Below are 230,686 nucleotides of genomic sequence, written 5' to 3'. Positions count from 1 at the left end.
GCTGACTCTCGTCTAACGCTTGAGTTAATTCACATACACACAGCTCTTCTTCCCTCGCAATCAAAAGTAAACAACGGACCCGAGTCTCATCTGACAACACTTTAAAAAACTGATTAGGTAACATAATAAAAACCATACATATGGATATGCGTATATATTACATGCGTGCAATTTTAGATCAATAACCCACGAGCGATTGTCATCAAATATTCATATTGCAAGGAAGGCCTCTTACAATCCCAATTTAAGTTAGTAAACATGAATGTTATGCTTACATGACTCATGCTTTCTTTTCGCATGTTGAGTTAGACAAAAATAGGTACTTATGACTCCCCCAACGCCAACCCAAGAATCAGACTATCCAGAAATAATGCAGCATCACATCCTAGACTTCTGGCAACAAAGAAGTGAAGGTTTTGTAGAAGGCTGTACCCAAAAAAATTTATATTGGATATCGATCACTTCCTCTACACATAACAAAGCAATTGTAATGGTAAATGGTCGTGTGGAGTCCGCATGGAAATACCAAGAACTTTTTTATCATTTTTTCAAATTGGGGTACGACATCTATTCTTTCGACCATCGTGGTCAGGGGTTATCTGACCGAATAGCTGAAGATCAACAAATTGGACATGTTCGCTCTTTTTCTCATTACGTAGAAGACATGGCAACGCTAGTAGATTATTTCAAACTCGAAAAATATGAAAAGCGCTACCTTTTAGCTCACTCCATGGGAGGAGCCATATCTACGCGATACTTGCAGGTTTACCCTAATCATAGTTTTGATAAAGTCGTACTAAGCGCTCCCATGTTTGGCGTTAATATGTCACCTATTTTGAAGCCCATAGCTCCTTATTGGGCATACATTAATAGCCTATTTAGTTCGAAACCCAAATATTTAACCAAAAACCGAGAGTACCAAGCAAAACCCTTTAAGGTTAATCCACTTACTGCCAGTGAAGTAAGGTATACATGGTTTCGGAGTCTCTATGAGGACATGCCTCAACTAAAAATTGGCGGCCCTAGTGCTCATTGGGTATGGCACGCTTTAACAGGCGCGAAAACATGCATAAAAAACGCAAATCAAGTGACGATACCGACGCTATTAATGCAGGCAGAATACGACATTATCGTAAGCAATAAAGCCCAGTTGAAGTTCATGACTTTACTGACGAAAACCAATAAAGCTTCACGGTTAGAGATTATTAAAAGTAGTAAACACGAAATACTGTTTGAGACAGATGAGATCAGAAATCAAGCACTCGCTGCTATATACTCTTTTTGAAACAAAACTAACAATAAAGAAATAGGGAAAAGAACATTAACAATTTTACCCTCTTTTTAATTTGTTTTTTGTCTTAAACTATCGTGGCTAAAACCAATTAATCAAAAGAGAGTTATATGAATGTAGTAAATGATACGCAGTTTAAAATTGTTGCCTCTGATCTAGATGGCACCCTTCTAGCTCCCGATCACCAATTAAGTGACTATAGTAAAAAAACACTTAAAGAACTGCATTCAAAAGGTTTCACTTTTGTTTTTGCTACAGGGCGACATCATGTAGACGTTGCGCGAATCCGCGAGCAAGCGGGCATACCAGCTTATATGATCACCTCCAATGGCGCACGAGTTCACGATCAAAACGACGAATTGATGTACAGCAAAAATATAGATGAAAAACTTGTACAGCCCATTGTAGACGTCGTTAAGAAAGACCCAAAGATTCGTATTCACATCTATCAAAATGATAATTGGTTAATCAGTCAAGAAGATGAAAACATTAAAAAATTCCATAAAGCATCTGGATTCCAATACACACTGCTAGATATCGATAATGTACCGACCTCTGGTGTGGCAAAAGTGTTTTTTGTTTATCCCGACCACGAATACCTAACCCAAGTCGAAGATCAACTCAAAGAAAAGTTTAAAGGGCGAGTGAGTATTGCGTTTTCAACACCTTGGTGCTTAGAAGTGATGGGAGATGGCGTTTCTAAAGGGGCTGCATTGGATGCCGTAGCGAGTTCAATTGGTTCATCTCTACATAACTGCATAGCTTTTGGCGATGGAATGAATGATGTTGAAATGCTCTCGATGGCGGGACGAGGTCTTGTTATGGAGACCTCTCACGAAAAAGTAAAACAAGCCCTTCCGGATAACGAAATCATTGGTTCTAATAAGGACCACGCCGTGGCGCGTTATTTGAACGAGCACCTACTTTAAATACACCGTATTAAAAATGATTAAAGGTAGCCAATTTGCTACCTTTTTTAATAGATGTGGCATAATGATTAAAACGTAGATAGTTGGAATTACTTTATGAAATTGTTACCTATTTCGGTCTTGCTCGTATTAGCAAGCTTTCTTCAAGCTTGCTCTTCGTCACCAGAAAACACCATTGCCACACAAAAAAGTGATACACCGGTTTCCCTCAACCAAGAGGCAGTTACGCCACTTGCTCCTACTTTTATTATGAGAGGCATCCTCACTGTAGGTCATGAAACACGCAGTTTCATCCCTTGCGAAAGCAACCAACAATACTGGATAGATATGGATTCTGAATCACTTGCCAAAGCAATGACATTAAGCAGAGAACCATACCAACCCATTTATGCAGAATTAATTGGTCATCTTAAAGAAACATCTGACGCGGGTTTCGACCAAGACTTTGCTGCTCGTTTCGTTATTTCAGGCATCAATTTCATCACAACAGAAAATATCAAACGTTGTGAGCAACCATTTCGCTCAACAAAAGCCTTTGGTAACGAACCATTTTGGTCAATGGAATTTAGCGACGATAAAACACTTTACCAACAATTTGGTGCTGATGAGAGAGGCTTTTCACTCTCTTCTACTCGCTTAACACCTAGCGAGCGAAAATATCATTTTGGTCAAGGACAACTGACCATAACAAAAGACTATTGCAATGACTCTATGAGCGACAGCATTTATGGGTGGAGTGCGACATTTAAAGACGATGATGGAGAAAAACGTGGGTGTGCAACCTTAGCAAACAAGGATGCGACATTAAATTGGGCGACTAAATACACAGCTAGTAGTACTAAGTCGACCGGCTTTTCTATCGAGTTAGATTTGTCTTCAGACCACACCGCAACAACAACGTATTCCTACACGACAGGTTTACCACTGAAAGAATCTGGGTATTGGCAACAACTCAATGATAAACAGGTTCAAGTTGTGATGACTCATCATCAAGGCCAACGAATTGTTGCAGAACGCATATTTACGTTACAAGGCGACCAGATAGTGGCTACACATGAAAAAGTAAATGGTAACCTGTACCCTATCGCTAATGATGGCTTGATCCTTTATAAAGAAAAGCCATAACATGCGTAAAGTAAAACCACAATTAGAGCCGTGCCCAAAGTGCGGCTTTCGCTTCAATTGCTTTTGTAAGGATATACCAGATCTTCAAAGCGCAGTGAAAATTGTACTTCTAATGCATCCAAATGAATTAAATCGCGATACCAATACCGGTAAATTGGTTTCCATGAGCTTGTCTAGCACCCTTACATTTACTTGGGATAGAGTCTCACCTCCAGAAGAGCTAATTCAACTTATTACTTGCAATAACTACCAAACTATTCTGCTGTTTCCTGGTAGTGAGAGCACAAAGCTTGATGCTCAATCAATCCATCAAAACCACAAACCACCGATGTTTATTCTCTTGGACGCAACATGGCAAGAAGCAAAAAAGATGGTTCGTAAAAGCCCTTGGTTACAAGCATTAACCACAATGGCATTAACGGGTGAATTTAGTTCTAACTATTCACTACGGCGCAATCAAACTCCTGGTAACTTATGCACATGTGAAACCGTCAGTGAAGTCCTAAAACTCAACGACGAATCAGCGAACGGTGCTACGTTGGATGCATTCTTTGACCGCTATTTGAGTCTATTTCAGGCAGAAAAAAGTGGTCACAAATTTACCCACCTAAAAGTATGAGTCAAAAAAACCAGCTTCCGCTGGTTTCTTATTAGATTTAGTCTCTGTTTAGCTAGTACTAATCAAACTCAGCGCCTGTCTCGATACATCATTTGCGGCGTGCGTTAAATCTTGCTTCTCTAAAACCGTTGCTAATGCTGAGTAATCGGATACATCAGCTCTAATTGAAAGCGCTTTTTCTAGATGCGTCTGTGCGTCTACCCATTTTTCATTACCCATATACACATTAGCCAATACGCTATGTGCTACGGCATCCTCAGGATTTTTCTTAATTAGCCCTTGTAACATAACAATTGCTGGATAGTTATCAGCCAGATTCATTGTTGGTATCAGCTGAAGAAGAGCATCATTTTGCTGCTTCTTAAGTGACTCAACCACTAAGCTATACGCTTCAGAATCCGCTTGTCTTTCGATTAACTGAGTTGCTAGACAAGCAACAATGTCACCATCATGGCGAGTTTTACGAGAAAAACTGTTCCAAAGTGCAATAGCGCCTTCACTACCCTTAGATTTAGCTACTTCTGCAATCAATCCACATTGGGCTTGTTTAGAAAGCTTTGCTTGCTCCTCTGAACTAATGAGTTTAGCTTTCGCTAATCTCGGTAAAAGTTCTAACAGAAGCTGCCAGCGCTTTAAGTTAATGTAGGTGATTTTAAGTAAACTCAATACCATCGGATTACTAAAATAATCATTCTGCAATGCAGATAGCGTGACGAATGACTGCTCAAAATCTCTCTCTCGCACTTGTTGACGAGCTTTGGTTAGCTCGACAGCTAAAGTAGAGTTATCTTGTTGCTGGGCTAACTGCAAATATTTATCACGTTTGTTATCATCACCCATCTCCTGAGCAGCTTCTGAAGCGATCAAATAACATAGTAAAGGCATGTCGTGATGGTTCGCCCAACGAGTCACTTTTTTCTCTGCTGCTTGCCAATCACCTTCTAATAATTTAACAATACCTTCGTTGGTATTTCGACGAGCTCGTTTTAGTTTTCGAACACTAAACCAATTCCATGTGGTACTCGTCATATTAAGTGATTTTTTGATCAAGTATTCCAAACCGAAAAGTATCGCTAATATACCAACAACGAAAATAACCAAAGTGGTTACACTCATTTCGATCGTTGTATTTGCAATGGAAATAAGAACATAGCCTTGCTGCCCAGCAAACTGGGTTCCGGCAAATAGACCTATTCCAAGTACTGCGAAAAGGAAAATCGCTCGAATCATTATTTTTCCTCCGAAGTCATGCTGGTCATTTGACGGCGCAGGCGTTCATTAATGACATCTTGAAGTGCTTTTTGCGATACAAGTTTTACAGGGTACTTAACTTCAACATTCTGCCCAGCGAGTTGTTGCATTGACTTGTTAAATTGAATAACCGCCGGATCATCCAATTTAAAGAACTGCATAGCCCACTCATCCGCTGTCTTCAATGCGCTCTGATAGATAGATTGATTTTCGTTGTAAATTGCTCGAATTGCCGTTTCTATTTTACCCTTCACATTCTCTTTCAAATAATAGTGTTGCTTTGGTGCGAGAAGCGGTATCACATTCCCTTCTCGGGTACGGAAGGTTATGAACTGCTCTGAAAAAGATTGCAAAGAAGTGAGTAAATTATCTTGCCAGTCATAAATATCGCTAGATACTGCTTTATGTTCCACTTCTGGCGCTTCAGGCAAAATTGCGTTTGCTAACGGCAAAGAATCTACTTGTTCTTGCAAGCTAATCAGCCGCAAAGCCAATCCATCTTTATCGATTAATGGTACCGATTTCAACGTCGTAATATCTTTCGCCATCTCTTTTCGTAATGGCACTAAACTCGGGTCATTAAGTAGCGATATTCGTTGGTCAGCGCTCTCCATCAACTGAGTCGCACTCACGACATCTTTTTCTAAAAATAGCTTCCTACCTGCAAGTTTTACTAAGTAGTCCGACTCAGCCAGTAACCAATCATTTGGTCGCCTTCCCGCTACGTCCGCGAGGGCAACTTGAAGACTTTTGATACTCTCATGTTGCTGCGTAATGGCTGTTTCCGCTTTATTGTATGCTTCATCTGCTTTTGCTGCTGCTATGGACTCCGTTGACGAGAGTCTCTGTTCTAGCTGGCTACTTAAATCATTAATCTTAGCTTCTAATTGGGCCAACTGAGATTCATGTACTGTTTTTTGTTGATTAAATACTAGCGCAGTGCCACCAGCAAATAGGATAGAAATAACAATCGCCAAAGTGCCAAGCTTAACACCTCGTTTACCTTGTTTTTCTTCAAATTTAACAGGCGCAGGTTGTTCACCAGAAACACCTTTATCAGGTTTAACTTCAACGTGGCGATCTGTCTGATTTTCCTCAGGAGAAGGTTCCGAAGGCTTTTCCGATTTAAAATCTGTTTTTTCTGTCGCTTTGTCAGATTGAGATTCGTTATTTTCAACGTCCATTTGAGAGTCTTTATTTTCAGGTTCTGTTTGCCCGTTTTTTTTACTTGTCATGTACTTGTCCTGTTGTGCATAGCTGTTGAATGACAGCGACTAAATCGGGATTAGATGCACTACCCGAAACCGTTACTTCGTGGAACCCAAGCCCTTTGGCTAACTCTGCAATCCTATTGCTTGGTACGATAAGTTTTAATTGAAAAAGCCAGTTGTGTTCAAGTTTGGGAATTAAGCTGAAAAAATAATTCAACTGCTCTCCACTCGTTAATACTATATGGGTAACTCTATTTTTTTCCAACTCTTAACTCTAGAGTGTCCATCAAATAGAAGCGTTTGACGTTGGTATACTTCACAATACTCAACTCTCGCGCCTCTTTTAAGTAGTTCTTCACGGATTAATTCCCTACCTCCGTTACCTCTCAATATTGTGACTTTGGTATTAATAGGTTTTAGTAGTGGAGGTAGTTGCAATAAATGTTCACTATCACTCACTTCCGGATAGTGTACTTTCTGAGCAGTAACTTCGCTGAGTTTATCAGCAGTTTTTTGACCAATGGCAAGATAACGAATGGAATCTGGCCATGTTTGCATTTTAGAATGTAGGGCTCTGTTAGCCCATTCTACTGCGGGTTTACTTACCGCAATAACTACATCAGTCTCTTGCAATGTAGCTTGAAGCGAGGGGCTATCTTTGCCCAGAGTAAATTGTATTAAGGGTTGATATATAACTTGGATACCGGATGAAGAAAGCGCATCACAGAGCGCTTCACCATCCGGGCTTGGCCTAGTTACCAAAACGACCATATTTACTCGTGTTCACTATACAGCTTTTCTAAAATCTCTTTTGCCCCATCAGCAAGCAGCTGATTAGCAAGCTCAACGCCTAATGCTTCGGCATCTTCGCGTCTTCCGCGAATTTCACCTCGAACCATTTTGCTGCCATCAGGCTCTCCAACAAGAGCTCGCAACCATAGCTGATCACCCTCCAAAAGAGAATAACTACCAATAGGAACCTGGCAGCCACCTTCCAAAGTGAGGTTCATCGCTCGCTCACAACGCACTCTATCTGCTGTGTCATTATGATTTAAGGGTTCTAACAGCTTCAAAATACGCTGATCATCAATCCGACACTCGATCCCAACAGCGCCTTGACCAACTGCTGGTAAGGATTGCTCCGGTTCAATATAGCTTTTAATACGTTCTTTCAATTCGAGACGCTTCAGGCCTGCAGCGGCGAGAACAATCGCGTCATAGTTACCTGCATCTAATTTACCTAATCGAGTCCCAACATTTCCGCGCAGCTCCTTGATTATCAGGTCTGGACGAGCTTCCATCAGTTGACATTGACGACGTAAACTACAAGTACCAACAATCGAGCCGTGTGGTAATTCTTCTATCGATTGATAAGTGTTAGATACGAAAGCGTCTCTTGGGTCTTCTCTTTCACAAATAGTAACAAGACCTAATCCCTCAGGAAAATCTACAGGTACATCCTTCATTGAATGGACAGCAAGGTCTGCTCTTCCTTCAAGCATTGCAACCTCTAACTCTTTAACAAAAAGACCTTTCCCACCCACTTTTGCCAATGGTGTATCAAGAATAACATCACCTTTAGTCACCATAGTAACCAACTCAACCTCTAAACCAGGATGAGCAGCTTGCAATGCATCTCTAACATAATAAGCTTGCCATAAAGCGAGGGGACTCTTGCGAGTAGCGATTCTTACCGGAGTGTTATCTGTCATGAAAATACCGAATGTTTACAATTTAATGAACTACAATTTTATAATCCTACCATCCTATCTATTCTACATATATCGATTGTTATGAGGTCTGCCAATTTGTGCTTATTTCTTTCTTATTTGACAAAAATTATGTGATGTTTCTCTCAATTAAAGTTACACTTATATTAGTTATCTCTATATTAAAAACTGGCTTGTTCAGCGAGAGAGAAAGAAGTGACAAAGTGAGTTAAAAATAATCATATCAATTGTAAGATCTTTACCTCACGCGCTAAAAGTGTTAAATTGATCACGTTTTGTAGCTACTATAGAATAAAAACAGAGCTAGAATTTATCAAACCAAGGAATATGCCTTGCAGCCTTATATCCAAACGATAATCAGTAGAATAGACTCACTGAATCAGCAGCGTATCGAGCGCGCGCTGGCTATTATGGATCAAAAAGGTAAACAAGTTTTCAATCTTATTCCCACTCTTCTCCATTACAATCATCCAGCAATTCCAGGCTACTATAGCAATCCTGTCCCTTATGGCGTGCACTTTTTAGAAGAAAACGATATTCAAAAACAGTTTATCGAGCAGATTTCTATCACTCAATCAGAGCCCATTAAAACGGGAAGTGAACCTCATATTTTAGGGTTATATACGATGGGGAGTACTTCTTCTATCGGACAAAGTACCTCAAGTGATCTGGATATATGGGTTTGTGTTTCACCAAAAATGAGTGATGATGAACGCTCTCATCTTGGCAACAAGTGCTTATTGATTACAGAGTGGGCTAAAAGCTACGGTATTGAAGCTAATTTTTTCTTAATGGATGAAGAGCGCTTTAGAAACAACTATTCAGAAGAAATGACCGGTGATAACTGTGGTTCATCTCAACACTTATTATTACTCGATGAATTCTATCGCTCCGCTGTTCGTTTAGCTGGTCAGCGTCTACTGTGGCAAATTGTACCTCCAGAGATGGAAGAATGTTATCAAGATTACGTAGACCAACTGTGTAAAGCTGGGCATATCAATTGCAATGACTGGATAGATTTTGGTGAACTGAATCGAATTCCAGCGGAAGAATATTTTGGTTCAAATTTATGGCAGTTGTATAAAAGCATCGATTCACCCTATAAATCTGTATTAAAGGCCATTCTGTTAGAAGCCTATTCGTGGGAATACCCGAATACTCAACTTCTCAGCGTAGACAGCAAACGTCGATTTTTTGCTTATGAGCCTGATCTATATAGCATGGATTCTTATTATCTCATGCTGGATAAGGTCACTACTTACCTAGAGCGCATTCAAGATTACACCCGTCTAGATTTAGTGCGTCGCTGCTTCTATCTTAAAACCCACGAAAAACTTTCACGTACACCGGGGGCCGGCTCTGTAGAGTGGCGTCGTCAAATACTCAGAAAGATGACTAAACATTGGGACTGGGATAGTAACGTCATAGCCGAATTAGATGACCGTCGTAATTGGAAAGTTGAACAAGTTAAAGTTGTTCATGATGGATTACTAGAAGCTTTGATGCAGAGCTACCGCAATTTAATACAATTTGCGAGACGAAACGATATTACTTCCGCTATCAGCCCTCAAGACATTAGCATCCTTGCAAGAAAGCTTTATGCAGCGTTCGAAGTATTACCGGGAAAAGTAACATTACTTAATCCACAAGTTTCTCCAGACCTTCACGAACCCGACCTTAGTTTTATTCAAGTGCAAAAAGGACGAACAAACCCGTCTGGTTGGTACCTTTATAAACAACCACTGGTTGCAGAAAAACTGATCGGTTCAAAAAGTCTGGAGCACAATGAGTATCTAAGTAAATTAGTAGCGTGGTCTTTTTTCAATGGATTAATTACTGAGTCGACGAATCTTCATTCAGTAGTAAAAGATGCGCAGCTAGATATAGACAAGTTTTATCAAATGGTGAGTGATCTTCGTAATACTTTCTCATTACGTAAACGTCGCCCATCGATGCAGGCTTTAGGTAGCCCTTGCGAAATAAGCCAATTGGCTATGTTCATTAATTTTGAAAATGACCCTAGCTCTCAGCATATACCCCGTTCGCTAAAAGTAGATGTCAAGAATGTAGACATCTTCAGTTTTGGCGAAGAAACAATAAGTTTAGTGGGCAGCGTAGACTTAGTTTATCGAAATTCTTGGCACGAAGTGAGAACGATGCACTTCACTGGAGATACTGCCATCCTTGATGCACTGAAAACTATTTTAGGCAAGATGCATCAAGATGCAGTTCCACCAGAATCTGTGGATGTATTTTGCTACAGCAAAAACCTAAGGGGCGTTATACGCAACACGGTTTACCAACTGCTTGCTGAATGTATTGATATGCGTTTAAAGCCAGTAGAAGAAAAGAAAAATAGAAAATTCAAAGCGATAAAAGTCGCCAATCAAATGTTCGGTCTGTTCTTTGAAAGAAGAGGCGTGTCCGTTCAGAAATTAGAAAATTCTATTGATTTCTATCGCAGTATATCAACGAATAAACTCAATGGTTCTCCCTTATCAATGCTTGATAAAGAACGAGATTATCACTTACCTTCTGTCGTTGATGGTTTTGCAAGTGAAGGTCTAATGCAGTTCTTCTTCGAAGACACCGCTGATGGTTTCAACATTTATGTTTTAGATGAAAGCAACTCCGTTGAGGTATACCATCAATTTAACGGTAGTAAAGATGACATGATAAATAACGTCAATCGTTTCTATACATCAAGTCACGGCAACGAAAACGAAGGCAATGGAGTTATCAACTTCAACCTCCCGCAGTATTACCAAGTTATTCACCCTGAAGATGGTACAAGCAGTAGCTACGTTGCACCTTATCGTAATGATAATTCTATTCAGTCAAAACCCTCCAAAGCAGTAAATGCTTAAGCTTTTGTAACCTGAACAGTATTAATGGTTAGACTAATTCAGGCTACGTTCTCGCAAAGATATGGAAAAAAACTTAGCTAAAGAACTTATTCATCCCATTCAATTGCTTCACCAGCATGTTTATCACATTCGTTTTTAACAAATGAGAAAAACTCAGAACCTGATTTTGAACAGATCCATTTTTCATCAACATACGAAAAATGAAAACCACCAGATTTTGATGCTAACCAGATTTCTTTCATTGCTTCTTGTTTGTTGATAACTATCTGACTTCTATCATCAAATTCTAAATTCATCACATTTCCAATGATTTCATAATCTATATCTGACCCTGAATCATCGATAGCTTCTTCTAACTGACTAAACACTTCATCAACAATTTGATGATATTCCGTATCATTCATCCTGCTCTATCCTATTGCTTTTCTTATTAGTAGTGCGATTATAGGGGACATTGAATCAATAATCACGAATTGCACCATGAAAAAAATTATCGCGGGACTCTGCTTGTTATCAACATTAAGTTTAGCTGGCTGTGGAAACACAGGACCACTCTATATGCCAAAAGATGCGCCACAAGAAAACGAACAGACGCAATCGTAATTTGTTAAGGAAAGAATACATTGGATTATTTTAATTATCAGGATGATGGCCAATTGTGGGCTGAAAACGTTTCACTAGAAACGTTAGAACAACAATTTGGTACTCCTTTATACATTTATTCTCGGGCCACTTTAGAAAGGCATTGGAACGCGTTTGATAAATCGGTAGGTGAACATCCTCATCTTGTCTGTTATGCCGTTAAAGCAAACGGGAACTTAGGCGTGCTAAACGCTTTAGCTCGCTTAGGGTCTGGCTTTGATATAGTTTCTGGCGGAGAACTAGAACGCGTGCTAGCCGCGGGTGGAGACCCAGCTAAAATCGTATTTTCTGGTGTAGGTAAAACGGTTGAAGAGATGGAAAGAGCTCTTGAATTAAACATCAAGTGCTTCAATGTAGAATCTGAGCCTGAATTAGAAAGCCTGAACCAAGTAGCGGCTAAAATGGGCGTTATTGCTCCGATCTCTCTTAGAATTAATCCAGATGTGGACGCGAAGACTCACCCATATATCTCGACTGGTCTTCGAGATAACAAATTTGGTATCGCATTTGATCGCGCACCAGAAGTGTATCGATTTGCAGACAGTCTATCAAACCTAAATGTACAAGGTATTGATTGTCACATAGGTTCTCAGCTTACTGATATCGAACCATTTATTGATGCAACAGATAGGCTACTCGCTCTCATCGATCAATTAATTTCAGATGGCATTCATATTAAACATTTAGATGTTGGTGGAGGCCTTGGTGTTGTTTATAAAGATGAACTTCCACCGCAGCCATCTGATTATGCAAAGGCTCTGCTGTCACGTTTGTCTAATCACTCCGGTATTGAGTTAATTTTTGAACCAGGACGAGCTATTGCTGCAAACGCTGGTATTCTCTTAACAAAAGTCGAATATCTAAAACACACCGAATTCAAAAACTTTGCGGTAGTCGATGCTGCCATGAATGACCTAATGCGTCCTGCACTGTATTCTGCGTGGCAGGATATTGTTCCCGTATCACCGAGAAAGGGGAGGCAACAACATACGATGTTGTTGGTCCTATTTGTGAAACAGGTGATTTTCTCGGAAAAGACAGAGATCTTCTATTACAACAGGGTGACCTATTGGCGGTAAGATCGGCAGGTGCTTATGGCTTCTCAATGTCCTCTAACTACAACGCTCGTCGACGGGCAGCTGAAGTTATGGTGGATGGAGATAAAGTACATTTGGTTCGTAAGCGTGAGGAATATATTGATCTTTGGCGCGATGAACACATTTTACCGGAGTAAGTAGAAAGTATGCATTTCCATTTCTCTAAAATGCAAGGTCTGGGCAACGACTTTATGGTCGTAGACTGTATTACTCAGAATATTTTCTTTTCCCCAGACCTTATCCGCCGGTTGGCGGATCGAAATACAGGTGTAGGCTTCGATCAATTACTCGTGGTTGAAGCCCCGTATGACCCAGAATCTGATTTTCATTATCGTATCTTTAATGCTGACGGCAGTGAAGTCGAACAATGCGGTAATGGTGCTCGCTGTTTTGCACGATTTGTTCGCATGAAAGGGTTAACCAACAAATTCAACATTAATGTCAGTACCAAGAAAGGTAAGATGATATTGAATATTGAAGATGATGATCTCGTAACCGTGAATATGGGTGAACCCGTTTTTGAGCCCAATAAAATACCATTTAAAGCCAAACAAGCAGAGAAAACTTACATCATAAGGGTCAATGAACAAACTCTATTTTGTGGTGCTGTCAGCATGGGAAACCCTCATGTCGTTACGACGGTAGATGACCTCGAGACTGCTGACGTAGAGACTTTAGGACCTTTGCTTGAATCTTATGAGCGATTCCCAGAAAAAGTGAATGCCGGTTTTATGCAGGTACTAAACAAAGAAGAAATAAATCTTAGGGTCTATGAACGCGGTGCAGGAGAAACCCAAGCTTGTGGAAGCGGTGCGTGTGCCGCCGTCGCTATAGGTATATCTCAAGGTTCTTTAGATGAAGAAGTTAAGGTTCATCTGCCCGGTGGAGACCTGACTATAAAGTGGAAAGGCCCAGGTACTCCTCTCTATATGACAGGGCCTGCAACCCATGTATTTGATGGTCAATTAACTTGTTAACAAATAGCGCGACAGAGGAAACGTTTTGTCATTAAGTGAAGCAGATGCGATGACCGCTGAGGTTGTTGCTCAATATTTACGTGACCATCCTGACTTTTTTAAGGAGAGACAAGAGCTGACAGAACTTTTGTCTCTACCTGTACGTCAAGAAGGCGCAATCTCTTTAGTTGAAATAAAGTTAAAGAGACAGAGAGAAAAAATTTCAGATTTAGAAGAAGAGATCACTGAATTAATGTCTATCGCCACGAATAATGGCCAACATTTTCATCAATTTATGAGCCTTCAGGAAACGATTCTTAAACACCATAACTTGTCGCAAGCTGTTGACTCAATTAATCAATTTGCTCAAGATCTATCCCTCAAAGCTCACATAAAGCTATTGAATAGTGACCAACCAAAATACCACATATCTATGGACAATTGGCAACGGTTCGCAACCAACCATTTCAACGGTAAAAATGTCTATTTAGGTCGATTAAAAAAGGCTGATCGTGATCTTTTATTTAGTCATGATCGTTGCCCTGAACTCGGTTCATTTGTCGTTTTACCATTAGAAAAATCTGAACCTCTCGGGGTTATCGCGTTTTCCAGTAACGATGGTGGCCATTTCCAGCCGAATATGGATACTCTATTTTTACGTCATCTCGCAACGGTCGTTTCTCATTTGGTCTCTACTCTTAAATGGGAAAATAATGGGCGAAACAACAATACTCTTGATAATAATGTCCTCAACCATACATCTGCCTGAAGAATTTACCGAGCCTCTTGAACGTTTCTATGGGTATTTAAGAAACGAAAAAGGGCTCAGTATACATACTCAAAATAACTACAAAAAACAGCTACAAATAATGGCTGAACAACTTTTCGAACTTGGTTTAAAAGATTGGCAACACGTTGATGCCGCTTGGGTACGCCAGATTGCCAGTAAAGGTATGCGTCAAGGTATAAAGTCGAGCAGCCTTGCTACTCGACTTTCTTCTCTGAGAAGTTTTTTCGATTTCTTAATTCTACGAGGTGAGTTAAGCGCCAACCCAGCAAAAGGCGTTTCAGCTCCGAAACAGAAAAAAACATTACCAAAAAATCTAGACGTTGATCAAATGGACCTATTACTTGACGTCAACGAAAGCGATCCACTTTCTGTTCGTGATAGAGCTATGATGGAATTAATGTATGGGACTGGAATCCGACTGTCAGAAATGATTGGTCTAGATGTAAAAGATATCAGTAATAGTCATGGTGAAATTCGAGTTATTGGTAAAGGAAACAAAGAACGCAAAGTACCTTTTTCTGGATATGCTAAAGTATGGGTTAATAAGTGGCTCACTCTCCGTCCTATATTGTTAAAACAAAACGAGCCCGCACTATTTATATCCAAACTAGGGCGACGTATTTCTTCAAGAAATGTTCAAAAGCGAATGGAACAATGGGGCTTAAAGCAAGGCGTCTCCAGCCATATTAGCCCGCATAAACTACGCCATTCATTTGCTACCCATGTACTAGAATCAAGTGGCAATCTAAGAGCTGTTCAAGAATTACTTGGGCACGAAAACATTTCTACTACTCAGGTTTATACACACTTAAACTTTCAACACCTTGCTCAGGAATATGATAAAGCACATCCAAGAGCCCATAAGAAAAAAGAGAAATAATGCAGATATATCGCCGATTAAACACCATTAAAGCTCTTAGTTTTGATCTTGACGACACCTTATACGACAATCATCCCGTAATTCGTAAGGTTGAAAGTGAAATGGCTATTTGGCTACATACACATCATCCTATATCAGCAAAATTTACATTACAGCAATGGACAAATCTGAAATTCCAGTTGGCAGCTGACAACCCTGAACTTAAACATGATGTGACGGCTTGGCGACAAACTCAAATAGAGTATGGTTTAGCGCAATTGGGTTACAGTCGCCAAAAAGCGAAACTCGCTGCCAAAGAGGGGATAAAACATGCTTTATGGTTGCGTAATCAAGTTGATGTTCCATTAGAGTCCCATGAAACCCTACAAGCGCTATCAAGAAAATTTCCTCTAGTCGCAATCACTAATGGCAATGTAGACGTAAATGAAATTGGTCTTGATAGCTATTTTGGTTTGGTATTGAGGGCTGGTCCTGATGGTAGGGCTAAACCATATTCCGATATGTTTAAAAGCACAGCTAACTATTTAAATTTACCTCCAAGACAGATTCTCCATGTTGGCGATCATCCAATATCAGATATCAAAGGTGCTATAAGAGCGGGGTTTGCTAGTTGCTGGATTAATACGAAAAACAACACCATTATAGACGAAGGCCAGATGCGCATATTACCGGATATCGAGATAAAGGATATTAGAGATTTATCGAAATTACTCCTCTAAACCATCTCTTCCAAAAGTCGCTACCTAGCGAATAACTATTCGTTCTTGGATCTTATCTGAGTAAAGGTGCGGCATTCCATCTTCTCAAATCATCTCTTTATCGTACTAGAGTATTAACCTAAACATTCGAGTACAAATCCTCGCATATGACTTATTTACTATATTTAGACTTTAATAGTTGTACTTCATTCAAATATTCTCAATTTAAAAGCAAGATTCATATTACTTTAATCATATATGTAGCTAGTATAAAACGATTAGCACTATTACAAACTGATTGATGACCATGACGAGTAAAACTAACAACCCACACTATCTTGAAAAAGAACTACAAGACATGCTTGCAACTGATCCCACTATATTTCAGTTCTTGCAAACTAACTGTCTGGATGGTGTATTTTTCTGGGATTTAGATAATCAAGAACACAAATGGATGAGCGATAACTTCTGGAAAGTCTTCGGTTATGATCCCACCAGTAAGCAGCATAAATTGTCGGATTGGCGTGAAGTTATTAACCAAGAAGACATGGAACAAGCACTACAAAATTTTAAGCTTCACTGTGAAGATCCAACACATCCATATGACCAAATAGTCAGGTATCAGCATCAAGATGGGTCAACTGTTTGGGTGAGATGCAGAGGCATAGCGCTAAGAGACAAAAACGGTAAACCAATTCGAATTCTTGGCGCGCATACCGATATAACTAAGTTAAAAGAAACTGAAGAGACTTTAAAAGCTAAAAATGAAGAGCTCAAAAACCTAGCACGGCACGATTACCACACTTCTCTATATAATCGATTTGCGTTTGCCGAAATATTCGAACAACAATTATTAATCGCCGCTAGAGAACACATGCCGATTTCACTAGCAATGGTTGATGTCGACAACTTTAAAGCAATCAACGACTCACTTGGTCACATTGAAGGTGACAAAATTCTCTTGGATATTGCCAAAACACTAAAAAAAATCGCCAGAGATAGTGATGTTATAGGTCGATTTGGCGGGGATGAATTCATCGTGCTTATGTTTAACACAAACCATAGAGAAGCAGAGCTAGCAGGTGAACGGTTACGTATGGCCGTTGAAGAATTTGTAGCTACAGGGTCTGATCCCGTTACCGTGAGCATAGGAATAGCCACTTTTGGTGAAAAAAGCATTGCTGGCATAGATCTCTCACCTGCAGAAATCTACGATAAAATGTTAGGTACCGCTGATAAGGCGCTATATAGAGCTAAAAATAACGGCAGAAATCAAGTCTGCTATTAAGTTTTATCTTTATACCCTTCATTCACAGTAGTGGTTTTTTATGTAACAAAGACCACTACTCTATTTCATTCCTGTAAGTATATGTTTGCTCAAACCTTGATAAAATCCACTCTCCAGCGAATGTATCTTCAAATACTTTAGGTGTTTGTTGAGTGATACATGAAGGTAGCGTGCTAATAGGTGTATCAAAATCAGGCTCAACAAAAAAAGGCATTGAAAATCGAGTTTTACCCGAAATAGGGCTCGTCACTCTATGTGGTGTCGACTGATAAATCCCATTAGTCCAACGCTGCATAAGGTCACCAATATTCACCACTAAGCTTCCAGCAATAGGTACCGCATCTATCCAGTCACCATCAACGTTTTGAACCTGTAACCCACCACTATCATCTTGGTACAACAGCGTAATACAACCATAATCGGTATGTGCGCCAGCACCATTTGTTGCTTCTTTTTGAGCTGGATAGTGGATGAGCCTTAATACGGAGATAGGGTAACTAAAACTGTTAGTAAAGAAATCTTCTTCTTCTCCTAATGCTATAGCCATCGCTTTTAGGAGCTTTAAGCCGACTTCAAGGCTGAGTTGATAATGCTGATTAACTGTTTGTATAAACTCTGCTGAGTCTGGGTATTGATTAGGGCCATATAGCTCGCTACAACGCTTTACTTGCGGATGTAAAGGGGACAGGTCTAATGCCATGTCAAAAGTTTCTTTACAGTCTAGGGGGCCATTGGGATCTAGTTGTTCAGCATTGAAAGCCCCCACCCTCTATGATTAGAACTATTCTCGATCGACATCGCCATTTTTTCCTCTAATGGAAGAGAGAAAAAATTAGCCGCAATTTTTTTCATATGCGTGAATTGTTCTGTTGGAATACCGTGGCCTACTACATAAAAAAACCAAGCTCTTTGCAGGCTTGATCGATTTGAGCGATCACTGGTGACCAATCGCTTTTATTGTCTGATTGAAGTGGAGAGATATCGATGATTGGGATCTGCATATATGTTCCTGCTAGTTTTAGTTTTAGTTTTAGTTTTAGTAGCAATTAAGCAAGAATCCAACCAAGTTTGACTAGGTGCATAAAATACCAACGAACGATATAAATTGCGGAGTATATTCCAATTTAGACAACTGTTTACTACCACACCAGATTAATTTACGCAGAGCATCCGCACTATTGCGCTCTTCGGTTAGCTGTTGCTTTCCTTGAACTGGAACAATCACCTTAATACCTGTGCCACTAAAATAATTTTGTTGAACTACGACTTTATGAATAAATTCAAGTTCACCCCAAAACTTATCGAAACAAATTAAGATACCACGAAAATGTAACAAAATGGTTAACTAGAAGTAACCTTGCACCAAAATGATACTAACTAATCAAGATTGTAGAATAGCAGATAGGGATTTGAACCAAACGCGAAGAAAAAATTAGATTATTTTACAGGTGGTTACATTGGTTTCAAGAAAGTCAATTTAGTCATCTGTCTAGTACAGATTAAAGTCCATCTCATACTTTAACGTCAAGAAAAAACCGGTGACTTATCTCGCAATGTTAGGTAAGTAAGTTAATCAGTTACTTAATCAACTTTTGATAACTTGATGATTTCATACGCCGACGCTGAATTACTATTCATCGTTACTAAAGCATCATTAATCACCTTTCTCTATTAATGTCATAATATAGCTATTGAATGGTTGATGCCATAACAATAACTAATATATCTTACTGTAAATCGACAAATGATATTGCCGAGGTTTTGTTGAAATATGAGCACCAATCAACCAATTAAATTACAGTCTCTTGTATATCGTAACTTTCTACGTAGTTCACTTATCCCGTTATTGGTTATCGAGCTATTGCTGCTGGCACTGTATTTTGGAATCAATTTGTACATCTCAGATCAAAATCGTACGACTTTAGTTTCTGAGGTTAAACAATCCTTAAGTGAAATTACCACCAATGAAGCATTACGGGTCAACCAACACCTTGAAGAAGTAACTCGAAGTGCAAGGATAATGCAGCTAGACCACGAGCTATTTTTTAATTCAAAGCGATGCTTTTTACCAAATGGTAAGCCAAAGTTTGGCACTCACCCAAACGGTGTGTTTTACAAAATAAATCCTGTCGGGGCGAGCGTATACTACTCAAGCACTACCAATATTGGAGAACAAGAATCCGCTAAGGCTATCTGTAGCGAATCCCTTGATCCTCTCCTAAAAGCCATTGTTGATACCAACCCTTCTATAACTCAGGCCTACATTAATACGTGGGATGATATGAACAGACTTTATCCATTCATGCCAGATGCTCCCGCGCAATACGGCCCTGTTCTCGAAATGGAAAATTTCAACTTCTACTACGATGCTGATCTTGAACACAACCCAAGTCGCAGTAACGTATGGACAGAGGTGTACTTAGATCCTGCTGGCCAGGGGTGGATGCTATCAAATCTTGTGCCAATATATAGTGGTAATTTCCTGGAAGGTGTCAGCGGTCTGGATGTGACGGTGGAGTCATTTGTTGAAAATATTTTAAACCATCAACTCCCGTGGGATTCAGCGGCACTCGTCATCGACGGAAAAGGTACAATTCTGGCTATGCAGGAAAAAGCAGAGCATTTGTTGGGGCTTCAGGAACTAAAGCAGCATACATATGAAAACAACGTAACAGATACAGTAACAAAGCCTGACCAGTTTAATCTGTTTCAACTTCCTTCTCTACCTAAAAAGGGAATCCGCTCTCTAAGCATAGCTAATACCACTCATGAGGTTCGGGTAAACGATATTAACTATATTGTCGATTCTAAGTTAATCCCAGAAACTGGTTGGCAGATCATCACGTTCGTAAACACAAAATCGTTCCTGACTCCAATCTCAAAACTCAAGTCTCTCTCTGATAAATTAGGTTATCTTGCTGTTTTAGTAATGTTTATCTTTTATGTTGCCTTTTTCATGTATCTTAGCTGGAAGTCCAAAAGGCTTGCTCTTGATATTGCAAGACCTATTGAAGCACTGACACAAGCCACCAATAAACTGGGTAATAACTGGGATACGAAAAACCTTGTAGAGTCACAAGTTGACGAAATACAGAGACTAAACCGAAATTTTCATAACTTGTTTAGCGAACTGAAAACACGTACGGAAGAGCTGGTTGAATCAACCATTAGTATACGCATTCAGGTAAAGGAAAAGGAACTACTAAGTAAACTTGCCCAAACAGACTCACTTACAGGCATTCCCAACCGTTTGAAGTTGGATAGAGTCTTATTAGAAAGTCACAGACGTGCAAAGAATGACCAGAATACTTATGGTGTTCTTTTGCTTGATATCGATTACTTTAAAAAAGTAAATGATAATTATGGTCATCAGATAGGCGACCAAGTGCTAACGGAATTATCCGCGATACTTAGTGAGCATGTTCGCGACTCTGACGTCGTAGGGCGATGGGGTGGTGAAGAGTTTTTGGTTATATGCACGGATGCTGACAATGATATATTGCTCGAACTAGCCGAAAGGCTGCGTAAATCAATCGAAAATAATGTCTTTCCAGAGTGTACTTCGCTTACCACAAGCATAGGTGTAGCGGTTTATGAGTATGGTGATGACATTCATAACCTACTCTCGCGAGCAGACAAAGCACTCTATAGAGCAAAAAGTAAAGGACGGAATAAAGTCGCATGCTGATATTCGGGTATTCGCCCTGAGCGGAGACAGGTTGGCGACGATATTTATCGGTTAAAAATCTTGCCAGCTCAAAATTGCGTATCTCTATGCTAAAGAACCAGTTAGTAATATTGTTTATTCATTCCAACCGTTTTGACTACCTGCTCGTCAATGCCAGCCTTTTGTAGTTCGTCAACAACGGTATGTCGGAAAGAATAAGCAGTTGGTCGCTGTCCAGCTTTGAAGTGACAGGCATCCAGAACATCGCCAAATGCGTCACGATAACCTTTTAACCAATCTAGGTCGTCTCCACGAGAAATTAGGTCAAAGAGCTGAATCGCGCCTTGTTGTTTTCGTTGCTCCACATAGTCTAAGAAGTCTGATTGAAGCAACTTATTGTGTATCGGTACAACTCGGTTGGAAGTGGCATTTTTCAAGTGTTGGTTTTCCGCATCGTCGGAAAAGTGGATATAAGGCAATTTACCTAAGTTGATGTCCTTGATGCATCTGTAACTTGGTTAACTAATCAAATTGCTCACCTTGCTCTTGATAGGCTCAACTAGAGAATAGGTTTTTCAGTTCTACCGCTTTCCAGCGCCTTCGTTGGGTTGGTGCATTTCCATTTTTCGGTAGTTTTACCACCATAATCGGATTACATACTATCAATTCTTTTGCCACGCACCAGTTAAAGAACTGCCGATTTGCGGCTAGATAGTCCTTTAAGCTCTTATGACTAAGCTTACGCTGTATCAACTCGTCTCGATAAGCCATTGCTAGGCTGTTGCTCGGTTTCTCATTATCTTGCTTAGTTAGATAGTTTAGAAAATCATTACAGCGCTGCTGGAATTGTTTAATGGTTAACTGGGTAACATTTTCTAACTGTTTGGATTTAATGAAGTGGTTGAGCTCTTCTTTACCAACACTTAAGCGGAATGATGCTGCCTTTACTGCGGTAGTGCCACTAAGCTTCGGTGCGTTGGTCGTGGTTTCTGGTTGGGAGCGGTAGCTTTAACGCTACTGATTAATGGCATCAGCTAGCTCCGCTTTGAACTCGGTAAAACTCAATGCCGTCGCCTTGGCTTTGTCGAAAAGAGCGTGAAGTAGTTGAACCTGTTCGATATTTCTCAGGTAAGCAACTTTTCACTCACGGATAAGAAGGGAGAATTTTAACTCTTTTGGGTAGCCTCTATCACGCAGTGGAAGAGGGGTTGCAATACTAGTGTAGTAAACGCTATTTGGAAGTCTCAATAAGTACATCTGTGCCACCTATATGTGCAAGATGATTTTCGAGGCTCTAGATACGAAAAAACCGCCGTAAAAACAGCGGTTTAATCTTTAAAAGTGTCGGAGAGATAGGGATTTAAACTCAATACAAAAGAATTAAATTCGATTACTTTACAAACGCTTACCTAGAATCCAGGGAGATCAATTTAGTCATCTGTCTGGTAGAGATTAAACCCCACTTCATCGTCTAACGTCAAGATATATCCGATTGTTTATCCATCATTGTTACGTTTGTCATGTTAGTAAGTTAGTTACTCAACTTACTAACTTTGACCCTCGGGTTGAGTATCTAGCGGTGGTCAATTTTCAAGGAAATGGATAAAACCTTCCACGAGTACCGTTTATTTAATGGATTAAGTTATCCAAAAAAGTGGTTGCAAATTATTCAACTCAACCTATGCGTCACATATGCGCTCTAGGGTAAAGGGTACTCTTGGCTGTCTTTTATGATTATGTGCTAAGGTAGATGATATAAATTCAATAACAGAATGAGATGTATACATTATCTTCATGAATAACTATTTTGAGCAGTGTCGTAAGTAACATGTACTTAATTAAGAAATGGTTAAGTATCTTTATATTAGCAATTTTCGCTTCTTTTAAAGCCCTCTCTTATGAGACGTCACAACCAACCAGAATATTCTTTTTGGGTTCGGGTAGCTCTGAGTCTCCATGGACTGAGTTGGTTAGCCAAGGGGTTAGGAAGAACCTCGAACAATCCACTCCACCATATGTTTTCTACACAGATCATCTTGATTCTGGACGCTTTGATGAAGTAGGGCAATACAATGTCATGTATCGTTATTTAAAAAATAAGTTTAACAACAAAACACCTGACATCTTTATCTCGGCGGGCCCCGCTGCATCGCACTTCTCAATGGAGCATCCTGACCTTTTCTCCAATTCCACGCGAATTCTAATTCAACCAAAGCCTCATGACGTAAATGGGATAGATGGTGCGGTCATCATAGATACAGAAATTGACTACTCATCAATGATTACGGAAGCCATTCGCTTGTCCAATCCAGTGACCTTTTTTATCGTTGGGGACACAAATAAGCCTAGCGACTTACATAGGTTAAAAAGTATTACTCAAGAGCTGGAGCAGAGAGGTATTATCTACAAATCTCTTGAAAACAAAAACTTAACAAGCTTGCTAAAAGAAGTCTCAGAAATACCAAGTAATAATGCTGTCTTTTATACCCCTATCTATCGAGAACATGAAGGAAAAGGGTTGCCACCTGTTTTTGTTCTCAAAGAGCTTCATAAGGTGGCCGACGTACCAATTTTCGCAACTTCGGTTACTGAACTAGGCTTCGGCTCGGTTGGCGGTTATCTACACTCTCCTACAGAGTTGGGGATGATGGCGGGAGAAGCTGTTTTAGACATCATTAAGGGCAAACCAGTAGGGTTCTCTCACAATGGTTTCGAGTTTGTTTACGACTGGAATGAAATTATTCGTTGGGGATACCAGAGCAAAATCAGTGACAAAGCTCAAGTTCTTAACAGACCTCCTTCCTTATGGGAAGAGCACAAAAAGGAAGCCATAATTTTAACTGCGTTCTTGCTAGTTCTGGTGGTGCTATTGATAATACTCACTATCTACAATCGGAAACTCAAAGCAGTTAAGAACGCTCTATCCAAAGAACGGAAGCTTCTGGAGAAAAAGGTTGATGAGCGTACGAAAGAGCTATCAGTTCTTTATCAAGAAGCAGAAAAAATAGCTCGAGTTGATGAGCTTACTAATATTAGTAATCGCCGCGCGTTTTTTGAATTGGGTGAGTTAATTCATAACCAAACCCAAAGAACAAGTAATAATTACACTGTAGTCATGCTCGATATCGATGAGTTTAAGAAAATAAATGATACTTATGGTCATGCTGCTGGTGATAGTGTCATTAAAAACGTAGCGAAAGCGCTTATCTCAATATCTCGCAAATCAGATGTTGTTGCTAGAATTGGTGGTGAAGAGTTTGCTGTAATTTTAACAAATGGTACCCGACAACAGTCCATAGAGATGGCCGAAAGAGTAAGATCAAAAATTGAAAAACTCAGAATCCAGTTTGGTCAATACATCATCTACACCACGGTCAGTGTGGGTGTGGCAGAATATCAAGCGGAAGAAATAAGCGTAGGTTCTGTTTTGGCTAAAGCAGATAAAGCGCTATATCAAGCCAAAGAAACAGGTAAGAATAAAGTCGTTTTTTGATAGTAACTCTATAATTATGCAACGCTATCCCTGCTAGAATCAAGACTACAAATGCACGGTTCAGGGAGTTTTCTCTCTCCACGTTTTAGATCCCGCTTATTGAGACAACGCCTGATAAATCAGTCCGAGATCTATCGGTCAATTGTCTCGCTGGCAAACTTGGGGCATTTCCGTGCTAAGAAACCAACTTGTAGCATCGGTTATTCATGCCAACCGTTTTGGTTGGCATGGCAGAGAGTCAAGAGAGACTTCTCTTGCCCGCAGCTCACGTTCATCTTTTGCGAAGCAAAAGTGTGACGGGAGCGCAACGAGTTGCTATAGGTCATCGTGTTGTGTTTATGACCGACAATCTGAGCTACTACATGCTCTTCAATGCCAGCCTTTTGTAGTTCATCGACAACGGTATGTCGGAAAGAATAAGCGGTTGGTCGCTGTCTCGCTTTGAAGCGACAGGCATCCAATACATCGCCAAAAACGTCACGATAATCTTTTGACCAATCTAGGTCGTCTCCACGAGGAACTAGGTCAAAAAGCTGAATAGCGCCTTGTTGTTTTCGTTGCTCTATATAATCAAGAAAGCGTGATTGAAGCAACTTCTGGTGTATTGGCACAACTCTGTTGGAAGCCGCATTTTTCAGGTGTTGGTTTTCCGCATCATCGGATTACATACTATCAATTCTTTTGCCACGCACCCGTTAAAGAACTGCCGATTTTCGGCTAGATAGTCCTTTAAGCTCTTGTGGCTAAGCTTACACTGTATCAGCTCATCTCTGTAAGCCATGGCTAGGCTGTTACTTGGTTTTTCAGTACCTTGGTTAGATAGATAGTTTAAAAAATCATTACAGCGCTGCTGGAGTTGTTAAATGGTTTACTGGGTAACATTTCTAACTGTTTGGATTTAATGAAGTGGTTGAGCTCTTCTTTACCAACACTTGAGCGGGATGATGCTGTCTTTACTACGGTAGTGCCACTAAGCTTCGGTGCGCTGGTCGTGGTTTCTGGTTGGGAACGGTAGTTTTGACGCAACTGATTAATGGTATCAGCAAGCTCAGCTTTGAACTCGGCATAACTCAATGCCGTCGCCTTGGCTTTATCGAAAAGCGCATGGAGTAGTTGAACCTGTTCGATATTTCTTAGGTAAGCAACTTTTCGTTCACGGGTCAGAAGGGAGAATTTGAGTTCTTTAGGGTAACCCCTTTCACGCAGTGGAAGAGGGGTTGCGATACGAGTGTAGTAAACGCTATTTGGAAGTCTCAATAAGTACATCTGTGCCACCTATATGTGCAAGATGATTTTCGAGGCTCTAGATACGAAAAAACCGCTGTAAAAACAGCGGTTTAATCTTTAAAAGTGGCGGAGAGATAGGGATTTGAACCCTAGATACGCTACAAACGTATGCCGGTTTTCAAGACCGGTGCTTTCAACCACTCAGCCATCTCTCCACAAATTGTTATAATTAAAGTCTTATATATTGCTTTAATTAGTTTTTGTCTTCAGGTCGTTAAACCTAAAAACTTAATAAAGCCTGGCGATGTCCTACTCTCACATGGGGAAACCCCACACTACCATCGGCGCTATTGCGTTTCACTTCTGAGTTCGGCATGGAATCAGGTGGGTCCACAATGCTATGGTCGCCAAGCAAAATCTTAAAATTCGAAAAGCCAACAAAAATATAAATTCTTCACACATTCAATGTTCTTTCATTGAGTCCACAAAACCCCTTGGGTGTTGTATGGTTAAGCCTCACGGGCAATTAGTACAGGTTAGCTCAACGCCTCACAACGCTTACACACCCTGCCTATCAACGTTCTAGTCTCGAACAACCCTTTAGGACACTTAAAGTGCCAGGGAAGACTCATCTCAGGGCTCGCTTCGCGCTTAGATGCTTTCAGCGCTTATCGATTCCGAACTTAGCTACCGGGCAATGCCATTGGCATGACAACCCGAACACCAGAGGTTCGTCCACTCCGGTCCTCTCGTACTAGGAGCAGCCCCCTTCAATCTTCCAACGCCCACGGCAGATAGGGACCGAACTGTCTCACGACGTTCTAAACCCAGCTCGCGTACCACTTTAAATGGCGAACAGCCATACCCTTGGGACCGACTTCAGCCCCAGGATGTGATGAGCCGACATCGAGGTGCCAAACACCGCCGTCGATATGAACTCTTGGGCGGTATCAGCCTGTTATCCCCGGAGTACCTTTTATCCGTTGAGCGATGGCCCTTCCATTCAGAACCACCGGATCACTATGACCTGCTTTCGCACCTGCTCGAATTGTCATTCTCGCAGTCAAGCGGGCTTATGCCATTGCACTAACCACACGATGTCCAACCGTGTTTAGCCCACCTTCGTGCTCCTCCGTTACTCTTTGGGAGGAGACCGCCCCAGTCAAACTACCCACCAGGCACTGTCCTCACCCCAGATTATGGGGCTAAGTTAGAACATCAAGCATACAAGGGTGGTATTTCAAGGTCGACTCCACTCCATCTAGCGACGAAGTTTCAAAGTCTCCCACCTATCCTACACATGTAGGGTCAATGTTCAGTGCCAAGCTGTAGTAAAGGTTCACGGGGTCTTTCCGTCTAGCCGCGGGTACACTGCATCTTCACAGCGATTTCAATTTCACTGAGTCTCGGGTGGAGACAGCGTGGCCATCATTACGCCATTCGTGCAGGTCGGAACTTACCCGACAAGGAATTTCGCTACCTTAGGACCGTTATAGTTACGGCCGCCGTTTACCGGGGCTTCGATCAAGAGCTTCGTCCTAAGACTAACCCCATCAATTAACCTTCCGGCACCGGGCAGGCGTCACACCGTATACGTCATCTTACGATTTTGCACAGTGCTGTGTTTTTAATAAACAGTTGCAGCCACCTGGTATCTGCGACTCCCGATAGCTCCATCCGCTAGGGATTTCACCGTCAAGAGCGTACCTTCTCCCGAAGTTACGGTACCATTTTGCCTAGTTCCTTCACCCGAGTTCTCTCAAGCGCCTTGGTATTCTCTACCCGACCACCTGTGTCGGTTTGGGGTACGATTTCTTATAATCTGAAGCTTAGAGGCTTTTCCTGGAAGCATGGCATCAATGACTTCACCACCGTAGTGGCTCGACATCGGGTCTCAGCCTAACAATTTCCCGGATTTACCTAAGAAATTAGCCTACACCCTTGAACCTGGACAACCATCGCCAGGCTCACCTAGCCTTCTCCGTCCCCCCATCGCAATTATAAGAAGTACGGGAATATTAACCCGTTTCCCATCGACTACGCCTTTCGGCCTCGCCTTAGGGGTCGACTTACCCTGCCCCGATTAACGTTGGACAGGAACCCTTGGTCTTCCGGCGTGGGGGTTTTTCACCCCCATTATCGTTACTCATGTCAGCATTCGCACTTCTGATACCTCCAGCAAACCTTACAGTTCACCTTCAACGGCTTACAGAACGCTCCCCTACCCAACATAATAAATTATGTTGCCGCAGCTTCGGTGTATAGCTTAGCCCCGTTACATCTTCCGCGCAGGCCGACTCGACCAGTGAGCTATTACGCTTTCTTTAAATGATGGCTGCTTCTAAGCCAACATCCTGGCTGTCTGAGCCTTCCCACATCGTTTCCCACTTAGCTATACTTTGGGACCTTAGCTGGCGGTCTGGGTTGTTTCCCTCTCCACGACGGACGTTAGCACCCGCCGTGTGTCTCCCGGATAGTACTTACTGGTATTCGGAGTTTGCAAAGGGTTGGTAAGTCGGGATGACCCCCTAGCCTTAACAGTGCTCTACCCCCAGTAGTATTCGTCCGAGGCGCTACCTAAATAGCTTTCGGGGAGAACCAGCTATCTCCAGGTTTGATTGGCCTTTCACCCCTAGCCACAAGTCATCCGCTAATTTTTCAACATTAGTCGGTTCGGTCCTCCAGTTGATGTTACTCAACCTTCAACCTGCCCATGGCTAGATCACCTGGTTTCGGGTCTATACCTAGCAACTCGACGCCCAGTTAAGACTCGGTTTCCCTACGGCTCCCCTATACGGTTAACCTTGCTACTAAATATAAGTCGCTGACCCATTATACAAAAGGTACGCAGTCACAGGACGCAATGCCTGCTCCTACTGCTTGTACGTACACGGTTTCAGGTTCTATTTCACTCCCCTCACAGGGGTTCTTTTCGCCTTTCCCTCACGGTACTGGTTCACTATCGGTCAGTCAGTAGTATTTAGCCTTGGAGGATGGTCCCCCCATATTCAAACAGGATATCACGTGTCCCGCCTTACTCGTTTTCACTTAAAATGATGTGTCGGTTACGGGGCTATCACCCTGTATCGCGATACTTTCCAGAATCTTCACCTGCATCATTAAAAGCTTAAGGGCTAATCCAATTTCGCTCGCCGCTACTTTCGGAATCTCGGTTGATTTCTACTCCTCCGGGTACTTAGATGTTTCAGTTCCCCGGGTTTGCCTTATTAACCTATGTATTCAGTTAATAATACTAGCTTATGCTAGTGGGTTTCCCCATTCGGAAATCGTAGACTCAAGTGGCTTTTACTGCCTTATCTACGCTTATCGCAAGTTAATACGTCCTTCATCGCCTCTGACTGCCAAGGCATCCACCGTGTACGCTTAGTCACTTAACCATACAACCCCAAGAGGTCTTTATGTATGGCAAACAACCAAGGTTTTAAATCGTTGTCTCTTTATTATGAGCGAGACAACATTTTCGATTTTGCCGGACTCAAATATTAAACAATCTAACCGAAGTTAGGTGTTTCCAAGAACACTTGAATGTGTGTTGGTTTGTTATTACCGAAGTAACAACAAGTACCTATCGTTTTCTTTCTAAAAAGAAGCCAATAGGATTTGAGAACTTTTATTTTGACAAATAATAATCAATTATTTGTCAGTCAGCTTTCCAAATTGTTAAAGAGCAAAATGTTTCATGCTTATAGAAATAAGCCAATCACATTTTCTAAAGACTTTCAGGGACAACAATAAACCAATAATTAATAACCATTGGTTTGCTTATAACACCAAAAATACTTAGAGAATGGTGGGCGATACCGGGCTCGAACCAGTGACCCCCTCCTTGTAAGGGAGGTGCTCTCCCAACTGAGCTAATCGCCCACGTTGTTTGCTTTCACTTTTCAACGTGAAAACGAAACGGTTTTAATTCCTTCGTGGGAAAGAATGGTGGGTCGTGCAGGATTCGAACCTGCGACCAATTGATTAAAAGTCAACTGCTCTACCAGCTGAGCTAACGACCCAATGGTATCCCGTAGGGGAGTCGAACCCCTGTTACCGCCGTGAAAGGGCGGTGTCCTAGGCCTCTAGACGAACGGGACACAGGTTGTATAAAAGTGTTGGGCACTTTCACACGCGCACCCGCAATTAAGCAGGTACATTTCTTTCATCTTCACTTATCAAAAAGTGAAAACAAAAGGCTCTCTTTACTTTCTAAACCTAATCAATCTGTGTGGACACTCATCAAGCAATCTATCGTTTAAGGAGGTGATCCAGCCCCAGGTTCCCCTAGGGCTACCTTGTTACGACTTCACCCCAGTCATGAACCACAAAGTGGTAAGCGTCCCCCCGAAGGTTAAACTACCTACTTCTTTTGCAGCCCACTCCCATGGTGTGACGGGCGGTGTGTACAAGGCCCGGGAACGTATTCACCGTGGCATTCTGATCCACGATTACTAGCGATTCCGACTTCATGGAGTCGAGTTGCAGACTCCAATCCGGACTACGACGCACTTTTTGGGATTCGCTCACTATTGCTAGTTGGCTGCCCTCTGTATGCGCCATTGTAGCACGTGTGTAGCCCTACTCGTAAGGGCCATGATGACTTGACGTCGTCCCCACCTTCCTCCGGTTTATCACCGGCAGTCTCCCCAAAGTTCCCGACATAACTCGCTGGCAATTAAGGATAAGGGTTGCGCTCGTTGCGGGACTTAACCCAACATTTCACAACACGAGCTGACGACAGCCATGCAGCACCTGTCTCAGAGCTCCCGAAGGCACTAAGCTATCTCTAGCAAATTCTCTGGATGTCAAGAGTAGGTAAGGTTCTTCGCGTTGCATCGAATTAAACCACATGCTCCACCGCTTGTGCGGGCCCCCGTCAATTCATTTGAGTTTTAATCTTGCGACCGTACTCCCCAGGCGGTCTACTTAACGCGTTAGCTCCGAAAGCCACGGCTCAAGGCCACAACCTCCAAGTAGACATCGTTTACGGCGTGGACTACCAGGGTATCTAATCCTGTTTGCTCCCCACGCTTTCGCATCTGAGTGTCAGTATCTGTCCAGGGGGCCGCCTTCGCCACTGGTATTCCTTCAGATCTCTACGCATTTCACCGCTACACCTGAAATTCTACCCCCTCTACAGTACTCTAGTTTGCCAGTTTCAAATGACCTTCCGGGGTTGAGCCCCGGGCTTTCACATCTGACTTAACAAACCACCTGCATGCGCTTTACGCCCAGTAATTCCGATTAACGCTCGCACCCTCCGTATTACCGCGGCTGCTGGCACGGAGTTAGCCGGTGCTTCTTCTGTAGCTAACGTCAAACAACAAACGTATTAAGCTTGCTGCCTTCCTCACTACTGAAAGTACTTTACAACCCGAAGGCCTTCTTCATACACGCGGCATGGCTGCATCAGGCTTTCGCCCATTGTGCAATATTCCCCACTGCTGCCTCCCGTAGGAGTCTGGACCGTGTCTCAGTTCCAGTGTGGCTGATCATCCTCTCAGACCAGCTAGAGATCGTCGCCTTGGTGAGCCATTACCCCACCAACTAGCTAATCTCACTTAGGCTTATCCAATCGCGGAAGGCCCGAAGGTCCCCTCCTTTCCCCCGTAGGGCGTATGCGGTATTAGCTATCGTTTCCAATAGTTATCCCCCTCAACTGGGCAAATTCCTAAGCATTACTCACCCGTCCGCCGCTCGACGCCTAATAACGCACCCGAAGGATTGTTAGTATCGTTTCCGCTCGACTTGCATGTGTTAAGCCTGCCGCCAGCGTTCAATCTGAGCCATGATCAAACTCTTCAATTTAAGTTTTTTTGGCTCAATGAATACTGACTTTAAATTGCCTTTTACTTTTTAGCCAAAGCCAAATAGTAAAGTGTTCTTTAAAGTTCATACCATTCCAACAGAATGGTATTTAAATAACTGTGTTCGACACTCGAAAGCATCAAATTAGGTCACTCAGTTCATTGAAACCGATTTTTGATTTCTTGCCCGAAAGCAGAGAATCATTGTCGATTGTCATCAACGAGTGCCCACACAGATTGATATAGGTTTAAATTGTTAAAGAGCGTACTTCAATGGTAAGTAAAACCTTACTTTTAAGTCTTTCGACTTTCCCTTTGAAGTGGGCGGCCATTTTAGCGAGATAACTCATCGTGTCAAACACTTTTTTAAAATTATTTCTCTAAGACCAAATTTTGTTCCTGCTAGCAAAACCCTTTTTAAATAAGGTCTCGCTGTTAGGAGTTGCGCATTATAGGGAGATTTTAATGTGACGCAAGTCCTTTTCTTAATTATTTTAAATTTTATTTTTGATTGTTCTTTTTCACATCAAAAATGCAAAAAAAGGGTTATAAAACCTCCTTTTGCTTACAATCTCATAACAACCTAGATAAACGAATAAGCATCACCGAAGATTCGTTCTCTATCTGCGTTCTTTTGTAGACTAAATTGTTCTCTTGCTGCTCCCGCCATTTCGAAACGTCCCGCTATATAGATATCAAAATCTTCTAAACTTTCAAAATCAGCAATAACTGCAGACAAAACGTTACCTGTTTTGCCATTCCATATATTAGGTGCACTTTCTACTACAGGAACAAAGTGAATATTATCGAACTTCTCAGACAACGCTTTCATTTCGTTAAATGCATAGAGCTGCCCATCAGATCTTGCTCCCCAATAAAGATATATTGGTGTCTTAATATTCTGACTTACACAATGATCAATGATAGAACGCACATAACTAAACCCTGTGCCTCCAGCAATGAGTAAAATGGGCCGGTCTCCACTTTTCAGCCAAGCATCTCCGTGCGGTGCGTCGATTTCTACGTCGTCACCTTTAGTCTGAGCTTCATTCATTTTTTCGATAACTTCCGTTGCGTAGGAATTCTCTTCCGCTGCTCCTATATGAAGTTCAAGCTCTCCTTCATTTCGGCATGGGCTACTCGCAATGGAAAATGGTCTTTTATCTTTGTCACCCATAACAACCATTAGATACTGACCAGCTTTGAATTCAACTGGTGTTTCAGGATGAAGCAATATTTTATAAGTATTGCATGTTAAGGACTCAATGGACTTTACTTTACAGCGAATCGTCATATTTCCTCTTACTCTTCAAAGGTAAGTTTAAGATTAGTTTCTGCATATGCTTGGCAAGGAAAGATCCAACCTCTTTGTATTTCTCTATCGGTCAATACTGGGTCTAAATGATATGAAACCTCTCCCTCTACCTTACGGCACATGCACATAGCGCATGCACCAACCTGACATCGATGTGGGAAGCTTATATTATTGTTGAGCGCGGCTTCGAGTATCGTTTGTCCTGTTGGTACTTCAAATTCTAGATCATTTGAAAGCAGTGTTACTTTATGACTCATAAAATGTCTAATTCATCCCAAATTGCATCTATTTTCTCTACGACCTCAGGATCTTTCATTATAGGTCTGCCCCACTCTCTGCTTGTCTCCCCTTCCCACTTATTGGTCGCGTCCAGTCCCATTTTTGAACCTAAGCCAACTACTGGTGATGCAAAATCCAGAGAATCGATCGGCGTGTTATCGATCATCACGGTATCGCGTGACGGATCCATTCTTGTCGTAATCGCCCAAATTACATCATTCCAATCTCGGGCATTCACATCATCATCACAAACAATGACAAATTTTGTATACATAAATTGTCTTAAAAACGACCACACCCCCATCATCACTCTTTTAGCATGGCCGGGGTATTGCTTCTTCATCGTCACTACAGCCATTCGATAAGAGCAACCTTCAGGAGGTAAGTAGAAATCAACAATTTCTGGGAACTGTTTTTGAAGTATAGGTACAAATACTTCATTTAACGCAACACCGAGTACCGCAGGTTCATCTGGTGGCCTTCCGGTATAAGTGCTGTGATAAATAGGTTTATTTCTCATGGTGACATGAGTAATAGTGAATACGCGATGTTGTTCTACTTCATTGTAATACCCAGTATGATCACCGTAGGGGCCTTCATCAGCAAATTCATTAGGGTCAATATAACCTTCTAAAACTATCTCTGCACTTGCCGGAACGTCTAAGTCATTACTTATAGATTTTACCACTTCAGTTTTGCTTCCTCTCAATAGACCCGCAAAAGCGTATTCAGAAAGAGAGTCTGGTACAGGAGTTACTGCACCTAAAATAGTAGCAGGATCTGCTCCAAATGCGACAGATACAGGGAATGGTTTTCCGGGATTACGTTCGATCCAATCTTGTAAATCGAGTGCACCGCCTCTATGGGCTAACCAACGCATAATAACTTTATTTTTCGACAATTTTTGTTGGCGGTATATACCTAAGTTTTGACGACTTTGATTCGGACCTTTTGTAACGGTAAGTCCCCATGTTAATAGCGGTGCGATGTCTTCAGCCCAACAACTCATCACGGGTAACTTGTCTAAATCTACCTCAGCACCTTGCCAAATAACCTCTTGGCAAGGTGCTTTCCTAAGTCTTTTAGTCGGCATATTTAAAACTTGTTTAAATACCGGTATCTTATCAATCGCGTCTTTAAATCCTTTTGGTGGCTCTGGCTCTTTTAGATAAGCTAATAATTTTCCAACTTCTCTAAGCTCTGAGACTTCTTTTCTTCCCATCCCCAACGCAACGCGTTCTGCTGTACCAAATAGGTTTGTGAGTACTGGAATGTCATATCCAATTGGGTTTTCAAAGAGTAAAGCAGGACCACCAGCTCGCAAAGTACGATCACTAATCTCTGTCATCTCATAATGTGGGTCAATTGGGTGAGTAATACGCTTAAGCAAACCCTTATCTTCTAAAAGGCTAATAAAGTCACGTAAATCCTTAATACTCATAGGGCTCATTCAATTATTGGAATTGTCGCCATTTTATAACAAAAAAATAACGAAACCGACTTTTTAAGGTGGAATTGTTTTAAAAATAATGGGTAGTAGAGGTTATTGCTGATCTAAAAACAAAAACGCCACTCGTATAAATACGAATGGCGTTTAATAATAGCTTATACCTTAAAAACTGAAAGATCTTATACGTGACGTTATTGTCTGCGCATCGCGTCAAAGAACTCATTATTTGTTTTGGTCATTGCTAATTTGTCGATCAAGAATTCCATTGCGTCAGTTTCACCCATTGGATGAACAATCTTACGTAGAATCCACATTTTCTGTAGCTCATCAGCTTTTGTTAGTAATTCTTCACGACGAGTTCCAGAACGGTTGAAATCAATAGCAGGGAATACACGTTTTTCCGCAATTTTACGATTAAGATGCAGCTCCATGTTACCTGTACCTTTAAACTCTTCGTAGATAACTTCATCCATTTTAGAGCCCGTATCAACCAATGCAGTTGCGATAATAGTTAAACTACCACCCTCTTCAACATTACGTGCAGCACCAAAGAAACGCTTTGGACGGTGGAGTGCATTCGCATCAACACCACCTGTTAGTACTTTACCGGATGATGGTACTACCGTGTTATAAGCACGTGCGAGACGAGTAATAGAATCAAGTAGTATCACAACATCTTTTTTATGTTCTACAAGACGTTTTGCTTTCTCGATTACCATATCTGCCACTTGTACGTGACGTGAAGCTGGCTCATCAAAAGTTGACGCAATTACTTCACCTTTAACAAGGCGTTGCATTTCTGTCACTTCTTCTGGGCGTTCATCGATAAGTAAAACCATCAATTCACATTCAGGGTGATTGTGAGCAATACTCTGAGCAATGTTTTGCAGCAACATTGTTTTACCCGCTTTTGGCGGAGCAACAATCAAGCCACGTTGGCCTTTACCAATAGGTGAAGCCAAATCTAAAACACGTGCCGTGATATCTTCAGTCGAACCATTTCCGCGCTCCATAATCATGCGTTCGTTTGCATGTAGAGGCGTTAGGTTTTCAAAAAGAATCTTATTACGGGCATTGTCAGGTTTATCATGGTTAACAGTGTTAACTTTTAGTAGCGCAAAATAACGTTCACCATCTTTAGGCGGACGAATTTTTCCGGCAATTGAGTCACCAGTACGTAAGTTAAAACGGCGTATTTGGCTTGGTGATACATAGATATCATCTGGACCCGCAAGATAGGAACTATCTGCACTACGTAGAAATCCAAAACCGTCTTGAAGGATTTCTAGTACACCATCTCCAAAAATGTCTTCACCACTTTTCGCGTGGGCTTTAAGAGTAGAGAAAATAATGTCTTGTTTACGTAGACGAGCAAGGTTTTCCAGACCGAGGCTTTCACCAAGTTTAACAAGCTCAGATACAGGCCTGTTCTTCAATTCAGTCAGATTCATAGTAGTGGATGCTTTAGCTTTTGTAGTCAAAATAGGATCTGTTTGTGTTAGTTAGAGTTTTTTCGGTCTAAGGAGCGACCAAGAAATGAACATTTGTTTATTTATCGTGCGATAAACTAGCACTAAATGGAAGACTAGTCTAGTTTTACAAAAAACAAAACCGTGCAAATGTTAAAGTGCACGGTTTATCGCTCAATATCAAACCTAAATTACAGGTTTGCGTCTAAAAACTCTTTTAATTGAGATTTAGAAAGTGCACCAACTTTCGTTGCTGCTACACTACCATCTTTAAAAAGAAGTAACGTAGGTATACCACGAATACCAAATTTAGGTGGTGTGCCCGCATTTTGGTCGATATTTAGTTTACCGATAGTGAGTTTGCCTTCGTATTCGTCTGCGATCTCATCTAGAATAGGTGCAATCATTTTACAAGGTCCACACCATTCAGCCCAAAAATCAACTAATACCGGCCCTGCAGCTTTGATTACATCGTTTTCAAAACTTTCATCTGATAGCTGCAAAAATTTGTCACTCATCTTCCACTCCAATGTGTTTATATGCTACTGGTTGGATGATAACCAGGAAATAGATTCCCTATTGGAATGTATTTGCTTCCGTATTGCAACCCTTAACTGATATTCTATAACTATGAAAAAGACGCATATCACAGAGCACAAATTCGCCGACTTCGGTTTATTACCGCAAGTCATTGAAGGATTAGATAAAAAAGGGTTCGAATATTGTACCCCTATCCAAGCCTTGGCGTTGCCGGTATTGCTCACCGGCCAAGATATAGCAGGCCAGGCCCAAACGGGTACTGGTAAAACGTTAGCGTTTCTTACTGCTGCTTTTAATCACTTACTAACAACACCGGAGCAAGAAGGAAGAAAACCGAACCAACCTCGTGCCATCATTATGGCGCCAACCCGTGAATTAGCTATTCAAATCTACAACGATGCCGAATCGTTAGTAGAATCTACAGGGCTAAAAGCAGGGCTTGCATACGGTGGTGAAAGTTACGATAAACAAGTGTCAAAGCTTGAACAAGGCGTTGATATTCTGATTGGTACAACTGGCCGAATTATCGATTTTTATAAACAAAAAGTTTTTAATTTGAACCATATTCAAGTCGTTGTACTTGATGAAGCCGATAGAATGTTTGACTTAGGCTTTATCAAAGATATTCGCTTTCTTTTCCGCCGCATGCCTGAACCGACAGATCGCCTAAACATGCTTTTTTCAGCTACGCTCTCTTATCGTGTACAAGAGTTAGCTTTTGAGCATATGCACAACCCAGAACATGTTGTGGTAGAGCCTGAACAAAAAACAGGACACCGCATCCAGGAAGAGTTATTTTATCCATCAAACGAGCATAAGATGGCTCTACTCCAAACCATTGTTGAAGAAGAGTGGCCAGATCGTGCGATCGTTTTTGCCAACACAAAATATAAGTGTGATTCAATCTGGGGTCACCTAGCCGCAGATGGTCATCGCGTTGGCCTTTTAACTGGTGATGTGCCACAAAAGAAAAGAGAACGCATTTTAGAACAGTTTACTCAGGGCGAAGTTGACATCTTAGTCGCGACAGATGTTGCAGCGCGTGGATTACATATTCCTCAGGTGACTCACGTATTTAACTACGACTTGCCTGACGATTGTGAAGATTACGTTCACAGGATTGGCCGTACAGGCCGGGCCGGTGAAAGCGGACATTCGATCAGTTTCGCTTGTGAAGAATACGCTATTAATCTGACGGCAATCGAAGAATACATTGAACACACCATACCTTTGTCTGAATATGATCCAGAAGCACTGCTTGATGATCTACCGCAAGCACTTCGAATGCGAACAAGACCAAGCAACAATCGTAAACCTTCAGGTGGCCCTCGTAACGGTAATCGCAATAATAAGCGCAGCAACTACCGCCCACGTCAACCTCGTAGTTAAGGGATAGAATTAGTAAATATGAATCAAACAGTCTCATCGCCGCTCTATGCGGCCATTGACCTAGGTTCGAATAGTTTCCACATGCTTGTTGTGCGTCATATTGATGGAAGCGTTCAGACAATGGCAAAAATTAAGCGAAAAGTACGCTTAGCTGCTGGACTCAATGAAAATAACACCCTTAGCCCTGAAGCCATGCAACGCGGTTGGGATTGTTTAAGATTATTTGCTGAAAGACTACAGGATATTCCTACGGAAAATATCTGCATTGTTGGCACTGCAACACTCAGAACGGCCATTAATGTGGATGTTTTTCTAAAACAAGCAAATGAAATTCTTGGGTATGACATTAATGTTATATCTGGTGAAGAAGAAGCAGCCACAATATATAAAGGTGTCGCACATACATCAGGCGGCTTAGGCCGCAGACTTGTGGTCGACATTGGTGGAGCAAGCACCGAACTCATTATTGGGGAAGGTTTTGAAGCCAAGGCATTAACCAGTGTCAAAATGGGTTGCGTCACTTGGCTAGAAAAGCACTTTAAAGATAGACAGCTAAATAAGCACAACTTCGATGCAGCAATTGACGCTGCTAAAGCAACATTACATCCTATTCTGAACCAATACACCAACATAGGTTGGGACGTGTGTGTCGGCGCTAGTGGGACAGTTCAAGCACTACAAGAAATCATGTTGGCACAGGGTATGGACGAAGTAATCACTCACTCCAAACTCAAAAGATTACAAAAACAAGCGATGTTAGCCGACCATTTAGAAGAACTCGAAATCGACGGTTTGACCTTAGAGAGAGCATTAGTATTTCCCAGTGGCCTTTCGATATTAATCGCCATATTTGAGCTTCTAAAAATAGATACGATGACACTAGCTGGTGGGGCTCTACGAGAAGGTATGGTGTACGAGATGATGGCGGAAATGCAGCAAGACGATATACGCTCTAGAACCATTTCGAGCATACAATCTCGTTATCAAATCGACGGCCCCTATGGTGACCAAGTATTCGCTGTGTCTTCTTCTCTACTAAAGCAATGCGGTGGCACAACGTGGATACCAGAACCACAAGCTGTTACATTGCTTGAAGCCGCTTCAAAGCTTCACGAAATAGGATTAACTATCGATTTTAAAAGCGGTGGTCAACACAGCGCTTATCTATTACAAAACCTCGATTTACCCGGTTTTACCCGAGCCCAGAAATTCTATATTGGCGAATTAACACGCCGTTATCGTGAGCAAATATCATCATTACCTGAGCAACATGCTATTTCTGAGTTGAGTGGTAAGCGAATACTCCGCTTATTAAGAATTGCTGTCATTTTAACACACCGAAGAAGCTCTGAGCTTGAACCAGAATACCATATAGAGTCCGACCAAGATGCGTTAGTTATTTCCATTAAGAAGTCATGGCTAGAAAAAAACCCACTAACAGCTGCTGAACTTGAAATTGAATCTAATCGCCAGTCAGATATAGGTTGGCCGTTAGTAATAAAAGCAAGATAGTTAATAAGAGCGGTTAACGGATTCAGGACAGGACATTCCAATCAAAAAGCGAACGGCATATGACGTTCGCTTTTTCTATTTTAAGCGTTCACACCAGTAATTTTTAGCTCTGGATTCTCCGCTGTTAACTTCTTAACTAAGTAGTTAAGCAGCATTCCATACATTGGTACGAATAAGCCCAAGCTTATGACAAGTTTAAAACCATAGTCAACCAGAGCTATCTCTTGCCAATGCTCAGCCATAAACGCATCAGGACTTTGATAAAACGCTATCGAGAAAAACGCTAGAGTATCGAGTGCATTACCAAATAAGGTTGAAGACGTCGGGGCAACCCACCACTGTTTCAATTTACGTAAGCGATTAAAGACATGAACATCGAGTATTTGACCCAGTAGATATGCCATAAAGCTTGCGGCGGCGATACGAGCAACAAACAGATTAAACTCAGATAAGTTGCCAAAACCTTGGAATTGCCCCTCAAAGAAAATAACAGACAATAAATAGGACACGATTAGAGCAGGAATCATAACCACAAATATAATTTTTCTCGCCAGTTTTGCGCCGAAAACACGCACGGTTAGGTCTGTCGCAAGAAAAATAAATGGGAAGGTAAATGCCCCCCAAGTAGTGTGCATACCGAAGATAGTAAACGGTAATTGAACCAAATAATTACTTGATGCAATGATCACTAAGTGGAATAGAACCAAAATAGAAAGTGCTTTGCGCATCTGCGCTGGGGTAAAATTATTCATTTTATACCTTTTTAGTTTTGCTTGGGGTTGAGGGAACCCAAGTAGACAACATGTCTTCTTTAAAGCAGTTAAAAAATGCTCATACGAGCGGGCGGCGATTATACATTAATCAAATTACGCTGCAAGTACCTAAAAACTTCGCAAACGTTTAGCTGTGTATTTTTAAATTACCAGATTCTCCACTAATGAAAAGAGCGTTTACTTTCATTAATCGCATAAGGTTAGAAACCTTTGGTAAAAAGAGCCGCTAAATAATCCACCTCTTCTCGACTCTCCTGTTTATACAAAGCTTCAAGCCATATGGATTCAGAATAGTGCTCAGCTCTTAGAAAAAAATACACCCTTCAAAATCGATTAACCAAGAATGTAGGTCAGCATCAAATTGCTTTTCTTTTACCTCTGCTGACAGCAGTTCAACCAGTTCTTGTCCAAGCTCTGGGAAAGAGTCCACATCGAATGATGGTGCAATTAAGATTAACTTACCTTCCTTTTCTATACACTCCATCAGCCCCCAGCGTTTATTCTTCTCCATGAGTAATGTGCTCCTGAATCGTATCTAAAAACTCGTCCGCGTATTTTTCAAGTTTCACTTGTCCCACACCATTTACTGCAAGCATTTCACCATATGATGTTGGTAACATATCAGCCATATCAATTAAGGTCGCATCACTAAATACCACGTAAGGTGGCAAACCATCTGCATCCGCAATGGATTTACGCAACTTACGTAATTTCACGAACAATTTTTTGTCGTAGTTACGATTAGCCAACTTGTTGGATTTGGCAGCTCTTATTGCGGTGTCTAGTCTTGGTACTGCAAGCTCAATATCCATATTTCCGCGTAAAAGAGGCCTAGCTTCTTCGGTTAGCTGCAATGTTGAGTTTCGAGTAATATTTTGGAAAAGCAAACCTTTGTGAACAAGCTGACGCATAATACTGATCCAATAATCATGGCTATGCTCACGACCTATACCATAGGTCGAAAGCTTGTCATGACCATTTTCTCTAACACGTATATTTTGCATACCTCTTAAAACTTCCACAACATAGCCCATACCGAAACCTTGATTAACCCGATACACACATGAAAGTGCTTTTTGAGCAGCTTCTGTTGCATCAAAGTGCTTTGGTGGATCCAAGCATATGTCACAGTTTCCGCATGGCTCATGTCTATACTCACCAAAATAGTTCAACAAAACTTGTCGACGGCAAGTTTGCGCTTCTGCAAATGCACTCATAGCGTTAAGTTTATGGGTTTCTACTCGTTTTTGCTCACCATCAGGCTTTTCGTCCAATATTTTACGCAACCACCCCATATCCGCAGGGTCAAACAGCATCATCGCTTCGGCTGGAAGACCATCTCGACCTGCTCGACCTGTTTCTTGATAATAGGATTCGATATTTCTTGGGATATCGAAATGCACGACAAATCGCACATTGGGCTTATTGATACCCATTCCAAAAGCAACGGTAGCAACCACTATTTGAATATCATCTTTCTGAAATGCATCCTGTACATAAGCACGCTCATCAGTGTCCATACCCGCATGATAGCCAGCGGCACGAATATGGTTATTGCATAATTTCTCCGTTAACATCTCTACCTTTTTCCGGCTTCCACAATAAATAATGCCACATTGGCCTTTTTGTGTAGCCAGAAAACGAATCACTTGAGAAACAGGTTTATGTTTCTCTACAAGATTGTAACGAATATTTGGGCGGTCAAAACTTCCCAGGTAAATCAATGCCTGATTTAGATGCAACCTAGAAACGATATCTTTTCTCGTCGCATCGTCAGCAGTGGCCGTTAATGCCATAAAAGGAACCGTGGGAAACTGCATTCTAAGTTGACCTAAAGCGGCGTATTCAGGTCTGAAATCATGTCCCCATTGAGAAATACAGTGTGCTTCATCAACCGCGATCATTGATACTTTTACCCAAGATAAGCGTTCTGTAAAATCTTGAGTTAATGCTCTTTCTGGTGATACATACAATAGCTTAAGTTTACCGTTATTCATCCGGGTAAAAACAGATGATAGTTCTTCTCTTGTCATGGATGAATTTAAGCAGCCTGCCGCAACACCATTTGCTTTAAGTTGGTCGACCTGATCTTTCATCAACGAAATAAGTGGCGAAATGACTATAGTCAGCCCCTCTTTCACTAATGCAGGAATCTGATAACACAGTGATTTACCACCACCCGTAGGCATAATAACTAGGCTATCTTGGTTATTTAGTGCTGCTCTAATAACTTCACCTTGGCCATCACGATATTTCTGATATCCAAACACATCATTTAATATTGATTCTGGATCAGGCTGTTGGGTATCGATTTGCTGAGCTAAAAGCTTAGAAGTCATTAGTATCCTAGTAGATAAAGAAGCTGAATGGTCACTTAGGAAATAGAGTCCCTAATATAGCGGGACATTGTAGTTGGGTTTAGCTGTGAATAAAACATCAAATTATTAGGTGAATATGTGATATCGCTTTTATACTCGCTCTCTTACTCATACCAATTCATAAGTTACGGAAAGCATGACAACCGAACAACAGGTTAGATCAAAACAAGGCGTATTACTGGCGCTAGCGGCTTACACTATGTGGGGAATAGCTCCTATCTATTTTAAGGCTATCATCGAAGTTGCTCCTTTAGAAATACTTAGCCACAGGATCATATGGTCATTTGTCTTTCTTGCCTTTTTATTACACCTTGGAAAACGTTGGAAAGTCGTAGCAAAAGTCCTCAAACAAAAAAAGAGCATGTTGTTTCTGACAGTAACCTCTCTACTTGTCGCTACTAACTGGTTAATATTTATTTGGGCAGTAAATACTGAACATATGATAGATGCCAGTCTTGGTTACTATATAAATCCATTGTTTAATGTTCTTCTTGGTATGGTTTTTCTCGGAGAAAGGCTTAGAAAACTTCAATGGTTTGCAGTTCTACTTGCCTTTTTAGGTGTCGCAATTCAGATCGTTGCATTTGGTAAAGTCCCCGTTGTAGCCCTAGCTTTAGCGACAAGTTTCGGCTGTTACGGATTACTTCGGAAAAAAATAAACCTAGATGCTCAAACGGGGCTGTTTATAGAGACGATGATTATTCTACCAGCTGCACTTATTTACCTAGCCTTGATTGCGGATAGCTCGACATCAAATTTAGTCAACAATGAGCTCAACTTAAATCTTCTTCTTTTTGCTGCGGGCATCGTCACAACGCTCCCTTTACTCTGTTTTAACGGAGCCGCAACTCGCATCATGTTATCCACGTTGGGTTTTTTTCAATACATAGGCCCAAGTTTAATGTTTTTATTGGCTGTTTTCATATACCACGAACCCTTCTCTGCAGATAAAGCTTTGACGTTTACCTTTATATGGGCTGCATTGATCATTTTTAGTTTTGATGGTTTAAAATTCGCCAACCAAAACAGAAAAATGCGAAAAGCGTTATAATTCGAAATTACTGACTATTTATGACAGTAAGATATTGTAGTCACTTCTTGTGCGAGATCTCTTACATCAACGTAAGTCTTTTAGTGTTTAACCTATCCGTTAATTCGATTTATTTGGCAGTAAGCCCTTTAAAACCTACAAACAATGCTAATTTGAATAATATTTAGTAGTAAGGCAATCGTTTAGCCTACTTGTTGATGAGGTGTCATTTGCTATTATCAATCTTGTCGGGAGGATACTGACACGGAATAAGAAAGCACCAAGGATTAGGTGGTCTTTAGGATGAAGATTAGGTTGTTCAGGATGAATAATCTGCACGGAAAGCGAATAGGACATTGAATGGACGCAATAGTAGCTAGGATGGTTACTACTAAGGAAAGACAATGGACACCTCTGGAAGAGGCAAGGACTGAACATCAGGATGATGTAAAGGACACCGCTCAAGGATCAAGTGACGGACGCTGACGAGGATTGTTAGCAGATCAGGATAAGATCAAGGACACCGCTAGGAAGGCGATGAAAAGGAATACGCTGAAGGATTACAGCACACTATCAAGGATTTGATGCATGGAGCACATTTAGTAGCTGGATTGCTGCAAGTAAGACTATAGCCCCGATACGAAAGTATCGGGGTTTTTCTTTTTATGCCTATTGTAGTTTGGCGTATTGCGTAACAAGCCATTTGATTCCTTCACCATTAAAGGCAACCTGAACTCGACTCTGTGGGCCACTACCTTCAAAGTTGATAATTGTTCCTTCGCCAAATTTAGGGTGCGTCACTCTCTGCCCTAAACTAAACCCTGTTTCATTAAAGTTTTCTTTCACTGCTGTTTGGTTAAAGCGTCCGCTCGTAGCTGGCCTACTGACTTGCGCCTTCATTCGAACTTCTTCCAAACATACCTCTGGTAGCTCTTTGATAAAACGAGAAGGTTTATGATATTTATCTTGCCCGTATAAGCGGCGCATTTCTGCATAAGTAATAAATAGTTTCTCTTTCGCTCGAGTCATTCCTACATAACAAAGGCGTCGCTCTTCTTCTAGTCTACCTGCTTCTTCAGCCGACATTTGGCTCGGAAACATACCCTCTTCGACCCCAACCATAAAGACCATTGGAAACTCTAGGCCTTTAGCACTATGTAATGTCATCAATTGAACAGCGTCATCAAATTCATCAGCTTGCCCTTCACCTGCTTCTAATGCTGCATGTGATAGAAACGCTGATAACAGAGTCATATCATCCGCTTCTTCTGGCTTTTCAAACTGTCTCGTTGCTGTAACAAGCTCTTCTAGGTTTTCAATACGAGCTTTCGATTTTTCGCCTTTTTCTTGTTCGTACATCGCGAACAAACCGGAAGACTTGATAACATGGTCGGCCTGTTGATGAAGAGTAAACTCAGATGTGTCATCTTCTAAGGCATCAATTAATTCAATAAACCGACTAAGAGCACCTGCCGCTCTACCAGCAAGCACTTTTTCATTAAGCAGTGCTACGCTTGCTTCCCACATAGTTGCACCACGTTCACGGGCAGCAAACCGAATTGTTTCTAATGTTTTATCTCCCATTCCTCGAGTTGGAGTATTAACCACTCGCTCAAACGCTGCATCATCTCGTCGGCTTGCCATTAGACGCATATAACTTAATGCGTCTCTGATTTCCTGACGTTCGAAAAATCGCATTCCACCATAAATTCTATAGGGTAACCCTGCTTGTATAAGCGCTTCTTCTAACACCCTAGATTGAGCATTGTTTCTATAGAGCATTGCACAATCAACTAATAAGCCTCCACTTTCCTGAGACTCCTTAATCTTACTTACTGCAAAGCGAGCTTCGTCCAGTTCATTATAAGCGGAATACACTGAAATTTTCTCGCCATCATCACCGTCAGTCCAAAGTTCTTTACCCATTCTCTCTGTATTGTTTTCTATTAACTCATTGGCCGCTTTTAGTATTGTTTTGGTCGAACGATAGTTTTGTTCTAGACGAATAGTGGCCACGCTTGGAAACTCTTCAGTAAACTTATGAATATTTTCTATTTTTGCTCCGCGCCAACCATAAATAGACTGATCATCATCTCCAACGATCATGACATGGCTCGTTTTGCCAGCCATCAACCTCAACCAAGCGTATTGGATATTGTTAGTATCTTGAAATTCATCCACTAGAATATGTGAAAAACGTGCCTGATAATGCTCTCTAATAAAATGTTTATCACGCAATAACTCCGTGACCCGCAAAAGAATTTCTGCGAAATCAACCAATCCGGCTCTATCACATGCTTCTTGGTAAGCGGAGTAAATCTGAAGCCACGTTTGAGTAATAGGGTCTTGATAAGCATCTATATGCTTGGGCCTTAGCCCTTCATCTTTCTTACCATTTATCCACCACGCGGCTTGTCGTGCTGACCACTGTTTCTCATCTAAATTTTGTGCTTTTATCAATCGACGGAGTAGTCGCTGCTGATCATCAGAATCAATTATCTGAAAATCTTGCGGCAAATTTGCGTCCAAATAGTGAGCCCTGAGAATACGATGGCATATTCCGTGAAATGTACCATTCCACATGCCAGATGCGCTGCCCATTGTTAACTCTTCGATACGGGCTCGCATTTCTCCAGCAGCTTTATTCGTAAAGGTAACGGACATAATTGAAAACGGTGAGGCATTCTCAATCGCCATTAACCACGCAATACGATGGACCAACACTCTTGTTTTACCACTTCCAGCTCCGGCTAATACCAGCATATTTTCTAGCGGTGCACCTACCGCTTCTCTCTGCTTATCGTTAAGGCCATCAAGTAGCAATGAAGCATCCATCTTTTATTCCTAAATAGGGTTACTGTTTATTTATACATAATTTTACAATTATACATTAATCATCTTGTTTGGCGTTATTTAGTGCACATATTTTCCTGTTTATTTTTATTATAAATTTCAATTAGATAAGTTACTAAATGAGAACTATTTATGATTAAGTGAAATTTTTTATCCACAGTCCCTCTCCTATACATTAAGCAAGTTGATGATTTGCTCGACAATAACAACATCAGCTTTGCCCTACTAAAACAATGGAATGAGTTCAGAGGAATTAAATATGAAAAAGTCTAATCTAGCCGTTACCGCAGCCGTAACTAGCCTTCTAGCAATTGCAGCGACAACTTTAACAACGACTCATGCAGTCGCTGCAGATAAAGAAAAATGCTATGGCGTTGCCAAAGCCGGAAAAAATGACTGTGCTACAAAAACGAGTTCATGTGCCGGTACATCCAAAGAGGACTTCCAAAAAGACGCCTTTATTATGGTGCCATCTGGCCTTTGTGATCGCCTAGCGGGTGGTAGCACTTCATCTAGTTAACTCTTTCTCTAGCGTGGCCCAAACATCCCTTTTTATTGGGTCACGCTAGGTAGCAGGAAGTTTAAGAGGTCTTTATGTTATCTAATTTTCATAGTCAGGTAGGAGTCGGTCTTCGCACTCCTCACATAGATTTTTTTAAAGAGAGTGAACCTAAACTTTCTTGGTTAGAAATCCACAGCGAGAACTACTTCGCAGGCCACTCTCAAGCTAGACACGATCTTCGGACACTCAGAAATAGCTACGATATTAGTTGCCATGGTATTGGTTTATCTCTTGGTTCAGTCGCTCCAGTAAACGATACTCATCTAGCAAAATTAAAAGCACTCATTGATGACGTAGACCCTATTTTTGTTTCAGATCATTTAAGCTGGAGTGAAAATGGTGGACATTACTTCAACGACCTTCTACCGTTACCTTACACCGAAGAAGCCCTTCGTGTATTTTGCCGCAATGTTCTCATCGTACAGGACTATATAAAACAACCTATATTGGTAGAAAACCCCTCTAGTTATGTAAGTTTCGCGCACTCAACTATCGATGAATGGGTGTTTTTGTCAGAAGTTCAAAAGAGAACTGGTTGCTACCTACTGCTCGATTTCAACAATATACATGTCTCGTCTTTTAACCACAGTTTTTCTAGTGAGACTTACTTAGCGGGTATTGATGCAAGCAAGGTAAAGGAGATTCACTTAGCCGGATTTACAAAAAAAATCACCGACAAAGGTGAAATTTGGATCGACACACACAGTAAGCCCGTAAGTGACGAAGTTTGGATTCTTTTTTCTAACTGGATTAATCGTAATGGTGCTAGACACACTCTTATCGAATGGGATTTAGATATTCCAACACCGGAAGTCCTTTTATCACAAGCTCAGATAGCAAGTGAACACTTACACTCGCTAAATAATTCTGTTAGGAAGGTTTCATGACGTTATCGGAGTTACAATCAAATTTTGCCAAGGCACTCCATTATCAAGCCACCGGCAACGATTGCAATATATTGGACAACCGGCTCACAGCAGATGAGCGCTTACAGATCTATCGTAATAACTTCATAATCAGCCTGACTGAGATTTTGCACCTTACCTACCCTGACGTTCTCAGTTTAGTTGGTGAGCAATGTTTCGATGGTTTAGCCCGAAAGCATATCTTGTCTTGCCCATTGCTAGAGGGAAATGTTTCTGGATATGGCGGTCGCTTTTCTAAGACCATTCGTTCAGTGAAACAAGTTATTACCGCAGTGCCTTATCTTGAAGACGTCGCGAATTTAGAGTGGGCTATAGATGAGAGCAGTCAAATGAATGACCACCCTCAGCCAATACCAAATCTCTATGCATTCCAGAAAATTCAAACTCTCAATTCAGACGAACTGGCCAAAGTTCGCTTGTTCTTAAACCCGGCTTGTAAGCTTGTGGAATCCAAATTTGCGGTTTTTTCTATCAGGAATGCCATTAAAAATCACGATTTTGAAAATTTAGATATACACAAAAGAGAGGGTGGCGTTGTATTAGTGTTGAGCAACGACGATCTGTTAGTAGAAAAACTTAGCGTTGATGAGTTAATGCTTATTAAGCAAATTGAATCTCAAATCCCCTTAGGGTTGATTGCCCCAAATATACTTTTACATCTTCAAAAATTAATATCTTTAAACCTGTTTATCGGTTTCCAGATGCATACATAGTCAGGAGTTCATATGACTAATTTACTTCAAAAGTCTTTTACGCATTACCAAACAGCAGTAGACCAACTCCAGCTGGTTTTCATCCCTTTTCTTTTACTCTTTTGCCGCCTGTGGGTTGCTTGGATATTTTTTAATTCAGGTCTAACAAAGATAGCGACCTGGGATAGCACGCTCTATTTATTCGAATATGAGTATATTGTGCCTATCTTGCCTTGGGAATTAGCAGCCTATTTAGGAACTGCAGCCGAGCTAACCCTACCCCTCTTTCTTGCTTTAGGAATATTAACAAGACCGATGGCAGTATTATTATTTGGCTTCAACTTAATCGCTGTGCTTTCATATCCTTTATTATGGGAAAAAGGTTTCTATGATCACCAGTTGTGGGGATTGATGATATTAATCAATATTGTTTGGGGTGCAGGGCTGTTCTCAATAGATTGTTTGATCAAATCTAAAGTACTAAAAAACAATTCAACAAATGGTTATCTATCGTAGATAAAATAGGCTCTTTAGTTTAATGAGCCTATTTATTTATCTAAATATTTTTGTAACTCTTCAGCAGAAATACCTTGCTTAGCTAACTCTTTTGCTAAGATCTCAACCTGTTCGCCTTTACGCGACTCAATAACTTTTTGAAATTGATATACTATATCTCTCAATATATAGATAGGCACTTGCTTTGCTGCACTGCGGATTCGTTCTTCACTTTGATTTCCCAACTCATTGAGCAATTTGCCAAACATTATTTTTTCTGGCGATTCTTCTAATTGCTCTAATACACGAGCCATTTCATAAGTCGTTAATGACATTAGATATATATTTTTCCAGTGGTTAATTAATAGGTATGTGTTTATACACTTCAAATATACACTGTATTCTATGCTTGGAAAACAAACATTCGACTAATTAAAGCAATTATATCAGTTGTACCTTTGATGCCACATTTTTCCCCTATGGCTGAATAAGACAACGATGGCAGGAGCAATCAAAAACATTTGCAAAGCTATTGTATATTGAGCATCTAAATGCAATCTTTGCACCGCACTAACTACAATACCAGCACCACTCATTTGGAATAATCCAACTAACGCTGCAGCCGTTCCGGCTTTGTCACCAAATGGCGCTAAGGCTTTGCCTGCAGCCGTACCTAATACAAGCGCAAATCCGACAGAGGACATGAAAATAGGCAGCATGAATGCCCAAGCAAATTGATGGCTTGGTAACAAAAGCATGAGTGTTCCACCAATTAACATCGTAGTTATCCCGACAGTTAATGCGAATTGTGTACCTTTGTAATCCATCAGTTTTGGTGCAAATAAAGCAGCCATGATATTTATTACAGCGTTAACCCCAAACCAAAACGTAAATTCGTTCATATTTAGCCCCATCTGGTCCATTAGTACGATCGGTGCTGAGGTTACGTAAGCTAAAATCACAGCCATGGAAATCATACATAACGACGCATGAAACAAGAAATTTGTATTTGATAAAACACTAATGTATCGCTCTAGTTTAAATACTTTTTGTTTCTCTAAACTTGGGTTTGTCTCTTTCATACCTATTAGTAAAAGAGTTCCTACGATCACTGCAAAAATGGCCATAAATGAAAAGTTACTACGCCACCCATATTGTTGAGTTAAGTAGCTACCAAGTATGGGGGCTAAGGCAGGTATGAAGCAAATCGCGCCATTTAGATAACTAATCATTCTTCCACTTTTTTCAGGGCCAAACACGTCTCTGACGGTTGCAAATGCGGCGACTGAAGTAGTACACGCGCCTAGTCCTTGCACCACTCTCGCTGTTAGTAGTAATTCAATGCTATTAGCCAACCAAGCCATATACGCACTTACCGCGTAAATATATACTCCGCATATAGCAATTATCTTTCTTCCATATCTATCAGCTAGAGGTCCAGCAAACAACTGACCTACTCCCATAGAAAATAAGAACCATGTGATTGTGCCTTGCGCATAGGTATGTTTCACGTGAAACGTTTCTGAAATCAAAGGTAATGCAGGGAGATAGATATCAATTGCGAGTGGACTAAATAGCACTAACATAATGAGTAACGATATCTGAAATCTGTTGGTTGGTATCTTGTTCATTAATATAACTTCGTTGAATCGCGGTAAGTGCGAATCATATATGGCTACTGATATGACCTCAAATGGCTTATAATCATTTGCATTATTCCTGCTCGGAATTTCTTTATGAACCTAGAAAACCTATCCCGTATAGACCTGAATCTTTTAGTTTGTCTAAAGGTGCTTTTTGAAGAACTTAACGTAACGAGGGCCGCTAACCGATTATGTTTGAGTCAATCCGCAGTAAGCAAGTCGTTAGCCAAGTTACGTTTACAGTTCAACGACCCTCTTTTTGTTCGTACTTCTCATGGACTTAAGCCCACTCCCAGGGCTCTCAATTTAGTTCCTAAACTTGATCGATTAATAATTCAGTTAGAACAGATCAACCAACCTGACGAATTTAGTCCTGATACATCTCACCAAAAATTCAATATCGCTTTAGTTGAAAGTGCATACCCACTTATTTTACCGCATTTTTTACCCGCACTATTTAGCAAAGCACCTAACGTCAGTATAAGTTCTCATAACTGGTCAGATAATACATTTGAGAGTCTGCGTAATGGTGAACTGGACATCGGAATTACCGGCCGAGACATAGATATCACCCATGCAGCATTAACCATGCCGACACCAAAATATATATCCGAGACTGAAATATATCGTGATAGACAAATGTGTGTTGTACGCAAAGACCATCCAATTCTAAATAAAGACTGGAATCTTGACCGATACTTAAACCTTAGACATATTCAAGTTAGATGTGACGGTAGCGACCGTTGGCTATTAGACTATAAACTTGCAGAAAGTGGGCTTGAAAGAGACATTGCAATTACGGTCCCTGACTTTAATAGTGCTTCGGCACTTTGTACGTATTCTGATTTCATTTTTACTGCACCAAGTTACTTTACGCGACTTGTTGCTGAACATTATGATTTAACCGTAATTCCACTGCCTATGGCCTTCCCTCCTATGGCCTATACTCTATTTTGGAGTTCTGACAGAGGAAATGACCCGGCACTTCATTGGCTGAAATCTCTGATTATAAGCAAGACTCAAAATTTGCGATAACTCATATACTCTGTATATTTTACCATTTTTATATTAAGTTGTTTTAAACAATTAAAGCTATCTACAACAAGGAACATTCATGGATACAGTAATTTCGCAACGAGTCAAATCTATTCGAAACTGGCTCACTGCTAACAACTATGATGCTCTCATCATTCCCCACGAGGACGAATTCTTAGGCGAGTATGTTCCAGAACACAATGAACGTCTAATGTGGGCAACTGGGTTTACTGGTTCAGCCGGAGTTGCCGTCATATCTAAAACTTCGGCCGCAGTTTTTGTGGATGGTCGTTATACTGTTCAGGTTAGAAATCAAGTCCCGGACGATATTTTTAGCTATCACCACCTAACTGAAGAACCTTTTTGGCAATGGCTCAATAGCCAAAAAAACAGTATAAAGAAAGTAGCTTATGACCCAAGAATGCATGCAGCTTCCTGGCTTAAGAACGTTAAACACGAATTAGTCGAAAGTATCGAACTGGCCGAGTTAACCGTTAATCCAATAGATGAATGTTGGTTAGATCGCCCCGTGCCTAAACTCAGTCAAATGCGCCTATTAGACGAAACTATCACTGGAGAAAGCAGCTCACAAAAAAGGCGAACAGTCGCTGGACTACTCCAAGGAAAAGGAGCCGACGCCGCCATTCTGACTCGATTAGATACAATCTGTTGGTTGCTAAACGTCAGAGGTTTGGATGTATCTAGGTTACCTGTATTATTGTCCCACGCTATTATCTACTCTGATTCAAGTGTTGATTTCTTTATAGAAGAGGACCGTGTATCAACAAATTTTAGTTCACATGTAGGTAGGGGCGTTAATATTGTTAACCCAACCCTTCTCACTACACGTCTTCAAGAGTTAAGAGGTAAAACGGTATTGTTCGACTCTACTTCGACCAATGCCTGGTTTAAACTTCGATTAGAATCAGCTTCTGCTATAGTTATTGAAGAACCTGACCCTTGCTTGTTGCTTAAAGCTGTCAAGAACAACTCTGAGATAGAGGGTATGAAATCAAGTCACGTAGTTGACGGTGTTGCAATGGTCAAGTTCCTTCATTGGTTAGATACCGAAGTGGAACAAAATCGCCTCCATAACGAAGCTACTATTTCAGACAAATTGCAATATTTTCGCGAAACGCACCCAAGTTTGGTTGATCTAAGTTTTGATACAATTTCAGCTTCTGGACCAAATGCTGCAATGTGTCACTACAACCATAACGACCAAGACATTCCTGGAAACTTAAGTCTCAATACACTATATTTAGTAGATTCCGGTGGTCAATATCCAAATGGCACAACAGACATTACACGAACAATCGCTATCGGAACCCCTACCGATGAAATGAAGAAACTTTTTACATTAGTTTTAAAAGGACACATCGGTATAGCAACCGCCACATTTCCTAGTGGCACCACTGGTAGTCAGATAGACGTACTAGCGCGGCAGCACCTATGGGCTAATGGTTACGATTTCGACCATGGAACTGGCCATGGCGTTGGCCACTTCCTTAGTGTCCATGAAGGGCCCCAAAGCATATCTAAAAAACCGAACCTTGTAGCACTGCGTCCTGGGATGGTAGTGTCCAATGAACCTGGATATTACCGCGCAGATAGTTTTGGTATTCGTATTGAAAACCTTGAACTTATTGTACCAAAAGAAACAGGGGGAGATTTCGCGGGACTAGGTTTCGAGCCGCTAACACTGTGTCCTATCGACCTACGATGTATCATTCCAGATATGTTAACGAAACCAGAGCTGCGCTGGTTAAATATTTATCACAAAAAGGTGAGAGCTAACTTATCTCCATTACTACAGGAACATGAACGAAACTGGCTTGTAAGTGCGACATCAGAACTAATTCATTCCTAACCTTACGATAAAACATGCAGTACTTCGTACTGCATGTTTCACGTGAAACATAAAAATGGTGTCTCGTATATGAGCATTAGACTACGAGGTAAATTAGAAACGCGAACTGATAAACGTATAACAATTAAATAGGAGTAATGTGATTATATTAGGTCAATTGCTAACCTTAATCTGTTCAATAACTCGGTCGCGAATTATTCTGCTTCACCAATCTAAACTGAAATACGATAGATAACTATCGCTGATAACTCTTAGCCACGAATAAGAAGCTGGAACCCTAACCAAGCAGCCGAAATACTTAGTAGAACGTTAAGTAGAACGTTTAGACCCATTTTAAAAAATGCTCCCTGTTGTAACAACAAGACGTTATCCATGGAAAAAGTTGAGAACGTTGTTAGAGCTCCCAGAAAACCAAGTCCAATGACTTGCCTCCATGGAACCTGAGATAATAACTCAGTTTCAAAAGCAGCAATTAATAAACCCATCATAAATGAACCAACAACATTTACAGTTAAGGTTCCATAAGGAAACCCCCTACCCATTAATGCAACACAAAGCTCTGAAACCAAATATCGAGAACATGCGCCAAAGGCACCACCGATGGCGATAAAACCCAAAATCGTGAATTGATTCATAACTGACCATTTTGTACAAAAGTTAACGATATTCTATAGGTCTAACTATAAATTGACCAATAAAAAGAACGCATTGTAAGTCTGATAATATCTCACATTAAAAATGTTACAGGAGTAACTTAAGCTGTATATAAAAACAGCTTTTTGAGCAATTAACGTTAGTTGAACTTTGGACAAGTGAAGTTAACTAAGTGGTAGGTCAGTTTTATCTCGGCATTTACCGTTTACTTATGGTGAGTGAGGCGCTATATGAATTGACATCTAATTTCGCAATTCATCAGCGAGATCACTTTGCTGCCAACTAGCCTGACCGATAATGATAACTGAATGCCAATTATCTGTATTTGCATTAGAGATAAATCAAAGTTGTTCTCGATATAAAGGGTAATATTTCTTGCCTGTAGACGCCACTATTCGTATTCGCAGTATGTTCGGATTCTTACCCCTTTAATTACGACTTCTGCTCTTCTGTTGCACGATAAGGCCTCCCAGAGTGCAATTTATCGTGACGTCCTTCAAGGTCATGATCGAGATAAACTTTAACCCATTTATTGATGCTTACTCTGCTAACTTTGAGATACTTAACGATATCAGTACGACTTTTATCATAACAAAAATGAGAAACAGCTTGCTAACACATTCTAATTCGGAAATTGGAACTTGAATTAATCAAGGACAGAAAATCATGCTTTATAAGGAATCATTTTAAAGTCCTTATTAGATCGCATAATTAACCGATTCAATATTGGATACCAAACGCAAAAACGCCCCAGAATTTCAGCTGAGGCTTCGTATATACTGCGTAAGATAATGGCGGAGTGGACGGGACTTGCTCTCTACTGCAATTACGCGCATTCTCCGGCGTGACGGGCCGGCTTCCTCTAACAAAAAGCTAACCAACTGAACGACCACATCACAGGGCATTCTTTATGCACCAAACGCAAAAAAGCCCCAGCATTTCTGCTGAGGCTTCGTATATATTGCGTAAGATAATGGCGGAGTGGACGGGACTCGAACCCGCGACCCCCGGCGTGACAGGCCGGTATTCTAACCAACTGAACTACCACTCCACATGGTATTCTTACATTAACAAAGTCTGACTTAGATGCTTTGTTAATTTTTGCTTCTATCTTTTTCTAAAAAAGATAAAAACGAATAAGAGCCTGGCGATGTCCTACTCTCACATGGGGAAACCCCACACTACCATCGGCGCTATTGCGTTTCACTTCTGAGTTCGGCATGGAATCAGGTGGGTCCACAATGCTATGGTCGCCAAGCAAAATCTTAAAATTCGAAAAGCCAACAAAAATATAAGTTCTTCACACATTCAATGTTCTTCATTGAGTCCACAAAACCCCTTGGGTGTTGTATGGTTAAGCCTCACGGGCAATTAGTACAGGTTAGCTCAACGCCTCACAACGCTTACACACCCTGCCTATCAACGTTCTAGTCTCGAACAACCCTTTAGGACACTTAAAGTGCCAGGGAAGACTCATCTCAGGGCTCGCTTCGCGCTTAGATGCTTTCAGCGCTTATCGATTCCGAACTTAGCTACCGGGCAATGCCATTGGCATGACAACCCGAACACCAGAGGTTCGTCCACTCCGGTCCTCTCGTACTAGGAGCAGCCCCCTTCAATCTTCCAACGCCCACGGCAGATAGGGACCGAACTGTCTCACGACGTTCTAAACCCAGCTCGCGTACCACTTTAAATGGCGAACAGCCATACCCTTGGGACCGACTTCAGCCCCAGGATGTGATGAGCCGACATCGAGGTGCCAAACACCGCCGTCGATATGAACTCTTGGGCGGTATCAGCCTGTTATCCCCGGAGTACCTTTTATCCGTTGAGCGATGGCCCTTCCATTCAGAACCACCGGATCACTATGACCTGCTTTCGCACCTGCTCGAATTGTCATTCTCGCAGTCAAGCGGGCTTATGCCATTGCACTAACCACACGATGTCCAACCGTGTTTAGCCCACCTTCGTGCTCCTCCGTTACTCTTTGGGAGGAGACCGCCCCAGTCAAACTACCCACCAGGCACTGTCCTCACCCCAGATTATGGGGCTAAGTTAGAACATCAAGCATACAAGGGTGGTATTTCAAGGTCGACTCCACTCCATCTAGCGACGAAGTTTCAAAGTCTCCCACCTATCCTACACATGTAGGGTCAATGTTCAGTGCCAAGCTGTAGTAAAGGTTCACGGGGTCTTTCCGTCTAGCCGCGGGTACACTGCATCTTCACAGCGATTTCAATTTCACTGAGTCTCGGGTGGAGACAGCGTGGCCATCATTACGCCATTCGTGCAGGTCGGAACTTACCCGACAAGGAATTTCGCTACCTTAGGACCGTTATAGTTACGGCCGCCGTTTACCGGGGCTTCGATCAAGAGCTTCGACCTAAGTCTAACCCCATCAATTAACCTTCCGGCACCGGGCAGGCGTCACACCGTATACGTCATCTTACGATTTTGCACAGTGCTGTGTTTTTAATAAACAGTTGCAGCCACCTGGTATCTGCGACTCCCGATAGCTCCATCCGCTAGGGATTTCACCGTCAAGAGCGTACCTTCTCCCGAAGTTACGGTACCATTTTGCCTAGTTCCTTCACCCGAGTTCTCTCAAGCGCCTTGGTATTCTCTACCCGACCACCTGTGTCGGTTTGGGGTACGATTTCTTATAATCTGAAGCTTAGAGGCTTTTCCTGGAAGCATGGCATCAATGACTTCACCACCGTAGTGGCTCGACATCGGGTCTCAGCCTAACAATTTCCCGGATTTACCTAAGAAATTAGCCTACACCCTTGAACCTGGACAACCATCGCCAGGCTCACCTAGCCTTCTCCGTCCCCCCATCGCAATTATAAGAAGTACGGGAATATTAACCCGTTTCCCATCGACTACGCCTTTCGGCCTCGCCTTAGGGGTCGACTTACCCTGCCCCGATTAACGTTGGACAGGAACCCTTGGTCTTCCGGCGTGGGGGTTTTTCACCCCCATTATCGTTACTCATGTCAGCATTCGCACTTCTGATACCTCCAGCAAACCTTACAGTTCACCTTCAACGGCTTACAGAACGCTCCCCTACCCAACATAATAAATTATGTTGCCGCAGCTTCGGTGTATAGCTTAGCCCCGTTACATCTTCCGCGCAGGCCGACTCGACCAGTGAGCTATTACGCTTTCTTTAAATGATGGCTGCTTCTAAGCCAACATCCTGGCTGTCTGAGCCTTCCCACATCGTTTCCCACTTAGCTATACTTTGGGACCTTAGCTGGCGGTCTGGGTTGTTTCCCTCTCCACGACGGACGTTAGCACCCGCCGTGTGTCTCCCGGATAGTACTTACTGGTATTCGGAGTTTGCAAAGGGTTGGTAAGTCGGGATGACCCCCTAGCCTTAACAGTGCTCTACCCCCAGTAGTATTCGTCCGAGGCGCTACCTAAATAGCTTTCGGGGAGAACCAGCTATCTCCAGGTTTGATTGGCCTTTCACCCCTAGCCACAAGTCATCCGCTAATTTTTCAACATTAGTCGGTTCGGTCCTCCAGTTGATGTTACTCAACCTTCAACCTGCCCATGGCTAGATCACCTGGTTTCGGGTCTATATCTAGCAACTCGACGCCCAGTTAAGACTCGGTTTCCCTACGGCTCCCCTATACGGTTAACCTTGCTACTAAATATAAGTCGCTGACCCATTATACAAAAGGTACGCAGTCACAGGACGCAATGCCTGCTCCTACTGCTTGTACGTACACGGTTTCAGGTTCTATTTCACTCCCCTCACAGGGGTTCTTTTCGCCTTTCCCTCACGGTACTGGTTCACTATCGGTCAGTCAGTAGTATTTAGCCTTGGAGGATGGTCCCCCCATATTCAAACAGGATATCACGTGTCCCGCCTTACTCGTTTTCACTTAAAATGATGTGTCGGTTACGGGGCTATCACCCTGTATCGCGATACTTTCCAGAATCTTCACCTGCATCATTAAAAGCTTAAGGGCTAATCCAATTTCGCTCGCCGCTACTTTCGGAATCTCGGTTGATTTCTACTCCTCCGGGTACTTAGATGTTTCAGTTCCCCGGGTTTGCCTTATTAACCTATGTATTCAGTTAATAATACTAGCTTATGCTAGTGGGTTTCCCCATTCGGAAATCGTAGACTCAAGTGGCTTTTACTGCCTTATCTACGCTTATCGCAAGTTAATACGTCCTTCATCGCCTCTGACTGCCAAGGCATCCACCGTGTACGCTTAGTCACTTAACCATACAACCCCAAAGGGTCTTTATGTATGGCAAACAACCAAGGTTATAAATCGTTGTCTCTTTATTATGAGCGAGACAACATTTTCGATTTTGCCGGACTCAAATATTAAACAATCTAACCGAAGTTAGTTGTTTCCAAGAACACTTGAATGTGTGTTGGTTTGTTATTACCGAAGTAATAACAAGTACCTATCAATTTCTTTCTAAAAAGAAGCCAATAGGATTTGAGAACTTTTATTTTGACAAATAATAATCAATTATTTATCAGTCAGCTTTCCAAATTGTTAAAGAGCAAAGATTTCATACTTATAAAAATAAGCCAAAACCATTTTTAAATATTCTTTTCTCTGTGCAGAGTAAAAACACTTAAAGATGGTGGAGCTATGCGGGATCGAACCGCAGACCTCCTGCGTGCAAGGCAGGCGCTCTCCCAGCTGAGCTATAACCCCATCAGTTGGGTGTTTCTATTGATAACTCATAGTTAATTTGGTGGGTCTGAGTGGACTTGAACCACCGACCTCCCGCTTATCAGGCGAGCGCTCTAACCAGCTGAGCTACAGACCCATTCTAACTTGATCTTTCAGCTTGATTCGTCGTTGTGCTGCTTATCCTCATTCAGTTACATACTTATGTATGCGCCTTCATTCGTTAATGGCACGCCTTGATTCAAACTAAAATCTCTTCGTTATAACAGAAGATATTTCTGAGCTATCATCTCTTTACTTTCTAAACCTAATCAATCTGTGTGGACACTCATCAAGCAATCTATCGTTTAAGGAGGTGATCCAGCCCCAGGTTCCCCTAGGGCTACCTTGTTACGACTTCACCCCAGTCATGAACCACAAAGTGGTAAGCGTCCCCCCGAAGGTTAAACTACCTACTTCTTTTGCAGCCCACTCCCATGGTGTGACGGGCGGTGTGTACAAGGCCCGGGAACGTATTCACCGTGGCATTCTGATCCACGATTACTAGCGATTCCGACTTCATGGAGTCGAGTTGCAGACTCCAATCCGGACTACGACGCACTTTTTGGGATTCGCTCACTATTGCTAGTTGGCTGCCCTCTGTATGCGCCATTGTAGCACGTGTGTAGCCCTACTCGTAAGGGCCATGATGACTTGACGTCGTCCCCACCTTCCTCCGGTTTATCACCGGCAGTCTCCCCAAAGTTCCCGACATAACTCGCTGGCAATTAAGGATAAGGGTTGCGCTCGTTGCGGGACTTAACCCAACATTTCACAACACGAGCTGACGACAGCCATGCAGCACCTGTCTCAGAGCTCCCGAAGGCACTAAGCTATCTCTAGCAAATTCTCTGGATGTCAAGAGTAGGTAAGGTTCTTCGCGTTGCATCGAATTAAACCACATGCTCCACCGCTTGTGCGGGCCCCCGTCAATTCATTTGAGTTTTAATCTTGCGACCGTACTCCCCAGGCGGTCTACTTAACGCGTTAGCTCCGAAAGCCACGGCTCAAGGCCACAACCTCCAAGTAGACATCGTTTACGGCGTGGACTACCAGGGTATCTAATCCTGTTTGCTCCCCACGCTTTCGCATCTGAGTGTCAGTATCTGTCCAGGGGGCCGCCTTCGCCACTGGTATTCCTTCAGATCTCTACGCATTTCACCGCTACACCTGAAATTCTACCCCCTCTACAGTACTCTAGTTTGCCAGTTTCAAATGACCTTCCGGGGTTGAGCCCCGGGCTTTCACATCTGACTTAACAAACCACCTGCATGCGCTTTACGCCCAGTAATTCCGATTAACGCTCGCACCCTCCGTATTACCGCGGCTGCTGGCACGGAGTTAGCCGGTGCTTCTTCTGTAGCTAACGTCAAACAACAAACGTATTAAGCTTGCTGCCTTCCTCACTACTGAAAGTACTTTACAACCCGAAGGCCTTCTTCATACACGCGGCATGGCTGCATCAGGCTTTCGCCCATTGTGCAATATTCCCCACTGCTGCCTCCCGTAGGAGTCTGGACCGTGTCTCAGTTCCAGTGTGGCTGATCATCCTCTCAGACCAGCTAGAGATCGTCGCCTTGGTGAGCCATTACCCCACCAACTAGCTAATCTCACTTAGGCTTATCCAATCGCGGAAGGCCCGAAGGTCCCCTCCTTTCCCCCGTAGGGCGTATGCGGTATTAGCTATCGTTTCCAATAGTTATCCCCCTCAACTGGGCAAATTCCTAAGCATTACTCACCCGTCCGCCGCTCGACGCCTATTAACGCACCCGAAGGATTGTTAATATCGTTTCCGCTCGACTTGCATGTGTTAAGCCTGCCGCCAGCGTTCAATCTGAGCCATGATCAAACTCTTCAATTTAAGTTTTTTTGGCTCAATGAATACTGACTTTAAATTGCCTTTTACTTCTTAGCCAAAGCTAAACAGTAAAGTGTTCTTTAAAGTTCATACCATTCCAACAGAATGATATTTAAATAACTGTGTTCGACACTCGAAAGCATCAAATTAGGTCACTCAGTTCATTGAAACCGATTTTTGATTTCTTGCCCGAAAGCAGAGAATCATTGTCGATTGTCATCAACGAGTGCCCACACAGATTGATATAGGTTTAAATTGTTAAAGAGCGTTGCTTCTAGGCTTTCCCTTGAAGCGGACGTGCATTCTAGCGATTTAAAGTGAAGAGTCAAATACTTTTTCATTTTAATTTCGAAAGGCTTTTTCAAGCTGCTCGTCTTACTGATTTATCTGCAAAGCCTTGTGGGCTCTGCCGTGTCAGTGGGGCGCATTATAGAGAGATGAATCACATTGGCAACCCCTTTTCGCACTTTTTTCGAATTTATTTTCTTTTCGAACAAAATTGCTGCAACAAGGGGTAAAAAGACATGTTTTGTTTACATTTCTTTAATAGATTGAGCGTATTTAGTTACTTTATCCCAGTTTGTATATTCAATTTCTTTACTTGAGTCTGTTTCACCTCCAGTCATTTTCATAATGAGTTGAATCATAACTCTATCAATGAACTTGTACTGGGGATAACGCAGAGCACCGGCGAATACTCCTTGTAGTTTTGGCGTCCAAGGAGACTTTTTCAAAAAAGTACGCATATATACACTCCCCTCAGGTGTGTCTTTACCTTGGTCTTCTTTACGAGCAGTAAGGTTTACGCAGAAAAAAGCCACTTTATATGTATTTAATGCTTCTAGATTTTTTTCTATAAAGCGGTAAAGGTTTTTGCTCAAATGCCCATAACGGATAGAAGCCCCAATTACGACTTTCTCGTATGCGGAAAAATCCACGTCTCCATTTTCGTTTAAATTTTGCAGTTCACACTCGTAGTCTGACAATTCATTCTGTATATATTGGCAAATTTTTACAGTCTGACCGTCTGTTGTTGCATACAAAAAAAGTACTTTTTTCACTGACCCTCCCTTAACTACGCCAGAAAGTAGGCGTGAATAGAATTAATAGAGTAAATATTTCCAATCGACCAAACAACATGGACACAACTAAAACCCATTTTGCTTTGTCGTTTACATCACCATAATGCAGAGCAACATCTCCTAAGCCTGGGCCAAGGTTATTCAATGTAGATGCTACCGCTGAAAATGCACTAAGTTCATCAATCCCTGTTGCAATGAGAGCTAGCATGCAGATCACAAAAACCAAAGCATAAGCAGAGAAGAAACCCCATACCGCATCGACTACGCGTTGTGGTAACGCACTATCGCCAAGCTTAATGGTAAATACAGCCCTAGGATGGATAAGTCGTTTTATTTCACGAGAACCTTGTAATGTCAGCAACAAAATACGAATGACTTTCATGCCCCCACCAGTGGAACCTGCGCATCCTCCAATAAAAGACGAGAATAATAGCAACACAGGAAGAAATAGAGGCCACTCAGCAAAGCCAGTCGTGGTAAACCCGGCGGTAGTTGAAATAGAAACGGTCTGAAACAACGCTTGATCAAATGCGTCATATATAGAGATATAAGACTGATGCATCAATAATAGGATAAAGCAGACAAAAAATAGTATCGCCTGAATAAAGAAGAATGCCCTGAATTCAGGATCTTTAATATAATATTTGGGGTGCACACCACCAGACGAGAAAGCGGCAAAGTGCAATGAAAAATTACACCCAGAAATAAGAAGAAACACCACCGTAATCATATTTATTGCGTGGCTATCGAAATACCCCATACTCGCATCATGAGTAGAAAAACCACCAATTGCTATAGTTGAAAAACTATGACATATAGCATCAAAGCCACTCATTCCCGCAAGCCAGAAAGCCCCAGCACAAGCGAGCGTTAAACTAAGATAAATATACCAAAGGGCTTTCGCTGTTTCGGCAATTCTGGGCGTCATTTTACTGTCTTTAACTGGTCCCGGAATTTCAGCTCTATATAGCTGCATTCCACCGATACCTAAAACCGGAAGTATCGCTACGGCTAATACAATGATTCCCATACCACCGAACCATTGTAAAAACTGCCGATAGAACAATATCGCTTTGGGTAAATCATCTAAACCGACAATCACTGTCGCACCGGTGGTAGTTAAAGCAGAGAAAGATTCGAAAAACGCATCTGTCACTGAAATAGCGGGATCTTCAGAAATAAGGAAAGGCAGCGCACCTGCACTACCAATAACTGTCCAGAACAGCACAACAATAAGAAAGCCATCGCGAGCTTTCAGGTCTTTTTTATGCCTCCGGTTGGGAAACCAGCATAAAGTGCCGCAAAATAACAAAACAAAAAAAGTACTGACAAATGGGACACCCGCACCATCCCGATAGACCAAAGCAACAAATGCTGGCGCTAGCATAGATACACTAAATAAGGCTAGTAATAAGCCAACGATGCGGATAATCGAACGAAATTGCATATTTGCATTATGAAGCTGAGCTTCTAACTTCCTAGTTGTCTTTTATTTAGGTGACAGTCTCTTGAGAAATAAGAATTCTTGCACCACTTTTGTTGACGACATTGAGAGTAAAATCGGAAACGAACCGCACTTCTATCTCTATGGTCATCTCTATTTGTTCCAAAAATTCCGTGTTCAAAGCCGACGCTTCATATTGCGCCATTATATTTTTCATAAGCGGCATAAACGAGTAGTCTAACCTTAGTTGCAATTGAGTGGTGATTTTTTTCTCTAGAGTTTGAACTAGTTTAAGCGCTTGTTGCACTCCACCACCATAAGCTTTAACTAATCCACCCGTACCTAGCTTTATTCCACCAGAATATCGAGTAACAACAGCAACCATCTCTCCAACACCAGAACCACTAAGTTGCGCTAAGATTGGTTTACCTGCTGTACCTGATGGCTCTCCGTCGTCACTAAAGCCCCACATCATTGAATCTTCAGGCCTACCAGCCACAAACGCCCAACAGTTATGCCGAGCACTAGAGTGCTTTTTCTTAACTGAATCAATAAAGTCTTTAGCGACTTCTGCTGTTGGTGCATGGGCTAGTTGAGTAATAAAAAGGCTTTTTTAATCTCTTCTTCAAACTCAACTGGCTTAGCTAGTATTCGATATGGTTGTTCGTTCATCTTAACTTTTCTAACGTACTAATTTATCTAGTCTATCACGATAAAATCCCACATATACCAGAAAACCGACATCACAAATGTTAAACGCTTGTTTGAATTTTGTTGATATTTTGATTTCTCTGGTTCAAAATCAATCATCTGGTCAAACCAGAATTTTACCAAACAGAGTGAAAACAATTAAAAAATGGACTCTTGATAGCAATCACATATTGCTTTTTTACGGAGAAAGATAATGATTTACCAAGCCACGACCCTACAGGTAAAAGAACTAAAAGATGGTATAGCCGAATTGAGTTTTTGTGCACCAGCTTCAGTAAACAAACTTGATTTAGCGACACTTGAGTCTCTAGATCAAGCACTTGATGTACTTAAAAACCATACTAGCCTTACCGGATTAATCCTTAGCTCTGACAAAGATACGTTTATTGTTGGTGCAGATATAACTGAATTTTTAGGCCTATTTGCTAAACCCGAAAAAGAACTAGACCAATGGATTAAGTTTGCCAACGATATTTTCAATAAATTAGAAGATTTGCCAGTCCCTACTTTATCAATGATTAAAGGATATGCTCTAGGTGGTGGTTGTGAATGTGTATTAGCGACAGATTTTCGTATCGGTGATAAAACAACAAGCATCGGCTTACCTGAAACGCAGCTAGGTATTATGCCGGGTTTTGGTGGTTCTGTTCGGATGCCTAGATTAGTTGGCGCAGATACGGCAATGGAGCTTATTACCACAGGCAAACCAAAACGTGCTGACGAAGCTCTAAAATTAGGGTTACTCGATGCTGTCGTTGATACCGATACACTACTAGAATCAGCAATCAACACTATTACGCAAGCTAAAAATGAGCAACTTGACTGGCAAGTTCGTCGTAAGCAAAAAACATCCGCATTAACGCTAAGTAAGCTCGAAGCCACAATGAGCTTCACTATGGCCAAAGGTCTGGTCATGCAAAAAGCGGGGCCGCATTATCCAGCTCCAATTACGGCTGTCATAGCGATTGAGGAAGCGGCGACATGTAACCGAAATGCCGCCCTAGATATTGAACGTAAACACTTTATAAAACTAGCAAAATCAGAAGAAGCCAAATCTTTAGTTGGGCTGTTTTTAAATGACCAACACATAAAGGGACTTGCTAAAAAAGCGGCGAAATCAGCAAATAAAAAAACAGAAAGAGCCGCGGTGCTTGGTGCCGGGATTATGGGTGGTGGTATTGCTTACCAATCAGCGCTCAAGGGCGTTCCTGTAATGATGAAAGATATCGCTCAAGCTTCACTTGATTTAGGTATGACAGAAGCATCTAAACTATTAAACAAACAGTTGTCACGTGGCCGTATTGACGGCTTCAAAATGACAGGCATTCTTGCTTCAATTACTCCTAGTCTTCATTACGCAGGTATTGAGCAATCAGATATTGTTGTTGAAGCTGTTGTTGAAAATCCAAAGATTAAAGCTTTTGTACTCAGTGAAGTAGAACAACATGTATCTGAAGATAGCGTTATCGCTTCGAATACTTCCACCATTCCAATCAACTTACTCGCCAAATCACTACAACGTCCAGAAAATTTCTGTGGTATGCACTTTTTCAACCCAGTACATCGGATGCCGCTTGTGGAAATCATTCGTGGTGAGAAAACATCGGAAGAGACCATTAACCGCGTTGTTGCTTATGCTGCAAAAATGGGTAAGTCACCAATTGTTGTTAATGATTGTCCTGGTTTTTTTGTAAACCGCGTTCTTTTTCCATACTTCGGTGGATTTAGCTCACTGCTATGCGATGGAGCCGATTTTACCAAAGTCGACAAAGTGATGGAGAAGAAATTTGGATGGCCAATGGGCCCTGCTTATCTTTTGGATGTAGTGGGCATCGATACGGCTCACCACGCACAAGAAGTAATGGCAAAAGGCTTTCCTGAGAGAATGGCAAAACAAGGAAAAGACGCTATTGGAGCGCTTTTTGAAGCAAACAAATTCGGTCAAAAAAATGGTAACGGCTTCTACTCGTACTCTGTGGACAAAAAAGGTAGACCCAAAAAGTCATTTTCAGAAGATGTATTACCGCTTCTTGAACCAGTATGTGCAAACACACAAGCTTTTGATGATGAAACCATTATTCAAAGAATGATGATTCCTATGATTAACGAAGTTGTTCTCTGCTTAGAGGAAGGCATTATCGCTTCTCCACAAGAAGCTGATATGGCCTTGGTATACGGATTAGGATTCCCTCCTTTTAGAGGTGGAGTGTTCCGCTATCTAGACAGTATGGGTGTGAAAAACTACGTAGAAATGGCCGCAAAATACAAAACGCTAGGGCCACTCTATCAAGTGCCGCAAATGCTACTAGATATGGCTGAAAATAATGACGTTTTCTATCAAGCTCAGCAAACTGGCTCTCTTTAATCACTTTTGGAAAAGGAATCTCACAATGAATAATGTAGTTATTGTTGATTGTCTTCGTACACCTATGGGCCGCTCCAAAGGTGGTGCGTTTCGCAACGTTAGAGCCGAAGATCTCTCTGCACACTTAATGAAAGGCATTTTGGCTCGCAACCCTAAGGTCGACCCAAATCAAATAGAAGACATCTATTGGGGCTGTGTACAACAAACTCTAGAGCAAGGATTTAACGTAGCACGTAATGCTGCTCTACTGGCTGACTTACCTAAACAAATTGGTGCGGTAACCGTAAACCGCTTGTGCGGTTCATCGATGCAGGCTTTGCATGATGCTTCTCGCGCAATTATGGTGGGAGATGCTGACATCTGCTTAATCGGTGGTGTAGAGCATATGGGTCATGTACCAATGAATCACGGTGTCGACTTTCACCCGGGGTTATCTAAAAATGTTGCAAAGGCTGCTGGAATGATGGGTTTAACAGCTGAAATGTTGGGGAAGATGCATGGCATTAGCCGTCAACAACAAGACGAATTTGCAGCAAGGTCTCATGCGAGAGCTCAAGCGGCTACTGTTGAAGGTCGTTTTAACAATGAAATTTTACCCACTGAAGGACATGCTGCTGATGGCTCTTTGATTCAGTTAGATTTCGATGAAGTTATCCGTCCAGAAACAACAGTAGAAGGACTATCACAGCTTAGACCTGTCTTCGATCCAGTTAACGGTACAGTCACAGCAGGGACCTCTTCGGCATTATCAGATGGTGCATCTGCAATGCTTGTCATGAGTGAACAGAAAGCCAAAGAACTTGGTGTTCCAATCCGTGCGCGTATCCGTTCAATGGCTGTTTCTGGATGTGATCCCTCAATTATGGGATACGGCCCAGTACCAGCGACACAAAAAGCATTAAAACGTGCAGGTCTTTCTGTGCAAGACCTCGGCGTTATTGAGCTAAATGAAGCCTTCGCTGCCCAGTCCCTACCTTGCGTAAAAGACCTTGGATTAACTGATGTTGTCGATGAGAAAATCAATCTAAATGGAGGTGCAATAGCGCTAGGTCATCCATTGGGCTGCTCTGGTTCTCGTATATCTACAACTCTAATTAACCTCATGGAAGCGCAAGATGCTCAGTTTGGATTAGCAACGATGTGTATCGGCTTAGGACAAGGCATCGCTACCGTTTTTGAACGAGTGGATTAACAAAAAGTTAAAATGTTAATTTTGAATACCAAAATAAGGGCAGCTATTCGCTGCTCTTATTTTTACCATTTTAAAGACAGTAGAATATAACCACCAAATTAATCACAGAGTCCACCAAACCAACAACTATGCATAATGCGCATGAATAGAATGATAATGTTTCATTTTCTTCATACGATGGATAGATCTATAATCCATGCCATACTTTTAGATTCGATTTTGATGACTTTCTGCCAACTCTTATGGAGATAACCATGTTCAATGCTTTAGTTCTAAACCAAGAAGATAAACGCACACTCGCTGCTGTTGAGCAGATCGATGAAACACAACTCCCTGAAGGTGACGTTTTAATTGCTGTTGATTACACATCTTTAAACTATAAAGATGGTTTAGCTATTACAGGTAAAGGCAAAATAATCCGTAACTTCCCAATGGTTCCAGGTATTGACTTGGCTGGTAAAGTTCTTAGCTCTGACGATTCTCGATACCAAGAGGGTGATGAGGTTGTTCTTACTGGATGGGGCGTTGGTGAAAATCATTGGGGTGGTATGGCTGAAAAAGCCAAATTAAAAGCTGATTGGCTCGTCCCGCTACCAAAAGGACTGGATAGCAAACAGGCAATGATGGTTGGAACGGCTGGATTCACAGCAATGCTTTGTGTCCAAGCTCTCATCGACGCTGGTGTAAAACCGGAAGATGGTGAAATTCTCGTTACAGGCGCAAGCGGCGGTGTTGGTTCTGTTTCTGTAACATTGCTTTCTCAACTAGGTTATAAAGTTGCCGCAGTTACTGGTCGTGTTGAAAAAAATGGTCCACTTCTAGAAAAATTAGGTGCTAGTCGAATTATCGACCGTGTTGAATTTGAAGAACCAGCAAGAGCATTAGAAAAACAAATCTGGGCAGGTGCCGTTGATACAGTCGGAAGCAAGGTTCTTGCAAAAGTATTAGCACAAATGGACTATAACAGCGCGGTTGCGGCTTGTGGTCTAGCCGGTGGCTTTGATTTACCAACAACGGTAATGCCATTTATCTTACGTAACGTTCGCCTTCAAGGTGTTGACTCTGTATCTTGCCCTCTAGAGAAAAGAAATGCAGCATGGGAAAAACTAACTGAATTGCTACCTGAAAGCTACTTTGACCAAGCGTGTACCGAAATCACACTAGATAAGGCACCAAAATATGCAGAAGACATTACTAATGGCCAAGTAACTGGTCGTGTCGTAATTAAATTATAACTCTGTCTATATACTATATTAATAGCGAGCATAGATGAACGAAGCCCATTGGTTTCATTCATCTAACTCAGTAACCCTAAATCTTCTACACGCTTTGATATCAACTTACCGCACTCTTCTTTTAAAAGGTTTCTTAACCACTCCTGAGCAAATGAATGCTCGCACCTAGGGTGCCAAATCATAGAATAATCAAAAGGGGTAAATTCAAACGGCAACGGTTTAATTATCAAGTTGTGTGTTTCTGCCACCAAATAAGCCAGATCTGCCGGAACCGTAATAATTAACGGGACAGTATCTATTATTGCTAGAGCCGCTTCCAAATGGTAAGCACGTATCACTGTTTTTCGTTCAGCTTGACCTTGCAAAGCTTTATCAATCAATTCATTAACACCATCACTTATTGCAACCATCGCGTGAGGGTATGAAAGATAATCATTAAGAGTCAGTTCCGAATTAGCCAAAGGATGAGATTTTGAAAGCATACAAAACACGCCTACTTTGCCAAGAACCTCACTATGTAATAACTCAATAGAACTGATTGGTCGACAAATAGCTAAATCAGCCCCTTGCGTGGTAAGTTGATACATTAGTTGATCGTGCTGTAAAGGTAAGAAGTTAAGCGATACGTTAGGCGCTTCTTTGTATATACGTGGCAGTGCAAAAGGTAAAATTGTTTGCATCGCATAATCTGTCGTGGCTATCGTAAAAATCTGAGTACAACTTTTCGGATTAAACTCTTTTTCTGATAGGAGAGAGCGCAATGATTCGAGTGGGTCCCCGAGCGCATTATCTATTTCTAACGCTTTTTCAGTTGGAAGCAACTTATGACCCTGCCGAGTAAATAAGGGATCATTTAACATTTCTCTCAAACGACCTAATACACGACTCATCGCAGATTGACTCAAATTAAGCCTAAGCGCTGCTTTACTAACACTTCTCTCCTCAATAAGAACCCTTAGTGCTACCAGCAAATTCAAATCACGTCGATAAATATCTTCTAATTCCAAAGCACACTTCTCTTTTCAGTCAATCCAGAATCATATACTACTGGAAAGGAAATTTTTCTTCAGGCAAAAAAATCCCGCCTTTCAGCGGGGAAGCCCAAGAAAAATTGGAATAGTGCTAGAACATAACTGGAATTATGTTGCGCATTTGTTAATTAAATGTAGCTAACTTTTTTACATTTGCCAAGCTTTTATTGAAAAAATTTTTTCCAGCAGTATTATCAGCATTCAGATTTTATAGAGAGCGTAGTAATGACAATCGATAACGCCATAGCAAACAAGACTCTTGAAGCGGAAGGATTAAGGTGTCCAGAGCCCGTAATGATGGTCAGGAAGACAATGAGAAATATGCAAGATGGTGAAATTTTGTTGATAACAGCAGATGACCCATCAACAACCAGAGATATACCAAGTTTTTGTCGCTTTATGGATCATCAACTTCTTTCTGCTAAAACAGAAACAATACCCTACGAATACCTAATTAAAAAAGGGCTCAAATAGCCCCATATCTAGACAAGAACCAGACTCACAATATGTTATTCACGTTGAAAAATAGTCATTTCAACGTGAGAACAGTAATAAATATCAATAAAACCAAACTTTCTTCCCTACGTTCGATAAATAAACAACATTTGATCTACTCCCGTAGGTAATATATCGCTATACTTTAACGTTATTTTTCACTTAAACAGACAGAAGATCGCGCGAACCTGACTATGCAAAAATACGATATCAAAACCTTTCAAGGTATGATCCTCGCGCTGCAGGATTATTGGGCTACACAAGGTTGTACTATTGTTCAACCTCTAGACATGGAAGTGGGTGCAGGTACTTCTCACCCTATGACGTGCTTAAGAGCCCTTGGCCCAGAGCCAATTGCTACCGCTTATGTTCAACCATCACGACGCCCAACAGATGGTCGCTATGGTGAAAACCCGAACCGTCTACAGCATTATTATCAATTCCAAGTTATCATCAAACCATCTCCTGATAACATTCAAGAGCTATACCTTGGCTCTCTTGAAGTGCTGGGTATTGACCCACTCGTTCATGATATCCGTTTTGTTGAAGATAACTGGGAAAACCCAACTTTAGGTGCATGGGGCTTAGGCTGGGAAGTTTGGCTTAACGGCATGGAAGTCACTCAATTTACTTACTTCCAACAAGTTGGTGGTCTCGAGTGTAAACCAGTAACAGGTGAAATCACTTACGGCATAGAACGCCTAGCTATGTATATTCAGGGTGTTGATTCTGTTTATGACTTAGTTTGGTCTGACGGTCCTCTTGGAAAAACAACTTACGGTGATATCTTCCACCAAAATGAAGTTGAACAGTCGACGTATAACTTCGAACACGCTGATGTTGATTTCTTATTTACATTTTTTGACCAATGCGAAAAAGAGTGTAAAGAGCTTCTGGAATTAGAAACACCTCTATCTCTTCCTGCTTATGAGCGCATTTTAAAAGCTGGACACGCCTTTAACTTGCTTGACGCTCGTAAAGCTATCTCCGTGACTGAACGTCAACGTTATATCCTTCGTATTCGCGACTTAACCAAGTCTGTAGCTGAAGCATATTACGCCTCTCGTGAAGCTTTAGGCTTTCCGATGTGTAAGAAAAAGGATGAGGAGAAGTAGTCATGGCTAAGAATTTTCTAATTGAATTAGGTACTGAAGAGCTACCACCAACACAATTGCGTACGCTTGCTGAAGCCTTTGCTAGCAATTTTGAATCTGAGTTAAAAAGTGCATCGCTTACTCATCAAGGTGTAAAGTGGTACGCTTCACCTCGTAGACTCGCACTTAAAGTAAGTGACCTTGCAGAAGGGCAAGCCGACAAAGTAGTAGAAAAACGTGGCCCAGCTATCTCTGTTGCTTTTGATGCGGATGGAAACCCAACTAAAGCTGCTCAAGGTTGGGCTCGTGGTAATGGTATTACTGCAGAGCAAGCAGACCGATTAAAAACAGATAAAGGCGAATGGCTTCTTTTTAAACAAGAAGTTAAAGGTCAACCAGCACAAGAGTTAGTTGTCGATCTAGCCGCAAAAGCTCTGGCAAATTTACCTATTGCTAAGCCAATGCGTTGGGGTGATAAAGAAACTCAATTTATACGTCCAGTTAAGACGCTAACTATTCTACTTGGTGACGAGCTCATCCAAGGCGAAATTCTTGGTGTCGCATCTAGTCGTATAATCCGCGGGCACCGCTTTATGGGTGAAGCTGAATTTACATTAGATAACGCAGACCAATACCCTGCCATTCTCGAAGAACGCGGCAAAGTAATGGTAGATTACGAAGCACGTAAAGCTATCATCCTTGCTGATTCTCAAAAGGCAGCACAAGCTGTAGGCGGGATTGCAGACTTAGAGGATGACTTAGTTGAAGAAGTAACCTCTCTTGTTGAATGGCCTGTCGTACTGACAGCGTCTTTTGAAGAAGAGTTTCTTAACGTTCCTTCAGAAGCCTTAGTTTACACAATGAAAGGCGACCAGAAGTATTTCCCTGTTTATGATGAAAACAAAAATCTTCTTCCTAAGTTTATCTTTGTTTCTAACATCGAATCTAAAGATCCTCGCCAAGTAATCGAAGGTAATGAAAAAGTGGTTCGTCCACGCCTTGCTGATGCTGAGTTTTTCTTTAATACCGACCGCAAACGACCTCTTATCGATCGTCTACCAGAACTGGAAACCGCTATATTCCAGAAACAGCTTGGAACGATTAAAGATAAAACCGACCGTATTACGGTATTAGCCGGCTATATTGCAAAGCTAATTGGTGCTGACGTTGAAAAATCAACTCGAGCTGCGCTACTTGCTAAATGTGATCTCATGACTTCTATGGTATTTGAGTTTACAGATACTCAAGGCGTTATGGGCATGCATTATGCTCGCCACGATGGTGAAGCTGAAGAAGTTGCTGTCGCACTAAACGAACAGTATATGCCTAGGTTTGCTGGCGATGAGTTACCTAGTTCAGGTATATCTTCTGCCGTTTCTATGGCAGATAAGATCGATACTATCGTCGGTATTTTTGGTATTGGTAAAGCACCAAAAGGCAGTGACCCATTCGCTCTACGTCGTGCATCTTTAGGTGTGCTACGCATCATTGTTGAAAATGGCTACAACCTAGATTTAGTTGAGTTAATCGCAGAATCAAAAGCGTCATTTGGCGATAAACTAACGAACGACAATGTAGAACATGATGTCATCGAGTTTATGCTTGGTCGTTTCCGTGCTTGGTATCAAGATGAAGGCTTTAGCGTCGACGTAATCCAAGCCGTTCTAGCTCGCCGACCAACAAAACCGACCGATTTTGACCAACGTGTTAAGGCCGTTTCTCACTTCCGTAATTTAGATGCAGCTGAATCTTTAGCAGCAGCAAATAAACGTGTAGGTAATATCTTAGCTAAATTTAATGGCGAATTATCTGAAGAAATCGACCTTTCTCTGCTTAAAGAAGACGCTGAAATAACACTTGCTCAAAATGTAGAAGTAATGGCGGAAGCACTTGAACCTGCTTATGCTACGGGCGATTATCAAGGTGCATTAAGCAAGTTAGCGGATCTACGCGAACCAGTGGATACGTTTTTCGATTCGGTCATGGTTATGGCAGAAGATGAAGCACTCAAGAAGAACCGTTTAACGCTGCTAAACAAGCTGCGTAACCTCTTCCTGCAAATCGCCGATATCTCACTCTTGCAAAAATAACGGGGTAATCCCTTGAACCTAAAGCCCCGTTCAAACAACGGGGCTTTTTTTACGTAAACGATCAGAACTAAAACCGTCAGGAAATCCTAGTATGCAATTTTCTAAGTTTGGTGAAAAATTTAATCGACATTCCGGAATAACTCAGTTGATGGGAGACCTCAATGAAGGTCTCCGCACCCCTGGAGCCATCATGCTCGGAGGAGGAAACCCTGCCGCCATCCCGGCGATGCTCGATTATTTTCATCAAGCCAGTAGCGACATGCTAGCCAGTGGCAAGCTTGTCGAAGCAATGGCGAACTACGATGGTCCTCAAGGTAAAGACGCTTTTGTTAAAGCTTTAGCAAAGCTACTGAGTGATACCTACGGCTGGCCAATCACTGAAAAAAATATCAGTTTAACCAATGGTAGCCAAAGTGCCTTTTTTTACTTATTCAACCTTTTAGCCGGTACACAACCAGATGGGACCGAAAAAAATATTGCTTCCACTCGCACCTGAATATATCGGATATGGTGACTCTGGACTTAGCGATGATATTTTTGTCTCCTTTCGACCAGAAATAGCAGAACTCGATAATGGTATGTTTAAATATCATGTCGATTTTGAAAAACTAGAAATCGATGATTCTGTTGCCGCTATCTGTGCTTCTCGTCCAACTAACCCAACAGGTAACGTACTTACTGATACCGAAATTGAGAAGTTAGATGAATTGGCTCGAAAGAACAATATTCCACTGATAATAGACAATGCGTATGGGACCCCATTTCCCAACATCATCTTTGAAGAAGTAAAACCGTTTTGGAATCAAAATACGATTCTGTGTATGAGTTTATCTAAACTCGGGTTACCAGGAGTTCGGTGTGGCATCGTAATCGCTAATGAAGAAGTCACTCAGGCGATTACAAATATAAATGGAATTGTAAGCCTAGCACCTAGCGGGATGGGACCAGCGATTGGTACTCATATGATAGAGTCCGGTGATTTATTGCAATTAAGTCAGATGATTATCAAACCGTTCTATCAACAAAAAGCCAAGCATGCGATTGAACTGCTAAAAGAATCGATAACAGATCCTCGATTCAAAATACACAAGCCTGAAGGCGCTATCTTTTTATGGCTTTGGTTTGATGAGTTGCCTATCACCTCAAAAGAACTTTATGCACGACTTAAAAAACGTGGAGTATTGATTATTCCAGGAGAGTACTTCTTCTTTGGACAAGACTGCACTGACTGGGAGCATACTCGGCAATGTATACGTATGAATTACGTACAAAATGAACAAAGCATGCGAGATGGTATTAAGATCATTGCTGAAGAAGTATTGAAAGCTTATCAGGAGTAACCGCCCTTCCCTCCCTATTTGCACATTCCAAAAGTGGTACTGAGTTACCACTTTTTTGTATCTAAATTTTCATCTCCTCTTACTTATCATACATTGGTCACATAATAGACAATAAAATCAAAACCGTGATCAATATAATAGATTTACGCCAATGTTACCGATAACATTCATGGTGTTCCCGGTAACATATAAAACTAATAGTGCCGAAACACCTAATTTGATGAAAGGACTTACCCTATGAAACACACAATAAAGACCCTGACGATGGCTGTTACAACGGCTCTATTATCAACATCGGCACTTGCTGCGGATTTTAATTTTAAATTCCAATCCAGTGACCCGTCAGGAGATAAAAACTTCCAAGTACAGAAAGAATGGACCGAACGCGTTACGCTAATGTCTGGTGGAAGAATAGAAATTGATCTTTTACCTGTCGGTGCTGTGGTCAAACACACTGAAACTCTAGACTCTATAAAAATGGGGGTATTAGACGGTCATATCACTGCAACAGGTTATTTCTCTGGTAAAGATCCCGCTTTTGGGCTTATCGGAAACATGGTTGGTGCTTGGTCAGATACTCGTCAACTTCTTGAGTACATAAACTATGGTGGTGGGTATGAGCTCATGACCGAACTTTACGCTCCATATGGTATTAAATATATTGGTGGCTCAACGACTGGGGTTGAATCATTTGTTTCTAAAAAACCAATAGATGGTGTTGCAGATCTTAAAGGGCTGAAGCTTCGTGCGCCTGAGGGTCTAGTTCAACAAGTATTTGCAGCCGCAGGCGCTTCACCAGTAAACCTTCCTGGCTCTGAAGTTTTTACTGGGTTAAGTAAAGGTGTTATTGATGCGGCCGACTACACTGTATTCTCAACAAATCAGAAAGCAGGTATGAATGATATTGCACCTCACCCTGTTCAACCTGGTTTCCACTCACTGCCAACTATCGATATATCAATGAGTCAAAAGAAATGGGACAAACTGCCAGCAGATTTACAGGCAATAATGACTGTTTCAGTACGTGACTTTGCTCAAGATATCACAACGCAACTTAGAATAGCCGATCAGGCTGCTGTAAAAGAAGCCCAAGCTAACCCAGATATCACAATACATGATTGGCCCGCGGCTGAGCGTAAAAAATTCCGTCAAATAGCAATGGGTGAATGGGAAAAATACTCAGAGCAATCTCCAAATGCGAAAAAAGTTTACAGCTCGATTACCGCTTACCTAAAAGAATCAGGGCTTCTATAAGTTGTCTACCTTAGGGAGGAGGATCTCCTCTTCCCTACCTTCCTTGGATTGGTCGTTATGAAACTTGCAAAACCTATCTCCTCTTCACCAGAAGAGATGCCAAAAAATAAACTGGATAAGCTCATTGCGAAAACCAGTGAACTATTGAGTCTATTTTTTGTATTCACCGTTGCTATCTCATTTTATGAGGTTCTCAGTCGCTATATTTTTAATTCTCCTACTATATGGGTGCATGAAACAGCTTCCTTCCTAGGTGGGACTCTTTTCACCATCGGCGGCATATACGCATTAGCAACAGATAAGCATGTTCGAGTAGTTCTTATTTATGACGTCGTCTCTCAGAGAACTCGCCACTACTTAAACATTTTCCATCATTTGGCGGGTCTTCTTTTTCTGGATTGTTAGTTTTTGCTGCTTATCAGATGGTCGAAAGTGCATGGTTTACGCCTTGGGGTGACGTACACCTTGAAACCTCGGGAACAGCTTGGAACCCTCCTTTTCCAGCATTACTTAAAGGCATTATTCTTCTCACGGTTTGCTTAATGTTTATACAATTCGTTTTACACCTTATCAGCGAAATTCAAGATTTGAGGAAAGAAAAAGATGTTTGATTTATCTTCTATAGGCATCGCTTATGGCAGTCTCTTGATGCTTGCACTGATGATAGGGTTGCTGTTAACAGGAATGCAGCTAGCATTTGTCACTGGTTTAGTTGCGTTAGTATTTACCTTAGGTTGGTTTGGAGTCGACGCTTTACCTCTTATCACTAGTCGAATATTTAGTTTTGTTAGTGGATACGTATTTTTAGCGGTTCCAATGTTTGTTCTCATGGCCGCACTTTTAGACCGTTCTGGTATCGCTCAAGATTTATTTGATGCGATGAAAAGCGTTGGACGCAAAGTGCGTGGTGGTGTCGCGGTACAAACTTTAGTTGTGGCCGTTATTCTTGCCTCAATGTCAGGGGTTATCGGTGGTGAAACGGTACTACTCGGTATTCTCGCTCTGCCACAAATGCTCAGACTAGGCTATGACAGAAAACTAGCGATAGGAACGACCTGTGCTGGTGGTGCGTTAGGTACCATGTTACCTCCTAGTATCGTTCTTATTATTTACGGGCTATCAGCCTCAGTTTCTATTGGTGACTTGTTTAAAGCTGCATTCTTACCCGCTTTTATCCTTGCTATGTTTTACGTTGCATACGTACTTATACGATGCAAACTAAACCCTGCTCTAGCGCCATTACCAACCGAAGCTGAGTTAGCAGAAGACGCGAAAAACAAACCAAGTTACTTTAAAGCACTTTTTTCCATTACTATCCGTTGCCACCGTACTAGGCAGTATCTATACCGGTGTCGCATCGGTGACAGAAGCATCAGCACTAGGTGTTGTTGGCATCGCTGTCAGCGCTGCAATTCGAGGTGAACTAAACGCATCCATGCTAAAAGAATCTGCTATTGCCACTATGCGCACTTGTGGAATGATCATGTGGATTGGTATCGGTGCATCGGCGCTCGTTGGTGTATATAACCTAATGGGTGGTATCGACTTCGTAGAACAAACCATTCTAACGCTCAGTGGTGGTGATGCGATGGCCACACTAATCATTATGATGGTCATATTATTCGTGCTTGGCATGTTCTTGGATTGGGTAGGCGTAGCACTACTCACCATGCCTATATTTGTGCCAATTATTATTGGACTCGATATGGATCCAGTCTGGTTTGGTGTGGTTTTCTGCCTAAATATGCAAGTAGCCTTCCTATCTCCCCCATTTGGTCCGGCTGCATTCTACTTAAAGTCTGTAGCACCAAAAGATATTAGCCTGGGTGAAATATTTACAGCTTTACTACCCTTTATCGCCTTGCAGATTACCGTTTTATGCCTAGTGATTGCATTCCCACAACTCGCACTTTGGTGGCAATAAATCACCACCAAACCCAATATTTGAGTAAGCATTATGACAAAAAAATATGTAGTAATGGGAGTTTCTGGCTGCGGTAAATCCTCTATAGGAGAGGCGCTCGCGACTAAGCTAGGTATTGCCTTTTATGATGGTGATGACTTCCACCCCCAAATAAACGTTGAAAAAATGCTAAATGGCATCCCTTTAACCGATGATGATCGCCAATCTTGGTTAGAAACTTTAAATTCCATCATAGTAAACGAACCAGCATTAGTGGTCGCTTGTTCTGCTTTAAAACCTGAATATCGAGACATCTTGAGGAAAAACTGCCCACAGTTACAGTTCATCTATTTAAAAGGGAAATTCGACACCATATGGCAACGACATAAAATGCGGCAAGGTCACTATTTTAAAGGCTCTGCAATGCTAGAAAGTCAGTTCAATACATTAATTGAGCCTAACAGATTAGAAGCTATGCATGTAGATATAGATAAAACACCAGAGGAAATTATTGAGCAGATTCTAACAAATATTGCTCAGTAAATTTCCACGACATACTTGTTAGTTATTGCATCTTTGGTAAAAAATAATGACGATTAACTCTGTAATTTTTGAAGTAAAACAAAACATTAAAAAACGTAGTTTTGAAACAAGATCACGCTACCTTTACACGATAGAAAATCAGGCAAAAAAAGGGAAAATACGAGGAAAGTTAGCGTGTGGAAATTTAGCTCACACTGTTGCAGCTTCTACCAATGAAGAAAAGCACTCTATTCTAGATTTTACAAAGGTAAATTTAGCAATCGTAACGTCTTATAACGATATGGTGAGTGCTCACACTCCCTATTTGGAATATCCCAACATAATTAAAAAATCATTATCTTTGCTAGGAAATACGGCGCAAGTTGCTGGTGGTGTTCCCGCGATGTGTGACGGTATTACTCAAGGAAATGATGGGATGGAGTTATCTCTTTTTTCTAGAGATCTCATAGCACAATCCACCGCTATTTCTTTAAGCCACAATACTTTTGATGGTACGCTTTTACTTGGTGTGTGTGACAAAATAGCCCCCGGACAGCTCATCGGTGCTTTAGCTTTTGGGCATTTACCTTGTGCTTTTGTACCAACAGGCCCTATGCCTACGGGAGTTAGCAATTCGGAAAAAGTATCCACAAGACAAAAATTCGTTGCGGGAGAGCTAGATAAAACCGCACTACAAGATATGGAATGCAAAGCCTACCATTCGTCCGGGACCTGCACTTTTTATGGTACAGCAAATACAAACCAACTCGTAATGGAGGCTATGGGATTGATGCTTCCAGGCTCTGCATTCGTTCCTCCAGAGTCGCCACTAAGAGATAAACTAACCGAAAAAATTTCAACTCATATTGCCACCTCTAGCACTATTCAATACGGTAAAAAAGCATTGGCAAAAGTAGTCGACGAAAAATCCGTTGTAAATGGGTTAGTTGCATTGCTTGCATCAGGAGGCAGCACAAACCACACCATTCATCTAGTCGCTACTGCACGCGCAGCAGGTTGGATAGTTACATGGGACGACATCAATACTCTTTCTCAAGTAGTGCCACTTCTCGTTAATATGTACCCCAATGGCAATGCTGATATTAATGCCTTCCATCAAGCCGGAGGGGTCCCTTGTTTAATGAATATTTTGAATCAAAGAGATCTGATTTTCATGGACGCTAACCCTGTTTACGGATCTATGTTGGACTACTTAACCTCCCCGTATTTGGATAGCGATAACCAGCTTTGTTTCTCTAAATCTTCTCTTAGTAAAGATGAAAAAATTATAGCTTCTCATTCTACTAGCTTTAGTACACAAGGTGGACTAAAGGTCTTATCGGGTAATTTAGGTCGTGGAATTATGAAAGTAAGTGCGGTGGACTTTACCGATCAAATAATTACAGCCCCAGCAACCGTGTTTAACTCACAACATGATGTAGTAAAGGCCTATCAACAGGGGTTATTTAAAGAAGATACCGTCATTGTTGTTAGAAATAATGGTCCAGCCGCAAATGGAATGCCAGAGCTGCATAAGTTAATGCCAATAATGGGTAATCTTATGAAACGAGGCTTAAAAGTAGCATTGCTCACAGATGGTCGCCTTTCTGGAGCGTCAGGCAAGGTACCCGCCGTCATTCACATAACACCTGAAGCGAAAAGAGGAGGTCTAATTTCTAAACTAGTGAATGGTGACTTAGTAGAAATCAATGGACAAACCGGTCTCGTCAACGTACTTGCCGATATTAACCATCGGGTTCCAGAACCTTTTGATAACGAACACGAATTATTTGGTAGTGGCAGAGAGTTGTTTAATTTGTACAGACAAAACATCTCCAGCGCTGAAGAAGGCGCAAGCATTTTTTATTAAGGAAAACATGAACTTGTAAATTTCACCAAAAGAAGTATTTTCTGTTTCCCCACAGTGCCTGTAATGGTAATAAATTAACTAGAAGATGCCGTTCCACTAGCAAAAAACTCTATTTGACGGCGGAATAAGAATATTTGAAGTCACATTAAGAACCAATGTGGCATTAGAAGCTATTAGATCAATAGCAAAACTCACTAAAGACGCGCTCGAGGTCGCATCTAACCAATATTAAAATAAGCTTTTTCTCCTTTATGATTAACTTACTTATAGGAATGGCATATTATTGATTCCAAATAGGCATACCCGATCTGATACAAAAACCTGAGAGATCACTTAGTTAATATATGACTGCGAAAAAACAACGCCCAACACTACAAAACATTGCAGACCAAGTTGGTGTTACCAAAATGACGGTAAGCCGTTATTTACGTGATCCCGAGAAAGTATCAGCAGTGGTCGGCGAAAAAATAGCGAAGGCTGTTGAAGAATTGGGTTATGTACCAAATAGAGCACCAGATATACTATCCAAAGCAAAGAGTTACTCCATCGGTGTATTGCTCCCATCATTGACTAACCAAGTGTTTGACGAAGTATTAAGAGGCATAGAAACAGTTATTGAACCTCTTGGTTACCAGGCTATGTTAGCTCATTACGGGTATAGTAAAGAGATTGAAGAAAAGCGTATAGAAACGCTTCTTTCATACAATGTCGATGGCATCATTCTTTCTGAAAGTTTTCATACTGAACGCTCTAAAAGAATGCTGAAAGCAACAGGTGTCCCTGTAGTGGAAATAATGGATTCTGCCTCCCCTCCTCTACAACAGGCCGTTGGGTTTGATAATTACGCTGCCAGTGTAGCAATAACGAAATTAATGCTATCTAAAGATAGAACAAATATCGCTTATCTTGCTGCAAGAATGGACGTGCGTACAAAGCAAAAGATTAAGGGTTTTGAACAAACCATTGAAGGTGCTGGATTATCACCTCTCGTTATTAGTACTAAACAGGCATCATCATATTCGGTTGGTTCTGAACTATTTCGCTTAGCGAAAGAAAAAAATCCTCAATTGGATGGCATATACTGTACCAATGACGACTTAGCAATAGGTGCTCTATTTGAATGTCTTAGACAAGGTATCAAGGTACCTGAAGATATGTCCATTGTTGGATTTCATGGTCATAACATTGCGTCAGTTGTATCTCCCACACTCGCGACAGTAATAACACCGAGAGAAGAAATGGGGAAAATAGCAGCAGATCAGTTATTAAAAAGAATACTAAACCCAAATGAGCCCATTACTGAGCGTGTTATCGAGCTACAAACCGAAATATTTTTGGGTGAAAGCCTTTAGTTTTACCGTTTCAATATAGAGATCTAAAAAGAGCGCTTTGATAGCGCTCTTCATCTATTTAACCTTATGAGCGCGAAATTACTCGCCGCTTATAAGATTTCTACCATTAATAGCAATTTTTCGTGGTTTCATTGCTTCTGGGATTTCACGCTCTAAATCTACATGGAGTAACCCATTTTCCATTACTGCGCCGACGACTTTCACATAATCAGCTAATTGGAATTTACGCTCGAAGTCGCGCTCAGCAATACCCTGATATACGTACTTTTTCTCTTCTTCAGCTTTGCGTTCACCGCGTACAATAAGCATATTTTCTTTTTGAGTAATGTCTAGTTGCTCATCAGAAAATCCCGCGACTGCCATAGTAATACGGTACTTATTTTCATCTTGTTGTTCGATATTATACGGTGGGTAACCGTTAGAAGAGTTTTTGGTTGCGCCAGCTTCCATTAAATCAAACAAACGATCAAAGCCAATAGCGTTGCGGTAAAGTGGTGCGAAGTCTACAGTTCTCATATTTCTATCCTCTTAATTAAGCAATAGCCTTAAACACTCTTTTTTATAAAAGTGGTTAAGGAATTAGATTTAACACTCCAGATGGACTTGCTGATCTAATTTTCAAAGTTAAATTGTGTGCTCTCCAAAATGGACAAGCGGTGCAGAGACCCATTGGCATCTCTTCATAAATAAATATGGGAGCAAAAAAATGGCTTTCAAGGGCAAATAAAAAAAACACCGCAAAAAGCGGTGTTTCAGAAGCACGAGTAACAATTACCTTTTGAAAGATAAAGTTAAAATACTAAACGTCTAAGTTTGCTACTTTAAGCGCATTGTCTTCGATAAAGTTACGACGAGGCTCAACTTGATCACCCATTAAGGTCGTAAATAATTGATCCGCACCAACTGCATCTTCAATTTTCACTTGCATCATACGACGAGTTTCAGGATCCATCGTGGTTTCCCAAAGTTGATCAGGGTTCATCTCACCGAGACCTTTGTAACGTTGTAAGCTCAAACCACGACGAGATTCTTTCTTCAGCCATTCTAGTGCTTCAGCAAAGCTGTCTACTTCTAGTGTACGTTCGCCACGTTTAATGTAAGCACCTTCTTCTATTAGTCCTTCTAGAGACTCTGACAAAGAAGCTAACTTACCATACTCTTTCGTTGCTAGTAGGTCTAAACCAATAACGTATTCGTGTGTAACACCATGAGTACGAATAACAATTTTTGCTAAGGAAACATTCAGTTCTTCATGTCTTTCAACTTCAAGGCTGTATTGGCTAGCACCCGTTTCTTTCGCTTTTAGCTGCTCGATTAAGCGTTTACCCCATGCTTCAACTTCTGTAGCATCTTGGCACATTTCTACCGTTAAACGAGGAACATAAACCAGCTCATGTACAAGAGAATGAGGATAGCGGCGAGTCATACGATCCACTAGCTTCATGCCTTTATTGTACTGTTGAACAAGTTGTTCCAAAGCTTCACCAGCAATAGTTGGTGCATTTGGATTTACATGTAATTCAGCATTATCAAGTGCAAGTGATACTTGATATTGATCCATTGCATCTTCATCTTTAATGTACTGCTCTTGCTTACCTTTTTTCACTTTATAAAGTGGTGGCTGAGCAATATAAATATAGCCACGCTCGATAAGCTCGGGCATTTGGCGATAGAAGAACGTCAGAAGAAGCGTACGGATGTGAGAACCATCCACATCGGCATCGGTCATGATGATGATGTTGTGATAACGCAGTTTATCTGGGTTATATTCGTCACGGCCAATACCACAACCAAGCGCTGTAATTAGCGTTGCCACTTCTTGCGATGAAAGCATTTTATCAAAACGTGCTTTTTCTACGTTAAGGATTTTACCTTTTAACGGTAGAATTGCTTGATTCTTACGATTACGCCCCTGCTTGGCTGAACCGCCAGCAGAGTCCCCTTCCACAATATAAAGTTCGGAAAGAGCGGGATCTTTTTCTTGGCAATCCGCTAGTTTACCCGGTAGACCGGCTAAATCTAGTGCACCTTTACGGCGAGTCATTTCACGGGCTTTACGCGCAGCATCACGAGCACGAGCAGCATCAATAATCTTACCGCAAACAATTTTAGCTTCGCCTGGATTTTCAATTAGGAATTCAGACAGCTTTTCACCCATTGCAGATTCAACTGCTGATTTCACTTCAGATGAAACCAACTTATCTTTTGTTTGGCTAGAAAACTTAGGATCCGGTACTTTAACCGATACAACCGCTGTTAAACCTTCTCTAGCGTCATCACCAGAAGTGGCTGTTTTCGCCTTTTTGGAGAAACCTTCTCTATCCATAAAGCTATTTAGCGTACGCGTTAACGCAGAACGGAAACCAGCTAGGTGTGTACCGCCATCTTTTTGAGGAATATTATTGGTATAACAAAAAATATTTTCTTGATAACCATCATTCCACTGCATCGCTACTTCAACGGTAATACCGTCTTCACGTTCAAAATCAAAGTGGAATACCTTTTGAATGATTGGTGTTTTATTGGTATTTAAATAGTCAACAAACGCTCTAGTACCACCTTCATACATAAAGTGGTCCATTTTATCTTCTTCGCGCTCATCAATAAGCTTAATGGACACACCCGAATTTAGAAACGACAGTTCTCTTAAGCGTTTGGCTAAAATTTCATAATGGAATTTTACGTTAGTAAACGTTTCTTCACTTGGCCAAAATCGAATTACTGTCCCAGTTTTTTCAGTTGAGCCGGTAACTGCTAATGGTGATTGTGGCACGCCGTGACAATATGTTTGCTCATGGATTTTACCTTGACGGTAAATAGTTAAGTCAACCTGCTTAGAGAGTGCGTTAACAACTGAAACACCAACACCGTGCAAGCCACCGGATACTTTATATGAGTTATCATCAAACTTACCACCAGCGTGCAATACCGTCATAATAACTTCGGCAGCAGATACACCTTCTTCTTCATGTATCTCTGTTGGAATACCTCGACCATCATCACTTACTGATACCGAGTTATCTTCATGAATAGTAATTATGATGTCATTACAGTGACCTGCCAACGCTTCATCGATGGAGTTGTCCACAACTTCGAAAACCATATGATGAAGACCGGTTCCGTCATCCGTGTCGCCAATGTACATTCCCGGACGCTTGCGTACCGCATCCAATCCTTTCAGTACTTTAATACTCGATGAATCGTAATTTTCTGCCATGAGTTACTCTCTATTAGGACTATCAGCCCGCTTATCAATACACTCTATTTTGCCATGTTCCACATGAAACATCCTGCCATTTTCGTCATACATATCGTCGATCTGGCTGGCGGTAATAGAACTTACAAAAACCTGAGCCCCCGTCTGCTTTAAACACGTTGCTAAACGTTCGCGACGTTGGCTATCTAATTCTGAAGCAAAATCATCAATTAAATAGATGCATTGCTTACCAGTCACTTGAGTTAAGTGTTGTCCCTGCGCGACGCGCAATGCACAAACCATCAATTTCAATTGACCACGAGATAACACATCTTCAACTGGTGTGTTATTCACTTTCATTCGTAAATCTGCTTTATTTGGGCCACTAAAGGTATACCCAAGCATTTGATCTCTTTCGAAGTTTTTTTCTAGAATATCTGCGTAGGAGGTATCTTTTTCCCACCCTCGATAATACTTCAATTTGATCTCAAATTCTGGCAAAAAGCTGCTACAGATTGCTTCTGCCACACATTTTAACTCATCAATATAAGCTTTTCGCCATTTATCAATATTTTCAGCAAGTTGAACTAGCTCTTGATCCCAATAACTAAGCTCTTTATAACACTTTGCCGACTTCAAAAGTGCATTTCTTTGCTTTGTCAGGCGCTTTAACCTTCCCCAAGCATCATAAAACCCTGATTCTGTATGAAACACACCCCAATCGATGAATGCTCTGCGATGCTTAGGCCCATCCGTAAGCAATTCAAAACCTTCGGGATGGATTAACTGTAAAGGTAAAACTTGCGCAAGCTGAGCCAGTTTTTGGCCAGATTGACCGCCTATTTTAACCTCTGTTGTACCATCACGCTTCTTATTTATACCTACTGGTAACTCAAAACTATCAGAATCTAAAGGCTGCCCACTCTTAAGTCGGCCATGAATAAATAATTCACTACATTCATTTTGAATTACCCGGCCTGTCAATGCACTTTTAAATGAACGACCATGACCAAGCATATAAACGGCTTCAAGAAGACTAGTCTTACCGCTTCCATTGGGTCCAATAATAAAATTAAAGCCTGCCGATAGGTCAATATCACAGGCTTCGATATTTCTAAATTGTTTAATCGCTAAACGAGTTAAAGGCATCTATTTACAATATTCAATTATAAACGGATTGGCATAACCACATACATTGCACTGTCATCGTCCGCATTTTCAACTAAAGCACTAGCGTTAGCATCAGACATTGAAATTCTTACTTTATCACATCGCAGCGTGCCTAAAACATCCAATACATAACTAACGTTAAAACCAATCTCTAAATCATCGCCTTGAAAATTAACATCCAACAGCTCTTCTGCTTCTTCTTGTTCAGGATTGTTAGCCGTAATGCGCATTTCATTACCATAAAGGTTCACTCTAACTCCACGAAACTTCTCATTAGATAAGATCGCAGCACGAGAAAATGCCTGACGTAACTCTTCACATCCTGCTTCTAATGTTTTGGTCGTACTTTGTGGCATAACTCGTCGGTAATCAGGAAAACGACCATCGACTAATTTTGATGTAAACGTAAAGTTATTTACGTCAGCACGAATATTTGATTGACCTATCTGCAGAGTGACCGGGCTTTCAGGTGCATCCAATAAACGTACAAGCTCTTGAATTCCTTTACGTGGAACAATTACCTGTTGCGATGTGAACTCTGCACCAAGTGCTGTTTGTGAAACCGCCATTCTATGGCCATCTGTTGCAACTGAACGCAATGTTGAACCATCAATTTCAAACAACATACCGTTGAGATAATAACGAACATCTTGGTTCGCCATTGAAAACTGTGTCTTTTCGATAAGAGATCTAAGTTCAATCTGTGAAAGTGTTATTTCTACTTCACTTTGCCAATCTTCTATATTTGGAAAATCTGAAGCCGGTAATGTAGCAAGAGAAAATCGGCTTCTTCCTGAGCGAACTTGAATTCTGTCACCATCCAATACCACAGTAATAACTGCATCATCAGGTAATCCACGCCAAATATCTAAAAACTTACGCGAAGGAACTGTAATACTACCCGCTTCAAAATCGCCTTCCAGAGCGATACGTGCAACCAATTCAACTTCTAAATCGGTTGCAGTCATTAGCAATGTATTATCTTCTACTTTAAGTAATATATTGCCCAAAATAGGTAATGTAGGTCGACCTCCTAATGCACCCGAAACTTGTTGCAGTGGCTTTAGAAGGTGATTACGTTCAATAGTAAATTTCATAACTGTCTCTTTTCTTTACCTACTGTGCTATTAAGAAGATAGGGTACGAATTAAATTTGAGTAGTCTTCTTTTATGTCATGACTCTCTTCACGCAACTGCTCTATTTTACGACAAGCGTGCAATACTGTCGTATGATCACGGCCGCCAAAAGCATCGCCAATTTCGGGAAGACTATGGTTAGTCAACTCTTTAGCTAGTGCCATCGCTAATTGGCGAGGTCTTGCTACGGAACGAGAACGACGCTTAGAAAGTAAATCTGCAACTTTAATTTTGTAATATTCGGCAACTGTTTTTTGAATATTGTCGATAGTAACCAGCTTCTCTTGTAGAGCGAGCAGATCACGTAACGCTTCACGCACAAAGTCTATAGTGATTGGCCGTCCAGTAAAGTTAGCGTTAGCTATAACACGATTAAGTGCTCCTTCTAACTCGCGGACATTTGAGCGAAGTCGCTTAGCGATAAAAAATGCAACTTCATCAGCCAAGTGTATCTGGTGGTCTTCCGCTTTCTTCATCAAGATGGCGACTCGAGTTTCCAATTCCGGAGGCTCTATCGCCACCGTTAATCCCCACCCAAAACGAGATTTCAAACGATCTTCGACACCGTTAATTTCTTTCGGATAACGGTCTGAAGTAAGAATTATTTGCTGGTTACCTTCAAGGAGTGCATTAAAGGTGTGAAAGAACTCCTCTTGAGAGCGTTCTTTGTTCGCAAAAAACTGAATATCATCGATTAGAAGTGCATCAACGCTTCGGTAATAGCGCTTAAACTCTTCAATAGCATTATTTTGTAGCGCTTTTACCATATCCTGAACAAAACGCTCTGAATGCATATAAACAACTTTTGCATTTGGCTTGTTATCCACAATTGCATTTCCAACCGCATGCAATAAGTGTGTTTTACCCAAGCCGGTTCCACCGTATAAAAATAGTGGATTGTATGCTGCACCAGGATTACCCGCCACTTGGCGAGCAGCTGCCAAACCTAATTGGTTCGACTTACCCTCAACAAAATTATTGAAGTTGTGTTTTTGGTTTACGTTAGAACGGTGATTAATTTCCACCAACTCAGATTCGTCATCCCAGGTTTTATGCACAGGCTTACGAGCTTGAAGTTGCGCAGGTGCTGAAGATTCTGCAGCAACATCGGCTTTAGATTTTCTCGTTACTTGCGTTGGAGAAACAGAAATTCGCTTACTGCCGACTTCAAATCTAAGATTAGGTACATCTGATCCACAAAATTCTTTAAGAAGGCGATTAATATTGTTTAGATACCTATCACGCACCCAATCTAAAACAAATCGGTTCGGGGCAAATAAGGTCAGCGTATTATCATTAAGTTCTGCTTCTAGTGGCCTTAGCCACATACTAAACTCAGTTGCTGATAGCTCTTCTTGTAGTTGTTGCAGACACTGTAACCATAGCGAAGATGACACTGTGACCCCACTATTATTTTATGAGTTGGAAAAGGACGGCAATTTTACTCTTTGTAAGAGAAGATCTCCAGCAAATGATCGCAGATCCAGTGAATAAGATCGAAGTTATTCACATTTAATTATTTTATATACCAAATACCCACAGATTTAACCCCAAAATAGTTGACCTAACTTACCATAATATAAGATCTTTTTTAGTTATCCCCAATACTCACAGGAAGATCGATTGTTGGGGACAAATCACTTGGTTATTTCTAATAACATCTGGTTATTTTATTTATAACTCGCTTTACCAGTAACATCCAACCTATCAAATATAGAGGATTTTATAGAATGAAACACTGGTTAAGAAACTTATTCACAATTTTTGCCCTAGCCACTTCTTCCATTCAAGTAGCTTATGCTACAACGGACGTAAAAGTAGGTATGTCAGGTAGATACTTTCCATTTACCTTTGTAAAACAAGACAAACTTCAAGGTTTCGAAGTTGACCTATGGGACGAAATTGGTCGTAGAAACGATTATAACGTTGAGTACGTCACAGCAAACTTTTCGGGTCTTTTTGGTCTATTAGAAACAGGTCGTATTGACACTATTTCTAATCAAATAACGATTACTGATGTACGTGAGGCTAAATATTTGTTCGCTGACCCCTATGTTATTGATGGTGCCCAAATAGCAGTGCGCAAAGGTAGAGATGATATTCAAGGAATAGAAGATTTAGATGGTAAAACCGTTGCTGTTAACCTTGGTTCTAATTTTGAACAACTTTTACGTGATTACGACAAAAACAATAAAATAAACATCAAAACCTATGACACTGGTATTGAGCATGACGTTGCTCTAGGCAGAGCAGATGCCTTCGTTATGGATAGACTTTCTGTACTTGAAGTTATCAAGAAAACAGGATTGCCTTTACAGCTAGCAGGCCAGCCTTTTGAAACGATTGAGAATGCATGGCCATTTGTTAAAAACGAGAATGGAACTAAACTTCAAGCCGACGTAAATAAGACATTAGCAGATATGCGTGCTGACGGTACACTTAAAGCGATATCTCTAAAGTGGTTTAACGCTGACATAACTAAAAAATAAAATCAGTTAATTTATACAGTTAGGAACCTTTGATGTCTTTTGATTTTAACTACATGCTAGAACTGCTACCCATTCTATTCAAATACTTAGGTACCACCTTAGAAATGGCAGTTTGGGGACTGTTTTTCTCTCTAATTTTGTCAATTTTTATTGCCAACATTAGAGTATTTAAGGTTCCTGTACTGGATCAGCTCAGTCAGCTGTATATAAGTTTTTTCCGTGGAACCCCTTTATTAGTACAGCTATTTTTACTTTATTACGGATTACCACAAGTATTCCCTATTTTGGTCGGAATCGACGCATTTACAGCTGCAATTATTGGGCTGAGCTTACATTTTTCTGCTTATATGGCGGAAAGTATACGTGCCGCAATTATTGGTATTGATAGAAGTCAGATGGAAGCAAGTCTCTCTGTTGGTATGACAACCAGTCAGGCGATGCGCAGAATAATTTTACCTCAAGCCACTCGCGTCGCTTTACCATCCCTGATGAATTATTTTATCGATATGATTAAATCAACATCATTAGCTTTCACATTAGGTGTTGCAGAAATAATGGCGAAAGCACAGATGGAAGCAGCGTCTAGTTTCCGGTTCTTTGAGGCCTTCTTAGCCGTGGCTCTTATCTATTGGGGAGTGGTTGTGATTCTAACTCGTATACAAATATGGGCTGAATTTAAACTTAATAAGGCATATCAAAGATGATCAAGTTAGAGAATATCCACAAGAGCTTTGGTACGTCATCCGTTCTTTCAGGTATAGACATAGAAATTAAACAAGGCGAAATAATCGTTGTAATAGGATCAAGCGGTACTGGAAAATCGACTCTGCTTCGCTGTGTTAACTTTCTAGAAAACGCGGATAAAGGCAAGATCACTATCGATGATGTTTCTGTCAATGTTGAAAACCATACTAAGGCAGAAGTACTCGCTCTGCGTAAAAAAACAGCCTTTGTTTTTCAAAACTACGCACTTTTTTCGCACTTAACGGCTAAACAGAATATAGCAGAAGGATTAGTAACTGTCCGAGGATGGAGTAAAGAGCAAGCTTACAATCGTTCACAACAGATTCTAGATGACATAGGTTTAGGCGATAAATCGGATAGTTATCCTGCCGCACTTTCTGGTGGTCAACAACAGCGCGTCGGTATTGGTAGAGCAATGGCGCTTCAGCCTGAACTATTGTTGTTTGATGAACCAACATCTGCTCTCGATCCTGAATGGGTTGGTGAAGTTCTTAGCTTAATGAAACAGTTAGCAACGAAACATCAAACGATGTTGATCGTCACTCATGAGATGCAATTCGCTAAAGAAGTCGCGGACAGGGTAATATTTATGGCCGAAGGCAAAATTGTCGAGCAAGGTAATCCACAGGATATATTTGGTAATCCACAAGATATTAGGCTCAAAAAGTTTTTAAAAAATGTTGGGATCCAATAAAGATCCTTGAGATTTAACCCACACTACGTATAATCCGTCGACCGGAATAAAATAGCCTTTAAAAGCTTAACAGTTATTGACTCTTTAGAAGTCAGTGATTACAATTCCGCCTCTTTGTTGAGAGGCGTCGAATATTTAGTTCCACGCCGGGTTTAACAAGAACCTATAAACTACTGATCAGTAAAGGTATTATCATGAAACGCACTTTTCAACCTTCAGTTCTTAAGCGCAAGCGCTCTCACGGTTTCCGTGCACGCATGGCAACTAAGAACGGTCGTAAGACAATTAATGCACGTCGTGCTAAAGGCCGTGCGCGCCTTTCAAAATAATTCGCGATTATTTTGAATCCGTACGCGTTCAATCGGGAGTTACGTCTGTTAACTCCCGAGCATTATAAAAATGTATTCCAGCAAGCACATCGTGCAGGCTCCCCCATTTCACTATTATTGCTCGTAACAATTCTCTTTCTCATCCTCGCTTAGGTTTAGCCGTACCCAAAAAGCAGATTAAAACCGCTGTTGGCCGAAATCGCTTTAAACGCCTTACCCGAGAGAGCTTTAGAACCATTCAACATCAACTTCCAAATAAAGATTTTGTTGTCATCGCGAAAAAGAGTGCTCAAGACTTGAGCAATGAAGAAATGTTTAAATTATTAGAAAAACTATGGCATCGCCTTTCTCGCCCTTCTCGTGGTTAGCTATCGGCTTGATTTATATATATAAGTGGGCAATTAGTCCGCTTATTGGCCCACGCTGCCGCTTTACACCAACGTGCTCAACTTATGCTGTTGAAGCAATAAAATTGCACGGTTTTGTAAAAGGTTGTTGGTTATCTGGCAAACGTCTATTAAAATGCCACCCTTTGAACGAAGGGGGTTTCGACCCCGTTCCACCGAACCAAGATAAAGACAGAGACAATTAACGATGGATTCTCAACGTAATATCCTGCTTATCGCTTTGGCACTGGTTTCTTTTTTACTATATCAACAATGGCAAGTTGAAAAGAACCCACAAGCACCACAGCGATTAGAACAGGCACAAAATAACGGTACTTTACCTGCACCATCAATTGCTAATGACCTTGACGCTGCGCCTCAGCAAAGTTCATCAGCAAAACTCATCACTGTAACAACTGACGTGTTAACTCTGTCAATTGATACTTTTGGTGGTGATGTTGTTTCTGCACAATTAAACGAATACGCAAAAGAAGAAGATTCTGAAGAACGATTTACTCTTCTTAAAAGCGATGTAGATCATACCTACATTGCACAAAGCGGTTTGGTTGGTCCACAGGGCATAGATTTAAGCAGTACTAGTCGTCCAAACTACAATGTATCTTCTGATACCTTTGTAATGAATGATGATCAAGATGAACTGCGCGTACCACTTACATATTCTGTTAGTGGCATTAATTACGTTAAAACCTTCGTTCTAAAACGTGGTCAATACGATATTGATGTTAGTTACGATATTGATAACCAATCGGGTAACAACGCTACTTTTGGTATGTATGCACATCTTCGTCAAAATGTAATGGATGATGGTGGTAGCTTGACCATGCCAACTTATCGTGGCGGAGCATACTCTAGCCAAGATACCCGTTATAAGAAATACAGTTTCGATGATATGCAAGACCGTAACCTTTCTATCAATTTACCAGAAGGTCAAGGTTGGGCAGCGATGCTTGAGCACTATTTCGCAACAGCATGGATTCCTCGTGAAGCTCCAGGTTCAAGCCTTTATACTCGCGTGATTGGCAACCTAGGTGATATTGGCGTTCGTATGCCAAATACAACCGTTGCGAATGGTGAGAAAGCACAACTTGAAGCAACATTATGGGTTGGTCCAAAACTGCAAAAAGAGATGGCTGCCGTTGCTCCTAGTTTAGACCTCGTTGTCGACTATGGTTGGTTATGGTTTATTGCGAAGCCTCTTCACTGGTTACTCTCTATGATTCAGAGCGTTGTAGTGAACTGGGGTCTATCTATTATGATCCTAACTTTCATTGTTCGTGGTGCGATGTACCCGCTAACGAAAGCGCAATATACCTCTATGGCTAAAATGCGTATGCTGCAACCTAAGTTGGCAGCCATGCGTGAACGAATCGGTGATGACCGTCAGCGTATGAGCCAAGAAATGATGGAATTGTATAAGAAAGAGAAAGTAAACCCACTTGGTGGTTGTTTACCTATCTTCCTTCAAATGCCTATCTTCATTTCTTTGTACTGGTCACTAATGGAATCCGTTGAACTGCGTCATTCTCCATTCTTCTTATGGATTACCGACCTTTCAGCTCAAGACCCGTATTACATCCTGCCTTTATTAATGGGTGGTAGTATGTTCTTGATTCAGAAGATGAGCCCAACAACCGTTACCGACCCAATGCAACAGAAGATCATGACGTTTATGCCTATCATGTTTACAGGTTTCTTCCTGTTCTTCCCTTCTGGTTTGGTTCTTTACTGGTTGGTTTCGAACGTAGTGACACTTATCCAACAGACTTTAATCTATAGAAACTTGGAAAAGAAAGGCTTACATTCTAAATAAGAATGAATAAATATTAAGAAAGGCGGCCTAAAGGTCGCCTTTTTGTTTTTAGCTGATTACAATTTACTTATTCGGATCCTGATTAACAGAGTAATACCTTTGTTCAGGTCGCTGTAAATACTTCCCTGTAAATTTGACTGTCGCAGCCATATAGCTGTAACAGACACCTGATCAAAGAAGTCACCCAGCCATATAATGTTGTTCTTTGTATCAAGTAGGAAATACTATGACCACAGATACTATTGTCGCTCAAGCTACCGCGCCCGGACGTGGTGGTGTCGGTATTATAAGAGTTTCAGGACCTAAAGCTTGTCAGGTAGCTATAGAGGTTACGGGTAAAACACTTAAACCCCGTTACGCGGAATATATTCCCTTCAAATCAGAAGATGGAATTGAATTGGATCAAGGGATAGCACTTTATTTTCCTAATCCACATTCATTTACTGGAGAAGATGTTCTCGAGCTTCAAGGGCACGGTGGCCCTGTCGTCATGGATATGCTTATCAAACGTATCCTAAAAATAGAAGGGCTCCGTCCTGCTCGTCCTGGTGAGTTCTCTGAACGCGCTTTTATGAACGATAAAATGGATCTAACCCAAGCGGAAGCTATTGCCGATCTGATAGACGCGAGTTCAGAGCAAGCAGCAAAATCTGCACTTCAGTCTCTACAAGGTCAATTTTCTAAAAAAATAAATACCTTAGTGGATTCTTTGATCTACTTAAGAATTTATGTAGAAGCTGCTATTGATTTCCCAGAAGAAGAAATTGACTTCCTAGCTGACGGTAAAGTAAGTACTGACTTACAAAACATAATTGATAATTTGGAAGCGGTTAGAGCAGAAGCAAACCAAGGTTCTATTATGCGAGAAGGTATGAAAGTTGTGATTGCAGGAAGGCCAAATGCAGGTAAATCAAGCCTTCTAAACGCTCTTTCTGGAAAAGATTCTGCCATCGTAACAGATATAGCCGGAACCACCCGCGATGTATTACGAGAGCATATTCATATTGATGGTATGCCTTTACATATTATCGACACAGCCGGTCTTAGAGATGCCTCTGATGAGGTTGAAAGGATTGGAATAAATAGAGCTTGGGAAGAGATATCTCAGGCGGATAGAGTTCTCTTTATGGTGGATGGTACAACCACTGATGCCACCGATCCCAAAGAAATTTGGCCAGATTTCATCGATCGCCTGCCTCATAAAATTGGAATGACAGTAATCAGAAATAAAGCGGATCAAACTAATGAAACGCTTGGTATTTGCCATGTTAACGATCCTACTCTTATTCGATTATCCGCTAAAACTGGTGAAGGTGTTGAATCACTACGAAATCATTTAAAAGAGTGCATGGGTTTTACCGGAAACAACGAAGGCGGTTTTATGGCACGTAGGCGTCATTTGGATGCACTGAATAAGGCAGCCGACCACCTTAATATAGGTAAGCAGCAACTCGAAGGCTATATGGCTGGAGAAATTCTTGCTGAAGAATTAAGAATAACTCAGCAGCATCTAAATGAAATTACTGGTGAATTTAGCTCAGATGATCTATTAGGCCGAATTTTTTCATCATTCTGTATTGGAAAATAGTACGTCATTACATAGAAAAGAGTCGTTATTTACACGACTCTTTTCTTAGGTTGCACAAAAGTTAATTAAGATCACCAACCACTCTAACTTTAAAGTGATGTGATTCATCAACCATGTAAGCAAGGGGTATATCACTCTGTGATATAACAGTTAGTGAGTCCTCACTTGCTCCTGCTAACACAGCTTGTTTTTTCGCTATATTGACCAAACTTTCAAAAATATCCGAACGAGTACTATTTTGAGTCGATGCTATTTTTTCTACATTGCTTCCTATCTTACCAATCGCTACCCCAATAGCATTCGCCACTTCAAAATGCTTTGGCCTAATAACTCGACTAGCGCCTTGAATGTGATCATCCAAAATAGCACTACCACCACCTACTAGGATTACCGGAATATTATCGTCAGAGGTTTTAATTGAGTCCACCGCTATATCAATATCAGTACTAAGCTGTTTCGCTACTTTTTCACACAAATCACGTGGGACTAAATCCAAATTAACATTGTGCTCACCTTGCCATCTAAAACGCTCTAAGCGCAAAGCAATATCTGTTAATGTTAATGAATCTCCACCGAATACTCTGCCTTTTTGGGTAAGTTCGAAAGCAACACTTTCAGGTCCAATGATGACCTCATCATCATTTTGCTTAATGACAGTTCCCCCACCAATACCTACAGCTAAAATATCTGGCATTCTAAAATTAGTTGATATGCCACCAACGTTCGCAGAAACAGAAGACTCTCTAGGATACCCGTCAACTAGCACACCCAAATCACTCGTTGTTCCTCCAACATCAATAACAATGGCGTCAGAGAGCCCAGATAAATGACATCCACCTCTCAATGAATTAGTCGGCCCACAAGCAATAGTAACAATTGGATGAGCTTCAATTGACGACTGATCAATTAATGTCCCATCATTTTGACTAAATAATGGTTTGGCATGCAAACCAAAATTATCTAGCGCATCAGCAAACCCTTGCGTAAATTTTTTAGCCAACGGAATAAGCGCTGCATTCAATATAGAGGCATTTTCCCGCTCTAATAGGCCCATCATTCCAATTTCATGTGAAAGCGTTATGGAAACATCAGGCATTATTTCTTTTACAATATTTGATACGGCGATCTCTTGATCGTTTTTTATCGTTGAAAATACACCTGAAATTGAAATCGATTCAACTTCACCGATCATTTTCGAGCAAATATCTCGGATCTCTTGCTCGTTGATAGCAGCTATTTCTTCACCATTAAATTCTAATCCACCGTGAACCATATAAAAATGTTCACCTAGGTAAGGACTCCAACCTTCTGGCCAACCAGTTAAGGGAGGAAGAGAATCCCCACTCGGTAAACAAACACGAATATGCCCAACTCTACAAAGACCTTTTCTTTCAACGATCGCATTAGTACATTGGGTTGTTCCCAACATTGCATATTTTATCTGATCAGCTGGAATTTTACTGATTGTCAACAATGCGTCTATCGCATCATGGATACCCTGCGCTACATCGATTGTTGTAGGTGATTTTATTTTAGCCACACAGTTAAGCTGACTATCTAATATAACGCCATCAGTATTGGTACCACCTACATCGATACCTAGTCGATAATCAGTCATAACTTCCCCTCACCCAACAACTGCTCAACTTTCTGATATTCCAACGAATAACCAAAATACTTAGGGCCAACTACTGATATTCCCTTGCTTGTCCTCCACTTAGGATCACAAGGGTAAGCAATAACACTCACTCTCTGACCATAATGTAGGTTTTCTGTCGTTATCGCTTTTCCTGTTTCCATATCTAATACTGAAATCATATCTGGCGTCATAGCCAAAGGTCTCGGCTCACTTGTAATATCAGTAGCAAGTAATAATTCATTTTGAAACTGTATCTCTACTTCTTTTCTTTCAAAGCTAGAAAATGAAGACACGTGTAATTTTCCTCTAGCAAAACCACCGACTGTTTTACGTTCTACATCCGTAATTTTTCCTTCTATAAGCTTATAACCGTTAATAAAACTTAGTATAGAATCAACAGGATGAGTTGATGATTTATCCCTTATGGCAGAACCAAGGTTCCATGCAAGTGATAAAGTTCCGTGTAATGCGCTTTGCTTTAATTCCGATCCATTCATAGGGTAATCACAAATTAGTGCTTCTCCACCCATTTGATCAACAATAGGCCGTGCTAATTTTTCAGCCCATACTCCATCAATAGGTTCTATAATCGCCCTATTACCTCTTTCATCAACCAATACATTCGGTGCTGATTTAAGTCCATCTAGATAAAATGTGACCATTTGCGATTCAGGAAAAGCTCTTCCCATAGCATCACAATCAATAATGGGTAAGCCATATCGCGCAGCAGCCAGTATAGGAACCATAGAATTACTGCCACCAATTTCTATAGGAAAAGTAGCCGCTACTTTTCTACCCATATACTCTTCTATTCCCTTCAAAGCTAAATCTATCTGTCGATAAGATAAGAACTTCTCGATAGCAACTGTCGGCGCACCGATCATACTTACTGGAACAACTAGATCGTCATCACAAAGATCATCAGGTTGAATTACTTCCACAGGACCGTATTTTTGTATGGCATATTTTGCCATCAAAGAACCAAGATGAGGATCCCCACCACCGCCAGTCCCTAAGACTCCAGCCCCTGTCGCAATATCATCAATAACATCTTCAGTTAATAGTGTTAAATGTTTCATTATTAGGCCACTTTTGAAGTTAATGAGGCTATAGATGAAAACTTACTTATAATCAAATAACTTAAAGCCGCAGCAACCGTTCCATCTAAAACTGAAATAGACGATATCTGTATGAGATTAAGGAAATCATAACTCGTGATAAAACAGGTAATAGCACCAATACACCAAGCGATGATCGCAGGATAATGAATGCTAATTATTTGTCCTCGTTCAACAGATAGCTCTTTTTTTCTATTTATTAGATAATAATCAACAAGATAAACACCAGCAATTGGAGAAACTACTGTACCGAGAAACGAGAGAAACACACCAAATCGATCAACCATCCCATCGATAGCTAGAACCGTACCTACAACCGAAATAACCCCGACCAATACCCATCTTTTTGCTGTTGGGAAGGTGACAGCAAGATCTAAAGCACCGCCTATCAAGTTCATTGTGTTGGTTGTCCATTGAGCTAAAACTAAAACAAGAATGGCAGATAACCCCATCCCTAGAGAAAATAGTACCGCTACAAGGTCATCATTTCCTACAAACTTAGTCAAAACTAAAGCAACAACAACAATAAAACTATTTCCTATAAGAAAGCCAAGACCAGCCCCTAAAATGGCGTCTTTTCTTTGACGTGCATATCGAGCTACATCAGGTGCATTGACTGCGCCTAATATCCAAATAGAAACAACATAAGAAATAGCAACACCAAATCCGATAGGTTCAGATACCACGTCTTGAATGGTGCTATCAGATGTCATAACTGTATACAGCGCATAACCTATAATAGAAATTAAAATAGGTACGCTAATCATACTCAGTTTACCTAGAGCCCTTACACCCCATAAAGCTGTCAGTGACATCAATAAACTACCAAAAATTAGTACAATAAATCTCGATATTTCAATATCAATAGATTCCAATGCAGATGTCGTCACTACCGTAAAAAAGTCCAATTGAAATGCATACCAGCCAACGAGTGAAACCCCCGTAACAAAACCAACCAGCTTTCCACCAATACGCCCAAAAACATTGCTACAAATTAACACCGTAGATAAGCCACTAGAAAAACCGACATTAGCACAAAGTGCAGCAAGGACAGCGAGCAATGAAGACCCTATAAAAACAGCTATCATTGAATCAAAAAGCGTCATACCTTCACTTAAAAAAGCACCTAAAAAAAGGCCAGAAATATCTATTCCTATAGCAACCCATATGATAGCTATAAACCACCAGTGTTTACGTTCATTACTTGGTACTGCTTGCAACTCATAATCTTGAATCGAGTCTTGCAAATTATTTTTTGAATCCACATCCATGTCTATATTCCTTCACTCTTCCTTGACTAGTACTCCACTTTCACTAATATTTACATCAAATTGAACCCCTAAAACTAAATGTAAACATTAGAAAAACAAATGTATGAGCTTTTCAGTTAAAGAATTTTATCAGTTTGATGTGTTCTGCCAGATTGTAGAATCAGGCGGCATAACGAATGCGGAATATGTAACAGGTTTGAGTCAACCAAGCTTGAGTGCCATATTGGCTAAGTTAGAAAAAAACTAAACATGCGATTATGTGATAGAGGCAGAGGTGGTTTTCAACTGACTCCTCAAGGCGAAGCTGTTTACAAAGAAGCCAAAATTGCACTTACTTCATTTAATTCATTTAGTGAAACGCTCACTGAACTCAAAGGAGAGCTTATTGGACAAGTTTCAATTGGTAGTATCGACAACCTTCTTAGTTATCAACCTTCGCCCATAACTCAAGCTTTACAATATGCAAAAGGTTATGCTCCAAACATCCGGTATACTTTTTTCAATCTGACATATATCAGCTTGAAAGGCGATTAATGGATGGGACAGATCAGCTTCTTATTGGTGTTATACCCGATAGATTAAAATCTCATTTGAGAAGTGAGATTCTATACCATGAAGAAAGTCAGCTTTATATTGCTTCTTCGACACCTGAAAGCGAATTGAAATCTATTAAAGTAATTACGGGGGGTACTCTTCCGACACAGTGAGCAACCTTGTCAATGACCATTTCGAATACCTTGAAGTTTTAGATCAGCTATCACTTGATGCGGGTTTAATGCATATATTATCAGGTAATTATGCTGTCTTTTTACCAATACATTATGCCAATCAATATGTGCAATGCGGGCTAATAAAAAATGTTGAGCAAAATACATATCGCTATACAAGCCAAGTTTCCGTTTCATTTAACCCTAAACGTAAACTGAACCTCGCTTCTGAATTCATTTTAAAATCGCTAATACGGTACGCTAATACCCATACATAAAAACAAAATTGAATAATTCTCGTCTAAATTTAATACTAGTAACGAGTAAAGAACCTAAAAAAGAGGCTAAAAGAACAATGATCCACATTATAACTGGTAGCACATTAGGCACTGCAGAGTACGTTGGTGATCACTTAAGTGACGTTTTACAAGAAAATGGATTGGCTACAACGATCCATAATACCCCTGATTTGAAAACTATCCCAAATGAAGGTACCTGGTTAATTGTTACTTCAACTCACGGAGCTGGTGACTACCCAGAAAATATCCAACCTTTTATCAACAGCCTATTAAACACCCCACCAAAAATGACTGATGTTAAATTTGCAGTTATTGCGATTGGAGATTCTAGCTACGACACTTTTTGTGCTGCTGGCAAACATGCCTTCAATTTACTGGAAGACATAGGCGCAATGGCTATTTCAGAATGTTTAATCATTGATATTCTTGATCATCAAATTCCAGAAGAACCCGCTGAAGAGTGGTTAAACACTTTAATCAGTCAAATGTAACCAGATAAAATTACACTTCTATTGCACATCTTATACCTACATGTGGATAAGTTATGCTTGTAAACCTAATTTTTTTGAACACTACAAAACACTAATTGTGGATAACTAACCTTAATACCAGTGATTAAGCTATAGTTATCCCAATAACAACTTTATTTCGATCTTTCATCTGTGGATAAAAAGCCATTTTGATCCCAGCTAATCCTCCTATAGATCAAAGCAAGATCACACGATATGATCCTCATAAACACCATGATCTTATTGATCATTTTTGAGTTACTAACATGATCGTGCTTGCTTAATAATAGATCCAATAAAAAGATCTCTATATAGATCTTATATATATTCTATATTTTAAATCTCTTCAAAATTACTCTAAATACATTTTACCAACTTCACAAAACAGGTAGAATGACGCTCCTTTTTCATTCACGTTTTCATTAGAAATACCTTAAGGTCGATCCATGCTTTATCACGAACAATTTGACGTCATCGTTATTGGTGGCGGACATGCTGGAACGGAAGCTGCACTTGCATCTGCTAGAACAGGTAGAAAAACACTTCTGCTAACACACAATATTGATACGTTAGGACAAATGTCTTGTAACCCTGCTATTGGAGGCATAGGTAAAGGACATTTAGTTAAAGAAGTTGATGCACTTGGCGGACTGATGGCCCAAGCAATAGATGAAGCAGGTATCCAATTTAGAACACTCAATGCTTCTAAAGGTCCAGCGGTACGAGCTACTCGCGCACAAGCTGATAGAGCTCTTTATAAATCTTTTGTTAGAAAAGCATTAGAAAACACGCCAAATTTAACTCTTTTTCAGCAACCAGCAGATGATCTTATTGTTGAAAATGATCAAGTCACTGGTGTTGTTACTCAAATGGGCCTAAAAATACGTGCCAAATCCGTTGTATTGACGGTGGGTACGTTTCTTGGTGGTAAGATCCACATTGGTATGGAAAGTTCTTCTGGAGGCCGTGCAGGCGATCCTCCTTCAATTGCCTTAGCGGATAGATTACGTGAATTACCACTAAGAGTTGATCGACTAAAAACAGGGACTCCACCACGTATCGATGCAAATAGTGTTGATTTTTCATTATTAGAAGTGCAACACGGTGATAACCCTACACCAGTATTTTCATTTTTAGGTAATCGCACTCAACATCCAAGACAGATACCTTGTTACATCACTCATACAAATGACAAAACTCATGAGGTTATTCGAGCTAATTTAGATAGAAGCCCTATGTATGCTGGTGTGATTGAAGGGATTGGCCCCCGCTATTGCCCTTCTATTGAAGATAAAGTGATGCGTTTTTCTGATAAAAATAGCCATCAAATTTTTATTGAACCAGAAGGGTTAAATACAACAGAACTCTACCCAAATGGTATATCCACAAGTTTACCGTTTGATGTACAAGTAAATATAGTTCGATCAATGAAAGGTTTTGAAAACGCTCATATTGTTCGCCCTGGTTACGCAATTGAATACGATTTTTTCGATCCTAGAGATCTAAAACAGACTTATGAAAATAAATTTATTAAAGGGCTGTTTTTTGCAGGGCAAATTAATGGTACTACGGGCTATGAAGAAGCTGCAGCTCAAGGATTAATGGCTGGTTTAAACGCTAGTTTATTTACCCAAGATAAAGAAGGTTGGAACCCTCGTCGCGATGAGGCGTACATGGGTGTGCTTATTGATGATTTATCAACGATGGGTACCAAAGAACCTTATAGAATGTTTACTTCTCGAGCAGAATACCGATTACTTCTCCGTGAAGATAATGCTGATTTACGCTTAACTGAGAAAGGGCGTGAATTAGGCCTAGTTAATGATGAACGTTGGGCTCGTTTTAACCAAAAAGTAGATAACTTAGAAAAAGAACGACAACGTCTGAAAGATATTTGGGTCAACCCAAAATCGGAAGGTGTCGAGAATTTAAATACTTTACTGAAGACTCCTTTGGTTAGAGAAGCATGTGGAGAAGATCTATTACGTCGTCCTGAAATTACCTATAAACAGCTGACAGAGTTAGAGATGTTTTCACCAGCTTTAGAGGATCAACAAGCTTCTGAGCAGGTTGAAATTCAGGTCAAATATGAAGGTTATATTCAGCGTCAAAAAGATGAGATAGAAAAATCATTACGCCATGAAAATACTAAACTTCCTGTTGATATTGATTATAAAAATGTTCAAGGTTTATCTAATGAAGTTGTGGCCAAGCTCAACGAGGCAAAACCAGAATCAATAGGAATTGCATCTAGAATTTCGGGTATTACCCCAGCAGCCGTCTCTATCTTATTGGTATATTTAAAAAAACAAGGCATGCTTAAAAAGGGAAATGGATAAGTGACTCAATTAAATGATAGATTGAATTTTCTTATCGATAAGACTGATCTTGTTGTTAATGAACAGCAAAGAACCCAGCTTATTGGATATGTTGAAATGCTAAACAAGTGGAATAAAGCTTACAACTTGACCTCTGTTCGCAACCCTATGGATATGCTAGTAAAGCATATTCTTGATAGTATTGTTGTCAGCCCGCATTTGCATGGAAATAGATTAATTGATGTAGGTACAGGACCAGGATTACCAGGCATTCCATTGGCAATTATGAACCCTGAAAAAGAGTTTTATCTTCTAGATAGCTTGGGCAAACGAATTCGATTTATAAAACAAGTTCTTCATGAACTTGGAATTAAAAATGTTACAACGATACAAAGTAGAGTCGAAGAATTTCAGCCAGAGGAAAAATTTGATACTGTTTTGAGTCGAGCATTTGCTTCTATGAGCGATATGGTCGAGTGGTGTCATCACCTACCTAAGCAAAAAACGGGTCAATTCCTCGCTCTGAAAGGCTTACTTTCACAAGATGAGATTGAACAGTTGCCAAAATGGTGTAATGTGATCGAAGTCAAAGCTTTGAATGTTCCTGAGCTAGAAGGTGAGAGACATCTTGTAACCTTAGCCAAGATGGAAGAGTAGAGAGGTTACAGTGGGAAGAATTATCGCAATAGCCAACCAGAAAGGTGGTGTCGGTAAAACGACGACTTGTATCAATTTAGCCGCTTCAATGGCAGCAACCAAAAGAAAAGTTTTAGTCGTTGACTTGGATCCTCAAGGTAACGCTACAATGTCTAGTGGTATTGATAAATATCAAGTAGATTCAACAGCCTATGACCTTCTAGTAGAAGATGTACCATTTGAGGAAGTGGTATGTAAAAACACTAGTGGAGGTTACCATCTTATCGCAGCCAATGGTGACGTGACCGCTGCTGAAATAAAACTGATGGAAGTGTTTGCTCGTGAAGTGAGACTTAAAAACGCGTTGGCTTTGGTTCGTGATAACTATGATTTCATCTTTATAGATTGTCCCCCTGCGCTAAACCTACTTACAATCAACGCTATGGCAGCGGCTGATTCTGTTTTGGTTCCGATGCAGTGTGAATATTTCGCACTTGAAGGTTTAACCGCTTTAATGGATACCATCAGCAAGTTGGCTGCAGTAGTAAATGACAATTTGAAAATTGAAGGTCTGCTACGAACAATGTTTGATCCGCGTAACCGTTTATCAAATGAAGTATCAGACCAGCTCAAGAAGCACTTTGGCGATAAGGTATATAGAACCGTTATTCCTCGAAATGTACGATTAGCAGAAGCACCAAGTCATGGTCGTCCCGCGATGTATTATGATAAGCATTCTGCAGGTGCAAAAGCCTATTTAGCACTAGCTGGAGAAATACTTCGTCGCGAAGAAGTTCCAGCATAATAGATAAAAAGAAGGGAATTACGTAAATGTCTAAACGTGGTTTAGGGATGGGCTTAGATGCCTTATTAGCTACCAGTTCTCTTGCTAGAGAAAAAGAAAAAACAGCGTCCAGTAGCCAATCTATTTCAGTTGATGGCGAGTTGGCTGATATTTCAATTACTAATCTTAAGCCTGGTATCTACCAGCCTCGTAAAGATATCTCTTTAGAGGCTCTAGAAGAGCTGTCTGCATCAATCGAGTCACAAGGTATCATTCAGCCTATAGTGGTTCGTCAGGTTGAAGGAGACTCTTACGAGATTATTGCTGGTGAAAGACGTTGGAGAGCAGCCAAACGTGTTGGCCTTAAGCAAGTACCTTGCATAGTTAAAAATGTAGCAGACAATGCGGCTATTGCTATGGCGTTAATAGAAAATATTCAACGCGAAGATCTGAATGCTATAGAAGAAGCACAAGCGTTGGAGCGGTTGCAAGACGAGTTTGAGCTAACACACCAGCAAGTTGCGGATGTGATAGGGAAATCTCGTACAACAGTAACTAATTTACTGAGACTAAATCAGCTTGAAGAGTCAGTAAAAAAATTAGTTGAGAAAAAGTATCTAGATATGGGCCATGCTCGAGCTCTATTAGTTTTAGATACAGAAAGTCAGGGCGATGCTGCAAAGGTTATAGCTGATAAAAAAATGACCGTGCGTCATGCTGAGCAGTATGTTAAAAAATTATTAGCACCAAAAGTAGAAGGTGAAACGAAAAAAGATACAGAAGCTCTAGATATATCAGAGCGGCTTAGTCAGCGTATCGGCTCAGCTGTATCTTTAACTCGTAGTCCAAATGGAAAATCTAAGATGACGATTACATTTGACAAACCTCACAAATTGGAGCAATTGATTAAATTATTAGATAGCAATCAATAGCTATTGAATGATTTTGTTATTTGTTACAAGTTTTATTGCGAAAGTTGTAGGTTTGTAAACAAATTTGTTATTTAATGCAGCGTTTTTATTGCAAATATACGTGTCAAACGTATAATTTTCGCGGCTTTTCCAAGCTCACTAATAAGAGTTTATTTGGAATTAGAATTAAGGTATGAATACATGGTAGCTAGGCTAGTTCAACCAGGACGGACGCTTGCAAAGCGTCTGTTATTGATTCAATCTAGCGTGGTTACATTTGTGGCAGCAGGGATGGCTTTGGTCGTAAATGTTGAATGGGGATTGTCTGCGTTAATAGGTGGCGGCATATTTGTGCTTGCTAATGCTGTTTTCGCTTTTTTTGCTTTTATGTTTAGTGGGGCGCGTGCTGCGAAAGCTGTGACGGCTTCTTTCTATACTGGTGAAGCATTAAAAATTCTCATTACGGTTATTCTCTTCTCTGCAGCTTACATGTATATGCAGGTGGAACTTGTTCCCCTGAAACTAACCTATTTGTTGGCACTAGGAATAAATATATTCTTGCCAGCGCTATTCATTAACAAAAAAATAGGATGAGTTATGGCTGCGCCAGGTGAAGCGCTAACAGCGTCCGGATATATTGATCACCATTTGACTAACCTGTCACTTGCTAAGATTTCTGAGCATTTCGATTTAGGTTGGCAAATAACGGAGACCAGTTTCTGGAACGTTAATATCGATAGCCTGTTTTTTTCTGTGTTTACTGGGTTAATATTCCTCGGAATATTTCGTTCAGTAGCAAAGAAAGCAACAGTAGGTGTACCGGGTAAGTTACAATGTGCAGTGGAAATGGTTGTGGAATTTGTCGCGGATAACGTCAAAGAAACATTCCATGGACGCAATCCATTGATAGCTCCCTTAGCACTGACTATCTTTTGTTGGGTATTACTAATGAATATCATGGATTTAATTCCAATTGATTTCTTACCGTATCCAGCAGAGCATTGGCTAGGTATCCCTTACTTGAAAGTGGTTCCTTCTGCTGATGTTAATATCACTATGGCTATGGCACTAGGTGTTTTCTTCTTGATGATTTATTACAGCATTAAGGTTAAAGGTCTAGGTGGCTTTGCGAAAGAATTGGCTTTACATCCATTCAATCATCCAGTGATGATACCGTTTAACTTACTATTAGAAGTTGTTTCGCTACTTGCAAAACCTCTTTCTCTTGGTATGCGTTTGTTCGGTAACATGTTTGCTGGTGAGGTTGTATTCATTCTTATCGCGGCTATGCTTCCGTGGTGGTTACAATGGTTAGGTGCTCTTCCATGGGCAATTTTCCATATTTTGATTATTTTGATTCAAGCATTTGTATTCATGATGTTGACTATCGTTTATTTATCGATGGCACATGAAGACTCGGATCACTAAATTAATTTTACAAAGCTTTTTAGGCACATATAAGCCAACAACTATAAATTGGAGATAGTAATGGAAACTTTACTGAGCTTTTCAGCAATCGCCGTAGGTCTGATCGTCGGTCTTGCTTCTCTTGGTACAGCGATTGGTTTCGCAATTCTAGGTGGTAAATTCCTTGAAGGTGCTGCGCGCCAACCAGAGATGGCTCCTATGCTACAAGTTAAGATGTTTATCATCGCGGGTCTACTTGATGCGGTTCCAATGATTGGTATCGTAATAGCACTACTATTCACATTCGCTAACCCATTTGTTGGTCAACTAGGTTAATCAACAGAGCAAAGTAAACACTTTGTGGTTGATTAGCATTTTTTCGTTGGTGAACAAAATAGAGGGGTAGCTGTTGTGAATATGAACGCAACTCTGCTAGGTCAAGCAATAGCATTTGCACTGTTTGTGTGGTTCTGTATGAAGTACGTATGGCCACCAATTATCGAAGCTATTGAAGAGCGTCAGAAAAATATTGCTGACGGTCTGTCTGCTGCGGAAAGAGCAGCAAAAGACTTGAATCTAGCTCAAGCCAACGCTTCTGAGCAACTTAAAGAAGCGAAGCGCACAGCAACTGAGGTCATTGATTCAGCGAATAAACGTAAAGCTCAAATTATTGATGAAGCACGCGAGGAAGCTCAGGCAGAACGCCAGAAAATCCTTACGCAAGCGGAAGCAGAACTTGAAGCAGAACGTAATCGTGCGAAAGATGATCTGCGCAAACAAGTTGCTACTCTGGCTTTAGCTGGTGCAGAGAAGATCCTAGAGCGCTCTATAGATAAAGATGCGCACAAAGATATTCTTGATAACATTACTGCGAAACTTTAAAGCGAGGGGTGCACATGTCTGAATTGACAACAATAGCACGCCCTTACGCTAAAGCAGCGTTTGACTTTGCGGCAGAAAAAGGAGCACTAGACCAGTGGGGTCAAATGCTTACTTTTGCAGCCGAAGTTACAAATAATAAGGATATTGTGGAGCTACTTAGTGGTTCTGTAACTGCAGATAAACTCTCAGAAATCTTTATTGCCGTTTGTGGCGAACAGTTTGATGAATTTGGCCAAAATCTTATTAAGGTTATGGCTGAAAATGGCCGATTAATGGCTTTTCCTGAAGTCCGAGATGAGTTTTTAGCTCTTAAAAAAGAGTATGAGAAAGAGATAGATGTTGACGTAATATCAGCAACAGAACTTTCTGATAAACAAATTACAGATATCAGCAGCAAACTTGAACTGCGTTTTGAACGCAAAGTTAACCTGAATTGTAGTGTAGATGAGACCCTACTTGGTGGGGTTGTAATTCGAGCCGGAGACTTAGTCATCGATAACTCAACTCGCGGTCAATTAGGCCGTCTGAGCGATGCATTGCAGTCTTGATGGGGATTGGAGCATGCAACTTAATTCCACAGAAATAAGCGATCTAATCAAACAACGTATCGAATCTTTCGAAGTTGTTAGTGAAGCTCGTAATGAAGGTACTATCGTATCGGTAAGCGATGGTATTATTCGCATTCACGGTCTAGCAGACGTGATGCAAGGTGAAATGATTGAACTACCGAGTGGTCGATATGCACTAGCACTTAACCTTGAGCGTGACTCGGTTGGTGCGGTTGTTATGGGACCATATGCTGACCTACAGGAAGGCATGAAAGTTACTGGTACTGGTCGTATTCTTGAAGTACCTGTTGGCCCTGAAATGCTTGGTCGTGTGGTAAACACGCTAGGTGAGCCTATTGATGGTAAAGGTCCAATTGACGCGAAATTATCTTCTCCTATTGAAGTAATTGCGCCAGGTGTAATCGACCGTAAATCGGTTGACCAGCCTGTACAGACTGGTTATAAGTCCGTCGATTCCATGATCCCTATCGGTCGTGGTCAGCGTGAACTTATCATCGGTGACCGTCAGACTGGTAAAACAGCGATGGCTATTGATGCCATCATTAACCAAAGAGATTCTGGTATTTACTCTATCTATGTAGCGATTGGTCAGAAAGCTTCGACTATTGCTAACGTAGTACGCAAATTAGAAGAGCATGGCGCATTGGCTAATACCATTGTTGTTGTTGCATCAGCTTCTGAATCTGCAGCGCTTCAATATCTAGCGCCGTATGCAGGTTGTGCGATGGGTGAGTACTTCCGTGACCGCGGTGAAGATGCACTAATTGTTTATGATGATTTATCTAAGCAAGCGGTAGCTTATCGTCAGATCTCTCTACTACTTAAACGTCCACCAGGCCGTGAGGCTTACCCAGGTGACGTATTCTACCTCCACTCCCGTCTACTTGAGCGTGCTGCTCGTGTAAGCGAAGAGTATGTAGAACGTTTCACTAACGGTGAAGTGAAAGGCAAGACAGGTTCTTTAACTGCGCTTCCTATCATTGAAACTCAAGCAGGTGACGTATCAGCATTCGTACCAACTAACGTAATCTCGATTACAGATGGTCAGATTTTCCTACAAACTGAACTGTTCAGTGCAGGTGTTCGTCCTGCTGTTGATCCAGGTATCTCAGTATCTCGTGTAGGTGGTTCTGCTCAAACGAAAATTATCAAGAAGCTATCTGGTGGTATCCGTACCGCACTAGCTCAGTATCGTGAACTAGCCGCGTTTGCTCAGTTCTCATCTGATCTTGATGAAGCGACAAAACGACAATTAGACCATGGTCAAAAAGTAACAGAACTGATGAAGCAGAAACAATATGCTCCTATGTCTGTGTTTGATCAGGCTCTTGTTATCTTTGCTGCAGAGCGTGGATATCTAGAAGACATCGAGCTAAACAAGCTTGCTGATTTTGAAGATGCGCTACTTTCGTTTGCTCGTAGCCAGTTTACCGATTTTGTAAAAGAGATCGATGCGACGGGTGCATACAACGATGATATCGAAGCACAGCTTAAAAAGCTTGTTGATGATTTCATAGCAACCCAGACCTGGTAATTGATAATAGGTAGGTGGCCTTTGGTCACCAATACTAAAATTATCTAAAGAGAGAGTAATACGATGGCCGGCGCAAAAGAAATTCGTACTAAGATCGGGAGTGTTAAAAGCACTCAAAAGATCACGAAAGCGATGGAAATGGTAGCAGCTTCAAAAATGCGTCGTTCTCAAGACGCAATGGGAGCTTCTCGTCCATATGCTGAAACAATGCGTAAAGTGATCGGTCATTTGGCTAACGGTAATCTAGAGTATAAACATCCATATCTAGAAGAACGTGAAGCCAAACGTGTTGGTTACATCATTATTTCAACTGACCGCGGTTTGTGTGGTGGCTTGAACATTAACTTGTTTAAAAAAGCCATGGTAGACATGCAAGAGTGGAAAGAGAAAAATGCTGATATTGACTTAGCCATTATCGGTTCAAAAGCAACGGCATTTTTTAACAACAGTGGCGCTAAAGTAGCCGCTCAAGTATCTGGACTTGGTGATAACCCAAGCCTAGAAGATTTGATCGGTTCGGTTGGCGTTATGTTGAAGAAGTATGATGAAGGCGAGTTGGATCGCTTATACGTAGTATTTAACAAGTTTGTAAATACTATGGTTCAGGAACCAACGATCGATCAATTGTTACCTTTGCCTAAATCGGATAGCGAAGATATGAAACGCACTCACTCATGGGATTATATCTATGAGCCTGAGCCAAAACCGTTACTAGATGCACTATTGCTTCGCTATGTCGAATCTCAAGTGTATCAAGGTGTGGTTGAGAACCTTGCTTGTGAGCAAGCGGCTCGAATGATTGCGATGAAAGCAGCTACAGATAATGCGAGTGACCTGATTGAAGATCTAGAACTTGTGTATAACAAAGCCCGTCAATCGGCTATTACACAAGAACTGTCTGAAATTGTATCGGGTGCAGCAGCGGTTTAAGCTTAGGTAAAACTAATTAGTTAGAGGATTAACGATGGCTACAGGTAAGATCGTACAGATCATCGGTGCGGTAGTCGACGTAGAGTTCCCACAGGGTGAAGTACCTCGTGTATATGATGCTCTGAATGTTATTGAAGCGAAAGAACGTCTTGTTCTTGAAGTTCAACAACAGCTAGGCGGTGGCGTTATTCGCGCAATCGTTATGGGCAGCTCTGATGGTTTACGTCGTGGATTAGTAGTAGAGAACACTGGCGCTCCAATCACTGTACCAGTAGGTACAAAAACTCTTGGCCGTATCATGAACGTTTTAGGTGATGCGATTGATGAGTGCGGTGAAATTGGTGCAGAAGAACACTATGCTATTCACCGTGAAGCACCAAGTTATGAAGAACAGTCCAACGTGTCTGAACTTCTAGAGACTGGCGTAAAAGTAATTGACTTGATTTGTCCATTCGCGAAGGGTGGTAAAATTGGTCTATTTGGTGGTGCAGGTGTAGGTAAGACCGTTAACATGATGGAACTTATCAACAACATCGCACTACAGCACTCTGGTCTGTCAGTATTTGCGGGTGTAGGTGAACGTACTCGTGAAGGTAACGATTTCTATTTTGAGATGCAGGAAGCAGGCGTTGTAAACGTTGAAAAACCTGAAGAATCTAAAGTAGCAATGGTTTATGGACAAATGAACGAGCCACCAGGAAACCGTTTACGCGTAGCGTTAACTGGTCTAACGATGGCAGAGCGTTTCCGTGACGAAGGTCGTGACGTTCTACTGTTCATTGATAACATCTACCGTTATACCCTCGCGGGTACAGAGGTTTCGGCTTTATTAGGTCGTATGCCATCTGCGGTAGGTTATCAGCCAACACTAGCTGAAGAAATGGGTGTTCTACAAGAACGTATCACATCAACTAAAGCCGGTTCTATCACGTCTGTACAGGCGGTATATGTACCAGCGGATGACTTGACTGACCCATCTCCAGCAACCACATTTGCCCACTTGGATGCAACGGTAGTACTTAGCCGTAACATCGCAGCTATGGGCCTATACCCTGCAATCGATCCACTGGATTCGTCTTCTCGACAACTCGATCCTTTGGTAGTAGGCCAAGAACACTACGACGTAGCTCGTGGAGTTCAGTCTACACTTCAGCGCTATAAAGAACTGAAAGATATCATTGCTATTTTGGGTATGGATGAGCTATCTGAAGAAGATAAGCTTGTGGTATCACGTGCACGTAAGATAGAGCGTTTCCTAACTCAGCCTTACCACGTAGCGGAAGTATTTACTGGTGACCCTGGTATCTACGTATCTCTTAAAGAGACTTTACGTGGATTCAAAGGTCTTCTTGCTGGTGAGTACGATGACATTCCTGAGCAAGCGTTTATGTACTGCGGTGTAATAGACGATGCTATTGAGAATGCTAAGAAGCTATAAGGCTAAATAGGAGGCTATATGGCAGCAATGACCTTACACCTTGACGTGGTTAGCGCCGAGAAGGAAATTTTCTCTGGGCTAGTAGAAACGTTTCAGGTGACCGGGAGCGAAGGTGAACTTGGTATTTTCCATGGTCATACTCCGCTACTGACCGCTATTAAGCCTGGTATGGTGCGTATAGTTAAGCAACACGGCCATGAAGAAATTATTTATGTTTCTGGTGGTATAGTTGAAGTTCAGCCGGGTACAGCTACTGTACTGGCTGATACGGCAATTCGTGGTGATGAACTAGATGCAGCGAAGGCAGAAGAAGCTAAACGCCAAGCTGAGGAGAAAATCCAAAATCAGCATGGCGATATGAACTTCGCTCAAGCGGCTAGTGAACTGGCTAAAGCTATTGCTCAGCTTCGCGTTATCGAGCTGACAAAAAACAGACGCTAATCGACTTATCTTTGATATAAGTAACTTAGTGTATTGCTACAAAGGCGGCCAATTGGTCGCCTTTTTGCTTTTTAAAGCATCGAATATATTTAACACTGTTCTAGTAAACGGTTAGAATTGAAACTTCAAAAATAAAAACAAGGCTATTCTTATGAGCTTCAGCGCGGTGATCCTAGCAGCGGGTAAAGGTACTCGCATGTATTCTAATATTCCTAAGGTGTTACACACCTTAGCGGGAAAACCAATGGTCAAACATGTCATCGATACTTGTAATGATCTAGGTGCCCAAAATATTCACCTTGTATACGGTCATGGTGGTGATCTTATGCAAAAAGCTTTATCTACAGAGCCTGTGAATTGGGTGCTCCAAGCTGAGCAATTAGGAACTGGACACGCTGTCGATCAAGCATCTGATAAGTTTGACGATAATGAAAAAGTGTTAGTGCTGTATGGAGATGTTCCTCTCATTTCATCAGAAACGTTAGAAAGCCTTATAGACGCACAACCTATTGGTGGAATCGCATTACTTACCGTCGTTTTGGATAATCCAACTGGATACGGTCGTATTGTGCGTAAAAATGGCCCTGTAGTTGCTATCGTTGAACAAAAAGACGCGACAGAAGAACAAAAACTGATCACAGAAATTAATACAGGGGTGATGGTTGCGACTGGCGGAGATCTCAAACGTTGGCTTTCCGGTCTCAATAATCAGAATGCTCAGGGAGAGTATTACCTTACAGATGTTATCGCCGCTGCACACAACGAAGGAAGAGCAATTGAAGCCGTCCATCCTGTTAGTGCTATTGAAGTTGAAGGGGTGAACAATCGCGTTCAATTGGCGCGTATTGAGCGAGCTTATCAAGCTATACAAGCTGAGAAACTCTTAGAGCAAGGGGTTATGCTTCGTGACCCATCTCGTTTTGATTTGCGCGGTAAAATTCAGTGTGGTTTGGATGTTGAAATAGATGCTAACGTTATAATCGAAGGCAGCGTTAGTTTAGGTAACAATGTGACTATAGGTGCTGGATGTATTCTGAAAGATTGCGAAATAGACGATAACTCGCTTGTACGCCCTTATAGCGTGATTGAAGGGGCAACAGTAGGGGAAATGTGTACCGTTGGCCCATTTACTCGTCTACGTCCCGGAGCAGACCTTAGAAACGATGCTCACGTAGGAAATTTTGTTGAAGTTAAAAATGGTGTCATTGGAGAAGGTTCTAAAGCAAATCACCTTACTTATATTGGTGACACAGTTATTGGTCAGCGTTCAAATATAGGTGCTGGAACGATTACTTGTAACTATGATGGTGCGAACAAGTTTAAGACTATTATCGGTGATGATGTGTTTGTGGGCTCTGATACGCAGCTCGTTGCCCCTGTAACCGTTGGTAGTGGTGCAACTATTGGAGCTGGGACAACCGTTACAAAAGATGTTCCTGAAGGAGCTCTCGTTATTACTCGAGCGAAAGAGCGCCGAGTGGAAGGTTGGCAGCGTCCTGTTAAGAAAAAATAACAATGGGTTTTCGTGTAAAAATACGACCTCATTAAGGTTCGTTTCATTGAACCGTTATTGAGTTTAATGGGTATAAAAAGAAATAATGGGCTGAATAGCCCATTATTTTTTGGATTAGCGAAGCTATTTTTAAGACAAAAAGAACTTATAAGCGGGATTATCCGACTCATCAATATAAGGATAGTCGAGTTCATGAAGATGGGCTGTAAACCTTGGTATATCAGACTCTTCTAGTTCAAATCCACATAATACTCGACCGTAGTCGGCACCTTGGTTTCGGTAGTTGAACATGCTTATATTCCAGTGTGTTCCAAGGGTGCTTAAGAATTTAAGCAATGCACCAGGATATTCTGGAAACTCAAAGCTGAATAACTTTTCTTTGAGTACTTTTGAAGGTTTGCCCCCAATCATATATCGAATATGCAGTTTTGCCATTTCGTTATCAGAGAGATCGATAACGGGGTAACCACCTTCTTTCAGATCAAAAATAATACTTTCTAATTCGTCTTGACCATTTTGCAAACGTACACCAACAAAGATATTCGCTAAGCTCGCATCGCTATATCTATAGTTAAATTCGGTGACCGCTCTTCCTCCGATGATCTGGCAAAATTTAAAGAATGCACCAGGCTCTTCTGGAATAGTAACAGCCAGTAACCCTTCTCGTTTTTCACCAAGTTCACATCGCTCTGAAACATAGCGTAAGCCATGAAAATTAGTATTCGCACCAGAAAGAACAGTGCCAAGTTGTTTGTCTGTCAGTTCATGTTGCTCCGCAAATTTTTTCAACCCAGCTAGAGCAAGCGCACCTGAAGGTTCCGCAATGGCCCGAGTATCTTCAAAAATATCTTTTACTGCCGCACATATTTCATCGCTAGATACAGCAACATGACCATCAAGATACTCATTGCAAAGCCTAAATGTCTCATCACCAATACGTTTTACCGCTACACCATCAGCAAACATATTTATCTGATCAAGAATGACGGGTTTGCCAGCATCCAAGGCCGCTTTTAGGCAAGAGGACTCTTCTGGTTCAACTGCAATGATTTTGATTTCAGGCATGAGTTGTTTAACCAGAACCGCGACACCAGCAGCAAGACCACCACCACCGACAGGAACAAAAATATAATCTAAATGCCCATTTTGTTGCAGCATTTCCATACCAATAGTACCTTGGCCAGCGATGACTAATGGGTGATCGAAAGGAGGGACAAAGGTATAGTTATTGAGCTCGGCTAATCTTTCTGCTTCCGCTTTCGCTTCATCAAAATTGCTGCCATGTAGCACGACTTCTCCACCAAAACCTTTAACGGCTTCGACTTTGATATCTGGTGTTGTTTTAGGCATGACAATAATAGCTTTCACACCCAGTTTTTTACCAGAAAGCGCAATACCTTGAGCATGGTTACCAGCAGAAGCAGCAATAACGCCCGCTTTTTTTGATCTTCCGATAGGCTTGAAACCATATTGTAAGCACCACGTAGTTTAAACGAATGGACTGGTTGCCTGTCTTCTCGTTTAATCTGTACTTGGTTGCCAATACGTTCTGATAGCCTTGGCATATCTTGCAGTAAAGTCACGGTTGCCACGTCGTATACGGGTGCTCTAAGGATGTGGCGCAGATATTCTGCGCCAGTCCTAGGAAGAGTCTCTAACGGATGTTCAGCCATTAAATTTAGTCTTCCAACATTGATTTATCACGTACCGCACCTTTATCTGCACTAGTGGCCATACTTGCGTACGCTTTCAGTGCAAAAGAGACTTCACGAACACGATTGGCTGGTTTCCAGCCAAGTTTATCTTGTTCTGTTCTACGAGAGGCAATTTCATCTTCAGGCACATCTAAGGTAATTGAGCGAGCAGGGATGTCGATATCGATGATATCTCCAGCTTTAACGAGTCCAATTATGCCACCGTTGGCCGCTTCTGGAGATGCGTGACCAATAGATAGACCAGATGTACCACCAGAGAATCGACCATCAGTTAGAAGTGCGCACTCTTTGCCTAAGCCCATAGATTTCAGGTAAGTGGTTGGGTATAGCATTTCTTGCATACCTGGGCCACCCTTAGGGCCTTCGTATCGAATGATAACAACATCACCAGCCTTCACCTTTCCACCAAGAATACCTTCTACAGCATCTTCTTGGCTTTCAAATACAACGGCAGGCCCTTTGAATTTATGGTTCTCTTCATCAACACCAGCGGTTTTAACTATACAGCCATCAAGCGCGATATTACCTTTTAGTACGGCTAACCCACCTTCTTGGCTAAAGGCATTTTCTTTAGTGCGAATACAACCATCTTTACGGTCATCATCGACGCTATCCCAACGACAATCTTGAGAGAAGGCTTCAGTCGTACGAATGCCCGCAGGGCCAGCACGGAAGAACGATTTTATCTCTTCTGAATCCGTTTGCATAATGTCGTATTGGGCTAACTGATCTTGCATTGTTAAACCAAGAACTGTTTTAGTTTGATTGTTGATTAATCCAACACGGTCAAGCTCACCTAGAATAGCCATCACGCCACCGGCACGGTGTACGTCTTCCATATGATATTTTTGAGTAGAAGGTGCCACTTTACAAAGATGAGGGACACGACGTGACATACGGTCGATATCATCCATATCGAAATCAACTTCACCTTCTTGAGCAGAAGCTAACAGGTGAAGAACAGTATTTGTGGAACCACCCATAGCAATATCAAGCGCCATCGCATTTTCAAACGCTTCTTTGGTTGCAATATTACGAGGAAGTGCTGATTCGTCACCATGTTCATAGTAACGCTTAGTTAGCTCTACAACACGGCGTCCAGCACTTAGAAATAACGCTTTACGGTCTGCATGTGTTGCAAGTAAAGAGCCATTACCTGGCTGGCTTAAGCCTAGAGCTTCAGTTAAACAGTTCATTGAGTTAGCGGTGAACATGCCAGAGCATGAACCACAGGTTGGGCATGCACTGCGTTCTATTTGTTCACTTTGTTCATCCGATACGGATGGATCTGCACCTTGAATCATGGCGTCAACAAGGTCTAGCTTGATGATTTGATCAGAAAGTTTGGTTTTACCTGCTTCCATTGGGCCGCCGGATACGAAAATAACTGGAATGTTTAGGCGTAGTGCTGCCATCATCATCCCTGGAGTTATTTTGTCGCAGTTAGAAATACAAACCATCGCATCAGCGCAGTGAGCATTAACCATATACTCAACAGAATCGGCAATCAGTTCTCTTGAAGGTAGAGAATAGAGCATACCGCCGTGACCCATTGCAATACCATCGTCAACGGCAATTGTGTTGAACTCTTTTGCAATACCACCCGCTTCTTCAATTTCTCTTGCGACTAGTTGACCCATGTCTTTTAGGTGAACATGACCAGGTACAAATTGTGTGAATGAGTTTACAACCGCGATAATTGGTTTGCCAAAATCTTCATCTTTCACGCCAGTTGCACGCCATAAAGCGCGAGCTCCAGCCATATTGCGTCCATGTGTTGTTGTGGCGCTACGATATTTTTTAGGTGTAGACATTTTAATTTAGTTCCTTCTCTTACTTATCTGAACCAACGGCGCTTTCTGGATAGACATAGTCTAACCAGCCCCATTTGTCGTCTGTTGTTCCATTGAATAATCCAAAGAATGTGGATTGAATTTTTTCGGTAATCGGACCTCGCTTGCCTTCACCAACAGTAATTTGGTCAACGCTTCGTACTGGGACGATTTCTGCTGCGGTACCTGTCATAAATATTTCGTCTGCAAGGTATAATGCTTCGCGAGCAATATTCTCTTCTTTTACTTTATATCCAAGTTCTTTGGCTAAGATCATGATGGAGTCGCGAGTGATGCCTGGCAGTATGGCACTCGTTGCTGGTGGCGTATGTAAAACACCATTTTTAACGACGAAGATATTTTCACCAGCGCCTTCGGAAAGGTAACCATCAACACTTAGGGCAATACCTTCAGCATAACCGTGACGACGGGCTTCGCCACCAACGAGCAAAGAAGATAAGTAATTACCGCCAGCTTTAGCCGCCGTTGGAATGGTATTTGGTGCCGCACGATTCCAACTTGAAATCATAGCATCAACACCATTTGCAAGCGCTTCTTCTCCTAAATATGATCCCCATGGGAAAGCCGCTATGATCAGGTCCATTTCAGTATCAGTTGGGGGGCATACACCTAACCCAACGTTACCAATAAAGCCAAGTGGGCGAATATAAGCAGACTCTAGCTTGTTATCTCTTAGTGTTTCACGACACGCTTCCATTAATTCATCAACAGAATAGGGTATTGGGAACCGGTAAATCTTTGCGGAATCTTTTAGGCGTTGCATGTGTTCTTTATGGCGAAAAACAATCGGGCCATTAGGGGTGTTGTAACAACGAATCCCTTCAAATACAGAGGTACCATAATGCATGGCGTGAGTAAGTACATGGACATTAGCTTCACCCCATGGAACCATCTTGCCATTAAACCAAATAAAATCAGCTGTGTTTGTTGCCATCTTAGAATCCTTCCTTAAATTTTGTAAGCACTGAGCATTTCATCTTTTTTCAGTCGAGAGGTGTGTACGTTTGTAACATCCCATAGTTTTTCAACTTGATTGGTAATTAACGTAATAGGTCTATCACTGTCGACGACAAGCTCTATCTGAGCAACTTTACTCTCATGATTCTGTGTCGCAAGTATTTGCTTAATGGTAAAACCACGGTGCCTTACTACTCGAAGGATACGCTCAACCAAAACAGGTTTATCGTTGGCTTCAATTGTTAATAGGTATCTATCCATTAGGTGTTCTCCAACATATCTTGGTTTGCAGCCCCTGGTGGAACTAGTGGCCAAACATTTTCGTCTTCATCAATAAGAACATGAAGCAGATAAGCGGTTTCACTTTCTAGCATCTCTTTTAGAGCGGGCTCAACTTCTGCTTTGGTCGTGATGGTTTTTCCCGGAATATCAAATGCTGCTGCTAGAGCTTGAAAATCGGGGTTATCATCCAAAATTGTTTCGCTATGGCGACCATCAAAAAAGAGAGATTGCCATTGACGAACCATTCCTAAGCGTTGGTTATTTAGTAGAACGATTTTTACCGGAACTTGTTTTCTCTTGATGGTACCCAGTTCTTGGATATTCATCATGAAGGAGCCATCACCAGTGATTAGTATCGATTGATCATCAGGCCTTGCAATCTTTGCTCCAATGGCTGCAGGAAGACCAAATCCCATAGTGCCAAGACCAGCGGAAGTTATATAATTTTCAGGTTTACGAGGTTGAATGTGTTGTGCTGCCCACATCTGGTGTTGTCCCACATCAGTAGATACGATAGAGCTATCAGGCATTGAATCTGAAAGTTGTTTTAACAGCAGAGGTGCATAGATAAGCTCACCGGGATGGTCATAACGCCATTTGAATTCTTTTCTTAGATCAGCCGTTTTCTTAAGCCATGGAGATATATCTTGCGAACGAGTAAGTTGCGGAAGAATAACGTTGATATCGCCTTGTAATGAAGCATTAGAACGACGTAATTTATTAAATTCTGCTGCATCAATATCAATATGAATGACTCGAGCATCAGGGGCAAACGAGTCTAGCCTTCCTGTTACCCTATCATCGAAACGAGCCCCAACCACAATGAGTAAGTCGGACTCTTGTACAATTAGGTTAGCAGCCTTTGTGCCATGCATGCCAACCATGCCTAAGTAGTTAGGATCATGGCGTTCTACGCTCCCTAATCCTTTTAATGTACTTACTGTTGGCATTGGGTTTTTAGTAAGAAACGCTCTAACAGTTTCAGTCGCTTTAGCTATCTGAACACCACCACCGATATAGAGAACAGGCTTATCGGATTTGTTAAGTAAGCTTTGTGCTTTTTCTATCGCTTCCGGGTCAGCCACTGGAATGGCTGGTGGTTCGATAAATGGAAGTAGGTGAGTTGGCGCTTCAGCTAGCTGAACATCTTTAGCGATATCAACTACGACAGGTCCAGGTCTACCTGATTTAGCCACCTCAAAAGCCTCGGCAAGTGTTGGTGCTAAATCATCAATGTCGGTGACTAAGTAGCTATGTTTAGAACAAGCTAAAGACATACCAATAACATCCATTTCTTGGAATGCATCTGTACCAATCAATGGGCTTGCTACCTGACCAGTAATGGCGACAATCGGCACTGAATCTAGGAGTGCGTCCGCTAGCCCTGTTACTAAGTTTGTCGCTCCAGGGCCAGATGTGGCCAAGCAGACAGCAACATCTTGTGTTGCTCTAGACATTCCAATAGCGGCCATAGCGGCACCTTGTTCATGTCGGCAAAGTACGTGCTCAACGCCACCATCATAAAGGGCATCATAAATTGGCATGATGGCGCCGCCGGGGTATCCAAATACTGTTGATATGCCTTGCTGTTTTAAAGCTGCTACTACTAAGTCAGAACCGTTCATTAGTACCTCCAGCTTGTTTGCGTTTCTGTTAACGCTAAATTATTACTGCACATACTGTGCTCCTATCTTCCCGTTTGCCTACTTAAGCAAAAATTTATTATATTAAATTGTAAAAAACCCCCGAACTTTTCAGTGCGGGGGTTTTTTTAAACTTTTTTTATTTTGTTCCGCTTACTCGCCCCCGCGCGGTGTCAATAATGACCACGATAATCAGGATAATGAGCGCATTTACGCGAGCGGATAATTTCATTAGTTGTCTATTTTTCTATCAAATGTGTTTGCACCTCTAGTGGTAACATAAATTGTTGTTAGCTGACAAGGAAAAACTCAGTCTTTTACCATATTTATTCAACTTATATTCGCGCTATATAGAGGTGGTTATAAAAAATAATTTTTAATTTTAAATAATTATAAGGATGGAGATGGTGTTAGCAGTCATTCATAGCCGAGCAAGTGTTGGAGTCGAAGCCCCACCAGTTACCGTTGAGGTGCATATTAGTAATGGGATGCCAGGTTTTGCATTGGTTGGGTTACCAGAAACGACAGTAAAAGAGTCTCGTGACAGAGTTCGAAGTGCCATAATTAACTCAAATTTTGAGTACCCAAGCAAAAAGATAACAGTAAACCTTGCCCCTGCTGATTTGCCTAAAGAGGGTGGACGTTTTGACTTACCTATCGCGTTAGGAATACTTGCTGCATCTGAGCAGATAGCGGTTGATAAACTCAGCGAATATGAATTTGTTGGTGAACTTGCTCTTTCTGGCGAATTACGCCCAGTTAAAGGCGTGTTACCAGCGGCTTTGGCGGCTAATAAGGTTCAACGTTGTTTAGTGGTACCGGAAGAAAATGGGGATCAAGCCGCTTTGGTTGGCAAAAAGACACATAAGTCAGCCGCAAGTTTATTAGAGGTGTGTTCGGCACTATGCGGACAAGAAAGCTTGTCTTTATACCAGGTAGAAAAATCAATTTATAAAGAGGTTTATAACCAGGATTTACAAGATGTTATTGGCCAGCAACAAGGAAAAAGAGCGCTCGAGATAGCAGCGGCTGGTGGGCATAATCTCTTATTTCTTGGCCCTCCTGGTACTGGAAAAACGATGTTAGCATCTCGACTTTGCGATTTATTGCCTGAGATGAATGATGAAGAAGCGTTAGAAGCGGCTTCAGTTGCTTCTTTAACAGATCAAGATATTAACAAATATAATTGGAAAAAAGGCCTTTTCGCTCGCCTCATCATTCGTCTTCTATGGCCGCTCTTGTGGGTGGGGGGTCTATACCTCGTCCGGGCGAAATTTCATTAGCTCATAACGGATTGCTATTTCTTGACGAAATGCCTGAATTTGAAAGAAAGGTATTGGATTCAATACGAGAGCCATTGGAGTCTGGTGAAATTGTTATATCTCGAGCGGCTGGTAAAACACGATTTCCTGCTCGTTTTCAGCTGGTTGGCGCTCTAAATCCAAGTCCCACAGGGTATTACGATGGAGATAAAGTAAGAATTAACCCTCAAGTAATTCTTCGTTACCTGAGTCGATTATCTGGGCCGCTATTAGATCGGTTTGATATGTCCTTAGAAATCCCTTTATTACCTAAAGGTGTGTTAGCAGAAGGCGGAGATAGGGGAGAAAGTACTCGTATTGTAAAGCTTAGAGTTGAAAAGGCTCGTGCTCTAATGCTTTGTCGATCGGGGAAAATAAATGCGTTGTTATCAAGTAGGGAAATAGAGAAATATTGTATTTTGGAAAAACAAGATGCAGAGTTTCTTGAAAATGCGCTACACAAGTTGGGGTTATCTATACGTGCATACCATCGAATAATCAAAGTTGCCCGTACTATCGCTGATCTGGAATCCAGCAAAACCATTACTCGTGCTCATTTGGCTGAAGCATTAGGATATAGGTCGATGGATAGGTTATTGAAATTGCTAAACTCACAAGTGGTTTGAACGTATTAAGGTGAGGGGTATTAGAATCGTTCAATATAATGTTGTTTAGGTAAGTTATGGATATAAGAAGCGAAACTAGTGGTTCCGCTTCTATAGGATTACTTATTGATTCAAAAGATAATTGACTAGATCAAAATATTCATCATAACTCTTGATACCATCAGTCTTAACAATATATTTGTTGTTTACCACAACGCCCGGAACCCCAGTTAACTTCACGTCTTTAAATTGTTTATCAAAACGTTTTTGCATCGAGTCAATCGCAAAACCATTATAGGCAGAATCAAATTTCTTAGCATCTATGCCTTGATCTATAAACATTTGACGCAGGTCTGCTTCAGTTTTAGGTGGGGTGCGAAGGTTGTGTATTTGATTGAACATGTATGGGACCATTTGGTCTTCTACCTTTAGTACTACCATACTGGCGTATGCTTTTGCCATAGGAACACCCATGTTGCCTCCCATAAAGGAAACATGCACTTTTTGGAATTTAGCATTCTTAGGTAGCTTTGTTTTAAGTTGCTGTATTACAGGTTCAAAGTTATTACAGTGACCACAATAGAAAGAAAAATACTCGGTAACGGTTGGCGTTGATGTTTTTTCTAAATTCAACACGTCGTAATGCGTACCTTCGTTGAATTGTGCAGCTTGGACAGACACACTTAATAGTGCAGTTGCGAGTAACATAAATATTTTTTTCATAAGATAATCTATTCCATCTAAATCTTGTTTATTTTTGTATTTATTACCATTGAGGCATTAACGAAAGCGGAGGTTCCTGTAATACTGATATCTGTTCTTTAAATCCAAGAACTTGATTTTCCCAATATTTAGGGTCACCAAACCAAGGAAAAGCAAGAGGGAACGCTGGGTCTTGCCACCTTTTAGCTAACCAAGCCATATAGTGTACCATTCGAAGACCTCTTAAAGGCTCGATAAGTTTAAGTTCTGACGGGTTAAAATCAAAAAACTCTTCGTATCCTTCTAACAGTATATCTAATTGAGCGAGCTTATCTTGCCTGTCACCGTTAAGTAGCATCCACAAATCTTGTATCGCTGGACCATTGCGAGCATCATCTAAATCAACAAACATTGGGCCATCGCGCCACAGTATATTCCCAGGATGGCAGTCCCCATGTAGACGGATAGATGTAAAACTATCACTCCAACTGTCTTCGATGCGATTTATGAGCATGTCGAGGTCGCTAAAAAAGCTATTTTCCAAGTGGGAAGGGATAAATGAAGAATTCTGGAGCAGTTTACGAGGTTGATAAAGGTATTCGTCCAGCCCGATAGTTGGTCTATGTTGGAAGTTTTTTTGCTGCCGATGTTATGGATTCTTCCCATAAATCGCCCAACCCATTCAAGGTGATCATTATTATCTACTTCAAATTGGCGGCCACCAACACTAGCAAATAACGTAAATAAATACCCTTTGTATTTATGCAGTGTTTTTCCATTAATAATACATGGGGGAGCAACCGGTATTTCTTGTTCAATTAACTCCAATGTAAAGTCGTGTTCTTCTTGTATTTGCTCGATATTCCAACGCTGTGGACGATAAAATTTAACCACATAACGCTGCTTTTCTTCGTCTATAAATTGATAAACTCGGTTTTCGTAACTGTTTAGTGCTAATAAACCCGATTCAACTCTTATTCCTATGCTTTCTAGTGCATACCACATAAAGTCAGGTGTTAAAGCATCAAAATTGAATGCTATGTTATTCGGTGCTTCAGTATTGCTAGATAGTGTTGTCATAAAAGGTTCCGGTATTAAAAAAGGGCCCGTTAGAGCCCTTTTTTATTGTTTTGCAAAGCTAAAGTTTTTTTACAAACCTGCTTTCAACTTCAACAGTAAATTGGTTGCTATCGGTGAGTATAAACTGAATTGTTGAAACTGGAGAATTTAAGTTCTCGGTTGCTACACCCAAGCTGATGGGTAAATTGAGGACTTCACCAGGATCAACTTGGATGGTTTGATTGCCGTACCAAGTCACGTCACTTAGACCTGACACGTTAAGCGTGTAGGTTTGTAGTTGCTGAGTCTTATTAATTACTTTTAGGTTGTAAGTATTTTCGACATATCCAGCTGAGTTGATCTTAAATAGTTGATTTCGATCTCTCAATACACTCATTCCAACGGGCTCTACACTTGCCACCTGTAAGAAAAAGAGGATTATCATTAATATCATAATACTGCCGTAACCAATGAGTTTTGGCCGCATTACTTTGGTGTTTTTCCCTGATAATTTGTGCTCAGTTGTGTAACTAATTAGGTTTTTCTCATAACCCATTCTATCCATTGTTTTGTTACAAACGTCAATACACGCACCACAATTTATACATTCATATTGGAGCCCATCACGTATGTCTATACCCGTTGGGCAGACTTGTACACAAAGGTCGCAGTCAATACAGTCACCTAAACCGAGCTTTTTGGGATCAGCCTTGCGTGAACGCGGGCCTCTAGATTCTCCGCGCTCAGGGTTGTAACCCACGATAAATGTATCTTTATCAAACATGGCGGATTGAAAACGAGCATATGGACACATGTGGATACAGACGATAGAACGCATCCATGCGGCGTTTGCATAGGTGCAAATAGCAAAAAACAGAACCCAAAAACCAGCCCAGAAAGTTGTATTCAAGGTGAGAAAATCAACAACGAGATCTTTAATCGGAACGAAATAGCCAACAAAAGTGAATCCTGTGACTAGCGCAATACCGATCCAAGCCAAATGCTTTATTGTTTTCCTTAGCAAAAGGTTAGGTGTCATTTTTCCGCTGTCTTGTTTTCGTCTTTTATTCGCGGCACCCTCTAGTTTTTCTTCAAACCAGATATACATAAAAGTCCAGACGGTTTGTGGGCAAAGATAACCACACCAAACACGGCCTAAAAATGTAGTAATAAAAAACAGCCCAAAGGCGGCAATCATGAAAAGTAAAGCCAACAATGTTAAATCTTGTGGGTATAAAGTCGTTCCGAAGAAATTAAATTGCTGGTGACCAATATCAAGTAATATAGCTTGTCGCTCCCCATACGGTATCCAAGGTACTAAACCGAATAAGAGTAGTAAGAACCATGCTCCATATCGTCTTAGTATTTGAAAAGCGCCTTTGCTTTCTCGAACATAGATACCATCACTAGGGTTAAATCTATCTTTTTTCCCTTTATGAGTTTTAGGGTTGAATGTTTTGGGAGTCACATCTTTTATGTCTATTTTATCTTGACTCATGAAGGTTCCTTTTTGGGCTTTTTAAGCGATGTAAACTTATATGACATTACTATTGTTATGCTTCTAGTCTTTATTAGGTGATGATTATATAGCCCTTAACAAATTCGTTTCTTTATTGATGTCTATTTTTAACAAAAATTGTACCCTAGAAACAAAAAAAGCGACACAAAAGTGCCGCTCTAAATAATCTTTCTAGTCTAATTACTTAATAAGACCGCGAGCCTTTAATATTGCTGTTTTAAAGTCATCTTCTTGATCTTTTGCAAGCCCCGGGATCATTTCATCTTTATTACTGTTTCTCATTTTAAGATGGTAGATCAAAACATCATCAGTAAGATCTTCTAGCTTACCGTCATACCCTGCTTCCTTACACAGCGTTAATATAAATGGAATAAGATTCGTATCCGGATCTTTTTGCCATTCAGGGTGAAGCAGCTCAATTACTTCATTTACTCGGTGACACTTCATAATTTCTCCACAACTTTTTTATTGGTATACACCGTACGTTATCAAATAGAGTGGAAAGAAAAAGCGCAGAAATTAATACTGCGCTTTTTAGTTATGCCGCTTGGATGATTTGTTGATCATGCTGTTTGCTGATTGCTTTTTTTCTACCAAGGTCTTTGCAGAGCTTGGAGATTTTGCAACCGGAACAGAAACAGTTCCGCAACGGCGTAAAGACACGCTTCTAGTGGTGCGTGAAAACCTGACAGATGTCGGTCGCATCAAAATACCTAACAGTCAGGCAGCTCCTTTGCCAATTTAATGGCCTGATTATTGATGAGATAAATCTCTTTGGTATAAAACCATTCCAATAAATAATCAGGAATATCGATATGCATTGCATATCGTCGTGAATAATATCACCACGATAGGATCTTATCGAGATATGGCTCAAAAAAATGTTGTTTTTTTAATCACTATTTTGGAGCGTCTTTTCGTTTATAACGATTTAGCTATTTTGTGGCGAGTTTTTTTGCTTTAGAGTGGCTAATATAAGTAAGAAGGTCTTTTAAAGGAGTAAGGCAATGTCTTTTCTTAAAAAAACGCTAGCAAGTTTTGGTATTGGCTCTGCGAGAGTTGACTCAGTTTTACAGCAAGAGTTTTTAATTCCTGGTGAAAAAGCGAATATCGCTATACATGTCTATGGTGGTGCAACTCCCCAAGATATCGACAATATTGACCTGAAAATCTACTGTCGATATATCGAAGAAGTGCCTGCTGATAATGATAAAAATAAAAATGATAACTATATGGGGCGAATGAAACGTGTTCCTAGGGATTATGTTTTAGCAAGTTGGAAGCTCCCTTACTCTTTTGTTATCGAGTCTGGTCAACAAAGGGACTTTGATGTTGAGCTCGATATTCCAGCCAATACTCCAGTAACCATAGGGGATACTAAAGTTTGGTTGGAAACCGGGCTAGATGTATCAATGGCTAAAGATCCTACGGATAAAGATATTTTAACAGTAAGACCAACACCCACTTTAGATGGGGTCATTTCTGCTCTTGAAGAGGAGGGTCTGCGTATAAGACAGGTTGAGTGTGAAGCAACAAAGGGTTTCGCTTTACCATTTGTACAGGAATTTGAGCTCGTGCCTACAACAGGGCAATTCCACGGTCGCTGGAGAGAGTTGGAAATTGTTGCTTATCAGCATGATGATGCGCTAGAGCTTTGGTTTGAGGTTGACCGTCAGAAGAAAGGCTTAGGTGGCATGCTTTCAAATCTTCTCGGCACAGGAAAACTAAAGAGAAACATAGTCATACCGCAGGGAACGGAACCTGATGAAGCAGGGAAACAAGTAATAGCGTACTTGGAATCGACAACGTAAAGATCGTATACCTGATAAATCAATAAAGTATTTCAGCTTACACGTGTAAGCTAAATGTGGCATACTTCAGTTTTCTAGTTTTATGAGGGAACTGAAAAATGTCGACGGCACTAAAAAATGGTTATAGTGTGCGAGAAGAAATTGCCAACAGCTTTTCTCATGGCTTAGGCGTTATCTTTGGCGTTATCGGGTTGTATTTGTTAATAGTGAAAGCTGTCGACCATGATGCTGACGCATTAACTATTGCTAGTTTAAGTATTTATGGTGCAAGCATCATTTTACTTTTTTAGCTTCCACGTTATACCATGCTATTCCTCATCAAAAAGCTAAACGAGGACTCAAAACCTTCGATCATTGTGCTATTTATTTGCTTATCGCGGGTAGCTATACACCATTTCTTCTTGTTAGCTTAAGAACACCATTGGCGATTGGGTTAATGGTAGTTATTTGGTTGATTGCACTGTTTGGAATTATCTTTAAGTTTGCGTTTGTTTATCGATTTGAAAAGCTGTCTCTTTGGACTTATCTCACAATGGGGTGGTTATCGTTAATTGTTATTTATCAGCTAGCGGTGAGTATCGAAATGGGTGGGCTGATACTTTTAGCTGTTGGGGGTGTGGTTTATTCTATTGGCGTTTACTTTTATGTATCCCACCGAATACCGTTTAATCATGCTATCTGGCATGGTTTTGTATTAGCTGGATGCATATGCCACTACTTGTCTATCTATTATTACGTAAAGCCTATTTAACAATTACATTAAGTTAATTAATGGATTGGAAATATAGACTCGGTGTAGCGGGTATCAATACCTTTTCTTAAGTATGTTAAAGTGCCAATAGATAATAATGAATTACGTACGCCAAAAAGCCGGGAAAAATAAAACAAGAATTGTGAGAATTTCTAATCGGCCCATTAACATTCCGAACCCTAATATCCATTTAGCCAGATCCGGCAATGATGAGAAATTTCCGGTAGGGCCAATAATGCTACCCATACCAGGCCCAACGTTTGCGACAGCGGTGATAGAACCAGAGATACTGGTGGTTGGATCTAATCCAATTGCAGATAGGCAGCCAGCGATGATGATGATTGTCGCGAAAAAAGTAATCGCAAAAGCGACCATTGATCGGACAATATCGTCGCTAACGGGGCGTTTATTGTAGCGGTGAACGAATATACCTGATGGATGGATAAGTTTTAGCATTTGTTTGTTAAATAACGTCAACGCTATTTGAAAGCGAAAAATCTTTATACCACCAGAGGTTGAACCAGAACAAGCACCAACTATCATCAGAAAAATAAACACAACAATCGGAAGGCCACCCCATGCAGTAAAGTCTTCTAATCCATAACCAGTCGTTGTTACTACAGAAACGATATTAAACATCGACACACGAATAGCATCGGATATTGGGTAATCGTTATGAACAACCAGCCAACAGGCAATGACCGTACTTGCTGCTATAAATAATAAAGTAAATCCACGAACTTGAGCATCTCGATAGAGGGCGCTAAAGGATTGATTTCTTAATGCCGTAACAAAGAGTAAGAAAGGTAAACCACCAAGGAACATAAACAGTGTGGCGACCCAATGGGCGCCATGGGAAAAATGATTCATTGATCCATCTGATGTCGAATAACCACCCGTTGATAAGGTGGTAAAACCATGATTAACCGCATCAAAGAATCCCATTCCTGTCATTAGATATCCAATGATACAAGCCACCGTTAAAGACAGATAAACAACGACAATATTTTTTGCAACTGTTTTTGCTCTTGGTGCGCTTTTATCAGACCAATCTGAAGATTCTGTCTGGAATAGCCTCATTCCACCGACATTTAACATGGGCAGAATAGCAACGGCCATAACGATAAAGCCTATCCCGCCTAGCCATTGCAAGGTTGATCGCCATAACAATATACTTGGAGCCATATTATCTAAACCACTTAATACCGTAGAACCTGTCGTTGTAATACCTGACATGGTTTCAAAATAGGCGTCAGTGAAGCTGATATGGTTTATAAATACGAAGGGAAGCGCGGCAAAAATGCTTGCTATCATCCATACCATTGAGGTGATCAGGAACATGTCTCTCACACCTAGGCGAAATTGTTTAGTTTTACCAAGAGACAGGCACAGAAATGCCGCAGCATGTGTAATTAAGACTGCCTTGCCGAATTCTAGGAATCCACCTGTTCCCGAGAAAAAAGCTACGAATGTTGGGATGTACATAAACAGGGCTAGTTTAGAGAGTACTAGTCCTATAACAAACGTAATTGGACGAAGGTTAACCATGATTGACGTTTTGCCTACTTATAGGAAGAACGGACTTGGTTGAAAAAGAAGTTCAACGTCAGGTACGTATTTTTTGTCAACTAAGAACATGACTACGTGGTCATCTTGTTCAATGACGGTTTTATCGTGAGCTATCATTACTTCTTCACCACGAACTATAGCGCCAATAGTGGTACCTGGAGGCAGTTTTAGCTCGCCAATTGGTCTGCCAACAACTTTTGATGTGGTTTCATCACCGTGTGCAATGGCTTCAATTGCTTCTGCGGCTCCTCGCCTCAGTGACGATACGTTGACAATATCTGCACGTCTTACATGGGTCAATAGAGCAGAAATAGTGGCTTGTTGAGGTGAAATGGCGACGTCAATATTACCGCCTTGAACAAGATCCACATAAGCGCCACGCTGAATAAGTACCATCACCTTTTTGGCACCCATACGTTTTGCTAGCATTGCTGACATAATATTGGTTTCGTCTTCGTTAGTTAACGCAATAAAGACATCCACCTGATCTATATTTTCTTCAACCAGTAGTTCTTGATCTGCCGCATCCCCACAAAAGACAATGGTTTTCTCTAGTTCTTCAGATAGCTTTTCTGCGCGAGCTAAGCTACGTTCAATCAGTTTGACACTATAATCATGCTCTAATCGTTTCGCGAGAGAAGATCCAATATTACCGCCACCGACAATCATAATGCGACGATAAGGTTTTTCGAGTCGTTGTAGCTCACTCATAATAGAGCGAATATGGTTGCTATCAGCGACAAAGAAAACTTCATCATCGGCTTCAATAATGGTCGTACCTTGAGGTCTAATCGGTCGACCTTGTCGAAATATAGCGGCTACCCTGGTATCTATGTGTGGCATGTGGTCACGCAGTGTTGAAAGAGCGTTACCGACAAGAGGGCCACCATAATAAGCTTTAACCGCAACCAAGCTAACTCGTTTATCCGCAAAACTAACGACTTGAAGTGCACCGGGATACTGAATAAGGCGTTCGATGTAGCTAGTTACTAGCTCTTCTGGTGCAATTAAGTGATCAACGGGCACTGCACCAGAGTGAAATAACGTCTCTTTCTCTTGTAAGTATTCAGGAGAGCGGATACGGGCTATTCGATTGGGTGTATTGAAAATGGTGAATGCGATTTGACAGGCTGCCATATTGGTTTCGTCAGAATTGGTTACAGCGACTAACATGTCGGCATCTTGAGCCCCAGCCTCTCGTAATGTACTAGGGTGACTCGCATGACCATTCACTACCCGTAGATCGTATTTATCTTGAAGCTCTCTGAGGCGTTCGCTGCTTTTGTCTACGATGGTGATATCGTTATTTTCACCTACTAAGTTTTCAGCGAGTGTGCCACCAACCTGACCTGCGCCAAGAATAATGATTTTCATAGGTATGTAATCTCTTTAAAAAGCCAGTATGTCATTGTTAAATAAAATAATAATTTTATCAGATACTCTTTTTAAGAACGGCGTAATAAAATCCGTCCATATCGTCATCCCCTGGAAGTATTTGTTGCCCTGGGTTTTCTAATTCAGAACCTATTAGGCTTGCATCATTGGTTCTTTTTAGAAAATTAATGACTTGTTGACTGTTTTCTTGTGGTGTTATTGAACAAGTGGCATAAACCATTGTGCCACCAGCTTTAAGTTGTTGCCACATCGCGTCAATAATCTCACTTTGAAGCTGCGCTAAAGCATCAATATCATCGGAACGGCGTAACCATTTAATATCAGGGTGACGTCGAATTACGCCCGTTGCTGAGCATGGAGCATCGAGAAGAATGCGGTCAAAATTTTCCCCTGTCCACCACTGCTCAGGTTTTCGAGCATCGCCACATATTACTTTAGCTTCTAAATTTAAGCGCTTAAGATTTTCATAAACTCTTGTTAGTCGGTTATTGTCAGCGTCGATGGCGACGACTTGGCAATTTTCAGAACGCTCTAAAATATGCGCTGTTTTTCCACCAGGAGCTGCACAGCAATCAAGAATTAACTCGTCTTTTTGTGGCTTTAAAAAGTCTACGGACAGTTGCGCTGCTGCGTCTTGAACGGAAACCCATCCTTTATCAAATCCCGGAAGGTTGCTTACGTCTGTTGGCTTATCTAGTTTAAGAGCGTTTTGAGCATTTGGGTGGATGGTAGCGATGATTTCTTCATCTGCTAATAGAGCTAAGTATTCATCACGACTGTGGTGTTTTTCATTCACTCTTAACCACATAGGTGCTTTACTATTGTTGGCCTCAACAATCGATTCCCATTTATCAGGGTAAGCATTTTTTAATAGTTTAAGTAACCAACCAGGATGGCCATATTTGCCTGCATCATGACTTACTGCAAATTGGTCTAATTCTTCTTGGTTGCGTTGATAGTTTCGTAGAACTGCATTTATAAGCCCGCTAAGGCTTTGGCCTTTGAGGTTTTTTGTTGCCTCTACTGTTTCACCAACAGCTGCATGAGCTGGAATTCGCATAAAGCTAAGCTGATATATGCCAACGAGTACTAAATGATGAAATACTCTTTTTTCCCTTTTAAAGGGTTATCCATAAGCTTATTTGCAATGGTTTCAAGTCTTGGTAAGTATCGAAGTGAACCGTAGCAAATTTCCTGAAGCAGAGCATGGTCTCTCGGCTTTATGTTTTGTTGGGCGGCAGGGAGGGCTGTAGACAGGGATTGACCTTTATCTACTACTTGAAAAAGAACTGTGGCTGCGGCAGCACGAACATTCATTTTGAAACCTAATTTTATATTACCAATGGAAATTACTATAAACACTTACATTGGTGTCATCTAAAAATAAAAAGAAGAGGCTAGCTACTAGGCTAGCCTTCATATTATCTCTTTAGCTTAATTGGCTACCAACTTCAAACCAACTGCTACGGGAATTAAGAACATCTTGGACAGACATGGCTTTCTTGCCTGGAACTTGAATTTGTTCCAATATCAAAACCTTGTTTCCTGTAGCGATATATATACCGGTTTTATCGGCTTTTAATATCGTTCCTGCTTCCTTGTCATTTGCGATGTTTTCGACCCTACCTTGCCAGACTTTAATGTTGCTATCTGCAACGGAAAAGTAGCTCATTGGCCATGGGTTGAAAGCTCTAATACAACGTTCGATAGACTCTGCGTCTTGTGACCAATCTATTTTAGCTTCTTCTTTAGATAGTTTTTTTGCATAGTTAGCTAATGCGTCATCTTGCTTTATAGGTGTAGCTTTAGAGGTTACGATTTCTGCTAAACAGTCGACAAGAGCATTTGGACCAAGACCAGCCAACTTTTCATACATGGAGGAACTGGTATCCGTTGCTTCTATTGGCAGCTTGGATATTTTTAGCATATCACCGGTATCTAACCCGATATCCATTTGCATGATAGTGACACCGGTTTCTTCGTCTCCAGCCCAAATAGAGCGTTGTATCGGAGCAGCACCTCGCCAACGAGGAAGAATTGACCCGTGAACATTGATACAGCCCAGTCTTGGTGTGTCTAATATTTGTTGAGGGAGCAATAAACCATAAGCGACAACAACCATAATATCGGCATTCAGCTCAGCAAGCTGTTTTTTTGCTTCATCCGATTTGAAGTTTTCTGGCTGATAAACGTCGATATCGTGCTCTAATGCTATATTTTTTACAGGGCTAGCGGTTAACTTTTTTCCGCGGCCCGCAGGTCGGTCTGGCTGAGTATATACAGCAATGACCTCGTGCTCCGAAGACAACAACGCCGCCAAGTGGCGGGCGGCGAAGTCCGGAGTACCTGCAAAGACAATACGTAGTGATTGGCTCAAGGTAACCTCGTTACTAATTGTTTTTTTCGTTGAAGCGCTTAATCTTTTCTAGCTTGTCTTTAATACGCTTACGTTTTAATGGTGACAAGTAATCGACAAAAAGTTTACCTTCTAGGTGGTCAAGTTCATGTTGAACGCATATGGCTAAAAGGTCATCTGCTTCAAATGTAAATTCTTCACCATCTCGGTTTAGCGCTTTGACTGATACTTCCGATGCTCTCGATACTAAAGCTCTTGCTCCGGGAACGGATAAACAACCTTCTTCTATCCCATCTTCACCACGTTTTTCTGTGATCTCCGGATTGATTAAGACCATAGGTTGATCGCGAGAATCGGATACGTCGATAACGACGATGCGTTGATGAAAATCAACTTGAGTTGCTGCAAGGCCGATACCTTCTTCTTCGTACATGGTTTCAATCATGTCATCGATGAATTTTTTAATCTCTGGAGTAACTTCCTTTACTGGTTTAGCAACAGTGCGAAGGCGGTCATCCGGGAATGTTAATACTTGTAATACAGACATATATAACTCTAAAAATTGAACTGTGTCCAAACAGCGGTTCAGTGAATAACGCAATTCTAGACATTTTATAGATCAAATGACAGCATCCTGACTTTTCTATCTTCGGGATTAACAGCCACGAATTGGTTATTTTACTCCTTTTTTACTCTATTTTAGTATTTTTTTTAATCTCTTCACTTTCTTTGGTTTTCATTGCGTGCTCAATCGGTCTTAGAGGTAGGTTGCTAATGTGTGATAAAACGCTTTCGGCATGGTTAACACTCAGTTTTACACCCTTTATTGGAAGCAGTAATTTCCGCAAGTTAGTCTCTATTACTTCTCCAGTAAATATTGTTAATTCGTCCCGTAAAGAACTAAAATATTTCGGATTTAAACCACAGCAAATTGCTTACATTAAGCAGTATGCTGAAAAAGATGTGGATTTTTGTTTATCGTGGCGAGATTCTTTATCTAATAATTCGATTATTACGCTTATCGATAGTGATTATCCTGAACTTTTAAAGCAAATTGGAAATCCACCACCAGTTTTATTTCTAAAAGGAGATGTGAGTAGTTTATCTGAACCTCAGATCGCTATCGTTGGAAGTCGCAATGCGAGTACTGACGGTCTTAAAAATGCAAGGGATTTTGCTGCGGATTTATCTAGGAAAGGATTAACTATCACCAGTGGTATGGCATTAGGTATTGACGGTCATGCGCACGATGGTGCTTTAAAAGCAGGAGGAAAGACGATAGCTGTACTCGGTTCGGGACTCGAAAATATTTACCCAGCTAAACATAGAGAGCTTTCAACAAGAATAATAGAGAATGGCGCCTTAGTGTCAGAGTTTCGGCCAAATGGACTGCCTAAACCCGAAAACTTCCCTAGGCGAAATAGAATCATTAGTGGCCTTTCTTTAGGTGTACTTATAGTAGAGGCTGCGAAAAAAGTGGTTCGCTTATTACAGCAAGGTATGCCAATGAGCAAAGTCGCGAAGTATTTGCATTACCCGGTTCTATTCATAATCCGCATGCAAGAGGCGGAAATGCTTTAATAAGAGAAGGGGCGAGCCTAATACAGTCCTCGAGTGATATACTTAAAGAAGTCGATAGCTTATTAAATTGGTCAGTTAATGCCCAACGAGGACTTTTTACTGATGAAGATGAAAATGAGCAATTGCCATTTTCGGTACTCTTGGCTAACTTAGGAGTTGATGAAGTGGTATCGGTTGATATTTTGGCACAAAGGACCCATATCCAAGTGCATGAAGTCATGATGCAGCTACTGGAGTTAGAGCTTCAAGGGCATGTTGCCGCTGTATCCGGCGGTTATATTCGAACGAGGAGGGGTTAGCTATGATGGACATATTGATGTATTTGTTCGAAACCTACATCCATAGTGACGTAGAGTTAATGGTCGACCAAGATGAACTTGAAGAAGAGCTACTAAGGGCTGGTTTTCATCAAGAGGAGATCTACAAGGCTCTTGACTGGCTAGAAGATTTAGCCGCGCTTCAAGAAAGTGATCAGCGTTCTGCTATCGCGAAGGGAGCGTCAACCTCAACAAGAATTTATACCGAAAATGAAAAAAATCGCCTAGACGTGAAAAATAGAGGTTTTTTGCTCTTTTTAGAACAGGTGAATGTGCTAACAACTGAAACTCGAGAAATGGTCATTGATCGAGTGATGGGGTTAGAGACGCAAGAGTTACTGCTTGATGATTTAAAATGGATTATTTTGATGGTGCTATTCAATGTACCAGGGAATGAAAACGCTTATACCCTTATGGAAGAGTTACTTTATACCGCAGAAACCGGCATATTACACTAATCTAAGAAGCTTAAGGTATGTATGAGTGGAAAGATAAATAACCAGTTATTTGAAGCGCATGAACACGCGCTAGAGCATGATTCGTGTCCATTGTGCGGTGACAGCCATGGTGGAGAGTTAACGCTACGGCACGGAAAACAAGGGCCATTTCTTGGTTGTAACCGTTATCCTGATTGTGACTATATAAAGTCTCTATATAACAACGATGGGCATATTGTGAAGCCGTTAGGCGTTCCATGTCCAGAATGTGAAAAAGAACTGGTTTTACGTCAAGGTCGCTATGGCATGTTTATAGGTTGTAGTGGTTACCCAGAGTGTCATCATATAGAGTCGCTTGATCAACCAAGCGAAGAAGCTATGGATTCATTTTCGTGTCCAGATTGTGGTTCTGGTCAACTAGTAGAACGAAAATCGCGCTTTGGGAAAATTTTTTGGGCGTGTGACAATTATCCTGGGTGTAAATTTACGGTTAATCAACCACCTAGAAATGGTAAGTGTGAAAATTGTGGTTTTCCTCTATTGGTTGAGAAAAAAACGTCCAGAGGTACTAGTCTTCAATGTGCTGCGCGGAAGTGTCAGCATAGTCAAAATGTTTAACGGCGCCAATGGCGCCGTTTTTGTATGTTAGCTATCGCTGTGACTTAGTTTTATTGCGTAGCTTTTAAGAGCTGGGAATGAAGCCTCATCGAGTATTTCTGATAAGATAAGTAACTGCTCACTTAGCTCAAAGTAGCTAGAAGCACTCACATTTATGTGCCCCATCTTTCTGCCTGGTCGCTTGTCTTTCCCATACCAATGAATATGGCATGCTTGTTCTTTTAATACACCTGTAGGAAGTCTATCTTCACCCAGAATGTTTACCATCGCGGTTGGCCTAATTAGGTTTGTGCCTCCTAAGGGGAGACCACACACAGCCCTAAGATGATTTTCAAACTGGCAAACTTCAGCTCCCTGCTGAGTCCAGTGCCCTGAATTATGCACTCGTGGGGCGATTTCATTAACTAGTAATTGACCGCTGACATCAAAAAACTCTAAAGCTAGAACACCGACATAGTTTAGTGTTTCTGCTACCTTGGTGAACATTTGCTTGGCTTGGGATTGTAGTGCCGAGTCAGTTATAGCAGCAGAAAGAGATAAAACACCATTTGTATGAATGTTTTCAGCAAGCGGATAAACTGAAATTGTCCCATCTATACTTCTAACACCGACTAATGAAACTTCACGATCAAACGGTATAAATGCTTCTGCAACGACCGCTTGATTCGGTGATTCCGCAATACAATCTTCTATTTCGGGCCATATAGAATCAGCCTCAGATTGACTTTTTAGTCTCCACTGACCTTTACCGTCATAGCCACCTAAAGTACTTTTTAAAACCATAGGTAGACCGACTAGCTCAATAGCCTTTGTAAAGTCGTCTTTAGTATTTATTACATGATACTTGGCATTGGCTACACCGGATTTGTCTAATAGTGCTTTTTCTAATCGACGGTCTCCACCGATCTTAATCGCTTCTGTACTAGGGAGAAACTTTCCACTGGCTTCGCAAATATCCAGAATATCGTGGGGGATATGCTCAAACTCAGCGGTAATTACATCTGCTTGTTCAATGGCGTTATCTAACCCATGACCGAGTAGTGCTTGAGTTAGAGGGTGGACTATGTTTTCACTGGTAACATCAAATGCTGATATTTGAATATTTAGAGGAGCGCCTGCTAGAGACATCATTCTGGCCAGTTGTCCGGCACCTAGTACAAGAACATGCATTTATATTAATCCTCTGCTGGGTTTGGGTTAGCTAGAATAGTTTCGGTTTGTTCGTTTCGAAAAGCTTCTACTTTTGCCATAACGGCTTCGTTATGTGTCCCAATAATTTGAGCTGCCAGTATACCAGCATTTGCAGCACCAGCTTCACCGATAGCTAATGTTCCAACGGCAATACCTTTTGGCATTTGCACAATAGAAAGTAGAGAGTCCATCCCTTTTAAAGCACGCGATTGAACGGGCACACCTAATACGGGCAAACTTGTGAAAGCTGCTGCCATTCCGGGAAGATGTGCTGCGCCCCCTGCGCCTGCAATGATTACTTTTAATCCTCGCTCTTTTGCACTGTTAGCATAGTCAGCTAGCAATTGTGGAGTTCGATGTGCTGATACCACCTTTGTTTCGTAAGCTATACCAAATAAATCTAACATTTCAGCGGCAAGTTTCATGGTGGGCCAATCTGATTTAGAGCCCATAATAATTCCGACTTTCATCGTTAACTCCTACGAATTAGTTCATTGCGAGTAGATAATTTTCGCGCATTATAAGGTGAAAATGGCACGAGGAAAACGTTTGCGTCAGTTATTTTCATATCTTGTAAACAAATAGACTTAGCAGCGAAGTCGAAGAGTTTGTACACTAAGGTAAATGTTGAAGCTGAAAACTAGAGAAATGAGTAACTTTAATCACGTAATAGATGCACTAAAAGGTGGAGAGGTGATTGCCTATCCAACAGAAGGGGTTTTCGGTGTTGGATGTGATCCAGACAATGATGAGGCAATTAGAAAGCTCTTAGCCGTTAAAAATAGGTCTGTTCAAAAAGGACTCATTTTGGTGGCTGCCTCTTATGAGCAAATTCTACCTTATATTGATACATCTTCATTAAGTGCCGAGCGACTTATTCAAATTAAGGGCTCTTGGCCAGGTCCTATTACTTGGGTTATGCCGGTTAGTCAACACACTTCAAACTTAGTAACAGGTGAGTTCAATTCTGTTGCGGTTCGGGTAACTGATCATCCCTTGGTTCAAAAAGTATGTTTAGCATTCGGTAAGCCGATAACGTCGACAAGCGCAAATCTTTCTGGATTACCTCCTTGTATGACAACAGAAGAGGTTGAAGGACAGTTGGGTAACACTGGTGTAATTATCTTAGAAGGGAATACAGGGGGAAGAAATAAACCCTCAGAAATAAGGGATGCGCAAAGTTCTCAAATTTTAAGACAGGGATAACAGTGCTACTGTGAATAAACCAGATCTGCGGTGATAAATTATGTCTACGGTGAATAAAGAACAAGTAAAATCATTTTTGTTAGAGTTGCAAGATAGTATCTGTCAGCAGTTAGAGAAAGTGGATGGTAAAAGTAAGTTTAAAGAAGATGCATGGAAGAGAGAGCTTGGTGGAGGAGGAAGAACAAGAGTTCTTAAAGACGGAAACGTATTTGAACAGGGTGGGGTTAACTTCTCTCATGTCTTTGGGGACAAAATGCCAGCTTCGGCTACAGCGCACCGCCCTGAGCTCGCAGGACGAAAATTTGAAGCTATGGGGGTTTCTTTAGTTGTCCATCCAAGGAACCCTTACATTCCAACATCTCATGCCAATGTTCGATTTTTTATTGCTGAAAAAGAGGGTGAAGAACCTATTTGGTGGTTTGGTGGTGGCTTTGACTTAACACCGTTTTACCCTTTCGAAGAAGATTGCGTTCACTGGCACCATGTGGCGAACTCGATTTGTAATCCTTTTGGGCAACATGTGTATGCTGAACATAAAAAGTGGTGCGACGAGTATTTTTATTTACCTCACAGGGATGAAACACGTGGTGTTGGTGGTCTCTTCTTTGACGATTTAAATCAATGGGGCTTCGACACATGCTTTTCCTATATACAAGCGGTAGGCGAAGGGTTTGCAAGTGCTTACTTGCCAATAGTCGTTAAACGAAAAATGTTCGAATATGGCGATCGTGAACGACAATTCCAGTTGTACCGTCGCGGACGCTACGTAGAATTTAACTTAGTCTTTGACCGGGGTACGCTGTTTGGGTTGCAAAGCGGTGGAAGAACAGAGTCGATACTAATGTCAATGCCACCGTTGGCTAGATGGGAGTATAGCTTTGAGCCAGAAGAAAATAGTGCCGAAGCATTGCTTTATAGTCATTACTTGAAAGCTAAAGAGTGGTTATAAGTTATTGGCTAAGCGAACTTGAAATGGTAGGGTCATCTTAGATGGCCCTTTTTATTTTTTACAGTAGGCAAGGATATGGCTAGCGCACCTGATAAATATCTCGTATTTGGCAACCCAATTTCACAAAGTAAATCTCCTTTTATTCATACTCTTTTTGCAAGGCAAACCATGCAAAACATGGAGTATTCTACCTGTGGCCCTGAAGTCGGACATTTTCTTGAGGCTGTAGAGGCTTTTTTTAAAGAGGGTGGAAGGGGGTGCAATATAACGGCACCTTTTAAAGAAGAAGCTTATCAGTTTGCAGATAGATTGACAGAGCGAGCAGAATTAGCCGGTGCCGTTAATACGTTAAAAAAATTGGATGATGGAGAAATTTTAGGGGATAACACGGATGGAGAAGGTCTCGTTCAAAACTTACTTCAATATCAAGTGCCACTAGAAGGTAGTCGGATTTTACTACTTGGGGCTGGTGGTGCGGCAAGAGGTGTTATTAAACCGTTGTTAGATCAAAAGCCCGGTCAATTAACATTAGTGAATCGAACCTACAAAAAAGCGGAGCAGCTTGCACAAATATTTACACCTTTTGGTGACATAAATGTAGAACATATAGATAAAGTGGATACACCATTTGATGTAGTTATAAATTCAACTTCTGCGAGCCTATATAAGCAAGTACCAGATATCAGCACGAACATATTTTCCGGAACGACGATCGCGTACGATATGACCTATGGTGCGGGAATGACGACTTTTAATAAATGGGCAAGAGAGAACGGCGTCGCTAATGCTTATGATGGGCTGGGTATGTTGGTTGGTCAGGCAGCAGAAAGTTTTATGCTATGGCGAGGGTTACGTCCAGGTACAAAACAGATATTAAGAGAGCTTCGCAAGAACTTAGAAGGCTTGTAATGAATCAAGCTATTTTATTCCCAGATATCCAAGAATGGAATGCAAAACTTGAAGTAATAAAGTTTCCTGCTTTGCAATCAGGTTCATTAATAGACTGCACTATTTCTTTACATCGTTTATCTGCATTATCTAGAAATGATGAGATAGGCGAAAACGAGGTACTAAATGTATTTTCTGAGTACCGCTTTGATATAGAGGAAATAGCAGAAGAAATGATCGAGGACGAGATGTTTAATGACCTCGATCAGATAGAAATTAGCTGATTGAAGATACGTGTTCTAGATAATCGTTTTTATTCTCTACATAATTTTGTGCAGATTTTTTTAAGAAAAGCAGTTCCTGCTCTTTTAGGGGGCGTATTTGCTTCACAGGGCTGCCGACATAGAGGTAGCCACTTTCCAATACTTTATTCGGTGGCACTAAGCTCCCTGCGCCAATCATTACATCTTCTTCTATAGTCGCGCCATCTAAAACAATTGCTGCCATCCCTACAAGAACACGATCTTTTATTGTACATCCATGCAGCATTACCTTGTGACCTACGGTTACATCGTTACCTATGATGAGAGGATAGCCATTTGGGTTACTATCAGATTTATGCGTTACATGCAGCACAGTTCCATCTTGGACATTAGTGCGATTACCTATATAAATATGGTTTACATCAGCCCGGGCTGATACGAAAGGCCATACACTTGAGTCTTCACCAATTTTTATATCACCGACCAAAACAGAACTTTCGTCGATATAGGCTGATTTATTAATTTGAGGGCATATCCCTTTATAGCTTCTTAATTTGCTCATCATTTATCCTTATAGATTGCGTATTGAGAGTATATGCAAATAGTAAAGTTAGTAAAACTAAGCTTTAGTGGACAAAAACTATCCAAACAGTAAATAAAAAGCAAAAAACATTAAAAAGGGGTTGCCAATGTGATTCATCTCTCTATAATGCGCCTCACTGACACGGCAGAGCCCACAAGGCTTTGCAGATGAATCAGTAAGACGAGCAGCTTGAAAAAGCCTTTCGAAATTAAAATGAAAAAGTATTTGACTCTTCACTTTAAATCGCTAGAATGCACGTCCGCTTCAAGGGAAAGCCTAGAAGCAACGCTCTTTAACAATTTAAACCTATATCAATCTGTGTGGGCACTCGTTGATGACAATCGACAATGATTCTCTGCTTTCGGGCAAGAAATCAAAAATCGGTTTCAATGAACTGAGTGACCTAATTTGATGTCTTCGGATATCGAACACAGTTATTTAAATACCATTCTGTTGGAATGGTATGAACTTTAAAGAACACTTTACTATTTGGCTTTGGCTAAAAAGTAAAAGGCAATTTAAAGTCAGTATTCATTGAGCCAAAAAAACTTAAATTGAAGAGTTTGATCATGGCTCAGATTGAACGCTGGCGGCAGGCTTAACACATGCAAGTCGAGCGGAAACGATATTAACAATCCTTCGGGTGCGTTATTAGGCGTCGAGCGGCGGACGGGTGAGTAATGCTTAGGAATTTGCCCAGTTGAGGGGGATAACTATTGGAAACGATAGCTAATACCGCATACGCCCTACGGGGGAAAGGAGGGGACCTTCGGGCCTTCCGCGATTGGATAAGCCTAAGTGAGATTAGCTAGTTGGTGGGGTAATGGCTCACCAAGGCGACGATCTCTAGCTGGTCTGAGAGGATGATCAGCCACACTGGAACTGAGACACGGTCCAGACTCCTACGGGAGGCAGCAGTGGGGAATATTGCACAATGGGCGAAAGCCTGATGCAGCCATGCCGCGTGTATGAAGAAGGCCTTCGGGTTGTAAAGTACTTTCAGTAGTGAGGAAGGCAGCAAGCTTAATACGTTTGTTGTTTGACGTTAGCTACAGAAGAAGCACCGGCTAACTCCGTGCCAGCAGCCGCGGTAATACGGAGGGTGCGAGCGTTAATCGGAATTACTGGGCGTAAAGCGCATGCAGGTGGTTTGTTAAGTCAGATGTGAAAGCCCGGGGCTCAACCCCGGAAGGTCATTTGAAACTGGCAAACTAGAGTACTGTAGAGGGGGTAGAATTTCAGGTGTAGCGGTGAAATGCGTAGAGATCTGAAGGAATACCAGTGGCGAAGGCGGCCCCCTGGACAGATACTGACACTCAGATGCGAAAGCGTGGGGAGCAAACAGGATTAGATACCCTGGTAGTCCACGCCGTAAACGATGTCTACTTGGAGGTTGTGGCCTTGAGCCGTGGCTTTCGGAGCTAACGCGTTAAGTAGACCGCCTGGGGAGTACGGTCGCAAGATTAAAACTCAAATGAATTGACGGGGGCCCGCACAAGCGGTGGAGCATGTGGTTTAATTCGATGCAACGCGAAGAACCTTACCTACTCTTGACATCCAGAGAATTTGCTAGAGATAGCTTAGTGCCTTCGGGAGCTCTGAGACAGGTGCTGCATGGCTGTCGTCAGCTCGTGTTGTGAAATGTTGGGTTAAGTCCCGCAACGAGCGCAACCCTTATCCTTAATTGCCAGCGAGTTATGTCGGGAACTTTGGGGAGACTGCCGGTGATAAACCGGAGGAAGGTGGGGACGACGTCAAGTCATCATGGCCCTTACGAGTAGGGCTACACACGTGCTACAATGGCGCATACAGAGGGCAGCCAACTAGCAATAGTGAGCGAATCCCAAAAAGTGCGTCGTAGTCCGGATTGGAGTCTGCAACTCGACTCCATGAAGTCGGAATCGCTAGTAATCGTGGATCAGAATGCCACGGTGAATACGTTCCCGGGCCTTGTACACACCGCCCGTCACACCATGGGAGTGGGCTGCAAAAGAAGTAGGTAGTTTAACCTTCGGGGGGACGCTTACCACTTTGTGGTTCATGACTGGGGTGAAGTCGTAACAAGGTAGCCCTAGGGGAACCTGGGGCTGGATCACCTCCTTAAACGATAGATTGCTTGATGAGTGTCCACACAGATTGAATAGGTTTAGAAAGTAAAGAGAGTAGGGAGCTTATATGCTTCCGACCCTATGTCCCGTTCGTCTAGAGGCCTAGGACACCGCCCTTTCACGGCGGTAACAGGGGTTCGACTCCCCTACGGGATACCATCTTTAAGCACATTCTTTGAGTGTATTTAAAAATGGTTTTTTTCTTTAAGTAGAATGAAAATCTTTGCTCTTTAACAATTTGGAAAGCTGACTGATAAATAATTGATTATTATTTGTCAAAATAAAAGTTCTCAAATCCTATTGGCTTCTTTTTAGAAAGAAATTGATAGGTACTTGTTATTACTTCGGTAATAACAAACCAACACACATTCAAGTGTTCTTGGAAACAACTAACTTCGGTTAGATTGTTTAATATTTGAGTCCGGCAAAATCGAAAATGTTGTCTCGCTCATAATAAAGAGACAACGATTTAAAACCTTGGTTGTTTGCCATACATAAAGACCTCTTGGGGTTGTATGGTTAAGTGACTAAGCGTACACGGTGGATGCCTTGGCAGTCAGAGGCGATGAAGGACGTATTAACTTGCGATAAGCGTAGATAAGGCAGTAAAAGCCACTTGAGTCTACGATTTCCGAATGGGGAAACCCACTAGCATAAGCTAGTATTATTAACTGAATACATAGGTTAATAAGGCAAACCCGGGGAACTGAAACATCTAAGTACCCGGAGGAGTAGAAATCAACCGAGATTCCGAAAGTAGCGGCGAGCGAAATTGGATTAGCCCTTAAGCTTTTAATGATGCAGGTGAAGATTCTGGAAAGTATCGCGATACAGGGTGATAGCCCCGTAACCGACACATCATTTTAAGTGAAAACGAGTAAGGCGGGACACGTGATATCCTGTTTGAATATGGGGGGACCATCCTCCAAGGCTAAATACTACTGACTGACCGATAGTGAACCAGTACCGTGAGGGAAAGGCGAAAAGAACCCCTGTGAGGGGAGTGAAATAGAACCTGAAACCGTGTACGTACAAGCAGTAGGAGCAGGCATTGCGTCCTGTGACTGCGTACCTTTTGTATAATGGGTCAGCGACTTATATTTAGTAGCAAGGTTAACCGTATAGGGGAGCCGTAGGGAAACCGAGTCTTAACTGGGCGTCGAGTTGCTAGGTATAGACCCGAAACCAGGTGATCTAGCCATGGGCAGGTTGAAGGTTGAGTAACATCAACTGGAGGACCGAACCGACTAATGTTGAAAAATTAGCGGATGACTTGTGGCTAGGGGTGAAAGGCCAATCAAACCTGGAGATAGCTGGTTCTCCCCGAAAGCTATTTAGGTAGCGCCTCGGACGAATACTACTGGGGGTAGAGCACTGTTAAGGCTAGGGGGTCATCCCGACTTACCAACCCTTTGCAAACTCCGAATACCAGTAAGTACTATCCGGGAGACACACGGCGGGTGCTAACGTCCGTCGTGGAGAGGGAAACAACCCAGACCGCCAGCTAAGGTCCCAAAGTATAGCTAAGTGGGAAACGATGTGGGAAGGCTCAGACAGCCAGGATGTTGGCTTAGAAGCAGCCATCATTTAAAGAAAGCGTAATAGCTCACTGGTCGAGTCGGCCTGCGCGGAAGATGTAACGGGGCTAAGCTATACACCGAAGCTGCGGCAACATAATTTATTATGTTGGGTAGGGGAGCGTTCTGTAAGCCGTTGAAGGTGAACTGTAAGGTTTGCTGGAGGTATCAGAAGTGCGAATGCTGACATGAGTAACGATAATGGGGGTGAAAACCCCCACGCCGGAAGACCAAGGGTTCCTGTCCAACGTTAATCGGGGCAGGGTAAGTCGACCCCTAAGGCGAGGCCGAAAGGCGTAGTCGATGGGAAACGGGTTAATATTCCCGTACTTCTTATAATTGCGATGGGGGGACGGAGAAGGCTAGGTGGGCCTGGCGATGGTTGTCCAGGTTCAAGGGTGTAGGCTAATTTCTTAGGTAAATCCGGGAAATTGTTAGGCTGAGACCCGATGTCGAGCCACTACGGTGGTGAAGTCATTGATGCCATGCTTCCAGGAAAAGCCTCTAAGCTTCAGATTATAAGAAATCGTACCCCAAACCGACACAGGTGGTCGGGTAGAGAATACCAAGGCGCTTGAGAGAACTCGGGTGAAGGAACTAGGCAAAATGGTACCGTAACTTCGGGAGAAGGTACGCTCTTGACGGTGAAATCCCTAGCGGATGGAGCTATCGGGAGTCGCAGATACCAGGTGGCTGCAACTGTTTATTAAAAACACAGCACTGTGCAAAATCGTAAGATGACGTATACGGTGTGACGCCTGCCCGGTGCCGGAAGGTTAATTGATGGGGTTAGTCTTAGGACGAAGCTCTTGATCGAAGCCCCGGTAAACGGCGGCCGTAACTATAACGGTCCTAAGGTAGCGAAATTCCTTGTCGGGTAAGTTCCGACCTGCACGAATGGCGTAATGATGGCCACGCTGTCTCCACCCGAGACTCAGTGAAATTGAAATCGCTGTGAAGATGCAGTGTACCCGCGGCTAGACGGAAAGACCCCGTGAACCTTTACTACAGCTTGGCACTGAACATTGACCCTACATGTGTAGGATAGGTGGGAGACTTTGAAACTTCGTCGCTAGATGGAGTGGAGTCGACCTTGAAATACCACCCTTGTATGCTTGATGTTCTAACTTAGCCCCATAATCTGGGGTGAGGACAGTGCCTGGTGGGTAGTTTGACTGGGGCGGTCTCCTCCCAAAGAGTAACGGAGGAGCACGAAGGTGGGCTAAACACGGTTGGACATCGTGTGGTTAGTGCAATGGCATAAGCCCGCTTGACTGCGAGAATGACAATTCGAGCAGGTGCGAAAGCAGGTCATAGTGATCCGGTGGTTCTGAATGGAAGGGCCATCGCTCAACGGATAAAAGGTACTCCGGGGATAACAGGCTGATACCGCCCAAGAGTTCATATCGACGGCGGTGTTTGGCACCTCGATGTCGGCTCATCACATCCTGGGGCTGAAGTCGGTCCCAAGGGTATGGCTGTTCGCCATTTAAAGTGGTACGCGAGCTGGGTTTAGAACGTCGTGAGACAGTTCGGTCCCTATCTGCCGTGGGCGTTGGAAGATTGAAGGGGGCTGCTCCTAGTACGAGAGGACCGGAGTGGACGAACCTCTGGTGTTCGGGTTGTCATGCCAATGGCATTGCCCGGTAGCTAAGTTCGGAATCGATAAGCGCTGAAAGCATCTAAGCGCGAAGCGAGCCCTGAGATGAGTCTTCCCTGGCACTTTAAGTGTCCTAAAGGGTTGTTCGAGACTAGAACGTTGATAGGCAGGGTGTGTAAGCGTTGTGAGGCGTTGAGCTAACCTGTACTAATTGCCCGTGAGGCTTAACCATACAACACCCAAGGGGTTTTGTGGACTCAATGAAGAACATTGAATGTGTGAAGAATTTATATTTTTGTTGGCTTTTCGAATTTTAAGATTTTGCTTGGCGACCATAGCATTGTGGACCCACCTGATTCCATGCCGAACTCAGAAGTGAAACGCAATAGCGCCGATGGTAGTGTGGGGTTTCCCCATGTGAGAGTAGGACATCGCCAGGCTCTTATTAAGTTTTTAGGTATAATGACCTGAAGACAAAAACTAATTAAAGCAATATATAAGACTTTAATTAGGATGAATTAAATAGCCCGATCTATGATCGGGCTATTGTTTTTTCAAATATCCAAATTTAGAACGCTGATATAGCTCAGCCCGGTAGAGCGCATCCTTGGTAAGGATGAGGTCCCCAGTTCGAGTCTGGGTATCAGCACCAGAATTTTTCTTGGCAACCATAGCATTGTGGACCCACCTGATTCCATGCCGAACTCAGAAGTGAAACGCAATAGCGCCGATGGTAGTGTGGGGTTTCCCCATGTGAGAGTAGGACATTGCCAGGTTCTAATTACATTTTATTTTTAAAAAAGATAAAATTAAGAAATAAAAAGCCTTCCTTTCGGAAGGCTTTTTTCGTTTAGGTAGATATAAATTTATTTTCTGCCAATTCCCATAATGCGTGAATTAGTGGATCGTTTAATTTTGAACGATTGCAGCAGATCCCAAGGTCAAAAGGCTTTACCGTTTCTAGTTTTAATCTCTGAATTTTATCTTTGACGGGACTATTGTTAATCACTACATCTGGCGCTATACCGATACCGCACCCCAAAGCAACCATGCTGACGATAGCCTCATGCCCAGATACTTGAGCGTATATCATTGGTTTTATTTTTTTCTTTTTAAACCAATAATTAGCACGATCTCTTGCCGTTCCTGCTTCCGGTAAGATAAAGGGTATTTTTTCCCAATTTGGTTGCTCTTGTTGTAATTCTTGCGAGAAGCTGCTGACCCCTGTTGGAGCGATAACCGAAAGTGGAATATTGCCTATCGTTTCAAATGCTAATCTAGCCGGCAATTGATCAGGCTTAGCAGATATTGCAATATCCGCTTTGCCTTCTAGAACAATATCTATTGCTTGTGCAGGGTCCCCGGTAGATAGCTTTAATTCAATCTGTGGGTATGTAAGTCGAAAGTCATTCAACAGATCTGGTAAATGACTATAGCTTGCTGTAACAGAGCAAAAGAGGTGAATTTCTCCTTCTAACTCTTTGCTCTGTTCAGATAGAGCAGAGCGGTAGCCATACCAATCATTCGTAATATTAAGAGCGATAGGTAAGAGCTTTCGACCTGCATTTGTCTGGTCTACACTTCGATTGTCGCGGATAAAGAGACTTTGCCCAACTTCCTCTTCAAGTTTCTGAATTTGGCGACTAAGAGCTGACGGGCTGATGTGCATAGCAGTAGCGGTTTTATTGAAACTTTTGCTATCACAAAGATGAATAAATAACTGAAGGCTTTTGATATTCATAGAGTCGAATCCCATATTGCATTTATTGCAATTACTAATTGTGAATATATCACTTTAAGCAATCAAAATCCTGCATTACTATGTGGACATTCGACTCATATGTAGTCGACCAACGGACAGATTTAAAGGAATTTTCAAATGGCTAACTATTTCAATACACTTAATCTACGTGAGCAATTAGATCAACTTGGTCGTTGTCGTTTCATGGATCGCGAGGAATTTGCGACAGAAGCTGATTACCTAAAAGGTAAAAAAGTTGTGATCGTTGGTTGTGGTGCTCAAGGGCTTAACCAAGGTCTTAACATGCGTGATTCAGGGCTTGATGTGTCTTATGCACTCCGTCAAGCTGCTATTGATGAGAAGCGACAGTCATTTAAGAACGCAAGTGAAAACGGATTTGAAGTAGGTAGTTACGAGACTCTAATTCCTCAAGCGGATTTAGTTGTTAACTTAACACCAGATAAGCAGCACACAAACGTTGTTGAAACCGTTATGCCTCTGATGAAAGAGGGAGCTGCACTAGGTTATTCTCATGGTTTCAACATTGTTGAAGAAGGTATGCAAATCCGTAAAGATTTGACGGTAGTTATGGTTGCTCCTAAGTGTCCAGGTACCGAAGTACGTGAAGAATATAAGCGCGGATTTGGTGTTCCAACACTTATAGCTGTTCACCCTGAAAACGACCCTCAAGAAGAGGGATGGGACATTGCTAAGGCTTGGGCTGCAGGTACTGGTGGTCACCGTGCTGGTTGTTTAGAATCGTCTTTCGTTGCTGAAGTAAAGTCTGACCTAATGGGTGAGCAAACTATTCTATGCGGTATGCTTCAAGCAGGTTCAATCGTATGTTATGAAAAAATGATCGCTGATGGAATCGATGAAGGTTACGCAGGTAAACTTCTTCAGTTTGGTTGGGAAACGATTACCGAAGCACTTAAGTTTGGTGGCATCACTCATATGATGGATCGTCTTTCTAATCCAGCTAAAGTTAAAGCTTTTGAACTTTCAGAAGAGCTAAAAGAGCTTATGCGTCCACTTTATAACAAGCACATGGACGATATCATTGTTGGTGAGTTCTCTAGCACTATGATGGCTGATTGGGCAAATGATGATGTAAACCTTTTCGGTTGGCGTGAAGAGACAGGCCAGACAGCATTTGAAAACTATCCTGAGTCTGATGTTGAAATCTCTGAGCAAGAGTATTTCGATAACGGCATCCTAATGATAGCAATGGTTCGTGCGGGAGTAGAGCTGGCGTTTGAAGCTATGACGGCCTCTGGAATTATTGATGAATCTGCATATTATGAGTCTCTACATGAGCTTCCACTAATTGCTAATACAGTTGCCCGTAAGCGTCTTTACGAGATGAATGTTGTTATCTCTGACACTGCTGAATATGGTAACTACTTATTCGCTAACGTTGCTACACCACTTCTACGTGAAAAGTTCATGCCTAAAGTAGGAACTGACGTAATTGGTAAAGGCCTAGGTGAAACTTCGAATCAAGTTGATAACGCTACGTTGATTGAAGTAAACGAAATTATCCGTAATCACCCAGTTGAATATATTGGTGAAGAGTTACGTGGCTATATGACGGATATGAAGCGTATTGCCGTAGGTGGTTAATTACAATTAATCCAATATAAAAAAGGCTTGGTCTATGACCAAGCCTTTTAATTTTTACCTGTTACAGGTTTATTCTTTTTCAGCAAACTTGGCTTCTATTTCGGCTAATTTCGCTTCCATTTCTGTCAGTTTTTGACGAGTACGCAATAACACCTGAGTTTGCACATCAAATTCTTCACGGCTAACTACATCAAGCTTATTCAATTGACCTTGAATGACTTGACGAACTTTTTGGTCAACGTCTGCGCCAAGTTCTTTTACAGGCGCTGGCATTGATTCATGGATCTGTTTTGCAATTTGTTCTAACTTCTTTGGGTCAAACATGAGATGTAAACTCCTATCAATTTGAATTCATTCTATTCAAAATTATGCAAAATGTCCTCAATAAGAAAAGAAAAAAGGCCACCTAAGTGACCTTTTTATTGCAATTTTAGCTTAGTGATGACTAGACAACTCTCTCTGAGCTGCTTTAGCTTCATCAAATCTTGCTAGTTTTTCTAGGTCTTTGTCTTCTACAAAGACAGGCAGTGGCTTATGTTTTTCCGCTAGGAACGAGTAGATAACAGGCAGTACAAACAAGGTAAATAAAGTACCTATCGCCAAGCCAGCAACTATTACAATACCAATACTGAAGCGTTGAGCTGCCCCAGCGCCACTTGCGTACATAAGTGGAATCAGACCTGCAATCATAGCCGCGGTTGTCATTAAGATTGGACGTAGACGAACTTTAGCGGCTTCCATAACGGCTTCTGTTCGAGACATTCCATTATGAAGTTGCTCTTCTTTAGCTACCTCACATATCAAAATACCGTGTTTGGTGATTAAACCAACAAGGGTAATCAAACCGACTTGAGAGTAAATATTCATGGAGGACAAACCCCAAGCCAAGGCGACTAATGCACCACAAATTGCCAGTGGCACAGATACCATGATGACCAACGGATCTCTAAGCGATTCAAATTGAATTGCTAAAACCAAGAATATGATAGCAAGTGCAAGTCCAAAGGTTGTAAATAACGAACTTCCTTCAGTGACATATTGTCTCGATTCACCCATGTAGTCATGTGTGTATCCGTCAGGTAACTTAGTTTCCGCGATATTTTCAAACCAAGCAATGGCATCACCCATTGGAATGATGGGCACTGCACCAATGGTTGCAGAGTTAAGTTGGTTGAAATGCGGAAGCGACCTAGGTTCAGCGATAACATCAATACTGATTAAGCTACCAAGCGGAACGGCTTTACCAGAAGCAGAACGAACGTAATAGTTGTTCATTGATTCAGGATTAAGTCGATACTTACGTTCCACCTGTGGAATAACTTCATAAGAGCGACCATTTAAATCAATTCGATTAACATAACCATCGGCCATCATAGTACTTAACGTGACACCAATGTCTTGCATGGTGACACCGTAAGCGCCTGCCTTGTCTTTATCAATACTGATTTTCATTGTCGCTGAATCGTAATTCAAATCAATATCTGCATATACGAAACTAGGACTTTTTATTGTCTCCATAAGTACTTCGGTTGCTATTTGGAATAAGCTTTCAAAGTTGTTAGGAGTATTGATAACAAACTGAACTGGCAGACCAGAGCCTGCACCAGGTAGTTCGGGCATCTGGAATGCGATTACATTCATAGCAGGAACTTGTTTAATCAACCCAGTTACACGTTGTGTAACTTCAGCCTGACTTGCTTCACGTTCACTCCAAGGCACCATTGAGGCGATACCGAATGCCTGGTTTGAGCTTGGTACACCAACAAATACCTGTGAATAAGAGACTTCCGGTTGATCAGCCAGTATCTGATTGACATCAGCCATCGATTTTTGCAAATAGTCTAGGTTTGCATTTGATGGACCTGTACCCATCAACATTACAATGCCTTTATCTTCAGAAGGTGCTAATTCACTTGGAATCAGCTTAAACAGAACTGGTAATACACCGAAGACGATGACGGCAAAAATAAGTATCACTGGACGTGTTTTCATTACAGCGCTAAGCATTGAGACGTATACATTAGTTAAGCCATCAAGTGCCCTGTGTACAGCTTTTTCGAATCTGCTTGGTTTTTCGTTAGCTTTAAGCATCTTCGAACACATCATAGGAGATAGTGTTAAAGCAATAATACCGGAAACAAAAACGGCACCAGCAAGTGTCAATGCAAACTCTTTAAATAGAGATCCTGTAATTCCTCCCATCATTGCTATTGGTGCGTATACCGCGCCTAAAGTCAATGTCATTGCAATAACAGGCATTGCAATTTCTCTAGTACCTATAATAGCAGCCCTAAACGGGGACTCACCCAACTTTAAGTGTCGATCTACGTTTTCCAAAACAACGATGGCATCATCTACAACAAGCCCGATAGCAAGCACCATTGCAAGTAATGTCATTAAGTTCCACGAGAACCCCATTGTCTGCATTACCATAGCCACACCAATAAGAGACAGTGGGATAGTAACTATGGGGATAATTACTGCACGCAATGATCCCAAGAATAAGGTAATAACTACTATTACAATGAGTGCAGCTTCAGCAATAGTTTTTATAACTTCATTAATGGATTCATTAATCGCAACGGTAGAGTCATATAGAACATTCATCTCAATGTTGCTAGGCATGTTCTGTTTAAGAGTTGGTAAAATGTCTAATACATCTTTTGCTATGTTGATCGGATTAGCACTTGGCGCTGCGTTAATAGCAACAACAACAGCTTCTCGTCCATTAGCGTTAGCTCTAACAACGTCATGGCTTTTTTCTCTAGTGACATTTGCAACATCACTCAAGCGAACCAGTTCGCCTTCTTCTTGTTTAACGACTAAACGCTTAAGTTCTGCCACACTTGAAATTTGTGTGTCCGCACTACCGTTATAAATAACAAACTCACCGGTAGATTGGCCCGTTGCTGATTGATAGTTGTTTGAGTTGAGTACACCCATGATTTCGGTAGCGGTAATACCTAATGCCGCCATTTTCGCAGGGTCTAACCAAATACGCATTGCATATTTAGACCCACCGTAATGATCTACACTAGCGACACCGCTAACTGAAAATAACTGAGGATCGATAACTCTTTCAAGGTAATCAGTAACTTGACTTGAAGCTAACTCTTCACTGGTAAAGCCAATATAAAGTACTGCAGTCGTTGAACCAGTAGACATCGTAACCGTTGGGTCTTCTGATTCACTAGGTAGTAGAGACCTTACGGAGTTTGTTTTTGCAAGAATATCAGATAGAGCAGCATTGGGATCAGTATTGAGCTTCATGGTCACCGTAATGGTAGAAGTACCCAGAACTGATTGAGATGTCATGAAATCAATATTATCGGCTTGGGCTATTGCTTGCTCTAAAGGTTGTGTAATAAAACCTTGAATGAGATCTGCACTGGCTCCGTAATAACCAGTTGTGACAGTGACAACTGTATTCGTCATTTCAGGGTATTCGCGTACCTGCATCTTGAATATTGCTTGAAATCCAAGCAAAGCAATCAAAAAACTGATAGATACCGCTAAAACTGGACGTTTTATGAATATGTCAGTAAAGCGCATTTAATCCCCCAATTACAGCATCGGTGTTTCAGTAGGAGGAGTAAGTGCATCATTCTCCACTACTTTAACTTTGGCATCGTTACTCAAGCGGACTTGGCCTGATGTGACAATTTCATCACCAGCTTTAACACCACTTAGGATGTGTGCTATATCATCTTTACGCTCACCAACATTGATAACTTGCTGTTTAACACGTGTGACGCCATCCACGTCAGTTAGCACATAAACATTGTCGCCATATAGCGTAAATGTAATAGCGATCTGAGGCAGAACTACTTGATCTCTTACTGTTGGTAGAATGATGTCTGCACGTGCAAACATACCGCTTCGAAGTTTACCGCCATTATTTGGAATATCAGCTTGGACTTCTACTAAACCACTTTTAACATCAACAGCTGGTTCAATTGCAGAAATAGATCCGATAAACGATTCTTCTGGGTACGAATCTACTCGAATGTCCATTTCTTGGCCGATATAGATGCGAGAAATATCTGTTTGGGAAACGGTAAAACGAAGGCGCATTACACTAGTGTCTTCAAGTCGAACAATATCATCGCCAGGCTGTAGATATTGACCTAAGAACACATTTCTAATACCTACCACACCATCAAATGGAGCTGAAATTTCGCGCCTGTCTATTGATGCTTCTAAAGATTTAATATCGGCTTGTAGAGAGAAATATTCCGCTTCTGCAGTATCATAAGATTCTTTAGATACGGAGCCTTTTTTATAAAGACCTTTATAGCGTTTATATTTGGCTTCTGCTGCTGGTAAACGAGCTTTAGAGCTATTTAAGTTGGCTTTTTCTACTTCAGTATCAAGAAGAACCAATTTCTGTCCGGTTTTCACTATTTCACCCGAATCAAATTCAATCTTGTCAATGACGCCATTTGATTCAGTAGTTAAAGTGACACCTTGATTCGGCTCAATAAAACCAATTGCTTGAATGGTCGGTATCCAGTCAACTGAGTCGACTTTGATGGTGGTGACTGGAAACTCCTGTTCAGGAGCGTTAGCCATTCTTTCACCCATTTTTTGAAAATCTGTCAATTTTTTATAAATGACAGTTCCAAAAAGTAAACCCACGATAACCAACATACCCAAAAACCAAAATATGGTTCTTCTCTTCATTCTGTTGAACTCCGAAATTAATGATTAATTAAAGCATCCCAGCTTGCGTCGATGGCTTGATTAATCGCCTCTTCGTCAATCTGAAAGCAGTTTTTTCTGTGTCTTCTAGCTAGCGCAGCGCTAGATTCAATACTTACACTCGATAAAATGTCGTTATCCAATGGTTTAAAAACTCCTTGAGCTTTACCTTCATTGAACATTTGATCAATTTTATAAAACATCTTTTTTACTTTTAACGTATCTTGCTCACTCTGATTCGAACAGAGCTGTTCAAAAAGCATATGGCTTTTGATGGCATTTTTAGTTTTAGAAAAATGCCAAATGTTTAACCATATAGTGATGTACTTTTCTTTCAATTGCATGTCATCACTAAGACCAGCTTGAATAATATCTGCTGTTCTTTGAGTAACATGAAACCGAGTTTCCTCGATTAAATGTTCTTTATCGTTAAAATATCTGTAAATAGTCCCTGCAGCTACACCCGCTTGCTTAGCCACTTTTTGCATAGATAGTCCGTGAATCCCCTCTATCGCCACTAATGATTCCGTTGCGTTTAAAATGAGTTCTCTCTTATCTGTACCTTCGGAAGACATATTTAGCCTAAAAATGAATGAACGTTCATTCATTATCTCACTTTGCTCCAATAATTCAATAAATAAACTGTCTCGAATGTGATTAATTATCATATCGCCATCTGATAATGGCATTCTGAGAGTCAGGATACTATTATAGGTCGCATTTCCCAGAAGCATCATCGAGTATTAATAATGAAACTAAATCCAGCGCAAGATGAAGCGGTAAAATTTGTCTCAGGACCTTGTTTAGTATTGGCAGGCGCTGGGTCAGGTAAAACTCGTGTGATTACCAACAAAATTGCGTATTTGGTACAACAGTGCGGTCACAATGCACGTAATATCGCGGCTGTAACCTTCACTAATAAAGCGGCAAGAGAGATGAAGGAGCGTGTTAGCCAAACTTTAGGTAAACAAGAATCTAAAGGCCTAATGGTGTCTACATTCCATACATTGGGTCTGAATATCATTAGAAAAGAGTATAAAGTTCTTGGCTTGAAAGCTGGGTTCTCGCTTTTCGATGACCAAGACCAACTCGCTTTGCTAAAAGAGCTAACAGAAGAGCAGTTAGACGGTGATAAGGATTTACTAAAGCAACTGTTGAGTACTATTTCAAACTGGAAAAATGACATGCTGACGCCCGCTCAGGCGATGAGTTATGCGAGATCCGAACAAGAGACGGTATTTGCAACTTGTTTCGATGCGTATCAGAAACAGATGAAAGCTTATAATGCGTTGGATTTTGATGATCTAATATCTATGCCAACGCTACTTTTGAAGAGCAATGAAGATGTTAGACAAAAATGGCAATCTCGAATTCGTTATCTACTAGTGGATGAATATCAAGATACTAATACTAGCCAATATGAATTAGTAAAATTGTTAGTAGGCGAAAGAGGTCGCTTAACCGTGGTTGGAGACGATGATCAGTCAATATACTCATGGCGAGGAGCCAAGCCTCAAAACTTAGTACTGCTTAGTAAAGATTTTCCTAGTTTGAAAGTAATAAAACTAGAACAAAACTACCGCTCAACAAGCCGAATTTTAAGAGCGGCTAATATCCTTATCGATAACAACCCTCATGTAATTAAAAAGAAACTTTTTTCTGAGATTCCAGATGGCGAGAAGTTGAAAGTCCTCACGGCTAAAAATGAAGATCATGAAGCTGAAAGAGTGACAGGCGAAATTATTGCTCATAAGTTTTTAAATCGAACGGAATATAAAGACTATGCGATTCTTTATCGGGGGAACCACCAATCTCGATTGATAGAAAAGTCATTAATGCAAAACCGGATACCATATAAAATATCTGGTGGAACCTCATTTTTCTCTAGAGCAGAGATAAAAGATATAATGGCGTATTTAAAGGTGTTGGTTAATCCAGATGACGATAATGCTTTTTTGCGGATCGTGAATACGCCAAGAAGAGAGATTGGTCCTGTGACGTTAGAAAAGCTCGGCACTTACGCTAACATGCGAGGAAAAAGCCTGTTTGAAGCGAGTTTTGAGCTTGGGCTAGAGCAGCATTTATCTGGTCGTGGATTAGAGTCATTACAAAAATTCTCCAATTGGATCGTCGCTATTTCTGATAATGCAGAAAGAGGAAATACCGTTGAAGCACTACGTTCGCTTGTTCGAGATATTAATTACGAAGATTGGCTTTATGAAACGTCTTCTAGTGCAAAAGCCGCCGAAATGCGAATGAAGAACGTATCTGAGTTATACAGCTGGATAGTGGCTGATCTTGAAGGTGACAATTACGATCAAGAACCGAAAACGTTAAAAGAAGTGGTATTACGTTTAACACTTAGAGACATGATGGAGCGTGGAGAAGAAGATGCTGATGCCGATCAAGTTCAGTTAATGACACTACATGCATCGAAAGGCTTGGAGTTTCCGTTTGTCTATTTGATGGGGGCGGAGGAAGGAATTTTGCCACATCAAACCAGTATTGATGAAGATAATGTAGAAGAAGAACGCCGCTTAGCTTATGTCGGTATTACGCGGGCACAAAAAGAGCTTACCTTTACGATGTGTAAAGAGCGTCGTCAATTCGGAGAACTAATAAAACCCACTCAAAGTCGATTTTTGGATGAACTTCCATTCGATGATGTCGAATGGGAGAGCGTAAAAAAGAAAGAATCGCCGGAAGAACGTATGGCAAAAGGACAGGCACATATCGCGAATATACGGTCAATGTTTAAAAAGTAGCGTCATATTTTACGATTGATGTGTCAATTAAGTGATGTGATGCAAAAAGGGCTGATCTAATATCAGCCCTTAAGTGTCTTACGGGAATTAAGCAGATTACATTCCGTCAGTCAGGAATTTAATTGCTGCAATAACTTCATCATCACTACAATCCATACAAGACCCTTTTGCTGGCATTGCATTAAAACCTTGAAGTGCATGGTTGGTTAATACATCCATTCCCTGTGCAATTCGTGGAGCCCACTGCTCAGCATTACCTTTAATTGGGGCTCCAGCCGCGCCAGTAGCATGACAGGCTGTACAATAAGTATTATATACAGTAGGTCCATCACGAGGTTCAGTGCGCTCTGCTACAACAGGTGCTGCACCTGCGAGATAAACGTCACCGACGGGTTTGATGCGTTCTGCTATTGCATCGTATTCTTTGTCACTTACGCTAGTTGCTAGAGTTCCAGCAGAAAATGTAATTGCAGCGAATAGTACGCCGATTATTCTTAGAGACATATGTTTTAGCTCACTTTACAGTTATCGTTTTTATTGGGCTTGTGTTCAGCAAAGATTGTTAGAGTGTTCAGTTAAAAATAGAAAATTTGAAAACACATTGTTAATTCGGTGTAAATTTCAAGGGATTATATCCTGTTAATTTATTGCAATAAATACCAAGATCGCCATGATTAGCGCTTTATCACATCCTAACTGCTGAAAAAGACAACAATTAATAAAAAAACTGTAAAAAAAACTAGACTGAGAAAGACGATCTACGTATTATTCCACTCCGCCGATGGGGCATGCGCCCGTAGCTCAGCTGGATAGAGCGTTGGCCTCCGGAGCCAAAGGTCGAAGGTTCGAATCCTTTCGGGCGCGCCAATTTCCGGAAGTGTCATGTATTATTGGTGAAAAATTAGTGGTGGCTATAGCTCAGTTGGTAGAGCCCTGGATTGTGATTCCGGTTGTCGCGAGTTCGAGTCTCGTTAGCCACCCCATTATTTAAAAGCTTAGATTTATTTCTGAGTTTAAAACAAGATATTCGGTGAATAGCGCAGCTTGGTAGCGCATCTGGTTTGGGACCAGAGGGTCGGGGGTTCGAATCCCTCTTCACCGACCATCTTTAAAAGCCTCGTCAAAAGACGAGGCTTTTAATACTTTTAGTGGTGGCTATAGCTCAGTTGGTAGAGCCCTGGATTGTGATTCCGGTTGTCGCGAGTTCGAGTCTCGTTAGCCACCCCATTATTTAAAGACTTAGACTTAATATCTAGGTTTAAAGCAAGATTTCGGTGAATAGCGCAGCTTGGTAGCGCATCTGGTTTGGGACCAGAGGGTCGGGGGTTCGAATCCCTCTTCACCGACCATCTTTAAAAGCCTCGTCATTAGACGGGGCTTTTTTACATGTAAATTCGGAGAATAGCGCAGTTTGGTAGCGCATCAGACACTAATTTAGTATTAGTTAATCGAAAATGAGTGATATATCTATGGCGGTCGTATTGAAATCAAATTCGTATAACTCGGTAATAAACTTATTGTCTAAGTGTATTTTTGGGTAATTCTTTATTTTTCTCTATTCACTTTGTTATTACAAAATATCTGACGTGAGTGTTTGTTTGGTTTTATTGACTGGTTTTTTGTTGATTTGGTGGTGTATAAAACCATGATACTATCTAAATTTAGTTTATGTTTTCTTTTTGTTAAATATTTATAGGGATAAATATGCATTTAAATATCTGAATCTCAGTGTGCCGATATTTGTCTAATAGCGAATGATTCAACGTAATCCTCTTTAATTAGGTGCTTTCTGCACTTTATTTAGAGTAATTGCATATTTCACGAATCGTTATAATTGTATAAAAAATGAATAATTATTGAATCTAAGTGCTTTGAAATTATCTAGATGCGCGTTTTTATACTATATATGTTGCTTTTTAGTGAATTATTTGCCAAATTTGTCAGTTATTAGATTATCAGGGCTTTATTCTGGTAATGAATGGAATCAATTTGCAGACAGGGCAGTTAGCGCCGTAGTCGAGGTCTGGTAATGTCGCTTTTAGAAGTTAAGAACCTTCGGATCGAGTATCCGTCAAGGCATGGTGTGCATGCAGCAGTAAAAAATCTATCGTTCAATATTGAGCGAGGTGAGATTGTTGGTGTTGTTGGTGAATCTGGAGCAGGTAAATCTACTGTTGGTAATGGTGTTATTGATTTGCTTAGCCCCCCTGGCCTTATTGCTGGTGGTGATGTTTTTCTCGATGGAGAAAAAATATCCGGTTTATCAAATGAAGAAATGAGAAAGGTTCGGGGTTCAAAAATTGGGTTTATTTTCCAAGATCCAATGACCTCTCTTAATCCACTTTTCACTGTAGAGCATCAGCTTAAAGAAACGATTCATGCCAATATGAAAGTATCGGATGAAGAAGCCTACGAGAGATCGTTGTCTCTGATGAATCAAGTAGGGATCCCGCAACCAGAGAATAGACTGAAGCAATTTCCTCATCAATTTTCTGGTGGTATGAGACAACGTGTTGTTATTGCGATAGCGCTTGCTGGTGAACCTGACCTTATTATTGCAGATGAACCAACGACGGCTTTAGATGTTTCTATTCAAGATCAAATCCTAAGCCTAATTCGAGAGCTGTGCGTTACAAATAATGTTGGTTGTATGCTTGTTACCCATGATATGGGTGTTGTCTCTAACGTAACTGACAAAGTGGCGGTTATGTACCGTGGAGACTTGGTCGAATTTGGGAAAACCGATAAAGTATTAGGTGATCCTGACCATTCATATACACGCAGCCTAATTTCTGCGGTTCCTCGTTCAGATAAAAAACTTGATCGTTTCCCACTGGTTAGCTACATCGAAGAGGCCCATGAAATGGCACCTCTAGATGTGAAAAACCATTGGCTTGGGCAAAGCCAAGACGAGAGAGAGTACACTGGCCCCCTTCTTAATGTAGAAAATGTAAATCTACGCTTTATCACCAAAGATTCTCTGTTTGAAAGTCGTCGAGAGTATGTTCAAGCTTCTAATGATGTCAGCTTTGAAGTCTTTGAAGGTGAAACCTTTGGTTTAGTGGGTGAATCTGGCTCGGGTAAATCTACGATTGCTCGTATCATTGCCGGCTTATATACACCTAACTCAGGTAAAGTTACTTTTGAAGGTATCGACCTTACCGGTTTGAAATCGGAAAAAGAGCGCAGACCAATGCGTCGCCAGATGCAGATGGTGTTTCAAAATCCTTATACCTCTATGAATCCAAGGATGAAGATTTTTGACATTATTGCCGAGCCTATTCGATTCCATAAATTAACTCGTAATGAGACTGAAACCCGAGAAATTGTACATGATCTGTTGGATCATGTTGGGTTAGGTCGAATGGCGGGCTTAAAATATCCTCATGAATTTTCGGGTGGTCAGCGACAACGTATTTCTATAGCACGCGCACTTGCAACGAGACCTCGATTGTTAATATGTGATGAACCAACCTCAGCTCTTGATGTTTCGGTTCAGGCTCAAATACTTAACTTGTTAAAAGACCTGCAAGATGAGTTAAACCTAACTATGTTGTTTATTAGTCACGATTTACCAGTCATTCGACAAATGTGTGACCGCATAGGGGTGATGCAAATGGGCCAACTCTTAGAGGTGGCACCTACTGAGCAGCTATTTAATGACCCTCAACATGAATACAGTAAACATTTGATTGACTTAATGCCCGAATTTACTGGGCTACGAGAAGATATCGCGTGATTTTTTGTTAGTTAAGCAGCCGTTTCGTTTAACTAACGATAAAAACTCTTGAGCTTTTAAGGCTCTAGAAGACAGTAACAGACGCAAACACAATAAACAGGGATATGAATTCCCGCATAAGGAGTTATGCAATGAAAACCATTAAGACCAAATTGACAGTTGCTTTAATGGCCGCTGGCCTAAGTTTTAGCGCAGCTGCTGCAGATATTACCGTTGCTTACGATGCCGATCCGGTTTCTCTTGATCCGCATGAGCAATTATCAGGTGGTACACTGCAAATGTCTCACATGGTATTTGATCCGCTAGTACGATACACACAAAAACTAGACTTTGAACCTCGTCTAGCAACTAGCTGGGAACGTCAAAACGATACAACAGTGCGCTTTAATCTACGTAAAGGTGTCAAGTTCCACTCTGGCAATGAAATGACAGCAGATGATGTTGTTTGGACATTCGAACGTCTTAAAGACTCTCCAGATTTCAAAGGTATTTTCACACCTTATAAAGAAATGGTTAAAGTTGACGATTACACTGTTGATTTAGTGACTAATGGTCCTTACCCGCTAGTTCTTCAAACGGCTACTTATATCTTCCCAATGGATAGCAAGTTCTATTCAGGTCAAACGGATGCAGGTACTGACAAAGCTGAAGTTGTTAAGCACGGTAACTCTTTCGCATCTACAAATGTTTCAGGTACTGGTCCATTTACAGTTACTTCTCGAGAGCAAGGCGTTAAAGTTGAATTCGCTCGATTTGATAACTACTGGGATACAGAGTCGAAAGGTAACGTAGATAAGCTAACTTTGGTTCCAATCAAAGAAGATGCTACACGTGTTGCTGCTCTTCTTTCTGGTGATGTAGATATGATTGCACCTGTAGCACCGAATGATCACAAACGTGTTCAAGATGCTTCTGGTGTAGAACTTGTGACGCTAGCGGGTACTCGTATCATCACGTTCCAAATGAACCAAAATAGTAACGAAGCTCTTAAAGATGTGCGAGTTCGTCAAGCTATCGTTCATGCAATTAACAATGACGGTATTGTTAAGAAAATCATGAAAGGTTTCGCTACGACGGCTGGTCAGCAAGGTCCTGAAGGCTACGCTGGTTATTCTGCAGAGTTAACACCTCGCTATGATCTTAAAAAAGCTAAAGAGCTAATGAAAGAAGCGGGTTATGCAGATGGCTTTACTCTAACCATGATGGCTCCAAACAACCGTTATGTGAACGATGCTAAAGTAGCTCAAGCGGCTTCTGCAATGCTTTCTAAGATTGGTATTAAGGTTGACCTTAAGACTATGCCAAAAGCACAGTACTGGCCTGAGTTTGATGTTTGTGCTGCAGACATGATGATGATCGGTTGGCACTCAGATACAGAAGATTCTGCGAACTTCTCTGAGTTCTTAACAATGACCCGCAACGAAGAAACAGGTCGCGGTCAGTATAACTGTGGTCACTACTCAAATGCAGACGTTGACCGTTTGGTTGAAGAGTCAAACTTAGAAACAGATCCAGCAAAACGCGCTCAAATGCTACAGCAAGTAGAAGCAACGCTTTATAACGAAGCGGCATTTGTTCCTCTACACTGGCAAAATCTAGCGTGGGGTGCGAAATCTAATGTTGATATCGCTCCAATCGTTAATGCAATGAACTTCCCATATTTTGGCGACTTAGAAGTTAAATAAGTTACTAAATAGTTCTATGGCACTTAATCTTATTTCAGTCGGATTAAGTGCCATTTTTAGACAGTAGACTGACTGAAATACTTCTTTTCGAAGAAGATTATGGATTATTAAGGGGCAAGGAATGTTTTCGTTTCTGGTCAAGCGCCTGTATCAGGCACTGATAGTGATGTTTGTGATCAGTTTAGTGGCATTTGCCATCCAAGATAACTTGGGAGACCCGTTACGTGAACTGGTGGGCCAGTCTGTTTCGGAATCTGAGCGTCAAGCTCTGCGTGATGATCTCGGATTAAACGATCCGTTTTTTACTAAATATACTCGCTTTGTAGGCAATGCAATACAAGGTGATTTTGGTACGTCTTATTTTTACAAGAAGCCAGCGGCTGAGGTTATTTTAGACAAATTAGTCGCCACACTCGAGTTGGTTTTCGGGGCGTCACTAATTATTGTATTGATGTCTATACCTCTTGGTGTTTATTCGGCTATTCATCCCAAGAGCGTGTTTACAAAATTGGTGATGGCATTCAGTAGTATTGGTATTTCAATACCCGTATTTTTAACAGCAATAATGCTAATGTATGTTTTCTCAATTGAATTAGGCTGGCTACCGTCTTACGGTAGGGGTGACACCATGAACTTACTAGGTTGGGAATCTGGATACTTTACACGTGATGGCTTAGCGCATTTAGTGCTGCCTAGTGTGTCACTGGCATCTATAATGTTGCCACTATTTATCCGTTTGGTTCGTTCTGAAATGCTAGAAGTTTTAAGCTCTGAATATATTAAATTTGGCAGAGCTAAAGGTTTGTCATCAAAGAAAATTTATTATCAACATGCGCTAAAGAATACAATGTTGCCTGTATTGACGGTTGGCGGTGTTCAGATTGGTACTATGGTTGCGTATACGATTCTTACTGAAACAGTATTCCAGTGGCCAGGAACTGGCTTCCTATTTTTAGAGGCTATTAATCGCGTAGATACGCCTTTAATTACCGCTTATGTAATTTTTGTAGGTTTGGTATTTGTGGTAACCAATACAATTGTTGACCTCATGTACGGTCTTATTAATCCGACTGTAAACTTAACTGGCAAAGGAGCATAGCAATGGAACAAACTAATGTTGTCCCAAGCCGTTGGGAGCGTTTCAAACAATCAGATTTTCTGTACTATTTTTTGCGTGACAAAGTAGCGATGTTTAGTTTCGCAGTGTTTATGTTATTTCTAATAATGTCTCTTGCTGCACCGTTACTTTCTCCAATGGACCCGTATGATTTAACGTCTATAGATATTATGGATTCTGAACTTCCCCCTTCTTGGATGGAAGATGGTGATTCAAGGTTTGTATTAGGCACCGATGAGCAAGGGAGAGATATTTTATCAACCATGTTGTATGGTTCTCGCCTTTCACTAACTATCGGCTTTTTTGCAGTAGGTCTACAGTTATTCTTGGGCATTGTTATAGGATTGTCGGCAGGCTATTTTGGTGGGCGAATTGATAGTTTCTTGATGCGTTTTGCTGATGTTCAGCTCTCTTTTTCTACCATGATGGTTGCGATAATCGTTTCGGCAATATTTAAAGCGAGTTTTGGTAGTGATTTTTACAGTCAATATGCGGTGTTAATGCTGGTGGTTATTATCGGTATTGCCGAATGGCCCCAATATGCTCGAACGATTAGAGCCTCTGTTCTTGCAGAGAAGAAGAAAGAGTATGTAGAAGCTGCGAGAGTAATGGGTTTTCGTTCTCCTCGTATTATGTTCCGTCATATTCTGCCTAACTGTTTATCACCAATATTGGTTATTTCAACGGTTCAGGTTGCAAATGCAATCATGTCGGAAGCTGCTCTTTCATTTTTAGGCTTAGGTTTACCTGTTGATCAACCGTCTTTAGGCGCACTTATTAGTATTGGTTTTAACTACATATTTTCTGGTGCTTGGTGGATTACCGCATTCCCTGGTTTTGTGTTAGTGACGCTAGTATTGGTAATTAACTTGCTTGGAGACTGGTTAAGAGACGTATTTAATCCTAAAATTTACAAAGGGTGATCCAAAGCGATTGATCTCTAACTATAAAAGTTCCTAAACTAAGAGTCGCTATCATTGTGGCTCTTTTTTTTAGAGCTTATCGATATCACGTGAATGACATGATGAATATAGAGATAACAATATGAGTAAGATTTTAGCTAGAAAACTGATGGTGATGGCGTGTTGTATAAGCTTGGCAATTCCATCTCTAGTGAGCGCTGCTGATGACGAGTATATCTGTGAGGCAAAACAAAACTCTAAAAACGAATTGCCTGTTCTTTCACAAGATTGCCCTGTAGGCAGTGGAGTATGGGGTGTGGCCCCTGCCATTGATGATGGTCTATTCTGGATTCAATGTGGGCTTTTTAATGAGCCGCATACTGTAAAGCAGGCCCAAGTAATATATAACGCGGTAACGACTGATGTTTGGGTAAAACCGGAGAAAAAAGGTTATCGCTGTTTAGTGGGCCCGTATGAAAAATACTCGGTAGCACAAAAAGATTTGGTTAATCTAAAAAAAGTCAGCGCATATAAAGAGTCTTTTATTCGTAATGCTTCAGCGCCAATAAAGTCACCATCGAATACAAGCGCGGTAACAAAGCCTGCGACTAAACAAGTTCCTAAAAAAGCAGCACCCAAACCAAAATCTTCCCCAGCAGCGGCGGTATTGGCCCCTGTTGTCGATAATCCAGCACAGCCTAAGCCAACAGTAAAAGAAGCACAGACAACCGCAGAGAAGAGCACTAAGCCGTCAGAAACCGTGGTTGCGCGCAGAGATGCTAAAATTGGAGACAAATATTATGCCATACCATTCTTGATGGATGGATATGACCAGTTTTATATGGAATATGGCATTGCATGGAACCGATTGAACTATGAGCGGGCAATGCAAGTCTGTGAATCTCAACAAATGCATTTGCCGACGGCAGATGATTGGAAATTATTGATCGACTCTCAGGTGATGAGTAAAAAACAGTGGCCGTTGCATTTACCCTATTGGGGCGATGATAAACAAGGTCTGTTTACTAGCGGCAAGGTGACCCAACTGACAGGAACGTCATTATTGAATGTCGTTTGCGTAAAGTAAGGAAATATTTTAGATATTGGTATCTAATAAATTAAATAAGGCCAGCATTTGCTGGCCTTATTTATAAGGTTTCACCACTAGCGCATAGTAACAAATTCTTCTGAGCCAGTGGGGTGAATAGCAACAACGCTATCAAAATCAGCTTTTGTTGCGCCCATTTTGATTGCAACGCCAAAGCCTTGAATCATTTCATCTACGGTAAAGCCAATGCCGTGTAAACCAACGACTTTTTCGTCATCTCCTGCACAAATGAGTTTCATCTTACAAGGCTGACGATGTTGAGTGACCGCCGTGTACATTGCAGTAAAGCCGGATTGATAGACTTTTACGTTCGCTTCACCATATTGAGCAATCGCCTCGGGTTCTGTAAGGCCAATCGTTCCAATTGGCGGGTGGCTGAATACAACGGTAGGAATAAGGTTGTAATCCATTTTTGCATTAGGTTTATTGTTAAATAATCGTTCAGATAACTGACGACCCGCTTTTACGGCAACAGGAGTTAATTCCACACCACCTTCCATAATATCACCAACGCAATAAATACCTTTTACATTGGTTTCTTGGTATTCATCCACTTTGATGTAACCACGATCGTTAAGTGCCACGCCAGTAACATCAAGATTGATAGTATCGGTTGCTGGGTGACGACCAATAGCCCAGATTAAGGTATCGATATTGTGTGATTTGCCATTTTCTAAATGAAGAGTCAGGCTACCATCTGCTTCTTTCACAATTTCTTTAGGGATAGAGTGAGTGTGAAGGGTTGGACCTTCCTGTGCCATTACCTCAACTAGGGTATCGATAATCGTTGGGTCAAAACTACGAATAGGAGATTGCTTACGAACGAATAGATCCGTTTTAGTGCCAAGTGAATGTAATACACCAGCGATTTCTACAGCGATGTAACCTGCACCGATAACGGCTACGCGTTTAGGTTGTTCCATAAGCTCAAAAAAGCCATTTGAGTCAATGCCGTATTCTGCTCCTGGGATATTTGGAATGCTTGGTCGTCCACCAACGGCAACAAGAATGTGCTCCGCGGTGTAAAGCTCACCATTTACTTCTACGGTTTTTTCATCGACAAACTTAGCGAAACCTTTGATTACTTCAATTTTGTTTTTGCCAAGGACGTTATCGTAAGATTGGTGAATACGGCCAATATACGCTTGACGATTCTCTACCAATTTACCCCAATCAAGGCCTTTAGATTCAACATCGAAACCATAGTCTTTCGCGTATAGGTTGATTGCTTCAGCAACTTGAGCGCCATGCCACATTACTTTTTTAGGAACACAGCCAACATTTACACATGTTCCGCCAAGGTCTTTTGCTTCAATTAGGGCAACTTTTGCACCATACATGGCTGCACGATTAGCAGAAGCGATACCACCACTACCACCACCAATACAAATGTAGTCAAATTGTTTAGCCATTACTTTCTCCAATTTATTTTTGATTTTTTTAATCTTTCTATCATAAACCTATCGAAGAGAGCATGCGAGAAAGCTCTCCGATGTAATTGTTATTAGATATTCCTAATGTATATGGGGGCTTTTTATTCAGGCACAATCCATTCTATTTTAAAATGACCGGTGGCAGGTGCAATTGCTTCCTTTAAAAATGGAAGAATTTTAGTCATTTGGCTCTCCAACTTCCAAGGAGGGTTAATAACAATCATGCCTGAAGCTGTCATTCCACGCTCGTTGGTGTCTGGTGATACGCCTAGCTCGATTTGAAGAATTTTTCGTATACCTAGAGATTCTAAACCTTCAAGCATGTCTTCAATATCTATACGGCTAACGACCGGATACCAAATAGCATATATGCCACTTGCCCAACGTTTATGACTTTGAGCAATCGCATTGACCACATCTCGATACTCTTTAGCTAATTCGTAAGGAGGGTCAATTAATACCAAGCCGCGTCGCTCTTTAGGGGTAAACTCCCTTTTAAACGCTGAAAGCCGTCTTCTTTATAAATTTTTACCTGACGATCTCGATGAAACTCTTGTTCTAATAAAGGGTAATCACTTGGGTGAAGCTCCGTAAGAATCATTCTATCTTGTGGCCTTAGTTGAGCGCGAGCTACCCTTGGCGAGCCGGGATAATAACGGAGCTCATCGCTATCATTAAGAACCCGAATGGCGTCTAGGTAACTTTGGATGTCTTCAGGGTTTGATGATTGCTGCCAAATACGAGCTATCCCCTGTTTATATTCACCCGTTTTTTCAGACCATTCATGAGTAAGATCGTAACGACCAACACCAGAATGGGTGTCGTGATAGATAAAAGGCTTCTCTTTTTGTTTCAGTGAATCAAGAATTAGGCTCTGTACGATGTGTTTTAGTACGTCTGCGTGATTTCCTGCGTGGAAACTGTGTCTGTAACTTAACAAATTAGACTCTCTGTATGCTCATGAATGTGATAAACAATTTACTTTCAAACCTTTTCATTATACGCCACTATTGAAAATTCTATAAGCCGCCTACATTTAGATATAAAGATTTTATAAAGGAACATCTTATGTCCAACCCACTTTTAGATTTTACGGACTTACCACCCTTTTCTGAGATTAAACCAGAATATGTAAAACCAGCGGTAGAACAAGCTATTGCGGACTGCAGAATTAAAATTGAACAGGTTCTAGATGGTAACAGTAACCCGAGTTGGGAGACGATTTGTGAGCCTTTAGCTGAGGTGGACGACAAATTAAGCAGAATTTGGTCCCCCGTTAGCCATATGAACTCAGTCGTTAACAGCCAAGAACTCCGTGAAGCCTATGAAAGTTGCCTACCTCTTCTATCAGAATATGGCACGTGGGTAGGTCAGCATAAAGGGCTATATGAAGCTTATAAGTCGATCAAAGCAAGTTCAGTCTTTGATGGATTGTCTCAAGCCAAAAAGAAAAGCATCACCGATGCGTTACGAGACTTCGAATTATCAGGTATTGGGTTACCGGCAAATGAACAGCATCGCTATGGTGAAATCAGTAAGCGCATGTCTGAGCTAGGCTCTCAATTCTCTAATAATGTTCTCGATGCCACGATGGGTTGGACAAAGCATGTAACAGAAGAATCTGAACTAAAAGGAATGCCAGAATCAGCCATGGATGCGGCAAAAGCGGCAGCCGAATCAAAAGAGCTAGATGGTTGGTTGTTAACTCTAGATATTCCATCTTATCTTCCAGTATTAACCTACTGTGATAATCAAAGTCTACGCCAAGAAATGTATGAAGCCTATGTTACGAGAGCTTCAGATCGCGGACCAATGGCTGGGAAATGGGATAATACAGAAGTGATGGCGGAGCAGCTTAAGCTACGTCATGAAATTTCTAGGCTGCTTGGTTTTGCTACGTATAGTGAAAAATCATTAGCAACTAAAATGGCAGAGACACCAGAACAAGTGCTCGGCTTCTTAAATGACCTAGCAACAAAAGTTAAGCCTCAGGGTGAAAAAGAGGTACATGAGCTAACCGAATTCGCACAAAAAGAATTTGGTGTGACAGAGCTGAAGCTTTGGGATATTGCCTACTACAGTGAAAAGCAAAAGCAGCATTTGTTCCAAATTTCTGATGAAGAACTCCGACCTTACTTCCCTGAGTCTAAAGCGGTCAGTGGCCTTTTTGAAGTGCTCAATCGCGTGTTTAATATGACAGTTGTTGAGAAAGAAGGTGTTGATACTTGGCATGATTCGGTTCGATTTTTTGATATTTATGATGGAGAAAATACGCTTCGTGGTAGCTTTTATCTTGATCTCTATGCTCGTGAAAACAAACGAGGTGGCGCATGGATGGATGAATGTCGCGTTAGACGTATTACCGCAAGTGGCGAATTACAAACACCAGTTGCTTATTTAACCTGTAACTTTAACAAACCTGTCGGAGATAAACCGGCTCTCTTTACCCATGATGAGGTTGTTACCCTATTTCATGAGTTTGGCCATGGTATCCATCATATGCTGACTCAGGTTGACGTTTCTGCTGTGTCAGGAATAAATGGTGTACCTTGGGATGCGGTTGAGCTACCAAGCCAATTCTTAGAAAATTGGTGTTGGGAAGAAGAAGCTTTGGCATTTATTTCTGGGCATTACGAAACAGGGGAACCACTCCCTAGTGAAATGTTAGAGAAAATGTTAGCAGCGAAAAACTTCCAGTCTGCAATATTTATCTTACGTCAGCTTGAGTTTGGTTTATTCGATTTCACATTACATACTGAGTTTGACCCAGAAGTAGGGCCTAGAGTGCTTGAAACGTTGGCTGAAGTGAAAAGCAAAGTTGCCGTATTACCAAGCCTAGAGTGGAACCGATTTTCTCACGCGTTTAGCCATATTTTTGCTGGTGGTTATAGTGCAGGCTACTATAGCTACCTTTGGGCAGAAGTACTCAGTTCAGATGCTTTCTCCCGTTTTGAGGAAGAAGGCATTTTTAACGAAGAGACAGGTAAAAGCTTTCTTAACAATATTTTAGAAATGGGTGGTAGCGAAGAACCTATGGAGTTATTTAAGCGCTTTAGAGGCCGAGAGCCGAATATAGAAGCGTTATTAAGGCACTCTGGTATCAGTGGGTAAGAAATAGTGCTAGGTACTCAGTTCTTGTCGTTAAATCTGAGAAATGAGTGCCTAGAAATCCTTGCTTTGAAGATGGTTATGGAATCACATTACGATTAATGGGATTTTGAAGTGAGATCAATGTTTCTGTCGATTGCACTTCATCTATAGCCTGCAACTTATCTATTAACACATACTGTAACTCTTCAATGGAACGACACATTAATTTCACGAAGATATTATATGCCCCAGTAGTGTAATAAGCTTCAACAACTTCATCCAGTGCATTTAGCTTCTCTAGAGCTGAGTGATAATCTCTAGCTGCATTTAAATTAATACCTATAAAACAGCAAACATCATAACCGAGTTTTTTAGGGTTAATTATTACCTCTGTGCCTTCAATAATCTCTGCCGCTTTCATTTTTTCAATGCGTACATGAATCGTTGCTGGGCTTACATCAAATTGCTTTGCCATCTCAGCATAAGGTCGTCGTGCATCTGCTAATAATGTTTTTAAGATAGCTCGGTCTAAGTCATCGAGACGAGTAGTAGTGTGCATTGATTGGATAACCGATCTAGGAATGTGGGTAACAAGAGTATATTTTATTCGATTGGGTGTTACTATTGTTTTGGCTATTATTCAAATTATCTCGAGTGTGAAGGACAAAAATTTCTGTGAGAATTCTTATACTGCTGTTCTTTTTTTCAGCGTTTCTGTTAGCGCTAAAGAGAAAGATGTCCTTGTCATACATTCTTATCATCAAGGATATTTGTGGTCTGACGATTTTCAAAAAGGATTAGAATATATCCTCACGGAGAACAAGATCCCAAATCGAGTGCTCTATTTAGACACTAAACGTCATCAATCAAAAGAGTATTTAAAGCAGCTCATCCAACTCTATACCGTTAAGCTAAAGAACGAAAAGTTTAAAGCCATTATCGTCAACGATAACAATGCACTTAGATTGATAAACAGCCTCGGACACATACTAGGTGACACACCTGTAATATTCAGCGGTATCAATGGTTATAAGGCTAAGTTGCACGCTAATTTAAACGCGACTGGAGTGGTTTCTAGAGTAGAAATACAAGGCAATGTTGAGTTAATAAAAAGGCTACAACCAAATGTAGATAAGATATTTGTCGTGACAGGAGGATCAGTTACCGGAAAGGGTGTTCGAGATACGATAGATAAGTATCTTGAAGAGTTTCCAAATAATCGTGAGTTAGTAGAACATTATGTACCTAAAACATATGAAGCGCTTATTTCCTTTCTAACTAAAGCGCCAGGAAATAGCGCGATTCTTTATTGGAGCTTTTTCAATGAAAAACTGAATACAAGTAACGACAAAGAATTAAGAGAAAAAATAGATGAATTATCTTCTGTCCCTGTCTACGTATTTCACGATTCATTATTTGGCTATGGAACGGTTGGTGGCGTTGTTCATAGTGGAGTATCTCAAGGAAAATCAACCGGTCTACTGTTAGTGGATGTACTTTCTAACCTTCCAGGCCCTATACCAGCCGTTAGGTTAGCTACACCAGAGATTAGGCTTGATTTCAGTGCGATAGAAAAATGGAAACTCAATATAAGCCAAGAAAATAGCGCGGCTAATTTGATCAACCAACCAGAAAAAGACTTTAAGCGCATTCAAGTCGTCATTGTTGTTTTTTTGTTGATGGCAGCCATTATCATGGCGCTTCTTTATTATCTACGTCGACTCAGTAGCAGTGAATCTAAAGTCAGACAAAGCCAATCTTTACTTGAGTCCGTCATAGAGCAAAGTCATCAATATATCGCCATTCTCGATAAATATGGCAGAGTTCTTTCAAGTAATAATAAATTTCATGAATTGGTTTTTGAACAGGGGTTAGCCATAGAAAAACCAATATGGTACTTCAATGGTTGGGAAGACAAAGGTGCTAAAAAGTTAGGGCGGTTCTTTGAATCTAACACCGAGCAGCTTTCAACTCGTTTTGAGATTGAAGCGCTTTGTAAGGCATCGGGAAGTATTTTACTAGATGTCGTACTTAATAAATTGCCAGAAGAGTCCGGTGTTGATTCACAGTATTTATTCGAAGCGAATGACATCACAGTTGGAAAGTTGGCGCAACAGAAGTTAATAGAGCGTGAGTCGACTATGCGGACTTACTATGAACAACAACCGGTGATGATGTTAACGTTGGATGAAAATAACCGGATACAAGCTCTTAATAAATTTGCACAAGAACTATTAGGCTACGGTGAACTAGAAGTGTTGGGGCATCGCTTAAGAGACTTTTATGCTGATGAAGATACATTGCCCGCGAAACAACTATTGTTGAATAAAGAGCATGAGATAAACGGGGTATGGAGAAGAGAGACTAGATATAGACACAAAGATGGCTCGACATTGTGGATTCGGGAGAATATTCGTCCCTTAGATCATTATGGTAAATTGTTGATGGTAGGAGAGGATATAACAGAAATTCATCTACTGACCGAGCAGTTGGAATATCAAGCTCGCTATGATTTGCTTACCGAGACATTTAATAGAAACCATTTCGAAATAGAACTGGAACAGTCTTTAATAGAAATTGGCGATCACTTACGTACACATGCAATGCTTTATTTAGACCTTGATCAGTTGAAAGTACTTAATGATACGGCTGGTCATGAAGCTGGTGATGCCGCTATTAAGTTTTCAGCAATGGTGGTTGAGTCTGTATTACCGTACAACTCGGTATTGTCTCGAATGGGGGGATGAATTTGCGGTCCTATTAAGAGACTGCACTGAAATAGACGCGCAAAATATAGCTAAGGCTATTATCAATGAGTTAAGTCGCAATACCTTTCAATGGGATGACATATCACTAAATATTACGTGCTCAATTGGAATTCGATTGATTGATCATACTGCCGATTCGCCGCAAATGGTACATGCTCAAGCTGATACAGCTTGCCATGCGGCAAAGGATGAGGGAAGAAATAGATTTCATCTATACCATCAAGATGATGAAGAGTTGCGTCGTCGTCAGTCGGAGATGGAGTGCGTTAACTTAGTTCATGAAGCTTTGGCTAATAATCGACTAGAGTTATTTGCACAAACTATTTTGCAGCTGGAAGAGTGCAATGATTCTTGCAAGATGCATTTTGAAATCTTAGTTCGGATAAAAAGTGCTGAAGGGGACTATATTTCGCCAGGAATATTTATGCCTGCTTCAGAAAAATATAACGTAGCACACCTTATAGATAAAGCTGTAGTGACACAGACTTTAGGTTGGTTGGAGTCCAATATATCCAATTATGATGAACTTGGAATTTGTTCGATTAATCTATCTGGACAATCGATAGGAAACAGAGAGTTTGTACACTTCTTGTTACAGGCTATTGAACATAGTCAGGTACCGAGCCATAAGATTTGTTTGGAAATTACCGAAACAGCTGCAATGGGTAATATGGATCGCGCCATAGAGTTATTTAGCCAAATTAAACAACGAGGTTGCTTGATCGCATTGGACGATTTCGGTTCGGGCTTATCATCGTTTGGTTATCTTAAGAAGCTCCCTGTTGATATCGTTAAAATAGATGGTCTGTTTGTTCGCGATATGGATAACAACGAAACGGATTTTATCATGGTTCGCTCTATCAATGATTTAGCCAAGCAAATGGGTAAAAAAACAGTCGCTGAATTTGTAGAAAACACAGCTATTATTGATAGGTTGCTCGAATTGGGCGTCGACTATGCACAGGGCTACGTTATTAGTAAACCCAAACCATTAGCCGAATTGGTAGCAGAACTGCAAGGCATTCAGTAAAATACACCAACGAAACTAAACCTACCTTAATTTGGAGCATCCATTGCGTCTGCAACTTATCTGTGAAGAAAACATAGATTCCAATCGGCTTGGTCTTATTGCTGAAACTTGGTCATTACAACATGACTCCGACAGTAATTTTGCTTTGGTTTTGACTGCAGAAAGACTAGAGCTTAGAAAAATAGATGAACCCAAATTAGGCGCAATCTATGTTGATCTTGTCGGTGGTGCTGTTGGACACAGACGAAAGTTTGGTGGTGGAAAAGGGCAGTCTATTGCTAAGGCTGCAGGGCTTAATAAAGGAGTCACACCAAGTGTTTTGGATGCAACTGCAGGTTTAGGCAGAGACGCCTTTGTACTCGCTTCTTTAGGGTGTCACGTACAGATGGTAGAGAGAAACTCTATAGTGGCCGCTTTATTAGATGATGGTTTAGAAAGAGCGAAAATAGATCCAGAAATTGGGACTTGGGTTTCTGAAAGAATGTCGCTTTTGCATGCTTCTAGCCATGACGCATTGTATCAACTATCTCAAGATAAAGACTTTAAGAGGCCTGATGTGGTTTATCTTGACCCTATGTACCCTCACCCAGAGGGTAAAAAATCTGCATTAGTGAAAAAAGAGATGAGAGTGTTTCAATCGCTAGTGGGAGCAGATCTAGATGCGGATGGCTTATTTGAACCAGCAATGCAGCTGGCTAAAAAGCGCGTCATAGTAAAAAGGCCAGATTACGCCGATTGGCTGAATCAACAAAAACCAAGTATGGCGATTAAAACGAAGAAAAATCGATTCGACGTATATGTAAAAGAATCAATGACATAGTTGATTTGATAAAACTTAGTTATTGCATCCAGATGAAAACAAGGCTATATCTAACTAATAATCATTCTCAATTACTGTGGGGATGTAATATTAGCTGGAGTAGTCACATGACAAAGCGTTTGTGTAAGTTGAATAGAAGTGAAATATCTGCAGGGTTAGGTGAAATTTATTCTCTTGTCAGTGATGCAAAGTATCTTTGTCGCTCTTGTGCACGCTCTTCTCAAGATAGCTCCCAACTCTGTAAACCAGCAGCAATCCCACCACAATCGTGTCTAGCCAAAAGCACACATGAAAAACAACAGTGTGCCGTATTATTTGATACCTTGAACACCTCAAAATTATCAACAGATTTGCAAAGTGAAGTGACTAGGAAAGAGTTAAAGCAGGCTAAGAAGCAAGCCAAGAAACAGAAAAAATACGTAAAAAAGATGGCCAGTATTTTGAAAAAACAGAATAAATTATTTAAAAAACAGAAAAAAATTGAAGAGCAGTTTTTAAAGTTCAATATTGTGTGTAATGAGCATAACTCCCAATCAGCGCTCCATTAATCCTGCGTTCAAATGATAGACAGGATGTGCGACCAGTTCCGTTTAGGGCCGACATCCTGACTGAAAGTAAAGATAAATATACAAACTTCCCAACCGCTATGAGTTGTAAGAAAGAACGACTTTTCTTTTGATGATGGTCTCGTTTATCCAAAGAGACAATAAAATAATTATGCCACCCAGTAATAACCTAGGTATATCCACATCACGGTTCCAAATAAGAATGTTGACGACTAATCCTGCGGGTACTAATGCATTATTCATAACTGCTAACGCACCTGCATTGACCATGCACGCGCCTTTATTCCACATAAAGTAGCCTAAGCCCGAAGCAATTAAGCCAAGGTAGGTCAAAATACCCCATTGCGTCATGGTTGTGGGTAGCCTCTCAATATTGCCAAAAAGAGCAAACGCAATGACTGCTACACACACTGCACCTAAATAGAAATAGCCAAATACAGTATGTTGAGGAAGTGTTACTTGCTCTTTTTCCATGATGACCTTATATCCCACTTGTCCAATTGCAAAACAGAGGTTTGCACCTTGAACAACTAAAAAGCCAGCAAGAAAGTTATCGTTCACTCCGGAAAATTTAATGACAGCTGCGCCTGAAACAGCGATAACCGCCGTAATTAGATACCAAGGTGAAAAGCGGCCTTTGAGTAGGTCATAGACAAGAGTGACATAAATGGGTGTAAAAACGGTGAAAAGTAGCACTTCAGGTACAGAGAGTAATAAAAAGGAGTGATAGTAAAAGCAGTACATTAGACCTAGCTGTATTCCTCCTACTAGCATTAGTTTGAGGATTAGAGCTTTCGAAATATCTCGAAACTTTAAAAATGGGAGAAAAACAACAGCAGCAAGAATAACTCGCATTAATACTGAAAACCAAGAATCGACTTGACCAGCAAGATAAACGCCAATCAAACTAAATGAAAATGCCCATAAAAGGGTCACTGCAGAAAGGTAGAGCATGTCTTATTTACCTAATGAATGTCTGAGCCCGCAGTGTACCCGAATTTAATCGCTAATTTAATTAATCCTCATGTAATGGCACCACTAACATATCAACCGGAACACTATTCAGTAATTGCTTGGTTGAAGAAAGTATGACACTCCAGAAATCTTGGTGGTGGCCACAAATAACTAAATCGACATCTTTTTTGTCAATTGTTTCTTTAAGTTCATACCCTAAATCACCACTTCCGACTAAAGTATGTTTGATGGGCATATTCGCTTCTTCAGCGAGTACTTTTAGTTGAGCTAATGAGGCTTCCATAGCATGGTTCTGTGTTTCTGCTAAATTGATATCAATGAGGCCTGTGTATATTTCAGCGTAATTTACATCTATATGTATAAAGGATACTTCTGCGCCCAAAGGTTGGGCTAATGCTACGGCTTTTTCTATCAGGACTTTACTTTCTTTACTGAGGTCTATTGCAACCAAAATATGTTTATAGCTCATAGTACTATCTCCATTTAAAGGGGCTTACTATTTAAGCCTAGCACCAAATTTCAAAAAAATTTGTCGTTGTGATCTCATATCCCTACCTGTTTTTTTAGACGCAGCTCTAATGCTTTTTTGCTTCGTGGTATAGTAAGGCGTAATCTACAGTTCATCAGAAAAATTTTGGTCGTCAGACTAAAGTTTAAAATAACAAATTAAATGAGCCAAAAGGGAGCCTTCATGCTATCTCAAACAATGATCGATCAATTAAATGAGCAAATTAACCTAGAATTTTTCTCATCCAATCTATACTTACAAATGAGTGCTTGGTGTGAAGATAAAGGTTTTGAAGGTGCAGCTTTGTTTTTAAGATCTCATGCTGTCGAAGAAATGGAGCACATGCAACGCCTATTTACCTATGTTAGTGAGACAGGAGCGATGCCTATTTTAGGTACTATTGAAGCTCCTAAGTATGACTTTAATAGCCTTGGAGAGGTTTTTCGTGAAACCTATGAACATGAGCAAATGATTACAGAAAGAATCAATAAATTGGCTCATGTTGCGTTCACAGCACAAGACTACTCAACGTTTAATTTCTTACAGTGGTATGTTTCTGAACAGCATGAAGAAGAAAAACTGTTTAAAGGGATTTTAGATAAGCTAGATCTTGTTGGTGAAGATGGTAAGGCGTTGTTCTTTATCGATAAAGACTTAGCGGTAATGGCAAAAGAAGGTTCATCTTCCATTATGGAAGCCGGTGCAGCTGAGTAGTTAGTTGCAAAAGAAAAGATAAGTGAGGGCATCTTTTTCTTTCGGCTTCTTAGGAGGTGTAGGGAGGAAAAGATGATCAGTGGAGACACTATAATATTCACTCTTATGCTTATTGTGAGCATAAACTTAGCGCGCTATTTAACTGCATTGCGGTCGTTAATCTATGTTATGCGTGAGGCACATCCGTTACTTTATCAACAGGTTGATGGCGGTGGTTTTTTCACAACGCATGGCAATGTAATGAAGCAGGTTCGACTTTTTCATTACATTAAAGACAGGGAGTACTTACATCACCACGACCCAGTCTTTATGAGTAAGTGTACAAAAGTAAGAGAGTTGTTTATTTTGTTTGTCGCTTTGATTGCGGTGACCTTGTTTGCGTCGTTTTTAGTTTAGCGAGCGAGGTTAAATGACTACTAGAAGTCGACACTTCAGTAGTTATGTGCTCATAGATTGGCAAGAACGCAGAGAATAGCTAAAATGCTTCTCAATTTGAGGATGTACGAATTCGTGCATCCTTTTTATTTTTTAAGAAAGGGTAAAAAGCGTGGTAACTAAGGTAGACGTAGTCATCGTTGGAGCGGGTGCAGCAGGGCTTATGTGCGCCATAGAGGCGGGTAAACGAGGACGAAAAGTACTGGTGCTTGATCATGCTAAAAAACCCGGTCGCAAGATCCTTATTTCTGGTGGTGGTAAATGTAATTTTACTAATTACGATGTCTCATCGAACCATTATCTTTGCCAAAATCCTCACTTTGTAAAATCGGCATTATCTCAATATACCAATTGGGATTTTATCTCGTTAGTTTCTAAGCATGATATTGAATTTGAAGAGCGTGAGCATGGACAACTCTTTTGTGTGGATTCTGCAAAACAAATAGTCACCATGTTGTTAGATGAATGCAACCAAGTTGGGGTTAATTATCAATATCAATCGGACATTCACAGTATAAAAAAACCGAAGGCGGTTTTTCTTTGCACGCGAATACCGAACAAATTGAATGTGAGTCTTTGGTTGTGGCAACCGGAGGACTTTCAATGCCAAAGCTGGGGGCGACCCCATTTGGTTACAAAATAGCGGAACAGTTCGATATTCCCATTGTTCAAACCACGGCGGGCTTAGTGCCATTCACCTTGCATAAGGAAGATAAAGAAGATCTATCCAACCTTTCTGGAATTGCTATCCCTGCGGAGATTACTTCAAGTGACGGAACCGTCTTCAAAGAAGCGCTGCTTTTTACACACAGAGGACTATCTGGCCCTTCTGTATTACAAATATCCTCATACTGGAAAGCAGGGCAAGAAGTCTTAATCAATCTGGTGCCAGAAATAGATGTCGAAGCACTTTTGATAAGCTCTAAAGAAAAACACCCAAATCAAAGCTTAAAAAATACGTTGGCTAAAGTGTTGCCTAAGCGCTTAGTAGAAGCCTTAATCGATAGAAAAAACCTGAACGACAAACCATTAAAGCAGATGAATGAAAAAGAGTTACAGAATACGGTACTGGCATTAGAGAATTGGCAGATCAAGCCCAATGGTACTGAAGGTTACAGAACAGCTGAAGTAACGCTTGGAGGGGTAGATACAGATTTTATTTCTTCTAAGACAATGGAAGCTAAAAAAACCAAAGGACTCTATTTTACTGGTGAAGTGTTAGACGTATCTGGTTGGTTAGGAGGGTACAATTTTCAGTTTGCTTGGAGTAGTGGTTTTGTTGCTGGGCAGTGGGTTTAATTAATTGTTTTAAAAGCGCATTTTTTCATCTAGATATGGCTGGTATTTTAACGCTTAAACTTGAAAATTGGATAGTTACCCTAAATGTAAGCATATAAAAGGTGAAAGTTGAAAATTAGAGCAAGATTAATTTCTCTATACAGCTCTCTATACGGCTGCTAAATCCTAGCTCCTGAATTCAATCTGTCCTATATTCATGAGAGATATTTGATTATAGGACATAAATTCATGGGAATAGAAGAACGATTATCAAAGGTCGAAGCGTTACCTAGAATCGAGCAAGTATTGCAAGACGCACTTAATATCGTCAATCATGATCATTTTGATTTTGATGAGCTAACAATTAAGCTGTCTATGGATCAGCTTCTAAGCACTAGCATATTAAGAATGGCAAATTCGGCTCAATTTGGTGGACGAAGAGAGATATCTTCACTCAATGAAGCGATAGTAAGATTAGGTGAAGATAATATTCGAACACTTGTCCGTTCTTCAGTGCTATCCATGGCATTTCCTGTGATTAAAACGATCAGTTTGAAAGACTATTGGTCGAAAAATTTTGAAATATCTACGATTGCGAGCAAGATTGGTGTCATCTCCGGGTTGGATAAAAACGAAGTGTTTACAACCGGTACTCTTCATAATATTGGCGAGTTAATGATTCATGCCAATTTACCTGTTGAAGCCAAATTGATGATAGATAGAATTGCAAAAGGTGAAGATCCGTATCGAGTTCAAGAAGAGCTATTGAATACAACCGTTCCTTATCTGGGGGCGAGATTGGCCCATGCCTGGAACTTTCCTCCTCAAATGGTTGAAGCTATTTTCTTCCTACCGAATCCTGAAAAAGCAAAGCTTTCTCCAACACTTGCGCATACTATCCGTTTTGCAAGTGACCTTCATACCGTTTGGGACTCTTTGATCGATGAAGAGAAAGAAGCCTTTATTTCAACTCATCCTAGCGCGATTGCTTTGAGACTAAACAAAAATATCATTGCAACCATAGATAACGAACGTGGAAAAGGTTTTGAGTTGGCTTATAAGGTGTTTGCATAGAATGGCACTTTAATGGGGGCAGATTTAAATAGAATTCTAACAACGACTGATCGATAATGAATAATCGAGGCTAAAAATAGTATAAAAGGAAATTACTATGTGTCGTTGGTTAGCCTATCAAGGAGACCCTATCTACATGGATGAGCTGGTGTATAAACCAGAACATTCATTAATTCATCAAAGTATTGATGCTAGAAAAGCAGTAACACGCGTCAATGCAGATGGTTTTGGTTTAGGCTGGTATACGGAAAGAGATACTCCGGGGATTTTTCATGAAGTGATGCCTGCATGGGGAGATGAAAACCTTGTTTCTTTAACTCATCATATCCGAACACATCGCTTTATGGCTCATGTACGTTCTTCCACGGGAGCTACTGTCTCTCGTTCAAACTGTCATCCTTTTGTTATTGGAAATTGGATGTTCCTACATAATGGCCAAATTCCAGAGTTTGATTCGGTTAAGTTTGAATTAGAACGTCGTTTACCTGAGCATTTATATTTACGACAAAAAGGAACAACGGATAGTGAGCTCATCTTTTTGATGATGTTTAAGCATGGTTTGTTAGAAAATCCTGCGAATGCTATTCAAGCGACATTTGATGAAATAAAACAGCAGCTAAATAAAAAAGGGATAGAAGACCCGTTTAAGGCGTCGATCTGTTTATCAGATGGTGAGAATTATTGGATTGCTCGATACAGTACAGATGAATTTCCGCCTACTGTTTATATGCAGCAGACGGAGCATAATATTGTTTTTGCCTCTGAACCATTAGATAAAGCAAGTAAATGGGAAGTTATTCCTGCCCAATCATTGCTATATGTAGTGGGAAAAAAGTGTTTACTCATAAACTGTTGTGAATTAAGCCTTCCTTTTCAACTGCTGTATGAGTAATCCTATAACGATTAAAATTAGCCCTATTAAAGTCGATACGTGTATTTCCTCGCCGATGATATAGGCGAGCAAAAGCAAAGATACAAATGGTGAGATAAAAATTAAGTTACTTATTCTTGCCGTATTTTGAGTCGACTTAAGGGCTGATATCCAGAGTACAAAGGTAATTCCCATTTCAAATAAGCCCACATAAGTAACAGCAGCCCACCCTTGAATACTCATATCCCATGATGATTGTTCATAGAAACAAAGAGCAATGGCGAAGGGTAACGCAACCATGAAACCTAAAAAAACACCAATTACGGGATCGGCTTTGTTTTTAGTGTTCAGAATCCAATAGCCAGCCCAAAGTAACGTTGATAACAACGCTAAGCCAACGCCCAAAGGGCTATCAAAATTAAGCGCAAGTAGATCTCCTTTTGTAGCAATAACAACGACACCAAAATAGCCTAGAGCACAGGCAATCCAATCTTGTTTTTTTATTTTTTGACCAAGAAAAACGGCAGCCATTAGAGTTAACGTAATAGCCCAGCTGTAATTTAATGGCTGAGCTTGTGACGCTGGGAGTAAGTCGTAGGCCTTAAAGAGAATTAAGTAATACGCTAAAGGGTTAATGAGACCAAGGATGATGAAATAAAATGGATTAGAAAAAAAGTAGTAACTATCTGATTGATTTTTCCTTGGAAGTAACAGAGCACAAATAAGGTTAGTGCAGAAACAAAACTTGCCACAGTTAACATTTGAATAGGCGTAAACTCTTGCAAGGTTAATTTAAATGCAGTGGCGACTGTTGACCAAAGCATGACAGCAGCAATACCGAACCCTAAAGCGCGACGTTCATTAATCATGGTATGTTTTGTTTTGTTTAATTGGATCTGGATACTAACACTTCTTGAATCACCTAAGGACTGGACATTTATCCAGTGCACACTTACCATTTGCCCAGAACTCAAAGGATTAAGACTGACATTATGCAGTGGATTATAGAAAATCAAGAACTCGTTATTACCATTATTGTAAGTGGTATTGTCGCAGCGCTTATCGTTGGCTGGTGGATAAAACAGAAATATCAATTCCAAATACAGTTATTGGAGCAACAAGCGGAAGCCGAAAAAACTTGCTTCAAGCAAAAAATGAGCAGCTTGAATTGAGTCTCAAGCAAGCTCAAACAGAGTTAGATCATCTTGATATCGAAAGAGATAAAACTGCCCATGAATTAACACACACCCATGGTCAGTTAATGGCAGCTATGGAAAATTTGAGCCACTTTGATGCTGTTAAAAAAGAACGGTTACGATACTCACAACTACTTGACTTAGCACGAGAAGAAATATCACAGAGAAAAGCAGAGTTCAGAGAACAACAAGCCAGACATCAAGAAGAAAGCAAGTCAGCCAATGAAAAGCTTGAGTTGTTAGAGAAGGCTGAACAACGCTTAAAACAAGAATTTGAACAACTCGCTAACAGCCTCTTTGAAGCTAAAACAGCGAAAGTTGATCAACAGAACAAGCAAAGTCTTGAAGGGTTACTCACGCCACTAAAAGAACAGTTAGAAGGTTTTAAAAAGCAAGTAACAGATAGCTATGGAATGGAAGCGAAAGAGCGACACACTTTAGTTCATGAGATCAAAAGCTTACAAAAACTCAATGAGCATATGACGCGAGAAGCCGTAAATTTAACTCAGGCTTTGAAAGGTGACAATAAGCAACAAGGTAATTGGGGTGAAGTGGTTCTCGCTAGAGTATTAGCTGAATCCGGTCTGCGCGAAGGTCATGAGTATCAGACCCAAGTGAGTTTGCAAAATGAAGCAGGCAAGCGCTATCAACCCGATGTCATTGTTTATCTACCTTATGAAAAGCAAGTCGTAGTGGATTCTAAAATGGCTTTGGTTGCTTATGAAAGATACTTCAATGCAGAATCGAATGACGATAAGCAGCAAGCGTTAAGCGAGCACTTATCGGCGTTACGCGCCCATATCAAGGGTTTGAGTCTAAAAGATTACCAGCATCTAAAAGGCATACAGAGTCTTGATTATGTATTAATGTTCATTCCTGTTGAGCCAGCTTTCCAGATTGCAATAGAGGCCGATCCAAGTCTTGTGAAAGATGCGATGGAAAGCAATATTATTTTGGTTAGCCCTACCACGTTGCTAGTGGCATTAAGAACGATTGATAACCTTTGGCGAAATGAAAGACAAAATCAAAATGCTAAGGTCATTGCTGATAGAGCCAGTAAGCTGTATGACAAGTTAAGGCTCTTCTTGGTAGATATGGAATCGATAGGTCAATCGTTAGATAAAGCCAACCAAAATTACCAAGGAGCAATGAATAAACTCGCCACTGGTCGGGGGAATGTTATTAGACAGGCAGAAAGCTTTAAAGAGTTAGGCGTAGAGGTTAAACGCCCAATCCCGATAAGTATTATTGAGTTAGAGCAAAATAGCTTGATGGAAGAACCGTCAAAAGAAAGACATCAGGCAGAGGATAAAGTAAACTGACGGTCCGCAAATTTTACAGATTTGTGAAAGGATTATAGTTAATTAAAAAGCCGTTATTACGGTATTGCACAAGAGGAAGAAAATGACAGATATAAGCCTAAATGACAACTCAGCGATACCGTCAGATGAGACAACCCACTTTGGTTTTCAAACCGTTGCAAAAGAAGAAAAAGTAGCCAAAGTAGCAGAAGTATTTCATTCAGTAGCAACCAAATACGACATCATGAACGATTTAATGTCAGGTGGCGTACATCGGATATGGAAGCGCTTCACTATTGATTGTAGTGGCGCGAGACCAGGCCACAAAGTTCTAGATCTTGGTGGCGGTACAGGAGACTTAACGGCAAAGTTTTCTCGAATAGTCGGTGATAAAGGGCATGTTATTCTTGCGGATATTAATAACTCCATGTTGAATGTTGGCCGCGATAAGCTACGTGATATTGGCGTTGTTGGTAATGTGCATTATGTACAGGCAAATGCAGAAGAACTGCCTTTTCCTGATGATTATTTTGATTGTATTACCATTAGTTTTTGTCTGAGAAATGTAACAGACAAAGATAAAGCATTACGTTCAATGTTTCGTGTTCTTAAACCGGGTGGACGACTATTGGTATTAGAATTTTCTAAGCCAGTTTTAGAGCCGTTATCTAAGATTTATGACACTTACTCATTTTACTTGCTTCCTAAAATGGGGCAATTGATAGCGAATGATTCAGAAAGCTATCGATATCTAGCAGAGTCTATCCGTATGCATCCGGATCAAGAAACACTGAAAGGTATGATGGATACGGCCGGTTTTGAAAAAACCAGTTTTTATAATCTTACTGGTGGTATTGTCGCTTTACATCGCGGCTACAAGTTCTAAGGTTGAGGTGACCAATGCTTGATCTAGGATTGACGGACCAAATTGCGACAGCAACAATTGAGACGGCTATAAATGCCGCGTTAAAGGATAACCCTGATCATGGGCGACGTTTAAATCGACTTAAAGGGCAAGTACTACAAGTTCATTTAATTGAGCTAAAAAAGAAACTGACCTTTGTGTTTAGTCAGCAGGTTGATGTATTGGCCACTTATGAAGGCTCGCCAGATTGTTACCTTTCTTTGCACTTAGCAGTACTTCCCCAATTAAAAGATCAGAACAATATCACTCACCTCATAAAACAAGAAAAAATAGAACTTGAAGGTGACTTAAAATTAGCTCAGCAGTTCTCGCAATTAATGGCAGATTGTAAGCCAGACATTGAAGAATTGATGTCGAGATTTACGGGAGATATTGTTGCTCATACGGTTGTTCAAAGTGCTAAAGACACGAATCGATGGATAAAAAAACAAGCCAGTAAGCATCAAAGTCATGTCGCTCAAGTACTGACGGAAGAGTGGAAAGTGGCTCCGAGCCCTCTGGAGGTTGCTTCTTTTTGTGATCAAGTTACAGATATTCAATTGGTCACAGATAAGCTAGAAAAACGATTTATCCACTTGTTGGAGAAAGTATGAGACCAGCAGAGTTACGACGCCTATACCAGATTACCAAAGTACAATTAGAGTATGGACTAGACGAGCTAATCCCTGAGCACGATTTAACAAAGACACCTTTGCTCGCTCGCAAAGCGCTTTTCTGGATAAAGAATAAACATCAGGATAAAGCTCTAGGTGTCAGATTACGTCTAGCGTTGCAAGAATTAGGACCCGTTTGGATTAAGTTTGGTCAGATGATGTCGACCCGTCGTGATCTCTTCCCTCCTTACTTAGCTGACCAACTTGCATTATTGCAGGATCGTGTCGCTCCATTTGATGGCCAAGAGGCCAAAAATCAAATGGAAAAGGCGTTAGGTGGGAATCTAGAAAATTGGTTTACGGATTTTGATATTGAACCATTAGCTTCTGCATCAATTGCTCAAGTACATACAGCGAAATTAAAAGATAGCGGTAGAGAAATCGTACTAAAGATCATTCGCCCAGATATTCGCCCTGTTATAGATGCAGATATTAAACTGATGTATCGAATGGCTAAAATCGTTGCTAAAGCAACACCTGAAGCGAAGCGATTAAGGCCTGTTGAAGTTATACGTGAGTATGAAAAAACATTAATTGATGAACTGGATCTTCGACGTGAAGCAGCGAATGCGATACAGCTAAGACGGAATTTTGAAGGGAGTGAAGAACTCTACGTTCCTGAGGTTATTACCGATCTGAGCAGTGAAGCATTAATGGTTTCTGAGCGAATCTACGGTATTCAGGTTTCTGATATTGAGGGGTTAGTCGCTAACGGCACGAACATGAAGCTGCTTGCAGAACGGGGTGTGAGTGTTTTCTTTACTCAAGTCTTCCGTGACAGTTTTTTTCACGCTGATATGCATCCGGGTAACGTATTTGTTAACCCCGAACATGCAGAAAATCCACAATGGATTGGTCTTGATTGTGGCATTGTGGGCACACTGAACACGGAGGATAAGCGCTATCTTGCTGAAAATCTTCTTGCCTTTTTCAATCGGGATTATCGAAAAGTCGCCGAATTGCACGTAGATTCGGGCTGGGTGCCAGCCGATACGAATGTACAGGAGTTCGAATTTGCTATCCGAATCGTATGTGAGCCTATATTTGCTAAGCCCTTATGTGAAATTTCCTTTGGTCATGTGTTATTGAATCTATTCAATACAGCTCGCCGTTTTAATATGGAAGTGCAACCGCAGTTAATACTGCTACAAAAAACCTTACTTTATGTCGAAGGTTTAGGCAGACAACTTTATCCACAACTAGATTTATGGGATACAGCTAAACCATTTTTAGAAAAGTGGATGGCCAATCAAGTGGGTCCTCAAGCTGTTGTGAATGCAATTAAAGATAAAGCGCCATTCTGGGCTGAGCGATTGCCAGAACTTCCGGAGTTGCTCTATGATAGCCTTAAGCAAGGCAAAGCAATGAACCAGAAAATGGAGCTACTTTATTCGGGTTACCGAGCTACCAAAGAACAGCATGCGAAAGGCAAGCTTATTTTTGGGGTTGGTGCTACATTAGTGATCTGTTCTGCGATTTTGTTACTCAGCCCTTACCAGAACGGTGCGATAGCGTCAGGCATTATGGGTGCAATTTGTTGGTTGGTGAGTTGGCGAGTACACAGCAAATAAAAATCAGCAAGCCTGTAAAATAGAACTTTGTTAATGAGTTTTCATATTTTTTGGTATTCATTAACTTTATGACATTTGTCTTTTTAATCCTACCCATGAGTAGGTAGTGGCATTGTAGATGTCACATTTTACTTGCTTAATTGGCGTGTACAGGGTAAATAACAAGTACACTAGCATACTTATTTATAGTCTAATTTATATAACCCGAGGTATTGGATAATGGGCGGTATTAGTATTTGGCAGTTGCTTATCATAGCAGTTATCGTTGTATTACTATTTGGAACAAAAAAACTACGCAACATGGGTGGTGATTTAGGTTCAGCAGTAAAAGGTTTCAAAAATGCGATGAGTGACGACGATGCTGCGAAAAAAGTAGAAAAAGACGCAGATTTTGAGCCGCAAAACTTAGAGCAAAAATCTGAGCAAGCTTCTGCACAAGAAGTTAAAAAAGATAAAGAGAAGGTTTAACCTGTGTTTGATATCGGTTTTTGGGAACTGGTATTAATATCTGTTGTAGGCTTAGTTGTACTTGGCCCGGAGCGTTTACCTGTTGCAATACGTAGTATCTCTAAATTTATCAACAGCGCGAAGGCAATGGCAAATGGGGTGAAAGATGAACTTACCCATGAGCTTAAAATCCAAGAACTACAAGATAACCTTAAGAAAGCCGAAAAAATGGGGATGGAAGAACTCGCCCCGGACTTAAAAGCATCAGTTGAAGAGCTGAAGCAAGCGGCTGCAGATGTTCAAAGACCTTATGCTACAGACTCAAAATCAACTGATGCGACTGAACCTAATAACAAGGTAAGCGCAACAAAAGATGAAGTGTCCGAAGCAAAAAAGCTCGATTAATCACGCTATGATTAATTCGGCGTCATTGTGATGAGAGCTGCCGAACAAGCAGCTCTTTCTGTTTTTCCAATTAGAGGTTTAATATGGCATCAGTTGAACAAACCCAACCTTTGATTAGTCATCTACTTGAGCTTAGAAATCGTCTTTTAAGAGCGATGTTGTCTGTACTTATTGTTTTTGTTGGTCTTATTTACTTTGCTAATGACATCTACGAGTTTGTTTCGTCTCCATTAGTTGATCGATTGCCTGAAGGGGCAACGATGATAGCAACAGATGTTGCCTCGCCATTTTTCACGCCACTTAAATTAACGCTGATAGCGTCTATATTTGTGTCTGTACCGTTTATCCTCTATCAAGTATGGGGCTTTGTCGCACCAGGTTTGTATAAGCACGAACGTAAGCTTATTATGCCGCTTCTTTTTCAAGCTCACTGCTTTTTTATTGCGGTGTTGCGTTTGCTTATTATGTGGTGTTTCCGCTCGTATTTAGTTTCTTTACAGCCATATCTTTAGGTGGGGTAGAGTTTGCTACTGACATTTCAAGCTATCTGGATTTTGTATTAGCGCTATTTTTTGCTTTCGGTATCGCTTTTGAAGTACCTGTCGCGATTATCTTACTCTGTTGGACTGGTGCTACCGATGCCAAAAGTTTGGCTGAGAAGAGGCCATATATAGTTGTAGCGGCTTTTGTTTTTGGAATGATGTTAACGCCACCTGATATGATTTCTCAAACACTGCTTGCGATTCCTATGTGTATATTATTTGAAGTAGGACTATTCTTTGCTCGTTTTTATGTAAAAAAAGACGAAGATGATACAAGTGAAGAAGAGACAAAGGCTTAATACTAAAAAGCGAGTGAATTCCCCACTCGCTTTTTCCGTTTTAGTGACCTCACTATTTTAGATTAATCTAAATAGCTTGTTAGCGTTCTCAGTCGTCAACCTATCTACCTCATTGACGTCTAACCCTCTTAATTCTGCAATTCGTTTAGCAACTAAAGCCGTATACGACGGTTCGTTACGTTTGCCTCTATGAGGTACTGGCGCGAGATATGGGCAGTCTGTTTCCAGAATGACATAATCTAAATCTAGGCTCGGAATCACTTTATCCATTCCTCCATTTTTGAAGGTTGAGACGCCGCCCAAACCAAGGTGAAAGCCTAAATCATTTATTGCTTTTGCTTGTTCAATACTGCCGCCAAAACAATGAAACACACCTGATAAGGTGCCATTTTGCTCACTGCGCAATAACTGGAGGGTTTCTTCAATCGAATCACGAGTATGGATCACGACAGGCAACTTCATCTCTTTAGCCCAATTCAACTGGGTAATGAATGCGTGCTCTTGCTCTGTTTTGTAAGTCTTATCCCAATATAGGTCGATACCGATCTCTCCGACAGCAATAAAATGGTGTTTTTCAAACCAAGAGTAAATAGTTGAAAGGGACTGTTTAACATCAGAATTAACGTAACAAGGGTGAAGCCCCATCATTGAATGGCAGATATCAGGATACTGCGCTTCAGTAGCCAGCATGGGCTGGATAGAATCTAAATCAATATTCGGTAGCAATATCTTGTCTACTCCTTGAGACAGAGCCCTTTGAATCACTTGATCTCGATCGTTATCAAATTCAGCAGCGTATATGTGAGCATGGGTATCAATCATTATTGTTTCTCTAGTTGGCGAACTCATTGGCAGTATATATTGAATTTGTGCTCTATAGAGAATTTCTACCCCATTAACCTCCTATCCAATATCGACAATGATATGATACAAATAATTAGTTAAGTGATAAGCACGAAGTAAATTTTAGGAGAGCCAAGTGTCTGTTTCTATTAAAGGTGAATTCCCAGTACGACGTATGCGTCGTATGCGCAAGCATGATTTTAGTCGACGTTTAATGGCCGAAAATCAAGTAACTGCAAATGATCTTATCTACCCTATGTTTATCCTGATGGGGAAAAACCGTCGAGAAACCGTCGATTCAATGCCAGGTGTAGAACGTCTGTCTATTGACTTGATGTTAGAGGAAGCTCAGTTACTTGCTAAGTTAGGTGTACCCGCTATCGCGTTATTTCCTGTGGTTAATCAAGATGTAAAAAGCCTATGTGCTCAAGAGGCGTTTAACTCTGAAGGGTTGGCACAAAGGGCCGTCCGAGCATTAAAAGAACATGTCCCAGAAATGGGGGTGATCACAGATGTTGCATTGGATCCGTTCACGACACACGGTCAAGATGGCATTATCGATGAAACCGGCTATGTCATGAATGAAGAAACGACAGAAGTGTTAATTAAGCAAGCGCTCTCACATGCGCAAGCGGGTGCCGACGTTGTTGCTCCATCAGATATGATGGATGGCAGAATAGGCCGTATCCGAGAAGCTTTAGAAGAAGCCGGTTACATACACACTCAAATTATGGCTTATTCGGCAAAGTATGCCTCGAACTATTATGGCCCGTTTAGAGATGCTGTCGGATCTGCAGCGAATTTAAAAGGTGGGAATAAGAAAAATTACCAGATGGACCCAGCTAATAGTGATGAAGCCTTGCAAGAAGTCGCAATGGATATCAACGAAGGGGCTGATATGGTGATGGTTAAGCCTGGTATGCCGTATTTGGATATTGTTCGTCGAGTTAAATCAGAGTTACAAGTTCCTACTTTTGCATATCAAGTCTCCGGTGAATATGCGATGCACAAGGCTGCAATTCAAAATGGTTGGCTGAAAGAGAGAGAAACAGTATTGGAATCTTTACTGTGCTTTAAGCGAGCAGGTGCTGACGGCATTCTCACTTACTTTGCGAAAGACGTTGCACTTTGGCTAGCAGAGGAGAATGCAAAAGCCAAAGAGAGCATCAACGAATAGTGTCGGCCTAGGCATTTAGATTTGAAAATAGAGCCTAATGGCTCTATTTTTTCATATTTAAGAATTATTCTCAAATAAACCTTGCAATACGAATGATAATTGTTATCATCTCTATGTCTTCAAGATAAAAATCAATGCTTGTTTGAGGGATTGAATTTTTCTTATTGACACGACATTGCTCACATTGCTTCCAGTGTATTCAGCTTTTAGGTTAAGCGCGTTAGTATTTCGCTTTTCCTTGTTATGCTAAGCGACATCTTTTGATGTCGCTTTCTTTTTTGTCACTATCTTATATTCAATAACCGACGCGTTGTGGCACTCGAAAATAATTATCTTTTGCCTTGCTAAGAACTTTTCCACAATCAAGGATCAATTCATGATCTTTGTTGTAATTGGTGTATTGCATTTAAATTATTGATATTTATCTATTATATGCTCTATTTTTGGTTTTTATGTTTGGTTAATTATTAAACGATCAGAAAGTACAAACAGACTTATCCACAGAAAAGTGTCTCTGTTTATATCAACATGTGCATGCTCGGTCTTTTTATCTGGATGGATAATAATGGCTGTTCATGGCATTCTAAGTGAATAATTTCTCCCTGTTCTGGATTGTAAACTCATGGCAAGCATCCCTGAAAACCCGTTGATTCTTATCGATGGTTCCTCTTATCTCTATCGAGCATTTCACGCATACCCTGATTCAATGAGTAATGGCGATATACCAACTAATGCCATTTATGGCGTTGTTAACATGTTGCGAAGCATGATGCGTCAGTTTTCTACTGAAAAAATAGCGGTCATATTTGATGCGAAAGGAAAAACTTTCAGGGATGACATGTATCCAGAATATAAAGCCAATCGCCCTTCAATGCCTGATGAATTACGCTGTCAAATAGAGCCGCTTTATAACGTTATAAGAGCGATGGGATTGCCTTTAATCTCTATCCCTGGTGTTGAAGCTGATGATGTTATAGGAACATTGGCTTCACAAGCATCTAAAGCTGGTATGCCAGTTCTGATAAGTACTGGCGACAAAGACATGGCGCAGCTTGTTGATGATAACGTAACCTTGATCAACACAATGACGAATGTTGTGATGGATAGAGATGGAGTAATCGAAAAATTTGGTATTCCTCCGGAGCTGATTATCGACTATCTAGCGTTAATGGGAGATAAGGTTGATAACATACCAGGTGTTCCTGGGGTTGGAGATAAAACTGCCACGGCACTTCTTCAAGGTATAGGTAGCATAGAAAAGCTTTACAACAGTTTAGATGATATCGCAGGTTTAGGTTTTCGTGGTTCTAAGACCATGGCTAAGAAACTGGTTGATAATAAAGACAATGCGTATATGTCTTACGAGCTCGCTACTATCAAGCTCGATGTAGAGCTAGAAGAAACGCATGATACGTTGTTAAAACAAGTTCCAAATCGTGATGAACTCATCGAGCTCTATGGGAAGCTGGTGTTTAAGTCTTGGTTAAACGAACTGTTAGAGGGTGGAACCGGAGTTGTCGAGGCTGATGATAAGTCTGGTCGCGTTGGTTCATCTGCGGCTTCAGAGTCCACTGCATCTATTTCTACCTTAGATAACAGCGCAGTCAAAATAGATCGCAGTCAATATGAAACGGTTCTGAGCGAAGAAAGCTTTAATCGTTGGTTAGATAGATTAAAGGAATGTGAACTCTTTGCCTTTGATACAGAAACAGACAGTTTAGACTATATGGTTGCTAATCTAGTTGGGCTCTCTTTTGCTGTCGACGAGGGAGTGGCAGCTTATGTTCCTTTGATGCACGATTATATGGATGCGCCTGAGCAGCTAAACCGAGAGTGGGTTTTATCGAAACTTAAGCCCATCCTAGAAGATGGATCTCGTGCAAAAGTAGGCCAAAATCTCAAATACGATGCCAGTGTCCTCGCTCGCTATGATATTGAAATGAAAGGTATCAAGCACGACACTATGCTTGCTTCCTATGTTTATAATAGCGTTGGAGGCAGACATGATATGGACAGTCTGGCTCTTCGATTTCTCCAGCACAGCTGTATTTCTTTTGAGACAATAGCCGGCAAAGGGAAAAAGCAACTCACTTTTAATCAAATAGATTTAGAGCAGGCATCTCCATATGCAGCAGAAGATGCGGACGTTACTTTGCGTTTGCATAATCGATTACATGCTGAAATAGAGAAAGATGAGAAAATTAAATCGGTCTATGAAGAAATAGAGATGCCACTTGTTCCGGTGCTGTCTCGTATAGAAAGAACCGGTGTATTTATTGATGACATGCTGCTATCTGCACAATCTCAAGAAATTGCTGTTCGTTTAGACGAGCTAGAAAAAGAAACATATGAGATTGCTGGTCAGGAATTTAATCTAAGCTCACCAAAGCAGCTTCAAGCGATTCTTTTTGAAAAAATGGGTTTGCCTGTCATTAAGAAGACACCGTCAGGTGCGCCATCGACGAATGAAGAAGTACTGCAAGAACTCGCTCTGGATTACCCATTACCCAAGCGAATCTTGGAATACCGAGGATTAGCTAAATTAAAATCAACATATACCGATAAGCTTCCTAAAATGATTAATGCCGAAACTGGTCGGGTGCACACTTCTTACCATCAAGCTGTTACCGCCACTGGACGACTTTCATCAACCGATCCTAACTTACAAAACATTCCAATTCGAAATGAAGAAGGGCGTCGTATACGCCAAGCCTTTGTTGCACCACATGGTTGGAAAATATTGGCTGTGGATTATTCACAAATCGAACTTCGGATTATGGCGCATCTTTCCGGCGATAAAGCACTATTAGATGCCTTTAAAAATGGTAAAGATATCCATGCGGCTACGGCCGCAGAAGTTATGGGCGTTAACATAGAAGACGTTAGTAGTGAGCAGCGTCGTCGTGCTAAAGCAATTAACTTTGGACTTATATATGGTATGAGTGCCTTTGGTTTGGCTAAACAACTTGGTATCCCGAGGCATGAAGCTCAAGAGTATATGAATACTTATTTTGAACGTTATCCCGGCGTATTGCAGTATATGGAAGATACGCGTTCCCAAGCATCGGAGCAGGGCTATGTCGAGACAATATTTGGAAGGAAGCTGTATCTTCCTGAAATTAAATCTCGAAATGGTATGCGTAGAAAAGCAGCTGAGCGTGCAGCGATTAATGCACCAATGCAAGGTACGGCAGCGGACATAATCAAGAAAGCAATGCTATTGGTTGATAACTGGGTGCAGTCTGAAGGTGATGGTAGAGTTCGATTGCTTATGCAGGTTCACGATGAACTGGTATTTGAGGTTGAAGAGAGCGCATTAACCGAAATTGAAATAAAAATACAGAAATTGATGGAGTCTGCTGCCCAAATAAATGTTCCTTTAGTGGCAGAAGCTGGTCATGGTGACAACTGGGATCAGGCCCACTAGACATTTTTAAGCATTAAAGCCAATAATTTTATGAGCCAGCGCACAATTAGCTGGCTTTTTTTAATCAAAAATAAAGTAGCGTGATCTCAGTCACTTATGTATTTTTTACCAATAATCATGAAAAAAATTACAAAAAGTATTTTCAAATATGATCGTTTGTTGTACAGTAACTCTCGTAGGGTACAGAGGTAAGATGTTCTATCTTTCAGACCTTTTGTTTCACGTTATTGGATTAGGCTAATTCAGCCGCCCCAGTCAGCATTTGACTGGGGCGTTTTTTCTTGTGGCAAACAAAACTCTATCACTGCTATAGAATCCCTTCCAATTCATTGTTTGTATAATACTATTTTTTTCATTTCCCGTTTTTATTGATCAATTAAGTCTACCTAATAACTATCGAATCTTCGATTTTTTTTACGTTTTAAATAGAATTTTTTAAGTGAATTAAGCTTAGGTGATGGAGTTAAAGTATGTCTTGTTCGTTTAGGTTTTTATGAAAACATGCAAAGACTAACTATTTACCGGAAGAAATTAAGTTACGAAAATGTTAATAAATAACTTTGTTATTAAAATTTGATGAAATGCATACTGTGATTGTAGGTTTTATGAAGTACGTAAGAGAATTTAAGAAGTCAGTCACCAAGAACGAGATAAGGTGCAATTGTGGAGATATTAAGGCTTGAGTTTTACGCTCAATTATTGAATGATTCTTTACATAATAAAATCAATATTATTCTCTCCCGTTTTCCCCACCATTCATGGTGGGGTTTTTGTTGCGACTTATTCTGCGTCGTCTACAGTATTCTCTGCACTTTCTGATACGGGAGCCTCTTCCGAAGGAACCGTCATTGCTAAAATTGCTGGTGCGAACCACGTATCAAGTTTATTACGCAGTTGGTCTACTCCAATTCCTTTCAATGATGAAAATAGATCGACGGCAACATCGCCACCATAACCTACGGCATCCTGTTTGATTTTTAAAAGTTGTGCTTTACGAGCACCACTTTTTAATTTGTCCGCTTTGGTGAGCAAAACTTGCACAGGAATATTGCTCTCTACAGCCCAAAATATAAGCTGTTGGTCAAGATCTTTCATTGGGTGACGAATATCCATTAATACAACAAGGCCTTTTAAAGACTCTCGTTTTTGCAGGTATTCACCTAAAGATTTTTGCCATTTTTTCTTCAGCTCAACGGGAACCTGTGCAAAGCCGTATCCAGGTAGATCGACAATATGGCAGTTCTCTTGAACTTTGAATAAATTAATGAGCTGGGTGCGACCTGGTGTCTTACTGGTTTTTGCTAAACTACGTTGGTTAGTCAAGCGGTTAAGTGCGCTAGATTTACCTGCATTTGATCGCCCAGCAAACGCAATTTCGATACCTTCATCTTCTGGTAAGTGACGAATATCGGGTGCACTAGTGATAAAATGCGTATTTTGATAGTGAATTTTTGCGCTCAATGTTAACTCCATCTGACTTTATGTAGTCAGTTGATTGCTTTTTTGTTAAATTGTGTAAAATAACCACGAAAGGGTAATAAAGTCGATTATTGTACCACGTCATATCTAAAAAAACGTGGTACTGGAAGCCTAGGTCTGTCTTTTTATTCAGTTATGGAAGTATGAAAAAGAAGCAGAACCTCATAATTATAATGGAATGTCATGAATAAATTAGCGCTAATCTTGGGGCTGTTTGCCAGCTTCACTGTTTGGGCCCAAGGTAATGTTGAAGCTGGTAAAGCCAAATCAGCAACTTGTGTTGCTTGTCACTCTGCCGATGGGAATAGTCAAATTACGCAGTATCCTAAAATTGCGGGTCAACATGCAGGTTATATTGAAAAGCAGCTTGCAGAACTTAAGATCGGTATGGAAACTTCAGGCGAAAAAGGTAGATACGACCCAGTAATGAGCCCAATGGCTATGTCACTATCTGATCAAGATAGATTAGATTTAGCGGCTTATTACTCTTCTATGCCTATTTCCGATAATTCAACACCTGAAAACGTAGTAGAGCAAGGAAGAGTACTTTATCTTGCTGGCAATGCAGAACGTGGCTTAACAGCTTGTGTTGCTTGTCATGGTCCGAGAGGTAATGGTACTGAGCTTTCAGGTTTTCCTAAAATATCTGGTCAGCATGCAGATTATATCAAGATTCAGTTAACCAAATTTAGAGCTGGTGAGCGAACCAATGATCTTAATGGGATGATGGGTGATATCGCTATGAAGCTTACGGATGAAGAAATAGATACGTTAGCCAAGTACGTTGGTGGTTTACACTAAGCGTACGATTTAACGTAGATAAATTAGTTAGATTTGATCCCTTAGCAGCTTATTGTGTTGCTAAGGGATTTTTTATGCGCGCAATATCACTATTGCACTAATTAGGTGATAACGAATTTCGCTTTAGACTTTGTGAGAGATTGTCCATGGTAGTTGAGCGGGTATATTTTAACCCGTTGAATATTAATACTTCTCACGCAGTCGGTTAAGTTAATCCTGATTATTTGATCTTTAGTTCTTGTTTGATATTAAGTTTGAAGTAAATTAAACAGCAAGCAAGATGCACAAACGGATTAGAAGGCCATTGATGGCCAGTACGGACACAGCTTTTTAAGCATGGACACTCAGGAAGAGAAAATGGATTTATCATAGACATGAAGTCTGTGCGATAAGGATGATCTCTCGCCTTCAAGAAAGAAGCAAGAAATGGATCAGGCTAAGGAATAGCCCAGAAGCAGGATGCAAGAAAAGGAAGCCAGAAATCATCAGGATGATGACAAACTAAAACTTGCACGGAAAGCTTTAAAAACAGATGGAACATTGTGTTCAATAGCACTATCTAGACACATTTTAGGCATTTGATGCCCAGACTTTTAAGCGACAGTTTATACTGTCGCTTTTTTTATGCTTATCTACTGTAAAGCTTTCCTTAACTTTTGTGGTGAAATAAACTCCACTATTCCTGTCAATTCTGGTATGTTTCGCATCCCAATATGAGGATGGAATTATGCAGCCGTGTCCTTTATGTGATGATGATAATGTACATCACTATTACAACGATAAAAAACGAGATTACTTACAATGTACTCGATGTAATCTTGTGTTTGTACCGACTGAGCAGCGATTAGATACCGAATCTGAAAAAGCGCAATATGATAAACATGAGAATGACCCTTCTGATGAAGGTTATCGGTGTTTTTTGTCGAGACTGTCAGAGCCTCTTATGGAAAAAATTAGTCCAAATTCTGCAGGGTTAGATTTTGGTTGTGGCCCTGGCCCAACTCTATCTGTGATGTTGCAAGATTCAGGACACAATATGACGTTATATGATATCTACTACTACCCTGATATAAAGGCATTAGATAAAACGTATGACTTTTTAACTGCCACAGAGGTAATAGAGCATCTCTATTACCCGAAAGATGTGTGGCAAAATTGGTTGAATTTAGTTAAGCCAAATGGCTGGATTGGTTTGATGACCAAACTAGTAATAAACGTAGAAGCGTTTTCTAAATGGCACTATAAAAATGATATTACCCATGTTTGTTTTTATAGTCGTGAAACGTTCCAGTATTTGGCCGAGCGGGATAAGCTCCAACTTGAATTTGTCGGCAATGATGTAATTTTACTGAGGAAACTCCAGTAATGAGTAGAAATAAAAAATCAAGACAACCTGGCTCTACAGGTGACACAGAAGTAATTGTAACTAGAAACCGTAGTGAAGCCGATGTGGAAGGTCGCTTACGTAAGCGGTTAAAAAAACGCAAAGGTCTAAAAACTGGGAATAGAAACTCTGATTCTGTTGAGTCAAGGCAGAGAGCGGCTGCTCAGAAACGAGATCCTCGTTTGGGTAGCAAAAAGAAAATCCCACTGATCGTTGAGACAAAGAAAAAGACGAATAAGCAAGAACGTCGCTTATCTGCAGCGAACGAGTTGGAAAACTTAGAGAATGATGCACAACTTAACGTTTTATTAGATCGAATTGAGAACGGAGAGAAACTAGGTACGGGTCTTCAAAGTTATGTAGATGAAAAGTTAGATCGTATTGAGATATTGATGAATCAACTTGGACTTATGGAGCCTGAAGAGGAACTAGAAGATGGAGTTGAAGAGGTTATCATCGAACCTGTAGCGAAAAAAACGAAAAAGGCCCCAAGCACTGATGAAGAACTTTTATCTCAGTTTGAAGGTCTAAATCTAGATGATTTTAAAGGATAAGAGATGATGAGCGTAACCATAGTACTTATTATTGGTGGGCTAATTATTCTCGGTTTAGCATCCTATGCTATTCACCTGTTACTGCTGGTGAAAAAGAAAAAACAACTAGAAAAAGAAGTAATGAATATCGCCATCGCAAAGCGAAATGCAAATATTTTCGATAGTGTAAACACACTTTGCATGGCTGGTATTCAAGGGCAGTGTGATCTGTCAGAGGTGAGTATTCGAGTTGTTTGTATTCTAGATTATATTCAGGGTGATGCCCGTATTGATATTAAAAAAGAGTATCTAGCGCTCTATGAGCTGTATGACATTGTAAAAGATATGGCCCGTGGTGAAGCGAGACAAGAATTAGTCAAAAAAGAACGTATGAAGCAGACGCTTAAGAGGCAAAAAGCGGAAGTTCGATTGGCTGAGGATATGATAAAAGATCTGCAAAAGTTGCAAATTCAAATACAACCTCTAAGTGCACCGTCAACGGACACTGTTACTGCTATCAAATAGGTTTTTGCTCACTCTTTCACCTCTAACTAGAAAGAGTGAGTGATCCTGTTATCAATTATGAACATTTCTTCGGCAAATCACTCCCGTTTATCGCTGCCTGTTGCAGTGATATGGCAGAATATGGGATCAAAGTATGAAAACAAAATTTAATGGAACGCAATATTATGTCGAGTGAACAAATAGTTTGGGATCAAGCTGTATTAGATAAGTATAACTATTCGGGACCAAGATATACCTCTTATCCAACAGCCTTAGAGTTTCACGAAGCTTTCACTATAGCTGAATTTGATATGGCATGTCGTCAGTATCCCGATCGACCGCTATCTCTTTATATACATATACCGTTCTGTCATAAGCTTTGTTATTACTGCGGTTGTAATAAGGTTATTACTCGCCACTCACATAAAGCTGACGAGTATTTGGATGCCATAGAGCATGAAATTCGTCAAAGAGCGTTTTTGTTAAACGAGCGTAGAGTCACCCAATTGCATTTTGGTGGCGGAACTCCCACTTTTCTAAGTAAAGCTCAGATGAGTCGTTTGATGGCGATAGTTCGAGGTGAATTCAACTTTGTGTCCGATGCTGAAATAAGCATTGAAGTAGATCCTCGTGAAATTGAATTAGATATGCTTGATCACTTGCGTGGTGAAGGTTTCAACCGTTTGAGTATCGGTGTCCAAGATTTCAATAAAGAAGTTCAAAAAGTGGTAAACCGAGAGCAAGATGAAGAATTTATCTTTGCTATGGTTGAAAGAGCAAAACAGCTGGGTTTCCGCTCAACTAATTTGGACCTAATTTACGGTTTACCGCTTCAAACTAAAGAGTCATTCGCGATAACTTTAGCGCAAGTATTAAAGATGAAACCGGGTAGGTTATCAGTATTTAACTATGCGCACATGCCAAAACTATTTGCAGCACAACGTAAGATAAAAGAAGAATTATTGCCGTTAGCAGAAGTTAAGATGGGTATTCTTCAGGATACTATCTCAACATTAACGGGTGCAGGTTACCAGTTTATAGGTATGGATCACTTTGCTTTGCCTGAAGATGAATTAGCCGTAGCGCAACGCGAGGGCATACTTCACCGAAATTTCCAAGGTTACACCACGCAAGGTGAATGCGATTTAGTAGGTTTTGGTGTTTCTGCTATTTCAATGATTGGTGATACCTATGCTCAGAATCAGAAAGAGCTTAAGAAGTATTACGCTCAAGTTGATGAGATGCGCCATGCTCTATGGAAGGGCGTCTCTTTAGATGATGATGACTTGATTCGTCGTGAGGTTATTAAAGCCCTTATTTGTAACTTCCAATTAGATACCAAGCAGATTGAATCTATGTTTGGTCTAACATTTAACAACTATTTTTCTGAAGATATGAAGCTTTTACAAACCTTTATTGATGATGAGTTAGTAGACGTTTCAGGCAGTGTTATTCGCGTAACCGCAAGAGGACGATTGTTGATTCGTAATATTTGTATGTGTTTTGATAAGTATCTACGAGATAGAGCGCGACAACAGCAATTTTCTCGGGTTATCTAGTAACCCCACTTTTCTCGTCAATCCCTAGAACGCTTCTCGTCACTCCCTCAAACGAGGGAATCTGGGTTCATTTAGATCTCCACTTTCGTGGAGATGACGACGGTTTTGTGGAGATGACAATGGTTTTGTGGAGATGACGACGGTTTTGAGAATATAATACGGGTTCGTGGGGATACTGTGGTTTTTCACGGACGAAAGGGCTTATTTGCTTGAGTGAAGGCTTAGAAAACCTTCACTCAACTGTATTCATAGAACACAAAGCGGTGTGAGTAAATATCAGTTTATATCTAACTCTTTTAGTTTACGTGTGAGAGTATTACGTCCCCATCCGAGTACTTTTGCTGCTTCTTGTTTATGGCCATTGGTATGACTGAGTGCTGTTTTCAATAAAATACGCTCAAACTCAGGTAAGGCGTAGGCAAGTAATTCGGTTTCCCCAGAATTAAGAGCAGTTTGGGCCCAGTTTTCTAATTGAGTCTGCCAACTACCAGTCCCCCCGTACTTGCCACTGTTTTCTCTTCAAGTAACTCGGTAGGTAAATCGGAAGGCAGTACTTCACTTCCACTTGCCATAACGGTTAACCAACGGCAGATATTTTCTAACTGACGCACGTTTCCAGGCCATGCTAAGCGCTTAAGTGATTCAACGGTGCTCGAATGTAGGGATTTTATCTCTACGCCAAGCTCATCGGCTGCACTTGCTAAGAAGTGAAGAGTCAGCTTTTCTATATCTTGCTTTCTGTCTCTTAGCGCAGGGATATGTACTCTAATCACATTGAGTCGGTGAAATAAATCTTCCCTGAAATTCCCTTCATGGACTAACTGTTCTAAGTTTTGGTGAGTGGCTGCTACAATTCGAACATCTACTTTAATGGCTTGATGTCCACCAACGCGATAAAACTGTCCATCAGCCAATACTCGTAGCAAGCGTGTCTGAATATCTAGAGGCATGTCCCCTATTTCATCAAGAAATAACGTGCCACCATTTGCTTGCTCAAACCTTCCTTGCCGAACATTATTTGCACCGGTAAATGCCCCTTTCTCATGACCAAACAGTTCCGATTCAATAAGATCTTTAGGAATTGCCGCCATATTCAGCGCAATAAATGGTCTGCTTGCTCTTGGGCTATGACGATGAAGAGCATGAGCGACGAGCTCTTTACCTGTGCCAGATTCACCATTAATTAATACAGAAATGGATGAACGAGATAGACGACCGATTGCTCTGAAGACTTCCTGCATAGCCGGTGCTTCACCAATAATTTCTGGCGTGTCGCTCGAGAAAGTATCGCTAGTCGATGTTTCTTTTTTCTGTTCATGGCTATGAATGATAGCCCGCTCTACAAGTGTTAATGTTTCATCGATATCGAATGGCTTTGGTAGGTACTCAAATGCCCCTTTTTGATAAGCATTTACAGCCGCATCTAAATCGGAGTGAGCGGTCATTATGATGACAGGAAGCTCTGGATGGCGAGCATGAACTTGATTAAGCAAATCTAATCCATCGATACCCGGCATGCGTATGTCTGATACCAGAACGTCGGGGGTTTCTCGTTCTAGTGACATCAACACACTTTCTGCATCCGCAAATGTTTCGCACTTGATGTTAGCTGACGATAGTGTTTTTTCCATTACCCAACGGATGGAACTATCATCATCAACAACCCAAACATATCCTTTACTCATACAGAAATTTCCTTGCCTTTGCCTATCTCATATCCACTAGATAGGGAGATAAATTGTAAATGTTGTTCGACCGGGCCAACTTTCTACATCTATTTTTCCGTTGTGCTGATCGATTAAATTTTGTGAAATTGATAACCCTAAACCAGTTCCACCGTCTCGACCACTCACCATTGGATAAAAGAGTGTGTCTTGTAAGTTTGATGGGATGCCAGGCCCGTTATCTATAACTTCAATTCGAGCGGCTAGTTTATGTCTTTGCCCATGAATGTTCGCTTGGTGCATTGTTCTTGTTTTAAGGGTTATCCGGGCATCATCTTGATTAGCCATCATTTGAGCTGCATTACTAACAATGTTTAACATTGCTTGTTCAATTTGGTCTGTATCCATCAGGATGTCAGGTAAACTGGGGTCATAGTCCCTGTCTATTACGACATTTGGGCCCGTTTCTAATTCGACCAGTTGTCGTACCTTCTCAAGCACTACATGGAGGTTTTCCTGTTCTTTTTTCCCCGGCTTTTGAGGGCCAAGTAAGCGATCAACGAGTGCTCTTAAGCGATCGGCTTGCTCGATAATAATCTGGGTATATTCAGTTAGTGAAGGGTCAGGGAGCATCTTACCTAATAGTTGAGCAGCACCTCGTAAACCACCCAAAGGGTTTTTAATTTCATGTGCTAAGCCTCTAACGAGTAATTTTGCTGCTTGTTGTTGAGCATGCTGGTTTAACTCTTGGCTTAAGCGACGTTGTTGGCCAATTTTTCGCATTTCGATAAGTAACATTAATTGCTTATTCCATGAGAGAGGACTAGCCGTGACCTCCAGCATTAATGGTTTACCTTCAACAATAAAAGTGACATCACTATCAGTCATACTCTGACCGCTTTGCAAGGGCTGAGTTAACAGAGCTAAGTCCATCGAAGCGTGTTGTATCAACTGAGATAATGGCTTATCTACAATGCGTTTAGTGCTTTGTGAAAAAAGCTGCTCTGTCGCTGGATTTGCATAGCGAATAACAAGATTTTCATCAAGCATTAAAGTAGCGGTTACAATGTTATCCAATATGGCTGTTGAAAGCTCTGTCGTCACAATTTCTGTCCTAGTCTGCTCTATAAATGCGCCAAGCACCAATATGGTGCAATGGTAAGTTCAGTATGAACCATGAAAAGTAAGATTCAACGGTTAACCACTTAAAAAAGGTAGAGATTACTTAGTTTAGCGATGAAAATGCCTTATTTTTTAAGTTAATAACGTTAATGCACCGTTATGGTTTAAATAATGCAATTACCTTGCCGCTTTCTAGGGCGATGAAAAATAAGCGCTATTCTAATGGTTAGATATATAAAGAGATCTTGGGCTGTTCGTGATATTGAATACATTTAGAACACATATCAGTGCAAATATGGTGTTGGTTTCGTTTCGCTTAGTATAAGAAATGGGTTTGTAAGTTAAGTAGAAAACAAAAAGGCTCGCATGTGCGAGCCTTTTAAATCGTGAAGGTTAATTAATTAAACCTTATACAGAGTAGTAAAGTTCAAACTCAAGTGGGTGAGTCGCCATGTTTACTTTCTCTACATCTTCAGACTTAAGTGCGATGTAAGAATCGATAAAGTCATCAGAGAATACACCGCCAGCCGTTAGGAACTCACGGTCTTCGTCAAGACACTGAAGTGCTTGCTGTAGTGATTCTGCAACTGTTGGGATCTCTGCTGCTTCTTCAGCAGGTAGATCGTAAAGATCTTTATCCATTGCTTCACCAGGGTGGATCTTGTTCTTAATTCCGTCAAGACCAGCCATTAGCATTGCAGCAAATGCTAGGTATGGGTTCGCTGTTGGATCACCGAAACGTAGTTCGATACGACGAGCTTTAGGGCTTGGTACCACAGGGATACGGATAGAAGCTGAACGGTTACGAGCTGAGTAAGCTAGCATAACTGGTGCTTCGAAGCCTGGAACTAGACGCTTATATGAGTTAGTTGATGCGTTAGCAAATGCATTGATTGCGCGAGCATGTTTAATGATGCCGCCAATGTAGTAGATTGCCATTTCAGATAGGCCGCCGTACTTATCACCAGCAAATAGGTTTACACCGTCTTTTGCTAGAGATTGGTGAACGTGCATACCAGAACCGTTATCACCAACAAGTGGCTTAGGCATGAAAGTAGCCGTTTTACCATATGCATGAGCTACGTTATGAACTACATACTTATAGATTTGAATTTCATCTGCTTTAGCTGTAAGCGTGTTAAAGCGAGTTGCAATTTCATTTTGACCAGCTGTTGCTACTTCATGGTGGTGAGCTTCAACGACTAAGCCCATTTCTTCCATTACTAGACACATCGCAGAACGGATGTCTTGAGATGAATCAACAGGAGCGACTGGGAAGTAACCGCCTTTAACACCTGGACGGTGACCTTTGTTACCGTCTTCGAAATCTGCGCCAGTGTTCCAGCTTGCTTCTACATCATCAATTTTGTAGAAAGCGCCAGACATATCACTGCTAAACTTAACATCGTCAAATAGGAAGAACTCTGGTTCAGGACCAATAAGTACTGTATCTGCTACACCTGTTGCACGCATGAAGTCTTCAGCGCGTTTTGCAATAGAGCGTGGGTCGCGATCGTAGCCTTGCATAGTCGCAGGCTCTAGGATGTCACAACGAATGTTTAGAGTTGCATCTTCTGTGAATGGGTCAAGAACAGCACTTGATGCATCAGGCATCATTACCATATCTGACTCGTTGATTCCTTTCCAACCAGCTACAGAAGAACCATCAAACATTTTACCATCTTCAAAGAAGTCAGCATCTATTTGGTGAGATGGAATAGAAATATGCTGCTCTTTACCTTTAGTATCGGTAAAGCGTAGGTCAACAAACTTAACTTCATTTTCTTGGATCAGTGATAGAACATTTTCTACTGACATCTTGGATAACCTCCAGTGTTATTAATTTGGTACAATCTCGTATCTAAAAAATTGTTATTGAGTAATTTCTAGGTATTTATTGAATTACTCGATAATAATCTTGCTAGCTAAAACTGTGCCACTTATTTTAATCCTTTAATTTCAAGGGCTTGGTTTATTTGTGTGTTCTTTTGGTGCAACGATTGCACCAAAATGATTCTAGCGTGCACTAATTTTGTGCGCTCAAGTTGAGCTGTACTGAGAATCGAACGATCTCTATTCAGCACGTAAGGCGAAAAAAAGTCAATCTGATTTTGAAAACGTTAACGGATTAGATAAGAAATAGATCTCTGACCAGTCTGCTAAATGAAGAAGTAATTGATCTCAATATTGTTTCATTCATTTCTATTTAACAATATATAGATAAAGATCACATTCTTTAGGTGTTTGAGTAAAAATCTGGTACATTAGCGCGGATTTTTAAAACTGTTTATTTTTAAAACGGTTTTTTCAAAACCTTATTACTATTGCTGCGAGGTGTCGCGGCTTCATTATGACTGAGTGAATCAAACTTCATGACTACTCCACAGATTGACAAATTAAGAAATATCGCGATCATCGCGCACGTTGACCACGGTAAAACGACTCTTGTAGATAAACTGCTTCAGCAGTCAGGAACTCTAGAATCTCGTGGAGAAGTTGAAGAGCGTGTAATGGACTCGAACGATATCGAGAAAGAGCGCGGTATTACTATTCTTGCAAAGAATACTGCAATTAACTGGAACGACTTCCGTATTAACATCGTAGATACTCCTGGACACGCCGATTTTGGTGGTGAAGTAGAACGTATTATGTCTATGGTTGATTCCGTTTTGCTTATTGTTGACGCAGTTGATGGGCCTATGCCTCAAACTCGTTTCGTTACACAAAAAGCATTTGGTCATGGTTTAAAGCCAATCGTTGTTATTAATAAAGTGGATCGCCCAGGCGCTCGACCTGATTGGGTCATGGATCAAGTGTTCGACTTGTTCGATAACTTAGGTGCAACTGACGAACAACTAGACTTCCAAGTAGTTTATGCTTCGGCTCTAAATGGTTGGGCTACGTTAGAAGAAGGCGAAGAAGGCGAAAACATGGAACCATTGTTCCAAGCTATCGTTGACAATGTTGAAGCACCTAAAGTAGACATTGATGGTTCTTTGCAGATGCAAGTTTCTCAGCTTGATTACAGCTCATATGTGGGTGTTATCGGTGTGGCTCGAGTAACTCGTGGTATGGTTAAACCTAATCAGCAAGTTACTGTAATAAGTGCTGATGGTAAAAAGAGAAACGCTAAAGTAGGTACTGTTCTTGGTTATCTTGGTCTTGAGCGCCATGAAGTAGAACAAGGTGACGCTGGTGACATCGTTGCTATTACTGGTTTAGGTGAATTAAAAATTTCGGACACTATTTGTGACCAAAATAATGTTGAAGCAATGACCCCACTTTCTGTGGATGAGCCAACAGTAACAATGACTTTTCAAGTAAATAACTCTCCTTTCGCAGGTAAAGAAGGTAAGTTTGTTACTTCTCGTAATATTTTGGAACGCCTTGAGAAAGAACTCGTTCATAACGTTGCTCTACGCGTAGAACAAACAGGTGATCCTGATAAGTTCCGTGTATCTGGTCGTGGTGAGCTACACCTGTCTATTCTTATTGAGAATATGCGTCGTGAAGGTTTTGAGCTTGCAGTATCACGTCCTGAGGTAATCCTTAAAGAAGAAAATGGCCAATTATTGGAACCATATGAGACCGTTACTATTGATGTAGTTGAAGAAAATCAAGGTAGCATTATGGAAAATATTGGTATCCGTAAGGGTGAATTAACCGATATGTCTACAGATGGTAAAGGCCGTGTACGTATGGACTTTATGATGCCTTCTCGTGGCTTGATTGGTTTCCAGACTGAGTTTATGACCATCACATCTGGCTCTGGTTTGATTTATCATACGTTTGATCATTACGGCCCACATAAAGGTGGTGTTATTGGTCAGCGTAGTAACGGTGTTCTAGTTTCAAACGCGACTGGCAAAGCATTAACATACGCACTATTTAACCTTCAAAGCCGTGGCCGCTTATTTGCGGAACATGCTGACGAAGTTTATGAAGGTCAGATTGTTGGTATTCATAATCGTTCAAATGACTTAACAGTGAATTGCCTTAAGGGTAAGCAGCTAACGAATGTTCGTTCATCTGGTACTGATGAAGCGCAAGTATTATCACCGCCTATCAAATACACATTAGAACAGGCTTTAGAGTTTATTGATGAAGATGAGCTAGTAGAAGTTACACCAGTAAGTATTCGAATTCGTAAAAAACTTCTTACAGAAAACGAACGTAAGCGTGCAAGTCGTCCAGCTAAAGCGTAAAGCAATTAGCGACGTTTCAAAATGATACGGATACCCTTTCATGAGCAATCATGAAGGGGTATTGTTTTTTTGGTAGACTAGAAATATCGCTGAGACAAAGGATGTTTATGAAGCCGATCGTGATAACGGGTGGTCCGGGTGCAGGCAAAACAAGTATTATTGCCGACCTTGCAAAACGTGGATACCTTACTTTTGAGGAGAGCCCTCGGTATTTAATTGAGCAGCAACTGCAGCAGGCTAATGGCGTACTGCCGTGGACAAATTTATCTGAATTTGCAGAGATGTGCTTAGATATGATGCAGATTCAAAAATGCGCATCGGAAAAACAGGCGGGTTTGTCTTTTTTGGATAGAGCGATACCAGATATATGCGCTTATCTGCAGTTAGGTAAACTAGTGGTTGATAAAAAATATGTCGATGCCAGTAATGGGTATTTCGATAAGGTATTTTTCTGCTCACCAAATCAATTAATATACACTCAAGATACGGTTCGCCCACACGCGTTTTCTGAGGCGTTAGAGATCCACCAATTACTCTTAACTTGCTATCGAGATTTAGGTTATCTACCAATAGAGGTTCCATGGGGTAGTGTAGAGGATCGTGCAAATTTCATATTGGAACAGATTGGCTAAAGGCAGTTTATGGAAAAGCGAGCAAGTTATACCAACACAATCATATATTACTTATTTTATTTAAAGCAGCGTGTAGCACACGATAGATTAACCGTTAATGCGGGCTATATGACGTACATTACCCTTTTGTCATTAGTGCCTCTAACGACCGTTTTACTTTCTGCTCTTGCTCGGTTTCCTGCCTTTGATGGGGCAGGTGACACAATCCAACAATTTATTATAAATAATTTCGTTCCAGCCGCTGGTGAAGCAATAGAAGATGCACTAGAGGCATTTGTCGCGAATACGGCTCAAATGACGTCGGTCGGTGCTAGTTTTCTATTTGTTACCGCAATTTTACTTATTTCGAGTATCGACAAAAACTTGAATTACATTTGGAGAGTAAAGAAAAAGAGACGCATAGTTTATTCTTTTTCAATGTATTGGATGGTGCTTACCTTAGGGCCTCTTTTGATCGGCGCGAGTATCGCTGTCAGCTCACATATCATGTCCCTTAAACTTTTTAGCGATGATACGGTAAACTTTCTATACAGCAGGTTACCTCAGCTCTTTTCATTCATTGGCTTTTTGGGGTTGTATCTGTTTGTGCCTAACATTCAAGTTAAAGTGCGGCACGCCATGTTTGGTGCATTGATTAGTACTTTTTTATTTGAAATCAGTAAAAGTATATTTGCTTATTACATATCAGCGTTTCCAAGTTACCAGCTGATTTATGGCACACTGGCTGCAATACCAATTCTTTTTGTCTGGATCTATTTGTGTTGGTTTATCGTACTTATTGGGGCTGAGCTAACGGCAAGTCTAGGCGAAAGAGATCAGTGGAATCGTAATTCGGAAATCATATTACCGAAATTTGTAAAGCGTATAGTAGCAGTTAGGAGAGACGGTAGTGATAGCTCTGATACAAAGAGTGAGTGAAGCCTCTGTAGAGGTAGACAAGCAAATAGTAGGCAAGATTGATAAAGGATTGCTTGTATTGTTAGGTGTCGAAAAAGACGATGATGAAGCGAAGGCTCAACGTTTAGTTGAAAAAGTGACGAATTATCGAGTCTTTAGTGACGCTGAAGGAAAAATGAACCTGAATGTTAATCAAATCGGTGGTAGCGTTTTGGTTGTCTCACAATTTACCTTGCCCGCAGACACAAAAAAGGGAACAAGAGCCGGTTTTTCACGTGGTGCTCACCCAATAGAAGCAGAACGCTTGTATAATTATTTTTCTGAACGCTGTGAAGGTATTTTGCCGACAGAGCGAGGACGCTTTGCTGCTGACATGAAAGTGTCTTTGGTCAATGATGGACCAGTCACGTTTTGGTTGCAGGTGTGAAATCGATAGTTTTCGGCCTGTTACTTTAAAAGGATTTTAATGTTTAAACTAATTACCCCAAAAACAGAGAACCAAATTGCCAAGTATTACCATTTTCGTTGGCAGATGCTAAGAGAGCCTCTACGTTTGCCTGTAGGCTCCGAACGCGATGAATTTGATGAGATGAGTCATCATCGTATGATAGTTGACGGTCGTGGTCGTCCAATGGCTGTGGGGCGTCTGTACATCACACCTGATCATGAAGGGCAGATCCGATTTATGGCGGTGAAACCAAATCGTCGTAACAAAGGTGTTGGTTCACTTATTCTAGTGGCATTAGAATCATTTGCTCGGCAAGAGGGTGTAAAGCGCCTGGTTTGTAATGCTCGCCAAGAAGCGGTGAAATTCTATGTAAAAAATGACTTTGAGAGTCAAGGTGAGTTAAGTGGGCAGTATGGTGCGAACCGTCATCAGCAGTTAGTTAAACAACTGGATCCCATGGATAATATTTTGCGCAGACCAGATTGGTGTACCGAGCTTCAGGAGCGATGGGAGCAGCAGATACCTATTAGCGATAAAATGGGGATAAAAATAACCCAATATACTGGTTATCAGTTTGAATGTAGCGCGCAATTAAATCCCAATTTGAACCCTAGAAACTCAATGTTTGCTGGTTCAGCATTCACATTGGCAACCTTGACGGGCTGGGGCATGACATGGCTCCTAATGAAAGAGCGTGGTCTTAAAGCCGATATAGTCTTGGCAGATAGCAAAGTAAGATACCGACACCCGGTCGAACAAACTCCGATTGCTACAACCTCGTTAGATGGTATTAGCGGAGACTTAGACAGGTTAGAGAACGGGCGAAAAGCGCGAGTCGTTATTAGTGTCACGATTTATAGTGGGGATATAGCTGCCGTCGAGTTCGTTGGCACTTACATGTTATTGCCGGAAAATCAGTAGCCGCTAGATAGCCGCTTCACGTGTTGGCGGCTTTAAATGGGGTGACAAAAGCACCTAATAATATTATTTTTTAGGGCAGTTGTTCTCTTGTTGTAGACTCCCTTTTACTAAGTCGAAGCTTTGATTGATACAGCCATCAATAAGTTGAAGTAAAATTGTATTATCTTCAGTTTGAACTAAATCTATATTACCTTGCAAACTTCCAGAAAGTCCCTCTCCCTTAATTTGAATTGGCGCAATGATTATTCGGCCTCTATCTGCTGAAACCGAGAATTCCGAGCTCTCGAATGGTGTTGTTTTCGGGATATCTGAATCGTTTTCTTGTAATAGTACTGAATCGCGCAAGGAGCCGACTAACTCGCCTGTCAGACTATGTTTTAACATCAGAGCGTCCCCACCTAAGCCATTCAAGCTCATTTGGAATTCGGCGATGGCTTCGGCTTCTACTGGCAGATCTAGCCATTGAGAAAACAATTCAATAGGGAGGCCATCGGCAAAAGCTTCAACACGCCAAGGTTGGCTAGGTTGCGAAAGTGTGTAGCTTGCAGTTGCTTCTATAAGCCCTTTCTCTAGAGGAATAAAGGCCTCATGAAGTTTCCAAATACCATCTTCGCTTTGCATTGTTATTAACGGTTGGCTTGTGACCAAATTTTTAAAGCTAGCGTTGTTGGCAGTAACACGTATTTGTCCGTTCCAGAGTCCCGTTTTGTTTTTCTTTTTTAATGTGAGATCTTTTCCATCCAACGAAAGGCCAGAAAACTGCCAATGAGGTTGCGTAGCAATTTGAATAAACTGAGAACGCCTTATTTTTACATCATCAATAATTAGACTATCCAGAGAGTTAATGTATTGACTTATAAGTGTGTAATCTTCTGGTGACTCGTAAATCCATTTGACACCGTCTATGTCTAAATTTTTTAGGTAAGCAGAATTGGGCGTTAATTCGCCAACAGTCGTTACAAAACCTTTTTCGAATTCAAAGTTAAGCGCTTCGATTGAAATAAGATCATGGTCAAAATAACTTTCAAATGCAGGCTCTAACCATAAATGGTTTAGGTAGTTGATACTCTCGGCGCTAAAAGAGATATAGCCGTCTTTTTGTTGCCATACTCGGTTTATAAGAGATATGTTTTCTAATGATAAATCAATGTCAGAAGCTTGGAAGTTGGGTGTTTCTATCGTGCTAGATAAAATATCAAGGCTGTTAAGATGGGTGATTTTTTCAGTGATAAAAGACCAATCGGACGTATCAATATCGTCCCACTGTTTTGTGTTTAATCGAAGCCTGTCTATGGTGGTATTAACCAGTGACCATCCGTCTAAATATTGCTCTGCTTGGGTCGAAAATGCACCCCCTCGCCATTCAAATGAAGCGCCGTATACAGTACTGTTTTCTTCTTGGTAGTTTAGGTCAATTAACACGTTATTAAAGGCTTCTCTATGCCAATATACCTGCTCGGCAGAGTACTGAATTGAACCAAAAGGAATTGGCTGGTTTTCATTTAGATAAAGTGGATTTTCTATCTGGATATCAGTATCTCGTGAGATAAATTCGCCATCAGAATAATCAAGGTTGGTTATAGCCAACTGACGCAATTTAATTGGTTCAATCTTTGGAATATCTGGGATGCCGTCCTGAAGCAGTAATCCGTTAATCAAAATACTATCGATTACAGGCATGGACTCAGTGATAGAGTCAGTGCTTACCCAGATGTCTACTTGTTCAATAATGATGTTTTCATCTTGGAGCTCTTTGACTTCTACGCCTTTAAAAGAAAGATGATTAGGGAATTGGAACGTGGCCTCGTGGACACTAATAGGGGGTGGGGAATATTGTTTAAGTATGTGATTGGTTACTTTTGTTGTATACGGGCTTTGCATAGCAAAATAGAGTGCAAGCAGAGCACAAGATACAAATAGCAGTAGCGCAATAGAAAATATGACTAGTGCTTTTTTCATCAATGAATACCTAACCTATTATTTATGGGTCATTACGAGCAAACGTAACATAAAGAGGAGTGAAAATAGCGATATTGAAACAAGTCGCTTATTTCGAGTTACGGTTAATAGGAACAGATTGACTTAATTAAGAAAGAGATTCAACAAAAAAGCCCCTCTAATGAGGGGCTTAATCACGATTTACGGAATATTTAGTTAACGACGCTTAGTCTAGCTGTGGACCAGCAGCGACTAGCGCAGCACCTTCTGCATTATCCGTGTACTTAGAGAAGTTTTTAACAAAACGTTGTGCTAAATCTTCGGCTTTGCTTTCCCACTGTAGTGGATCAACATAAGTATCACGAGGGTCTAAAATTGCAGGGTCTACACCAGGAAGTGCCGTTGGTACTTCTAAGTTAAACACAGGGATTTGTGTTGTTTCTGCAGCTTCAATGGAGCCATCTAAGATTGCATCGATAATACCGCGAGTATCCTGTATAGAGATACGTTTGCCAGTACCGTTCCAACCAGTGTTAACGAGATAAGCTTCTGCTCCAGCGGCTTCCATACGCTTAACCAAAACTTCAGCATACTTAGTTGGGTGCAGAGTCAAGAACGCAGCACCGAAGCATGAAGAGAACGTTGGAGTTGGTTCAGTAATACCGCGTTCAGTACCGGCTAATTTCGCAGTAAAGCCAGATAGGAAGTGATATTTTGTCTGATCCGGTGTTAGTTTCGCAACAGGAGGAAGCACACCAAATGCGTCAGCCGTTAAGAAAATAACTTTGTTCGCGTGACCTGCTTTCGAAACAGGCTTAACGATGTTGTCAATATGATAGATAGGATATGAGACGCGAGCATTTTCTGTCTTAGAAGCATCATCAAAGTCAATTGAACCGTCGTTGCGTACCACAACGTTTTCTAGCAATGCATCTTTACGAATCGCATTGTAGATATCTGGCTCAGCTTCTTTAGATAGCTTGATAGTTTTCGCGTAGCAACCACCTTCGTAGTTGAAGACACCTTCGTCATCCCAACCATGTTCGTCATCACCAATGAGTGCGCGTTTAGGGTCAGTAGAAAGCGTTGTCTTACCTGTACCAGATAGACCAAAGAAGATTGCCGTATCACCTTCTTCACCGACGTTGGCAGAACAGTGCATAGATGCAATACCTTTTAACGGCAGGAAGTAGTTCATCATAGCGAACATACCCTTCTTCATCTCACCGCCGTACCAAGTACCACCGATAAGTTGCATTTTTTCTGTTAGGTTAAATACAGTGTAGTTTTCTGAATTAAGGCCTTGTTTTTCCCAATTTTGGTTGGTTGTTTTCGCACCATTCATAACAACGAAGTCAGGTTCAAATGTCGCCAATTCTTCTTCTGTTGGACGGATGAACATGTTCTTCACAAAGTGACATTGCCATGCAACCTCAGTAATGAATCGAATGGATAGACGAGTATCTTCATTCGCTCCACAGTAACAATCTAAAATAAACAGACGTTTACCTGAAAGTTGTGTCGTAGTGAGTACTTTCAGTTCGTCCCAAACCTCTTGTGAGATAGCTTTGTTATCATTCTTAACTTGATCAGAAGTCCACCACATATTTTCTTTTGTAGTGTCATCCATAACGATAAATTTATCTTTAGGTGAACGACCCGTGAAGATGCCAGTGTCAACAGCAACTGCTCCTAACTCAGTTACAATGCCTTTTTCATAGCCTTCTAAGTCTGAACGAGTTTCCTCTTCGAATAACATGTCATAACTTGGATTGCGAACAATCTCTTTTACGCCAGTTAGTCCGTATTGAGTCAGGTCTAGTTCTGCAGCCTTGGTATGTTCCATAACGGTCATAGGTGCTCCTTAATTAAGATTTTGTAGGGATTTTGTTATAATTTGTTTTTTATTCTGTTCACCATGCTAGCAACGTGAAAGCGAGAAAACAGGGAGATAAGTCATAAATTACCCATGATTAAATCATGGTTTTAAATCATGGGTCACATTTTAGAGTGGTTGTTTTATCACCATTTGTTAGCATTGCGCTAGATCAATTTTATCTTTTGTTTAAGAAATGAGAGTTGAAGTGAAAAGTGGTTAAAGGTGTGATTTATATAAGTATCAGCAATAAAAAAGCCGGCTTATACCGGCTTAATATATAAAATTAATCAATATTCTTATATATGTGTGTTAGTGAATAGTCTTATTCCCTTGACCTGCTTGAGAATAAAGGTCTGAGACTTGATTTTCGTCGAACGAATAATCCGTGCCGCAGTAATCACAATGTAAAGAAATTGTACCTTCAGTTGCTAAAATATCATAAACTTCTTCTTTGGCAACGGTGAGGATTGCAGACCCACTTCTCTCTCTAGAACATCCACAATGGAAGGTAACGGGTTGAGGTTCGAAAAGATTTACGGTCTCTTGGTTGTATAACCGATAAAGAAGTTCGTTTGCTTCTAAAGTAAAGAGCTCTTCATTTTTAACCGTGTCGGTAAGTTGCTCTAAATGCTCAAAATCGTCAGCAGTTCCTGTTCCATCAGGAATGACTTGAAGTAGCATACCAGCAGCATGAGGAGCACCATTTTGCTGACCAAGGCGAATCCATAAGCGCGTTTTTAGCTGTTCCGAACGAATGAAATAATTTTCTAGAACCTTTGCAAGATCATCGCCTTCAAGTCCCACGACACCCTGATACCTCTCGCCTTTGTCTGGAGATATAGTAATAACCAGTTGTCCTTTTCCTATTAACTGGTGAAAGGTTGCATCAGAAGGAATATCTCCTTCCCATCGAGCGACACCACGAACTTTTTGGTCATTGTCACCATTGATGACTGCTAAAGAAACAGGACCATCACCTTGCAGTTGAAGTGTGATAGAACCTTCAAATTTTAGCGTTGCAGTTAAAAGCGTTGTTGCGACTAATAACTCGCCTAATAAATTCTGTATGGGAGCTGGGTACTCTTTACTAGATATAATCTCTTGATAAGACTTGTCTAACTGTACGAGTTCACCACGAACTGAAAGATCTTCGAATAAATAACGACTTAAAACGTCTTGTGCCATGATAGAAAACTCCGGCTTACTGGTTTTTAAATTTAATTATGTCTCTACGCTGTTTTTTGTCTGGCCTACGTTCGGGGCTAGGACTAAATAACGTATTGAGTTTGCGCTTTTGCGCATTTTCTTCGCGTTTCGAGATACTTTCTTGTGTCTCTGTGTAAAGCTCTTGCGCTTCTGGTGCGCCGCGTCTTTGCCCAGAAATTTTGTCGATGACAACAATTTTTTCTTCGTGTCTTTGCCTTAGGGTAATCGTAGCACCAAGCTCTACCATTTTACTTGGCTTTGAGCGTTGTCCATTATAGTGAACCTTACCGCCATCGATCATATTTCGAGCTATTGATCGAGTTTTATAAAATCTAGCAGCCCAAAGCCATTTGTCGAGCCTAACTGCTTCTGTATTTGCGCTCATTTTTATAAAACCTTTTGCTGTAAACTATTTTCTGTAAAAATGGTGACACAAATCTCTCTTTTCAAGTGGTATTTGCAAATTATCGCCATTCTCCTACCTAAACTTCGATATGGGTATGATATTCTTAACATAATGTTTTCCACATATATCAACAGCAAAAGAGGTTGTGAATGTCTTCTGTTTTGAGCCGAACTTCATTTTCTGGCTTAACCGAAAAGTGTTTCCGTGTATTTGCTGCTTCTCAGTCTAAGTTCAGTTCGTTAGTGACTCTAATATTGGTATGTTTATCTGCGTGGCTCGCAGGTCAAACCATTTGGTATTTTTTAGCAGAAAAAACCGTCGTTTCTAAGTGGTCAGCACAACCTGTAAATGCTCAAATTTCCTCTGAATCGGAGGGAGTCGATGTGTCCACCCTGTTAGACGCCGCCCTGTTCGGTCGGCAGGATGAGCAAGTTAAGAACGTTGTTGCTGCTCCGGTCGTTCAAGATGCACCTAAAACGCGTTTGAACTTAGTTCTTGTTGGTGCTGTCTCTAGTTCTGTTATGGAAAGTAGCTTAGCCGTCATTGCCAACCAAGGTTCTCAGGCAACCTATGGCATTGGTGAGAAAATAGAAGGAACACAAGCTAAGTTAAAGCGTGTTTTTATTGACCGCGTTATTATAGATAACGCAGGTAGAGATGAAACCTTAATGCTTGAAGGCATAGACTATAAAAAAGTATCTCCGCCAGAGGCTGAAAGAGCCAGTAATGCAGCGGTTCGAGAAGTAGGCAATAATCCGGAGCCTTCCGAGAGTGAAATGGAATCGATTCGAGCTGAGGTCTTAGAAGACCCACAAAAAATCCTCCAGTACATACGTTTGTCTCAAGTAAAGAAAGATGGAAAGCTCATCGGATATAGAATCCGTCCAGGTAAGCAGCGAGCACTATTTGATTCAGCAGGACTGAAGAATGGTGATATTGCCACGTCACTGAATGGGGAAGACCTCACTGATCCCGCATCAATGGGAAAAGTATGGCAATCAATGTCGGAAATGACAGAATTTAACTTGACCGTTGAGCGTGATGGTCAAACACATGAAGTATTTATAGCATTTTAATACGGACGTTATTGTTTGTGATTTGGAGAGTTTGTGTGAAAAACTGGTTAAGCAGAAGTGCGTTGTTACTTATAGGGAGTCTTATGTGCTTACCTATTTCTGCAAATGAATTTAGTGCGAGTTTCAAAGGAACCGATATACAAGAATTCATTAATATAGTCGGGCGGAATTTAGAAAAAACAATCATTGTCGATCCATCTGTCCGTGGCAAAATAGATGTTCGTAGTTATGATGTATTGGATGAAGAACAGTACTACCAGTTTTTTCTCAACGTTTTAGAGGTATATGGCTTTGCTGTTGTTGAGATGGAGAATGGCGTTCTCAAAATAATAAAGGCAAAAGATGCAAAAACATCGGCTATCCCTGTTGTCGGTGCAGATGAAAAAATATTAGGTGATGCGGTTATTACTCGCGTTGTCGCGGTTAAAAATGTCTCTGTTCGAGAACTGTCGCCACTATTACGCCAACTTAATGATAACGCTGGCGCTGGTAATGTGGTTCATTACGACCCTGCCAATATCATTTTAATAACGGGTCGCGCAGCCGTTGTAAATCGTCTCGCAGAAATTATTGAGCGTGTCGATCAAGCTGGAGATAAATCAATAGAGGTAGTAGAACTAAATAATGCCTCTGCTTCAGAAATGGTTCGCATAGTTGATGCGTTAAATAAAACCACCGACACAAAAAACACCCCCGCTTTTTTGCAACCAAAATTGGTTGCGGATGATCGAACCAATTCGGTGCTGATTTCTGGTGACCCTACGGTGCGTACCCGTCTTCGTAAGCTTATTAAGCAGTTAGATGTTGAGATGGCGACTAGAGGAAACAATCAAGTTGTCTATCTCAAGTATGCGCAAGCGGAAGATATAGTAGATGTTTTAAAAGGTGTCTCTGAAAATATTCAGTCTGAAAAACAAAGTTCTTCACAAGGCCAAGGTAGTGCAAATAACTCACAGGTGATGATTGCCGCCCACAAAGATACTAATGCATTAGTTTTAGCCGCTCCACCGGATATCATGAACGCGCTTATGGATGTCATCGCACAACTGGATATTCGCCGTGCTCAAGTGCTTATCGAAGCGCTGATTGTTGAAATGGCTGAAGGTGATGGCGTTAGCCTTGGTGTGCAATGGGGTAACTTAGATACTGGTGCTGTTATTCAATACGGTAACACAGGTGCTTCAATTGGTAGCGTCATGGTGGGCCTTGAAGAAGCAAAAGATACCACCACGACTACCGCTGTTTATGATGATGATGGTGATTTCTTGAGGAATGAAACCACAACAGAATCTGGTGACTATTCTTCATTAGCTTCAGCATTAAGTGGAGTAAATGGTGCTGCTCTTAGTTTGGTCATGGGTGATTGGACGGCGCTGATTAGTGCGGTTTCTAGTGACTCCAATTCTAATATTCTTTCTTCTCCGAGTATTACAGTCATGGACAACGGAGAGGCGTCCTTCATTGTTGGTGAAGAAGTCCCTGTATTGACCGGTTCTACAGCAGGATCAAATAATAGCAACCCATTCCAAACTGTTGAGCGAAAAGAAGTTGGGATAAAGCTCAAAGTTGTGCCTCAAATAAATGAAGGTAATTCGGTTCAATTAACCATAGAGCAAGAAGTTTCTAATGTACTTGGTGCGAGCGGTGCAGTAGATGTTCGCTTTGCCAAAAGACAGCTCAATACTCAAGTTATGATCCAAGATGGTCAGATGTTGGTTCTTGGTGGCTTAATAGATGAACGTGTCATGGAAAGTGAATCTAAGGTGCCGTTCTTTGGGGACCTGCCAGTCATTGGTTATCTTTTTAAATCGACCAGTAGCTCTGTTGAAAAGAAAAACCTGATGGTGTTCATCAAGCCGACTATTATTCGAGATGGCGTTACTGCCGATGGTATCACACAGCGTAAATATAACTATATTCGTGCAGAGCAACTATTCAAGGCTGAAGAAGGCTTGACTCTTTTACCTGATGACTCTATTCCTGTCCTTGCTGAGTTTAAAAATGGCTCAGAGCGCTATCCTGCTGAAGTACAAGCGTTTATTGATCAGTTGGAGTTGGATTGATGACAGATTTGGCCAGTTTCGTAGGGCGATTGCCATTTGGTTTCGCAAGACGACATCATGTGGTTTTAGAGAATAGCCCTCAGCGGACTGAACAACCTCAGCTATATTATGTTGAATCTATTCCTATGCCTATTTTGGCTGAAGTTCAACGAGTGGTTAAGGTGCCATTTTCACTGGTTTCCGTCGATCATGATATTTTTGAAAAAAATTGACCGAGATTTACCAAAGAGACTCATCAGAAGCGCGTCAGTTAATGGAAGACATTGGTGCTGATAATGATGATTTTTTCTCGTTGGCAGAAGAGTTACCTCAAAATGAAGATCTGCTCGAAACCGAAGATGACGCTCCAATTATTAAGTTAATTAATGCGATGCTCGGTGAGGCGATTAAAGAAGGTGCTTCAGATATCCACATTGAAACCTTCGAACAGACGTTGTCGATTCGCTTTCGCATTGACGGTGTTTTACGTGAGGTATTAGAGCCCAGCCGTAAATTGGCACCGCTTCTTGTCTCACGTGTGAAGGTAATGGCAAAGCTTGATATTGCGGAAAAGCGAGTACCTCAAGATGGGCGGATCTCATTAAGAATAGGTGGCCGCGCCGTCGATGTTCGTGTATCCACTATGCCATCCTCACATGGTGAACGCGTTGTAATGCGTTTATTAGATAAAAATGCCACTCGCCTCGATTTACATAGTTTAGGTATGACGCCTGAAAACCATAAAATACTAAGAAAATTGATAGCCAGACCGCATGGCATCATTTTGGTTACAGGGCCAACAGGCTCTGGTAAATCAACAACCTTATATGCCAGCTTGCAAGAACTAAATAGTTCCGAAAGAAATATTCTTACCGTAGAAGACCCGATTGAATTTGATATTGATGGAATAGGCCAAACCCAGGTCAACCCAAAAGTTGATATGACTTTTGCTAGGGGGTTACGTGCCATATTGCGTCAAGACCCAGATGTGGTCATGGTCGGTGAAATACGTGACTTGGAAACCGCACAAATAGGTGTGCAAGCCTCGTTAACAGGTCACTTAGTATTGTCTACCTTGCATACCAATACAGCGATTGGGGCAATTACTCGGTTGAGAGATATGGGTATTGAACCATTCCTGATTTCATCTTCTTTATTAGGGGTGCTATCTCAGCGTTTGATAAGAACATTGTGTCCAGACTGTAAGCAAGCGTTTGAAGCGGACAAAGAACAGAAAAAATTGTTTAAGCTAACAGAGCAAGAATCGTTAACCCTTTATCGTGCCAATGGCTGTGAAATCTGTAATTTTAAAGGGTACAGAGGTCGAACGGGTATCCATGAGCTGCTTCTCGTTGATGAAACGGTACAAGAACTCATTCATTCAGAAGCAGGTGAAATGAGTATAGAAAAAGAAATACGAGCCTATACCCCTAGTATCCGAGAGGATGGTCTGAAAAAGGTCCGCCAAGGAATTACTACCCTTGAAGAAGTTATGCGAGTAACCAAGGAAGTCTAATGGCTGCATTTGAATACAAAGCACTGAATGATAAAGGCAAGCAGAAAAAAGGTGTTATTGAGGGAGACAATGCTCGACAAGTTCGTCAGCGATTAAAAGAACAAGGTTTAATACCTGTTGAGGTAATAGAAACCAAAGTAAAAAACAGTGCACAAAAATCAACGACATCATTTAATCGAGGTATTAGCACCAATGATCTTTCACTATTGACGCGTCAGCTTTCTACACTAGTACAAGCTGGTATGCCTTTAGAGGAATGCTTAAGGGCGGTAGCCGAGCAATCTGAAAAACCTCGGATCACGAATATGCTCATGGGAGTTCGCTCTAGAGTTGTCGAGGGTTATACACTTGCAGATAGCCTCGCAGATTATCCGCAAGTATTTGATGAACTTTTCCGGTCAATGGTTGCGGCAGGAGAGCGTTCTGGCCATTTAGATAGTGTATTGGATAGGCTCGCAGACTATGCGGAGAACCGTCAACTCATGCGCTCTAAACTACAGCAGGCGATGATTTATCCTATAGTTTTAACCGTATTCGCTATCAGTGTTGTTGCGTTCTTATTGGCAAGTGTAGTGCCAAAAATTGTGGATCAGTTTGTTCAAATGGGGCAAGAACTCCCCGGCTCAACTCAATTTCTTTTAGATGCGAGTAGTTTTGTACAAAACTGGGGGCTTTATCTTTTAATCGCTGTAGTAAGTTCTTATTGGTGCCTAAAAATGGCATTAAAAAAACCCAATACAAGATTGTCTTGGGATAAGAAGTTACTAAGAGCCCCGCTGATAGGAAAAATCACCAAAGGTATTAATACTTCACGCTTTGCTCGTACGTTGTCGATCTGTACTTCTAGTGCGATCCCATTATTAGATGGAATGAAAGTAGCAACCGATGTAATGACGAATCAATATATAAAAGAGCAGGTACTAGAAGCCTCTGAAAAAGTAAGAGAAGGCGGGAGTTTGAGGCGGGCATTAGATCAGACTAAGCTTTTTCCACCAATGATGCTGCACATGATCGCCAGTGGTGAACAAAGTGGGGAGCTTGAGCAGATGCTTACAAGAGCAGCAGACAACCAAGATAGAGATTTTGAATCTACGGTAAATATTGCCTTAGGTTTATTTACACCAGCACTTATTGCCACTATGGCGGGTGTTGTTTTGTTTATTGTTATGGCGACGTTGATGCCGATATTAGAGATGAACAATTTGATTTCAGCTTAACCTCCTTGCGATAAATAGAGCGTGGGGAATGCAGTTGCGAGCAAAATGTTTAGGTTTGTTAGGAGATAAAAATGAAAAATAAAAAACAGAATGGCTTTACCTTACTTGAGATAATGGTTGTTGTGGTCATTTTAGGAATTTTAGCAAGTGTTGTTGTTCCTAATTTATTGGGGAATAAAGAAAAAGCGGATCAGCAAAAAGCGGTGTCTGATATTTCGGCATTGGAACAGGCATTGGATATGTATAAGTTGGATAACAGTGTTTATCCTACAACAGATCAAGGTTTAGAAGCTTTGGTGACGAAGCCTAGTGGAAGCCCTGAGCCAAGAAACTATCGAGACGGTGGATATATCCGACGTTTACCACAAGACCCTTGGGGCTATGATTATCAATATCTTAGCCCTGGAGATAAAGGAACGCTTGATATCTTCAGTTTGGGTTCAGATGGCCAAGAGGGTGGCGAAGGTAGTGCCGCAGATATTGGTAATTGGAATATTCAAGATTTCTAATTTCGACATAAGCTGGGTCGACAAGTTGGCATGATGTTGTGGCAGATATGAAACGTAAAAATGCGGGCTTTACCTTAATTGAGATCATGCTCGTAATTGTGTTGATGTCGCTCAGTGCTGTCGCCGTTATCTTTAATTTGCCTGATTCAAAACAAGATATAGCGAAGGAACAAGCTCAGCGTTTTTATTATCGAATACAACTCCTTAACGAACATGCCATCTTAAACGGTAAAGATTTAGGCATTAGGGTAGACGAGAAAAAAGGCACCTATAGCTACCTCCAATTAGAAAGTGATGGGTGGCAATTGTTTGAAAACAAAATCTACACAGAAACAACATTGCAAGATGGAGTGAAGCTTTCGTTTGAGTTGGGTGGCGACGCTTGGTCACAAAATGAAAGTTTCTTTAAACAAGAAAGCTTGTTTGATGAAGATATGTTTGCGGAACTGGAGTCAGAAAACAAAATCAAACCACCTCAATTATTTGTGTTGTCTAGTGGTGAAATGACACCTTTTCGTCTTTCCATATTTTCAGTGGAAGATAAAGACAATGGTTGGGTTGTCGATGTAAAAGAATCCGGTTCTATTGACCTTATTCATGCCCAAGACATACAAAATGAGAACGATACCCGATGAATCGCCGTACACGTGGCATGACATTAATTGAAGTTTTGGTGGCACTAGCCATCTTTGCTACGGCTGCTATCAGTGTTATGCGTTCTGTTACTCAACATTTAAATACGCTCTCTTATCTGGAAGAAAAAACGTTCGCCTCACTCATTGTGGATAATCAAATAAGTAGGGTGATGTTGTCTGGTGCGCCTAAAAGTGCTTATTCAGGTAAAGCACAGATGGTGGGAAAAGAGTGGTATTGGAAGGTAACACCTGTGGAAACAGCGGTTGGATTTATAGCGGCATTTGACGTTAGTGTTTCCTTAGACAAAGACGTAAAAAGTCCCATCGTGACGGTGAGAAGTTATGTCGATAAATAAACGTTATCGCCGCAAAGTACAAGAAGGTTTCACTTTAATAGAAGTCCTTGTCGCTATCGCTATTTTTGCTTCTCTTAGTGTGTCAGCTTATATGGTGCTTAATCAGGTGCAGCGTAGTAATCAAGCGTCACTTGAAAAAACGGAGCGTCTTAAAGATATACAACGTGCCATGGTTATTATTGATAATGATTTTAGGCAGATAGCGTTAAGAAGATTTAGAACCAATGGAGAAGAGCCCGACGAGAACATTCTGTTTTGGCAAGAAGGGTTAATCGAATCAGAAAATAAAGCGGTACTTTTTACTCGGTTGGGGTGGCAAAATCCACAGCAAGTTTTTCCTCGTGGAGAGATAACTAAGGTAGGTTATCGTATCGTCGCAGATCGACTTGAGCGAGTTTGGTGGCGCTACCCAGACACCCCTGTAGGCCAGGAAGGGGTAGTTACAAGCCTTCTCGATGATGTTGAAAAGATAGAAATGCAGTTTTATAAAGAAGATGGTTGGAGCGAAAGCTGGGACGAACCTTTAACGCTACCTAAGGCTCTTTCAATTACATTTACTTTAAAAGATTATGGTGATATTGAACGAGTTTATTTGACTGCAGGCGAACGCTTGCAACTAGGTTCTGAAGGTGATGGTAATGATCAATAAACCATCGCGCAGGAAAGCAAAGAAAAGTGCTGGAGCGGCTCTAATCGTTGTCTTGCTTATATTGGCCGTGATGGTGTCAATTGCCGCGACAATGACAGAAAGATTATTTGTTAACTATACACGTGTAGAAAGTAGAATAAGCCATCAACAGGCTTTCTGGTACAGCATTGGAATTGAAGCACTCGCTAAATATGGTATTCAACAAAGCTATGAAGATGGCGATACCATCAATATGAGCCAACCTTGGGCATTGAAAGAACAAGTGTTCCCTCTCGATTACGGGGTTGCCTCAGGAAAAATAGTGGATAAACAGGCGTGTTTTAATATCAATGCCTTAGGCAAAGAAAAGCAGCAGGCAAATAGCACTTCTAAGCCTTATTTAGTCAGCGTTTGGCAAGCTATACTCGAAGAGCTTGAAGTAGAAAACTATCAAGCTGAAGTCATCGCTGATTCCACATGGGAATTTTTAGATTCAGATACTACATCGACGACAGATTATGGTGTTGAAGATAGCACCTATGAAGCGTTACTGCCTGCTTATATCACTCCGAATGGCATGATAGCGGATAGCACGGAGTTAAGGGCTGTACATCAGATGAATGCTGTCGTCATGGAAAAAATAAGACCGGTGGTGTGTGCTTTACCATGGGATGATTGGCGACTCAATGTAAATACAGTAGATGAGAACGGTGCGGTTATCTTAGTTGCGATGTTCTCACCGGCTCTGAGTCTGGGTGACGCAACAGCATTAATAGAAAATAGGCCTTACGATGGATGGGCTTCAGTTGAAGACTTTTTAGCAGAAAGACAAATTGCGACAATAGTTGCAACAACAAGAGATAAAGCCGAAGGTTTTTTAACAATAGACAGCCAATACTTTGAGCTTGATGCTCAGGTTATAGTAAATGAATCGAGAGTAAGAATTAGAAGCTTACTCTTTAGTAAAGATAGAAAAGACGTCTCTGTTATACGACGACGTTTTGGAGGAGTCATTGAGCGAGTTTCTGACGGTTCGACTGAGTAGAGACAAGCAATCACCGATTCGGTGGTTAGTTTGGTCTACCAGCCAGAATGAAATAATTGCAAGCGGGGAACTTAGCAGCAAAGAGCAGCTAAGTGAGCTTTCTAGTTATGCAAATCAACGAGTGGCACTGCTGTTATTAGATAGTCGTGACATATTGCTAATGAAAGCAGAAATACCAGCGGGTGCAGCTCGACAAGTTGATACTATGCTGCCATATCTTTTGGAAGATGATATTGCTCAAGATGTTGATGAACTGCACTTTTCAATCTTGAAAAAAAGCGATAAAGAGGTGGAGGTAGTTGCAGTAGATAATACGTACTTATCCGAATGGCTTCAGGCTTTTTCTGAAGTGGGTATCGCTATCAGCAAAGTAATACCTGATGCTGAGACCTTGCCGTTAAATGATAACAATATATCTGCGGTTCAAATTGATTCGCAATGGTTGTTTAGGAAGTCTCAAAATCAATCAATATCGATAGATGAGCAATGGTTGTCGCTTTTTCTAGAATCTAACTGGTGCAAAGAGCAAGATGCAAAAGGCAGTATCTTAAGCTTTACCCTGATTCCTGATTCGTTACTTAATGGCACCGACTGGCAACAGGCTGAGCCAGAGTTAGTCATGGAGCTTCTTACTAAAGGCGCTATCCGTTCATCTACGAATTTATTAACGGGAACATTTAAACCTCAACCATCAATATTAAAATATATGAAGGTTTGGAAAAATGTTGTGATTGCAGCTTGTCTATTGCTATTGATATTTACGACACAACAAGTTTTGCAAGTAAATCAGTATGAAGCGCAAGCTACAGCGTACCGAACTGAAAGTGAACGAATTTTTCGAACCATCTTCCCAAATAAAAATAGAATACCGACAGTGAGTTATTTGAAACGCCAAATGTCAGATGAAGAAAACTTACTATCGCATGGTGATTCGGAAACCTCAGTATTGGCATGGTTAGCATTAATACCCGACGCATTGAAAGGAAAGTCCTCAATTGAGATTAGCAATATTAGATATGATGCTAATCGGGGAGAGGTTCGTCTTGAAGCATCAATGGACGACTTTCAAACTTTTGAGGTAGTAAGAACGAAGTTGGCAGAAAAGTTCGCTGTGACACAGGGGCCACTGGATAAAAAAGCGAACAAAGTGTCAGGCAGTTTTGTATTGAGGCAGAAACAATGAGTGCTTTAAAAGAGTCTATTTTATCTTGGTGGGGCAGCATTTCTTTAAGAGAGCAGAGATTGGTTATCGCCTGCTCAATATTATTATTACTAGGTGGTATGTATTGGGGGCTCATTCAGCCTATTTCAGAGCGAACAGATACAGCTAAAGTAAGGATAAATAGTGAAAAGCAATTGCTTCAATGGGTCGTTGATAGTGCAGATCGGATTGTTGAGCTTAGAAGTAAAAGTGGGATTTCCACTTCAGATGAACCGTTTAATCAGGTGGTTTCTACTTCAGCCCAAAGTTATAAAATTGAATTAATTCGAATTCAGCCTCGTGATGACATGTTGCAGGTATGGGTCAAACCTGTTGCCTTTGACCAATTTGTACATTGGCTTGCTTATTTGCAAAGAAAACAATCGGTTCAAGTTGAATTTATGGATATTTCTAGTAGTGACTCTAAAGGGATCATTGAAGTAAAACGTTTGCAGTTAAAGCGAGGAGGATAATTTGAAACACATTACACTTCTCATCATTTGCTTTCTTACTGTGCTGTTCATTAGCGTTGTTGTACATATGCCAGTTTCGTTTGCCTTGAGATATATTCCCGAGATGCCTAGCTTAAAAATCGATTCACCTAGTGGCACTATTTGGGCGGGAGAAGCTCAAAATATTGGTTGGAATAACGACAATTTTGGTCATGCAACATGGCAATTTCAACCACTAACACTGCTTCAAGGGAAGGCTCATTATTCGTTTCGATTTGGTCGTGGAAGCGATGCAAAGTTAATGGGTAAAGGTAACTTCGGTGTGGGGTTATCTGGGGTCTATGCAGAAAATGTGGTTGTTTCAATGCCTGCAAAAAATGTATTAGATCAACTATCAATGCCGCTTCCTATTACTGTAGATGGGAACCTAGAGCTATCGATTAATGAATATATCTATGCTCAACCTTGGTGTCAGACTGCAACAGGAACCCTTGTCTGGAATGGAAGTCAAATAGGATCACCATTAGGTGGATTGGAATTGGGTACGGTTATAACAGACTTGAAATGCGAAGAAAGCCGACTAACTGTCACTGGTGAGCATAACGACAATCAACTTACGGCTTCAATAAAAGGCGAATTGTTACCGGATCAACGTTATAACGTGGACGCTCTGTTTAAACCCAATACCGAATTCCCTAAAGCGATGAAATCTCAGCTTAGATGGCTTGGACGTCCAAATAACAATGGTGAATATCCATTTACTTATGCAGGCAAACTAAACTAATCTACCTTGTAGCAGAAATGTTTGATGTGCATTGCTATTATTAGAATAAATATGAGCGATAAGACTAAGTTACTGAACTGAACTGAACTGGATTAGGAGCAAGGGATGGCAAAAAATAAGAAGCCGAAAATATTAACAGTAGAAACAGCAGCTAAATCTAAGTTGTTTACTATTGAGTCTCTTGATCTTGAGTTTTCTAATGGTGTAAAGCGTACATACGAACGAATGCGTCGTAGTGGCCGTGAAGCTGTAATGATGGTACCTATCACTGAAAACGGTGATCTGTTGCTGGTCAGAGAGTACGCAGCGGGCACTGAAGAATATGAACTTGGCTTCCCTAAAGGGTTAGTCGATTTAGGCGAAACACCAGAAGACGCCGCCAATCGAGAGTTAAAAGAAGAGATAGGCTTAGGTGGAACCACGTTTATACCACTGAAAAAAGTGGTGCTAGCGCCTTCTTATTTTTCTAGCGAAATGACGCTATTTTTAGTGGAAGGTTTGTATCCAGAGACATTAGAAGGGGATGAACCAGAGCCGTTAGAAGTGATTCGTTGGCCATTTAATCAATCAGATGAACTGCTATCTCATATGGATTTCAGTGAAGCAAGAAGCATCGCCGCCTTAATGTTAGCTCAACGTTACTTGGCAAAAAATACGTTATCGAATAAAACGGACTAGGAATGCATATGGCAACTTTGAGCAAAGACTTATCTCATCTCATCCCATCCGTTATTGACGTTGCTAGAGCGGCCGGGCAACTTATACTCGATATTTATGAGAATAGAGAATACGAAGAATTCACTAAATCCGATTCAACGCCGGTTACGAGTGCAGACTTGGCCGCACATAAATTTATTGGTGAGAAGCTATCTGAGCTTACGTCTGATATCCCAGTATTATCGGAAGAGGATGCAGACATATCGCTAGAACAACGTTCTCAATGGAACCGATACTGGCTTGTCGACCCTCTTGATGGAACACAAGAGTTCATCGCTCGAAGTGGCGACTTTGCAACGATCATTGCACTAATAGAAAACAATAGGCCTGTGATGGGGGTTGTTTATGCTCCCGTTTCTGGTGTGACCTATTACGCCTATGAAGGCCACGGTGCCTGGAAGATTCCAGAAGTAGGTGAAAGTGTTAGCATAAATACGCTTACCCATGAAGCTGCTCATCAAGCGATAGCCATTGCTATCAGTCGTCGTCAGAATATCAATAAAATAACCGATAGAATGTCGCCAGCTTGGAACTATGATCTGGTTCCGTTAGGGTCAGCAGCATTAAAAGCATGCTTAGTCGCAGAAGGTGCTGTTGATTGTTATCTAAGACTTGGACCAACCGGAGAATGGGATACAGCAGCAACGCAGTGCATTGTTCAAGAAGCTGGTGGTCGAATTTTAAGCACTCAGCTTGAGCCGCTTTCTTACAATGAGAGAGAAACCTTAGAGAACCCCAATTTCATTGTGCTAGGTGACGAAGCGTTGCCTTGGGATGAAATTTTAAAAATTAAAGATTAAGAAGAAGTTATTAATAAAAAAGACAGCGCAGTAGCTGTCTTTTTATATCAATTCGACTTGTTTAACGGTTTAGGAAAAACGTATTCGATGTAGTGAACTAGTAATATGAGTGTTCACCACGGTCGTGTTCAGTTGCATCACGAACGGCTGTCAATTCGCCTTCGAATTGCTGAACGAGTTCTTTCTCTATGCCTTCTTTAAGCGTGACATCAACCATCGAACAACCATTACAGCCGCCACCAAATTGAACTAGAGCAATGCCATCTTCTGTAATTTCCACTAGGCTTACATGGCCACCATGGCCGGCTAACTGTGGATTAACTTGAGTTTGAATCGCATACTCTAGTCGCTCCATCAAAGAAGCATCGTCAGAGACTTTACGCATTTTAGCATTTGGTGCTTTTAACGTAAGCTGTGAACCCATTTTATCTGTGACATAATCAATTTCTGCGTCTTCGAGAAACGGCAGACTCAACTCATCAACAAAAGCCGAAAATGGTTGAAACTCAATTTTGGTATCGCTTGCTTCTACCGCTTCAGGCGGACAGTAAGAGACACCACATTCAGCGTTTGGTGTTCCTGGGTTTACGACAAAAACACGTATATTAGTATTTTCTGGTTGCTGTTCTAGCAACTTGGCAAAATGTGCTTGAGCACTCTCAGTGATAGTAATAATAATTGACACAATTAATACCTGACTATTTTTGTAGGTTATTTGATTCTATTCTACTCTCGCGATTACAGGATGCCAAACGAAAATTGATACTTTGTCGTTTGATTCAATAACGTCGAGTTATTAGGCATTATATTCCTGTTCTGCAGATACAATAAATATCAATTTTTTTACCCCAACATCAAGTAGTAATGCACATAACTGTCGGACCGAGCTACCTGTTGTCACCACGTCATCGATAATTGCGATATGTGTTTGATTTGGTACCCAATTGAGGGTAAATGCGTGCTTCAAGTTTTTCATCCTTTGTTCCTTGTTGAGACCTTGTTGGCTAGGCGTAGATTTAATTCGTTTAAATAGCTGAGAAGTGAAAACAGGCTGACTTTGTAGATGGGTTGCTAAGTAGTTCCCAAGAACATCGCTCTGGTTGTAACCGCGA

Annotated in this window: 183 protein-coding genes, 14 tRNA genes, 10 rRNA genes and 23 pseudogenes (2 of these 230 cut by a window edge); 137 read left to right on the top strand and 93 right to left on the bottom strand. The window is 41.0% G+C overall.

What is annotated here, in order from left to right; genetic code table 11:
- A protein-coding gene (locus tag PGX00_RS02640) for a metalloregulator ArsR/SmtB family transcription factor (protein WP_272132596.1) crosses the window boundary here: on the bottom strand, positions 1 to 124 show its 5' portion. 215 nt of this gene lie to the left of the window's left edge; the window shows 124 of its 339 coding nt (coding positions 1-124); the start codon lies at positions 122 to 124; its stop codon lies beyond the left edge, outside the window.
- A 201-nt stretch (positions 125 to 325) separates the two neighbouring features.
- Here PGX00_RS02640 and PGX00_RS02635 point away from each other — a divergent pair, with 201 nt between their 5' ends.
- From PGX00_RS02635 to PGX00_RS02620, 4 genes are all read left to right on the top strand, one after another.
- Positions 326 to 1,285 (top strand): alpha/beta fold hydrolase, encoded by a 960-nt coding sequence (locus PGX00_RS02635; RefSeq protein WP_272132595.1) that lies wholly within the window; start codon positions 326 to 328, stop codon positions 1,283 to 1,285.
- 116 nt (positions 1,286 to 1,401) lie between these two features.
- A complete protein-coding gene (locus PGX00_RS02630) occupies positions 1,402 to 2,220 on the top strand; it encodes a Cof-type HAD-IIB family hydrolase (RefSeq protein WP_272132594.1) in 819 nt (272 codons plus the stop codon).
- Positions 2,221 to 2,316: 96 nt separating this feature from the next.
- Positions 2,317 to 3,345 (top strand): COG3650 family protein, encoded by a 1,029-nt coding sequence (locus PGX00_RS02625; RefSeq protein WP_272132593.1) that lies wholly within the window; start codon positions 2,317 to 2,319, stop codon positions 3,343 to 3,345.
- 1 nt (position 3,346) lies between these two features.
- Positions 3,347 to 3,964, top strand: coding sequence for a tRNA-uridine aminocarboxypropyltransferase (locus PGX00_RS02620; protein WP_272132591.1), 618 nt, complete (start codon positions 3,347 to 3,349; stop codon positions 3,962 to 3,964).
- Between the two features lie 48 nt (positions 3,965 to 4,012).
- On the opposite strand, the gene PGX00_RS02615 is transcribed toward PGX00_RS02620, so the two are convergent.
- Genes PGX00_RS02615 through hemC form a run of 5 tightly spaced genes read right to left on the bottom strand, consistent with a single transcriptional unit; the run spans position 4,013 to position 8,138 of the window.
- Complete coding sequence (locus tag PGX00_RS02615) at positions 4,013 to 5,194, bottom strand: heme biosynthesis protein HemY (RefSeq protein WP_272132589.1); 1,182 nt, start codon at positions 5,192 to 5,194, stop codon at positions 4,013 to 4,015.
- Positions 5,194 to 6,450, bottom strand: coding sequence for a uroporphyrinogen-III C-methyltransferase (locus PGX00_RS02610; protein ID WP_272132587.1), 1,257 nt, complete (start codon positions 6,448 to 6,450; stop codon positions 5,194 to 5,196). The genes PGX00_RS02615 and PGX00_RS02610 overlap by 1 nt, the downstream gene beginning before the upstream one ends.
- The gene (locus PGX00_RS02605) at positions 6,440 to 6,643 is read right to left on the bottom strand and encodes a uroporphyrinogen-III synthase (RefSeq protein ID WP_272132585.1); all 204 of its coding nucleotides are present in this window, start codon (positions 6,641 to 6,643) and stop codon (positions 6,440 to 6,442) included. The genes PGX00_RS02610 and PGX00_RS02605 overlap by 11 nt, the downstream gene beginning before the upstream one ends.
- A 20-nt stretch (positions 6,644 to 6,663) precedes the next feature.
- Positions 6,664 to 7,197, bottom strand: coding sequence for a uroporphyrinogen-III synthase (locus tag PGX00_RS02600; protein ID WP_272132583.1), 534 nt, complete (start codon positions 7,195 to 7,197; stop codon positions 6,664 to 6,666).
- A gap of 2 nt (positions 7,198 to 7,199) precedes the next feature.
- On the bottom strand, positions 7,200 to 8,138 hold the full coding sequence (gene hemC / locus PGX00_RS02595; RefSeq protein ID WP_272132582.1) for a hydroxymethylbilane synthase: 939 nt from the start codon (positions 8,136 to 8,138) through the stop codon (positions 7,200 to 7,202).
- A 350-nt stretch (positions 8,139 to 8,488) separates the two neighbouring features.
- Between hemC and PGX00_RS02590 the strand changes: the two genes are divergently transcribed.
- Positions 8,489 to 11,023, top strand: a complete 2,535-nt coding sequence (locus PGX00_RS02590; protein ID WP_272132580.1) for a class I adenylate cyclase — start codon at positions 8,489 to 8,491, stop codon at positions 11,021 to 11,023.
- An 86-nt stretch (positions 11,024 to 11,109) separates the two neighbouring features.
- Here PGX00_RS02590 and cyaY read toward each other — a convergent pair whose 3' ends face one another.
- On the bottom strand, positions 11,110 to 11,427 hold the full coding sequence (gene cyaY, locus PGX00_RS02585) for an iron donor protein CyaY (RefSeq protein ID WP_272132578.1): 318 nt from the start codon (positions 11,425 to 11,427) through the stop codon (positions 11,110 to 11,112).
- A gap of 76 nt (positions 11,428 to 11,503) precedes the next feature.
- Here cyaY and lptM point away from each other — a divergent pair, with 76 nt between their 5' ends.
- The 7 genes and pseudogenes from lptM (at position 11,504) to PGX00_RS02550 (ending at position 17,374) form a co-directional block, all read left to right on the top strand.
- Positions 11,504 to 11,626 carry an LPS translocon maturation chaperone LptM gene (lptM, locus tag PGX00_RS22835; RefSeq protein ID WP_407702332.1) on the top strand — a complete coding sequence of 41 codons (123 nt, stop codon included), beginning with the start codon at positions 11,504 to 11,506 and terminating at the stop codon, positions 11,624 to 11,626.
- Between the two features lie 20 nt (positions 11,627 to 11,646).
- Positions 11,647 to 12,899 (top strand): annotated as a pseudogene (gene lysA, locus PGX00_RS02575) (diaminopimelate decarboxylase).
- 9 nt (positions 12,900 to 12,908) lie between these two features.
- Complete coding sequence (gene dapF, locus PGX00_RS02570; RefSeq protein ID WP_272132577.1) at positions 12,909 to 13,739, top strand: diaminopimelate epimerase; 831 nt, start codon at positions 12,909 to 12,911, stop codon at positions 13,737 to 13,739.
- 25 nt (positions 13,740 to 13,764) lie between these two features.
- Positions 13,765 to 14,487: a DUF484 family protein gene (locus PGX00_RS02565; RefSeq protein WP_272132575.1), complete on the top strand. Its 723-nt coding sequence runs from the start codon at positions 13,765 to 13,767 to the stop codon at positions 14,485 to 14,487.
- Positions 14,462 to 15,388 carry a tyrosine recombinase XerC gene (xerC, locus tag PGX00_RS02560; protein WP_272137901.1) on the top strand — a complete coding sequence of 309 codons (927 nt, stop codon included), beginning with the start codon at positions 14,462 to 14,464 and terminating at the stop codon, positions 15,386 to 15,388. Before PGX00_RS02565 ends, xerC begins: the two co-directional genes overlap by 26 nt.
- On the top strand, positions 15,388 to 16,107 hold the full coding sequence (yigB, locus tag PGX00_RS02555; RefSeq protein WP_272132573.1) for a 5-amino-6-(5-phospho-D-ribitylamino)uracil phosphatase YigB: 720 nt from the start codon (positions 15,388 to 15,390) through the stop codon (positions 16,105 to 16,107). Before xerC ends, yigB begins: the two co-directional genes overlap by 1 nt.
- A gap of 286 nt (positions 16,108 to 16,393) precedes the next feature.
- Positions 16,394 to 17,374, top strand: coding sequence for a sensor domain-containing diguanylate cyclase (locus PGX00_RS02550; protein WP_272132571.1), 981 nt, complete (start codon positions 16,394 to 16,396; stop codon positions 17,372 to 17,374).
- A gap of 55 nt (positions 17,375 to 17,429) precedes the next feature.
- Here the strand turns inward: PGX00_RS02550 and PGX00_RS02545 are convergent, their stop codons facing one another.
- The 3 genes and pseudogenes from PGX00_RS02545 to PGX00_RS02535 form a co-directional block, all read right to left on the bottom strand.
- Positions 17,430 to 18,074 carry an isopenicillin N synthase family dioxygenase gene (locus PGX00_RS02545; RefSeq protein WP_272132570.1) on the bottom strand — a complete coding sequence of 215 codons (645 nt, stop codon included), beginning with the start codon at positions 18,072 to 18,074 and terminating at the stop codon, positions 17,430 to 17,432.
- Between the two features lie 38 nt (positions 18,075 to 18,112).
- A pseudogene (locus PGX00_RS02540) lies at positions 18,113 to 18,375 on the bottom strand (2-oxoglutarate and iron-dependent oxygenase domain-containing protein).
- Between the two features lie 71 nt (positions 18,376 to 18,446).
- Positions 18,447 to 18,710 carry a hypothetical protein gene (locus PGX00_RS02535; protein WP_272132568.1) on the bottom strand — a complete coding sequence of 88 codons (264 nt, stop codon included), beginning with the start codon at positions 18,708 to 18,710 and terminating at the stop codon, positions 18,447 to 18,449.
- 435 nt (positions 18,711 to 19,145) lie between these two features.
- On the opposite strand from PGX00_RS02535, the gene PGX00_RS02530 reads away from it, so the two are divergent.
- Positions 19,146 to 21,062, top strand: a complete 1,917-nt coding sequence (locus PGX00_RS02530; RefSeq protein WP_272132566.1) for a diguanylate cyclase — start codon at positions 19,146 to 19,148, stop codon at positions 21,060 to 21,062.
- 101 nt (positions 21,063 to 21,163) lie between these two features.
- Here the strand turns inward: PGX00_RS02530 and PGX00_RS02525 are convergent, their stop codons facing one another.
- Together PGX00_RS02525 and PGX00_RS02520 are read right to left on the bottom strand one after the other, a co-directional pair.
- Entirely contained in the window at positions 21,164 to 21,478 is a 315-nt protein-coding gene (locus PGX00_RS02525) for a site-specific integrase (RefSeq protein WP_272132564.1), read from the bottom strand.
- A 118-nt stretch (positions 21,479 to 21,596) separates the two neighbouring features.
- Positions 21,597 to 21,896 carry a site-specific integrase gene (locus PGX00_RS02520; protein ID WP_272137899.1) on the bottom strand — a complete coding sequence of 100 codons (300 nt, stop codon included), beginning with the start codon at positions 21,894 to 21,896 and terminating at the stop codon, positions 21,597 to 21,599.
- Between PGX00_RS02520 and PGX00_RS02515 the strand changes: the two genes are divergently transcribed.
- Together PGX00_RS02515 and PGX00_RS02510 are read left to right on the top strand one after the other, a co-directional pair.
- Positions 21,895 to 22,047: a hypothetical protein gene (locus tag PGX00_RS02515; RefSeq protein WP_272132563.1), complete on the top strand. Its 153-nt coding sequence runs from the start codon at positions 21,895 to 21,897 to the stop codon at positions 22,045 to 22,047. The genes PGX00_RS02520 and PGX00_RS02515 overlap by 2 nt on opposite strands.
- 801 nt (positions 22,048 to 22,848) lie before the next feature.
- Positions 22,849 to 24,534, top strand: coding sequence for a diguanylate cyclase (locus tag PGX00_RS02510; protein WP_272132562.1), 1,686 nt, complete (start codon positions 22,849 to 22,851; stop codon positions 24,532 to 24,534).
- Between the two features lie 200 nt (positions 24,535 to 24,734).
- On the opposite strand, the gene PGX00_RS02505 is transcribed toward PGX00_RS02510, so the two are convergent.
- From PGX00_RS02505 to trxA, 14 genes and pseudogenes are all read right to left on the bottom strand, one after another.
- Positions 24,735 to 25,145, bottom strand: a complete 411-nt coding sequence (locus PGX00_RS02505; protein ID WP_272132560.1) for a site-specific integrase — start codon at positions 25,143 to 25,145, stop codon at positions 24,735 to 24,737.
- A 217-nt stretch (positions 25,146 to 25,362) separates the two neighbouring features.
- Positions 25,363 to 25,800: a DUF6538 domain-containing protein gene (locus PGX00_RS02500; RefSeq protein WP_272132559.1), complete on the bottom strand. Its 438-nt coding sequence runs from the start codon at positions 25,798 to 25,800 to the stop codon at positions 25,363 to 25,365.
- An 85-nt stretch (positions 25,801 to 25,885) separates the two neighbouring features.
- Positions 25,886 to 25,976: transfer RNA gene (locus PGX00_RS02495), tRNA-Ser, on the bottom strand.
- Between the two features lie 81 nt (positions 25,977 to 26,057).
- Positions 26,058 to 26,173, bottom strand: a 5S ribosomal RNA gene (gene rrf, locus PGX00_RS02490).
- Between the two features lie 93 nt (positions 26,174 to 26,266).
- Positions 26,267 to 29,159: ribosomal RNA gene (locus tag PGX00_RS02485) — 23S ribosomal RNA — on the bottom strand.
- Positions 29,160 to 29,570: 411 nt separating this feature from the next.
- Positions 29,571 to 29,646: transfer RNA gene (locus PGX00_RS02480), tRNA-Val, on the bottom strand.
- 64 nt (positions 29,647 to 29,710) lie between these two features.
- Positions 29,711 to 29,786: transfer RNA gene (locus tag PGX00_RS02475), tRNA-Lys, on the bottom strand.
- A 2-nt stretch (positions 29,787 to 29,788) separates the two neighbouring features.
- Positions 29,789 to 29,864, bottom strand: a tRNA-Glu gene (locus PGX00_RS02470).
- 159 nt (positions 29,865 to 30,023) lie between these two features.
- Positions 30,024 to 31,575 (bottom strand): 16S ribosomal RNA (locus PGX00_RS02465).
- A 582-nt stretch (positions 31,576 to 32,157) separates the two neighbouring features.
- On the bottom strand, positions 32,158 to 32,868 hold the full coding sequence (gene fre / locus PGX00_RS02460) for an NAD(P)H-flavin reductase (RefSeq protein WP_272132557.1): 711 nt from the start codon (positions 32,866 to 32,868) through the stop codon (positions 32,158 to 32,160).
- Positions 32,869 to 32,876: 8 nt separating this feature from the next.
- The gene (locus PGX00_RS02455; RefSeq protein WP_272132556.1) at positions 32,877 to 33,146 is read right to left on the bottom strand and encodes a 2Fe-2S iron-sulfur cluster-binding protein; all 270 of its coding nucleotides are present in this window, start codon (positions 33,144 to 33,146) and stop codon (positions 32,877 to 32,879) included.
- A gap of 23 nt (positions 33,147 to 33,169) precedes the next feature.
- Positions 33,170 to 34,609: pseudogene (gene ubiD, locus PGX00_RS02450) on the bottom strand (4-hydroxy-3-polyprenylbenzoate decarboxylase); the annotation flags it as partial.
- Between the two features lie 200 nt (positions 34,610 to 34,809).
- Entirely contained in the window at positions 34,810 to 36,069 is a 1,260-nt protein-coding gene (rho, locus tag PGX00_RS02445; protein ID WP_272137897.1) for a transcription termination factor Rho, read from the bottom strand.
- A 209-nt stretch (positions 36,070 to 36,278) separates the two neighbouring features.
- Complete coding sequence (gene trxA, locus PGX00_RS02440; protein WP_272132554.1) at positions 36,279 to 36,605, bottom strand: thioredoxin TrxA; 327 nt, start codon at positions 36,603 to 36,605, stop codon at positions 36,279 to 36,281.
- A gap of 112 nt (positions 36,606 to 36,717) precedes the next feature.
- On the opposite strand from trxA, the gene rhlB reads away from it, so the two are divergent.
- Together rhlB and gppA are read left to right on the top strand one after the other, a co-directional pair.
- Positions 36,718 to 38,016, top strand: a complete 1,299-nt coding sequence (gene rhlB, locus PGX00_RS02435; protein WP_272132552.1) for an ATP-dependent RNA helicase RhlB — start codon at positions 36,718 to 36,720, stop codon at positions 38,014 to 38,016.
- An 18-nt stretch (positions 38,017 to 38,034) separates the two neighbouring features.
- A complete protein-coding gene (gene gppA / locus PGX00_RS02430; RefSeq protein WP_272132550.1) occupies positions 38,035 to 39,528 on the top strand; it encodes a guanosine-5'-triphosphate,3'-diphosphate diphosphatase in 1,494 nt (497 codons plus the stop codon).
- Positions 39,529 to 39,608: 80 nt separating this feature from the next.
- Here gppA and PGX00_RS02425 read toward each other — a convergent pair whose 3' ends face one another.
- From PGX00_RS02425 to recQ, 3 genes and pseudogenes are all read right to left on the bottom strand, one after another.
- Positions 39,609 to 40,280 (bottom strand): 7-cyano-7-deazaguanine/7-aminomethyl-7-deazaguanine transporter, encoded by a 672-nt coding sequence (locus PGX00_RS02425; RefSeq protein ID WP_272132548.1) that lies wholly within the window; start codon positions 40,278 to 40,280, stop codon positions 39,609 to 39,611.
- A 221-nt stretch (positions 40,281 to 40,501) separates the two neighbouring features.
- Positions 40,502 to 40,812 (bottom strand): annotated as a pseudogene (locus PGX00_RS02420) (DUF3630 family protein).
- Positions 40,799 to 42,640 carry an ATP-dependent DNA helicase RecQ gene (gene recQ, locus PGX00_RS02415; RefSeq protein WP_272132547.1) on the bottom strand — a complete coding sequence of 614 codons (1,842 nt, stop codon included), beginning with the start codon at positions 42,638 to 42,640 and terminating at the stop codon, positions 40,799 to 40,801. Before recQ ends, PGX00_RS02420 begins: the two are co-directional and overlap by 14 nt.
- Before the next feature lie 175 nt (positions 42,641 to 42,815).
- Here recQ and rarD point away from each other — a divergent pair, with 175 nt between their 5' ends.
- Together rarD and PGX00_RS02405 are read left to right on the top strand one after the other, a co-directional pair.
- The gene (rarD, locus tag PGX00_RS02410) at positions 42,816 to 43,730 is read left to right on the top strand and encodes an EamA family transporter RarD (RefSeq protein ID WP_272132546.1); all 915 of its coding nucleotides are present in this window, start codon (positions 42,816 to 42,818) and stop codon (positions 43,728 to 43,730) included.
- 339 nt (positions 43,731 to 44,069) lie between these two features.
- Complete coding sequence (locus tag PGX00_RS02405; RefSeq protein WP_272132544.1) at positions 44,070 to 44,195, top strand: hypothetical protein; 126 nt, start codon at positions 44,070 to 44,072, stop codon at positions 44,193 to 44,195.
- 183 nt (positions 44,196 to 44,378) lie between these two features.
- Here PGX00_RS02405 and uvrD read toward each other — a convergent pair whose 3' ends face one another.
- Entirely contained in the window at positions 44,379 to 46,544 is a 2,166-nt protein-coding gene (gene uvrD, locus PGX00_RS02400; RefSeq protein ID WP_272132542.1) for a DNA helicase II, read from the bottom strand.
- A gap of 277 nt (positions 46,545 to 46,821) precedes the next feature.
- Between uvrD and PGX00_RS02395 the strand changes: the two genes are divergently transcribed.
- From PGX00_RS02395 to PGX00_RS02380, 4 genes are all read left to right on the top strand, one after another.
- Positions 46,822 to 47,082 (top strand): BufA1 family periplasmic bufferin-type metallophore, encoded by a 261-nt coding sequence (locus PGX00_RS02395; protein WP_272132541.1) that lies wholly within the window; start codon positions 46,822 to 46,824, stop codon positions 47,080 to 47,082.
- 74 nt (positions 47,083 to 47,156) lie between these two features.
- Positions 47,157 to 48,011 (top strand): MNIO family bufferin maturase, encoded by an 855-nt coding sequence (bufB, locus tag PGX00_RS02390; protein ID WP_272132540.1) that lies wholly within the window; start codon positions 47,157 to 47,159, stop codon positions 48,009 to 48,011.
- On the top strand, positions 48,008 to 48,763 hold the full coding sequence (locus PGX00_RS02385; protein WP_272132539.1) for an HvfC/BufC N-terminal domain-containing protein: 756 nt from the start codon (positions 48,008 to 48,010) through the stop codon (positions 48,761 to 48,763). Before bufB ends, PGX00_RS02385 begins: the two co-directional genes overlap by 4 nt.
- A 12-nt stretch (positions 48,764 to 48,775) precedes the next feature.
- Complete coding sequence (locus PGX00_RS02380) at positions 48,776 to 49,258, top strand: DoxX family protein (protein WP_272132538.1); 483 nt, start codon at positions 48,776 to 48,778, stop codon at positions 49,256 to 49,258.
- Positions 49,259 to 49,290: 32 nt separating this feature from the next.
- Here PGX00_RS02380 and tsrA read toward each other — a convergent pair whose 3' ends face one another.
- On the bottom strand, positions 49,291 to 49,572 hold the full coding sequence (gene tsrA / locus PGX00_RS02375; RefSeq protein ID WP_272132537.1) for an H-NS-like global regulator TsrA: 282 nt from the start codon (positions 49,570 to 49,572) through the stop codon (positions 49,291 to 49,293).
- Between the two features lie 111 nt (positions 49,573 to 49,683).
- On the bottom strand, positions 49,684 to 50,874 hold the full coding sequence (locus tag PGX00_RS02370) for a multidrug effflux MFS transporter (RefSeq protein ID WP_272137895.1): 1,191 nt from the start codon (positions 50,872 to 50,874) through the stop codon (positions 49,684 to 49,686).
- A 99-nt stretch (positions 50,875 to 50,973) separates the two neighbouring features.
- On the opposite strand from PGX00_RS02370, the gene PGX00_RS02365 reads away from it, so the two are divergent.
- Complete coding sequence (locus tag PGX00_RS02365) at positions 50,974 to 51,915, top strand: LysR family transcriptional regulator (RefSeq protein WP_272132536.1); 942 nt, start codon at positions 50,974 to 50,976, stop codon at positions 51,913 to 51,915.
- A gap of 79 nt (positions 51,916 to 51,994) precedes the next feature.
- The gene (locus tag PGX00_RS02360) at positions 51,995 to 53,785 is read left to right on the top strand and encodes an aminopeptidase P family protein (protein WP_272132535.1); all 1,791 of its coding nucleotides are present in this window, start codon (positions 51,995 to 51,997) and stop codon (positions 53,783 to 53,785) included.
- 251 nt (positions 53,786 to 54,036) lie between these two features.
- On the opposite strand, the gene crcB is transcribed toward PGX00_RS02360, so the two are convergent.
- The 10 genes and pseudogenes from crcB to PGX00_RS02310 all read right to left on the bottom strand — a co-directional run bounded on the left by crcB (position 54,037) and on the right by PGX00_RS02310 (position 64,201).
- Complete coding sequence (crcB, locus tag PGX00_RS02355; protein ID WP_272132534.1) at positions 54,037 to 54,420, bottom strand: fluoride efflux transporter CrcB; 384 nt, start codon at positions 54,418 to 54,420, stop codon at positions 54,037 to 54,039.
- A 993-nt stretch (positions 54,421 to 55,413) separates the two neighbouring features.
- Positions 55,414 to 55,490 (bottom strand) — tRNA-Asp (locus tag PGX00_RS02350).
- Between the two features lie 91 nt (positions 55,491 to 55,581).
- Positions 55,582 to 55,697: ribosomal RNA gene (gene rrf / locus PGX00_RS02345) — 5S ribosomal RNA — on the bottom strand.
- 92 nt (positions 55,698 to 55,789) lie between these two features.
- A 23S ribosomal RNA gene (locus tag PGX00_RS02340) occupies positions 55,790 to 58,682 on the bottom strand.
- Between the two features lie 372 nt (positions 58,683 to 59,054).
- Positions 59,055 to 59,130: transfer RNA gene (locus PGX00_RS02335), tRNA-Ala, on the bottom strand.
- 38 nt (positions 59,131 to 59,168) lie between these two features.
- Positions 59,169 to 59,245: transfer RNA gene (locus PGX00_RS02330), tRNA-Ile, on the bottom strand.
- 209 nt (positions 59,246 to 59,454) lie between these two features.
- Positions 59,455 to 61,006 (bottom strand): 16S ribosomal RNA (locus PGX00_RS02325).
- Between the two features lie 530 nt (positions 61,007 to 61,536).
- On the bottom strand, positions 61,537 to 62,064 hold the full coding sequence (hemG, locus tag PGX00_RS02320) for a menaquinone-dependent protoporphyrinogen IX dehydrogenase (protein WP_272132533.1): 528 nt from the start codon (positions 62,062 to 62,064) through the stop codon (positions 61,537 to 61,539).
- Positions 62,065 to 62,074: 10 nt separating this feature from the next.
- Positions 62,075 to 63,532, bottom strand: coding sequence for a TrkH family potassium uptake protein (locus PGX00_RS02315; RefSeq protein WP_272132532.1), 1,458 nt, complete (start codon positions 63,530 to 63,532; stop codon positions 62,075 to 62,077).
- 46 nt (positions 63,533 to 63,578) lie between these two features.
- Positions 63,579 to 64,201 (bottom strand): annotated as a pseudogene (locus PGX00_RS02310) (YigZ family protein).
- Between the two features lie 232 nt (positions 64,202 to 64,433).
- On the opposite strand from PGX00_RS02310, the gene fadB reads away from it, so the two are divergent.
- The 3 genes from fadB to acuI all read left to right on the top strand — a co-directional run bounded on the left by fadB (position 64,434) and on the right by acuI (position 69,032).
- Positions 64,434 to 66,605: a fatty acid oxidation complex subunit alpha FadB gene (gene fadB, locus PGX00_RS02305; RefSeq protein WP_272132531.1), complete on the top strand. Its 2,172-nt coding sequence runs from the start codon at positions 64,434 to 64,436 to the stop codon at positions 66,603 to 66,605.
- Between the two features lie 25 nt (positions 66,606 to 66,630).
- The gene (gene fadA, locus PGX00_RS02300) at positions 66,631 to 67,797 is read left to right on the top strand and encodes an acetyl-CoA C-acyltransferase FadA (RefSeq protein ID WP_272132530.1); all 1,167 of its coding nucleotides are present in this window, start codon (positions 66,631 to 66,633) and stop codon (positions 67,795 to 67,797) included.
- A gap of 254 nt (positions 67,798 to 68,051) precedes the next feature.
- Positions 68,052 to 69,032: an acrylyl-CoA reductase (NADPH) gene (acuI, locus tag PGX00_RS02295; RefSeq protein ID WP_272132529.1), complete on the top strand. Its 981-nt coding sequence runs from the start codon at positions 68,052 to 68,054 to the stop codon at positions 69,030 to 69,032.
- Between the two features lie 62 nt (positions 69,033 to 69,094).
- Here acuI and PGX00_RS02290 read toward each other — a convergent pair whose 3' ends face one another.
- On the bottom strand, positions 69,095 to 70,039 hold the full coding sequence (locus PGX00_RS02290; protein WP_272132528.1) for a LysR family transcriptional regulator: 945 nt from the start codon (positions 70,037 to 70,039) through the stop codon (positions 69,095 to 69,097).
- A 249-nt stretch (positions 70,040 to 70,288) separates the two neighbouring features.
- On the opposite strand from PGX00_RS02290, the gene tusA reads away from it, so the two are divergent.
- The 11 genes and pseudogenes from tusA to gntR all read left to right on the top strand — a co-directional run bounded on the left by tusA (position 70,289) and on the right by gntR (position 81,983).
- A complete protein-coding gene (gene tusA, locus PGX00_RS02285) occupies positions 70,289 to 70,537 on the top strand; it encodes a sulfurtransferase TusA (protein WP_272132527.1) in 249 nt (82 codons plus the stop codon).
- A 215-nt stretch (positions 70,538 to 70,752) separates the two neighbouring features.
- Complete coding sequence (glyQ, locus tag PGX00_RS02280; RefSeq protein WP_272132526.1) at positions 70,753 to 71,673, top strand: glycine--tRNA ligase subunit alpha; 921 nt, start codon at positions 70,753 to 70,755, stop codon at positions 71,671 to 71,673.
- A 2-nt stretch (positions 71,674 to 71,675) separates the two neighbouring features.
- A complete protein-coding gene (gene glyS, locus PGX00_RS02275) occupies positions 71,676 to 73,742 on the top strand; it encodes a glycine--tRNA ligase subunit beta (RefSeq protein WP_272132525.1) in 2,067 nt (688 codons plus the stop codon).
- 91 nt (positions 73,743 to 73,833) lie between these two features.
- Positions 73,834 to 75,082 (top strand): annotated as a pseudogene (locus PGX00_RS02270) (valine--pyruvate transaminase).
- A 237-nt stretch (positions 75,083 to 75,319) separates the two neighbouring features.
- Positions 75,320 to 76,336 carry a TRAP transporter substrate-binding protein gene (locus PGX00_RS02265; RefSeq protein WP_272132524.1) on the top strand — a complete coding sequence of 339 codons (1,017 nt, stop codon included), beginning with the start codon at positions 75,320 to 75,322 and terminating at the stop codon, positions 76,334 to 76,336.
- A 57-nt stretch (positions 76,337 to 76,393) separates the two neighbouring features.
- Positions 76,394 to 76,947, top strand: a pseudogene (locus PGX00_RS02260) (TRAP transporter small permease subunit).
- Positions 76,940 to 78,260, top strand: a pseudogene (locus PGX00_RS02255) (TRAP transporter large permease). The pseudogenes PGX00_RS02260 and PGX00_RS02255 overlap by 8 nt, the downstream one beginning before the upstream one ends.
- Before the next feature lie 30 nt (positions 78,261 to 78,290).
- The gene (locus PGX00_RS02250; protein WP_272137893.1) at positions 78,291 to 78,782 is read left to right on the top strand and encodes a gluconokinase; all 492 of its coding nucleotides are present in this window, start codon (positions 78,291 to 78,293) and stop codon (positions 78,780 to 78,782) included.
- Positions 78,783 to 78,828: 46 nt separating this feature from the next.
- A complete protein-coding gene (gene edd, locus PGX00_RS02245; RefSeq protein WP_272132523.1) occupies positions 78,829 to 80,631 on the top strand; it encodes a phosphogluconate dehydratase in 1,803 nt (600 codons plus the stop codon).
- A gap of 115 nt (positions 80,632 to 80,746) precedes the next feature.
- A pseudogene (locus PGX00_RS02240) lies at positions 80,747 to 80,863 on the top strand (hypothetical protein); the annotation flags it as partial.
- 112 nt (positions 80,864 to 80,975) lie between these two features.
- Entirely contained in the window at positions 80,976 to 81,983 is a 1,008-nt protein-coding gene (gene gntR / locus PGX00_RS02235) for a gluconate operon transcriptional repressor GntR (RefSeq protein WP_272132522.1), read from the top strand.
- 78 nt (positions 81,984 to 82,061) lie between these two features.
- Here gntR and PGX00_RS02230 read toward each other — a convergent pair whose 3' ends face one another.
- The 5 genes from PGX00_RS02230 to dnaA form a co-directional block, all read right to left on the bottom strand.
- Positions 82,062 to 82,499: an Hsp20 family protein gene (locus tag PGX00_RS02230; RefSeq protein ID WP_272132521.1), complete on the bottom strand. Its 438-nt coding sequence runs from the start codon at positions 82,497 to 82,499 to the stop codon at positions 82,062 to 82,064.
- 283 nt (positions 82,500 to 82,782) lie between these two features.
- Complete coding sequence (gyrB, locus tag PGX00_RS02225) at positions 82,783 to 85,200, bottom strand: DNA topoisomerase (ATP-hydrolyzing) subunit B (protein WP_272132520.1); 2,418 nt, start codon at positions 85,198 to 85,200, stop codon at positions 82,783 to 82,785.
- Positions 85,201 to 85,203: 3 nt separating this feature from the next.
- Positions 85,204 to 86,328, bottom strand: coding sequence for a DNA replication/repair protein RecF (recF, locus tag PGX00_RS02220; protein ID WP_272132519.1), 1,125 nt, complete (start codon positions 86,326 to 86,328; stop codon positions 85,204 to 85,206).
- Between the two features lie 17 nt (positions 86,329 to 86,345).
- On the bottom strand, positions 86,346 to 87,446 hold the full coding sequence (gene dnaN / locus PGX00_RS02215) for a DNA polymerase III subunit beta (protein ID WP_272132518.1): 1,101 nt from the start codon (positions 87,444 to 87,446) through the stop codon (positions 86,346 to 86,348).
- 30 nt (positions 87,447 to 87,476) lie between these two features.
- On the bottom strand, positions 87,477 to 88,883 hold the full coding sequence (gene dnaA, locus PGX00_RS02210; RefSeq protein ID WP_272132516.1) for a chromosomal replication initiator protein DnaA: 1,407 nt from the start codon (positions 88,881 to 88,883) through the stop codon (positions 87,477 to 87,479).
- Positions 88,884 to 89,216: 333 nt separating this feature from the next.
- On the opposite strand from dnaA, the gene PGX00_RS02205 reads away from it, so the two are divergent.
- The 8 genes and pseudogenes from PGX00_RS02205 to mnmE all read left to right on the top strand — a co-directional run bounded on the left by PGX00_RS02205 (position 89,217) and on the right by mnmE (position 95,547).
- Entirely contained in the window at positions 89,217 to 89,975 is a 759-nt protein-coding gene (locus PGX00_RS02205) for an amino acid ABC transporter substrate-binding protein (RefSeq protein ID WP_272132515.1), read from the top strand.
- Between the two features lie 32 nt (positions 89,976 to 90,007).
- On the top strand, positions 90,008 to 90,679 hold the full coding sequence (locus PGX00_RS02200) for an amino acid ABC transporter permease (protein WP_272132514.1): 672 nt from the start codon (positions 90,008 to 90,010) through the stop codon (positions 90,677 to 90,679).
- Positions 90,676 to 91,413, top strand: a complete 738-nt coding sequence (locus PGX00_RS02195; protein WP_272132513.1) for an amino acid ABC transporter ATP-binding protein — start codon at positions 90,676 to 90,678, stop codon at positions 91,411 to 91,413. Before PGX00_RS02200 ends, PGX00_RS02195 begins: the two co-directional genes overlap by 4 nt.
- 194 nt (positions 91,414 to 91,607) lie before the next feature.
- A complete protein-coding gene (gene rpmH, locus PGX00_RS02190) occupies positions 91,608 to 91,742 on the top strand; it encodes a 50S ribosomal protein L34 (RefSeq protein WP_272132512.1) in 135 nt (44 codons plus the stop codon).
- A 45-nt stretch (positions 91,743 to 91,787) separates the two neighbouring features.
- Positions 91,788 to 92,110, top strand: a pseudogene (gene rnpA / locus PGX00_RS02185) (ribonuclease P protein component).
- Positions 92,077 to 92,334, top strand: a complete 258-nt coding sequence (yidD, locus tag PGX00_RS02180; protein WP_272132511.1) for a membrane protein insertion efficiency factor YidD — start codon at positions 92,077 to 92,079, stop codon at positions 92,332 to 92,334. The pseudogene rnpA and the gene yidD overlap by 34 nt, the downstream one beginning before the upstream one ends.
- A gap of 2 nt (positions 92,335 to 92,336) precedes the next feature.
- Positions 92,337 to 93,959: a membrane protein insertase YidC gene (gene yidC, locus PGX00_RS02175; protein WP_272132510.1), complete on the top strand. Its 1,623-nt coding sequence runs from the start codon at positions 92,337 to 92,339 to the stop codon at positions 93,957 to 93,959.
- Positions 93,960 to 94,185: 226 nt separating this feature from the next.
- Positions 94,186 to 95,547, top strand: coding sequence for a tRNA uridine-5-carboxymethylaminomethyl(34) synthesis GTPase MnmE (gene mnmE / locus PGX00_RS02170; protein ID WP_272132509.1), 1,362 nt, complete (start codon positions 94,186 to 94,188; stop codon positions 95,545 to 95,547).
- 61 nt (positions 95,548 to 95,608) lie between these two features.
- Here the strand turns inward: mnmE and PGX00_RS02165 are convergent, their stop codons facing one another.
- From PGX00_RS02165 to PGX00_RS02155, 3 genes are read right to left on the bottom strand one after another with little or no spacing between them, the layout of a single operon-like run.
- On the bottom strand, positions 95,609 to 97,165 hold the full coding sequence (locus PGX00_RS02165; protein WP_272132508.1) for a hydantoinase/oxoprolinase family protein: 1,557 nt from the start codon (positions 97,163 to 97,165) through the stop codon (positions 95,609 to 95,611).
- The gene (locus PGX00_RS02160) at positions 97,162 to 98,265 is read right to left on the bottom strand and encodes a DUF917 domain-containing protein (RefSeq protein WP_272132507.1); all 1,104 of its coding nucleotides are present in this window, start codon (positions 98,263 to 98,265) and stop codon (positions 97,162 to 97,164) included. The genes PGX00_RS02165 and PGX00_RS02160 overlap by 4 nt, the downstream gene beginning before the upstream one ends.
- A 2-nt stretch (positions 98,266 to 98,267) precedes the next feature.
- On the bottom strand, positions 98,268 to 99,575 hold the full coding sequence (locus PGX00_RS02155; protein ID WP_272132506.1) for a cytosine permease: 1,308 nt from the start codon (positions 99,573 to 99,575) through the stop codon (positions 98,268 to 98,270).
- A 103-nt stretch (positions 99,576 to 99,678) separates the two neighbouring features.
- Here PGX00_RS02155 and PGX00_RS02150 point away from each other — a divergent pair, with 103 nt between their 5' ends.
- Genes PGX00_RS02150 through PGX00_RS02140 form a run of 3 tightly spaced genes read left to right on the top strand, consistent with a single transcriptional unit; the run spans position 99,679 to position 100,282 of the window.
- The gene (locus PGX00_RS02150) at positions 99,679 to 99,822 is read left to right on the top strand and encodes a hypothetical protein (RefSeq protein WP_272132504.1); all 144 of its coding nucleotides are present in this window, start codon (positions 99,679 to 99,681) and stop codon (positions 99,820 to 99,822) included.
- Positions 99,823 to 99,824: 2 nt separating this feature from the next.
- The gene (locus PGX00_RS02145) at positions 99,825 to 100,109 is read left to right on the top strand and encodes a hypothetical protein (protein WP_272132503.1); all 285 of its coding nucleotides are present in this window, start codon (positions 99,825 to 99,827) and stop codon (positions 100,107 to 100,109) included.
- On the top strand, positions 100,109 to 100,282 hold the full coding sequence (locus PGX00_RS02140; RefSeq protein WP_272132502.1) for a hypothetical protein: 174 nt from the start codon (positions 100,109 to 100,111) through the stop codon (positions 100,280 to 100,282). Before PGX00_RS02145 ends, PGX00_RS02140 begins: the two co-directional genes overlap by 1 nt.
- Before the next feature lie 9 nt (positions 100,283 to 100,291).
- On the opposite strand, the gene PGX00_RS02135 is transcribed toward PGX00_RS02140, so the two are convergent.
- The gene (locus PGX00_RS02135; protein ID WP_272132501.1) at positions 100,292 to 100,480 is read right to left on the bottom strand and encodes a hypothetical protein; all 189 of its coding nucleotides are present in this window, start codon (positions 100,478 to 100,480) and stop codon (positions 100,292 to 100,294) included.
- A 157-nt stretch (positions 100,481 to 100,637) separates the two neighbouring features.
- Between PGX00_RS02135 and mioC the strand changes: the two genes are divergently transcribed.
- From mioC to glmU, 15 genes are all read left to right on the top strand, one after another.
- Entirely contained in the window at positions 100,638 to 101,072 is a 435-nt protein-coding gene (gene mioC, locus PGX00_RS02130) for an FMN-binding protein MioC (protein ID WP_272132499.1), read from the top strand.
- A gap of 464 nt (positions 101,073 to 101,536) precedes the next feature.
- Positions 101,537 to 103,429, top strand: a complete 1,893-nt coding sequence (mnmG, locus tag PGX00_RS02125) for a tRNA uridine-5-carboxymethylaminomethyl(34) synthesis enzyme MnmG (RefSeq protein ID WP_272132497.1) — start codon at positions 101,537 to 101,539, stop codon at positions 103,427 to 103,429.
- A complete protein-coding gene (rsmG, locus tag PGX00_RS02120) occupies positions 103,430 to 104,065 on the top strand; it encodes a 16S rRNA (guanine(527)-N(7))-methyltransferase RsmG (protein WP_272132495.1) in 636 nt (211 codons plus the stop codon).
- A gap of 10 nt (positions 104,066 to 104,075) precedes the next feature.
- Positions 104,076 to 104,849, top strand: a complete 774-nt coding sequence (locus PGX00_RS02115) for a ParA family protein (protein ID WP_272132493.1) — start codon at positions 104,076 to 104,078, stop codon at positions 104,847 to 104,849.
- Positions 104,850 to 104,875: 26 nt separating this feature from the next.
- Complete coding sequence (locus tag PGX00_RS02110) at positions 104,876 to 105,760, top strand: ParB/RepB/Spo0J family partition protein (protein ID WP_272132490.1); 885 nt, start codon at positions 104,876 to 104,878, stop codon at positions 105,758 to 105,760.
- A 180-nt stretch (positions 105,761 to 105,940) separates the two neighbouring features.
- Positions 105,941 to 106,333, top strand: coding sequence for a F0F1 ATP synthase subunit I (locus PGX00_RS02105; RefSeq protein WP_272137891.1), 393 nt, complete (start codon positions 105,941 to 105,943; stop codon positions 106,331 to 106,333).
- Positions 106,334 to 106,336: 3 nt separating this feature from the next.
- On the top strand, positions 106,337 to 107,167 hold the full coding sequence (gene atpB / locus PGX00_RS02100; RefSeq protein ID WP_272132488.1) for a F0F1 ATP synthase subunit A: 831 nt from the start codon (positions 106,337 to 106,339) through the stop codon (positions 107,165 to 107,167).
- A 60-nt stretch (positions 107,168 to 107,227) separates the two neighbouring features.
- Complete coding sequence (gene atpE, locus PGX00_RS02095) at positions 107,228 to 107,482, top strand: F0F1 ATP synthase subunit C (RefSeq protein ID WP_244358802.1); 255 nt, start codon at positions 107,228 to 107,230, stop codon at positions 107,480 to 107,482.
- 75 nt (positions 107,483 to 107,557) lie between these two features.
- Positions 107,558 to 108,028, top strand: coding sequence for a F0F1 ATP synthase subunit B (gene atpF / locus PGX00_RS02090; RefSeq protein WP_272132484.1), 471 nt, complete (start codon positions 107,558 to 107,560; stop codon positions 108,026 to 108,028).
- 14 nt (positions 108,029 to 108,042) lie between these two features.
- Positions 108,043 to 108,576 carry a F0F1 ATP synthase subunit delta gene (atpH, locus tag PGX00_RS02085; protein WP_272132482.1) on the top strand — a complete coding sequence of 178 codons (534 nt, stop codon included), beginning with the start codon at positions 108,043 to 108,045 and terminating at the stop codon, positions 108,574 to 108,576.
- A gap of 13 nt (positions 108,577 to 108,589) precedes the next feature.
- Complete coding sequence (gene atpA / locus PGX00_RS02080) at positions 108,590 to 110,131, top strand: F0F1 ATP synthase subunit alpha (protein WP_272132480.1); 1,542 nt, start codon at positions 108,590 to 108,592, stop codon at positions 110,129 to 110,131.
- Between the two features lie 63 nt (positions 110,132 to 110,194).
- Positions 110,195 to 111,061 carry a F0F1 ATP synthase subunit gamma gene (gene atpG / locus PGX00_RS02075; RefSeq protein ID WP_272132478.1) on the top strand — a complete coding sequence of 289 codons (867 nt, stop codon included), beginning with the start codon at positions 110,195 to 110,197 and terminating at the stop codon, positions 111,059 to 111,061.
- Between the two features lie 34 nt (positions 111,062 to 111,095).
- Positions 111,096 to 112,499: a F0F1 ATP synthase subunit beta gene (gene atpD / locus PGX00_RS02070; RefSeq protein ID WP_272132476.1), complete on the top strand. Its 1,404-nt coding sequence runs from the start codon at positions 111,096 to 111,098 to the stop codon at positions 112,497 to 112,499.
- Positions 112,500 to 112,517: 18 nt separating this feature from the next.
- Positions 112,518 to 112,940: a F0F1 ATP synthase subunit epsilon gene (locus tag PGX00_RS02065; RefSeq protein ID WP_195704730.1), complete on the top strand. Its 423-nt coding sequence runs from the start codon at positions 112,518 to 112,520 to the stop codon at positions 112,938 to 112,940.
- A gap of 151 nt (positions 112,941 to 113,091) precedes the next feature.
- A complete protein-coding gene (gene glmU / locus PGX00_RS02060; RefSeq protein WP_272132474.1) occupies positions 113,092 to 114,453 on the top strand; it encodes a bifunctional UDP-N-acetylglucosamine diphosphorylase/glucosamine-1-phosphate N-acetyltransferase GlmU in 1,362 nt (453 codons plus the stop codon).
- Positions 114,454 to 114,582: 129 nt separating this feature from the next.
- Here glmU and ilvA read toward each other — a convergent pair.
- The 5 genes and pseudogenes from ilvA to ilvG all read right to left on the bottom strand — a co-directional run bounded on the left by ilvA (position 114,583) and on the right by ilvG (position 120,885).
- Positions 114,583 to 116,126, bottom strand: a pseudogene (gene ilvA / locus PGX00_RS02055) (threonine ammonia-lyase, biosynthetic).
- Between the two features lie 5 nt (positions 116,127 to 116,131).
- Complete coding sequence (gene ilvD, locus PGX00_RS02050) at positions 116,132 to 117,982, bottom strand: dihydroxy-acid dehydratase (protein WP_272132472.1); 1,851 nt, start codon at positions 117,980 to 117,982, stop codon at positions 116,132 to 116,134.
- A 19-nt stretch (positions 117,983 to 118,001) separates the two neighbouring features.
- On the bottom strand, positions 118,002 to 118,955 hold the full coding sequence (locus tag PGX00_RS02045; RefSeq protein ID WP_272132470.1) for a branched-chain amino acid transaminase: 954 nt from the start codon (positions 118,953 to 118,955) through the stop codon (positions 118,002 to 118,004).
- A 14-nt stretch (positions 118,956 to 118,969) separates the two neighbouring features.
- A complete protein-coding gene (gene ilvM / locus PGX00_RS02040) occupies positions 118,970 to 119,239 on the bottom strand; it encodes an acetolactate synthase 2 small subunit (RefSeq protein ID WP_272132468.1) in 270 nt (89 codons plus the stop codon).
- A complete protein-coding gene (gene ilvG / locus PGX00_RS02035) occupies positions 119,239 to 120,885 on the bottom strand; it encodes an acetolactate synthase 2 catalytic subunit (RefSeq protein WP_272132467.1) in 1,647 nt (548 codons plus the stop codon). Before ilvG ends, ilvM begins: the two co-directional genes overlap by 1 nt.
- A 422-nt stretch (positions 120,886 to 121,307) precedes the next feature.
- Between ilvG and PGX00_RS02030 the strand changes: the two are divergent.
- Positions 121,308 to 122,830 (top strand): annotated as a pseudogene (locus PGX00_RS02030) (YifB family Mg chelatase-like AAA ATPase).
- Between the two features lie 102 nt (positions 122,831 to 122,932).
- Here PGX00_RS02030 and PGX00_RS02025 read toward each other — a convergent pair.
- The 4 genes and pseudogenes from PGX00_RS02025 to PGX00_RS02010 all read right to left on the bottom strand — a co-directional run bounded on the left by PGX00_RS02025 (position 122,933) and on the right by PGX00_RS02010 (position 126,536).
- Positions 122,933 to 123,532, bottom strand: a complete 600-nt coding sequence (locus PGX00_RS02025; RefSeq protein ID WP_272132465.1) for a thiol:disulfide interchange protein DsbA/DsbL — start codon at positions 123,530 to 123,532, stop codon at positions 122,933 to 122,935.
- A 43-nt stretch (positions 123,533 to 123,575) separates the two neighbouring features.
- A pseudogene (locus PGX00_RS02020) lies at positions 123,576 to 124,591 on the bottom strand (serine/threonine protein kinase).
- Between the two features lie 58 nt (positions 124,592 to 124,649).
- Complete coding sequence (ccoG, locus tag PGX00_RS02015) at positions 124,650 to 126,068, bottom strand: cytochrome c oxidase accessory protein CcoG (protein ID WP_272132463.1); 1,419 nt, start codon at positions 126,066 to 126,068, stop codon at positions 124,650 to 124,652.
- 201 nt (positions 126,069 to 126,269) lie between these two features.
- Entirely contained in the window at positions 126,270 to 126,536 is a 267-nt protein-coding gene (locus PGX00_RS02010; protein ID WP_272132461.1) for a YihD family protein, read from the bottom strand.
- 112 nt (positions 126,537 to 126,648) lie between these two features.
- Here PGX00_RS02010 and PGX00_RS02005 point away from each other — a divergent pair, with 112 nt between their 5' ends.
- The 3 genes and pseudogenes from PGX00_RS02005 to trhA all read left to right on the top strand — a co-directional run bounded on the left by PGX00_RS02005 (position 126,649) and on the right by trhA (position 128,651).
- A complete protein-coding gene (locus tag PGX00_RS02005) occupies positions 126,649 to 126,834 on the top strand; it encodes a hypothetical protein (RefSeq protein ID WP_272132459.1) in 186 nt (61 codons plus the stop codon).
- Positions 126,835 to 127,096: 262 nt separating this feature from the next.
- The gene (locus PGX00_RS02000; protein WP_272132458.1) at positions 127,097 to 127,900 is read left to right on the top strand and encodes a sporulation protein; all 804 of its coding nucleotides are present in this window, start codon (positions 127,097 to 127,099) and stop codon (positions 127,898 to 127,900) included.
- Positions 127,901 to 127,998: 98 nt separating this feature from the next.
- A pseudogene (trhA, locus tag PGX00_RS01995) lies at positions 127,999 to 128,651 on the top strand (PAQR family membrane homeostasis protein TrhA).
- A gap of 102 nt (positions 128,652 to 128,753) precedes the next feature.
- On the opposite strand, the gene PGX00_RS01990 reads toward trhA, so the two are convergent.
- The 5 genes and pseudogenes from PGX00_RS01990 to def form a co-directional block, all read right to left on the bottom strand.
- Positions 128,754 to 130,199 carry a TrkH family potassium uptake protein gene (locus tag PGX00_RS01990; protein ID WP_272132456.1) on the bottom strand — a complete coding sequence of 482 codons (1,446 nt, stop codon included), beginning with the start codon at positions 130,197 to 130,199 and terminating at the stop codon, positions 128,754 to 128,756.
- 18 nt (positions 130,200 to 130,217) lie between these two features.
- Entirely contained in the window at positions 130,218 to 131,594 is a 1,377-nt protein-coding gene (trkA, locus tag PGX00_RS01985; RefSeq protein WP_272132455.1) for a Trk system potassium transporter TrkA, read from the bottom strand.
- 58 nt (positions 131,595 to 131,652) lie between these two features.
- Positions 131,653 to 132,932: pseudogene (rsmB, locus tag PGX00_RS01980) on the bottom strand (16S rRNA (cytosine(967)-C(5))-methyltransferase RsmB).
- A gap of 112 nt (positions 132,933 to 133,044) precedes the next feature.
- Positions 133,045 to 133,992, bottom strand: a complete 948-nt coding sequence (fmt, locus tag PGX00_RS01975; RefSeq protein WP_272132453.1) for a methionyl-tRNA formyltransferase — start codon at positions 133,990 to 133,992, stop codon at positions 133,045 to 133,047.
- Between the two features lie 13 nt (positions 133,993 to 134,005).
- Positions 134,006 to 134,518, bottom strand: coding sequence for a peptide deformylase (gene def, locus PGX00_RS01970; RefSeq protein WP_272132451.1), 513 nt, complete (start codon positions 134,516 to 134,518; stop codon positions 134,006 to 134,008).
- A gap of 227 nt (positions 134,519 to 134,745) precedes the next feature.
- On the opposite strand from def, the pseudogene dprA reads away from it, so the two are divergent.
- The 3 genes and pseudogenes from dprA (at position 134,746) to PGX00_RS01955 (ending at position 136,924) form a co-directional block, all read left to right on the top strand.
- Positions 134,746 to 135,851 (top strand): annotated as a pseudogene (gene dprA, locus PGX00_RS01965) (DNA-processing protein DprA).
- A gap of 2 nt (positions 135,852 to 135,853) precedes the next feature.
- Positions 135,854 to 136,327 carry a DUF494 family protein gene (locus PGX00_RS01960; protein ID WP_272132450.1) on the top strand — a complete coding sequence of 158 codons (474 nt, stop codon included), beginning with the start codon at positions 135,854 to 135,856 and terminating at the stop codon, positions 136,325 to 136,327.
- Positions 136,328 to 136,348: 21 nt separating this feature from the next.
- Positions 136,349 to 136,924: a DNA topoisomerase family protein gene (locus PGX00_RS01955; protein WP_272132448.1), complete on the top strand. Its 576-nt coding sequence runs from the start codon at positions 136,349 to 136,351 to the stop codon at positions 136,922 to 136,924.
- Positions 136,925 to 136,951: 27 nt separating this feature from the next.
- Here PGX00_RS01955 and PGX00_RS01950 read toward each other — a convergent pair whose 3' ends face one another.
- Positions 136,952 to 138,094: a 5-(carboxyamino)imidazole ribonucleotide synthase gene (locus PGX00_RS01950; RefSeq protein ID WP_272132446.1), complete on the bottom strand. Its 1,143-nt coding sequence runs from the start codon at positions 138,092 to 138,094 to the stop codon at positions 136,952 to 136,954.
- 5 nt (positions 138,095 to 138,099) lie between these two features.
- Positions 138,100 to 138,585, bottom strand: coding sequence for a 5-(carboxyamino)imidazole ribonucleotide mutase (gene purE, locus PGX00_RS01945; protein ID WP_272132445.1), 486 nt, complete (start codon positions 138,583 to 138,585; stop codon positions 138,100 to 138,102).
- A gap of 178 nt (positions 138,586 to 138,763) precedes the next feature.
- Between purE and PGX00_RS01940 the strand changes: the two genes are divergently transcribed.
- The 4 genes from PGX00_RS01940 to PGX00_RS01925 all read left to right on the top strand — a co-directional run bounded on the left by PGX00_RS01940 (position 138,764) and on the right by PGX00_RS01925 (position 141,442).
- Positions 138,764 to 139,321 (top strand): L-threonylcarbamoyladenylate synthase, encoded by a 558-nt coding sequence (locus PGX00_RS01940; RefSeq protein ID WP_272132443.1) that lies wholly within the window; start codon positions 138,764 to 138,766, stop codon positions 139,319 to 139,321.
- A gap of 40 nt (positions 139,322 to 139,361) precedes the next feature.
- Positions 139,362 to 140,270 (top strand): oxygen-dependent coproporphyrinogen oxidase, encoded by a 909-nt coding sequence (gene hemF, locus PGX00_RS01935; protein ID WP_272132441.1) that lies wholly within the window; start codon positions 139,362 to 139,364, stop codon positions 140,268 to 140,270.
- A gap of 75 nt (positions 140,271 to 140,345) precedes the next feature.
- Entirely contained in the window at positions 140,346 to 141,179 is an 834-nt protein-coding gene (gene aroE, locus PGX00_RS01930) for a shikimate dehydrogenase (protein WP_272132439.1), read from the top strand.
- On the top strand, positions 141,179 to 141,442 hold the full coding sequence (locus tag PGX00_RS01925) for a DUF1488 family protein (RefSeq protein WP_272132437.1): 264 nt from the start codon (positions 141,179 to 141,181) through the stop codon (positions 141,440 to 141,442). Before aroE ends, PGX00_RS01925 begins: the two co-directional genes overlap by 1 nt.
- Here PGX00_RS01925 and PGX00_RS01920 read toward each other — a convergent pair.
- The gene (locus PGX00_RS01920; protein ID WP_272132436.1) at positions 141,435 to 141,983 is read right to left on the bottom strand and encodes a gamma carbonic anhydrase family protein; all 549 of its coding nucleotides are present in this window, start codon (positions 141,981 to 141,983) and stop codon (positions 141,435 to 141,437) included. The two genes, PGX00_RS01925 and PGX00_RS01920, sit on opposite strands and share 8 nt — an antisense overlap.
- A 572-nt stretch (positions 141,984 to 142,555) precedes the next feature.
- Here PGX00_RS01920 and PGX00_RS01915 point away from each other — a divergent pair.
- From PGX00_RS01915 to rrf (PGX00_RS01890), 6 genes are all read left to right on the top strand, one after another.
- Positions 142,556 to 144,107 (top strand): 16S ribosomal RNA (locus PGX00_RS01915).
- Between the two features lie 88 nt (positions 144,108 to 144,195).
- A tRNA-Glu gene (locus PGX00_RS01910) sits at positions 144,196 to 144,271 on the top strand.
- A 358-nt stretch (positions 144,272 to 144,629) separates the two neighbouring features.
- Positions 144,630 to 147,521 (top strand): 23S ribosomal RNA (locus PGX00_RS01905).
- 92 nt (positions 147,522 to 147,613) lie between these two features.
- Positions 147,614 to 147,729: ribosomal RNA gene (gene rrf, locus PGX00_RS01900) — 5S ribosomal RNA — on the top strand.
- 135 nt (positions 147,730 to 147,864) lie between these two features.
- Positions 147,865 to 147,941: transfer RNA gene (locus PGX00_RS01895), tRNA-Thr, on the top strand.
- A gap of 8 nt (positions 147,942 to 147,949) precedes the next feature.
- A 5S ribosomal RNA gene (rrf, locus tag PGX00_RS01890) occupies positions 147,950 to 148,065 on the top strand.
- Between the two features lie 74 nt (positions 148,066 to 148,139).
- Here rrf (PGX00_RS01890) and ilvY read toward each other — a convergent pair.
- The gene (ilvY, locus tag PGX00_RS01885; RefSeq protein WP_272132434.1) at positions 148,140 to 149,030 is read right to left on the bottom strand and encodes an HTH-type transcriptional activator IlvY; all 891 of its coding nucleotides are present in this window, start codon (positions 149,028 to 149,030) and stop codon (positions 148,140 to 148,142) included.
- A gap of 138 nt (positions 149,031 to 149,168) precedes the next feature.
- On the opposite strand from ilvY, the gene ilvC reads away from it, so the two are divergent.
- Positions 149,169 to 150,653 (top strand): ketol-acid reductoisomerase, encoded by a 1,485-nt coding sequence (ilvC, locus tag PGX00_RS01880; RefSeq protein WP_272132433.1) that lies wholly within the window; start codon positions 149,169 to 149,171, stop codon positions 150,651 to 150,653.
- Positions 150,654 to 150,722: 69 nt separating this feature from the next.
- On the opposite strand, the gene ubiK is transcribed toward ilvC, so the two are convergent.
- From ubiK to PGX00_RS01860, 4 genes are all read right to left on the bottom strand, one after another.
- Positions 150,723 to 150,977, bottom strand: a complete 255-nt coding sequence (gene ubiK / locus PGX00_RS01875; protein ID WP_272132432.1) for a ubiquinone biosynthesis accessory factor UbiK — start codon at positions 150,975 to 150,977, stop codon at positions 150,723 to 150,725.
- 111 nt (positions 150,978 to 151,088) lie between these two features.
- On the bottom strand, positions 151,089 to 154,205 hold the full coding sequence (locus PGX00_RS01870; protein ID WP_272132431.1) for a multidrug efflux RND transporter permease subunit: 3,117 nt from the start codon (positions 154,203 to 154,205) through the stop codon (positions 151,089 to 151,091).
- A gap of 12 nt (positions 154,206 to 154,217) precedes the next feature.
- Complete coding sequence (locus PGX00_RS01865; protein WP_272132430.1) at positions 154,218 to 155,336, bottom strand: efflux RND transporter periplasmic adaptor subunit; 1,119 nt, start codon at positions 155,334 to 155,336, stop codon at positions 154,218 to 154,220.
- A 17-nt stretch (positions 155,337 to 155,353) separates the two neighbouring features.
- Positions 155,354 to 155,929 carry a TetR/AcrR family transcriptional regulator gene (locus tag PGX00_RS01860; protein WP_272137889.1) on the bottom strand — a complete coding sequence of 192 codons (576 nt, stop codon included), beginning with the start codon at positions 155,927 to 155,929 and terminating at the stop codon, positions 155,354 to 155,356.
- A 174-nt stretch (positions 155,930 to 156,103) separates the two neighbouring features.
- Between PGX00_RS01860 and rep the strand changes: the two genes are divergently transcribed.
- On the top strand, positions 156,104 to 158,119 hold the full coding sequence (gene rep / locus PGX00_RS01855) for a DNA helicase Rep (RefSeq protein WP_272132428.1): 2,016 nt from the start codon (positions 156,104 to 156,106) through the stop codon (positions 158,117 to 158,119).
- A gap of 96 nt (positions 158,120 to 158,215) precedes the next feature.
- Here rep and PGX00_RS01850 read toward each other — a convergent pair whose 3' ends face one another.
- Positions 158,216 to 158,623, bottom strand: coding sequence for a c-type cytochrome (locus PGX00_RS01850; RefSeq protein ID WP_272132425.1), 408 nt, complete (start codon positions 158,621 to 158,623; stop codon positions 158,216 to 158,218).
- 286 nt (positions 158,624 to 158,909) lie between these two features.
- Here PGX00_RS01850 and PGX00_RS01845 point away from each other — a divergent pair.
- The 10 genes from PGX00_RS01845 to PGX00_RS01800 all read left to right on the top strand — a co-directional run bounded on the left by PGX00_RS01845 (position 158,910) and on the right by PGX00_RS01800 (position 166,649).
- Positions 158,910 to 158,986 (top strand) — tRNA-Arg (locus PGX00_RS01845).
- A gap of 40 nt (positions 158,987 to 159,026) precedes the next feature.
- A tRNA-His gene (locus PGX00_RS01840) sits at positions 159,027 to 159,102 on the top strand.
- Between the two features lie 45 nt (positions 159,103 to 159,147).
- Positions 159,148 to 159,224 (top strand) — tRNA-Pro (locus tag PGX00_RS01835).
- A gap of 46 nt (positions 159,225 to 159,270) precedes the next feature.
- Positions 159,271 to 159,346, top strand: a tRNA-His gene (locus PGX00_RS01830).
- 45 nt (positions 159,347 to 159,391) lie between these two features.
- Positions 159,392 to 159,468 (top strand) — tRNA-Pro (locus tag PGX00_RS01825).
- Between the two features lie 680 nt (positions 159,469 to 160,148).
- Complete coding sequence (locus PGX00_RS01820) at positions 160,149 to 161,858, top strand: dipeptide ABC transporter ATP-binding protein (protein WP_272132423.1); 1,710 nt, start codon at positions 160,149 to 160,151, stop codon at positions 161,856 to 161,858.
- A 131-nt stretch (positions 161,859 to 161,989) separates the two neighbouring features.
- Positions 161,990 to 163,543 carry an ABC transporter substrate-binding protein gene (locus tag PGX00_RS01815; RefSeq protein ID WP_272132422.1) on the top strand — a complete coding sequence of 518 codons (1,554 nt, stop codon included), beginning with the start codon at positions 161,990 to 161,992 and terminating at the stop codon, positions 163,541 to 163,543.
- 121 nt (positions 163,544 to 163,664) lie between these two features.
- Positions 163,665 to 164,642 carry an ABC transporter permease gene (locus tag PGX00_RS01810; RefSeq protein ID WP_272132420.1) on the top strand — a complete coding sequence of 326 codons (978 nt, stop codon included), beginning with the start codon at positions 163,665 to 163,667 and terminating at the stop codon, positions 164,640 to 164,642.
- A 2-nt stretch (positions 164,643 to 164,644) separates the two neighbouring features.
- Positions 164,645 to 165,583, top strand: a complete 939-nt coding sequence (locus PGX00_RS01805; RefSeq protein ID WP_272132418.1) for an ABC transporter permease — start codon at positions 164,645 to 164,647, stop codon at positions 165,581 to 165,583.
- Between the two features lie 121 nt (positions 165,584 to 165,704).
- Positions 165,705 to 166,649, top strand: coding sequence for an SPOR domain-containing protein (locus PGX00_RS01800; protein WP_272132416.1), 945 nt, complete (start codon positions 165,705 to 165,707; stop codon positions 166,647 to 166,649).
- A gap of 77 nt (positions 166,650 to 166,726) precedes the next feature.
- Here PGX00_RS01800 and gorA read toward each other — a convergent pair whose 3' ends face one another.
- Both gorA and PGX00_RS01790 read right to left on the bottom strand, forming a co-directional pair.
- On the bottom strand, positions 166,727 to 168,082 hold the full coding sequence (gene gorA / locus PGX00_RS01795) for a glutathione-disulfide reductase (protein ID WP_272132414.1): 1,356 nt from the start codon (positions 168,080 to 168,082) through the stop codon (positions 166,727 to 166,729).
- Between the two features lie 122 nt (positions 168,083 to 168,204).
- Positions 168,205 to 169,043, bottom strand: a pseudogene (locus tag PGX00_RS01790) (23S rRNA (adenine(2030)-N(6))-methyltransferase RlmJ).
- Between the two features lie 128 nt (positions 169,044 to 169,171).
- On the opposite strand from PGX00_RS01790, the gene prlC reads away from it, so the two are divergent.
- The gene (gene prlC / locus PGX00_RS01785; protein ID WP_272132412.1) at positions 169,172 to 171,214 is read left to right on the top strand and encodes an oligopeptidase A; all 2,043 of its coding nucleotides are present in this window, start codon (positions 169,172 to 169,174) and stop codon (positions 171,212 to 171,214) included.
- A gap of 76 nt (positions 171,215 to 171,290) precedes the next feature.
- Here prlC and asnC read toward each other — a convergent pair whose 3' ends face one another.
- Entirely contained in the window at positions 171,291 to 171,752 is a 462-nt protein-coding gene (asnC, locus tag PGX00_RS01780) for a transcriptional regulator AsnC (protein WP_272132410.1), read from the bottom strand.
- A 97-nt stretch (positions 171,753 to 171,849) separates the two neighbouring features.
- Between asnC and PGX00_RS01775 the strand changes: the two are divergent.
- The 3 genes and pseudogenes from PGX00_RS01775 to PGX00_RS01765 all read left to right on the top strand — a co-directional run bounded on the left by PGX00_RS01775 (position 171,850) and on the right by PGX00_RS01765 (position 176,359).
- Positions 171,850 to 174,991, top strand: a pseudogene (locus tag PGX00_RS01775) (ABC transporter substrate binding protein).
- 43 nt (positions 174,992 to 175,034) lie between these two features.
- Positions 175,035 to 175,811 (top strand): class I SAM-dependent methyltransferase, encoded by a 777-nt coding sequence (locus PGX00_RS01770; protein ID WP_272132409.1) that lies wholly within the window; start codon positions 175,035 to 175,037, stop codon positions 175,809 to 175,811.
- 107 nt (positions 175,812 to 175,918) lie between these two features.
- Entirely contained in the window at positions 175,919 to 176,359 is a 441-nt protein-coding gene (locus PGX00_RS01765) for a hypothetical protein (protein WP_272132407.1), read from the top strand.
- 96 nt (positions 176,360 to 176,455) lie between these two features.
- On the opposite strand, the gene PGX00_RS01760 is transcribed toward PGX00_RS01765, so the two are convergent.
- The gene (locus PGX00_RS01760; RefSeq protein ID WP_272132406.1) at positions 176,456 to 177,331 is read right to left on the bottom strand and encodes a carboxylate/amino acid/amine transporter; all 876 of its coding nucleotides are present in this window, start codon (positions 177,329 to 177,331) and stop codon (positions 176,456 to 176,458) included.
- Positions 177,332 to 177,392: 61 nt separating this feature from the next.
- A complete protein-coding gene (locus tag PGX00_RS01755; protein WP_272132404.1) occupies positions 177,393 to 177,821 on the bottom strand; it encodes a universal stress protein in 429 nt (142 codons plus the stop codon).
- A 222-nt stretch (positions 177,822 to 178,043) separates the two neighbouring features.
- Here PGX00_RS01755 and ftnA point away from each other — a divergent pair, with 222 nt between their 5' ends.
- The 5 genes and pseudogenes from ftnA to PGX00_RS01730 all read left to right on the top strand — a co-directional run bounded on the left by ftnA (position 178,044) and on the right by PGX00_RS01730 (position 182,253).
- On the top strand, positions 178,044 to 178,574 hold the full coding sequence (gene ftnA, locus PGX00_RS01750) for a non-heme ferritin (RefSeq protein WP_272132402.1): 531 nt from the start codon (positions 178,044 to 178,046) through the stop codon (positions 178,572 to 178,574).
- 72 nt (positions 178,575 to 178,646) lie between these two features.
- Positions 178,647 to 178,970 (top strand): universal stress protein UspB, encoded by a 324-nt coding sequence (uspB, locus tag PGX00_RS01745; protein WP_272132400.1) that lies wholly within the window; start codon positions 178,647 to 178,649, stop codon positions 178,968 to 178,970.
- A 202-nt stretch (positions 178,971 to 179,172) separates the two neighbouring features.
- A pseudogene (locus PGX00_RS01740) lies at positions 179,173 to 180,308 on the top strand (NAD(P)/FAD-dependent oxidoreductase).
- A 228-nt stretch (positions 180,309 to 180,536) separates the two neighbouring features.
- Positions 180,537 to 181,361: an HDOD domain-containing protein gene (locus PGX00_RS01735; protein ID WP_272132398.1), complete on the top strand. Its 825-nt coding sequence runs from the start codon at positions 180,537 to 180,539 to the stop codon at positions 181,359 to 181,361.
- 97 nt (positions 181,362 to 181,458) lie between these two features.
- The gene (locus PGX00_RS01730) at positions 181,459 to 182,253 is read left to right on the top strand and encodes a class II glutamine amidotransferase (protein ID WP_272132396.1); all 795 of its coding nucleotides are present in this window, start codon (positions 181,459 to 181,461) and stop codon (positions 182,251 to 182,253) included.
- On the opposite strand, the gene PGX00_RS01725 is transcribed toward PGX00_RS01730, so the two are convergent.
- Both PGX00_RS01725 and PGX00_RS01720 read right to left on the bottom strand, forming a co-directional pair.
- Positions 182,221 to 182,946, bottom strand: a complete 726-nt coding sequence (locus PGX00_RS01725) for a DMT family transporter (protein ID WP_272137887.1) — start codon at positions 182,944 to 182,946, stop codon at positions 182,221 to 182,223. The genes PGX00_RS01730 and PGX00_RS01725 overlap by 33 nt on opposite strands.
- Entirely contained in the window at positions 182,856 to 183,182 is a 327-nt protein-coding gene (locus PGX00_RS01720; protein ID WP_272132395.1) for a hypothetical protein, read from the bottom strand. Before PGX00_RS01720 ends, PGX00_RS01725 begins: the two co-directional genes overlap by 91 nt.
- Before the next feature lie 42 nt (positions 183,183 to 183,224).
- Between PGX00_RS01720 and rmuC the strand changes: the two are divergent.
- The 7 genes and pseudogenes from rmuC to tatC all read left to right on the top strand — a co-directional run bounded on the left by rmuC (position 183,225) and on the right by tatC (position 189,571).
- A pseudogene (gene rmuC / locus PGX00_RS01715) lies at positions 183,225 to 184,750 on the top strand (DNA recombination protein RmuC).
- 82 nt (positions 184,751 to 184,832) lie between these two features.
- The gene (gene ubiE / locus PGX00_RS01710; RefSeq protein WP_272132394.1) at positions 184,833 to 185,615 is read left to right on the top strand and encodes a bifunctional demethylmenaquinone methyltransferase/2-methoxy-6-polyprenyl-1,4-benzoquinol methylase UbiE; all 783 of its coding nucleotides are present in this window, start codon (positions 184,833 to 184,835) and stop codon (positions 185,613 to 185,615) included.
- A gap of 14 nt (positions 185,616 to 185,629) precedes the next feature.
- Positions 185,630 to 186,247, top strand: coding sequence for a ubiquinone biosynthesis accessory factor UbiJ (locus PGX00_RS01705; protein ID WP_272132392.1), 618 nt, complete (start codon positions 185,630 to 185,632; stop codon positions 186,245 to 186,247).
- Complete coding sequence (gene ubiB / locus PGX00_RS01700) at positions 186,244 to 187,878, top strand: ubiquinone biosynthesis regulatory protein kinase UbiB (RefSeq protein WP_272132390.1); 1,635 nt, start codon at positions 186,244 to 186,246, stop codon at positions 187,876 to 187,878. Before PGX00_RS01705 ends, ubiB begins: the two co-directional genes overlap by 4 nt.
- A 219-nt stretch (positions 187,879 to 188,097) precedes the next feature.
- Positions 188,098 to 188,346: a Sec-independent protein translocase subunit TatA gene (gene tatA, locus PGX00_RS01695; RefSeq protein WP_272132389.1), complete on the top strand. Its 249-nt coding sequence runs from the start codon at positions 188,098 to 188,100 to the stop codon at positions 188,344 to 188,346.
- Between the two features lie 3 nt (positions 188,347 to 188,349).
- Positions 188,350 to 188,730, top strand: coding sequence for a Sec-independent protein translocase protein TatB (tatB, locus tag PGX00_RS01690; RefSeq protein WP_272132388.1), 381 nt, complete (start codon positions 188,350 to 188,352; stop codon positions 188,728 to 188,730).
- An 83-nt stretch (positions 188,731 to 188,813) separates the two neighbouring features.
- Positions 188,814 to 189,571: pseudogene (gene tatC, locus PGX00_RS01685) on the top strand (twin-arginine translocase subunit TatC).
- 57 nt (positions 189,572 to 189,628) lie between these two features.
- On the opposite strand, the gene PGX00_RS01680 reads toward tatC, so the two are convergent.
- Positions 189,629 to 190,393: a TatD family hydrolase gene (locus tag PGX00_RS01680; RefSeq protein WP_272132386.1), complete on the bottom strand. Its 765-nt coding sequence runs from the start codon at positions 190,391 to 190,393 to the stop codon at positions 189,629 to 189,631.
- Positions 190,394 to 190,550: 157 nt separating this feature from the next.
- On the opposite strand from PGX00_RS01680, the gene hemB reads away from it, so the two are divergent.
- The 3 genes from hemB (at position 190,551) to PGX00_RS23090 (ending at position 195,259) form a co-directional block, all read left to right on the top strand.
- Complete coding sequence (gene hemB, locus PGX00_RS01675; protein WP_272132384.1) at positions 190,551 to 191,591, top strand: porphobilinogen synthase; 1,041 nt, start codon at positions 190,551 to 190,553, stop codon at positions 191,589 to 191,591.
- A 622-nt stretch (positions 191,592 to 192,213) separates the two neighbouring features.
- Positions 192,214 to 195,018: a DNA polymerase I gene (gene polA, locus PGX00_RS01670; RefSeq protein ID WP_272132382.1), complete on the top strand. Its 2,805-nt coding sequence runs from the start codon at positions 192,214 to 192,216 to the stop codon at positions 195,016 to 195,018.
- Positions 195,019 to 195,211: 193 nt separating this feature from the next.
- Positions 195,212 to 195,259 carry a hypothetical protein gene (locus PGX00_RS23090; protein ID WP_438356636.1) on the top strand — a complete coding sequence of 16 codons (48 nt, stop codon included), beginning with the start codon at positions 195,212 to 195,214 and terminating at the stop codon, positions 195,257 to 195,259.
- 539 nt (positions 195,260 to 195,798) lie between these two features.
- Here the strand turns inward: PGX00_RS23090 and yihA are convergent.
- Positions 195,799 to 196,491 (bottom strand): ribosome biogenesis GTP-binding protein YihA/YsxC, encoded by a 693-nt coding sequence (gene yihA / locus PGX00_RS01665; protein WP_272132381.1) that lies wholly within the window; start codon positions 196,489 to 196,491, stop codon positions 195,799 to 195,801.
- Between the two features lie 189 nt (positions 196,492 to 196,680).
- On the opposite strand from yihA, the gene PGX00_RS01660 reads away from it, so the two are divergent.
- The 5 genes from PGX00_RS01660 to hemN all read left to right on the top strand — a co-directional run bounded on the left by PGX00_RS01660 (position 196,681) and on the right by hemN (position 201,278).
- Positions 196,681 to 197,298, top strand: coding sequence for a c-type cytochrome (locus PGX00_RS01660; RefSeq protein ID WP_272132379.1), 618 nt, complete (start codon positions 196,681 to 196,683; stop codon positions 197,296 to 197,298).
- A gap of 727 nt (positions 197,299 to 198,025) precedes the next feature.
- Positions 198,026 to 198,664, top strand: coding sequence for a class I SAM-dependent methyltransferase (locus PGX00_RS01655; RefSeq protein ID WP_272132377.1), 639 nt, complete (start codon positions 198,026 to 198,028; stop codon positions 198,662 to 198,664).
- Positions 198,664 to 199,236, top strand: coding sequence for a Der GTPase-activating protein YihI (gene yihI / locus PGX00_RS01650; RefSeq protein ID WP_272132375.1), 573 nt, complete (start codon positions 198,664 to 198,666; stop codon positions 199,234 to 199,236). The genes PGX00_RS01655 and yihI overlap by 1 nt, the downstream gene beginning before the upstream one ends.
- Before the next feature lie 6 nt (positions 199,237 to 199,242).
- Positions 199,243 to 199,740 carry a DUF2489 domain-containing protein gene (locus tag PGX00_RS01645; RefSeq protein WP_272137885.1) on the top strand — a complete coding sequence of 166 codons (498 nt, stop codon included), beginning with the start codon at positions 199,243 to 199,245 and terminating at the stop codon, positions 199,738 to 199,740.
- A gap of 164 nt (positions 199,741 to 199,904) precedes the next feature.
- Entirely contained in the window at positions 199,905 to 201,278 is a 1,374-nt protein-coding gene (gene hemN / locus PGX00_RS01640; RefSeq protein WP_407702331.1) for an oxygen-independent coproporphyrinogen III oxidase, read from the top strand.
- A 276-nt stretch (positions 201,279 to 201,554) separates the two neighbouring features.
- Here hemN and glnG read toward each other — a convergent pair.
- From glnG to glnA, 3 genes and pseudogenes are all read right to left on the bottom strand, one after another.
- Positions 201,555 to 202,963: pseudogene (gene glnG, locus PGX00_RS01635) on the bottom strand (nitrogen regulation protein NR(I)).
- Between the two features lie 36 nt (positions 202,964 to 202,999).
- Positions 203,000 to 204,046, bottom strand: coding sequence for a nitrogen regulation protein NR(II) (gene glnL / locus PGX00_RS01630; protein ID WP_272132372.1), 1,047 nt, complete (start codon positions 204,044 to 204,046; stop codon positions 203,000 to 203,002).
- Positions 204,047 to 204,472: 426 nt separating this feature from the next.
- Positions 204,473 to 205,882, bottom strand: coding sequence for a glutamate--ammonia ligase (gene glnA / locus PGX00_RS01625; RefSeq protein WP_272132370.1), 1,410 nt, complete (start codon positions 205,880 to 205,882; stop codon positions 204,473 to 204,475).
- Between the two features lie 554 nt (positions 205,883 to 206,436).
- On the opposite strand from glnA, the gene typA reads away from it, so the two are divergent.
- From typA to PGX00_RS01600, 5 genes are all read left to right on the top strand, one after another.
- Positions 206,437 to 208,269, top strand: coding sequence for a translational GTPase TypA (gene typA, locus PGX00_RS01620; RefSeq protein ID WP_272132368.1), 1,833 nt, complete (start codon positions 206,437 to 206,439; stop codon positions 208,267 to 208,269).
- A gap of 107 nt (positions 208,270 to 208,376) precedes the next feature.
- Positions 208,377 to 208,901, top strand: a complete 525-nt coding sequence (locus tag PGX00_RS01615; protein ID WP_272132366.1) for an AAA family ATPase — start codon at positions 208,377 to 208,379, stop codon at positions 208,899 to 208,901.
- 9 nt (positions 208,902 to 208,910) lie between these two features.
- Complete coding sequence (locus PGX00_RS01610) at positions 208,911 to 209,819, top strand: virulence factor BrkB family protein (RefSeq protein ID WP_272132364.1); 909 nt, start codon at positions 208,911 to 208,913, stop codon at positions 209,817 to 209,819.
- On the top strand, positions 209,791 to 210,225 hold the full coding sequence (gene dtd, locus PGX00_RS01605) for a D-aminoacyl-tRNA deacylase (protein WP_272132362.1): 435 nt from the start codon (positions 209,791 to 209,793) through the stop codon (positions 210,223 to 210,225). Before PGX00_RS01610 ends, dtd begins: the two co-directional genes overlap by 29 nt.
- 39 nt (positions 210,226 to 210,264) lie before the next feature.
- A complete protein-coding gene (locus PGX00_RS01600; protein WP_272132360.1) occupies positions 210,265 to 211,167 on the top strand; it encodes a bifunctional GNAT family N-acetyltransferase/hotdog fold thioesterase in 903 nt (300 codons plus the stop codon).
- A 63-nt stretch (positions 211,168 to 211,230) separates the two neighbouring features.
- Here PGX00_RS01600 and PGX00_RS01595 read toward each other — a convergent pair whose 3' ends face one another.
- The 4 genes from PGX00_RS01595 to hslR form a co-directional block, all read right to left on the bottom strand.
- Positions 211,231 to 213,126, bottom strand: coding sequence for an AsmA family protein (locus tag PGX00_RS01595; protein ID WP_272132358.1), 1,896 nt, complete (start codon positions 213,124 to 213,126; stop codon positions 211,231 to 211,233).
- A 205-nt stretch (positions 213,127 to 213,331) separates the two neighbouring features.
- Positions 213,332 to 214,960, bottom strand: a complete 1,629-nt coding sequence (gene pckA, locus PGX00_RS01590; RefSeq protein ID WP_272132356.1) for a phosphoenolpyruvate carboxykinase (ATP) — start codon at positions 214,958 to 214,960, stop codon at positions 213,332 to 213,334.
- Between the two features lie 333 nt (positions 214,961 to 215,293).
- Positions 215,294 to 216,169, bottom strand: coding sequence for an Hsp33 family molecular chaperone HslO (gene hslO, locus PGX00_RS01585; protein WP_272132354.1), 876 nt, complete (start codon positions 216,167 to 216,169; stop codon positions 215,294 to 215,296).
- Between the two features lie 16 nt (positions 216,170 to 216,185).
- A complete protein-coding gene (gene hslR, locus PGX00_RS01580) occupies positions 216,186 to 216,575 on the bottom strand; it encodes a ribosome-associated heat shock protein Hsp15 (RefSeq protein ID WP_272132353.1) in 390 nt (129 codons plus the stop codon).
- A gap of 170 nt (positions 216,576 to 216,745) precedes the next feature.
- Between hslR and gspC the strand changes: the two genes are divergently transcribed.
- The 14 genes and pseudogenes from gspC (at position 216,746) to cysQ (ending at position 229,574) form a co-directional block, all read left to right on the top strand.
- A complete protein-coding gene (gene gspC, locus PGX00_RS01575) occupies positions 216,746 to 217,672 on the top strand; it encodes a type II secretion system protein GspC (RefSeq protein WP_272132351.1) in 927 nt (308 codons plus the stop codon).
- A gap of 83 nt (positions 217,673 to 217,755) precedes the next feature.
- On the top strand, positions 217,756 to 219,735 hold the full coding sequence (gspD, locus tag PGX00_RS01570; RefSeq protein WP_407702368.1) for a type II secretion system secretin GspD: 1,980 nt from the start codon (positions 217,756 to 217,758) through the stop codon (positions 219,733 to 219,735).
- Positions 219,735 to 221,230 (top strand): annotated as a pseudogene (gspE, locus tag PGX00_RS01565) (type II secretion system ATPase GspE). The gene gspD and the pseudogene gspE overlap by 1 nt, the downstream one beginning before the upstream one ends.
- On the top strand, positions 221,230 to 222,447 hold the full coding sequence (gene gspF / locus PGX00_RS01560) for a type II secretion system inner membrane protein GspF (RefSeq protein ID WP_272132348.1): 1,218 nt from the start codon (positions 221,230 to 221,232) through the stop codon (positions 222,445 to 222,447). The pseudogene gspE and the gene gspF overlap by 1 nt, the downstream one beginning before the upstream one ends.
- 65 nt (positions 222,448 to 222,512) lie before the next feature.
- Positions 222,513 to 222,956 (top strand): type II secretion system major pseudopilin GspG, encoded by a 444-nt coding sequence (gspG, locus tag PGX00_RS01555; protein WP_272137883.1) that lies wholly within the window; start codon positions 222,513 to 222,515, stop codon positions 222,954 to 222,956.
- Between the two features lie 47 nt (positions 222,957 to 223,003).
- Entirely contained in the window at positions 223,004 to 223,591 is a 588-nt protein-coding gene (gspH, locus tag PGX00_RS01550) for a type II secretion system minor pseudopilin GspH (protein ID WP_272132346.1), read from the top strand.
- Positions 223,588 to 223,947: a type II secretion system minor pseudopilin GspI gene (gene gspI, locus PGX00_RS01545; protein WP_272132344.1), complete on the top strand. Its 360-nt coding sequence runs from the start codon at positions 223,588 to 223,590 to the stop codon at positions 223,945 to 223,947. Before gspH ends, gspI begins: the two co-directional genes overlap by 4 nt.
- Positions 223,934 to 224,596 carry a type II secretion system minor pseudopilin GspJ gene (gene gspJ / locus PGX00_RS01540; protein WP_272132343.1) on the top strand — a complete coding sequence of 221 codons (663 nt, stop codon included), beginning with the start codon at positions 223,934 to 223,936 and terminating at the stop codon, positions 224,594 to 224,596. Before gspI ends, gspJ begins: the two co-directional genes overlap by 14 nt.
- Positions 224,586 to 225,620 carry a type II secretion system minor pseudopilin GspK gene (gene gspK, locus PGX00_RS01535; RefSeq protein WP_272132342.1) on the top strand — a complete coding sequence of 345 codons (1,035 nt, stop codon included), beginning with the start codon at positions 224,586 to 224,588 and terminating at the stop codon, positions 225,618 to 225,620. Before gspJ ends, gspK begins: the two co-directional genes overlap by 11 nt.
- Positions 225,589 to 226,803 carry a type II secretion system protein GspL gene (gene gspL / locus PGX00_RS01530; protein WP_272132340.1) on the top strand — a complete coding sequence of 405 codons (1,215 nt, stop codon included), beginning with the start codon at positions 225,589 to 225,591 and terminating at the stop codon, positions 226,801 to 226,803. The genes gspK and gspL overlap by 32 nt, the downstream gene beginning before the upstream one ends.
- Positions 226,800 to 227,294 carry a type II secretion system protein M gene (locus PGX00_RS01525; protein WP_272132338.1) on the top strand — a complete coding sequence of 165 codons (495 nt, stop codon included), beginning with the start codon at positions 226,800 to 226,802 and terminating at the stop codon, positions 227,292 to 227,294. Before gspL ends, PGX00_RS01525 begins: the two co-directional genes overlap by 4 nt.
- A 1-nt stretch (position 227,295) precedes the next feature.
- Positions 227,296 to 228,057, top strand: coding sequence for a type II secretion system protein N (locus PGX00_RS01520; protein ID WP_272132336.1), 762 nt, complete (start codon positions 227,296 to 227,298; stop codon positions 228,055 to 228,057).
- 105 nt (positions 228,058 to 228,162) lie between these two features.
- Positions 228,163 to 228,735: an ADP compounds hydrolase NudE gene (gene nudE / locus PGX00_RS01515; RefSeq protein WP_272132334.1), complete on the top strand. Its 573-nt coding sequence runs from the start codon at positions 228,163 to 228,165 to the stop codon at positions 228,733 to 228,735.
- An 8-nt stretch (positions 228,736 to 228,743) separates the two neighbouring features.
- Complete coding sequence (gene cysQ, locus PGX00_RS01510; RefSeq protein WP_272132332.1) at positions 228,744 to 229,574, top strand: 3'(2'),5'-bisphosphate nucleotidase CysQ; 831 nt, start codon at positions 228,744 to 228,746, stop codon at positions 229,572 to 229,574.
- Positions 229,575 to 229,671: 97 nt separating this feature from the next.
- On the opposite strand, the gene nfuA is transcribed toward cysQ, so the two are convergent.
- Together nfuA and PGX00_RS01500 are read right to left on the bottom strand one after the other, a co-directional pair.
- On the bottom strand, positions 229,672 to 230,259 hold the full coding sequence (nfuA, locus tag PGX00_RS01505; protein WP_272132330.1) for a Fe-S biogenesis protein NfuA: 588 nt from the start codon (positions 230,257 to 230,259) through the stop codon (positions 229,672 to 229,674).
- Positions 230,260 to 230,370: 111 nt separating this feature from the next.
- Positions 230,371 to 230,686 carry the 3' end of a ComF family protein gene (locus PGX00_RS01500; RefSeq protein WP_272132328.1) on the bottom strand. 392 nt of this gene lie beyond the right edge of the window, so only the last 316 of its 708 coding nucleotides appear in the window; the start codon falls outside the window, past its right edge — the gene reads right to left on this strand; its stop codon occupies positions 230,371 to 230,373.

This window comes from Vibrio algarum (genome assembly GCF_028204155.1).
GTDB classification, from domain to species: domain Bacteria; phylum Pseudomonadota; class Gammaproteobacteria; order Enterobacterales; family Vibrionaceae; genus Vibrio; species Vibrio algarum.
Note: the sequence above shows the minus strand (reverse complement) of the source record. Positions and strands in the feature narration are given on the sequence as shown.

Excerpts from the sequence above, each read along its gene's own strand:
- PGX00_RS02635 (WP_272132595.1), top strand. The coding sequence starts at position 326 with ATGACTCCCCCAACGCCAACCCAAGAATCAGACTATCCAGAAATAATG.
- PGX00_RS02630 (WP_272132594.1), top strand. The coding sequence starts at position 1,402 with ATGAATGTAGTAAATGATACGCAGTTTAAAATTGTTGCCTCTGATCTA.
- PGX00_RS02625 (WP_272132593.1), top strand. The coding sequence starts at position 2,317 with ATGAAATTGTTACCTATTTCGGTCTTGCTCGTATTAGCAAGCTTTCTT.
- PGX00_RS02620 (WP_272132591.1), top strand. The coding sequence starts at position 3,347 with ATGCGTAAAGTAAAACCACAATTAGAGCCGTGCCCAAAGTGCGGCTTT.
- PGX00_RS02615 (WP_272132589.1), bottom strand. The coding sequence starts at position 5,194 with ATGATTCGAGCGATTTTCCTTTTCGCAGTACTTGGAATAGGTCTATTT.
- PGX00_RS02610 (WP_272132587.1), bottom strand. The coding sequence starts at position 6,450 with ATGACAAGTAAAAAAAACGGGCAAACAGAACCTGAAAATAAAGACTCT.
- PGX00_RS02600 (WP_272132583.1), bottom strand. The coding sequence starts at position 7,197 with ATGGTCGTTTTGGTAACTAGGCCAAGCCCGGATGGTGAAGCGCTCTGT.
- hemC (WP_272132582.1), bottom strand. The coding sequence starts at position 8,138 with ATGACAGATAACACTCCGGTAAGAATCGCTACTCGCAAGAGTCCCCTC.
- cyaY (WP_272132578.1), bottom strand. The coding sequence starts at position 11,427 with ATGAATGATACGGAATATCATCAAATTGTTGATGAAGTGTTTAGTCAG.
- lptM (WP_407702332.1), top strand. The coding sequence starts at position 11,504 with ATGAAAAAAATTATCGCGGGACTCTGCTTGTTATCAACATTAAGTTTA.
- dapF (WP_272132577.1), top strand. The coding sequence starts at position 12,909 with ATGCATTTCCATTTCTCTAAAATGCAAGGTCTGGGCAACGACTTTATG.
- xerC (WP_272137901.1), top strand. The coding sequence starts at position 14,462 with ATGTCCTCAACCATACATCTGCCTGAAGAATTTACCGAGCCTCTTGAA.
- yigB (WP_272132573.1), top strand. The coding sequence starts at position 15,388 with ATGCAGATATATCGCCGATTAAACACCATTAAAGCTCTTAGTTTTGAT.
- PGX00_RS02550 (WP_272132571.1), top strand. The coding sequence starts at position 16,394 with ATGACGAGTAAAACTAACAACCCACACTATCTTGAAAAAGAACTACAA.
- PGX00_RS02545 (WP_272132570.1), bottom strand. The coding sequence starts at position 18,074 with ATGGCATTAGACCTGTCCCCTTTACATCCGCAAGTAAAGCGTTGTAGC.
- PGX00_RS02530 (WP_272132566.1), top strand. The coding sequence starts at position 19,146 with ATGAGCACCAATCAACCAATTAAATTACAGTCTCTTGTATATCGTAAC.
- PGX00_RS02515 (WP_272132563.1), top strand. The coding sequence starts at position 21,895 with ATGGTTAACTGGGTAACATTTTCTAACTGTTTGGATTTAATGAAGTGG.
- PGX00_RS02500 (WP_272132559.1), bottom strand. The coding sequence starts at position 25,800 with ATGTACTTATTGAGACTTCCAAATAGCGTTTACTACACTCGTATCGCA.
- fre (WP_272132557.1), bottom strand. The coding sequence starts at position 32,868 with ATGACGATTCGCTGTAAAGTAAAGTCCATTGAGTCCTTAACATGCAAT.
- PGX00_RS02455 (WP_272132556.1), bottom strand. The coding sequence starts at position 33,146 with ATGAGTCATAAAGTAACACTGCTTTCAAATGATCTAGAATTTGAAGTA.
- rho (WP_272137897.1), bottom strand. The coding sequence starts at position 36,069 with ATGAATCTGACTGAATTGAAGAACAGGCCTGTATCTGAGCTTGTTAAA.
- trxA (WP_272132554.1), bottom strand. The coding sequence starts at position 36,605 with ATGAGTGACAAATTTTTGCAGCTATCAGATGAAAGTTTTGAAAACGAT.
- rhlB (WP_272132552.1), top strand. The coding sequence starts at position 36,718 with ATGAAAAAGACGCATATCACAGAGCACAAATTCGCCGACTTCGGTTTA.
- gppA (WP_272132550.1), top strand. The coding sequence starts at position 38,035 with ATGAATCAAACAGTCTCATCGCCGCTCTATGCGGCCATTGACCTAGGT.
- PGX00_RS02425 (WP_272132548.1), bottom strand. The coding sequence starts at position 40,280 with ATGAATAATTTTACCCCAGCGCAGATGCGCAAAGCACTTTCTATTTTG.
- recQ (WP_272132547.1), bottom strand. The coding sequence starts at position 42,640 with ATGACTTCTAAGCTTTTAGCTCAGCAAATCGATACCCAACAGCCTGAT.
- rarD (WP_272132546.1), top strand. The coding sequence starts at position 42,816 with ATGACAACCGAACAACAGGTTAGATCAAAACAAGGCGTATTACTGGCG.
- PGX00_RS02405 (WP_272132544.1), top strand. The coding sequence starts at position 44,070 with ATGGACGCAATAGTAGCTAGGATGGTTACTACTAAGGAAAGACAATGG.
- uvrD (WP_272132542.1), bottom strand. The coding sequence starts at position 46,544 with ATGGATGCTTCATTGCTACTTGATGGCCTTAACGATAAGCAGAGAGAA.
- PGX00_RS02395 (WP_272132541.1), top strand. The coding sequence starts at position 46,822 with ATGAAAAAGTCTAATCTAGCCGTTACCGCAGCCGTAACTAGCCTTCTA.
- bufB (WP_272132540.1), top strand. The coding sequence starts at position 47,157 with ATGTTATCTAATTTTCATAGTCAGGTAGGAGTCGGTCTTCGCACTCCT.
- PGX00_RS02385 (WP_272132539.1), top strand. The coding sequence starts at position 48,008 with ATGACGTTATCGGAGTTACAATCAAATTTTGCCAAGGCACTCCATTAT.
- PGX00_RS02380 (WP_272132538.1), top strand. The coding sequence starts at position 48,776 with ATGACTAATTTACTTCAAAAGTCTTTTACGCATTACCAAACAGCAGTA.
- tsrA (WP_272132537.1), bottom strand. The coding sequence starts at position 49,572 with ATGTCATTAACGACTTATGAAATGGCTCGTGTATTAGAGCAATTAGAA.
- PGX00_RS02365 (WP_272132536.1), top strand. The coding sequence starts at position 50,974 with ATGAACCTAGAAAACCTATCCCGTATAGACCTGAATCTTTTAGTTTGT.
- PGX00_RS02360 (WP_272132535.1), top strand. The coding sequence starts at position 51,995 with ATGGATACAGTAATTTCGCAACGAGTCAAATCTATTCGAAACTGGCTC.
- crcB (WP_272132534.1), bottom strand. The coding sequence starts at position 54,420 with ATGAATCAATTCACGATTTTGGGTTTTATCGCCATCGGTGGTGCCTTT.
- PGX00_RS02315 (WP_272132532.1), bottom strand. The coding sequence starts at position 63,532 with ATGCAATTTCGTTCGATTATCCGCATCGTTGGCTTATTACTAGCCTTA.
- fadB (WP_272132531.1), top strand. The coding sequence starts at position 64,434 with ATGATTTACCAAGCCACGACCCTACAGGTAAAAGAACTAAAAGATGGT.
- fadA (WP_272132530.1), top strand. The coding sequence starts at position 66,631 with ATGAATAATGTAGTTATTGTTGATTGTCTTCGTACACCTATGGGCCGC.
- acuI (WP_272132529.1), top strand. The coding sequence starts at position 68,052 with ATGTTCAATGCTTTAGTTCTAAACCAAGAAGATAAACGCACACTCGCT.
- tusA (WP_272132527.1), top strand. The coding sequence starts at position 70,289 with ATGACAATCGATAACGCCATAGCAAACAAGACTCTTGAAGCGGAAGGA.
- glyQ (WP_272132526.1), top strand. The coding sequence starts at position 70,753 with ATGCAAAAATACGATATCAAAACCTTTCAAGGTATGATCCTCGCGCTG.
- glyS (WP_272132525.1), top strand. The coding sequence starts at position 71,676 with ATGGCTAAGAATTTTCTAATTGAATTAGGTACTGAAGAGCTACCACCA.
- PGX00_RS02265 (WP_272132524.1), top strand. The coding sequence starts at position 75,320 with ATGAAACACACAATAAAGACCCTGACGATGGCTGTTACAACGGCTCTA.
- edd (WP_272132523.1), top strand. The coding sequence starts at position 78,829 with ATGACGATTAACTCTGTAATTTTTGAAGTAAAACAAAACATTAAAAAA.
- gntR (WP_272132522.1), top strand. The coding sequence starts at position 80,976 with ATGACTGCGAAAAAACAACGCCCAACACTACAAAACATTGCAGACCAA.
- PGX00_RS02230 (WP_272132521.1), bottom strand. The coding sequence starts at position 82,499 with ATGAGAACTGTAGACTTCGCACCACTTTACCGCAACGCTATTGGCTTT.
- gyrB (WP_272132520.1), bottom strand. The coding sequence starts at position 85,200 with ATGGCAGAAAATTACGATTCATCGAGTATTAAAGTACTGAAAGGATTG.
- recF (WP_272132519.1), bottom strand. The coding sequence starts at position 86,328 with ATGCCTTTAACTCGTTTAGCGATTAAACAATTTAGAAATATCGAAGCC.
- dnaN (WP_272132518.1), bottom strand. The coding sequence starts at position 87,446 with ATGAAATTTACTATTGAACGTAATCACCTTCTAAAGCCACTGCAACAA.
- PGX00_RS02205 (WP_272132515.1), top strand. The coding sequence starts at position 89,217 with ATGAAACACTGGTTAAGAAACTTATTCACAATTTTTGCCCTAGCCACT.
- PGX00_RS02200 (WP_272132514.1), top strand. The coding sequence starts at position 90,008 with ATGTCTTTTGATTTTAACTACATGCTAGAACTGCTACCCATTCTATTC.
- PGX00_RS02195 (WP_272132513.1), top strand. The coding sequence starts at position 90,676 with ATGATCAAGTTAGAGAATATCCACAAGAGCTTTGGTACGTCATCCGTT.
- rpmH (WP_272132512.1), top strand. The coding sequence starts at position 91,608 with ATGAAACGCACTTTTCAACCTTCAGTTCTTAAGCGCAAGCGCTCTCAC.
- yidD (WP_272132511.1), top strand. The coding sequence starts at position 92,077 with ATGGCATCGCCTTTCTCGCCCTTCTCGTGGTTAGCTATCGGCTTGATT.
- yidC (WP_272132510.1), top strand. The coding sequence starts at position 92,337 with ATGGATTCTCAACGTAATATCCTGCTTATCGCTTTGGCACTGGTTTCT.
- mnmE (WP_272132509.1), top strand. The coding sequence starts at position 94,186 with ATGACCACAGATACTATTGTCGCTCAAGCTACCGCGCCCGGACGTGGT.
- PGX00_RS02165 (WP_272132508.1), bottom strand. The coding sequence starts at position 97,165 with ATGACTGATTATCGACTAGGTATCGATGTAGGTGGTACCAATACTGAT.
- PGX00_RS02160 (WP_272132507.1), bottom strand. The coding sequence starts at position 98,265 with ATGAAACATTTAACACTATTAACTGAAGATGTTATTGATGATATTGCG.
- PGX00_RS02155 (WP_272132506.1), bottom strand. The coding sequence starts at position 99,575 with ATGGATGTGGATTCAAAAAATAATTTGCAAGACTCGATTCAAGATTAT.
- PGX00_RS02150 (WP_272132504.1), top strand. The coding sequence starts at position 99,679 with ATGAGCTTTTCAGTTAAAGAATTTTATCAGTTTGATGTGTTCTGCCAG.
- PGX00_RS02145 (WP_272132503.1), top strand. The coding sequence starts at position 99,825 with ATGCGATTATGTGATAGAGGCAGAGGTGGTTTTCAACTGACTCCTCAA.
- PGX00_RS02140 (WP_272132502.1), top strand. The coding sequence starts at position 100,109 with ATGGATGGGACAGATCAGCTTCTTATTGGTGTTATACCCGATAGATTA.
- PGX00_RS02135 (WP_272132501.1), bottom strand. The coding sequence starts at position 100,480 with ATGAAACGGAAACTTGGCTTGTATAGCGATATGTATTTTGCTCAACAT.
- mioC (WP_272132499.1), top strand. The coding sequence starts at position 100,638 with ATGATCCACATTATAACTGGTAGCACATTAGGCACTGCAGAGTACGTT.
- mnmG (WP_272132497.1), top strand. The coding sequence starts at position 101,537 with ATGCTTTATCACGAACAATTTGACGTCATCGTTATTGGTGGCGGACAT.
- PGX00_RS02110 (WP_272132490.1), top strand. The coding sequence starts at position 104,876 with ATGTCTAAACGTGGTTTAGGGATGGGCTTAGATGCCTTATTAGCTACC.
- PGX00_RS02105 (WP_272137891.1), top strand. The coding sequence starts at position 105,941 with ATGGTAGCTAGGCTAGTTCAACCAGGACGGACGCTTGCAAAGCGTCTG.
- atpB (WP_272132488.1), top strand. The coding sequence starts at position 106,337 with ATGGCTGCGCCAGGTGAAGCGCTAACAGCGTCCGGATATATTGATCAC.
- atpE (WP_244358802.1), top strand. The coding sequence starts at position 107,228 with ATGGAAACTTTACTGAGCTTTTCAGCAATCGCCGTAGGTCTGATCGTC.
- atpH (WP_272132482.1), top strand. The coding sequence starts at position 108,043 with ATGTCTGAATTGACAACAATAGCACGCCCTTACGCTAAAGCAGCGTTT.
- atpA (WP_272132480.1), top strand. The coding sequence starts at position 108,590 with ATGCAACTTAATTCCACAGAAATAAGCGATCTAATCAAACAACGTATC.
- atpG (WP_272132478.1), top strand. The coding sequence starts at position 110,195 with ATGGCCGGCGCAAAAGAAATTCGTACTAAGATCGGGAGTGTTAAAAGC.
- atpD (WP_272132476.1), top strand. The coding sequence starts at position 111,096 with ATGGCTACAGGTAAGATCGTACAGATCATCGGTGCGGTAGTCGACGTA.
- PGX00_RS02065 (WP_195704730.1), top strand. The coding sequence starts at position 112,518 with ATGGCAGCAATGACCTTACACCTTGACGTGGTTAGCGCCGAGAAGGAA.
- glmU (WP_272132474.1), top strand. The coding sequence starts at position 113,092 with ATGAGCTTCAGCGCGGTGATCCTAGCAGCGGGTAAAGGTACTCGCATG.
- ilvD (WP_272132472.1), bottom strand. The coding sequence starts at position 117,982 with ATGTCTACACCTAAAAAATATCGTAGCGCCACAACAACACATGGACGC.
- PGX00_RS02045 (WP_272132470.1), bottom strand. The coding sequence starts at position 118,955 with ATGGCAACAAACACAGCTGATTTTATTTGGTTTAATGGCAAGATGGTT.
- ilvM (WP_272132468.1), bottom strand. The coding sequence starts at position 119,239 with ATGGATAGATACCTATTAACAATTGAAGCCAACGATAAACCTGTTTTG.
- ilvG (WP_272132467.1), bottom strand. The coding sequence starts at position 120,885 with ATGAACGGTTCTGACTTAGTAGTAGCAGCTTTAAAACAGCAAGGCATA.
- PGX00_RS02025 (WP_272132465.1), bottom strand. The coding sequence starts at position 123,532 with ATGAAAAAAATATTTATGTTACTCGCAACTGCACTATTAAGTGTGTCT.
- ccoG (WP_272132463.1), bottom strand. The coding sequence starts at position 126,068 with ATGAGTCAAGATAAAATAGACATAAAAGATGTGACTCCCAAAACATTC.
- PGX00_RS02010 (WP_272132461.1), bottom strand. The coding sequence starts at position 126,536 with ATGAAGTGTCACCGAGTAAATGAAGTAATTGAGCTGCTTCACCCTGAA.
- PGX00_RS02000 (WP_272132458.1), top strand. The coding sequence starts at position 127,097 with ATGTCTTTTCTTAAAAAAACGCTAGCAAGTTTTGGTATTGGCTCTGCG.
- PGX00_RS01990 (WP_272132456.1), bottom strand. The coding sequence starts at position 130,199 with ATGGTTAACCTTCGTCCAATTACGTTTGTTATAGGACTAGTACTCTCT.
- trkA (WP_272132455.1), bottom strand. The coding sequence starts at position 131,594 with ATGAAAATCATTATTCTTGGCGCAGGTCAGGTTGGTGGCACACTCGCT.
- def (WP_272132451.1), bottom strand. The coding sequence starts at position 134,518 with ATGTCTGTATTACAAGTATTAACATTCCCGGATGACCGCCTTCGCACT.
- PGX00_RS01960 (WP_272132450.1), top strand. The coding sequence starts at position 135,854 with ATGATGGACATATTGATGTATTTGTTCGAAACCTACATCCATAGTGAC.
- PGX00_RS01955 (WP_272132448.1), top strand. The coding sequence starts at position 136,349 with ATGAGTGGAAAGATAAATAACCAGTTATTTGAAGCGCATGAACACGCG.
- PGX00_RS01950 (WP_272132446.1), bottom strand. The coding sequence starts at position 138,094 with ATGCATGTTCTTGTACTAGGTGCCGGACAACTGGCCAGAATGATGTCT.
- purE (WP_272132445.1), bottom strand. The coding sequence starts at position 138,585 with ATGAAAGTCGGAATTATTATGGGCTCTAAATCAGATTGGCCCACCATG.
- PGX00_RS01940 (WP_272132443.1), top strand. The coding sequence starts at position 138,764 with ATGAGTAACTTTAATCACGTAATAGATGCACTAAAAGGTGGAGAGGTG.
- hemF (WP_272132441.1), top strand. The coding sequence starts at position 139,362 with ATGTCTACGGTGAATAAAGAACAAGTAAAATCATTTTTGTTAGAGTTG.
- aroE (WP_272132439.1), top strand. The coding sequence starts at position 140,346 with ATGGCTAGCGCACCTGATAAATATCTCGTATTTGGCAACCCAATTTCA.
- PGX00_RS01925 (WP_272132437.1), top strand. The coding sequence starts at position 141,179 with ATGAATCAAGCTATTTTATTCCCAGATATCCAAGAATGGAATGCAAAA.
- PGX00_RS01920 (WP_272132436.1), bottom strand. The coding sequence starts at position 141,983 with ATGAGCAAATTAAGAAGCTATAAAGGGATATGCCCTCAAATTAATAAA.
- ilvY (WP_272132434.1), bottom strand. The coding sequence starts at position 149,030 with ATGAATATCAAAAGCCTTCAGTTATTTATTCATCTTTGTGATAGCAAA.
- ilvC (WP_272132433.1), top strand. The coding sequence starts at position 149,169 with ATGGCTAACTATTTCAATACACTTAATCTACGTGAGCAATTAGATCAA.
- ubiK (WP_272132432.1), bottom strand. The coding sequence starts at position 150,977 with ATGTTTGACCCAAAGAAGTTAGAACAAATTGCAAAACAGATCCATGAA.
- PGX00_RS01870 (WP_272132431.1), bottom strand. The coding sequence starts at position 154,205 with ATGCGCTTTACTGACATATTCATAAAACGTCCAGTTTTAGCGGTATCT.
- PGX00_RS01865 (WP_272132430.1), bottom strand. The coding sequence starts at position 155,336 with ATGAAGAGAAGAACCATATTTTGGTTTTTGGGTATGTTGGTTATCGTG.
- PGX00_RS01860 (WP_272137889.1), bottom strand. The coding sequence starts at position 155,929 with ATGTCTTCCGAAGGTACAGATAAGAGAGAACTCATTTTAAACGCAACG.
- rep (WP_272132428.1), top strand. The coding sequence starts at position 156,104 with ATGAAACTAAATCCAGCGCAAGATGAAGCGGTAAAATTTGTCTCAGGA.
- PGX00_RS01850 (WP_272132425.1), bottom strand. The coding sequence starts at position 158,623 with ATGTCTCTAAGAATAATCGGCGTACTATTCGCTGCAATTACATTTTCT.
- PGX00_RS01820 (WP_272132423.1), top strand. The coding sequence starts at position 160,149 with ATGTCGCTTTTAGAAGTTAAGAACCTTCGGATCGAGTATCCGTCAAGG.
- PGX00_RS01815 (WP_272132422.1), top strand. The coding sequence starts at position 161,990 with ATGAAAACCATTAAGACCAAATTGACAGTTGCTTTAATGGCCGCTGGC.
- PGX00_RS01810 (WP_272132420.1), top strand. The coding sequence starts at position 163,665 with ATGTTTTCGTTTCTGGTCAAGCGCCTGTATCAGGCACTGATAGTGATG.
- PGX00_RS01805 (WP_272132418.1), top strand. The coding sequence starts at position 164,645 with ATGGAACAAACTAATGTTGTCCCAAGCCGTTGGGAGCGTTTCAAACAA.
- PGX00_RS01800 (WP_272132416.1), top strand. The coding sequence starts at position 165,705 with ATGAGTAAGATTTTAGCTAGAAAACTGATGGTGATGGCGTGTTGTATA.
- gorA (WP_272132414.1), bottom strand. The coding sequence starts at position 168,082 with ATGGCTAAACAATTTGACTACATTTGTATTGGTGGTGGTAGTGGTGGT.
- prlC (WP_272132412.1), top strand. The coding sequence starts at position 169,172 with ATGTCCAACCCACTTTTAGATTTTACGGACTTACCACCCTTTTCTGAG.
- asnC (WP_272132410.1), bottom strand. The coding sequence starts at position 171,752 with ATGCACACTACTACTCGTCTCGATGACTTAGACCGAGCTATCTTAAAA.
- PGX00_RS01765 (WP_272132407.1), top strand. The coding sequence starts at position 175,919 with ATGACAAAGCGTTTGTGTAAGTTGAATAGAAGTGAAATATCTGCAGGG.
- PGX00_RS01760 (WP_272132406.1), bottom strand. The coding sequence starts at position 177,331 with ATGCTCTACCTTTCTGCAGTGACCCTTTTATGGGCATTTTCATTTAGT.
- PGX00_RS01755 (WP_272132404.1), bottom strand. The coding sequence starts at position 177,821 with ATGAGCTATAAACATATTTTGGTTGCAATAGACCTCAGTAAAGAAAGT.
- ftnA (WP_272132402.1), top strand. The coding sequence starts at position 178,044 with ATGCTATCTCAAACAATGATCGATCAATTAAATGAGCAAATTAACCTA.
- uspB (WP_272132400.1), top strand. The coding sequence starts at position 178,647 with ATGATCAGTGGAGACACTATAATATTCACTCTTATGCTTATTGTGAGC.
- PGX00_RS01735 (WP_272132398.1), top strand. The coding sequence starts at position 180,537 with ATGGGAATAGAAGAACGATTATCAAAGGTCGAAGCGTTACCTAGAATC.
- PGX00_RS01730 (WP_272132396.1), top strand. The coding sequence starts at position 181,459 with ATGTGTCGTTGGTTAGCCTATCAAGGAGACCCTATCTACATGGATGAG.
- ubiE (WP_272132394.1), top strand. The coding sequence starts at position 184,833 with ATGACAGATATAAGCCTAAATGACAACTCAGCGATACCGTCAGATGAG.
- PGX00_RS01705 (WP_272132392.1), top strand. The coding sequence starts at position 185,630 with ATGCTTGATCTAGGATTGACGGACCAAATTGCGACAGCAACAATTGAG.
- ubiB (WP_272132390.1), top strand. The coding sequence starts at position 186,244 with ATGAGACCAGCAGAGTTACGACGCCTATACCAGATTACCAAAGTACAA.
- tatA (WP_272132389.1), top strand. The coding sequence starts at position 188,098 with ATGGGCGGTATTAGTATTTGGCAGTTGCTTATCATAGCAGTTATCGTT.
- PGX00_RS01680 (WP_272132386.1), bottom strand. The coding sequence starts at position 190,393 with ATGATTGATACCCATGCTCACATATACGCTGCTGAATTTGATAACGAT.
- polA (WP_272132382.1), top strand. The coding sequence starts at position 192,214 with ATGGCAAGCATCCCTGAAAACCCGTTGATTCTTATCGATGGTTCCTCT.
- yihA (WP_272132381.1), bottom strand. The coding sequence starts at position 196,491 with ATGGAGTTAACATTGAGCGCAAAAATTCACTATCAAAATACGCATTTT.
- PGX00_RS01660 (WP_272132379.1), top strand. The coding sequence starts at position 196,681 with ATGAATAAATTAGCGCTAATCTTGGGGCTGTTTGCCAGCTTCACTGTT.
- PGX00_RS01655 (WP_272132377.1), top strand. The coding sequence starts at position 198,026 with ATGCAGCCGTGTCCTTTATGTGATGATGATAATGTACATCACTATTAC.
- yihI (WP_272132375.1), top strand. The coding sequence starts at position 198,664 with ATGAGTAGAAATAAAAAATCAAGACAACCTGGCTCTACAGGTGACACA.
- PGX00_RS01645 (WP_272137885.1), top strand. The coding sequence starts at position 199,243 with ATGAGCGTAACCATAGTACTTATTATTGGTGGGCTAATTATTCTCGGT.
- hemN (WP_407702331.1), top strand. The coding sequence starts at position 199,905 with ATGTCGAGTGAACAAATAGTTTGGGATCAAGCTGTATTAGATAAGTAT.
- glnA (WP_272132370.1), bottom strand. The coding sequence starts at position 205,882 with ATGTCAGTAGAAAATGTTCTATCACTGATCCAAGAAAATGAAGTTAAG.
- typA (WP_272132368.1), top strand. The coding sequence starts at position 206,437 with ATGACTACTCCACAGATTGACAAATTAAGAAATATCGCGATCATCGCG.
- PGX00_RS01615 (WP_272132366.1), top strand. The coding sequence starts at position 208,377 with ATGAAGCCGATCGTGATAACGGGTGGTCCGGGTGCAGGCAAAACAAGT.
- PGX00_RS01610 (WP_272132364.1), top strand. The coding sequence starts at position 208,911 with ATGGAAAAGCGAGCAAGTTATACCAACACAATCATATATTACTTATTT.
- PGX00_RS01600 (WP_272132360.1), top strand. The coding sequence starts at position 210,265 with ATGTTTAAACTAATTACCCCAAAAACAGAGAACCAAATTGCCAAGTAT.
- PGX00_RS01595 (WP_272132358.1), bottom strand. The coding sequence starts at position 213,126 with ATGAAAAAAGCACTAGTCATATTTTCTATTGCGCTACTGCTATTTGTA.
- pckA (WP_272132356.1), bottom strand. The coding sequence starts at position 214,960 with ATGACCGTTATGGAACATACCAAGGCTGCAGAACTAGACCTGACTCAA.
- hslO (WP_272132354.1), bottom strand. The coding sequence starts at position 216,169 with ATGGCACAAGACGTTTTAAGTCGTTATTTATTCGAAGATCTTTCAGTT.
- hslR (WP_272132353.1), bottom strand. The coding sequence starts at position 216,575 with ATGAGCGCAAATACAGAAGCAGTTAGGCTCGACAAATGGCTTTGGGCT.
- gspC (WP_272132351.1), top strand. The coding sequence starts at position 216,746 with ATGTCTTCTGTTTTGAGCCGAACTTCATTTTCTGGCTTAACCGAAAAG.
- gspD (WP_407702368.1), top strand. The coding sequence starts at position 217,756 with ATGTGCTTACCTATTTCTGCAAATGAATTTAGTGCGAGTTTCAAAGGA.
- gspF (WP_272132348.1), top strand. The coding sequence starts at position 221,230 with ATGGCTGCATTTGAATACAAAGCACTGAATGATAAAGGCAAGCAGAAA.
- gspH (WP_272132346.1), top strand. The coding sequence starts at position 223,004 with ATGAAACGTAAAAATGCGGGCTTTACCTTAATTGAGATCATGCTCGTA.
- gspI (WP_272132344.1), top strand. The coding sequence starts at position 223,588 with ATGAATCGCCGTACACGTGGCATGACATTAATTGAAGTTTTGGTGGCA.
- gspJ (WP_272132343.1), top strand. The coding sequence starts at position 223,934 with ATGTCGATAAATAAACGTTATCGCCGCAAAGTACAAGAAGGTTTCACT.
- gspK (WP_272132342.1), top strand. The coding sequence starts at position 224,586 with ATGATCAATAAACCATCGCGCAGGAAAGCAAAGAAAAGTGCTGGAGCG.
- PGX00_RS01525 (WP_272132338.1), top strand. The coding sequence starts at position 226,800 with ATGAGTGCTTTAAAAGAGTCTATTTTATCTTGGTGGGGCAGCATTTCT.
- nudE (WP_272132334.1), top strand. The coding sequence starts at position 228,163 with ATGGCAAAAAATAAGAAGCCGAAAATATTAACAGTAGAAACAGCAGCT.
- cysQ (WP_272132332.1), top strand. The coding sequence starts at position 228,744 with ATGGCAACTTTGAGCAAAGACTTATCTCATCTCATCCCATCCGTTATT.